At 55.3% G+C, this 192764-nt stretch carries 150 protein-coding genes, 2 tRNA genes, 15 pseudogenes and 1 riboswitch (1 of these 168 only partly in view); of the genes and pseudogenes, 86 read left to right on the top strand and 81 right to left on the bottom strand.

Features of this window, described 5'->3' with window-relative positions; all coding sequences use genetic code 11:
- Positions 1-51: 51 nt before the first annotated feature.
- Positions 52-549, bottom strand: a complete 498-nt coding sequence (locus VI25_RS11820; RefSeq protein WP_055562521.1) for a LytR/AlgR family response regulator transcription factor — start codon at positions 547-549, stop codon at positions 52-54.
- A gap of 84 nt (positions 550-633) precedes the next feature.
- Positions 634-1770, bottom strand: coding sequence for a sensor histidine kinase (locus tag VI25_RS11815; protein ID WP_052695419.1), 1137 nt, complete (start codon positions 1768-1770; stop codon positions 634-636).
- Positions 1771-2159: 389 nt separating this feature from the next.
- Between VI25_RS11815 and VI25_RS11810 the strand changes: the two genes are divergently transcribed.
- A complete protein-coding gene (locus VI25_RS11810; RefSeq protein WP_045689675.1) occupies positions 2160-4649 on the top strand; it encodes a TonB-dependent receptor domain-containing protein in 2490 nt (829 codons plus the stop codon).
- A 63-nt stretch (positions 4650-4712) separates the two neighbouring features.
- On the opposite strand, the gene VI25_RS11805 is transcribed toward VI25_RS11810, so the two are convergent.
- From VI25_RS11805 to VI25_RS11755, 11 genes and pseudogenes are all read right to left on the bottom strand, one after another.
- Entirely contained in the window at positions 4713-5465 is a 753-nt protein-coding gene (locus VI25_RS11805; protein WP_055562522.1) for a shikimate dehydrogenase family protein, read from the bottom strand.
- A gap of 111 nt (positions 5466-5576) precedes the next feature.
- Complete coding sequence (locus VI25_RS11800) at positions 5577-6224, bottom strand: DedA family protein (RefSeq protein WP_045689676.1); 648 nt, start codon at positions 6222-6224, stop codon at positions 5577-5579.
- Positions 6225-6277: 53 nt separating this feature from the next.
- Complete coding sequence (locus VI25_RS11795) at positions 6278-6973, bottom strand: spermidine synthase (protein ID WP_045689677.1); 696 nt, start codon at positions 6971-6973, stop codon at positions 6278-6280.
- Positions 6974-7024: 51 nt separating this feature from the next.
- Entirely contained in the window at positions 7025-7936 is a 912-nt protein-coding gene (locus VI25_RS11790) for a TraB/GumN family protein (RefSeq protein ID WP_045689678.1), read from the bottom strand.
- Positions 7937-8093: 157 nt separating this feature from the next.
- Entirely contained in the window at positions 8094-9434 is a 1341-nt protein-coding gene (locus VI25_RS11785) for a PQQ-dependent sugar dehydrogenase (protein WP_045689679.1), read from the bottom strand.
- A 196-nt stretch (positions 9435-9630) separates the two neighbouring features.
- A pseudogene (locus VI25_RS11780) lies at positions 9631-10460 on the bottom strand (phosphosulfolactate synthase).
- 222 nt (positions 10461-10682) lie between these two features.
- On the bottom strand, positions 10683-12080 hold the full coding sequence (locus tag VI25_RS11775; protein ID WP_045689681.1) for a tetratricopeptide repeat protein: 1398 nt from the start codon (positions 12078-12080) through the stop codon (positions 10683-10685).
- 213 nt (positions 12081-12293) lie between these two features.
- A complete protein-coding gene (locus tag VI25_RS11770) occupies positions 12294-13304 on the bottom strand; it encodes an NAD-dependent epimerase/dehydratase family protein (RefSeq protein WP_045689682.1) in 1011 nt (336 codons plus the stop codon).
- Between the two features lie 83 nt (positions 13305-13387).
- On the bottom strand, positions 13388-14152 hold the full coding sequence (locus tag VI25_RS11765; RefSeq protein WP_045689683.1) for a tyrosine-protein phosphatase: 765 nt from the start codon (positions 14150-14152) through the stop codon (positions 13388-13390).
- A gap of 21 nt (positions 14153-14173) precedes the next feature.
- Entirely contained in the window at positions 14174-16624 is a 2451-nt protein-coding gene (locus tag VI25_RS11760; protein WP_052695420.1) for a GumC family protein, read from the bottom strand.
- Positions 16625-16668: 44 nt separating this feature from the next.
- A complete protein-coding gene (locus tag VI25_RS11755; protein ID WP_045689684.1) occupies positions 16669-17610 on the bottom strand; it encodes a polysaccharide biosynthesis/export family protein in 942 nt (313 codons plus the stop codon).
- A 244-nt stretch (positions 17611-17854) separates the two neighbouring features.
- Here VI25_RS11755 and VI25_RS11750 point away from each other — a divergent pair, with 244 nt between their 5' ends.
- The 4 genes from VI25_RS11750 to hpf all read left to right on the top strand — a co-directional run bounded on the left by VI25_RS11750 (position 17855) and on the right by hpf (position 20725).
- Positions 17855-18994 carry an acyl-CoA dehydrogenase family protein gene (locus VI25_RS11750; protein WP_045689685.1) on the top strand — a complete coding sequence of 380 codons (1140 nt, stop codon included), beginning with the start codon at positions 17855-17857 and terminating at the stop codon, positions 18992-18994.
- Between the two features lie 166 nt (positions 18995-19160).
- Positions 19161-19355 carry a 30S ribosomal protein S21 gene (gene rpsU / locus VI25_RS11745; protein ID WP_045689686.1) on the top strand — a complete coding sequence of 65 codons (195 nt, stop codon included), beginning with the start codon at positions 19161-19163 and terminating at the stop codon, positions 19353-19355.
- Positions 19356-19507: 152 nt separating this feature from the next.
- Positions 19508-20395 (top strand): tyrosine-type recombinase/integrase, encoded by an 888-nt coding sequence (locus VI25_RS11740; RefSeq protein ID WP_055562519.1) that lies wholly within the window; start codon positions 19508-19510, stop codon positions 20393-20395.
- A gap of 30 nt (positions 20396-20425) precedes the next feature.
- On the top strand, positions 20426-20725 hold the full coding sequence (gene hpf / locus VI25_RS11735; RefSeq protein WP_045689688.1) for a ribosome hibernation-promoting factor, HPF/YfiA family: 300 nt from the start codon (positions 20426-20428) through the stop codon (positions 20723-20725).
- A gap of 105 nt (positions 20726-20830) precedes the next feature.
- Here hpf and metK read toward each other — a convergent pair whose 3' ends face one another.
- The 5 genes from metK to VI25_RS11710 all read right to left on the bottom strand — a co-directional run bounded on the left by metK (position 20831) and on the right by VI25_RS11710 (position 27422).
- Positions 20831-22093, bottom strand: a complete 1263-nt coding sequence (gene metK, locus VI25_RS11730) for a methionine adenosyltransferase (protein WP_045689689.1) — start codon at positions 22091-22093, stop codon at positions 20831-20833.
- Between the two features lie 191 nt (positions 22094-22284).
- Positions 22285-23544 carry a hypothetical protein gene (locus VI25_RS11725; protein WP_152981589.1) on the bottom strand — a complete coding sequence of 420 codons (1260 nt, stop codon included), beginning with the start codon at positions 23542-23544 and terminating at the stop codon, positions 22285-22287.
- A gap of 3 nt (positions 23545-23547) precedes the next feature.
- Positions 23548-26001, bottom strand: coding sequence for a S9 family peptidase (locus tag VI25_RS11720; RefSeq protein ID WP_045689691.1), 2454 nt, complete (start codon positions 25999-26001; stop codon positions 23548-23550).
- 220 nt (positions 26002-26221) lie between these two features.
- On the bottom strand, positions 26222-26869 hold the full coding sequence (locus tag VI25_RS11715) for a hypothetical protein (protein ID WP_045689692.1): 648 nt from the start codon (positions 26867-26869) through the stop codon (positions 26222-26224).
- A gap of 118 nt (positions 26870-26987) precedes the next feature.
- Positions 26988-27422: a GNAT family N-acetyltransferase gene (locus VI25_RS11710; RefSeq protein ID WP_045689693.1), complete on the bottom strand. Its 435-nt coding sequence runs from the start codon at positions 27420-27422 to the stop codon at positions 26988-26990.
- 119 nt (positions 27423-27541) lie between these two features.
- On the opposite strand from VI25_RS11710, the gene VI25_RS27765 reads away from it, so the two are divergent.
- From VI25_RS27765 to VI25_RS28490, 3 genes are read left to right on the top strand one after another with little or no spacing between them, the layout of a single operon-like run.
- Positions 27542-28201, top strand: coding sequence for a PQQ-dependent sugar dehydrogenase (locus tag VI25_RS27765; protein WP_052695421.1), 660 nt, complete (start codon positions 27542-27544; stop codon positions 28199-28201).
- A complete protein-coding gene (locus VI25_RS27760) occupies positions 28201-28809 on the top strand; it encodes a PQQ-dependent sugar dehydrogenase (RefSeq protein ID WP_052695422.1) in 609 nt (202 codons plus the stop codon). Before VI25_RS27765 ends, VI25_RS27760 begins: the two co-directional genes overlap by 1 nt.
- Positions 28722-28952: a T9SS type A sorting domain-containing protein gene (locus VI25_RS28490; RefSeq protein WP_072144805.1), complete on the top strand. Its 231-nt coding sequence runs from the start codon at positions 28722-28724 to the stop codon at positions 28950-28952. The genes VI25_RS27760 and VI25_RS28490 overlap by 88 nt, the downstream gene beginning before the upstream one ends.
- An 85-nt stretch (positions 28953-29037) precedes the next feature.
- Here VI25_RS28490 and VI25_RS11695 read toward each other — a convergent pair.
- A pseudogene (locus VI25_RS11695) lies at positions 29038-30046 on the bottom strand (cation diffusion facilitator family transporter).
- A 164-nt stretch (positions 30047-30210) separates the two neighbouring features.
- Here VI25_RS11695 and VI25_RS11690 point away from each other — a divergent pair.
- The 4 genes and pseudogenes from VI25_RS11690 to VI25_RS11680 all read left to right on the top strand — a co-directional run bounded on the left by VI25_RS11690 (position 30211) and on the right by VI25_RS11680 (position 35126).
- Positions 30211-31586, top strand: a pseudogene (locus VI25_RS11690) (Nramp family divalent metal transporter).
- 166 nt (positions 31587-31752) lie between these two features.
- On the top strand, positions 31753-33060 hold the full coding sequence (locus VI25_RS26830; RefSeq protein ID WP_236705021.1) for a TonB-dependent receptor plug domain-containing protein: 1308 nt from the start codon (positions 31753-31755) through the stop codon (positions 33058-33060).
- Positions 33061-33065: 5 nt separating this feature from the next.
- Complete coding sequence (locus VI25_RS26825; RefSeq protein WP_236705020.1) at positions 33066-34199, top strand: TonB-dependent receptor; 1134 nt, start codon at positions 33066-33068, stop codon at positions 34197-34199.
- A gap of 66 nt (positions 34200-34265) precedes the next feature.
- The gene (locus VI25_RS11680) at positions 34266-35126 is read left to right on the top strand and encodes a transporter (RefSeq protein ID WP_045689735.1); all 861 of its coding nucleotides are present in this window, start codon (positions 34266-34268) and stop codon (positions 35124-35126) included.
- A gap of 90 nt (positions 35127-35216) precedes the next feature.
- On the opposite strand, the gene VI25_RS11675 is transcribed toward VI25_RS11680, so the two are convergent.
- From VI25_RS11675 to VI25_RS11665, 3 genes are all read right to left on the bottom strand, one after another.
- Positions 35217-35591, bottom strand: a complete 375-nt coding sequence (locus tag VI25_RS11675; protein ID WP_045689736.1) for a hypothetical protein — start codon at positions 35589-35591, stop codon at positions 35217-35219.
- Between the two features lie 150 nt (positions 35592-35741).
- Positions 35742-36143: a hypothetical protein gene (locus tag VI25_RS11670; protein ID WP_045689737.1), complete on the bottom strand. Its 402-nt coding sequence runs from the start codon at positions 36141-36143 to the stop codon at positions 35742-35744.
- A 389-nt stretch (positions 36144-36532) separates the two neighbouring features.
- On the bottom strand, positions 36533-39142 hold the full coding sequence (locus VI25_RS11665) for a lamin tail domain-containing protein (protein WP_055562517.1): 2610 nt from the start codon (positions 39140-39142) through the stop codon (positions 36533-36535).
- A gap of 127 nt (positions 39143-39269) precedes the next feature.
- On the opposite strand from VI25_RS11665, the pseudogene VI25_RS11660 reads away from it, so the two are divergent.
- Together VI25_RS11660 and VI25_RS11655 are read left to right on the top strand one after the other, a co-directional pair.
- Positions 39270-40266, top strand: a pseudogene (locus VI25_RS11660) (aspartate-semialdehyde dehydrogenase).
- 151 nt (positions 40267-40417) lie between these two features.
- A complete protein-coding gene (locus VI25_RS11655; protein WP_152981587.1) occupies positions 40418-40765 on the top strand; it encodes a hypothetical protein in 348 nt (115 codons plus the stop codon).
- 225 nt (positions 40766-40990) lie between these two features.
- Here the strand turns inward: VI25_RS11655 and VI25_RS11650 are convergent, their stop codons facing one another.
- The 4 genes and pseudogenes from VI25_RS11650 to dxs form a co-directional block, all read right to left on the bottom strand.
- Positions 40991-41749: an alpha/beta fold hydrolase gene (locus VI25_RS11650; protein ID WP_045689738.1), complete on the bottom strand. Its 759-nt coding sequence runs from the start codon at positions 41747-41749 to the stop codon at positions 40991-40993.
- A gap of 87 nt (positions 41750-41836) precedes the next feature.
- A complete protein-coding gene (locus tag VI25_RS11645) occupies positions 41837-42604 on the bottom strand; it encodes an alpha/beta fold hydrolase (protein ID WP_055562516.1) in 768 nt (255 codons plus the stop codon).
- Positions 42605-42786: 182 nt separating this feature from the next.
- Positions 42787-43332, bottom strand: coding sequence for a YceI family protein (locus tag VI25_RS11640; protein ID WP_045689739.1), 546 nt, complete (start codon positions 43330-43332; stop codon positions 42787-42789).
- Between the two features lie 287 nt (positions 43333-43619).
- Positions 43620-45562: pseudogene (gene dxs / locus VI25_RS11635) on the bottom strand (1-deoxy-D-xylulose-5-phosphate synthase).
- 404 nt (positions 45563-45966) lie between these two features.
- Between dxs and VI25_RS26820 the strand changes: the two are divergent.
- The gene (locus VI25_RS26820; RefSeq protein WP_236705019.1) at positions 45967-46419 is read left to right on the top strand and encodes a lysylphosphatidylglycerol synthase domain-containing protein; all 453 of its coding nucleotides are present in this window, start codon (positions 45967-45969) and stop codon (positions 46417-46419) included.
- Positions 46359-47051, top strand: a complete 693-nt coding sequence (locus VI25_RS26815) for a lysylphosphatidylglycerol synthase domain-containing protein (RefSeq protein WP_236705018.1) — start codon at positions 46359-46361, stop codon at positions 47049-47051. The genes VI25_RS26820 and VI25_RS26815 overlap by 61 nt, the downstream gene beginning before the upstream one ends.
- Positions 47052-47136: 85 nt before the next feature.
- On the opposite strand, the gene VI25_RS11625 is transcribed toward VI25_RS26815, so the two are convergent.
- From VI25_RS11625 to VI25_RS11600, 6 genes are all read right to left on the bottom strand, one after another.
- Positions 47137-48111 carry a hypothetical protein gene (locus tag VI25_RS11625; protein WP_082455510.1) on the bottom strand — a complete coding sequence of 325 codons (975 nt, stop codon included), beginning with the start codon at positions 48109-48111 and terminating at the stop codon, positions 47137-47139.
- Positions 48075-48347, bottom strand: coding sequence for a carboxypeptidase-like regulatory domain-containing protein (locus tag VI25_RS28890; RefSeq protein ID WP_072144804.1), 273 nt, complete (start codon positions 48345-48347; stop codon positions 48075-48077). Before VI25_RS28890 ends, VI25_RS11625 begins: the two co-directional genes overlap by 37 nt.
- A complete protein-coding gene (locus VI25_RS11615; protein ID WP_055562513.1) occupies positions 48308-49699 on the bottom strand; it encodes an erythromycin esterase family protein in 1392 nt (463 codons plus the stop codon). Before VI25_RS11615 ends, VI25_RS28890 begins: the two co-directional genes overlap by 40 nt.
- Before the next feature lie 58 nt (positions 49700-49757).
- Positions 49758-52208, bottom strand: coding sequence for a T9SS type A sorting domain-containing protein (locus VI25_RS11610; protein WP_052695434.1), 2451 nt, complete (start codon positions 52206-52208; stop codon positions 49758-49760).
- A 50-nt stretch (positions 52209-52258) separates the two neighbouring features.
- Complete coding sequence (locus VI25_RS11605; RefSeq protein WP_045689742.1) at positions 52259-52636, bottom strand: hypothetical protein; 378 nt, start codon at positions 52634-52636, stop codon at positions 52259-52261.
- 247 nt (positions 52637-52883) lie between these two features.
- Positions 52884-53300, bottom strand: a complete 417-nt coding sequence (locus VI25_RS11600) for a lipocalin family protein (RefSeq protein ID WP_045689743.1) — start codon at positions 53298-53300, stop codon at positions 52884-52886.
- A gap of 214 nt (positions 53301-53514) precedes the next feature.
- Here VI25_RS11600 and VI25_RS23375 point away from each other — a divergent pair, with 214 nt between their 5' ends.
- From VI25_RS23375 to VI25_RS11580, 4 genes and pseudogenes are all read left to right on the top strand, one after another.
- Positions 53515-53823, top strand: coding sequence for a LysM peptidoglycan-binding domain-containing protein (locus tag VI25_RS23375; RefSeq protein WP_045689744.1), 309 nt, complete (start codon positions 53515-53517; stop codon positions 53821-53823).
- 348 nt (positions 53824-54171) lie between these two features.
- Positions 54172-54285: riboswitch (SAM riboswitch) on the top strand.
- A 379-nt stretch (positions 54286-54664) separates the two neighbouring features.
- Positions 54665-56049 (top strand): annotated as a pseudogene (locus tag VI25_RS11590) (O-acetylhomoserine aminocarboxypropyltransferase/cysteine synthase family protein).
- Between the two features lie 204 nt (positions 56050-56253).
- Complete coding sequence (metX, locus tag VI25_RS11585; protein ID WP_045689745.1) at positions 56254-57291, top strand: homoserine O-acetyltransferase MetX; 1038 nt, start codon at positions 56254-56256, stop codon at positions 57289-57291.
- The gene (locus tag VI25_RS11580) at positions 57269-58567 is read left to right on the top strand and encodes a homoserine dehydrogenase (protein WP_052695435.1); all 1299 of its coding nucleotides are present in this window, start codon (positions 57269-57271) and stop codon (positions 58565-58567) included. Before metX ends, VI25_RS11580 begins: the two co-directional genes overlap by 23 nt.
- Positions 58568-58659: 92 nt before the next feature.
- Here VI25_RS11580 and VI25_RS11575 read toward each other — a convergent pair whose 3' ends face one another.
- Together VI25_RS11575 and VI25_RS11570 are read right to left on the bottom strand one after the other, a co-directional pair.
- Positions 58660-59892 (bottom strand): alpha/beta hydrolase, encoded by a 1233-nt coding sequence (locus VI25_RS11575; protein ID WP_052695436.1) that lies wholly within the window; start codon positions 59890-59892, stop codon positions 58660-58662.
- 201 nt (positions 59893-60093) lie between these two features.
- Positions 60094-61332 (bottom strand): alpha/beta hydrolase, encoded by a 1239-nt coding sequence (locus VI25_RS11570; protein WP_045689746.1) that lies wholly within the window; start codon positions 61330-61332, stop codon positions 60094-60096.
- Positions 61333-61578: 246 nt separating this feature from the next.
- Between VI25_RS11570 and VI25_RS26810 the strand changes: the two are divergent.
- The 3 genes and pseudogenes from VI25_RS26810 to VI25_RS11560 form a co-directional block, all read left to right on the top strand.
- A pseudogene (locus VI25_RS26810) lies at positions 61579-61794 on the top strand (LD-carboxypeptidase); the annotation flags it as partial.
- 27 nt (positions 61795-61821) lie between these two features.
- On the top strand, positions 61822-62370 hold the full coding sequence (locus VI25_RS26805) for an LD-carboxypeptidase (protein WP_236705017.1): 549 nt from the start codon (positions 61822-61824) through the stop codon (positions 62368-62370).
- 23 nt (positions 62371-62393) lie between these two features.
- The gene (locus VI25_RS11560; RefSeq protein ID WP_201783286.1) at positions 62394-63002 is read left to right on the top strand and encodes a GNAT family N-acetyltransferase; all 609 of its coding nucleotides are present in this window, start codon (positions 62394-62396) and stop codon (positions 63000-63002) included.
- Here VI25_RS11560 and VI25_RS11555 read toward each other — a convergent pair.
- From VI25_RS11555 to VI25_RS11540, 4 genes are all read right to left on the bottom strand, one after another.
- Positions 62983-64014 carry a M28 family peptidase gene (locus VI25_RS11555; protein ID WP_045689747.1) on the bottom strand — a complete coding sequence of 344 codons (1032 nt, stop codon included), beginning with the start codon at positions 64012-64014 and terminating at the stop codon, positions 62983-62985. The two genes, VI25_RS11560 and VI25_RS11555, sit on opposite strands and share 20 nt — an antisense overlap.
- A gap of 131 nt (positions 64015-64145) precedes the next feature.
- Positions 64146-65651, bottom strand: coding sequence for a cysteine--tRNA ligase (cysS, locus tag VI25_RS11550; RefSeq protein ID WP_045689748.1), 1506 nt, complete (start codon positions 65649-65651; stop codon positions 64146-64148).
- A 261-nt stretch (positions 65652-65912) separates the two neighbouring features.
- Positions 65913-66566 (bottom strand): endonuclease/exonuclease/phosphatase family protein, encoded by a 654-nt coding sequence (locus tag VI25_RS11545; protein ID WP_052695437.1) that lies wholly within the window; start codon positions 66564-66566, stop codon positions 65913-65915.
- Positions 66530-67033, bottom strand: a complete 504-nt coding sequence (locus VI25_RS11540; RefSeq protein WP_045689749.1) for a hypothetical protein — start codon at positions 67031-67033, stop codon at positions 66530-66532. The genes VI25_RS11545 and VI25_RS11540 overlap by 37 nt, the downstream gene beginning before the upstream one ends.
- Before the next feature lie 127 nt (positions 67034-67160).
- Between VI25_RS11540 and VI25_RS11535 the strand changes: the two genes are divergently transcribed.
- From VI25_RS11535 to VI25_RS24695, 5 genes and pseudogenes are all read left to right on the top strand, one after another.
- On the top strand, positions 67161-70697 hold the full coding sequence (locus tag VI25_RS11535; protein WP_161806929.1) for a gliding motility-associated C-terminal domain-containing protein: 3537 nt from the start codon (positions 67161-67163) through the stop codon (positions 70695-70697).
- 319 nt (positions 70698-71016) lie between these two features.
- Entirely contained in the window at positions 71017-71490 is a 474-nt protein-coding gene (gene rimP, locus VI25_RS11530; RefSeq protein ID WP_173664790.1) for a ribosome maturation factor RimP, read from the top strand.
- An 81-nt stretch (positions 71491-71571) separates the two neighbouring features.
- A pseudogene (gene nusA / locus VI25_RS11525) lies at positions 71572-72860 on the top strand (transcription termination factor NusA).
- A 122-nt stretch (positions 72861-72982) separates the two neighbouring features.
- Complete coding sequence (infB, locus tag VI25_RS11520) at positions 72983-76213, top strand: translation initiation factor IF-2 (protein ID WP_045687145.1); 3231 nt, start codon at positions 72983-72985, stop codon at positions 76211-76213.
- Between the two features lie 200 nt (positions 76214-76413).
- Positions 76414-77130 (top strand): hypothetical protein, encoded by a 717-nt coding sequence (locus tag VI25_RS24695; RefSeq protein ID WP_045687146.1) that lies wholly within the window; start codon positions 76414-76416, stop codon positions 77128-77130.
- Positions 77131-77280: 150 nt separating this feature from the next.
- Here the strand turns inward: VI25_RS24695 and VI25_RS11510 are convergent, their stop codons facing one another.
- From VI25_RS11510 to mscL, 3 genes are all read right to left on the bottom strand, one after another.
- A complete protein-coding gene (locus tag VI25_RS11510; protein WP_055562509.1) occupies positions 77281-77736 on the bottom strand; it encodes a hypothetical protein in 456 nt (151 codons plus the stop codon).
- Between the two features lie 107 nt (positions 77737-77843).
- A complete protein-coding gene (locus tag VI25_RS11505) occupies positions 77844-78740 on the bottom strand; it encodes a DUF3078 domain-containing protein (RefSeq protein WP_045687149.1) in 897 nt (298 codons plus the stop codon).
- Positions 78741-78933: 193 nt separating this feature from the next.
- A complete protein-coding gene (mscL, locus tag VI25_RS11500) occupies positions 78934-79419 on the bottom strand; it encodes a large conductance mechanosensitive channel protein MscL (protein ID WP_316934316.1) in 486 nt (161 codons plus the stop codon).
- Between the two features lie 200 nt (positions 79420-79619).
- Between mscL and VI25_RS11495 the strand changes: the two genes are divergently transcribed.
- The 7 genes from VI25_RS11495 (at position 79620) to VI25_RS11465 (ending at position 88093) form a co-directional block, all read left to right on the top strand.
- Entirely contained in the window at positions 79620-80408 is a 789-nt protein-coding gene (locus tag VI25_RS11495; protein ID WP_055562508.1) for an enoyl-CoA hydratase/isomerase family protein, read from the top strand.
- Positions 80409-80544: 136 nt separating this feature from the next.
- Positions 80545-82044, top strand: a complete 1500-nt coding sequence (locus VI25_RS11490) for a lipopolysaccharide biosynthesis protein (protein ID WP_055562507.1) — start codon at positions 80545-80547, stop codon at positions 82042-82044.
- A gap of 404 nt (positions 82045-82448) precedes the next feature.
- The gene (gene dut / locus VI25_RS11485) at positions 82449-82883 is read left to right on the top strand and encodes a dUTP diphosphatase (RefSeq protein ID WP_045689026.1); all 435 of its coding nucleotides are present in this window, start codon (positions 82449-82451) and stop codon (positions 82881-82883) included.
- A 140-nt stretch (positions 82884-83023) separates the two neighbouring features.
- Positions 83024-84034 (top strand): sugar phosphate nucleotidyltransferase, encoded by a 1011-nt coding sequence (locus tag VI25_RS11480; RefSeq protein WP_045689027.1) that lies wholly within the window; start codon positions 83024-83026, stop codon positions 84032-84034.
- Positions 84035-84146: 112 nt separating this feature from the next.
- Positions 84147-85964 carry a tetratricopeptide repeat protein gene (locus VI25_RS11475; RefSeq protein ID WP_082455504.1) on the top strand — a complete coding sequence of 606 codons (1818 nt, stop codon included), beginning with the start codon at positions 84147-84149 and terminating at the stop codon, positions 85962-85964.
- Positions 85957-86721 carry a DUF4292 domain-containing protein gene (locus VI25_RS11470; protein ID WP_082455503.1) on the top strand — a complete coding sequence of 255 codons (765 nt, stop codon included), beginning with the start codon at positions 85957-85959 and terminating at the stop codon, positions 86719-86721. The genes VI25_RS11475 and VI25_RS11470 overlap by 8 nt, the downstream gene beginning before the upstream one ends.
- Positions 86705-88093 carry a murein hydrolase activator EnvC family protein gene (locus tag VI25_RS11465; RefSeq protein WP_072144803.1) on the top strand — a complete coding sequence of 463 codons (1389 nt, stop codon included), beginning with the start codon at positions 86705-86707 and terminating at the stop codon, positions 88091-88093. The genes VI25_RS11470 and VI25_RS11465 overlap by 17 nt, the downstream gene beginning before the upstream one ends.
- A gap of 268 nt (positions 88094-88361) precedes the next feature.
- On the opposite strand, the gene VI25_RS11455 is transcribed toward VI25_RS11465, so the two are convergent.
- Entirely contained in the window at positions 88362-89327 is a 966-nt protein-coding gene (locus tag VI25_RS11455; protein ID WP_052695295.1) for a GAF domain-containing DNA-binding protein, read from the bottom strand.
- Positions 89328-89655: 328 nt separating this feature from the next.
- On the opposite strand from VI25_RS11455, the gene VI25_RS11450 reads away from it, so the two are divergent.
- The 11 genes and pseudogenes from VI25_RS11450 to VI25_RS11395 all read left to right on the top strand — a co-directional run bounded on the left by VI25_RS11450 (position 89656) and on the right by VI25_RS11395 (position 107538).
- Positions 89656-89862, top strand: a complete 207-nt coding sequence (locus VI25_RS11450; RefSeq protein WP_410503432.1) for a twin-arginine translocase TatA/TatE family subunit — start codon at positions 89656-89658, stop codon at positions 89860-89862.
- Between the two features lie 12 nt (positions 89863-89874).
- Positions 89875-90264 carry a twin-arginine translocase TatA/TatE family subunit gene (locus tag VI25_RS28485; protein ID WP_082455514.1) on the top strand — a complete coding sequence of 130 codons (390 nt, stop codon included), beginning with the start codon at positions 89875-89877 and terminating at the stop codon, positions 90262-90264.
- 14 nt (positions 90265-90278) lie between these two features.
- Positions 90279-91717: pseudogene (gatA, locus tag VI25_RS11440) on the top strand (Asp-tRNA(Asn)/Glu-tRNA(Gln) amidotransferase subunit GatA).
- A gap of 238 nt (positions 91718-91955) precedes the next feature.
- Positions 91956-93392, top strand: coding sequence for a lytic transglycosylase domain-containing protein (locus VI25_RS11435; protein WP_055562506.1), 1437 nt, complete (start codon positions 91956-91958; stop codon positions 93390-93392).
- Between the two features lie 128 nt (positions 93393-93520).
- Complete coding sequence (locus tag VI25_RS11430) at positions 93521-93958, top strand: LysM peptidoglycan-binding domain-containing protein (RefSeq protein WP_055562505.1); 438 nt, start codon at positions 93521-93523, stop codon at positions 93956-93958.
- 236 nt (positions 93959-94194) lie between these two features.
- Entirely contained in the window at positions 94195-96438 is a 2244-nt protein-coding gene (locus tag VI25_RS11425; protein WP_152981585.1) for an NADP-dependent malic enzyme, read from the top strand.
- Between the two features lie 617 nt (positions 96439-97055).
- Positions 97056-97660, top strand: a pseudogene (gene ruvA, locus VI25_RS11420) (Holliday junction branch migration protein RuvA).
- A gap of 232 nt (positions 97661-97892) precedes the next feature.
- Positions 97893-105214 (top strand): annotated as a pseudogene (sprA, locus tag VI25_RS11410) (cell surface protein SprA).
- A 209-nt stretch (positions 105215-105423) separates the two neighbouring features.
- Positions 105424-105804 (top strand): glycine cleavage system protein GcvH, encoded by a 381-nt coding sequence (gene gcvH, locus VI25_RS11405; protein ID WP_045689032.1) that lies wholly within the window; start codon positions 105424-105426, stop codon positions 105802-105804.
- A gap of 11 nt (positions 105805-105815) precedes the next feature.
- Positions 105816-106220: a VanZ family protein gene (locus tag VI25_RS11400; protein WP_052695299.1), complete on the top strand. Its 405-nt coding sequence runs from the start codon at positions 105816-105818 to the stop codon at positions 106218-106220.
- A 16-nt stretch (positions 106221-106236) separates the two neighbouring features.
- Positions 106237-107538, top strand: coding sequence for a M28 family metallopeptidase (locus VI25_RS11395; RefSeq protein WP_052695300.1), 1302 nt, complete (start codon positions 106237-106239; stop codon positions 107536-107538).
- A 140-nt stretch (positions 107539-107678) separates the two neighbouring features.
- Here VI25_RS11395 and VI25_RS11390 read toward each other — a convergent pair whose 3' ends face one another.
- Together VI25_RS11390 and VI25_RS11385 are read right to left on the bottom strand one after the other, a co-directional pair.
- Positions 107679-108224, bottom strand: coding sequence for a hypothetical protein (locus VI25_RS11390; protein ID WP_045687066.1), 546 nt, complete (start codon positions 108222-108224; stop codon positions 107679-107681).
- Between the two features lie 331 nt (positions 108225-108555).
- Positions 108556-109449 (bottom strand): YicC/YloC family endoribonuclease, encoded by an 894-nt coding sequence (locus VI25_RS11385; RefSeq protein ID WP_045687065.1) that lies wholly within the window; start codon positions 109447-109449, stop codon positions 108556-108558.
- Positions 109450-109595: 146 nt separating this feature from the next.
- On the opposite strand from VI25_RS11385, the gene VI25_RS27745 reads away from it, so the two are divergent.
- From VI25_RS27745 to VI25_RS11365, 5 genes are all read left to right on the top strand, one after another.
- Positions 109596-109724: a hypothetical protein gene (locus VI25_RS27745; RefSeq protein WP_262489944.1), complete on the top strand. Its 129-nt coding sequence runs from the start codon at positions 109596-109598 to the stop codon at positions 109722-109724.
- Positions 109724-112420 (top strand): TonB-dependent receptor domain-containing protein, encoded by a 2697-nt coding sequence (locus VI25_RS11380; protein ID WP_161806928.1) that lies wholly within the window; start codon positions 109724-109726, stop codon positions 112418-112420. Before VI25_RS27745 ends, VI25_RS11380 begins: the two co-directional genes overlap by 1 nt.
- 116 nt (positions 112421-112536) lie before the next feature.
- Positions 112537-114186: a T9SS type A sorting domain-containing protein gene (locus VI25_RS11375; protein ID WP_045687063.1), complete on the top strand. Its 1650-nt coding sequence runs from the start codon at positions 112537-112539 to the stop codon at positions 114184-114186.
- Positions 114187-114301: 115 nt separating this feature from the next.
- Positions 114302-115513, top strand: a complete 1212-nt coding sequence (locus VI25_RS11370; protein ID WP_045687062.1) for a glycosyltransferase — start codon at positions 114302-114304, stop codon at positions 115511-115513.
- A 21-nt stretch (positions 115514-115534) separates the two neighbouring features.
- Entirely contained in the window at positions 115535-116803 is a 1269-nt protein-coding gene (locus tag VI25_RS11365; protein ID WP_045687061.1) for a lipopolysaccharide biosynthesis protein, read from the top strand.
- 8 nt (positions 116804-116811) lie between these two features.
- Here the strand turns inward: VI25_RS11365 and VI25_RS11360 are convergent, their stop codons facing one another.
- From VI25_RS11360 to mutS, 5 genes are all read right to left on the bottom strand, one after another.
- Positions 116812-117624: a class I SAM-dependent methyltransferase gene (locus VI25_RS11360; protein ID WP_161806927.1), complete on the bottom strand. Its 813-nt coding sequence runs from the start codon at positions 117622-117624 to the stop codon at positions 116812-116814.
- A gap of 91 nt (positions 117625-117715) precedes the next feature.
- Entirely contained in the window at positions 117716-118705 is a 990-nt protein-coding gene (locus VI25_RS11355; protein WP_045687073.1) for an AAA family ATPase, read from the bottom strand.
- A gap of 185 nt (positions 118706-118890) precedes the next feature.
- A tRNA-Leu gene (locus tag VI25_RS11350) sits at positions 118891-118973 on the bottom strand.
- A 240-nt stretch (positions 118974-119213) separates the two neighbouring features.
- A tRNA-Gly gene (locus tag VI25_RS11345) sits at positions 119214-119289 on the bottom strand.
- A 271-nt stretch (positions 119290-119560) separates the two neighbouring features.
- Positions 119561-122248, bottom strand: coding sequence for a DNA mismatch repair protein MutS (gene mutS / locus VI25_RS11340; RefSeq protein WP_045687072.1), 2688 nt, complete (start codon positions 122246-122248; stop codon positions 119561-119563).
- Positions 122249-122507: 259 nt separating this feature from the next.
- On the opposite strand from mutS, the gene VI25_RS11335 reads away from it, so the two are divergent.
- The 6 genes from VI25_RS11335 to VI25_RS11315 all read left to right on the top strand — a co-directional run bounded on the left by VI25_RS11335 (position 122508) and on the right by VI25_RS11315 (position 127207).
- Positions 122508-123053 carry an RNA methyltransferase gene (locus VI25_RS11335; protein ID WP_045687060.1) on the top strand — a complete coding sequence of 182 codons (546 nt, stop codon included), beginning with the start codon at positions 122508-122510 and terminating at the stop codon, positions 123051-123053.
- Positions 123054-123182: 129 nt separating this feature from the next.
- A complete protein-coding gene (locus VI25_RS27740) occupies positions 123183-124193 on the top strand; it encodes a M36 family metallopeptidase (RefSeq protein WP_052694910.1) in 1011 nt (336 codons plus the stop codon).
- A complete protein-coding gene (locus tag VI25_RS28885; RefSeq protein ID WP_152981591.1) occupies positions 124160-124294 on the top strand; it encodes a M36 family metallopeptidase in 135 nt (44 codons plus the stop codon). The genes VI25_RS27740 and VI25_RS28885 overlap by 34 nt, the downstream gene beginning before the upstream one ends.
- Positions 124291-125865: a M36 family metallopeptidase gene (locus VI25_RS27735; RefSeq protein WP_052694909.1), complete on the top strand. Its 1575-nt coding sequence runs from the start codon at positions 124291-124293 to the stop codon at positions 125863-125865. Before VI25_RS28885 ends, VI25_RS27735 begins: the two co-directional genes overlap by 4 nt.
- A 137-nt stretch (positions 125866-126002) precedes the next feature.
- Positions 126003-126434 carry a hypothetical protein gene (locus VI25_RS11320; RefSeq protein WP_045687059.1) on the top strand — a complete coding sequence of 144 codons (432 nt, stop codon included), beginning with the start codon at positions 126003-126005 and terminating at the stop codon, positions 126432-126434.
- A complete protein-coding gene (locus tag VI25_RS11315; RefSeq protein WP_052694908.1) occupies positions 126431-127207 on the top strand; it encodes a J domain-containing protein in 777 nt (258 codons plus the stop codon). The genes VI25_RS11320 and VI25_RS11315 overlap by 4 nt, the downstream gene beginning before the upstream one ends.
- 83 nt (positions 127208-127290) lie before the next feature.
- Here the strand turns inward: VI25_RS11315 and VI25_RS11310 are convergent, their stop codons facing one another.
- A complete protein-coding gene (locus VI25_RS11310; RefSeq protein ID WP_045687058.1) occupies positions 127291-128061 on the bottom strand; it encodes a TerC family protein in 771 nt (256 codons plus the stop codon).
- 113 nt (positions 128062-128174) lie between these two features.
- Positions 128175-128672: a YajQ family cyclic di-GMP-binding protein gene (locus tag VI25_RS11305; RefSeq protein WP_045687057.1), complete on the bottom strand. Its 498-nt coding sequence runs from the start codon at positions 128670-128672 to the stop codon at positions 128175-128177.
- Between the two features lie 173 nt (positions 128673-128845).
- On the opposite strand from VI25_RS11305, the gene VI25_RS11300 reads away from it, so the two are divergent.
- On the top strand, positions 128846-129286 hold the full coding sequence (locus tag VI25_RS11300; RefSeq protein ID WP_045687056.1) for a GNAT family N-acetyltransferase: 441 nt from the start codon (positions 128846-128848) through the stop codon (positions 129284-129286).
- A 30-nt stretch (positions 129287-129316) separates the two neighbouring features.
- On the opposite strand, the gene VI25_RS11295 is transcribed toward VI25_RS11300, so the two are convergent.
- Entirely contained in the window at positions 129317-129625 is a 309-nt protein-coding gene (locus VI25_RS11295; RefSeq protein ID WP_045687055.1) for a DUF962 domain-containing protein, read from the bottom strand.
- 74 nt (positions 129626-129699) lie between these two features.
- On the opposite strand from VI25_RS11295, the gene VI25_RS11290 reads away from it, so the two are divergent.
- Positions 129700-130173 carry a PaaI family thioesterase gene (locus VI25_RS11290; RefSeq protein WP_045687054.1) on the top strand — a complete coding sequence of 158 codons (474 nt, stop codon included), beginning with the start codon at positions 129700-129702 and terminating at the stop codon, positions 130171-130173.
- 91 nt (positions 130174-130264) lie between these two features.
- Here the strand turns inward: VI25_RS11290 and VI25_RS11285 are convergent, their stop codons facing one another.
- Both VI25_RS11285 and VI25_RS11280 read right to left on the bottom strand, forming a co-directional pair.
- Entirely contained in the window at positions 130265-131260 is a 996-nt protein-coding gene (locus VI25_RS11285) for an NYN domain-containing protein (protein ID WP_045687053.1), read from the bottom strand.
- A gap of 650 nt (positions 131261-131910) precedes the next feature.
- Complete coding sequence (locus VI25_RS11280; protein ID WP_161806926.1) at positions 131911-132651, bottom strand: metal-dependent hydrolase; 741 nt, start codon at positions 132649-132651, stop codon at positions 131911-131913.
- 742 nt (positions 132652-133393) lie between these two features.
- Here VI25_RS11280 and VI25_RS11275 point away from each other — a divergent pair.
- Both VI25_RS11275 and VI25_RS11270 read left to right on the top strand, forming a co-directional pair.
- Entirely contained in the window at positions 133394-135139 is a 1746-nt protein-coding gene (locus VI25_RS11275; protein ID WP_055562503.1) for a right-handed parallel beta-helix repeat-containing protein, read from the top strand.
- Positions 135130-135684: a T9SS type A sorting domain-containing protein gene (locus VI25_RS11270; RefSeq protein WP_052694907.1), complete on the top strand. Its 555-nt coding sequence runs from the start codon at positions 135130-135132 to the stop codon at positions 135682-135684. Before VI25_RS11275 ends, VI25_RS11270 begins: the two co-directional genes overlap by 10 nt.
- Positions 135685-135778: 94 nt before the next feature.
- Here VI25_RS11270 and VI25_RS11265 read toward each other — a convergent pair whose 3' ends face one another.
- Complete coding sequence (locus VI25_RS11265; protein WP_045687050.1) at positions 135779-135991, bottom strand: hypothetical protein; 213 nt, start codon at positions 135989-135991, stop codon at positions 135779-135781.
- A gap of 373 nt (positions 135992-136364) precedes the next feature.
- Here VI25_RS11265 and mfd point away from each other — a divergent pair.
- Positions 136365-139898, top strand: a pseudogene (mfd, locus tag VI25_RS11260) (transcription-repair coupling factor).
- 34 nt (positions 139899-139932) lie between these two features.
- Here mfd and VI25_RS11255 read toward each other — a convergent pair.
- Together VI25_RS11255 and VI25_RS25150 are read right to left on the bottom strand one after the other, a co-directional pair.
- The gene (locus tag VI25_RS11255) at positions 139933-142641 is read right to left on the bottom strand and encodes an NB-ARC domain-containing protein (protein ID WP_045687049.1); all 2709 of its coding nucleotides are present in this window, start codon (positions 142639-142641) and stop codon (positions 139933-139935) included.
- Positions 142642-142908: 267 nt separating this feature from the next.
- On the bottom strand, positions 142909-143058 hold the full coding sequence (locus VI25_RS25150; protein WP_161806925.1) for a GNAT family N-acetyltransferase: 150 nt from the start codon (positions 143056-143058) through the stop codon (positions 142909-142911).
- A 479-nt stretch (positions 143059-143537) separates the two neighbouring features.
- Between VI25_RS25150 and VI25_RS11250 the strand changes: the two genes are divergently transcribed.
- Entirely contained in the window at positions 143538-143906 is a 369-nt protein-coding gene (locus VI25_RS11250; RefSeq protein WP_045687048.1) for a hypothetical protein, read from the top strand.
- 7 nt (positions 143907-143913) lie between these two features.
- Here VI25_RS11250 and VI25_RS11245 read toward each other — a convergent pair whose 3' ends face one another.
- Both VI25_RS11245 and VI25_RS11240 read right to left on the bottom strand, forming a co-directional pair.
- Positions 143914-144162: a hypothetical protein gene (locus VI25_RS11245; RefSeq protein ID WP_045687047.1), complete on the bottom strand. Its 249-nt coding sequence runs from the start codon at positions 144160-144162 to the stop codon at positions 143914-143916.
- A gap of 145 nt (positions 144163-144307) precedes the next feature.
- Positions 144308-144817 (bottom strand): GNAT family N-acetyltransferase, encoded by a 510-nt coding sequence (locus VI25_RS11240; protein WP_045687046.1) that lies wholly within the window; start codon positions 144815-144817, stop codon positions 144308-144310.
- A gap of 191 nt (positions 144818-145008) precedes the next feature.
- Here VI25_RS11240 and VI25_RS11235 point away from each other — a divergent pair, with 191 nt between their 5' ends.
- Positions 145009-146553, top strand: coding sequence for a DUF4394 domain-containing protein (locus tag VI25_RS11235; protein WP_052694906.1), 1545 nt, complete (start codon positions 145009-145011; stop codon positions 146551-146553).
- Between the two features lie 199 nt (positions 146554-146752).
- Here VI25_RS11235 and VI25_RS11230 read toward each other — a convergent pair whose 3' ends face one another.
- Together VI25_RS11230 and VI25_RS11225 are read right to left on the bottom strand one after the other, a co-directional pair.
- Positions 146753-147121 (bottom strand): META domain-containing protein, encoded by a 369-nt coding sequence (locus tag VI25_RS11230; RefSeq protein WP_161806924.1) that lies wholly within the window; start codon positions 147119-147121, stop codon positions 146753-146755.
- A 377-nt stretch (positions 147122-147498) separates the two neighbouring features.
- Positions 147499-147915 carry a hypothetical protein gene (locus VI25_RS11225; RefSeq protein ID WP_161806923.1) on the bottom strand — a complete coding sequence of 139 codons (417 nt, stop codon included), beginning with the start codon at positions 147913-147915 and terminating at the stop codon, positions 147499-147501.
- Between the two features lie 443 nt (positions 147916-148358).
- On the opposite strand from VI25_RS11225, the gene VI25_RS11220 reads away from it, so the two are divergent.
- A complete protein-coding gene (locus tag VI25_RS11220) occupies positions 148359-149420 on the top strand; it encodes a serine hydrolase domain-containing protein (RefSeq protein ID WP_045687043.1) in 1062 nt (353 codons plus the stop codon).
- Positions 149421-149609: 189 nt separating this feature from the next.
- On the opposite strand, the pseudogene VI25_RS11215 reads toward VI25_RS11220, so the two are convergent.
- Positions 149610-151012 (bottom strand): annotated as a pseudogene (locus VI25_RS11215) (S8 family peptidase).
- A 323-nt stretch (positions 151013-151335) separates the two neighbouring features.
- Between VI25_RS11215 and VI25_RS11210 the strand changes: the two are divergent.
- Positions 151336-151764 (top strand): hypothetical protein, encoded by a 429-nt coding sequence (locus VI25_RS11210; RefSeq protein WP_045687042.1) that lies wholly within the window; start codon positions 151336-151338, stop codon positions 151762-151764.
- Between the two features lie 223 nt (positions 151765-151987).
- Here the strand turns inward: VI25_RS11210 and VI25_RS11205 are convergent, their stop codons facing one another.
- The 4 genes from VI25_RS11205 to VI25_RS11190 all read right to left on the bottom strand — a co-directional run bounded on the left by VI25_RS11205 (position 151988) and on the right by VI25_RS11190 (position 155934).
- A complete protein-coding gene (locus tag VI25_RS11205) occupies positions 151988-152365 on the bottom strand; it encodes a hypothetical protein (protein WP_045687041.1) in 378 nt (125 codons plus the stop codon).
- A gap of 43 nt (positions 152366-152408) precedes the next feature.
- Positions 152409-153539 (bottom strand): SDR family NAD(P)-dependent oxidoreductase, encoded by a 1131-nt coding sequence (locus tag VI25_RS11200; protein WP_082455499.1) that lies wholly within the window; start codon positions 153537-153539, stop codon positions 152409-152411.
- Between the two features lie 325 nt (positions 153540-153864).
- Positions 153865-154755, bottom strand: coding sequence for an energy transducer TonB (locus tag VI25_RS11195; protein WP_052694904.1), 891 nt, complete (start codon positions 154753-154755; stop codon positions 153865-153867).
- A 195-nt stretch (positions 154756-154950) separates the two neighbouring features.
- Positions 154951-155934: an ABC transporter ATP-binding protein gene (locus tag VI25_RS11190; protein WP_045687040.1), complete on the bottom strand. Its 984-nt coding sequence runs from the start codon at positions 155932-155934 to the stop codon at positions 154951-154953.
- A gap of 281 nt (positions 155935-156215) precedes the next feature.
- Between VI25_RS11190 and VI25_RS11185 the strand changes: the two genes are divergently transcribed.
- From VI25_RS11185 to VI25_RS11175, 3 genes are all read left to right on the top strand, one after another.
- Positions 156216-157238, top strand: a complete 1023-nt coding sequence (locus VI25_RS11185) for a N(4)-(beta-N-acetylglucosaminyl)-L-asparaginase (protein ID WP_045687039.1) — start codon at positions 156216-156218, stop codon at positions 157236-157238.
- A complete protein-coding gene (locus VI25_RS11180; protein ID WP_052694903.1) occupies positions 157235-157954 on the top strand; it encodes a copper homeostasis protein CutC in 720 nt (239 codons plus the stop codon). The genes VI25_RS11185 and VI25_RS11180 overlap by 4 nt, the downstream gene beginning before the upstream one ends.
- Before the next feature lie 157 nt (positions 157955-158111).
- Positions 158112-158426 carry a hypothetical protein gene (locus tag VI25_RS11175; protein ID WP_045687037.1) on the top strand — a complete coding sequence of 105 codons (315 nt, stop codon included), beginning with the start codon at positions 158112-158114 and terminating at the stop codon, positions 158424-158426.
- Between the two features lie 113 nt (positions 158427-158539).
- Here the strand turns inward: VI25_RS11175 and VI25_RS11170 are convergent, their stop codons facing one another.
- The 5 genes from VI25_RS11170 to VI25_RS11150 all read right to left on the bottom strand — a co-directional run bounded on the left by VI25_RS11170 (position 158540) and on the right by VI25_RS11150 (position 162514).
- Entirely contained in the window at positions 158540-159004 is a 465-nt protein-coding gene (locus VI25_RS11170; protein WP_152981580.1) for a hypothetical protein, read from the bottom strand.
- Positions 159005-159162: 158 nt separating this feature from the next.
- The gene (locus tag VI25_RS11165) at positions 159163-159768 is read right to left on the bottom strand and encodes a DUF4136 domain-containing protein (protein WP_045687035.1); all 606 of its coding nucleotides are present in this window, start codon (positions 159766-159768) and stop codon (positions 159163-159165) included.
- Between the two features lie 252 nt (positions 159769-160020).
- Positions 160021-161697, bottom strand: coding sequence for a TonB-dependent receptor (locus VI25_RS11160; protein WP_055562501.1), 1677 nt, complete (start codon positions 161695-161697; stop codon positions 160021-160023).
- A 47-nt stretch (positions 161698-161744) separates the two neighbouring features.
- Entirely contained in the window at positions 161745-162059 is a 315-nt protein-coding gene (locus tag VI25_RS11155) for a hypothetical protein (RefSeq protein ID WP_152981579.1), read from the bottom strand.
- Entirely contained in the window at positions 162005-162514 is a 510-nt protein-coding gene (locus tag VI25_RS11150; RefSeq protein ID WP_161806922.1) for an MG2 domain-containing protein, read from the bottom strand. The genes VI25_RS11155 and VI25_RS11150 overlap by 55 nt, the downstream gene beginning before the upstream one ends.
- Positions 162515-162821: 307 nt before the next feature.
- Here VI25_RS11150 and VI25_RS11145 point away from each other — a divergent pair.
- Positions 162822-163816 (top strand): annotated as a pseudogene (locus tag VI25_RS11145) (aldo/keto reductase).
- A 142-nt stretch (positions 163817-163958) separates the two neighbouring features.
- Positions 163959-164390, top strand: a complete 432-nt coding sequence (locus VI25_RS11140; protein ID WP_082455496.1) for an META domain-containing protein — start codon at positions 163959-163961, stop codon at positions 164388-164390.
- Positions 164391-164471: 81 nt separating this feature from the next.
- Here VI25_RS11140 and VI25_RS11135 read toward each other — a convergent pair whose 3' ends face one another.
- Positions 164472-165170 carry a DsbA family oxidoreductase gene (locus VI25_RS11135; RefSeq protein WP_045689990.1) on the bottom strand — a complete coding sequence of 233 codons (699 nt, stop codon included), beginning with the start codon at positions 165168-165170 and terminating at the stop codon, positions 164472-164474.
- 410 nt (positions 165171-165580) lie between these two features.
- Between VI25_RS11135 and VI25_RS11130 the strand changes: the two genes are divergently transcribed.
- Together VI25_RS11130 and VI25_RS11125 are read left to right on the top strand one after the other, a co-directional pair.
- A complete protein-coding gene (locus tag VI25_RS11130) occupies positions 165581-165760 on the top strand; it encodes a hypothetical protein (protein ID WP_045689989.1) in 180 nt (59 codons plus the stop codon).
- 14 nt (positions 165761-165774) lie between these two features.
- Entirely contained in the window at positions 165775-166263 is a 489-nt protein-coding gene (locus VI25_RS11125) for a YdeI/OmpD-associated family protein (RefSeq protein ID WP_045689988.1), read from the top strand.
- 4 nt (positions 166264-166267) lie between these two features.
- Here the strand turns inward: VI25_RS11125 and VI25_RS11120 are convergent, their stop codons facing one another.
- The 3 genes from VI25_RS11120 to VI25_RS11110 all read right to left on the bottom strand — a co-directional run bounded on the left by VI25_RS11120 (position 166268) and on the right by VI25_RS11110 (position 169442).
- The gene (locus VI25_RS11120) at positions 166268-166522 is read right to left on the bottom strand and encodes a DUF2141 domain-containing protein (RefSeq protein WP_052695484.1); all 255 of its coding nucleotides are present in this window, start codon (positions 166520-166522) and stop codon (positions 166268-166270) included.
- Positions 166513-166728 carry a hypothetical protein gene (locus VI25_RS11115; RefSeq protein WP_045689987.1) on the bottom strand — a complete coding sequence of 72 codons (216 nt, stop codon included), beginning with the start codon at positions 166726-166728 and terminating at the stop codon, positions 166513-166515. The genes VI25_RS11120 and VI25_RS11115 overlap by 10 nt, the downstream gene beginning before the upstream one ends.
- Before the next feature lie 179 nt (positions 166729-166907).
- A complete protein-coding gene (locus VI25_RS11110) occupies positions 166908-169442 on the bottom strand; it encodes a TonB-dependent receptor plug domain-containing protein (protein ID WP_045689986.1) in 2535 nt (844 codons plus the stop codon).
- A gap of 184 nt (positions 169443-169626) precedes the next feature.
- Between VI25_RS11110 and VI25_RS11105 the strand changes: the two genes are divergently transcribed.
- Positions 169627-170058: an META domain-containing protein gene (locus tag VI25_RS11105; protein WP_045689985.1), complete on the top strand. Its 432-nt coding sequence runs from the start codon at positions 169627-169629 to the stop codon at positions 170056-170058.
- 91 nt (positions 170059-170149) lie between these two features.
- On the opposite strand, the gene VI25_RS26785 is transcribed toward VI25_RS11105, so the two are convergent.
- Positions 170150-171529 carry a hypothetical protein gene (locus tag VI25_RS26785; protein WP_236705016.1) on the bottom strand — a complete coding sequence of 460 codons (1380 nt, stop codon included), beginning with the start codon at positions 171527-171529 and terminating at the stop codon, positions 170150-170152.
- On the bottom strand, positions 171451-173055 hold the full coding sequence (locus VI25_RS26780) for a hypothetical protein (protein ID WP_236705015.1): 1605 nt from the start codon (positions 173053-173055) through the stop codon (positions 171451-171453). Before VI25_RS26780 ends, VI25_RS26785 begins: the two co-directional genes overlap by 79 nt.
- A gap of 194 nt (positions 173056-173249) precedes the next feature.
- Here VI25_RS26780 and msrA point away from each other — a divergent pair, with 194 nt between their 5' ends.
- From msrA to VI25_RS11075, 5 genes and pseudogenes are all read left to right on the top strand, one after another.
- The gene (gene msrA, locus VI25_RS11095) at positions 173250-173918 is read left to right on the top strand and encodes a peptide-methionine (S)-S-oxide reductase MsrA (RefSeq protein ID WP_045689984.1); all 669 of its coding nucleotides are present in this window, start codon (positions 173250-173252) and stop codon (positions 173916-173918) included.
- Positions 173919-174173: 255 nt separating this feature from the next.
- Positions 174174-175331, top strand: a pseudogene (locus VI25_RS11090) (PAS domain-containing protein); the annotation flags it as partial.
- Positions 175332-175552: 221 nt separating this feature from the next.
- Positions 175553-177361: a PAS domain-containing protein gene (locus VI25_RS26775; RefSeq protein ID WP_072144800.1), complete on the top strand. Its 1809-nt coding sequence runs from the start codon at positions 175553-175555 to the stop codon at positions 177359-177361.
- 27 nt (positions 177362-177388) lie between these two features.
- Positions 177389-178555: a methionine aminotransferase gene (locus tag VI25_RS11080; protein ID WP_045689981.1), complete on the top strand. Its 1167-nt coding sequence runs from the start codon at positions 177389-177391 to the stop codon at positions 178553-178555.
- A 214-nt stretch (positions 178556-178769) separates the two neighbouring features.
- A complete protein-coding gene (locus tag VI25_RS11075) occupies positions 178770-179567 on the top strand; it encodes an amidohydrolase (protein WP_045689980.1) in 798 nt (265 codons plus the stop codon).
- Between the two features lie 95 nt (positions 179568-179662).
- On the opposite strand, the gene VI25_RS11070 is transcribed toward VI25_RS11075, so the two are convergent.
- The gene (locus VI25_RS11070) at positions 179663-181945 is read right to left on the bottom strand and encodes an FG-GAP-like repeat-containing protein (RefSeq protein WP_045689979.1); all 2283 of its coding nucleotides are present in this window, start codon (positions 181943-181945) and stop codon (positions 179663-179665) included.
- A gap of 58 nt (positions 181946-182003) precedes the next feature.
- On the opposite strand from VI25_RS11070, the gene VI25_RS11065 reads away from it, so the two are divergent.
- Both VI25_RS11065 and VI25_RS28475 read left to right on the top strand, forming a co-directional pair.
- A complete protein-coding gene (locus tag VI25_RS11065) occupies positions 182004-182945 on the top strand; it encodes a UDP-N-acetylmuramoyl-tripeptide--D-alanyl-D-alanine ligase (protein ID WP_316934312.1) in 942 nt (313 codons plus the stop codon).
- Positions 182921-183301, top strand: coding sequence for a glutamate ligase domain-containing protein (locus VI25_RS28475; RefSeq protein ID WP_316934311.1), 381 nt, complete (start codon positions 182921-182923; stop codon positions 183299-183301). Before VI25_RS11065 ends, VI25_RS28475 begins: the two co-directional genes overlap by 25 nt.
- Positions 183302-183430: 129 nt before the next feature.
- Here VI25_RS28475 and rfbC read toward each other — a convergent pair whose 3' ends face one another.
- Positions 183431-183973, bottom strand: a complete 543-nt coding sequence (rfbC, locus tag VI25_RS11060; RefSeq protein WP_045689978.1) for a dTDP-4-dehydrorhamnose 3,5-epimerase — start codon at positions 183971-183973, stop codon at positions 183431-183433.
- Positions 183974-184014: 41 nt separating this feature from the next.
- Positions 184015-185154 (bottom strand): glycosyltransferase family 4 protein, encoded by a 1140-nt coding sequence (locus VI25_RS11055; RefSeq protein WP_045689977.1) that lies wholly within the window; start codon positions 185152-185154, stop codon positions 184015-184017.
- A gap of 144 nt (positions 185155-185298) precedes the next feature.
- On the opposite strand from VI25_RS11055, the gene VI25_RS24045 reads away from it, so the two are divergent.
- From VI25_RS24045 to ppk1, 5 genes are all read left to right on the top strand, one after another.
- A complete protein-coding gene (locus VI25_RS24045) occupies positions 185299-186096 on the top strand; it encodes a c-type cytochrome (protein WP_052695483.1) in 798 nt (265 codons plus the stop codon).
- 71 nt (positions 186097-186167) lie between these two features.
- Entirely contained in the window at positions 186168-187517 is a 1350-nt protein-coding gene (hflX, locus tag VI25_RS11045) for a GTPase HflX (protein WP_082455494.1), read from the top strand.
- Between the two features lie 280 nt (positions 187518-187797).
- The gene (locus VI25_RS11040; RefSeq protein ID WP_072144799.1) at positions 187798-189087 is read left to right on the top strand and encodes a M43 family zinc metalloprotease; all 1290 of its coding nucleotides are present in this window, start codon (positions 187798-187800) and stop codon (positions 189085-189087) included.
- Positions 189088-189789: 702 nt separating this feature from the next.
- Positions 189790-190284: a SixA phosphatase family protein gene (locus VI25_RS11035; protein ID WP_045689976.1), complete on the top strand. Its 495-nt coding sequence runs from the start codon at positions 189790-189792 to the stop codon at positions 190282-190284.
- 72 nt (positions 190285-190356) lie between these two features.
- Entirely contained in the window at positions 190357-192447 is a 2091-nt protein-coding gene (gene ppk1, locus VI25_RS11030; protein ID WP_045689975.1) for a polyphosphate kinase 1, read from the top strand.
- Positions 192448-192531: 84 nt separating this feature from the next.
- Here the strand turns inward: ppk1 and VI25_RS11025 are convergent, their stop codons facing one another.
- A protein-coding gene (locus VI25_RS11025) for a DUF6268 family outer membrane beta-barrel protein (RefSeq protein WP_045690154.1) crosses the window boundary here: on the bottom strand, positions 192532-192764 show its final stretch. Its footprint extends 898 nt past the window's final position; only the last 233 of its 1131 coding nucleotides appear in the window; the start codon falls outside the window, past its right edge — the gene reads right to left on this strand; its stop codon occupies positions 192532-192534.

Genomic DNA, 192764 nt, shown 5'->3' with positions numbered 1-192764 from the left:
CTGTGTACAGCATCAAGTATTCCTTTTGGCCTTCTACGTAGTAAATATCGGCTACCAGTACCCGGCGCAGGCGGTTGTCGTGGCGCACAAAAAGGGCTTCCTCTCCCACTGCCCCACCCATTTCGGGGGCCTCGGGGGTAGCGGGCGTGCCGCCGGCGTCGGCTGGCTCAGGGCGGCCCGGGCCCGGTGGGCTGCCTGCACAAACCGCTCGAAAGAGATAGGCTTGAGCAGGTAGTCTAAGGCGGGCAGCTCGTAGCTCTGCACGGCGTAGTTGGCGTGGGCCGTGGTGAAGATAATACGCGGCCCCGGCTGGGGTAGCAGCTGCGCCAGCTGTAGTCCCGTCAGGCGGGGCATCTGAATATCCAGAAAAACGACATCTACGGGTGTGTCCTGTAGAAAAGCTACCGCAGCCAGTGCATCATGAAACTGACCTTTGAGCTCTAAAAACGGAACCTGCGCGCAATATTCCGCCAGCACATGAAGGGCCAGGTGTTCGTCATCGACGATAACGCAACTCAACGGACGGCGAACAGAGGACGTGGGCTCCATCGGAGGAAAAAGGAGTAAGAGAAACGAAACTAGAATTACGTAAAAATAATCTTCCAGCGCCCCTACGCGGGTTATACCAATAAGCTACCGGAGGCTTTCGGCTGTACGCCGCCTGCTCTCCTGCCGGGCCAAATGCAGGGTCATGCGAACGGAATACTCCTCGGCGTTGGCTACCACTACTAAGTCGTGTTGGCGGGGGTAGAGCAGCGCCAAACGCCGCCGCAGGTTGGCTAGGCCTACGCCGCCTGGCGCCTCGGGCGTAGCGTGGGGAGACTGCCGGTTGCGGACGGAGAAGTGCAGCTGGCTATCCTCGGTGAGGTGCAGGGTCAGCCGAACTACGTGGGGGCGGGCCGTTAAGTCGCCGTGCTTGAAAGCGTTTTCTACCAGCGGCAGCAAGAGCATGGGCGGCAACTGGTAGGCGTACTCGGCACCGGGCGGCAGCAGAATAGAGAACTGAATAGCCTCATCGGCTTCGTCTGGCGGCAGGCGTAAGTGTTGCAGGGTAAGAAAGCTCTGCAAGTGACTGATTTCGCGCGCCAGGGGCACGGTATCGTCGGCGCTGTCGTAGAGCTGGTAACGCATCAACTCCGACAGGCGCAGCACTGCTTCCGGGGCCTGAGGCGAACAGTTGAGCGTGAGCGAATAGATATTGTTGAGCGTGTTGAATAGAAAATGCGGGTGCAGTTGGGTTTTCAACAACGCCAGCTCGGTACGCAAATGCTGCTTTTCCAGCTCGCGCCGGTCTTCCCGCTCGCGCAGGTAGTCGCCCGCTAGGCGCAGGAAAAAGCTTAGCAACACAATCTGCCCGCCCAGCAGCAAGTAGTAGGCTTGCAGCACCTGCACGTAGTAGGCCAGCGTTTGGGGCACTCCCTGAATCTTCACTTCCTCCAGGGCATAGCTCAGGCCAATGCGTAAGGCCGCGAAGGCGGCCAGCCCCAGGCCAAGCACCAGAAAATACGCTGGCAAACGCGTGCGTACAAACAAGCGCGGCATCACCAGCCAGTTCAGGTAAAACAGCCCCGAGTCGAGCACGTCGGTCAGGAAAGCATTCAGCCAGAAGTTGTCTTCCAGCATGGGTAGGAAAGGCCCCACCCGCAGTAGGCGCAGCTGAATATCGAAGTACAGCAGCAACCCCAGCCACACCAAATGTGGCCACGGCAGGCGCTTCAGGAGGGCGGGCCAAGCAAAGGGGCGGCGGGCAGCAGAAGAGGAGAGCGACATACAAGAACGGCTGCCACCACGGGCCACCAACGGGCGAAAATAGCTAATTGGCTCGCTCCCGCTGCCCAGTAATCAACCAGTAGCTACTCGTGCATCAATCAAAGCCCGGCTGGTTTCTATGAATGCCTAAGCAGAACCTACTAGCGGCCTGTAACTGCCTGTTACCAGCTTGCTGTGCTAGTGAAATGCCGGCGCAATGCAGCTGTAGCCGTGCTGGTTGAGACGAGGCGGTAATTGGTAGCACCAGAAAATAGCGTTTGTTGAATTATAGCATTGGGCTGATGAAATACCCGATACGTTTGCAGCGTTGTGCCACCAATTACCGCCGATTGGGCTCTTACCCGTGGCTACTACTATCCTTCCTACAGTCTATCCTTTCCCACCCGTATATGAAGCAAGCTTTTACGCTAGCACTATTGGCCCTGCTGGCCGCGCCAGCGGCCTGGGCCCAAACCACTACTGCTCCTGCTACCACCGCCAGCCCTAAAGGCACGGGCCGCCTTACGGGCCGCGTGGTAGATGCCACCACTAAAAAACCCGTTGAATATGCCACTGTGGCGCTACTGCCAGCCACCGGCACTACGCCCCTTACTGGAACGGCATGCGACGCCGATGGCCGGTTCGAGCTTAAGGATTTGCCAGCCGGTTCCTACCGGTTGCAGCTCAGCTTTGTGGGGTACACTACCCGCTTTGAGCCCGTCACCGTTACTAGCAGTGCTACCGAGGTGGGGGCTCTTACCCTTGCTAGTGCCGCCCAAAATCTGGCTGGCGTGACAGTAACTGGTGAGCGGCCCGTGGTGGAAACCAAGCCCGACCGCCTGGTGTATAACGCCGACCAAGACGCGAGCAACACCGGCGGCACCGCGGCCGACATTCTGCGCAAAACACCCCTGGTCAACTTAGATGGTGAAGGCAACGTGCAGCTGCGCGGCACCAGCAACGTACGCATCCTCATCAACAACAAGCCCTCGGCTCTCCTATCTGGCAACCTTGCCGAAGCACTCAAGCAAATTCCAGCCGACCAGATTAAGGCGATTGAAGTAGTTACGGCCCCTTCGGCCAAGTACGATGGCGAAGGCTCCGGCGGGGTCATCAATATTGTGCTGAAGAAGAACAGCTTGCAGGGCATGAACGGGAGCGTAGGAGCCAGCGGCGGCAACCGCAACCAGGGGCTGAATGGGAGCCTAAACGCTAAGCGGGGCGTAGTAGGCGTGAACACAAAGCTCAGCGGATTCCGCAACCGCTACCCCTTTCGCAGCAGTACCACCCGAACCAGCTTTTTGCCCAACGGCGCAGTTGGCCAGCTCAATGAGCGCACTACCTCCCGCAACCAAGGCCAGGGTGGCTACGGACAAGTAGAGCTGACCTATGACCCTTCCCCGCTACATAGCTTCACTATCAGCGGCAACGGCAACCTGTACAACAACCGCACCCCACAGGAGCTATTCAACCAATATCAGGGCGAGCCCAAGCTTGACACCCTGTACTCGCGCGATATCAACCGGCAGGACCAAAGCCGGAATTTTGATTTGAACGCGGGGTATACCCGCACCTTTGGCGAGAAGCAGCCCCGCCGCGAGTGGAGCGTACTGGCCCAGCATACCAGCAACCGTAGCCGCGAGCAGTACCGCCTCGACCAGTTCCCGACTAGCGAGCTACGCGGCCCCATTGAATATCAGGAGGCTAGCCGCAACCTGGCCCGCAACCTCGAAACCACCTTCCAAACCGATTACACTCAGCCTTTCGGGGAGAAGAATACGCTGGAAGTTGGAGCCAAGCACATTCGTCGGCAAGTGAGTAGCGACTATACCCTGGACACGCTGCTAACCAGTGAGCAGACGGGGTTTGTGCGCAGTCCCCTCCGCTCCAACCGCTTCGACTACCACCAAAACGTGCTGGCGGCTTATGGCACCTATAATTTTTCCCTCGGTAAGAAGTACGCCTTTAGCTTGGGTACCCGCCTGGAGCGCACAGACATTCAGGGCGAGTTTCAAAACGAAGCTGGCCGCTTTTCCAACGACTACTTGAATGTACTGCCCAACCTCAGCGCCACCCGCACGCTCAAGAAAGATGGCCAAACGCTACGGCTCAGCTATTCCCGCCGCATTCAGCGCCCCCAAATTTACTTCTTGAACCCCTACGTAAACCAGGTAACCCCTAACTCGGTGAGCTTTGGAAACCCCAAGCTGCGCCCCGAGATGGCCCAACTGGCGGAACTGACGTACGGCACCTTCGCGGAAAAAACATCCTTCAACGCTTCTGCTTTTGTGCGGCGCACGGGCAATTCTATTGAACGATTCAGCGACTATAACGAGAAGCTAGCTCGCAACGAAACTACCTACGGCAACCTGTCTACTACCACCATTTACGGAGTAAACCTGTACGGCTCCTGGAAGCCACTTAAGGATTGGGACTTGAGCAGCAACCTCAGCGGCGACTATACCAACCTGCGTAGCGCCCTGCTGAACCGCCCCAACCGCCGCGCCAGCATATACATGAACATCAATTCCTCGCTCAAGCTGGGTAAGGCTTACACCTTACAAGGCTACGGCGGTTTCTGGACGGGCGGCGTGGAACTGCAAACCCGCTACTCGGGTGGCCTGTACTACGGCCTGAGCGTGAAGAAGCTGTTGCTTGCGGAGAAGGCCGACATTATCTTGGGTGCAAACAACTTCTTGGCCCCCGGCCGCGAGTTCCGCAGCACCACTACTACCCCCGATTTCATCAACCAAGGCATTTTCTACTCCTACCAGCGCTCCTTTCGCCTTTCCTTCAATTACCGCTTCGGCAAGCTAGAGGGTGGACAGCGTCAACGCCGCACTATCCGCAACGACGACTCCAAAGGTGGCGGCAGCGGCCAGCAAGGCGGCGGGCAGTAGCTTAACAGCCCATAGACTACCGCCAGAAGCCCAACACTGGCGCACTCTGCTTCTACTTGTGCTTTACTGGTCTAGGGGCTCTTCATTCCAGATCTGCCAGGCAGCTTCCGCTTGGAGGCATAGCATCTCAAATCCGTTTTTGGTTTGGGCCCCAACAGCTTGGCCGCGCTGCATAAACTCGGTTTCGCGGGGGTTGTAGATCAGGTCGTAGAGGTAGTGACTGGCCGTGAGGGAGCCGTAGGGAATAGCGGGGCACTCCTGCACATTGGGGTGAGTGCCTAGCGGAGTAGTATTGATGATGAGCAAGTGCTCTTGCACAAGGCGGGGCGTTAGCTCCTCGTAGGTAAGGCCACTACCCAGCGGGTTGCGCGACACTACCCAGTAGCCAATACCTAAGTCGCGCAGGGCTACTTCCACGGCTTTGGAAGCCCCGCCGCTACCTAGCACCAGCGCCCGGCCATCGAAACCAGCGGGCACAAACGTCTGCAAGGAATCCCGGAAGCCAATCATATCGGTGTTATGCCCAATCAGGCGGCCATCCGAGGCAAATTGAATGACGTTGACGGCGCCCACCCGCGCGGCCGAGGGCGCTACTTCGTCCAAGAAAGGCCACACCTGCTCTTTGTACGGGATAGTGACGTTGAGGCCGCACAACTCAGGATGTTGCTGGAGTAGTGCAGGCAGATCTTGAACGGCAGCTAGCTCGAACAACTCATACTGGTGATCAGACAGCCCCAGGTTGTGAAACTTCTGGGAGAAATAGGTCTGAGAGAAAGAGTGACTCAGAGTGCGTCCGATAAGGCCAAATTCACGCATAGCAACGGGCATTTTTGGTCTACTATAATGCAACGAAAAAACCGCCCCGACCACAAGATCGGCCGGGACGGTTTAGGTAGTACTGCTGTACGCCACGTACGGTTGCCACGGCTACGCTACCGGAGCACGACGAGATTTCAAGAACTCAAATACGGCTGGCAGCACAGATACCACAATGATGCCTATCGTGAACAGTCCAAAGTTATGCTGAATCCAGGGTATGCTTCCCAGGAAGTAGCCCGCACCAGTAAGCAGAATTACCCATAGTACAGCCCCTACCAGATTGTACGACAGAAACTTCGTGTAGCTCATGGTGCCTACCCCGGCCACAAAGGGGGCAAACGTGCGAATAATGGGAATAAAGCGGGCTATGATAATTGTTTTAGCGCCATGTTTCTGGTAGAAGGCCTGCGTTTTTTCGAGGTGCTCACGCTTTAGAAATCGTGAGTTTTCGCGAAACACCCGTGGCCCCAGATAGTCGCCAATGTGGTAATTGAGCGTGTCGCCGAGCACAGCGGCCAAGATCAGCAGCCCAATCATAGCCCATATATTGAGCGGAGAGCCAGGCAATGCGGCCAAGGTACCGGCGGCAAACAGCAGCGAGTCGCCGGGCAGGAAGGGTAGCACTACCACCCCAGTTTCCACGAAGATGATTAGGAACAGGATGGCATAGGTCCAGACTCCGTAATCCTGAACTAACTCGGTCAGGTGCTTATCCAGGTGCAGAACGAAGTCCAGCAGGTGCTTTATGATTTCCATAAGGAGTAGAGGTTGAGCCTGCAAAGAAAGCACTTGCCCAGCAAAACCCTACCTCAGCCACGGAATGTGGCTCCTTCATTTCCTGTAGCCTTATGCAGCACCAGCAACCGGTTGTATTGTTCTACTTCCACTTCCTTTACCGCAAAGCCCACTGTGGGTAGGTACGCCGCCACATCCTGGCCAGCTACTACCAAGGAATCTTTGGTGAGGGTATTGAATAGTACGTACCCACCCGGCTGCAAAAGGCGCCATATGTGCTGCCAAAAGGCCGGTGCCTGCAAGCCCGCGGGCAAGTCCAGATCAATGAACAGGTCGATTATGACCAGCCGAAATTCGGCTGTCGGCGCAGTTGGAACCCATGCAAACGCATCGGCACACACAATATCCAGTCCGGCCCCGGCCCGAATACCAAACTCCGCGTCGGCAACTTGAATTAGCACTGGGTCGAGTTCTACCGCCGTAATGGGGCCCGTAGCTTGGTGCTCTCGGCGCAGGGTTTCTACCACCGAGCCCCCACCCAACCCCAAAACCAGAATGGGGCCCGGGGCCGCGGGCTCGGTGAATAGCAGGCCGTAGCGCAGCACCCGCTGCAAAGACCCGTAGGAGTAGTTGGCGTGGGCTGTATCCAGCACCTTGCGCCCCTCGTGCAATACTACCTCTACCACCCCACTGTGCACAGACTGCACACGGCGCTTGATGGGCAACAAGTAGCTAGCCACGTGGCGGAGAGCAGTCAGCAGCTTATTCATGGGGTGCGAAGGTAGTGCTGGCAGCGTAGTAGCACGGGATATGCTGACCGACTAGCGCAACGGCCGCACTTGGTAGCCTTCTTGGCGCAGAAGAGCCAACACGCCTTTGGGCCCGCCAAGATGAGCCGCTCCCACCGCAAAGAATGTGGGTTGGGTAGCAGCCATCTTCGTGATGGAGCCAATCCAGCTTTGGTTGCGGGAGTTTACGAGTACGTCTTCGTATTCCTGAAAGCCAAACAGGCTCTTGGTGGTCATGTTGCGCAGCTCTTCTACGTTTTGTGCTTTGTAGAGCGTCACCATTTGCTGCACTTCCTGGCGGGCTTCCGCTTCTTTGTTTACCATGTCAACTAGCATTTGGCCCTGGGCTTTGTAGGGAATCTTCTCGAAGAAGCCCATCTGCTGTTGCACGGTTTCCAGCCCCAGCACTTCTTTTTTCTGCTCCTGAGCCATTTGCACAAACGTAGCCTCGTAGCTGGCGGGCGCGCAGCCTAGCAAGGCAGGGTAGAGCATGGAGCTCAGAATAAACGGCTTGAGCGTGCCTACCCGGTCGATGGGTACGCCGGCCTTACTTTGCAGATACTTGCCCACGCTGGTATAGTCAGTGGGTGAAAGGAGCTGCTGCAAGTTCTGGCCGCCATTCATCATCATGCTTGCTTGCATTTCCTGCATCATAGTGGGGCTATCCATGTCCAGCTCCAAGACTACTTGCTTGGCTTTACCAAAGGACTGCTTCACTGGCTCAGTCACCACCAGATCGGTTGGGCAAATCAGGTGAACCGTGCCATATACGTAAGAAGGGGCCGCTAGTCCCTTGCCCGTTATTTCCCACAGGAGTGCATTAGTAGCAGCCGGGCTAGCGGCTGTAGCTGCCTTGGCTGGCTTGACAGCAGCTTTCTGGGCTTGGGTAGCAAGCGAGGTGAGGAGTAGCGTGGCGGCCAGGGCCGTGTTTCGGAGGAAGCTCATCAGGCAAAAAGGGATGGAGGTACAAGGATAACACATAGGTCGTCGGCCCACCCAATTCATTACAGCTTGCCGCAGCTTTATTTCTCCTAAACATAAAACCGCCTGCCCTCCTGGGTGAGAGGATAGCAGGCGGTTTTTGAAATTATAAGGGTGTAGGCTAGCTGCTAGCTACCACACGCCATACCTTGCCAGCGGCATCGTCGGCCACTAACAGGGAGCCATCGGGCATTTCGGTGATGCCTACCGGACGACCGTATACCTGTTTTTTGCCTTCATCGGCCACGAAGCCCGTTACGAAGTCTTCCATAGGCCCGGCTGGTTTGCCGTTCTGGAAGGGTACAAATACCACTTTGTAGCCCGTGAACGACGAGCGGTTCCAGGAGCCGTGCTGCCCAATAAAAGCGCCACCGCGGTATTTGGTAGGGAAAGCCAGCCCATCGTAAATAGCTAGCCCCAATGATGCAGTGTGCGGCCCAAGAGGAACTTCGGGCACTACTGATTTTTTCACGAGGTCCGGACGCTCACCCTTACGCCGGGGATCTTCGTGCTGACCGAAATAGGAATAGGGCCAGCCGTAGAAAGCGCCTTCCTGCACGCTAGTGAGGTAGTCGGGCACTAAGTCATCACCCAGCTCGTCGCGCTCATTCACGGCCGTCCAGAGTTTGCCCGTGCTAGGAGCCCAGTCCATGCCCACGGGGTTGCGCAAGCCCGCCGCGTATATCTTCTCACCCGAGCCATCAGGGTTGATTTCGAGAATATTGGCCCGGCGCTTCTCGTTTTCTATGCCGTGCTCCGCCACGTTGGAGCCCGAGCCTACCGACACGTATATTTTCTTTCCATCGGGCCCAGCCAGTAAGTTGCGCGTCCAGTGGTTGTTGTAGCCACCCGCCGGCAAGTCCAGGATTTTTTCGCCCTTCGCCGTGATTCTGGTTTGGCCGCTTTGGTAGGGGTAGCGCCATACACCATCGGTATTGCCGACGTAGAAGTAGTTGCCCAGCACCAGCATACCGAGGGGCTGATTGAGGTTGCTCAGGAAAGTTTCCCGCACATCGGGCTTGCCGTCCTTGTTGGTATCGCGCAGCAGCGTAATACGGTTGGCACTCGTTGGGCGCAACGATTTGGAAGGGTCCAGCTTCAGGGCCGCGGCTATTTTCTTCTTAGGATTCGTCGGTACAGTATTAGCCTCGGCTATCAGCACGTCGCCGGAGGGCGTTACGTAGGCCCAACGCGGACTCTCAAAGTCGCCCGCATACTCACTGATGGAGAAGCCAGCCGGTACGACGGGGGTTTTGCCAGTAGGCCAGCCTATCACTTCGCTCCGCTTCGTCACCGATTCGGAAGCATACGGCTCGGGTAATTTCACTGCGGTGGTGGCCGTAGCTACCGTATCGGCGGGGGTAGTAGCGGCGGCTTCCGCTTTTTCTTCTTTGGAAGGACCACCACAGGCGGCTAGCAAGCCTAGCCCCAGCAGTGGCAGGTGAAAAAATGATTTTCTCATTATAATGCAGTGAGTTAGAAGCAGGAATACTGGGCAGCACTAGCTATACAACGGGTGCTGCCCGCCTTACTCCTACTTCATCTACTCAACTTTGTTACGCTCAACCGTATTACGCTTGCCAAGGCTGGTAGGTAACGCACAACGCCCGGTGCCATCAGGGTGACACCGGGCGTTGTACTAAGCAGAGACTCCAATACTAGCCGCGGGGCATGGAGGTGCCAGGCTTGCCCGTGGGCTTCTCGGGGCGGAAAGCTTCATCTACATTGTCCATGTCAATGAAGTGAGTGAAGGTGTCGCCACGCAAGCCCAACCGAATGGTTTCGAGGCTTACAATCTCATTCGGGGCAATGTTGCCCAAGTTTACGTTGGCACCGAGCAACTTGATAAACCATACCTGCTGGGCTTTCTGAGGTGCTTCCCACAGAATTTTCTCGAAGGGAATTTGGGTTAGAATCTCTTCTACCAGGCCCGAGCGCACCTCGCCGGTGCTGCGGAACAAGCCCACGTTGCCGGCTTCACGGGCCTCACCAATTACTTTGATAGCACCGGCTTCTAGTTCGGTGCGCATCTGCGAAATCCACTTGTAGGGAGGAATAATTTTTTCGGCGTCCTTGGAGCTACTTCGCTCAGCACCTTCACTTCCTTAGCCAGTTCCCGAATGTATTCTAGCTTCCGGTCGTGATTCAAGTCAATAGAGCCATCCGATACTTCGGCGTATTCCATGCCAAACTCGGAAAGCAGGCGGCGGTAGTCATCAAACTGGTTGCGGATGATAAAGGCCTCAAACAACGTTCCGCCGAAGTACACCGGAATGCCTGCTTCCTTATAAGCGGCCAGCTTACGCTTCAGGTTGGGGGTTACGTATGAGGTAGCCCAGCCCAGCTTCACGATGTCGGTGTACTCCGCCCCAACCTCAAGGAAGTCTTCCACTTCACGTACGCTGAGGCCTTTGTCCATTACCATGGTGTAGCCTTGCTCGCGAGGTTTGGAGGTGCGGTCGGGGAGTTGATTGAGATTGTAATTCATTCTTGGTGGTCTTAGGGTTCTTTTCGGAAAGTGGTGGACTAGAAGATGCGGCAACCTGAACCAAAGGGGTGCGCCCGGCGCCGCGCCCAAAAGTACGCCCGAATTCTATAACAGCTTGAAATGCGACCGGGGCCCGGGAGCGGCAGCGCACTAAGTAGCTCTATTTGACGGTATAGAACTCCTCTTTGGCGTTACCCTCCCGAGCCCCGGAACTTTCACTAGTTACTTCCGATACTGGTCAATCAGGCGGGCCAGCGCCCGTTGCGACTCCAGCTCGGGGAAGTATTCAAACAACAGCCGGTGCTTATCAAAGTCTAGCGTTAAAGCACCTTCCAGCGTTTCGTAGGCCTCACGGTAGCGGCCGGCTGCCAGCAGGTAGGCGCACAGGCGGTAATGCAATTCGGCCTCCATGGGCTGAATTTCTACGGCATTACGCATCAAATCAATGGCCCCGTCGAAGTTGCCTTGCTCATAGAGAATAATACTCCAGTTAAGCCACGCATCTTTGTTGTCAGGGGCTACTTCAGTTGCCTTCTCGTAACACTCGATAGACGATACCACGTTGCCAATTTGGTATTCGGCAGCGGCCAGGGCCAACCAGTATTCAATGCTTTCGTCGTAGAGGCTCACGGCCTTCCGAAAGAAATGAATGGCCTCGAAGTAGCGTTCCTGCACGTTCATCACGATGCCAATGCCAAACCACGCCTCATCCAGGGTAGGGTCTAGGTCGATGGAGCGCTGGTAGAAGCGGCGGGCATTGTCCCACTCGGCTAGCTTTTCGTAACACTCGCCAATGTTGCACAAGGCTTCGGCAGTAGGCTCACCCTCTGGGTAACTCAGCTCAAACTCACTAATCGCACGACGATACTGCTCTAAGCTAACGTAGGTACTCGCCAAGAAGCCATGAGCTTCGTAGAACTTAGCATCAATGAGAATAGCGTAGTCGAAGGCACTAATAGCATCGTCGAACTTGCCAGCCCGCAGGTACGCCTGTCCTAAGTTGTACCAAGCTACTGCAGAGTAAGGGTCGTCATCAGTGAAGCGGCGGAAGAAATCAAGGTTGTTTTCCAGCCGTTCGCTTACCTCCAGACAGTACAACAACTCCTGCACTGCCACGTCATTGTCGGGGTTGAGGCGCAGGCTTTGCTTGTAGTACTTAGCGGCACTCTTAAACTTCTGCCAGCTCTGGTACGCCAGGCCTAAGTTGAAGAAGATGTCGTCGCGGTCCTGTGCACGCTCGGCTGCTTGATGAAAAAAAGCCACAGCTTCAGCAAAATCGCCGCGCTGGGTAGCAATAATGCCCCGCGTTACCGCTACGTCTGGATTATCTGGGTCGAGCTGCGCCACATCCTCAATCTGCTGAGCAGCCGCCACGTATTCGCCCTTCATTGCCAATACTTGCGACCGATCAATGAGCAGCTCCGTGCTGAATGGATATTGGGCAATAGCCGCCTCACAAGCCTGTAAGGCCTTTTCGTACTGGGTGTTCGTAGTATAATGGTCGATGATGTTTTCAAAATCGGCCAAATCAAAAAACACGGGTTCATTTTGGGCTACCATCCGCTCAAAGCGGCGCACAGTATCCAGTACTTCCTCCCGGTCTTCAAAATTTTCGTTCATTCTCATGCTGCTACAATCAGCCAAAAGCCGCCAACATGGCAGCTTTCCGGGGTGGATCAAAGCTAAATTCTAGCGAATTCGCCTCTATCCTGAATATACAACAACCGCACCGCAGACCCACAGGTTCAGGCGCGCGTAGCGTAGATTTAAAACTTCGTAATTCTTGTATCGAAGGTACGCTGCTAGTGCTTTCCTCCGCGTCGATAACGTTTTTTACCGAGTTGCTGGGCTAGCAGCTGCGAGCATAACGAGCTCATCACAGCACCACCGAATCGTTTCAGATAAAGGCCGGAACTCCATGTGCAAGGTCTGCCGCACTTTATCGGCCTTGTATTCGGTAGGCTGGCGCCCAGCGCGGGCGGTATCCTTGGTGATGAGCGGCCGTGCGCCCGTTAGCAGGGACCGGACATGCTCGAGGCGCCAGATAGATTCGGCCAGCCAGTTAGGCACTTCCGTTGTGGGAGGCCGCTTACCGAAGCACGTTGCTGCTTCGGCAAAGAACTGGTGTAGCGGAAGACTACCAGCACTCAGTACATACCGCTCACCGCTTATTTCGGTGTCCAAGGTCAGCTGACGCAGGGCATGTACTACATCGCGCACGTCCACTAAGTTGATGCGACCGGGAGTGTAAAAGCGGTGCTGATTGTAAGCATACCGAAAGAGCCGGGTGCTGCTCCGGTCCCAATCTGCCGGCCCGAGTATCACTGATGGGTTTACTATTACAGCTCTAAGGCCTTCCGACACCCCTCGCCATACTTCCAGTTCACCTAGGTACTTCGACGTTGCGTACGCATTGTGCGCCGCGCCCAAATCCCACTTTGCAGTTTCGTCGATTACTAGTGGCGCTTGTTCCTCTTCAGTGTCGGCCTTTCGGCTGTCCAGCGCTGCTACCGAAGAAACGTAGCCCAATCGTATTCCAGGCCGTTCCAGGCAAGCATCTACGATGTTGGCGGTACCCTCTACGTTCGTTTGCTGCAGCGCTTCCTCATCCTGCGGTGCGTACGATACTAACCCCGCACAATGAAACACGTGGGTTACGCCTTCTAGCGCTGCTCGTAAGCCAATGGCATCTCGCACATCACCTTCTATCCACTCTACCTGGTCGGCTCCGGACACGGCCGGCACTTGCTCTCGATATAGCGCGCGGACGGGTAATCCACGAGCCACTAGGTCAGCAATAAGAAAGCTCCCCACCAACCCGCTTCCACCGGTCACAAAAATCATGGTATTGGGGGTTAGAGCGTAGAAGGTTGGTAGCGACACGCGCTTATTGAAGCACGCGCCTAATTCAATCTATACTGTGTTATCTACAAGGTAGCGTTGAGCAAAGGCAACGCCAATAACTTCTGTAAATAAGCACTAGTCAGCACTTTTGTTTGAATGGAGTCGGTGTGCTTGATATGGTGAGCATCCGTGCCTACTAGGTCTACTAAGCCAGCGTCAATCAGCTTTTCGGCCACCTTCTTTGCTCCGCTTGAGTAGTAGCCAGTTAGGGAGTTTAAGTTTAGTTGCAGAAGGATACCATCCTGACGAATCTTCTCCAAATCCGCAAACCGGCCGTACAGATAAGTATAGCGCTCAGGGTGGGCTAGTACGGGCCGATAGCCGGCCGCCTGCAGATTAAACATCGTTTCCGCGAAGTTCAGCGGCTCATTGATGTAGGAGGTTTCTACCAGGATGTAGCGCTGCGCTCCTCCAAACGTGAGTAGAGGATCCTGCCGCTCCAAACGTTGACTAAACCACTCATCTAAGTAATACTCAGCGGCACATTCGAGGGCCACTTCGGTTACACCAGCTTGTATTGCGGCGCTCCGTAAGCTTTCCAGGGCACCCCAGATTCCTTCCGGGGTATTGCGGTAGAAGTCGCCCATTACGTGTGGGGTCATTATTAGCTTCCGATACCCCAATTTCTGCAAGGCCCGCAGTAGCTCTACCGATTGTTCAACTGTCTCAGCTCCATCATCCAGCCCGGGCAGCACATGGGAGTGCATATCAGTACCCAGTGCTTCCAAGGTGGCCGTTGGCGCAGCATCGTTACCTGACCCGAATAATTTCTGGAAGAAAGAAGCCATGGGTAAGAATAGCGTACTGCGCTAAGAAAAGCGTTTCCGCAGCTTATTCAACACTCCTCTTGCTGGCTTTGTCTCTTCATAATAGCCTTGTCCGTAGCCATAGCCGTAGCCATAGCCGTAGCCGTAGCCATACGCACCACCAGCCTTCGCGTCGTTGAGAATGGTGGTTAGCTTAGTAAAGCCGTTCGAGCGAACTAACTTACTTATGTTCTTAAGGAAAGACTTCTTCGAGTAATTAGCTCGTACAATGTAGATAGGCACGTCTGCCTTCCGCATGATGAGAATACCATCCGTCACGAGTCCTACGGGTGGTGTGTCTATCATCACTACATCATAGGTCTGAAAAAGAGACGCCAGCATCTCATCGAAACGGGGGCTTAGAATGAGTTCTGACGGATTAGGCGGGGTAGGGCCAGCAGAAATAAAATCCAGCAGTGGAATAGCGGTATGCTGAATGCATTCTTGCCAAGTGTGCCGCTCAATTAGAATAGTACTAACGCCTTTTACGTTCTCAGCTCCGAATGCCAAGTTTACTTTGGGCTTGCGCATGTCTAGGTCCAGAATTACCACCTTCTGATCGGAAGCAGCAATAATCCCGGCCAAGTTCACGGTTACGAACGTCTTGCCTTCCCCACTGATAGTAGAGGTAACAGAAATTAGACGCTTCTTCTTTGAAGAGGCTATGAACTCCAAGTTGGTTCGAATAGAACGGATGGCTTCTGATATAGCTGCTTTGGGGTTACGGTCCACTACCAGCTTCGAGACTGCCATCTTCTCCTTATCATACGTCGGGATTACGCCCAGCACCGGCACCGATGTATTCCGCTCTAGTTCACCAACATTCGTTACGGTGTTGTGTAGTAAGTAACGGACAGCAATTAGACCAATCCCTAGTACTAAGCCAGCTGCTAAGCCAATGGCATACACCATAAGTCGAACTGGTGAGATAGGTGCGCTGGGCAACGTAGCGGGCGATAATACTTGAAAATCGGCCGTAATGCCGGCCCGCGCTATGTTGTACTCCAGGGTCTTGTCCATCATCAGCAAGCTGTATTTCTCGTACAACTCACGAGGACGCTTAAGCCGCTCAATCTGAGTCTTAAGCTCAGGTAGCTCCTGCAAGCGGCCTTGTAGAGCACCTTGCTTGGCATCCATTTCAGCCAACTGACGCTGTAGTAGCTGTTGATTCTGAACCAGCAGCTGACGAATGCTACGCTTCGTAAAAGCTATCTGGTCTTGAATGACTTGGATAGCTGTAGTAGTAGGTTTATAGCCTACTGAGGCTCGATTTAAATCGAGCTGTAATCCATAGAGCTCTCCAATTCGTTCTGTTAACTCAGGAGCTTTTATCTCTGCTAGGGCAGGGATACTTTGTTCAGCAGATACATCTTCCCGTGCTACGAATTGATTACTCTCAATCTGATTACTTAGGTTACGCAGCAAATTAATTTGCTCCTGTAGTTCCTGCCGCTCTTCCTGCTGAGTAGTTATTGCTGATGTTACAGTACCCAACTCTGACTCCGCATCGAAGAGATTATTACGCTTCATGAAGTCCTGCAATTGCTCTTCCGCTTGGCGCAATAGTCTTCTATTTTCCTCAGACTGCTCAGCCAAGTAGCGCAGGGTTTTGGCAGATTGCTCCTGCTTGCGCTGAATTTTCTCTACTAAATAGGCCGTATCTACCTTATTAACAATATCATGCGCCTTAAGAGGATTATAATCAGTAAATCCAATGCTGATTGTATTTGCATCAGGATTTACAACCTGCACTTGCAGATTCTGACTTAAGTAGCCATTGATTGTACCCTCGTCATGAATAATAAAGAATAAGTTACGCTCTAGGTCGCTAAGCTGGTAAAAAGCAGTACGGTATAAGCGCAAACGAAATCCAGTGGTTTCAACTGGAGCGTCGAAACCGGTTTCCTTAACCACTTCTTGACCGCCCTCCAAGTAAGTTAGCTGTACCCGGTTTGGGCTCAGAAACTTCAAATTGAAACGAGTATTAAATAGACTACCGTTTTTACTCTCGTATTCTACTTTAAAAGGGGAGGTCTTGTACAGCTCTGTCTCAAGTACAGTACCCTCCGCATAATAGGCAACTTCCAATTCTAGCGAATCGCGGAGACGGCGATAAATCAGGTCAGAGTTAATCAGTTCCATCTCCCCCGACAGTTGAGTGACAGTCTGCTTCTGCTCAACCATTTTACCTAGCCCTTCTAGCCCCAATACACCTGCTTCCGTTTTCTCGTCTATTTTGAGAACGGAAGAGGATTGATAAACTGGACGAGTATAGCGCAGAAATAACCAAGAGGTCAGTAGACCAAGCATTACCAGTAAAAGCACCCAAGGCAAGCTTTTACGGGCAACCATGATGAGGGTGGTTAGGTCCAATCCTCCACCATCATCTTCATCTGCTTCTCCGCCAGCATTGCGGACCAGATCTTCTAATTCAACTTCTTCGTTTACAGCCATGTAGGCAGGTGCTCAGGAGGAGTAAAAAGTATACAGATCTGCTATTAGTTGCCTATAACAGCATTCCGTACCAGCAAGAAAGTAGTGATGATGCCCGCTATGCTACCTACTATACCAAAATAAGGCTGGATATCAGTTAGGGTTTCGTACACAGGCCGACGAATGGGCTCGACGTAAATAATATCATTAGGCTCAACTTGCAAACTAGCGCGCCGCATTCCTTCGATAGTGGTCAAGTTGATTATTTGTACTTGCGGATTTTTTAAATTCCCCCTGATAAGGCGGATATTATCAGCCCTACCAGCCTGTGCCCCTCCCGCATTGCCACCTGTACCCACGTAACCGCCGGTAATGCCTCCTGCTTGCGCTAGCACCTCCAACAAATTCATATTGTCATTGTACATATAGATGACCTGGCCTGATCCACCAGCTACTGCCCCCAATACCACAATGCGATTGTTGTTGACCCTTGTTACGACGAATACGTCTTTATAATACTCACTGTATCGTTGAGCCAAGATGCTATCAGCCTGAAGTAAAGTGTAACCAGCCAGCTTAACCGGAGCTATCATGGGCAATGTGATAATACCATCATGCTGCACCAAAAATTCATTCAGGCCATATCCCTGCTGCTGTTGCTGCTGTTGCTGCCCACGGCCCGAGGTATTACGCTGAACAGTTTGCCTGTTACCTCCCTGACCGCCAGGAGTACCAAACATCAACTCTCCATTAGGGTCTAAAATCCGCTCCCCTTTATTGGTATTCACTCGCACTTCCAAGTAGTCGTTCGGCTGGATTATGTAGTTCCGTTCTGCACGATTTACCACATCTCGCAAACGAGCCGTATCAAGAGCACCAGCACCGTCTGTTCGTAGCAAAACGTTTTGCTGACGTAAGCGCGAAGTAGTACAAGAGAAGGTAAGCAGCAGAAACGGCGCACATAGCAGCCAAAGACGGAAAATGCGGCAGATAGGGGGAATTTGCATGCAGACCAGGATGACCAGGTATGTGAGGTAGAAAACTATAAACGCTCGTTTTTGCGAGGCAGTATTTTTTCTAAAAAACCCTCAAAGTAACCGAATTAGCGCGCCCTTTCAAAATCCGAGCCAAGCACCACCGAATGATGCACTCGCTTCTCCTCACTTGAAATCGTACTTTCGTGGACCCAAAACCAGCCCCCACTGGTTTTTCTCATACTCCGTTCTCACCCTCATCTATCCCCACCCACTTATGGAACTGGTAACCACTGAAAACCAGACAATGATTGCCCAGATGGTGCGCGACTTTGCCGCGCAACATATTAAACCCCACATGCGCCAGTGGGATGAAACGCAGGAGTTCCCCATAGACGTTTTTCACAAGCTTGGTGAACTAGGCTTAATGGGTGTGCTTGTGCCAGAAGAATTCGGCGGGGCCGGCTTTGGTTACGTGGAATACGTAACTGCCATTGCAGAATTGTCCAAAATTGACGGCAGCATTGGCCTGAGTATGGCCGCCCATAATTCCTTGTGCACGGGCCACATTCTACAGCACGCTTCCCAGGAGCAAAAACGCAAGTACCTACCAAAACTAGCCTCGGGTGAATGGATCGGTGCCTGGGGCCTGACAGAGCCAAATACAGGATCTGATGCAGGCAATATGCGCACGGTGGCCGTGGAAGATGGTGACTTTTATGTCATCAACGGAGCCAAGAATTTCATCACTCACGGTAAGAGCGGCAACGTAGCAGTAGTTATTGCCCGCACTGGTGAAGTAGGTGACTCCCATGGTATGACTGCTTTCATTGTGGAGCGAGGTACTCCTGGTTTTGAAGGCGGCAGAAAGGAAGACAAGCTAGGCATGCGGGCTTCGGAAACAACTGAAATGATTTTCACTGATTGCCGCGTGCCAAAAGAAAATGTGATTGGCAAGGTGGGTGACGGCTTCGTACAGTCTCTTAAGGTGCTTGACGGCGGCCGTATCAGCATTGCTGCGCTTAGCTTGGGTATTGCACAGGGAGCGTATGAGGCGGCGTTACAGTATTCTAAAGAGCGCCACCAGTTCAATCAGCCAATCAGCAACTTTCAGGGTATTGGCTTTAAGCTAGCTGATATGGCTACGGAAATTGAAGCCGCTTCTCTGCTCACTTACCGCGCAGCCGATATGAAAGACCGGGGACTGAACGTCAATCGCGAGTCGGCAATGGCGAAGTTGTATGCTTCTGAGGTGTCGGTGCGAGTGGCAAACGAGGGGGTGCAAATTTTCGGCGGCTACGGGTATACCAAAGACTACCCCGCTGAAAAGTATTACCGCGACGCCAAGCTTTGCACTATTGGCGAAGGCACTTCTGAGATTCAGAAGCTCGTTATTGCTCGTACGTTACTTAAATAGGCGTTTCGGAAAAGCAGAGTAGGTGGCTGCGCTGTGTAAGGACAGAGGTATATGGCAGACCCCAAATGATTGAATCCTAGTTAATCTACAAATCATTTGCATCTGCCACTCATACTTTATTATCTTTGCGGCCCCTCCAACCCGGGATTTCAACCTCACTGAAGATATGATCATCGTACAAATCAAAGAAAACGAGTCGGTTGACCGTGCGCTGAAGCGCTTTAAGAAGAAATTCGAGCGCACGGGCGTTCTGAAAGAACTGCGTCGTCGTACGTTCTTCCAGAAGCCTTCCATCACCAACCGCAAGCAAAAGCAGAAGGCTATCTACAAGCTGGCTACCTACGGTACCGACGCTAACTAGTAGACCTACTCGTTTTAACAGGTTTGAAAAAGCCGGCTATCCTGCCCTAGTGGCATGGTAGCCGGCTTTTTCACGTCCGTACTTTGCATTTTTTTCTTGCGTTGAATTATCTACATTGGTTGTCCGGTCTTGCCTTGACAGGGCCTTAGCCTATGGAATTATTTTTTGACTACCTGCGGTTTGAACGGCGCTTTAGCCCGCACACAGTGCTTTCTTACCAAACAGATTTGCGGCAGTTCTCGGACTACCTCTTAAGCACGTATGAGCTAGCAGACCCAAGCCAGGCTGATCATACTCTGATCCGCTCTTGGGTGGTAACACTCATGCAACAGCAGATGGATCCGCGTACGGTTAACCGGAAGATTGCGTGCTTGCGCTCTTACTACAAGTTTTTGCTGCGCACAGGTGCCGTTCAGAAAAACCCCATGCTGCGCATCACTTCGCCGAAAGTAGCCAAGAAGCTACCTGACTTCGTGCCGGAGGATTCTTTGAACGGCCTACTTAATTCATTTGCCTTTGAGGACACGCTGGGCGGAGTACGCGACCAGTTAGTTTTGGAGCTTCTTTATGGCACGGGTATTCGCCTTTCGGAACTCATTGGTATCCGCCATGATGATGTGAGCATACCAGGCCGAACCGTACGTGTGACGGGCAAGGGAAACAAGCAACGCATCGTGCCTCTGAACCCTACTCTTGCAATAGTGATAGAACGCTATATAGAGCGAAAGCAACGGGAATTTGCGTCAGGCAGCAACGCGCACCCAGCCCTCCTCGTTACGGATAAGGGAGAGCCGCTCTATGAAAAGTTCGTATACCGCACTGTAAAGCACTATTTAAGTCAGATTACAACTGCATCCGGCCAGCAGCACCCTCACGTGCTGCGCCATTCTTTTGCCACGCACTTGCTGGGCAAAGGTGCTGACTTAAACGCTATTAAAGAGCTGCTGGGCCATGCTAACCTAGCAGCTACGCAGGTGTACACGCACTTGAGTATTGACAAGCTGAAATCCGTATTTGAAAAGGCCCACCCAAAGGCCTGATTTTTCGTTTTACCCTTAACCCCACATCCGATGAAAGTACAGATGCAATCGGTGCACTTCGACGCCGACCAAAAACTGCTCGACTTCATCCAGAAGCGTCTCGACAAACTCGAAACCTTCTATGACCGTGTAACTGAAGGAGAAGTAATTCTGCGCCTGAACAATAAGGACGGAATCGCAAACAAAACTGTAGAAATCAAACTCTTCGTACCAGGTAGCACTCTGTTTTCGCAGGAAGATGCGGGTACGTTTGAAGCTGCTACCGACGCTGCAACGGATAACCTGAAGCGTCAGATTACTAAATACAAGGAAAAGCTAGTAAGCCACTGAGCCCGAGCATAGGCTAGTAACCTCCGATAGATAATTAGAAAAGCCCCGCCTGATAAGACAGACGGGGCTTTTCTAATTATCTATCGGAGAATTTGCACTCGGGTATTATAACCCAAATTCTGCCTTAATGGCGTCTACGTAGTCGAGCTTTTCCCAGGTGAAGGTCTCGACAGTCTTAGTGCTACCATCTGCCTGCACTACTTCTTTGGTACCGGGCTGGCGGCCCATGTGGCCGTACGCTGCGGACTCAGCGAAAATGGGGTTTTGCAGCCCCAACCGCTGCACGATAGCATACGGACGTAGATCGAACAGTTTCTGTACTTTCTGGGCTACTTCACCATCTGTGAGCTGGTGGCCGAAAGCGCCATTTGCCTTGGTAGTACCGTAGGTGGTTACAAATATTCCTACGGGCTCGGCTACACCAATGGCATAGGCTACTTGTACAAGAGCCTGATCGGCTACACCAGCAGCTACTAGGTTCTTGGCAATATGACGGGCGGCATAGGCTGCCGAACGGTCTACTTTGGAAGAGTCCTTACCGGAGAAAGCGCCGCCACCATGCGCTCCTTTGCCGCCGTAGGTATCCACAATGATTTTACGGCCAGTGAGCCCGGAGTCACCATGCGGACCACCAATGACAAATTTGCCCGTGGGGTTGATGTGGTACTTAATCTCGTCGGTGAAAAGCGCCTGCACGTCTTCGCTCAACTGCGCTTTTACGCGCGGCACCAAGATGTTCTTGATGTCCTGCTCAATCTGCTTCAGCATTACTTGCTCTTCGGCAGCAAACTCATCATGCTGGGTGCTCACTACAATTGTTTCGATGGCAACGGGCGTGTTATCATCATTGTAGCGAATGGTTACTTGGCTTTTCGCATCAGGACGCAGGTAGGTCATTTCCTGACCGGCTTTGCGAATGGCCGACAGTTCGCGCAGCAACCGGTGCGACAAGTCGAGAGCCAAAGGCATATAGTTCTCGGTTTCGCGGGTAGCGTAGCCGAACATCATACCTTGGTCGCCGGCACCTTGCTCCTCCGGCTTAGCTCGCTCTACCCCTTGATTGATATCTGCCGACTGCTCATGCAAGCGGTTCATCACCTCGCAGGTGTCTGCGTTGAAGAGATACTCTGGCTTGTTATAGCCAATGCGACGAATCACCTCCCGGATGATGGGCTCAGCCTCAACATGGGCCGATGACTTGATTTCGCCAGCAACCAAGGCGAAGTCTGTGGTAACCAGAGTCTCGCAGGCCACTTTGGCAGTTGGGTCCTGACGCAGGTATTCGTCGAGGATGGCGTCAGAAATCTGGTCGGCTACTTTATCAGGGTGGCCTTCCGAAACGGATTCGGAGGTGAACAGGTACGGCATCAGCTTGTAAAGGTATAAGTACGCGAGGGGCCGGCAGCCCCTGCCCTGCTAGGGCTATGCTGCCAGGCAAGGGCTGCAAAGCTACGAGTTTTATAAATGGATGAATTACTGCAGTTCCAAACAGTCTAAAAACCCTGGTTCAACTAGGTTCTCCGTTAGCTTCCGCACAGCGTGTAGGTAGGTTGCCTAGTTCAGGAAAACGGGCCGTAGGAACATACCTGCCAAATATGCCAACCTAAGGCGCCCGCAACCGCCAGCCACCGTACCCTCGGATAGGCAGGAAGCCGGTAGAGAGCCGCCGCTACAAAACAAAGCAGCAGGGGCACTAGCGTAAAGGTGAGCCGCTCCCGATAATAGCCGAGCACGGCAAAAAAAGCTACAAACCCCACCAACAGAGCCAGGATGGTAGGCAATGGCTCGTTGCGCAACTCTCCTCGGCGCGCTAGCTGCCAAGCTAGTACCAGCGCAACTCCCACAAATAGGCCAATGGCCGGCCACGTGCTCACGAAGTGCTCAAGGCGTGTTCCTACCTCGCACCAGAAGGCCCACCACGGTAGCCGAGCGGCTTCTAGCAGCCAAACTAGTTGGTTGTAAGCTTCGGCCTCGTGATTGTAGTAGCGGACACCCCGCAACCCCAGAATAGCAATCCAGAGTCCAGTAGGTAAGGCAAAAAGTAACGTGAGCCCTACTGTAAAGAATGCTTTCCTATAAAGCGGCTGCTTTTTGCCTTGCTGCCAAGCCAGATATAGCAAGCAAGGCAGCACCAGCACAAAGCTACCGTACACCAGGGCTAGCCCGCCCCCAAGCAGGGCGAAGCAGCAAAGCTGGAGCCATGTAGTACGGCCCCGCAAAGCCAACAGGATGTACAAACAAAGTAGTGGCACTAAAAACGTGAACATCTGCTGGTGCACCGTCCAGAAGAAGGCCTTGGTAACTTGGTTGGACGCCAGAAACACCAATAATGCACCAAGCACTAACTGGCTGCCCTGCCCCTGCGTCAGACGCCGATAGAGGTTACTGAACAAGAGCATACTAGCTAGTAGCACCACGTAGTTCAGCAGTACATACCCAATGTAGAAACCTAGCAATGGTTGATACTTAGCCGGTAAGTGGGCTACTGTTTGCGGAGGTAGTAGCCCACTGGCCGTGAGACCCTGAACTAGCCAAGTGCAAGGGTAGCCCACAGCAGTACCCAGCAGGATAAACAACGGGCGCGACTGCCGAACTTCTCTGGGCTCTAGCAAGTGAATAGGCTGCCGGGCATCCTCCATGTACACAAAACCGTCGCAGTTGGCCGTGAAGCCGGCAAAGGAGGAAAGGTGCAGATAAGTCCCGCAGTACTCAGTCTCGGTTTGCGGAGACGGTGAGAATAGAAAGGAAGTTGTAGCTAGCAGAATGAGCAGCGTACAGCCTACGGCCTGCCGCAGCACCCTCCGAAGTGGCATTGTCATGATCTACTGCCCACCTGCACTTGTTGGCGTTGTAGTCTGGGGGTTTAGGTTGGTTTCGAATAGCTTGAGAATGCGCTTGTATTCGTCCGTCCAAGAAGAGGGCTCCTCGAAGCCATGGTTTTCCACGGGATATACGGCTAACTCCCAGTTTTCCTTTTTCAACTCAATAAGACGTTGCGAAAGGCGCACGATGTCTTGGAAGTGCACATTGGTATCGACCATGCCGTGGCACATGAGCAGGTGGCCTTTTAAACCATTGGCGTAGTAGATGGGCGACGAACGGGCGTAAGCTATGCTGTCGTTGTAGGGTTCGTTGAGAATATTGTCGGTATAGCCGTGGTTGTAGTGCGCCCAGTCCGTGACAGAGCGCAGGGCGGCACCGGCCTTGAATACATCTGGCTGCGTGAACATGGCCATCAGCGTGATGAAGCCCCCGTAGCTACCGCCGTAAATACCGATGCGCTGGGGGCTGACACCGTATTTATCCGTCAATAGCTTGGCTCCATCAACTTGGTCGGTGAGGTCTTTGCCCCCCATGTAGCGGTAGATGCCCGTGCGCACGTCGCGGCCGTAGCCTGCCGAGCCACGGTAGTCAATATCGAGCACGGTATAGCCTTTGTCTACCAGTAGATTGTGGAACATGTACTCGCGGAAATAAGAGCTCCACCACTTGTGCGCATTCTGGAGGTAGCCCGCACCGTGCACAAACACAACAGCCGGACCTTGCGCCTGCGGAGTAGCCGGGCGGTATAGGCGCGCGTACACATCCGCACCGTCGCGGGCCTTAATAGTAATGACCTCCGGGGCACGCCACGCGTAGCTTTCAAACTCAGGGGTAGTGCTGTGCGTCAGGCGACGCATTTTGGCGCCGGGCTTGTTATCCATCACGTACAGTTCCCAGGGCGTGTTAGACGTGCTATAGCGTACGGCCAGCGTTTTCTCGTCGGGCGAGAGGGTCACTTCACTGGCACCGGGCAGGGTTGTAATCTGCGTCATGGTGCCGCCGGCTACTGGCATCCGGTAGAAGTGCTGCTCACCGGGGTGCGTTTTATTGGCCGTGAGGTACCACGTCTTTTTGTCTCGGCTGAGCTGCACCTTCTGCACCTCATACTTGCCGCTGGTCAGGGCCTTCTTTTGGTTGTTGACTACGTCCACCGTGTACAAGTGAGAGTAGCCCGTTTCTTCGCTCTGAAACCAGATCCGGCGGTTATCGGGCAGCCAGCCTACGCTGCCTTCATCGTAGCCAATACCAGGGCCGTTAATCCAGGCATCGTCGTGCTGGCGGTCGAGGAGGGTTATTTTTTGGGTAGCGGGGTCTAAGCCCACAATCCACCGGTCCTTGTTATCTGCGGAGCGAATGACGAGGAAAGCCCGTTGACCATCTTCCGACCAGAATGGCCCAAAGGGCACCACGCGCCGTAGCTCACTAGCCGGCTTTTCCTTTTTGGCGGCAGTAGCAGCTTTTGCAGAATCGGCCGGGGCGGGGGCCTTGGCTTTTAGCTGGTACTCCTTGCGGTAAGCGGGTTGTTCGTCCAAGCCTTTCAGCTCCCGGTAGCCTAGCACAAAAGTGGTGTCGCGCCCAATGTCGTAGAGACCTAGCTGGTAAGCTGTTTGGGCGGCGCCTACCTTGGTGCGCGTGCTGATGTCTTCGGTGAAGCCCGAGGCCGTAACGAAGTTGGGCACTAAGGCTACTTTCTCGGCGGTGGGCTCTTGCACTAGGGTGTACGTCACGTAGCGCCCATCAGGCGCTAGGCGCAGGTTGCGCACGGTTTGCTGGCCCAACCAAATGGCTTTGGGCCGCAAACGAGCCAGGGCTTTTTGCTGGCGCTGCCGGGCCTTGGCATCTTGGTCTTTCAGCTTAATGATGTCAAACAAAGCCAGCTGCTGGGCCCGCAGAAACTTATCTGCTTTGTCGGCAGCGGCATCGGCCGGCTTGTAGCCCTTCCGAAAATCCGTGCGTTGTACTGTCTCACCAGTAGTTGGGTTCCAGGTGAACAGGTTGCCCCCACGCGAGTAGCTAATGAGCTGATCCTGCAATACGAAAAGGGGCTCTGCCTCCCGCTCGGCCGTATTGGTCACGCGCCGGACGCGTTGGGTCTTCAGGTCGAGCACGTAAATGTCACCGTCCTTTTCGTACACCTTCCGCGTGTAGCGCTGGTCGTACTCGCCAGTGGCAGCGGGTAGCTCACGCTGGTCGCGCCCGCTCACCTTCCGGGCAGTACCACCGCCGGGGCTGAGGCTGTAGAGAGAATCCCGCCGGGCTTTCTCGGGGTTCCAACTGAAGTAAATACGCTTTCCATCTTCGCCCCAATAGATGTTGGACGGAGACGTGCCCAGCCACTGCGCCGGGTCGCGCATGATTTTATCGACGGTAAGCGGGGCCAACTGTTGGGCCTGGGCTACTTCACTCAGCAGCACTGAACCAGCGGCCAGCAGCAAGAGAACAGGTTTCTGCATAGAAGCACGAATAGTGGTATGAGCCGCAACTTACGCCACAGCAACCAATGGACAGTGCCCTAACTACTGCGTTGCACAGCGGGCACCTGGCGTATGCAAGATGCAGGCAATGCTACCTCTCTACGGAGTACGCCTGCGCTGCCCTTCTTCTTAGTTAGCCAATGCCTCTACCCCTGCCTTTCAGGCCTAACCAGTTGACGAAGTATTGGCAAGCTACCCTTTATAGCCCTCCTTTTTCCCAGGCCAGTAGCTCCGCTTGGAGGTTGCGGCGGGCTTGGGTGTCAAGCTTATCATGAAAGATGGGAGTATGATATAAAGTAGCAGCGGCCAGCAGCTTCTCCAGCACCTTGCGGCGGCCGCGACGGTACATGAAATCGGGCACAAGGCGGTATTCCTGGCGCACTTGGCGGGCATATTGCCAGTAGTCGGCCTCCGGAGCGCCTAAAATTTGCAGATCGGCATCTAAGAAGAACAGCAAATCTGAGTCGGTAGCGGGCTGGGGCTGGGTGTGGTCTTTGGTGCGCTCAATAAAGAAGGCCACGCGCTGGCGCCGCTCCTCCGAAAGCGTGGTGTGAGCCAAGAACTCTAACGCCCACGCCGCGCTGCGGGCTTCGTTGTCATCGCGCAGAGTACTGTACACGGCATCATGAAACCAAATGGCCAAGCGCACGACCTCTGCGTCCTTCAGCAGGGCCTTATGCCGGTCGGCGCTGTCTAGCAGGGCGCGCACGTGCTTTAGGGAATGATAGTGCCGGTCGGAGCCATCGTAGGCGGCCGCTAGCTGTTGGTAGGTGGTAGTGCGCCGGGTATCGTCGGGTAGTAAGGAAGTAGTGAGGCGGTGCCAGCGGGTAACCAACGTGGTATTCATACAAACAACGAGACTAGCGAATAAGGAAGCCGCTTGGCATCTAGGTATAGGCTACAAAAGTAAGGTTACCCACTCCTATTTGGTTCTTATCCCGAGCGAACTACCTTCATAAAGAGTCCTAATTCTTAGTAGGAACACCGTAAGGGTTAGCCCGCCTAACCTCTAGGTAGCGCTCTGGAGTAGCCAAGTCCTGAAACCCGAACTGCCGGTACAAGCTGTGAGCGTCTAACGTGGCTAGCAAATGACGACGCAATCCTTGCAGCTCAGGGTGGCCCCACACAGCGCCCATCAACTGCTTACTCAGGCCTTGGCCTTGAAATTCGGGTAGTACAAATACGTCGCACAGCCAGGCAAACGTAGCCCGGTCCGTAACAACGCGGGCAAAGGCAGCCTGGCGCCCGTCGGCGGTATACGCACCGAAATTGAGGGAATTGGCAATAGCCCGTTCTACGGTGGCGAGGGGAATGTTCTGAGCCCAGTACGAATCGTAGGAGAGGTAGCGGTGAATAGTAGCTACATCCAGGCGGGCTGGGTCGGTACTGATGGTAAACATGACAGAAAGCAAAGGGTCGACAACCCAAGCAAGATACGGCTACTTCCTACATGCGCCGCTCATCCGTACGCCCGAATAATTCGTTTACCTTTTGTCTTTTATCTCAACCTCTTATCCGTATGAAACACCTGTTTACAGCAGTACTGGGGGCCATCTTACTGACAGGCCCTTGGGCAGCCTCTGCGCAAACGCTGCCAGTGCTGGGTACTTTTGCAGCCGGCTCTACCACCGTTACGGTTTCAGCCCTGACAACTAACCTGCAAGTGCCTTGGGAGCTTGTATGGGGCCCCGACAACTTTATTTGGATGACGGAGCGGGGAGGCCGCATTAGCCGCGTCAACCCCACAACGGGCGCCGTTACGCCCCTTACTACGCTGGCAGATGTGGTGACTAGCTCCGAAGGGGGCTTGCTTGGCATGGCTTTGCACCCCGACTTTACTACCTCGCCCTACGTGTATGTGGTGTACAATTACAACGATAATGGCTATAAAGAAAAGCTTGTGCGCCTCACATACGCCAATGGCACGCTCAGCCAACCGCTTGTGCTGCTGGGCAATATTCCCGCAACCAGCACGCATAGCGGATCTCGCCTACTCATTCTCCCCGACCGCACCCTGCTCATGACCACGGGCGATGCCCAACAGCAGCCGGAAGCGCAAAACCGCGCTTCGCTCAACGGAAAGATTTTGCGTCTGAACCTGGATGGCACCATTCCGGCCGACAACCCCGTGGCCGGTAGCCCAGTGTATACGCTGGGGCACCGCAACCCGCAAGGCTAGTGCGCAGCCCCAGTGGCCGCCTGTACAGCTCGGAACACGGCCCTAACAACGACGACGAGCTGAACCTGATTGAAGCCAACCGCAACTACGGCTGGCCTACGGTAGAAGGCCTCTGCAACCTGTCGGCGGAGCAAGCGTTTTGCAGCGCCAACAACGTGCGCGAGCCCCTAGCTGTTTGGACGCCCACCTTGGGTGTATCCGGCCTGGCCTACTATACTTCATCAGCTATTCCTGCCTGGCAGGGTAGTCTGCTGATGCTTTCCCTTAAGGCTTCCCGGCTAACGCAACTCACGCTCACTGCCGCCGGGGATGCCGTTGCGGGCCCCGAGCAAACCTTCCTTACCACCTTTGGACGACTACGGGCCATCTGCGTCTCGCCGCAGGGGCGCGTGTACGTGGGCACCAGCAACCAAGATGGCCGCGCTACCCCTGGCCCTACCGACGACCGAATTCTAGTGCTGGAAAACTTGGCCTTTGTACCTACTACAACGGTAGCGCAAAAAACTATGCCGTTGCGCCTGTGGCCCAATCCAGCTCAGCACAGCGTAACGCTCCAACTACCCAAGCACTCAGCAGAGTTGCCACGGCCGAACTCCGCGATGCGCTAGGCCGGTTAGTGTACACCACCCAGATGGCAATAGGTACTACCACCACTACCCTACCCCTCACCAACCTGCCAGCCGGCATCTACTCCACCCAAGTAGCCACCACCGACGGCCATTTTGTGCAGCGCGTAGTAGTAGAACACTAATACCTACCGGCAACGCGAGTTCACATAGAAAAGGGCCGCTCCATTGGGGCGGCCCTTTTCTATGTGAACCCGCTCGCATTGGCTGCTAGCTGCTACCTACCTCCTCACTCACTAAGAGGTGACGCTCGTTCTTGACGGTGTTAGCCAGCGTCCAGGGGATTTCCTGGGCGAAGGGATGCTGCCGGACCGGGCACTCGGGCATGTGGCAGTGCGAGCACGCGGCATAGGTACAGGGGTCGGCGTGCACAAACATTTCTACCTCTACTACTTCAAAATGCTCCCGCACAAACTCCTCAATGCGATGCACCTGGTTGTGGGTTTCTTCTAGGGTGAAGTAGTAGGGCATGGTCACGTGGCAATCCACGTGCAAATCGGCACCGTAGCGCAGCACCCGCAGGTTGTGCACGTCAATCCACGCGGGCTGCCGGTGCGCTTGCAGCTCACCAATGACCTGCTGCACCGTCGATACGTCCGACTCATCCATCAGGCCCGACACGGAGCGGCGAAGCATGCGGTACCCATTCACCACAATAAATACCCCCAGAAACAATGCAGCCCCGGCGTCATACACGGGGTTATTGGTAAACACTACCAGTAGCAGCGCCAGACACGAAACTAAGGTACTAACCGAGTCTAGATAGAGATGCTGCCCGTCGCCCACCAGTGCTACTGAGTTGTGCCGGCGACCAGCCCGCACCAGCACAAAGCCTACCACCAAGTTGACTACGGCCGTAAAGGCAAGTAAGCCCATACCCCAGTCGGGGCGCTCTACCGTGTGCGGGTGCATGAGGCAGTAACTGCCGAACGGAAAATAAATACCCCGGCCGACAAAATTAAAGCGCCTTCGAAGCCAATAGACAGATACTCAATCTTGCCGTGGCCGTATGGATGATTTTCGTCCTTGGGAAGCTAGCCAGGTAAATGCTGTAGAGGGCGAACCCGCTGGTCACAACGTTAATAATGGACTCTAGAGCATCCGTAAGCACGGCTTGGGAGCGTGTAAGCAGGTAGGCGTAAAACTTAATGCCAACCAGTATCACGCTAACCACTAGGGAAAGCAGGCCGTAGCGAGTTTTGAGGGGAGGTGAAAACATAGGGCCTAAACCGTGATGCGGGGGGCAAAATTCCAGTAAAAAACTGGCTTTCAACTATGGGGCCGAAACCTTTTACAACAAACACAGTAGTTAAACTGCGTTAAAAATAAATTTAGACTAGCCTAAAATCTGCGTACCTTGTGCATACTACTCCTACTGAATCAATGCCTTCTGCTCTGAAATCACCTCCTTCTACTCCCGTATCGGAGGCCAACGCGCCTCCTGCGGGCTGGCGTCGTGCTCGTACGGCGCCTTCGTTACAAGAAGTATTTGCATCCGTACGCGTGCCAGCACAGTCGGCTTCCTTTTGGCGCAAGCTGATGGCCTTCTGGGGCCCAGGGCTGATGGTGGCCGTGGGCTACATGGACCCTGGCAACTGGGCCACAGACCTTGAAGGCGGCTCGCGCTTTGGATATACGCTACTTTCTGTCATTCTGATTTCCAACTTGTTCGCCATGCTACTCCAGCACCTGGCAGCCAAGCTGGGCATCGTGACGGGGCGCGACCTAGCCCAAGCCTGCCGCGACCATTACTCCAAGCCCGTTGGACGGGTGCTGTGGTTGCTGTGCGAGGTAGCCATTGCAGCCTGCGACCTAGCTGAAGTCATCGGTTCAGCCATTGCCCTAAATCTACTGTTTGGGCTACCGCTTACCTGGGGCGTAACCCTTACTATCCTAGATGTACTGGTGGTACTGTTATTCCAAAGCAAGGGCTTCCGGGTGCTGGAAAGTATTGTGGCGGGCCTTATTGTGGTCATCTTCGGGTGCTTTCTATACGAAATCATCGTGTCGAAGCCCGACTGGTTTGGTATTCTAGGTGGGCTAGTACCGCAGCCTGAAATCGTTACCACGCCCCGCATGCTGTACATTGCCATTGGCATTTTGGGAGCCACGGTAATGCCGCACAACCTGTACCTGCACTCCAGCATTGTGCAAACGCGCGCCATCGAGCAGACTGAGTCGGGTAAGCGTATGGCTATCAAGTTTGCTACCATCGACAGCACGGTAGCGCTGTTTCTGGCCTTCTTTGTGAATGCGGCTATTCTGGTAACATCAGCGGCGGCGTTTCACCAGAACGGGCACCACGACATAGCCGACATCAGCGACGCGCATAAGCTGTTGGCTCCCGTGCTGGGCGCCGGAGCTGCTTCTGCCGTGTTTGCCATTGCCCTGCTGGCTTCCGGTCAGAACTCTACCCTCACGGGCACTCTTGCCGGCCAGATTGTAATGGAAGGCTTCTTAGATCTTCACCTCAAGCCCTGCTACGCCGACTCATTACCCGGGGTATTGCCGTAGTTCCAGCCTTTATAGTGGCGCTGAAATACGGAGAGCAGGGCACGGGCGAGTTGCTAGTGCTCAGCCAAGTAATCCTGTCTTTGCAGCTTAGCTTTGCCGTGGTGCCTTTGGTAGTATTCACTGGTAGTAAGGCAAAAATGGGAGTGTTCGTGAACAAGCCATGGCTGCAAGCGGCGGCCTGGGTAGTGTCCGGCATCATCATCGTGCTGAACCTGTATCTGCTGTACCAAACGTTTTTTGGCTAAGTAAAAAGCGCCGTACCCAGCTGGGCGGCGCTTTTTTTTGGCTATGCTTTTAGATGAGGCTAAATATTTTTTTACCCTCGTTTAAATCCTCTCTGCTTCTGTTCTCCGTCTTCCACCCCCAATCCAATTATCTATGAGGCTCACGTACTGTATTGCGGTGATATGTATGCTGGTTCTGAGAAGTCTAGTTGCCTCGGCACAAGTAGCGGCAACGGGTAGTATTCGGGGGCAAGTGCTGGCCGATGGCAAGCCGTTAGAGTTAGCGACGGTGGCTCTACCGGGCACCGCCCTCGGAACGGCCACGACGGCACAAGGCTATTTCGAGTTGCGGGAAGTGCCCGCCGGTACACACGAGCTAGTGTTTTCCAGCATGGGGTACCAAGCTCAGCGGCAACGCGTGGCCGTACGAGCCGGGCAGGCCACGGAAATCAACGCCCGCCTAGCGGCTACCCCTGCCGCTCTGAGCGAAGTAGTGGTTACGGGCGTGTCGCGGGCGACAGAAATCCGGCGCAGCCCCGTGCCCATTGCCGTCCTCACGCGCCGCGAAGTGAACCTCAACAGCACTGGCAACGTGATTGACGCGGCGGTGAAAGGTGTACCGGGCCTTAGTGCCGTTACCACGGGCCCCAATATTTCCAAGCCTTTCATTCGGGGGCTGGGCTACAACCGCGTACTTACTCTCTACAACGGCCTGCGCCAAGAAGGGCAGCAGTGGGGCGATGAGCACGGCATTGAAATCGACCAATACGACATCGACCGGATTGAGGTGGTGAAGGGACCGGCCAGCCTGATGTACGGTTCTGATGCGGTGGCGGGAGTTATAAACATGTTGCCGCGCCTGTCCTCGGAGGCCGACGGCCACGTGCACGGCGATGCGCTGATGGAGTATCAAACCAATAACCACTTACTAGGCACCTCCGTGGGCCTGCGCTATGCGCACAATGGCTGGCAGTACGGGGCCCGCGGCTCCTACCGCTTGGCGCAAGCCTACCGCAATGCCTTGGAAGGCCGGGTGTACGGCACCGCCTTCCGGGAACTACATGCCACGGCCACAATTGGGGTAGAAAAGCGGTGGGGGTCTACCCAGCTTACTGCCACCCTCTACGACAACATCCAGGAAATACCCGACGGCAGCCGCGACTCCTTAAGCCGGCGCTTTACCCGGCAGGTAGCCGAAGGCGACCAGGATGACCTAAAGAACCGGCCGCTGGTTTCGGCCCCCGACTTGGCTACGTACCGCATCAATCCGTTGCATCAGCACATCCAACACTACCGCCTCCTAAGCCGCACGCGCTGGCACTTAGGGACCGGGGAGTTGCACACGCTGCTTGGCATTCAGCACAATCTACGCCGGGAGTACAACCACCCGCTGGCACCGCAGCAAGCAGGCCTGGCAGTAGCCCTGAACACCTATACCTACGACGTGCGCTACGCCGCGCCCACGTGGCTGGGCCTGGAAACTACCGTGGCTTGAATGGAATGTATCAAACCAATACAAACCGCGACGCCACCGATTTCCCTATCCCCAACTACTCCTTGTTTGACGTGGGTGGTTATGTGTTCCTGAAAAAGACGTTTGGCAAGTTGGACCTCTCGGGAGGAGTGCGGTACGACACCCGGGTGCTACGCTGGCCCGATTTCTACGTGCGCCTCGACTCCACCACGGGCTGGGCCCAACAGGTGGCGACTAGCACAGGAGCTGCCCCGCAGTTCGCCGCCTTCCGCACCACGTACCGCGGCATCTCCGCCAGCGTGGGCGCTACCTACAACCTTTCTGAGCGTCTGCTGCTGCGCGCCAACGTAGCCCGCGGCTACCGGGCCCCCAACATCACGGAAGTGGGCTCCAATGGCCTGGACCCCGGCGCCCACATTGTGTACCTCGGCAACCGCACGTTTGGGCCTGAGTTCGGCTTGCAGGAAGACCTAGGCCTTAGCGCTTACCTTCCCGATGCGGAAGTAAGCGTCAGTGGTTTCCTCAACAACATCGACAATTACATCTACCAAGCCCGCCTCACCGGGCCCGACGGGCAGCCCGTGGTAGTGGTGCCCGGCAATGCTACCTACCAATACCAGCAGGGGCGCGCCCAGCTCTACGGGGCCGAAGTCACCGTAAATCTGCACCCGCGCGCTTGGCCCGCGTTGGCGTTCAACAATAGCTTGGCCTACGTAACGGGGGTAAATAAGGAAGCAGCCCTGCTGGAAGCAAACGGCGCAGCCGCCAAGTACTTGCCTCTGATTCCGCCCTTACATACCCGCTCCGAAGTGCGCCTGACCAGCCAACGCAGGTGGCGCCGCTTCACCCAGCCTTATGTGCGGGCCGTGCTCGACTATCATGCTCCGCAAAACCGGTTTTACGCCGTAGATAATACCGAAACTCGCACCGCAGGATACGCGTTGCTGGGCTTAGGTACGGGGGTAGGACTAGTGAAAGGCCCCAGCCAGCGCGAGTGGCTACAACTTTTTTTGCACCTCGATAACGCCTTCAACACCACCTACCAATCTCACCTTAACCGACTGAAATACTTTGAGTACTACGCCAGCTCTCCTACTGGGCGGCGAGGCATTTACAACCAAGGGCGCAACTTCAACGCAAAAATCAACCTACTGTTCTAGGCCGGCTTACGCGCGTTTCCGTAGGGGGCGAAATACGCTCTTTTACTCTCCTTTTCCCCTCATGCTATGCTCCCTTCTTACGCACGTTTGCTATTGCTGTGCTTGCTGCTGCCATTGCAGCTAGCGGCCCAAGATGCCCCCAAGCCTAGTCCCTACGACTCGGCCCACTTTGACTTGTTTCATCCAGTACCGCGCAACCGGCTCCGCCCACTCCGCCCCGACCGCCCCGGCGTAACGGAAAGCCCGTTTACAGTAGATGCGGGCCACTTTCAGATGGAATCGGATGCCCTGCGCCTTATTAATAGCCGCGAAGAAGGTACCCACAATCGAGAGTGGAAAGCTGCCTACACTACCTTCAAGCTGGGTTTGACGCGCCGCACCGATTTACAGCTGGAAGTACCCCTATACAAAGTAACCAAGGAACGCCAAGCGGGCGAGACCGACTGGCAGCGTAGCCGGGGTTTCGGGGACGTGAATGTGCGGTTGAAGCACAACTTCCTCGGCGACGACCAAGATGGCCCGATTGCTATGGCCGTAGTAGCTTACACGCGCTTGCCCACGGGCGGCAAAGCCGGCAGCGGGGCCGTGGAAGGCGGCCTGATTGTGCCCGTGAATTTGGAACTGCCCCACAAGTGGAACCTAGATTTGCAGGTAGAATCGGATATGAACTACGACCGAGAGCAGGGCAAGCACTACCTGCAAGTGATGCCTTCCATTGCCATCGACCACGAGTTTACCGATGTATTCAGCTTCCTAGTAGAAGGCGTAACGCGCTGGGATGCCGAGCATACGGGTTGGCGCTCCTCCATCAACGTGGCTCCCATCTTCACCGTCACGGAGAACCTGCAGTTTGACTTTGGTACCCACCTAGCTCTCAGCAAGGAAATGGACCAGGAATTCTTCATTGGTTTTTCCTTCCGCCGGTAAGGCTCAGACCACATACCGCCAGAAACCGCACGGCCCGCTGTTCCAGAGTGAACAGCGGGCCGTGCGCGTAAGGTAGCTACTGCCGTCAGCTTAGCCTTCGTCGGTCATAAGGCTGCGCGACTGTTTTTTCCAGTCGGTGATAAACCAAGTGACTACCGAAACCAGCCCGAGCACCCAGAACAAGTTTCGCTCGGAGCTGGCAGCCGGAAACCGAAACAGCAGGGGCGCGGCCAATAGGGCAATACCAGTAAGCAAGTCGAGCCAGCCGTGCACGGGAAACGGAATCACCCGGAACAAGCCTAGCTTAAAATCGGTAAGCAGGGTAATGACCAAATAGCCGCCGGCCAATACGTAGCAGGCTACATCTATAGCAGGCTGCAAATCGAACATGATAGGCGCCATTGCCAAGATGGTAATAAACAGAACATCAACAACGCCATGTGCGGCGGGGGAAAGGAATTTCATAGCTAGACAGTGTTAAGGTGGATATCCTTTGATACGGCTCAGCCGCAGCAAGGATACTGTCGACCTTCTCGTAATCAGCAACTTCCACCTCATAAAAAACGCCTGGCAGCACGAAGCTACCAAGCGTTTCGTTGGCCTATCTGCCAGCACTTAGTGCTGGTGGTTTGGCATCATTGAGTTGCGAGGGTTGGTGTGGGTATGCGTATCAGCTCGCCAGTCGGTCAGCAGCCACGAACCCAGAAACAGCATACCCATTCCCATGAAGAAGTTACGTGCTTCGTGGTTGTCATCGTGGAAGCCGAACAAGAACGGCACTGCCAGCAGGGCTAAGCCGCTCACAAGCTCAAGGCCACCGTGCATGGGGAAGGGAATCATGCGGAAGATACCAAGAGGAAAATCCGTCATCAGGGTGATAAGCAGGTAGCCGGCAGCCAGCACGTAGCAGGCCGTAGCGTACGGACCATCAAAGTTGAACAGCGTAGGAGCTAAGGCAAACAAGGCAATGGTGCCATAGTCGAGCATGCCGTGCACGCGGGGTGATATTACTTTCATGGGTAAAAGACATTATGTGGAGAATGATGCCTTTTCTTACGCGCATGCATGACAAAGGATATTGCTGAGTTTCAATTTTTTACTCAGTTAATTATTTATAGTTGAGCTGTTTACCTCAGCAGTATCTATCTTTTAACCTACTTTTAGAAGTAGCATACCTGTAGCTAACAAGGCTGTATTGCCGGCGCGAATTACCTACGCCACATGGCAGCACAGGCACCTACTCAGGTAGCGTAAATGCCCCTCCGTGCTGTAAGCTGGCGCCAGCAGTGGGCACTTTTGGCACTTGGACCCTCTCAGCACCATACTACTACGTGGTCGGCAGCAGCATGGTCAACACTTCACTAGCTACTGCCGGGCCGCAGCCTTGCGAAAGGCGCACTGCTTCGCTAGAATCTGGTGCCGACTACCACGGTTTTGCGGTATTCGCGTTTCTCTCCGCTGCTGGCTCGAAACAACTCCACGAGTAGTATGTAGTAGCCAATAGCTGCTTTTTGGCCCTGATCGGTAAGGCCATTCCACTGCCAGAAGCCCGTGGTAGGAAGGGTTTCGTTGCGCACCAGACGACGCGTAAGGCGTCCTTGGGCGTCATAAATTGTAACGGAGCCCGCGTAACCGGGCTGATCGAGGGTGTACGTAAGGGTAGTGAAGTCCTGTTGGCCGTCGTCATCGGGCGTGAAAAGCTCCGGCTCAACTACCAGCGTGCCAGCACCCGTGGGGTCGTTTTGCTGCTGAGAATTGGGCCGGCCAGGCGTGGCATACCCCACGCTGCCGGCCGCCGAGTGGAAGTTCGCAGCCACGCTAGCACCCGCGGCACGAATCCGCTCCAACGATACACCATTCACGTCGTCTAGCAGCGTCAAGTGTTGGGAGGTATTGTAGGCGTAGCGGTCTAGCACCATGCCCTGGGCATCCTGCACTACCACAGCACCGGCATCATCCGGGAAAGTAGGTAGGGCTGGCAGAGTAAGGAGGGCATCTGGGTTGGTACTAGTAGGGTATTGACTTTGCACTACATCGGGGCGGGTAGTGAGCACCACTAACTGCCCCGGTCCTAGCATCACTGCGCTGGCGCTGATGGGCTCAGTGTCCAGGGTCTTATCGGGCTTTTCATTGCCCAGTTCCCAGCCATGCAGGTCCACGTACTTGGTGGAGCGATTCAGCAGCTCCACGAAATCTACGCCACCCGTGCGGGGGTTGAACAGGATTTCGTTGATGACTACGTCGCCCGCGACGGCCGGTACGGGCACCGCAAAGGTAGCCGAGGTAGCAGGGCCGGCAGCATTTCCCACGCAATCGGTAATGCGTTGCACCGTCACCGTCAGCGGCTGGTTTGGGGTAAGTGGCGCACCTAGTGTGAGGTCCACGGCGCGAAAGTCGGGTGACACGGGCGCCGCGCGGGTGACGGCTATGGTGGGCGTAATAGCGTACAGAGTAGTTGTAGCAGCGGTGGCGCTATCTAGCTTTTCGGCAAAGAATAAGCGGACAGTAGTTGTGGAAACAGCTAGGGCACGGAGCAACGTGGGGGCCGTGCGGTCGGGGTTGGTAGCGCGTACAGAGTTGGCACGGCCGGGTGTACCCCCACTAGCATCTGTACTAGCTCGCCAGTTGGAGCCGGCAGCGCAAGGAGTGGCCGTATCTATCATTTCCAAAGTCCAGCCGCCGTCTTTTTTGCGCGCATCTTGGTACCACGCGTCAGCATAGCTTACCTCGAACAAGGTGCGACCATCTTTGGCGCGAAGCATTAACCGGTCGCCGGCATTACTGAGACTAGGAAAGTTACTTAGCCCGAACACTTTACCGTAGTTAGCAAACTGCGCACCGCGGGTACTTGCGCATACCACGGCATACTCACCGGGTAGCAGTACGGCGCCAGCTGGAAATACCGCAGCCGTGCTGCTACCCGGCTTCAGCAGCCGCACGCCCGCCAGGTCTAGCACGGCAGTAGCGGAGGGATTATGCACTTCCACAAACTCCGAAGCAGGCAGGCCCACTACCGGGCTTTCATCGGCTAGTAGCTCCGTAATGAGTAGTTGATTAATCCCAGGCGCCACAGGAAACCCATTGTTCTGGAAGCTTACCGATAGGGAGCCAGCCGCCGTGTTGCCAAATACGTCGGTTGCGTTGCGCGCTTCCACCGTATTGGCCCCCAATGGCAAGTCAGCGGCTAAGGTTAGGTGCACTACTGATGCGTCGGCCGCATCACGCGTGGCGGCCGTTATACGGGGTGCTCCCGCTCCGGCCAGCTGGTAGTTGGTGGCAGCTTGGGTAGCTGTTACTGGTTCGTTGAACGCCACATCAAGCTGCCGGGCAGCCGTAGCAACAGCCCGCGTGAGCACGGGAGCAGTAGCATCTGTTACGCGAAAGTCATCGAAGTAAAACGCCCGACTATTGGCCGATGAGTACGTAGCATAGACGCCGACATAGGCGCTCCGCTGGTGGGTAGCGTCGGTGGTAGTGCCCTCGCTCACGTAGGTAGTGCCACCCGCTAAGTCGCGCTCCAGCGCCCACTGGTTTTGCACGTTGCGCCGCACCCGCACGCGTACCAAGTTGTTGGTGGTTGAGCTAAGTGTGGCATCCTGCCCGTTGATGACGTATATGGGGCTACCTGAGGCATCTTTCCGGAACAGGGCTACTTCATCGGTGGTGCCACCTAAGCGCACAAAGTAGCCTTTAGTGCCCGTAGCTTTCAAGTCGGCTTGGTCGGCCATAAGCCACACGTCGGCGTAGTTGCCGCCGCTAGTCGCCAGCTTGAGGTTAACCCAAAACTCCCACGTTGTGCCGGTGCTTGCTGTGCAGGGAGTGAGAAGTTGCAACTCGGTGCCGGTAGTGGCTGGGCCACTGGTTTGGAGCTGCTGAGCCGCGTTTACTTGAAAGGATGAGGCGTCGCCCGTCCAGGTTGGGTTCTGGGTGAAGTTGCCGTCCGTAAAGGACTCCACAAGCTGCGCAGTAGCCGGACTAGCACCGGCGCATAATAGTAGCAGTAGTAATAGTTTCACGCGAAATAAAGCCTGATGAATTGCCGAAGTGCAGCTCCTATTTTACCCAAGGAACAGTTCGGAGCTACAGGGTGAAATATACCACAATTCATGATGTACCTTTACCTCCGACAAACACCTAAACCTCATGAAAGTAGCCGTAGTAGGCGCCACCGGCTTGGTCGGGGGCGAAATGCTGAAAGTACTGGCCGAGCGCAACTTCCCGGTCACTGAACTCCTGCCCGTGGCCTCCGAGAAATCGGTAGGTCAGGAAATTGAATTTCAGGGCAAAAAATATAAGGTAGTGAGCATGGACGACGCCATTGCGGCTCGTCCCGCCGTAGCTATTTTCTCGCTGGCGGCTCTATCTCCAAGGAGCAAGCTCCGCGCTTCGCCGAAGTAGGTACCGTCGTTATCGACAACTCCTCCGCGTGGCGCATGGACCCCACCAAGAAGCTGGTGGTACCCGAAATCAACGCCAAAGAGCTAACGGCCGACGATAAAATCATTGCCAACCCCAACTGCTCCACCATTCAGATGGTGGTAGCCCTCAACAAGCTGCACGAAACCTACAAGGCCCAGCGCATTGTGGTGAGCACCTACCAGAGCGTAACGGGCACGGGCAAGAAAGCCGTAGATCAGCTTATGCAGGAGCGCTCCGGCGCCGAGGTAACATCCCAGGCTTACCCTCATCGCATCGACTTGAACGTGTTGCCTCACATCGACGTGTTCGAGGACAATGGCTACACCAAGGAGGAAATGAAGATGGTGAAGGAGACCAAGAAAATATTTGGCGATGACAACATCCGCGTAACGGCTACTACCGTGCGCATTCCCGTAATGGGTGGTCACTCGGAAGCCGTGAACGTGGAGTTTGCCGAAGAGTTTGATCTGGAACAAGTTCGCGAACTGCTTCGCCAGACCGAAGGCGTAGAGTTGGTAGACGACGTGAAAAACAACGTGTACCCGATGCCCAAAGACGCCCACGGCAAAGATGCCGTGTTGGTAGGCCGCCTACGCCGCGACGAAACCCAGCCCCGCACCCTAAATATGTGGGTAGTGCCGACAACCTGCGCAAGGGTGCAGCCACCAATGCCGTGCAGATTGCGGAGAAAATGCTGGAAATGGGTTTGCTACAAGAATAAGTCTGATTGTTCTACTGCAGCCTACCTACAGGGGCCGGAGACTACTATCTTCGGCCCCTGTATTTTGCTATAGCACTTATACATAGCTAGGTACCCTCTTCTTTTTCTACTATAATAAGAGTAATTGTATACCTGGCCTTCGCGGCCACGCTTGCCCTCGGCAGTTGCGCTTCTATTCGTTAGCAAAAGCCGTTACCCCATTGCCATTGGCAGCGCACCGGTTGGTGCCAACATCACTATCACCGGCGGCCACAGCAAAGAGGTGTTTAGTAGTGTAGCCCTAGTGTCCGTTACGCTAAAATCGGGCGCTGGCTACTTTGCCAAAGCCAGCTACCAGATCAAACTCTCGAAGCCTGGCTTAGATGACAAAACGATGAAGCTGGAGGCCGATCTTAGCGGCTGGTACTTTGGCAACCTCCTGTTCGGAAGCTTGATTGGTTTGCTGATCGTAGACCCCACTACCGGAGCCATGCATCGGATTTCCGACGAAGAAATGTAGAGCGTACTAGTACCTAGCGCCCAGAGCTTCAACCCCGTTGATAAAACTAATCTGCGCGCTATGTCCCTAGATGAAGTTCCGACTAGCCTGCGCTACAAAATGGTTCTGGTGTAGCAGTAACTACTACTTAGGCTTCATAAAAAGCCCTCTTGGCTCTGCCAAGAGGGCTTTTTATTTTCTTCTCATAGATCCAACGGCTGTTGCTGCTATTGGCACAGCAAATCCTTACTTCCCAAATACCAGCTCTGCAAAGCCCTCAATGGCTTTGCGCGTGTCGGTGGGGCGCTCCAGAAACCCGACGTGCCCCACGTTGGCTAGCCAGAGTACGGTACAGTGGTCGGGGAGCAGGCTTTCCTCGTGCGTCTTTTCCAAGGGCACCGCCTTGTCGTCTTTGCCAGCAATAAACAGGACTGGGTAGGTAGCCTTTTCCAACACCAAGCGCCGGTCGGGGCGGCGAGCTATGGCGTCTATTCCTCCTAACGCCGTTTCCAAGGGTACAGCGGCCCCAATGCGTTGCAACATTTCCAGATGGTTAGTCATCGACTCGCGGTGGGCGGCTGCAAACTGCGGCTTCAGAAACTCCTGCGTGAAAGCCGCTACCCCGTGCTGCTGCAAAAACTCTCGGTTACGCTGGCGCCGTTCTGCATCCTCCTCCGCATCGGGTAGAGAAGAGGAATGAAACAAACAGAGTCCTGCTACCTGAGCCGGAAACTTCTCGGCAAAGGCCAGGGCCACGTAGCCCCCCATGCTATGGCCCACTAGCAGCACCTCATGTGCGCCCTCCTTCTTAAGTGTTGCTTGCAGGTAATCGGCGGCGGCTTCCAGGGAGTAGTCGGCGGCCGGTTGGGGGTCGGGGCCGTAGCCGGGCAGGTTAGGACGCAGTACGCGGTAGTGCGAGGGGAAATCTGCTAGAAACTCGTCCCAAATTTCGTTGCTTTCTAGAAAGCCGTGCAGGAAAACGATGGTGGCCGGGGCTTTGCTCATGGTAGTGCTTAAAAAGAAGGGCCACCCAGCATCCTAGGTGGCCTCTGCTCCCTGTACGAGCAAGCAATGGCAGTCGTTAAGGCCGAGCTACCGACCTGTCATTCCGTATATCGCCTCAGCAAAAGCCAGCAGGGCGTGGCGCGTGCGCTCAGGCTCTTCGAAATACCCTAAGTGACCCACATTGCTTAGTAGCAACGCATAGCTCTCAGCAGGTAAAGCAAGCTGAGGCAGCAAGCTTTCTACGGCCACGGCCACGTCATCTTTGCCACCGATAAAAAGCACCGGAAAACGAGCCTCGCGTAGCACATGCGTGCGGTCGGGCCGGTTTTTCATGGCTTCCAGCCCGCCCAACACGGTAGTTTCTGGTGTGTCCCGGCCAATAGCCTCTAAGAACGCCTGCTGCGCTGCCAGCCGCTCCCGGTTGGCAGGCGCAAACAGGGGCCGGATAAAGGAGTCCATAAACTTCCCTACCCCATGACGGAGCACAAAGTCCTTGTTCTTGTCCCGGTTAGCCTTTTTCTCGTCGGTATCGGGTAAGGCAGTGGAGTGAAACAGCACCAAGCCGGCCACTGTATCGGGAATTTGCTCGGCTACCGCCAAAGCCACGTAGCCGCCCATGCTGTGGCCCACTAGTAACGCCTGCTCCACGTTTTGCTGGCGCAGCTGCTCCGCCACGTAGCGGGCCTGCGCTTCCATAGAGTAGTCGGAACCGTCAGAAATGTTGTCGCCGTGACCCAAAAGGTCGAGCGTAAAAAGTTGGTAGCCGGCCGGAAACGCACGGATAAACTCCGTCCAGATGGCGCGCGATTCGGCGAAGCCGTGCAGGAAAACGATGGTAGGCTGGTGAGATGACATACTAGGCGTATACGTTGTTGATGATCAGAGCAACAAAAAAACGTCGTGCCGGACTTATCGGGGCATCTTCACGACCGACGTTGCTGTAGTGCGTTACTATAACAACGAGGCGTAAAGATGCTGCGGTAAGCCCAGCACGACGTTCTTGCGTGGCCGTTTGATCAACGACTCAGCTTAGCAGCTTAGGCAGCTACTTCTTCTTTCTGCTTGATCAGCTGCACGCTGGCCGACAGCTTCACGTCGTCGCCGAGCACGATAGAGCCAGCTTCGGTTACGGCATGAAAGGTCAGGCCAAACTCTTTGCGGTTGATTTTGCCGCTGATTTCAAAGCCGGCCTTTTCGTTGCCGTAAAAATCGTTGGCTACGCCGCCGAATTCTACATCCAGCGTTACGGGCTTGGTTACGTCCTTCACGGTCAGGTTGCCCGTCAGCTTGTAGTCGCCGCCCTTTTGGGTTAGCGAAGTCGAAGTGAAAGTAATCTGAGGGTAGGTAGCAGCGTCGAAGAAGTCGTTGTTGCGCAGGTGCTCGTCGCGCTGCTCCTGGTTGGTATCGATGCTGTTCACGTCCAGAGCAAAGCTCACTTGGGCGTTTTCGAAGCTGTCATTCTCCGTTACAGCTTGGCCTTCAAACTTCTTGAACGAGCCCGTAACGGTAGAAATAACGAGGTGCTTGATTTTGAACTGTACTTCGGAGTGGGTGGGGTCAATTACCCAAGTGGTAGTAGCCATAGTAGTAGGCGTTGCTGTTGATGACACTGGAAGACTCTGGAGCATCTGCGCCACTGAATCTGGGACAAATGTAGAGACATTTATTTGATTGATGTACCTACATGAATAAATATTTTTTTGTTCCCTTACTTCAGTAAGAACCCCCTAGTGCCGGAGGGGAAGCGTAGCCATTCACCTCATTTTCAGCGCAACGCAGGCTCCTTTCTATAGTCTGTGTTGCCCGACTGGATATAAGCAAAAAGCCCCACCAGACGAATCTGGCGGGGCTTTTTGCACAGGCAATTAGCTTACAGCAACACAGTTTCTACCGGGGCCTGAGCAACTACTTTACCGGCCAACTCACGCAGGGCACTGGCAATACCAGCGGCATCAAAACCACACTCTTTATAGAGCTCATCCTGAGTGCCGTGCTCCACAATGCGGTCGGGGATGCCGAGGCGCTTCACGGGTAGGCTGTAGCATGATCGGCCAAGAACTCCAACACGGCGGCACCAAAACCACCGGGCAGGCATCCATCTTCTACCGTCACAATACCTTTATACTGACGAGCAATGTTGTGCAGCATTTCCTCATCCAGCGGCTTACAGAAACGCATATCGTAATGACCTGGGTTGAGGCCTTCGGCGGCGAGCTGTTGAGTAGCTTTCACGGCGTAGTTGCCGATGTGACCGATGCTAAGTACTGCTACTCCTTCGCCCTCGCGCACCACACGGCCCGTGCCAATGGTAAGCTTTTTCAGCGGCTTGCGCCACTCCGGCATGACGCCTTCGCCGCGGGGGTAACGGATGCTGAACGGGCCGGCGTTTTCGGGCAGGGTGGCCGTGTACATCAGGTTGCGCAGCTCTTCCTCATTCATGGGGGCCGATACCACCATGTTGGGGATGCAGCGCATATAGGCTAGGTCGTAGCAGCCGTGGTGGGTAGGACCATCGGCACCGGCAAAACCAGCGCGGTCGAGGCAGAAAACGACGTGCAAGTTCTGCAAAGCCACATCGTGCAGCACCTGGTCGTAGGCACGCTGCATAAACGAGGAGTAAATGTTGCAGAATGGCACCAAACCCTGCGTGGCAAGGCCAGCGGAGAACGTAACGGCGTGCTGCTCGGCAATGCCCACATCGAAGGCCCGGTCGGGCATGGCCTTCATCATGATGTTCAACGATGAACCCGACGGCATAGCCGGCGTCACACCCATGATCTTATCATTCTGCTCGGCCAGCTCTACCATTGTCTCACCAAATACATCTTGGTACTTGGGTGCTTGGGGGGTAGAGAAGGTCTTTTTGTGAATTTCACCGGTTACCTTATCGAAAAGGCCGGGCGCGTGCCATAAGGTTTGGTCTTTTTCGGCCAGCGCGTAGCCCTTTCCTTTCACCGTTACGCAGTGCAGGATTTTGGGCCCCGGAATGCTCTTGAGGTCGTTGAGGATGGTAGCGAGGTGCTGCACATCGTGGCCATCCACGGGGCCGAAATAGCGGAAGTTCAGCGCCTCAAACAGGTTGCTCTGCTTAAGCAGGGTAGCCTTCATGGCCGACTCCACCTTGCGGGCAATCTGCTGGGGATTGGGGCCGAACTTTGAGAGCTTGCCGAGTACATTCCACAGCTCATCACGCACCTTATTATACGTGCGGGACGTTGTGATATCGGTGAGATATTCTTTGAGCGCGCCCACATTGGGGTCAATGCTCATGCAGTTATCGTTGAGGATAACCAGTAGGTTGGATTTCTCTACGCCCGCGTGGTTGAGCGCCTCAAACGCCATACCGGCCGTCATGGCACCGTCGCCAATTACGGCAATATGCTGACGGTCAAATTCTTTCTTGTAGTCGGAGGCTACGGCCATGCCTAGTGCGGCACCAATGCTGGTGGAGCTGTGGCCCACGCCGAAAGCATCGTACTCACTTTCGCTGCGCTTCGGAAAACCCGACATACCGTGGTAACGGCGGTTGGTAGGAAACCGGTCGCGGCGGCCAGTGAGAATTTTATGACCGTAGGCCTGGTGTCCTACGTCCCACACTAACTGGTCGTAGGGCGTGTTGAAAACGTAATGCAGAGCTACCGTTAGCTCCACTACTCCTAGCGAGGCCCCAAAGTGTCCGCCGTAAATCGACACGGAATCAATGATGAACTGCCGCAGCTCCTGGCTTACCTGAACCAACTGGTCTGGACTGAGCTTCTTGAGGTCGTCGGGCGAATTAATCTCCGCCAGCAGGGCACCAGGTTCGACAATCATGTGCAAGGAGTAGAAAAGAGAGATAAGTAGCGAAGCAACAACAAAATAAGCCAGAAGGTTAAGCTGCTTCTAGTTATCTGGTGTCGTCAACAGGCAAAGGTACGGGTTTTCCGGTCCGACGGATGAACCGTTGAGTTACGAAATTCCGCCTACGTGACTACTAGGTAAAGGCAAGTTAAGCTACGTACCGGCTGCTGGCGGGAAAGTAGTGCTCTTTTGCTCAGCGAGTAACACCCGCGCGGCAGAACTAGTAAGGACAAATACGGGGTGGTCCTGTTGGACCAATATGCCTGCTGTTTTCGGCGCGGTGCGAGGAAGCAGGCCCACTTGTAGCAGCAATTAACGGCGGTTTAACATCCTCCCCTGCCTAATCCGTACCTTTACCACGCACCCATTTCGCCCCCATGCCCCAACTCACGGAAACCCAAGCCGAAGATCAGCAACTGCTCGATAAACTGCGCCCCTCGCGGATTATTCTGCCGGTGCTGATGGGATTGGGTGTAGTAGGGTTCATGTTCTGGCGTAGCTACAAGCCCGGCGACCTGGCTCCCCTAGCCAACGCTAAGCCAGTTTGGCTATTGCTTATGCTGGCCGTCCTCGTGGCCCGCGACGCGGGATATGTGTACCGAATTCGCTACCTCACCCAAAAGGTTTTGAGTTGGCGAGCCGCCCTAGATGTTATCATGCTCTGGGAATTTTCGTCGTGCGTGCTGCCCTCGGCCGTGGGGGGTACGGCCGTGGCGCCGGTGTTGCTTCACAAGGAAGGCATTCCGCTCGGCAAGTCGGTAGCTATATCATGGCCACGGCCATGCTCGACAACCTGTATTACGTGCTGGCGGTGCCACTGGTGGTGCTGATTGGGGGCGACGCCCTGTACCCGCACGAGGCCTTACAGGGCGGCTTGGTTGCTACGTTGCGGATAGCATTTATTGCGAGCTACGTCTTTGTATCGGCCTACGCTTTTCTGATGGTGTACGCTATCTTCGTGAATCCCAGATCAGTACGCCGCCTATTTATCCGGTTGTTTTCTATTGCCGGCCTACGTCGCTGGCGTAATAAAGCTTATCAACACGGCAACGAGTTGGTACTAGCCTCAGCGCAACTGCGCGGCAATGGGCTGGCTTACTGGCTGCGCGCTTCCCTCAGCACGGCTTTCGTCTGGACGGCGCGGTATCTGGTTATTGGCTGTCTGATTTCGGCATTTATTGACGTAACCTGGGCGGAGTTCTGGCTGATTTTTGGCCGCAACCTCACCTATAAGGTTATCCTGCTCATTGCCATTACCCCCGGCGGCGCGGGCATTGCGGAGGGCGCCTTCCCCACCTTCTTCGGAAAGTTTATTGGCACGCCTACCATGACCAACTTCATGGTGCTGCTTTACCGCATTGTTACCTACTACCTCTACCTGGTGCTGGGCGCCATTTTCCTACCTCGCTGGATTACGCGCATCTTCGGAAAGCGTGACGCTGAGAAGGTGCTGCACTCCTAATTTCAGGTTATCACCTCTAACCAAAAGTGCCAGCCCAACTACTTGGGCTGGCACTTTTGGTTACGCAGCTAGGAAGCTGCGGCCCTTAGTTTGGAGGTGTCTGAGCGGGTATGAGTCGCTGATAGGTTTGCCAGAACTCCGGACGATAGGCTACTTTGGACAGCTGCCACAGAGGGCCACCCTGTACCTCTACGTTCGTTTTAGGGTCTGGCATGCGAGCCGCAGCAATGGTAATGGGCGGGGCGTAGTAGATGTCGTACGTTTTCTGGTTGTGAAAAGGCGCTCCACCTAGCACCCGACCCACGCTACTAGCCTGGGCCACGCTGGTAGCCGCGTAGTACCGACCCGTGGGAGCCCTTTGGTACGTTACGACATGGGCAGTCCGGTGGTCAGTGTACACTTGTCTGTACAGACGGGAAATATTATTGCCGCAGCCATAATACTTGTGAGCTATGGCATTGTGTTCTGTCGTGTCGTTTTGCCACAGGGCTTCGTAGCGCACCACGGCGTAGTCCTGTTGCCGAACATACAACCGCCCTGAGTAACCACTGGTCTGGTACATGCCCGTTGCCCGGTGGCTGGCGCGCTTCACGGCAAAGCGAATCACGTAGTAGGTCTCGCCACCATGCTGCTCTAGGGTATCCAGCCACAGTTGGTATTTCCCCAATGTGCCGGCTTTGAACAGCGGGGAGATGCGTACTGGGTCGAAGCCCCCCGAAAACCCGTGCCCTCCCTCTAAATACATGCCGAAGCTGGCGGGCTCAGTAGCGGGTGCTAGCACGTGCTTGTGCTCTACTTTCGTTACAGGCCTGGGCTCCAGGCTAAGAAAGCCGCCCGCCCAGTTATGATAACCAGCCGGCACAAACTCCTGGCTCACATACTCAACCTCGTGCCGTAACGTATCGAAGCTCATGATTCGCCGGTGGCTGTAGGCCTCCTGTTGGTAGTCTTGCCGTTCGTAGTTCGTTGCTATAGCCTGGATTACCTTCTTCATTATCCGTTTAGGGTCCTGAGACTGGGCACTCACGCGCACGGCAGCAAGGGCAAAGGCAGCAGGCACCAAGCGTACCGTTTGAGTACCGTAGCCTCGGCAAACATGGTAGCTGCTTCGTACCCAATGCTACTAATCTGTATCACCTCGCCCCGACCAACGTTCAACTGGAAACGGCCCTGGGCATCTGCTATAGTACCCGCACTTCGCGCCGGTACAGCTACCGTAGCAAACGGCACTGGTTGGTTGGTTTTGCGGTCGAGAACTATCCCACTGAGCGCAACCTGACTTCCTGACCTGACCATGGGGCGCGCCGCCGGGTTTGGGCGCCTGGATGCGTAGCCTCCAAGATAGGGGCAGCCACCGGAGCAATTTCTTGTGCCGTTGCCCCCGTTTCCGGCACCACGGCGTGAGGCGGATTTACCGTTTTCAGGAACAAGAACCCGTCCACTACCTCGCTCCATGGACCAGTGATAGGCGCGTACTCAAAAGCATACGTAGTGAGCTGCCTACCCGGTGCGGCCCGCTTCAGGCTGACAAAGCTGTAGTCGTGTCCTTGGGCTAGTAGCTCGGCTTCTAGTGTACCAGCCGCCGGAGTAGGCACTTGTTTGTGTTTACCCCAGTACCCAAAACCATACGTTCCGCCACCGGCCAGCGTGCCTAGCACATACACCGCATCGGGGCCCAGCGCAGCCTTCACGGCGCGGCCCATCGGTTTATACTTGCGCAGTTCAGCGTCTTGTAGTAGCTCGGTGCGGGCGGCAAGATGCGGCAAGGCACCCCAGCAAATCACCTTCTCCCGGGGGTGTTTGCGTAGATACCAGAGAAGGTTATCAGCCATCTGGGCGTCGCGCGGGTTGCTATCAGCGGCCTTGAAGCTCGCCGAATCTTTATCGGCGGGGTCGTTGGTGGCGTAGTCGTGGGCTAAGGCCTGAATGCTACGCAGATTCTGAAGCCAGAATTCGGCCCGTTCGCGGCGCTTTGCATCTGAGCCGGCTGCTACCTTTTCGAGCAGCTTACGCGCTTTTCCTACTTGCCTATCAAACAAAAGAATCTGGTGAGACGGCGGAAAAATGAAGACTTCCCCCATGATAGCCAAGCACTCATCTACATAGTCATAGGCAATATCTCCACTACCTTTTTCAGGCTTCAGGAAAGCTTCAAGCTCTTCTAGCAGCTCATCCTGATGGCCGCCCAACTGGGAATCGAAGCCAGCTACCCGGAGGCCACCCTTTCCCAGAAGTGGCAGAATAGCCTGAAACTCCTGGGTCTCACTCCATACAGGATACACGCTGCTATGCACTACTTCACGCACGGGTTTGCCGGCCTCCAGTGCTTGCTGCGCTTTGTCTAGCTCGTAGAAGCTACTCTCGAATGCCACGGTAGTAAAGCCCATACGCTGCTGCAAGAACTTTATCAGCCGGATTTTAGCCTCCGTCACATTCCCCTCCCCGTGCGTAGGCTCGCCAAGCATTACCACGCGGGCATTTCCTATTTCTGCGCGTAGAAATGCGAGGTCCTCGAAGCTGGAATCAGTAGGTGCGCCGCTGCGAATAATGTGAATGGGTAACGGGGCGTTGCTTGGTTGGGCCCACAGCCGGCTGGTGATGAGCAGGAACAGGAAGGCACTACTTAGTGCGCGGTATACACTAGCCATAGAAAGTAGCTGCTTTATAGAGTAATGAAGCGTAAGCTACGGATTCTGTGCTGGTGTCTTACTGCTTGTGAAAAGTAACGCCGCGTGTCTTTGCTTCGCCTTCAAACTGTAAGTAGTAGGTCCCGGGTAGTAGGTGTTCTACCCTTAGATAAGTCGTACCGGGCTGGGTCTTTCCAGTCAGTACTACTTGTCCCAAGAGGTTCAGCACCTGGTAGCGCAGTGCCGCAGGGACCTGAATGGTCAGTTGGTCTTGCACCGGATTGGGGTACACAATGGCCAGGTCAGTAGCCCCACTTACTACCGCCACGGCAGAGAAAGTAGCAGTGCCCGTTACATCTACTTGGCGAAGGCGGTAGTACAGGGTACCGCCTTCGCGCGTTTCATCCATCCACGTGTAGTTGTGCGCAACAGCGCTATTTCCTTGCCCGGCCAGGGTAGCTACCGTGGTAAACTGCCCGTTTGCCGTGCGCCGCTGCACTTCAAATTGGGCGTTGGCTTGCTCCGTAGCGGTAGTCCAGTGCACCTGCACACCAGATGCTAGGCGTTGAGCGTCAAATTTGGTGAGGCTAACTGGCAATGGATTTTGACTGATAGACGCATCGGTGCTAGCCAGCGCAAACCGGCCTAGCCCCGTCATTGGCCCCGACGTCAACGAACCCGAAACGTAGGAGCCTGCAGTAGCGGTGCCAGTGCTACCTCCACGCCCCACGCTGCTCCAGCCGCTACCGTTGTTGCGGGCTACTACCAGCGCGGAAGCTTCCGGATTGTTGACTTGGTCATCGGGTCCGAATACCAGCGCAACTGTTCCAGCAAAGGCTCCTGGTGCTAAGCTTGGCTCCGCACTGATGGCAAAATGGCGTACCCGATTCACGCGCCGCAAGTCGCCGGTAAGCAAACCTGGCTCAAAGCTGCCTTCCGTTTGCACTGCCGTAAATGCGGTGGCTTGCGTTAGGGCAGTGATAGTAAGCACTAAGGGCCGGTAGGCCGTACCTTGGCTGGTAGGGCGTCCTAACGGAAACGCCAGCGTGGCGGGGCCAGTAGCCACACGCGCCACAGGACCATTAACGAAGCTGTTATCGGAGCCGCCGGTAGCATCGTTGAGCAGGGTGAGCATGTTGGTGGCATCGGTGGTGAGACGCCCAGCCGTGAGCTGTAGCACATTATTTACCTGCACGGAAGTAGCCAGCGTTACGCCGGCAGCGCTAGTGTTAGTAATCTGCAACGGCACATCGGCACCCAGATAGCTGCCACTAGACGCTGGCCCTCCCCAAGCAGCACCACTAATACGCTGGGCCGTGCTGCCATTTAGCACTAGCCGGGCGGTGGTAGTACCACTAGTTTGCGGCTGAAACCGGAACGCACCTTGCACCACAATGTCGCCCGCCACCCGAATCTCACTATTTGTGGAAGCCGTGAACGTAGCTCCTGGCCCAACCACCAACTTACCCCGCACAACTAGAGGACTGGAACCACTACCCGTATAGTTGATAGCGTTTTGCCCCAGCCGACTGCGGAATAGTAGATTAGGATAGGTGCGGCCATTAATGGACACGGTAGCGCTCGACTGACTCTTGGCCCGAAACTCCCAAATACCGGCCTCGGTGCCCACCACTGCCGCCAGGTTTTCGACTAATGCTGCGTGTGGTCGGTCGGTATAATGCCGGTACGTGCCCCCATTATAGAGGTAGAAAGTTGGGTTGGCACCTACCACGTCAATGACGCCTACGTCGCTAGCATTTGTCACAACGGCCTTGCTGTGGACGGCTAATGCTATTTCCGTAACGCTACTGCGGGTAAGACTCAGGGGCGCCGAGTTTGTATTGAGCGTTGGTATCTCAAAGAGAATCGAGTCGCCCGCGCCGGGGTTGAGCGTCAAGGACCGGACTCCTACCGCGGGGCTGCTAGTGGTGCTCGTAGCACCCCTCGGAACTAACAGCACCGTATAGCGTCCGGCAACTACGGCGTGGTCGAGGAGCACATCATCATTTTCAGTCGGCACGGCATCTCCTACCCAGTTCTGAGCATCAAACCAGCTACTGCTACCTGCACCGCCGTCCCAGCGCACCACGGGCGATATTACAAAGCTGCTGCTACCCGACGTGCCACCACCAGGCCCAGGGTTGACTACCGTAATGGTGGCAGTGCCCGCCTTCGAGACAGAGCTAGCCGGTACGCTAGCCGTTAGCTGCGTTGCACTCACAACTGTGGTGGCTAGGCTAACTCCGTCCAGCTGCACTGTGCTACCACCAAAAAATCCGCTTCCGGTTACTGTGAGAGCAAAGCCATTGCTGCCCTCCACTATACTGGTTGGGTTAATGCTTGTCAGTACCGGCACGGGATTCAGGGACGAAACGGCCTGTATCTGCACGTTGTCGATGCGTAGCGTGCTGGTACCAGATGCCCCGCTAGCCAGCAAACGCAGAATAATATTCGACTTATTATTGAGAGCAGAATACCCTGATAAGTCCACGACGTGCTCAGTAAAGCTGCTTACTACAGTACTCGTCACGGCGGGCAGGTCAGTAAACGAACTGCCGCCGTTGGTACTGAAAGATACCGTTAAGGTAGGCGCCCCACTGGCAGGATGTTGCTGCTGGTAGTAGAGTTTATAGGAAGAATAAGTGGGTAGCTAGTGCCTCCAAGGGTAAACTCAAAGTACCGGCTGTTATTCCCGCTGGAGTTATTCATGCCTAATGCCTGCCCCGCAATACTGGTTGCAGTGAATGCGGCAGCCCCCGTACCGGTGCCATTAAACGTCGTGAAGGGTTCAGTAGAAGAAGCCGTAGCCGTCACGTTGGGAGCCAGCACGGGCGTAAGCTCTGCATAACTAGCGCCCGAGTTGAAGGTGTAATTGACGATTGTGGTTTGAGCGAAACTATCTACTGATTGAATAAAGAAGGTGGTGAAAAGGCTTGCTAGCAGCAGCACTTGTTTCATGAGTAACAGGCAATAATGTAGATGAATAGCAATAAGTCGGTTCAGCAATATAACAACCTGATAGCTACTTCCCTTATACCTCTCCCAATAAGCCTTGCTAACACGCGCTTCTACTAGTTGAATAGAATGCTTTCGTTGCTAAAGCAGAATTTTACGGGTGTACTACAAGCAAAACAAAAGGCCTTCTGCTGGTAGCAGAAGGCCTTCTCATTACAAGGGCCGCTATGGCACCAAAATAGTACTCTAATTACTCTTTCTCGAGCCGTAGTTCAGCACCGGTAGGAGCTTTGAGCGTCAGCTTATCATCCGTCAGAGTTACGACATCAAAGGTGTTGCTTTCAGCGGCACCGTCGGGGGTCATAGTGATTTTCTTACCTGCTTGGTCGAACGTGTATTTGCCGTTTACCGCACCTGCAACCGAGGTCATATTATACTGGCCATTGGCAAAGAACTGAATACGGTCGTCTTCCTGCGCATCAGTTTGCTTTACCTTATCACCGGTGGAGCTGAGCTCTTTATCGGTTTTCCAGGTTTTGCTTTCGGTGCCATACAGCATGTTTACGCCTTCTACTTTACCTTCTTTGCTACCGCAAGAAGCCATGAACAATGCCATGAGGACGAGCAGGCTAGCAAGGTAGCGGAGGGGAGTGAATTGGGTTTTCATGGGAGTAGGGAGTTGGTTGGAGAATACAGATGTAACCGCTGGGCTAGGGCCCAACTTGCGCTTCTTACGGCGGGTTGTTGCAAGATGTTCTGGTATGTACTGTTGAGTTTATACTACGTACAACCTAATTGCAAGCCCGGCGTAAGAAGCCTACAGCGCCAATCATCCACCTGATACTCGGTGCTTTCCCCCTCACTTTTAATTACCTACTACTATGGGACTGTTTGATTTTCTTTCCAACGACGGCGATAAAAAACCTGTTCAACCTGCTGCAAAACCCGCCGCTGGTGGGGCCACCGATTTCTTCGGCAACGCTGGTAACGCGGCCAAGCCTGCTGCCCCCACCGCAGCCGCTGGCGATACGTATACCGTAGTAAGTGGCGACTCGCTTTCTAAGATTGCCAAAAATCACTACGGCGACGCCGCCAAATGGCACCAGATTTATGATGCCAACAAAGCAACTATCGGTTCTAATCCTGACCGCATTGAGGTGGGCCAAGTACTTACGCTGCCGAAGCTGTAAGCAAGCCTTTCTCTTAGTAATGTCCTAAAAAGCCATCCTGTGCAGGATGGCTTTTTTTGTACTCTGGCGCCTATCTGGGTGGTAGAAAAATCGTTGTCCGTGCTATAATCTGCTGGCCAAGTCAACGACTATTTTCTTTATCAACTAGTGGAGCACTGTTCCACAGCCGCCCAAACAGGCACGTAACACGCTGGCACAAGCACATATATAGCCTAATCGTGGTATAGTGAGGCAGCCACGAGTAGAAAATATTTTTTTCACCTAAGTGTTGCATATGTCAAAACCACTGCCATACATTTGCAATACCAACACGGTACTCCTCTGCTAGCGGCAGAGAAGTTTTCATAGGATTTATACAGAAGTGGCGAGAGAACAGGCTCCGTGACCCACTGGCAACCATCGACCGCGCGAAAGGTGCCAATTCCTGCCCGACCCGGCTTCCGCCGAAGGGGCATATAACTCAGAGTACCATGGAAAATCTATTCGCTTTCGCCCTTATTCACCCATCTGCCCCGGCCGCCACGCTGCGCTCCGGCTTGCTGATGGGTTCTTGCGTTGCTTTCACCGCCACTGCGGCCTCAGCTACTGCCCGAATGCGAATGCGCTGCTGTTGCAGCGCCTGCTACTAGTCGCCTAGTCTTCGCGACCTAGCTCCTCCTCTTTCCCTGGCTTTGCTGGTGGTGCCCTTATGCGGCACGCCACAGCCTTTGCGCAAGCCAACCAGCTAGCTTCCACTTAGTTCTGCTGGCTCTACTGCGCCCTGCTGCTCTTCTACGCGGCTCCCTTCCCCCTACAAATTTGAATCTCCTTCTTCCCGCTACTCTCTAAACTCAGCATTGCCATGTCGACCCAAAACTTCCACTTCGAGACGCTCCAACTCCACGCCGGCCAGCAGCCTGATCCCGTAACTGGCTCCCGGGCGGTACCCATTCACCAGACTACTAGCTACGTGTTCAAAAATGCGGAGCACGGAGCTAATCTGTTTGCGCTGAAGGAATTTGGCAACATCTATACTCGCTTGATGAACCCCACCACCGATGTGTTCGAGCAGCGCATTGCCGCGCTGGAAGGTGGAGTTGCAGCACTAGCAGTATCCTCGGGGCAGGCAGCTCAGTTCATCGCACTGAACAACATCCTACAGGCGGGCGACAACTTTGTGAGCACTACTCACTTATATGGCGGCACTTACAACCAGTTCAAGGTAGCTTTTAAACGCTTGGGTATTGAGGTACGCTTCGCCGACGGCGACCAGCCCGAGAAGTTCGAAGCCCTGATTGATGACAAAACCAAGGCTATCTACCTCGAAACCATTGGCAACCCTAGCTTCAGCGTGCCCGACTTCGAGCGCATTGCGGCCATTGCCAATAAATATGACCTGCCCTTGGTGGTAGACAATACTTTTGGGGCGGGCGGCTACCTGTTCCGCCCACTGGAGCACGGCGCGCACATTGTAGTAGAATCGGCTACTAAGTGGATTGGCGGCCATGGTACTAGCGTAGGTGGGGTAATCGTAGACGGTGGCAAGTATGACTTTGGCAACGGCAAGTTCCCACAGTTTACGGAGCCTTCTGAAGGATACCACGGTTTGGTGTTCAATGATGTATTCGGTAAGAATGGCCCCTTCGGCAACATTGCCTTCATCATTCGGGCCCGGGTAGAAGGGCTGCGTGACTTTGGTCCTTCGCAGAGCCCATTTAATGCCTTCTTGTTGCTGCAAGGCCTGGAGACGCTAAGCCTACGGGTGGAGCGCACCGTAGAAAATACCTTGCGCGTAGCTACCTGGCTCGAGCAGCACCCCCAGGTGGAAGCCGTAAACTACCCCGGCCTGCAAAGCAGCGCTACTACCCACTAGCCCAGAAGTACCTAACCCGGGGTGCGGGCGGCGTGCTCACCTTCGCCATCAAAGGCAATAAGGAAACGGCTACCCAATTCATCGACAACCTGAAGCTGGTAAGCCACTTAGCTAACGTAGGCGACTCCAAGACGCTGATCATTCAGCCCTCGGCTACTACCCACCAGCAGCTCTCCGAAGAGGAACAGCGCGCTGCCGGGGTAACACCTACTCTACTACGCCTATCGGTTGGCATTGAGCACTTCGAGGATATCCGTGCCGATCTGGCCCAGGCATTTGAAGCGGTGCGCAACGCTACTCCGGCCCAAACGGAAACAACAGGTACTCTGCTGCCCGAGCCAGAACTCGAACACGCCGCCACGCTGGAGGTCTGAGACCAAGAGAGGGGTTGAGAGGCCGGTCGTTCAGGAGAGCGGCCGCGCATCAGACTCCAGCTAGCGGTTTGCGGGCAGTCCAGCAGCTTTTTTGTGAGAGAGGGAGCCGCTGACGATACTGCCCGCACCCAGCCGGGGCTGAGCTGGTATAGAACTAGCTCAGCCCGCGGACTGGGATTCTACCCGACTATTGCACTGCTTACCATGGCTGATTCCGAACAACAGGTATTCCGACTACCCCGGCCGCTCCGGCTGGAAAGTGGCGCCGTTCTGTCGCACGTGGAAGTGGCCTACCATACATTTGGCCGCCTCAATGCTAGCCGCGACAATGTAGTTTGGGTGTGCCACGCCCTAACCGCCAACGCGGAAGTAGAAAGCTGGTGGCCCGGCCTATTTGGTGCTGGCACCCACTTCGACCCCGCTGATTGGTTTGTGGTGTGCGCCAACGTACTAGGCTCCTGCTACGGCAGCACTGGCCCGCTCACTTCAAATCCCGAAACGGGCACTGCCGCCTACCACGAGTTTCCGTTGCTTACCATCCGGGACTTAGTAACGGCACACGAAGCACTGCGGGAGCACTTGGCATTACCCCGTGTTCATACGCTTATTGGCGGCTCTTTGGGAGGCCAGCAGGCAGTGGAATGGGCCATTCAGCGGCCTTCTCTCTTTGAGAACCTGGTACTACTAGCCACCAACGCCCGGCATTCGGCCTGGGGCATTGCGTTCAACGAAGCACAGCGCCTCGCCATCTTCGCCGACCCAACGTACGAGCAAGCCACTCCTGACGGTGGCGCTGCCGGTTTGCGCGCTGCCCGGGCCATGGCCTTGCTCAGCTACCGCAGCTACAATGCGTACGGACGCACGCAAACCGAGCCCAACGACGAAGTACTGCAGGATTTTCTGGCTAGCTCCTACCAGCGCTACCAGGGCGACAAGCTTGTAGCGCGCTTCAATGCCTACAGCTACGTGTCCTTGTCTCGCAGTATGGACTCGCACCACGTCGGCCGTGGCCGCGGTGGGTTGGCAACTGCCTTAGGTCGCATTCAGGCACGCACATTAGTTATTGGTATTTCATCGGATGTGCTGTTTCCGCCCGCAGAGCAGCAGGTACTAGCTCGCCACATTCGGGGAGCCACGTACGCCGAAATGGATTCAGCCTACGGCCACGACGGTTTCTTGATTGAAACCGCCCAAATCACGCATTTTCTCGAACGGTTTTATGTCCAAACCTACGTTCACTAAGTCTGCGCTGCCTCAAGCGGCTGCTTCGGTATCTTCTACTCCCGCCGCGCAAGTGTGGCAAGTAGGACTGATCGGCTTCGGCTGCGTAGGCCAGGGCCTCTACGATATCCTGCAGCAGCAACCCAACGCCAGCTTTGCCATTAGCCGCATCGTGGTAAAGAACCATACCAAGGAGCGCATTCTGCCAGCCGAGCGGTTTGAGTTCGACGTTGATGCTCTGCTAGCCGACGACTCGCTGGACGTATTGGTGGAGGTAATTGACGATGCGGAGGAAGCGTTCCGAGTTGTGGCCGAAGCCTTGCGCCGGGGCCGCCGGGTAGTTACTGCTAACAAGGCCATGCTGTCGCGCCACTTGCCGAAGCTCGTGCAGCTACAGCGCGAAGGTCAAGGCACTTTATTATACGAAGCGGCCGTGTGTGGCAGCATCCCCGTGATTCGTACCCTGGATGCCTACTTTGGGGCTGAGCCCCTGCGCCGCCTCACGGGCATCCTCAATGGCTCTTCTAACTACGTGCTGACGCGCATGGGCGAGCAAGACTCCGAGTATGCCCCCGCCTTAGCTGAAGCGCAGACCAAAGGCTTTGCTGAAACCGACCCCAGCCTCGACATGGGTGCTTTTGACCCCCGCTCGAAGGCAGTGCTATTAGCGGCTCACGCCTACGGTACTTTCCTACAGCCTGAGCAAGTACTCAACTTGGGTATTGAAGGCATCAGCGCCGTTGATATTGCCTTTGCCACCAGTCAGGGCCAAAAAATTAAGGTGGTAGCAGGCTTGCAGCGCCTACCTGATGGTCGGATAACGGTGCTCGTGACGCCCCAGTTCGTGGGGCCCGAGTCGCCTCTTTACACTGTAGACCACGAGTTTAACGGGGTTGTTATTGAAGCCGATTTTGCCGGCGAACAGTTTTTGCGCGGCCGCGGTGCTGGCGGGCACCCTACCGGCTCGGCCGTACTAGCTGATTTGGCGGCGCTGCGTCAGGGCTACGCCTATCACTACCCCAAAGCCACCGCCACCGCCCCCGAGTACGCCTCCGACCTAGAAGTTGAAATTTACCTACGCACCGACGAGGACCGTCTCGTTGATGTACTAGATTTCAGTGAGATTTCGGAAGAAGCCGACGAAGACGAATACGTGGTTGGTTACGTTGCCCTCGAAAACCTAGTGCGCCACCGAGACCTCCTGCGCAAGTACGGCGCGTTTGTGGTTCGCACGGGCCGCCTCCGGCCCATCAGCACCGCTGTAGCAGCGACATTGATAGAAGAAGAGTCTTTGTAAGCACTAGTCCGTGCCAATGACTTAGGTATCCCCTCCCACTGCATCAGCGGCGGGAGGGGTTTTGGTTTGCTAGCTAATTGATTTCGCTGCCCTTACTTCTTAGGCGGAGCGGTAGCTGGTGATGGCGGAGTTGGGCTAGCTGGGGCAGTAGGCTGGGGCGGAGTTGTCTCGGAAGTTTCCTGTCCTACTGGTATAGTTGGAGCAGGCAGGAGCGTGTCCTTCGGGGCAACCGTAGCTTGAAGGATAGTAACTGGCTTCACTACCAGCGTATCGGGCTTTGGCGCTGGCTGCGGGAGAACGGGCACTGCCCGCGCCCGCAATAGGGCCACTGGACGGGGCTGGGGCTTGAGTGCCGCGGCCAGCAACGGCCCCGGCAGCCCCACCCCGAGCAGGGGACGTAGGAAGTCGCGGGCAGCCACAAAAGCAGTATCGAGGTAGGCTGGCTCTACGGAGTAGGGTACGTGCCCAGCCCCACGCAGGCGCCGAAGCACATTGGGAACTCCCACAGCAGTAGCCCGCTGACTAACCGCCCCGCCCCCGTACACCCGCTGAGCAGGGAGCGGACTGCCTACAAAACCCCGGCCATAGGGAACCAGCCCGTCGCGGGTGCCGTGCACGTTGCATACGGGTACATCGCCAGGCTGTAGCCAGCGCAAGTTGGCTAGGGCGCCACACAGGTTGATCACGCCCCGCGGGCGGCTGCTGTAGCCAGCATTACCCCCGTTGCCTTCTAAGCCTCCGAAGTCAGCTATGTGCAAATAAGCTGGTACTTCCGCTGGTTTATCGAGGTAGGCGGTAAGCAAAGACATAAACCCGCCCGCCGAGGAGCCACCCACGAAGATGTACTGCGGATGTACCCGAAACCGGCGCGTTGTAGCGGCATCGTGGCGGAAGAACCGGATAGCGGCGCGCATATCCTGAGTTCCGCGGATGGCCGCCCGCCCAATGCCGACGGTATCGAAGGGAAAGAAGTACAGGCGATAGTCGATGCTGGCTGTCACGTAGCCCAGGCGCGCCAACCGGGTACAGAGCGTAGTCATCACGGCATCGTCGCGGGTACCGGTTAGGAAGCCTCCTTCATGGGCAAATACGATGAGGGGGCGCCGCCGCACAGTATCGCCCAGCGGCTGGTACACATCCATGTAGAGCGGCTGCGAGCGGCCAATAAGGTCGGAGGCATGGGCAAATTCTACGTTGCGCAAAATTTGCACTTGCCGGAACCGGGGCCGGTGGTAGCGCCCTCCAGTTGTATCAATCTGGGCGTGGCCCGGTGTGGTATCTAGCAGCAACCCAACCAGCAAGGCTAGGAGCAATACGTACTTCATGCGAGTATAAGAAAGCCGAGACAACAGGCTCGGATAGTAGTCTTCCGGTAAAGATACCGGAGGGCCACCGGCTATACTCCGGCTCAGCTGCATATTCTACTAGATAGGCTACATATTGATACTACCCCACCAACGCACAATAGTACGCTAGTGGGGTAGCATCGAAACTCGTAGCGGTGGAGTAGCCCAATGCGGCCAGACCTATTCAAATATGATTCGTTGCGCAGCCAAGCCCTCAGGCCGTACTAGGTAGGTGCCTGCCCGTAGCGTCTCGCGCGGAATCAACAGTTCAGGCTGCTCCCAGCGGAAGCGCCGCACTACCCGGCCCATAGCATCAAGCAGTTCTACTGGGCGGGCGCGAAAGGCCGTGTTGCTCGACCAAGTAAGGCGCACAACTGTGGCCGCTGGCACCGGGTACGCTTGCAGCACAGCTTGGGTATTGGCGCGCTGGGCAGCCGTTACGGTGCCAGTCTGGCGCAGCAGTGGGCGTAGAAAGTCGCGCACGAAGCGGAAGGTAGTATCCATGTAGGCCACCGCCGTAGCAGAAGTGCCCGAGAAGGGCACGTGGCCTGCTCTTTTAAAGGTATAGAAGGGATTTTGCACCCCTACGGCAATAGCACGGGTGTTTAGCACTGCGCTGCCGTATATTCTTTGGGGCGGCAGCCCGCCTCCTACCCTACCAGCGCCATAGGGCACTATTGGGTCATTGGTGCCGTGCATACTCACAAAAGGCACATCGCCCGCCTCTATCCAAGTAGGACGGCCCAGAGCGCCAGACAAATTTATTACGCCCCGCACCGCACTGGAATACGTGGGATTGCCTCCCGTTCCTTCCAAGCCGCCCAAGTTTGCCAGATTAATCGTGCTCGGCACTTCCGAGGCCTTGTTGAGGTAGGCTGTTTGCAGAGCCATGAAGGCGCCAGCAGAAGAGCCGCCCACGTAAATATAGTCTGGATGGATGCGGTAGTTATCGGCGGCGGTGGCGACCGTGGTGGCAGCTTTCATCCGAAAAAACCGGATGGCAGCGCGCATGTCTTGTACGCCCCGGAAAGACGCAATACTAATGTTTGTCGTGTCAAAAGGCAGAAATAGTAGGCGGTAGTCGATGCTGGCCGTAACGTAGCCCAGGCGAGCGAAGCGCGTGCACAACTCCGTCACATCTTGGTCCGTCTTGTTGCCGCTGATAAACCCGCCTCCGTGCGCAAAAATCAACAGCGGCCGGCGGCGCACTGTGTCGCCGGTGGGCTGGTACACATCTAGGCGTAGCGCCTGCTGTCCACCCAGATAATCAATGCTGGAGCCATACGTAATGTCCTGAGTACGCGTAACGTTGGCGAAGATTGGTTTGTAGTAGCGGCCACCGGTTGTGTCGATGCGCGTTTGAGCAGAGGCAGCCGCTGCAAACCACAGCAGACCTAGCAGTGCGAAGAGGTGTTTCATATGGTGGGGTTTTAGCTTTTGTAAAGATGATATATAAATGTTTTTGTTTCAGCTATATTTTACCCTAACTATGCTTCAAGTATCGCGGAATGGTTATGTAGGTTTATAGTCTGCTGCTCTTCTACTTTACTCTATGCCAACTATTGCTCCGCCTCCATTGCAACCCGGCGACACCGTCGCCATCGTCTGTCCGGCTCGAAAGGCCTCTCACCAAGAACTTACTGCGGCCGTAACTACCCTTCGTAGCTGGGGGTTAGAAGTAGTTTTGGGTGCCAGTACCAACGTAGAGCACCACCAGTTTGGCGGCGCGACGAGGTTCGGGCCCAGGACTTCCAACAGCAACTTGATAACCCCGCGGTACGCGCTATTCTGTGTGCTCGTGGTGGGTACGGCACCACCCGCATCATCGACCAGCTCGATTTTTCCGGCCTGGCGCAGCATCCTAAGTGGATAGCCGGATTTTCTGACATCACAACTCTCAACAGTCACTTGCTGGCCCTGGGGTACCAGAGTGTTCATGGGGTGATGCCGCTATTGTTTCATCAGGAAAGCGGAGAGGAATCCTTGGAGAGTTTGCGGCGAGCTTTGTTTGGGGAGTCGGTAGGCTACTCAATACCTGCGCACCCACTAAACTGCCTGGGTACTGCTACCGGGGAGCTAGTCGGTGGCAACTTAAGCATCCTCCAGACGCTTACCGGCACTCGCTCCGACTGCTCTACGGCCGGGCGCATCTTGTTTCTGGAAGATATTGATGAATACCTCTATGCCATTGACCGCATGCTCGTGCACTTAGATCGTACGGGGAAGCTGGCGTCCTTGGCGGGGCTCTTGGTGGGCCACTTCACCAATCCCCAAGACAATACCACTCCCTACGGACAAACGCCCAACGAAATTATTGCTTACTACGCCGGTAAGTATGGCTTTCCCGTGGCACACGGCTTTCCGGTAGGGCACGAGCCTCAGAATATGGCTTTGATCTGCGGCCGCATGGCTCAGCTCCGCGTAGATAACACTGGAGCGCGGCTTGCCTACCTCTAGCAGTTTTTGTAGCGGCTATGTTTATGACTATTCGTGCCTTGCAGCCGCATGAGGTGTTGCAACACATGACCTCGCTTGCCGGCCTGCTTCAGGACTCCGTTGCCAATGGATCATCCGTAGGCTTTCTGCCGCCGGTAGTGCCGGCGGTGGCGTATGCTTTCTGGCAAGATGTAGCGGCGGCTATGCAAAATGGGCACCGTGTATTGCTAGTGGCCGAAACCGACGGCATTGTACTAGGTACTGTGCAGCTAGATTTGGTGATGAAGCCCAACGCCCCGCACCGGGCCGAGGTTATGAAGCTCTTGGTACATTCGCAGGCTAGGCGGCGCGGTATTGGCCGGCGGCTGATGTACGTTATTGAAGAGCAGGCCCGCCAGCACCAGCGCACTACCCTCGTACTGGATACGCGCAAGGGCGACCCCTCTGAACGGCTGTACCAGAGCTTAGGCTACACCGTGCTGGTATTATCCCGGCGTACGTGTACAGCGCCAATGGCTCCTTGGATGCTACCGTTATCTACTACAAACTATTACAGTAGTAGCCTCGATACCAAACAAAAAGCCCGGGGTACGACCAGTACCCCGGGCTTTTTGTTTGGTATGCGCTGTGACGTTACTCGTTATACAGGGTAGTAAGCACGGTTTGGCCCACGGCTTTTAGTGTACGCTTGTCAATAACACTCATGTTATCTTGAGTGGTATGGTGGTAGGCGGGGAAGTAGTCGTCGCCCACTGGGAGGTGGTCAATGATGTCGATAGTGCGCACCCCGGCTTGATTCGTAAATACGTGGTCGTCAGTGATTCCGCCGCTGTCGTTGAACAGGAAGTAATCAGAGAAGCCCAGTTGGGCGGCCGTGTTCCACACCTTGTCTACTACATCGCGCGCCTGCTGCCGCGACAGTTCCTCCCGGCTGAAACGGGCATTTTTGGCCCCTACCATGTCAAGCAGGATGCCGTAGCTAGGCTTGTAGTTGGCCGGCAGCAAGTGCTTGGCCCAGTACTGAGAGCCTAAGCACCAGCTCGACTCGCCGCGGTTTTCCTGCTCAGCCAACAAGTTCTTCTTCTCTCCTTGGGTAGCGCTGTCGTAGCCATAGTCCTCAGAGTCGAACAGAATAAAGTCTACTCCTACGCCGGGGGCCAAGCTATCGGGCTGAGCCGCTAGCACGCGGGCCATTTCTAGGGCAATGCCTACCCCACTAGCACCATCCGAAGCACCATCTAAGGGGGCATTTTTATTCTGCTCGTCCTTATCAGCGAAGGGACGCGTATCCCAGTGCGTGAAGACGGCAATGCGGCGGGTTGCCTGGGGCTGATATTGAGCCACAATATTGCGAGAGCGAAGCATTTTGCCATCGAACGCCATGGCTTCGAAGGGTTGCTCCTTCACGGTGAGGCCGGCCTCTTTGAACTTGCGGATAATCCAGTCACCGGTTGTTACGTGAGCGGGCGTATTGGGCACGCGAGGCCCAAAAGCTACCTGGCGGGCCGTATAGGCGTATGCCGAGTCGGCATTAAAGGCGGGTGCCTTCGGCAAGGCGGCCTCCGCTGGCGTAGTATCCGTCTCAACGGTGCTTTTCTTCTCGGGGCAGCCTGTCAGCAGCAGTAAAGCAACAAAGGCGGCGGGGGCAAGGCGGGAAAGGTTCATGTGGCGTAAGCTACAGCTTGCGCCGCCGGGTGCGCAACTGGCCCGACGGAAAATGGAGAAATAGATACAACACGCGGGCCATTGTGTGGGGCCGGCAACCAAGGCGCAAGCTCACTGCTCGCGCCTTGGCTTTACTCTTCGCTATAGGCCCAATCGACGCCGGCTTTGGTGTCCTTTACCACAATACCTTGCGCCTTAAGCGCCGCCCGAATCTGATCTACTTTGTCGTAAGCTTTGGTGGCCTTGGCTTCTTGGTAGAACTCTAGGGTAAGGCGCAGCAAGTCCTCCGTATTGGCGCGGGGCTCATCTACTAGGCCCAGCACGTCAACAACCAGCGTGTGGTAGGCCGTAGTAGCTTCTTCCACGGCCACGGCGCTTACTGTAGCCAAGGTAGCCAGGTTGGCCGCAAACCCGTTGAGCTTGCGCAAGAGGTTGAAGAGGCTGGCAATGGCGCGGGCCGTGTTCAGGTCATCGTTGAGGCCCGTATAGCAATCGGCTACTAGCTTGCGCAGTTCAGCATCGCCCTTTTCCGTATCGGGAGCGCGCTCTACGTCCGCAGGCAGCACCAGTTTCTCCAGGAGGCGCAGGCCGTTCATTAGCTTGCGGTACCCCTTGCGGGCAGCTTGCAAGCCTTCATCCGTAATATCCACGGTGCTGCGGTAGTGCGCTTGCAGTAGGAAGAAGCGCGCCGTCATAGGGGAGTAGGGCTGGGCCAACGTGGTATTGGAGCCCTCAAATAGCTGACTGATGGTGATGAAGTTGCCGAGCGACTTGCTCATCTTCTGCCCATTCACCGTAATCATGTTGTTGTGCATCCATACCTGCGCCTCGTTGGTAGGATGGTTGCAGGCTTGGCTCTGGGCAATTTCGCACTCGTGGTGCGGGAACATAAGGTCGAGCCCGCCGCCGTGAATATCGAACTCAGTGCCGAGGTACTTGCGGCTCATAGCGGAGCACTCCAGGTGCCAGCCAGGAAACCCATCACTCCAAGGTGAAGGCCAGCGCATGAGGTGGCGCTCATCGGCCTTTTTCCACAGGGCAAAATCCAGGGGGCTGCGCTTCTCTTCTTGCCCGGCCAGGTTGTCGCGGGAGCCAGCCAGTAGCTCTTCCACCACGCGGTTGGAGAGTTTGCCGTAGTGGCGGCCGGCGGCATTGTAAGCAGGCACATCAAAATATACCGACCCATTCGACTCGTAGCCGAACCCGTTGTCGATGATTTGCTGAATCATCTCTACCTGCTCGGTAATGTGGCCGCTCGCGCGGGGCTCAATATCGGGCGGCAAGCAACCCAGCACCTCCATGTGGCGGTGGTAGAGATTGGCATATCCTTCGGCTACCTGCATGGGCTCTACCTGCCGAGCCCGGGCAATTTTACCAATCTTGTCGTCGCCTTCGTCGGTGTCGCCTTCCAAGTGCCCTACGTCGGTGATGTTGCGCACATAGCGCACAGTGTAGCCCAAATGGCGCAAGTAACGCGTCAGCACATCAAATACCACCGGCCCGCGGGCATTGCCAATGTGGGCCTCATTGTAAACCGTGGGACCGCACAAGTAGACCCCTACGAAGGGAGCATGGAGGGGTTGGAACGGAGCTTTGCTACGGGTAAGGGTATTGTAAAGCGAGAGGGGGTGCTGCATAGGAAACAAAAGTATGACGGATTACGGCGTCTTGCAGGCAGTACACAGATTTTATAACCCAGTTGCTCCGCGAATGATCCGAGCCTCATCAACAAGAAAATCTGCGTTTCGGCTACGACTTGGCCCGAATTTTACGCAACGAAGTACAAAAGCCCAGTTAATCGGCACAAAAGCACTGGAGAGTAGTCTATAAAGTTCACTTACCAGTACATCATGCGCAGCTGCTAGTAATAAATCAACCGGTTGGTACTTATGATTTCCTTACTCGCGCTGCGGTTTCAGGCGGTAGGTGGCCAAGGTGGGGAAGTGGTCTGAATACGGAATCTCATGGTGGATCTGAAAGTCCTCGATGGTGAAGCGCGGCCCGGCAAACTGGTTATCAATGCGCACAAAGGGGAGGCGGCCGTTGTAGGTAGCACCCACGCCCGTACCCACGGTAGCCCAAGCATTCTGGAAGTGGTCGGCCAACTGATCGTAGCTGTAGCTATAGGGCACATCATTGAGGTCGGCACAGAGCAGAATGGGGTAGCGGCACCGCTCGAAGCGCTGGGTGAGAGTATCAACCTGCGCGTTGCGAGCTACCAAGCCCCGCTTGAACCGACGGAGTAAGCCGAGGCCCTTTTTCTTCAGGCCAGCCTTACTAGAGTAGCTGTCTACAATATCCTGCTCCTCCATACTCATGCTTTGGAGGTGGAAGTTGTAGATGCGAATGGTATCCTTGGAGGGAAGGCGCAGATCGGCCCACATGGCGTGGTTTTGCGTGAGCTTGCCGAACTGGATGGTGCCCCGCCCAACAATGGGAAAACGAGAGAAAATAGCCATGCCAAACTCGGCCCCGGCGCTATTGGTCAGTGTTTTGGAAATGAACGCCTGCCGTCCTACCTGACGCCCGAGCTTGTCTTCGGTGCGAAACACGTTTCCGTCGCGGCTGCGGGTGCCGCGGGCTCGTTATAAAATTCCTGCAAGCAAAGAATGTCGGCGGGGTTTTCGGCCAGGAAGCGTACCATCTCACGGGAGGAATTTAGCTCCGCATCGCGCAACTGGGGGTACACATTGAAGATGCGCACATTGGAGGACAGTACTCGCACTAGCTGCCCCGGGTGCTCTGCGGCACTACCACCCCCGAATGGATGAATGGCTAGCCCACGCTGGAAATGGGGCCACGTTAGCACGGCTACGGCTAGCGGCAGCAAAGCCACCCGCCTATTTCGCAGTAGCCAGTACAGTAGTAGCAACAGGTTGAGGGCTAGTGCGAGGGGTAGCGTGAGCGCCCCAAACGCAGCCGGCCAAAACGTGTAGCCGGGCACTTGAGCGCAGCCAATGGCTAGCAATACCCACCCAATCACCAGTAAAGTGCACTTGAAGGCAAACGAACGACGCACAGGCAACTATTTTCCGGGAGACAGGATCAATAGACAAAGGTATGCGTTCCGTGGAAGCGAGCTGGCTCGCTACGTATGTAGCCTTATTTTCGTTGTATATTTCAGAGCTTTTATCCAACCGTCCGCTATGTATCTTTCTACCCTTCGGTCTTATATCCTACCCGCGCTTCTGGCTACTGTGATAGTGCCGATGGGGGTGCTAGCAAAACCGCACGCAGCCGTAGCGCCAACACCTACTACTAGTCTCGAATTTGTAGAGAACAAAGGCCAGTGGGACGCCTCCACTCGCTTTGCAGCCAGCCTACCGGCCGGCCGTTTGTTTCTGGCTAGCACCGGCTTTACTTATACCTTCGCCGACCCGCAAGCCCTACGTGCCTACCACGACCATGAGCACGGCAAGGCTACTGCCGCCAAAGGACCCATAGACGGCAGCCTGCGCATGCACGCTTACCGGGTTACGTTTGAGGGAGGCAACGCCAAAGCCCACGTGCGGGGGGAAGAAGCAACCGCCGAAGTACGCAACTACTTCCAGGGCAATGACCCGACGCACTGGGCTAGTCAGGTGCGCGGCTTTCGGGGCGCACGGTATCAGGAAGTGTACCCCGGCGTAGATGTGCACCTCTACGAGAATGCCACTCATCAGCTAGAATACGACTTTGCTGTGCGCGCCGGTGCCCGCCCGGAGGCTATTCGACTTCGCTACTCGGGCGCCGAAAACGTACGCCTCACGCCAGAAGGTAGCCTATTGATTCATACCAGCGTGGGCGACGTTACCGAGCAAGCCCCGCGCGCCTGGCAAATTCGCCCCAATGGGGAGCGGGTATCCGTGCCGTGCAGCTTTGAGTTGTCGGGTACAGTTCTGAGTTTCCGCCTGGGGCGCTACGACCGTAAGCTGCCCCTGCTCATTGACCCCACCGTCATTTTCTCCTCGTTTACGGGTGCCACCGGCGACAACTGGGGCTTCACGGCTACGTATGACGCGGCAGGCAATATGTACTCGGCGGGCGTGGCATTTGCGCCCGGCTTTCCAACTTCTACCGGAGCCATTCGCACTACCTTCGCCGGCGTTGGCGACATGGCCATCATCAAGTACCGCACCTCTGTTTCGGGTAGCGCCTCCCGTATGTATGCCACTTACGTCGGCGGCAACTCGGTTGATGTGCCGCAGAGCATGGTGGTCAACAGCCGCGACGAGCTGGTCATTCTAGGAACTACGGGTTCTACAAACTACCCCGTAACTAGTGCGGCCTTTTCGCGCACATTCAACGGCGGCTCTTTCTCAGATCCGCTCCAGGAAAACGACTCGCGCTACATTCAGTACCCACTTGGGTCCGATTTGGTAGTAACTACCCTAAACGCCAATGGAAGCGCACTAATAGCTTCTACTTACTTAGGGGGGTCTGGCAACGATGGCCTGAACCTGAATCTGAACGCCAATCTGACGTCCCCCTTAGTTAACAATTACGGCGACCAGTTTCGGGGTGACATCATCACTGACTCCGACAATAATGTGTATCTGGCCTCCACTACCATGAGCAACAACTTCCCGGTTCGGAATGGCTTCGACTCTAGTTTTAATGGTATTGCTGATGGTGTGGTGTGTAAGCTTTCCGCTAACCTGAGCACACTCATCTGGAGTAACTTTTTAGGAGGCAGCAGCTACGATGCCGTGTACTCCATTCAGCTGGGTGCGGGCCGGTCGGTGGTGGTAGCTGGCGGTACGAACAGCACGAATTTCCCCGTCACGGCCGGTGCATTGCTGACCACGGCTCCCGCGGGTGTCAACGGCTTTGTAGCCCGCATTGCGCCGGCTGGCACTAGTATTCAGCAGGCTACCTATGTGGGCACTACCGGCAACGACCAAGCCTATTTTGTGCAGCTAGACGCCTCCGATAATGCCTACTTGTTTGGGCAGAGTTCCGGCAACTACCCTGTGACTAGTGGGCGCTACCAGAATGCCGGTAGCCACCAGTTTATTCATAAGCTCAATGCTACCCTAAATCAAACCGTGTACTCAACGGTGGTAGGTACGGGGCGCCTTTCCTATGATATTACCCCCACAGCCTTTCTGGTAGACGACTGTGAGCGAATTTACATTTGCGGCTGGGGTGGTTCCATCAACGATGGGTACGGTATCGGCACCCTTGGCAGTTCTACTGCTGGCCTACCCGTTACGTCCGATGCGGTTCAGTCCCGCACCGACGGGTCCGACTTCTATCTAGCTGAGTTTACGCCCGGCATGGGCAGCTTGGAATACGGTACGTTCTACGGGCAAAGCGGTGGCCGCTCGGGAGAGCACGTGGACGGGGGTACCTCCCGTTTCGACAAGCGCGGCATGGTGTACCAAGCCGTATGCGGCGGTTGTGGCGGCGACCAAGGGTTCCCCATCCCACCCGGCGCCAACTACTACACTACCCGTAATGGAAGCACCAACTGCAACAACGCCGCTTTCAAGATTGATTTTGGGGTAGTTATTGCTGACCCCGGACCTTCACGCTACGTGTGCTCCAGCGACGGACCTATTACCCTAGGTGGTAGCCCCGCGGGCGGCACTTGGGCGGGCCCCGGGGTAACGGCCATTGCGGGTGGCGGCTACTGCTTCACCCCCTCCGAATCCCTCATTGGCCGAAACACCCTCACATACTCAGTGGCAGCTACGGGCATTTGCGTGAGCACCAAACCGCTGCGCATCACGGTTATGGCTACCCAGCCCGTTACTATCACGCCTGTTCCGGTACTATGCCGCAATGGCAATACCGTAACGATGCAGGCAACGCCAGCCGGGGGCACCTGGAGCGGGCCGGGCATGTCGGGCACTACGTTCAATCCCGCGCAGGCTGGGCTGGGTACCCACACCCTCACCTACTCCCTGGCTGATACGCTGGGATGCGCTACCGGAACCTACCAAGTAACCGTCCGGGAACTCCCACGGGTAGAGGCGGGCCCCGACCTTGTGCTCTGTGCTTATGAAACGCAAGCCGTACAATTACAGGGAATGGAGCCCGCTGGTGGCACCTGGAGCGGCACCGGGGTAACTCCAACGGGCCTGTATACCCCACCCAACACCGACCTGAAGGGCGGCATCTATACGCTTACCTACTCTTATAATATAGGTGGCTGCGTAAACTCTGATACAAGGCGAGTAGTACTAGCCCCTTCTCCTACTGTTAATTTTCCTCTGAACGTACCCGAGTGTACAGCGGCGCCACAATACACAGGCTTAGCCCCGTTCACGTGCTCCTTTCAGCCTGTGCTGGCGGGTGGCACCTACACTTGGGACTTTGGCGACGGTAGCCCCCTTTCCACGGAAGCATCCCCAACGCACCAGTACGTCAGCGCCGGCACATATAATGTAAAGCTGACGGCTCGCTATGCCAACTGTAGTGTGGAAACCGGCTTCGCCCCGGTAATAGTAGGCGACGTGTTCGTTCCCAACATCATCACGCCTGGCGACGATGATATCAAAAATGACACTTTTATCCCGCGCTTCAGCTGTCAGCCTGCCACTCTACGAGTCTTTACTCGGTGGGGCAATAAGGTGTACGAAACCGCTAATTATCGCAACGACTGGCGCGGCAACAATCTAGCTGACGGCCTCTATTACTACCACCTGCGCGACGCGGAAGGCCGCGAAGTGAAAGGCTGGGTTCAGGTAAAGCGGTAAGGCGCCACCCTCTGCTCTAGCGTCATCTTACATGAGTAGATAGAGAACGGAACTCCCGCGCAGAGTATTTCTGTTGGAAGATATAGTATAGTAGTACCCTATAGGTAGGGAGCCGCTACTATACTACCTGCCTTGTGAACTGGACTTCCAGCGGTGATGCTACTGCCTTTTCGGGTATAAGGCAGCCTCGCTAGGCCCCAAGCCATAGCCCCTTTGGATTCGCCGGGTATTTGTGCTATCTTTGCACTAGCAAACGAAAGACACGAACAGAGGGGACGGATAGTCCCCTCTTTCTTTTGCCACCCCGCCCATCGCTTGTATGAAACTCGACCGCGCCCATCTCGCTGAACTGCTGCAAGAAAGTCTGCCTACTGACGGCAGCTTGTTTGTAGTAGACCTAACCGTATCTGACGCCATTCGGCCCAAAGTAACTGTTACTCTCGACAGTGAGCAGGCGCTGGGCATTGACGAGTGCGCTCAAGTTAGCCGCCGTCTGGCCCGCCGGGTCGACGAAGTGTATGGTGAAGACGCCAGCTACACGCTGGAGGTAACTTCCCCCGGTGCTCACCAGCCCTTGCGCGACCCGCGGCAGTACACCCGTCACGTTGGTCGGTCCTTGGCGCTTAAGCTACAGGACGGCACTGAGAAAACTGGCGCTCTGGAAGCCACCGAAGCAGAAGGCATTCAGCTAGCAGAAGTGGTGAAGGAAAAGAACAAGAAAAAGACGCTACCCGCCGCCTTTATTCCCTACTCGGAAATTCAGGAAGCGCGCGTAGTCATCTCCTTTAAATAACATAACCCGCTGCGGACCCGCAGCCCCATCCGCTACCGGGCCCGCAACGCTATTAGAGTAACTAGCAAAACCAATGATTCCATGAACAGCAACGTGCTTATTGAATCGTTTGCCGAATTCGCCCGGTCCAAGAACATTGACCGCCCCACGATGATGAGCATCTTGGAGGAAGTGTTCCGCACCATGATCCGCAAGAGATACACCGATGACGCCAACTTCGACGTCATTATCAACGTGGATAAGGGCGACTTGGAAATCTACCGCAACCGCGAAATTGTAGACGATAACTCGGAGGATATTTGGGACCACGACAAAATTCCGCTGGCCGAAGCCCAAAAAATTGAGCCCGACTACGAAGTAGGCGAGCAGGTGGCTGAGGAAGTAAAGCTGGAAGATTTCGGCCGCCGTGCCGTGCTCATGGCCCGTCAGACGCTGATTCAGCGCGTGAAGGACCTGGAGCGCGACAACCTCTACCAACCTACAAAGACCAGGTAGGTGAAGTAGTAGTAGGCGAAGTTTACCAGGTATGGAGCCGTGAAGCCCTTATTCTTGATAAGGACGAAAACGAGTTGGTACTGCCCAAAGGCGAGCAAATCCCGAAGGACCGCTACCGCAAAGGCGACACCGTGCGTGCGGTAGTGCACCGTGTAGAAGTTATCAATGGTACACCCAAGATCATCATCTCGCGCGCTGCTCCGGCCTTCTTGGAGCGCCTGATGGAGCAGGAAGTGCCAGAAATCTATGATGGTCTCATCACGATTAAAAACATCGTGCGGGAGCCTGGTGAGCGGGCCAAGGTAGCTGTAGAAAGCTACGACGACCGTATTGACCCAGTAGGTGCTTGTGTAGGCATGAAAGGCTCACGTATTCACGCGGTGGTGCGGGAGCTGGAAAACGAGAATATCGACATCATCAACTACACCAATAACCTGGAGCTTTACATCGCTCGGGCGTTGTCGCCGGCTAAAATCGGCTCGATGAAGATAAACGAACAAACTGGCCGGGTTTCAGTGTTTCTGAAGCCAGACCAAGTGTCATTGGCCATTGGCCGGGGTGGTGCCAACATCAAGTTGGCTTCTCGCTTGGTAGGAATGGAAATTGACGTATTCCGCGAAGCAGAAGACTTTGAGGAAGATATTGCCCTCGACGAGTTCACCGATGAAATTGAAGGTTGGGTAATTGAAGAATTAAAGAAAATTGGCCTTGACACTGGCCGCGCCGTACTGGCGGTGAACAAGGAAGACCTTGTTCGTCGCACCGAACTAGAGGAGGAAACCGTGGAAGAATTGTTCCGCGTAATCCGTAACGAGTTCGAAGAGCATGACGAAGAGGGTCAGGTAGAAGAACAAAATTCCGGCGCCGCGCAATGAGTGCGCGGCGGCCGGTACGGCAAGGGCGTTAAATCAAGCCGGGTGGCGTGATTTAACCCCGCCCGGCAAGATTTAATGTAGTACCTTTGCAACTAGATAAGAGTATCGTTCGCGAGCATAGAATGGCGGAAGCAGCAACCAAACGGCTACAACAGGCGGCCAAAGACCTGAACGTTGGGCTTTCCACGATTGTGGATTTTCTGGCGGGTAAAGGGCATATCATCGAAAATAAACCCACGACGAAGCTAACGGGGGAGCAAGTCTCCTTGCTCAACAAGGCTTTCGAATCGTCGGCAAATGATAAAATCGAAGCTACCAAGCTCAGTCAGGCCAAACGCCAGAACGAGCAGGAAGTAGTTCCGCCCCGCCCCGCAGAGCCAGCAGCGCCCAAAGCAGCTGCTAGCCCCGCCACGCCCGTTTCGGCCCCAAAACCTGTTGAAACCCCACAGGCTGTAACTCCCCAGCCCACCCCGGCGGCGGCAGCTCCAGCAGCTCCGGCTGAAGACACTAACCGTGTTCCTGGCTTGAAAGTACTGGGCAAAATTGAGTTGGATGCGAAAGGACGTCCAGTGCCGCCGCGTCCGGCAGCACCTACACCTGCCCCCGCAGCACCTGCGCCCCCAGCGCCGGCTCCCGTAGCTGAAGCACCTAAGCCAGCGGCTCCGGCGCCAGTTCCGCAGCCGGTGGCTAAGCCAGCGGCTCCGGCGCCAACCCCGCCACCGGCACCAGTTCAGCAAGCACCTAAGCCTGCTGCACCTGCTCCCAGCCCAGTGGTTCAACCTGTAGCCAAGCCGGCTCCTGCTCCGCAACCCACGCCAGCTGCCCCACAACAGGCAGCTGCACCCGCGCCTAGCACGGCACCAGTTGCGGCAGCGCCAACTACCCCAACTCTTCCAGCAGCCCCCAAACAGGCTGCGCCAGCGCCTAGCGCTCCGGCTGCACCCGCAGTACCGGCTACTTCGGCGCCAGCTACCCCAGCCGCCGAGACACCGGCCCCTGCTGCCACCGAAGAGGCTAAAACCATTGTAGCAAAAGCCGACCAGCTAAAAGGTCTTACCGTACTCGGTAAGATTGAACTTCCCCTCGATTCTTCGCGGCGCGGTGGTGGACGCGGTGCGCGCCCAGTTGCTTCCTCTGATGTTCGGAAGAGTGGCCTCGGCCCCGATTCTAAGAAGAAGCGCCAGCGCATTCCAATGAATGGTCCCGCTACTCCTGGTCAGCAGGGTGGTGGTCAGGGCCAACCAGGTACCGGTCAGGGCAATCAAGGTGGCCAGGGTGGCAACCGTCCCGGCGGACCCGGTCAGCAGGATCGTCGTCCTGGCGGTCAAGGCGGCCAAGGTGGCAACCGTCCCGGTGGACCCGGTCAGCAGGATCGTCGTCCTGGCGGTCAAGGCGGCCAAGGTGGCGGCAACCGTCCGGCTCCTACCCCAGCTACGCCTGAGCAGAACGAAAAGCAGATTCAAGAGCAGATCAAGGCAACACTTGCTAAGCTCAGCGGTGGCCGTGGTGGTCAGCAAGCTAACCGTGCTAAATACCGCCGCGATAAGCGCGCCAACATTGCTGAAGCTGCTGACTTGCAGCGCCAGCAAAACGAGCTAGCCTCGAAGACGCTGAAAGTAACCGAGTTTATTTCGGCAAACGACCTAGCTTCATTCATGGACGTGTCGGTAAACGAGGTTATTAAGGTGTGCTTGAACATGGGCATGTTCGTGTCCATCAACCAGCGCCTTGATGCTGAGGCTATTACGGTAATTGCCGATGAATTTGGCTACGACGTAGAATTCCTAAGTGCAGAGGAAGAGGATACGGTTATTGAAATTGAGGATAACGAAGAAGACCTTCAGCCACGGGCTCCCATCGTGACCATCATGGGTCACGTCGACCATGGTAAAACCTCGCTACTTGACTACATCCGTAATGCCAGCGTAGCCAAAGGTGAAGCTGGTGGTATCACTCAGCACATCGGCGCCTACGATGTAATGACTAAGTCAGGCAAGCGGGTAACGTTCCTTGACACTCCTGGTCACGAAGCGTTTACCGCTATGCGTGCCCGTGGTGCGAAGATTACTGACATTGCCATTATCGTGGTAGCTGCTGATGACTCGGTGATGCCACAAACTAAGGAAGCTATCAATCACGCTCAAGCGGCCGGCGTTCCTATCGTAATTGCTCTCAACAAAATTGACAAGCCTGGTGCTAACCCCGACAAAGTGCGGGAAGAACTTTCGGCTATCAATGTGTTGGTAGAGGAATGGGGTGGTAAATACCAAAGCCAAGAGGTATCCGCCAAGACCGGTCTCGGTATTGAGGACCTTCTCGAAAAGGTGTTGCTGGAAGCCGAATTGCTCGACCTCAAGGCGAACCCAGACCGTAGCGCAGTAGGAGCAGTTATTGAAGCCTCGCTTGACAAAGGCCGTGGCTACGTAACTACCATCTTGGTACAAACGGGTACCATGCAGGTTGGTGATATTGTTCTGGCAGGACCACACTTCGGTCGTGTGAAAGCCATGACGGACCACCGCGGCAAGAAGATGAAGAAAGCTGGCCCGGCTACTCCGGTACAGGTTTTAGGATTGACTGGTGCACCACAGGCTGGTGACAAAATTCAGGTGATGGAAACGGAGCGTGAAGCCCGTGAACTAGCCACCCAGCGTCAGCAGCTAGCTCGCGAGCAAAGCCTGCGGACCAAGAAGCACATTACCCTCGACGAGATTGGTCGCCGCTTGGCTATCGGTTCGTTCAAGGAGCTTAACGTGATTGTGAAAGGTGACGTGGACGGCTCGGTAGAAGCACTGGCCGACTCCTTATTGAAGCTGAGCACGCCAGAAGTGGCCGTAAACATCCTCAACAAAGGCGTGGGTGCCATTTCTGAATCCGACGTACTCTTGGCCTCGGCCTCTGATGCTATCATCATCGGCTTCCAGGTTCGTCCCTCACAGAGCGCCCGCAAATTGGCCGAGCAAGAGCAGATTGATATCCGTCTCTACTCTATCATTTACAACGCCATCAATGAGGTGAAGGATGCTATGGAAGGCATGCTTGCTCCAACGGTGAAAGAAGTGGTAGTGGCCAACGCCGAGATTCGTCAGGTGTTCAACATCACCAAGGTAGGCACCATTGCCGGCTGTATGGTGACGGACGGTACCTTCACTCGCAAAACCAAGGTACGCCTTGTGCGCGATGGTATCGTGGTACACTCAGGCGAGATTCAGGACCTCAAGCGCTACAAAGACGATGTGTCGGAAGTACGCCAAGGGTACGAATGCGGTATCTCAATTAAGGGCTTCAATGACCTGCGCGAAGGCGATAACATTGAAGGCTTTGAAGAGCAAGAAGTAAAGCGGACGCTCTAAGCGCTGCTCAACAACGATAGGAAAAGCCTCAGTCTACTTCAGTAGGCTGGGGCTTTGTCGTTTTGTAGTGCTACTAGGGAAAAAGGTTACTGCCTCCTCTGATGCCGCAGATTCTTCTATCTTCGCACACTTTCTACACTAATCCTGCAAATATTTGGACTAAACTGCTACTACTCCATTGTACCTGCAACACCCTCCGCATGAAGATTCTTGCCCTTACCTGCCTGCTGCCTTTCGTTACCTTATTTCATAGTTCTGCTCAGGGGCAGGTTCCTGTGTTACGATCCGGTGGGCAAAACATATTGGCGAAGCCTAGTAATGCCTCTACGCGTAGCAGCACGAGCAAACATTCGGGAAGTTCCACTACCTATGCTACCCCTCCCTTCGGATCTAGCCAAACGAGCACTGATGGACTGTTTCGCGAGGGTACTACTGTAGTAAACCTGGGCCTTGGCTTAGGGATGGGGTACGGTTCCCATTTTCGCAGTGTGGATGCTACACCAGCAATGAGTATTTCGGCCGAACGCGGAGTACTGGAAGGAATAGGCCCCGGCGTGATTGGTCTTGGTGGTTTGATTGGGTATAAGGGATACCGCTACGACTATCCGGGGTCCGAATACAATGCTTCCTGGCGGAACATTGTTGTGCTTATACGAGGCACCTATCATTACGACCTACTCCAGGTTCCTAACCTAGATACCTACGTAGGCGCTAGCATAGGAGCCCGGTTCGAACACTACAAAGATACGTACCTGGAAACTGTGCCTGCTTCTGAATATGATCCAGGACTCGGTACCAAATTTGAAACTGGTGTTTTTCTAGGTGGGCGCTATTATCTAACCAACCGAATTGGAGCTTTTGCAGAACTTGGCTATGATATGAGCTATTTCAAGCTAGGCCTTACAGGTAGGTTTTAGGCAACATAGGTAACCAGCCAATCCGCTACGTGCACAACATGAAGTGAGCCAACCGGCTTCCGCATGTACCGTCCTACTTACCCAGCAATGAAAAAGCCCCAACGCGGTACGTTGGGGCTTTTCCTATTCGTAGCATGTATGAGTTCTGACTTACTTGAAGAACAAGAACCCATGCTTTTTCTTCTTGTGCTTTAGCGGTTTACCCTTAGGATCTACAAAGCCAGCGGCACGGGTCTGACCACGTTTTTGCCGGGCTGTACCAATGCGGTTGTCCTTAAACTTCTTTACCGTGAAACCACCGGCGCCCTTCTCGTACTGCCGCGCAGGACCGGAAGAGCGGCCGAAGCTCGTGTTGCCAGTACCTCCACCCGCACGGGCTTCCAGAATCTCCATCTGCTGGTCGCGCTTCGCTTCATCGGGATTCATGCTCATGCGTTGCTGCATCCGGGCAATGTCACCCGAGGAAGCCTTCCGCTTTTTGCGCAGCCCAGCCTCATCCGCTTTACGAGCCTGCTCAGAGCGCTCGGGGCTAGTAGATTGGGCATGAGCGGGGGCGGCCAACAGACCAGCAGCAGCAAACACTGCAACAACGAGCAGCTTCATCATGAGGAAAGAAGGTAGAAAAATCCGGTGGCCAGGAGGCCGGTGGCAACAACCTGGCCAGGAAGTTATTGCCCAGCAACGGGCAGGTGGGTAAGTTAGTTCAAATTTTCCTAGAACTTGTATGTCAGGCCAATACCTAGCGTTTCTTTGAATTGAATTCGGCGCCCCCGGTCGTCGGGAGTACCATCTTCGTTTCGGTCTAGGGGTACCAGTACGTCATCATCATACACCAGGTTAGTAGAGATACTGGCACTGATCAGCTTGTTGACCTTGAAGTTGATGAGGTTTTCCCAGTTGACGTCCACGTTCTGAGGATTATGAAAGTAGTTACTGAACAACTCTAGCCGTGTTTGGTACACGATGTTTTGCCCCAAGCTGCGGCGGTAGCGGGCATTCAGGTACGCGCCCAGCTCTTCGCGCAGCCGCTCCCCAGTTCCTCGAATAGGCGCATCCGTTGTATCACGGCGGGCAGCTTTTACTCCAAATGCTCCCGCGTCGGCTAGCGTGCGGTCAGCTACGATGGTGAACTTCCCGGTAATGGGAGATGCAAACACAGAGAAGTCGTCGTTGGGTTTGTATTCAACCCCCAGGGAAGTCAGAATATAAGCCGGTGCAAAAAAGCGCGACAATAGGGAGTCTGGCTTGTTAAGCGCCTTAGTGGGCGTGATCTGCGTTTTGAGGTTCATCTGCGCCGTGTACGAAAGCTTATTAGCGAACTGACGACCATAGCGGGCATTTAGCTCCAATCGGTCATCGTTTTTGCGCATGCGCGCCTTACCTGGCTTGAGCAGCCCATATACCATATCTGCTGCTAGGTCGAAAGTATGGTCGGCGCCACGGAAGTGCGCGTATACGTTGCCCAGAGCAAGCAACGATAAGGAACTTTGCCCACCAGCAGCCCAATTGCTTAGACTAACTTGACTGAAGTTGAGCGTGCCTACGCCCCCACGATGCCAGCCCCGGGCCGTGTCGACCTCAGTAGCCACTTTGTATGTGTAGACGGGCACCGGGCCCCGATTTGGAGCGGGCACTTGTGCTAGGAGGCACGGCGTGGACAATACTAGTATCAGGGTAATCGGCCACCTACTCCTTCCCACTACGTTCTTCATTTTCAACAGAACTACATTTTTGCGCAAAGAAAAGCCGGTCCTTGCTCCTTCCAGAGCAAAGGCCGGCTTTTCTTTGCCAGTATTACGGCTGCTACACCCGGGTACGAAGCGCGTCGCGAATTTCCATCAGCAGGGCCTGATCTTTCGTAGGGAGCGGATCGGCCACGGCTATTACCTCCTGCGGACGCTTGAAGCGGTTAGCTAGTTTCACTACCCAAAAAATCACGAAGGCAATGATGAGGAAGTAAATGACGGCGTTCAGAAAGTTGCCGTAGCTAACGATGGCGGCTTTCGCATCTTGGGCTGCCTTGAGGTCCTTATACTGCTGACCGTTAAGGGCAAAAAACTTCTCTTTGAAGTCAATTCCTTGGGTGAATACACTCAGAATGGGCATGATGATGTCATCCGTAAGCGAGGTTACGATCTTTCCGAACGCACTGCCAATGATAACGCCAATGGCCAGATCCAGCACGTTTCCTTTTGAAATAAACTCTTTAAACTCTGACACAAATCCCATAGTAGTGAGAAGGTTAACGGTGGAAACCAACAGCAATACGGGCAAATATATAGTTTTCATCAGCTAGTCCTACCGTTGTGCTTCTGCCAACAGCAAGCAAGTCCTGATGCGGTATACATAAGAAGGCGCTACCGTCACTTTCGCGGTGCACTCTTACATAAGGTCGCCTACCATACGGCCAGATAAGGCAGCAGCCACCGCAGGGCTTTTACAGTATCTTTACCCGCGTTCTAACTGCCCCATCCCTATCTACTTTTCGCATGGCCTCTTTCGAAAACCTGCTTTACGAACTAAATGCTGCTACTGGCATCCTTACGATTACCATCAACCGTCCTTCCAAGCTCAATGCGCTCAATGGCGCTACCATCGAAGAAATTCGGGGTGCCATGCAGCAAGCCTTGGACGACTCGGCAGTGCACGGAATCATTCTTACTGGTAGCGGCGAGAAAGCCTTTGTAGCTGGTGCCGACATTTCTGAGCTAGCAGCCCTAGACGAAATTGCGTCGCGCCGGGCGGCTGAGCGCGGGCAGGAGGCATTTTGCATGATTGAGGAAAGCTCCAAGCCCGTTATTGCGGCGGTAAATGGCTTCGCCCTCGGGGGGGGCTGCGAGTTGGCCATGGCTTGCCATCTGCGCGTAGCCTCCGATAACGCCCGCTTCGGGCAACCAGAAGTAAACTTGGGGCTGATTCCAGGCTACGGGGGCACCCAACGCCTCGTGCAGCTCATTGGCAAAAGCAAGGCCTTGGAGTTACTCCTCACCGCCGACCAGGTAAAAGCAGAGGAGGCACTGCGCCTGGGCCTAGTCAACCAGGTAGTTTCTCAGGCCGAGTTGCTGCCCTTCTGCGAGCAGTTGCTAACACGCATCCTCACGAAAGCGCCCCTTGCCCTGGGCATGGTAATCGACTGCGTAAATGCTTACTTCGACAAGGACCGGCATGGTTACCAGACGGAGGCCAATGCCTTTGCCCGCTGCTTCGCGTCGGAAGACTTCCGGGAAGGCACTTCCGCTTTCTTAGAGAAGCGCCCCGCTGCATTTACTGGCAAGTAAAAACACTCGTACGCGGCAGCCAGCATTACCTTCTAGGGATTCAGTGGGCAGGCTTGCATTGGTAGCGCACCTTTCTGAGCCGAGTATGTGCTTGGCCGAGTTTTCATCTTACAGTTTCAGTTTTTCATCGTATTGAATGAGTATTGCCAAGCGGCTGGCTTCCCAGACGGCCATTTATGGTGTCAGCAGTATTGTGGGCCGGGTACTCAATACCCTGTTGGTTCCGCTCTACACAAGCAGGTTTGTAGCCGCTGAGTATGGTATTGTAACAGGGCTATTCGCCTACGTGTCGTTTCTGAACGTGCTGTTCACCTACGGCATGGAAACTACCTACTTCCGCTTTGCTAACCGCCCCGGCACCGACCGACCAGAGTTGTACAACCGGGTAATGACCCTGCTGCTGCTGACCAGTGCGCTATTCACGGCTGGTTTGGCATTGCTGGCTAGGCCACTCATGAGCTTGCTGGCCCTGCCGCCGGGCCATGAGCGGTACGCCGTCTGGATTGCTTTCATCCTGGGTTTAGATGCCGTAGCAGCTATTCCCTTTGCCCGGTTGCGTCTGGAGAATAAGGCCCGTCGATTCGCGGTTATTCGCTTCGCCAATATTCTGATGAATGTGGGCCTGAATCTGTTCTTCATTGTATTTTGCCCGGATATTTTGGCGGGTAAGTACTTGGCTGGCCTACGGCCTCTAGTAGAACAGTTATACGATCCTAGCATTGGGGTAGGCTACGTGTTCCTCTCGAACCTAGCGGCCAGTGCCTTCACGCTCGTTCTACTGGCGCCCGAGTTGCTAGCGGTGCGGTTCCGCCTGAATTTGGAACCGCTCCGGCCGCTGTTGCGGTATGCCTACCCTATTATGCTGATGGGGCTGGCCGGCATGGTCAATGAAACGCTAGACCGGATTTTGCTGCCGCGGTGGCTACCAGAAGGCTTTTACCCGGGACGTAGCAACCTAGCAGCCGTTGGTATTTATGGGGCGTGCTATAAGATTAGCATCCTGATGAACCTCGTGATTCAAGCTTTCAGGTACGCGGCCGAGCCGTTCTTTTTTGCTCAAAGTAACGAGAAAAACTCCCCACACACGTTTGCGCTGGTGCTCAAATGGTTCACGTTGTGCTGCGCCATGCTGTTCGTTGGTGTAAGCATTAATGTGGAGCTAGTGGCCCGGGTATTTCTGCAAAGGCCCGAGTACTTAGAAGGCTTGAGTGTAGTTCCGGTTCTGCTGCTAGCCCAACTGTTTCTGGGAGTGTACTGGAATCTTTCGGTGTGGTTCAAGCTCACCGACAAAGCCTACTATGGTGCCTACATAGGTTTTGCGGGGGCTGTACTCACCATCGTTCTAAACTTCCTGCTCATTCCCATAATCGGCTATATGGGGTCTGCTTTAGCCACCTTGGCCTGCTATTTTATGATGGCGGCTATCTGCTGGTGGCTAGGAGATCGGCACTTCCCGGTGCCTTACCCCGTAGCGCGCTTGCTCATATGGCTGCTTGTTGCAGTAGGCGTAGTAGCAGTTAGCTGGTGGGCGCCCATTAGTGAGGGTTGGGGACGCTACGGGTTCCATGCCCTCCTCACCCTAGGATTTGTGGGGCTAGTAGCCGCCGTGGAAGGCCGGCGGTTGAAAGCTCTCTAACTACTAATCTTTTCCAGTTCCTCGTTTGAAGATAGGGCCTTACTAACATGCTAGTAAGGCCCTATCTTCTTTCTGCTGAGAACTGGTACCGACAAAAGCCAGCTGAGGCGCTGCGAAACACTCTTAATTCCTGATGATTTTTCCATTGTCGCGCCCAACTGTTGCCTGATTAAACACAACTGTACGCCCCCTAGCTAGCGCATATAGCTGCACAGCAGATTACAATACTAGCCTTGAATTATACCTGAGAATAACTTGCTTTGTGCGCTGGTAGCCTTTCAAGGCACCCTTGCTTGCCGCTTTCAAGTTACAAGCTTCTATATTTTCTGGGAGCAACCGCCGCCGGGCCTACGGTCTGGGCTGCTCACTTTTGTTTTGGGTACTTCCCTGCTGTTCTTTCGCTTATGCTCCTTCCCGTCATCAACCAGTCGCGCCATGCGCTGCCCGAGTACCAAACTGCCCACGCGGCTGGTCTGGACGTACGGGCCAACCTCACCGAGCCGGTTACGTTGAAGCCCCTGCAACGTGCTTTGGTACCTACTGGTTTGTTTGTAGAAATTCCGGTGGGTTACGAAATGCAAGTACGCCCCCGCAGCGGCCTAGCATATAAGCACGGAATAGGTATTGTAAACAGCCCAGGCACTATCGATGCCGACTACCGTGGAGAAATCAAAGTCCTCCTCGTTAACCTTTCCGACCAGGATTTCGTGGTGCAGGATGGGGAACGAATTGCTCAGCTGGTAGTTGCGCGACACGAAACGGTGCAATGGCAACCCGTGTCAACCCTCAGTGAAACTTCACGGGGAGCGAGCGGCTATGGTAGTACAGGCCAGCAGTAGTCAAACTGGTTCTTTTTTTCTTAATATTCGGTGGCCAAAATCTAGTTATCATTGCTAATTAGTTGGCCTTCGCCTCCCACAGACGAGACATTCTTTCCTGCGTACAAGTAATTTCTTAACTCCCGAATACCCTCACCTCTATGAAAATCATCGTTCCGATGGCCGGCATGGGCAAGCGCATGCGCCCGCATACCCTCACTGTTCCCAAGCCTCTTATTCCTATTGCTGGTAAGCCCATCGTACAGCGCCTCGTAGAGGACATTGCCAAAGTCTGCGGCGAACAAGTAGACGAAGTAGCTTTCATCATTGGCCGCTTTGGGGCGGAAGTAGAGAAGAGCCTAGTAAAGATTGCTGAATCAGTGGGTGCCAAGGGCACTATTCACTACCAAGACGAGCCCCTAGGTACGGCCCACGCCATCCTGTGCGCTCAGTCGGCCCTGAGTGGCCCGGTAGTAGTAGCTTTTGCCGACACCCTTTTCAAAGCCGATTTCATCCTGGATTCTTCGGCCGAGGGCACCATCTGGGTGCAGCGCGTAGATGATCCTAAGCCGTTCGGGGTAGTAAAGCTCAACGAGGAAGGCCAAATCACGGACTTCGTGGAAAAGCCCGAGACGTTTGTGTCGGATCTGGCCATTATCGGCATCTACTACTTTAAGAATGGCGACTACCTGAAGAACGAGCTGCAATATCTGCTCGACAATGACATCAAGGACAAAGGCGAGTTCCAGCTCACCAACGCCCTTGAGAACATGAAGAACAAGGGCACTACCTTCGTACCTGGCCGTGTAACGGAGTGGCTCGACTGCGGCAATAAGGATGCTACCGTGTACACCAACCAGCGCTACCTGGAGTACCTGCAGGAGCGGGGCGAAAACTTAGTAGCCGAATCCGCCAAGGTGACTAATTCCGTATTGATTCCGCCAGTATACATCGGTGAGGGCGCCATCATTACTGATTCTGTGGTAGGACCACACGTATCGTTGGGTAGCCAAAGCAACGTGCGCGGTTCGGTGCTGTCTAATAGCATTGTACAACAATCGGCCTCCGTGTTTCATGCCAACGTTACAAACTCCATGATTGGCAACCACGCCACCGTGGCAGGTACTCCCGACGACTTGAGCCTAGGCGATTATAACACACTCCGCGTGTGATATTTTTGCCTCTCCTGACGTTGCAGTAGCGCGGCCCTTGTGGCCCTGATGTTGTGTTAGGCTGTATCTTGCTTTCTACCAACCGCGGCTACTGGGCCGCGCTGCTGCGTTCATGAGTCAAAAAAGTGCTTTTATTCTGCTCTTGCTCGGCCTACTAGTGGCCAGTCCGGGGCACGCCCAGCGGCAGCCCTCGGCACCTGCCATCAGCAAGCCGAGCCCAGCCAAGCCAAAAAAGCTTAGTCGGAAAGAGCGCAAAGAGCTAGCTCGCCGGGCCGAGATTGAAGTTGTTCAATCACAAGGCCGTCAACTATCGGAAAAGGACCGCGAAATCAGCGAGTCCTTTTTCGTAGATGGCATTCGGTATCTGCTGCTGGAGGATTACAACAAGGCATTGGAGCGGCTGCTGAAGGCGTATGCCTTAAACCCAGCTAACGCGGCCATCAATTACAAGATTGCCGAAACCAACATGCTGAGCGGCAACTTGCAGGATGCAACTAACTTTGCGCAAGCAGCTGTAAAGCTCGACTCAAAGAATGCCTATTACCATTTGCTGCTAGCCCAGATTTACGGTAGCCAGAAGCAGTACGACCAAGCGGCCCAGGTATACACAACCCTGATTCGCGACGTGCCTGACTCGGGCTACTACCTCTTCAACTTAGCCGATTTGTACATCACGCAGGGCAAGCTGAATGAAGCGCTAAGCACCTTTAATCAGGCCGAAAAACAGTTTGGGCCGCTGGATGAGATATCCTTCAAGCGGCAGCAGATTTACCTCAAGCAAAACAACCTTGACAAGGCGCTGCAGGAAGGCGAGAAGCTAGTGCAGGCCAACCCCGATGAGGTGCGCTACGTGCTGGCACAAGCACAAATGTATGCGGCTAACAACCGTTTTCCAGACGCCATTCGGGTAGCGGAGCAGGCGCTGAAAGCAGAGCCAGAAAATCCGCAGGCCCGTATGATTCTGGCCGATATTTACCGCCAGCAGAATAACCCTACGGAGTCGCAGAAGCAAATCAAGCTCGCGTTTGAGAGCCCCGCACTCGACGTTGACAACAAGGTGCGGATTCTGGTAGATTACATCAAGCAGCTTCCCAATCCTGCCCTTACCCAGCCCGCCCTAGAGCTGGCCGCTATAACCACCCGGGTACACCCTAAAGAAGCCAAAGCGTTTGCCATTGCAGGCGACATCCAGACGGTAACCGACCACAAGGCGGAAGCCCGCTCCAACTATATGAAAGCTATTCGGCTGGACAACTCCCGCTTCCAAATTTGGCAGCAGGTAGTCCTGATTGATGCCGAACTGAACCAGACGGACTCCTTACTGCGCCACACCGACCAAGCGCTTGAGCTTTTTCCTAATCAAGCGCCCCTGTGGTTTTACAACGGCGTGGCGCACATTCTGCGCAAGGACGCGAAAAAGGGAGTTAAGTCGTTGGAGTATGGTCGTAAGCTAGCCACCGACAATCCGGAACTACAAGCGCAGTTCGATACCCAGCTAGGCGATGCCTATCATGAGTTGAAAGACTACGCTAAGTCGGACGCCGCGTATGATGCGGCATTGGTGTTCGACGCCAACAATGCCCAAGCCCTAAACAACTATAGCTACTACCTCTCTCTGCGAGGAGAAAAGCTTGAAAAAGCCAAAGAGATGTCGGGTAAGCTGGTGAAGCAGAATCCCGACAATGATACCTACCTCGACACGTACGGCTGGGTATTATACAAGATGAAGGACTACGCAGGTGCCCGCCAGCAACTCGAAAAAGCCCTAAAAACCTCCCGCGACGCCACCGTAGTAGAGCACTATGGCGACGTTCTGTACCAACTAGGCGAAAAGGAGAAGGCCCAGGCCGAATGGGAGCGCGCCCAGAAGCTGGGTGGTGCTTCCCCCTTAATCGACCGTAAGATTAAAGACAAGAAACTGTATGAGTAAGCGTTTTCCGTTGGCCGTGTTTTGCGCCGTTGCGTTGCTGAGTGGCTGCCAGCGTAAGCTAGCCCCCACGGCCGCGCCCCCCGTGTCAACGAAGGCCCCGGAAACGGTGAAAGCCACCAACGTGGAGTTTCGCTACCTTAAGGCCAAGGGGAAAGTTAATATTGATGTTCCTGGCCTACAGCAAGCAGCTAACCTGAACGTACGCATTCGTAAAGACAGCGTAATTTGGCTGTCGGCCTCGCTTGGCATTGAAGGCTTCCGCGCTTACATCACTCGCGACTCGGTGAAAGTATTGTTTCCCTTGCAGCGGCAGTACTACGTTGGAGATTATGCTTACCTCAGCCAACTGCTGAATGTGCCCGTGACATTTGAGCGAGTACAGGCCCTGTTGCTAGGCGACTACCTTCCGGCTAGTCCGCCCAATGTGCAGCCCACTGTGAGCACAGAAGGCGACCAGCAACGCGTGCAGTACGAGCAGCAGGGCATTCTGGTGCAGCAGCTTATTGACCTACCAAAAAAGCGCGTGCAGCAATTAAACGTGCAGGAACAGGCCACGCAGAATACATTGAACATTGAGTACACTGATTTCCAGCCGTTGGAGCCTCGCAACCAATTGTTCGGTCATACTACTACTCTCAAAACCACCCAAAAAGGTGCCCCCGCAACTGTGGTTGTAACCTACCGGAACGTAGACTTAGATAAAGAGCGCCTGTCGTTCCCCTTCTCGGTACCGAAAGGCTATGCGCGCAAGAAGTAAGTATTGGCTGGCGTGGCTGGTGGTACTAGCAGTAGGGCATTTGAGTACGCCTAGTGTGGCGCAGCAGCGTACTACTCGGAGTAAAACCAGCACTGGCACGCGCAAAACCAAAGCGCAGTTGGAGCGTGAGCGGCGCGCCACGGTACGCCGTATTCAGGAAGCTAGCCGCATTCTGGAGCAAACGCAAAAACAGAAAGAAGCCTCCGTAGGTCAGCTCAATGCCCTCAAGGAAAAGCTCACGGTACAGCAGGGCGTTATCAAGAATATCAGCAATGAGCTGCGCTACATTGAAACCGATGTGGTACAGACCGAAGGCCAGGTGCAGCAAACACGCCAAAACCTGGAGCAACTAAAAGCTGAGTATGCCCGCCTGATTTACATCGGCTCCAAGACGGCCAATAGCTACAATCGGGTGATGTTTCTGTTCGCCTCAGAATCATTCAACCAGTTTATGCTGCGGTTGCGTTACATCCAGCAGTACGCGGAAGTGCGTAAAGCCCAGGCTGCCCAGATCAGTAGCACGCAGCAGCGTCTCAGCCAGCAGCTCGCGGGATTACAGGAAAAGAAACAGGAAAAAGGCAGCCTTCTTAACAACCAGCTGTCAGAAAAGCGCAACCTTATCACGCTTAAAACGCAGCAGGATCAGGTTGTTACCAAACTCAGCCAGCAGGAAGAAAGTCTACGGCAAGAGTTAGCCGCTAAACAGCAGGCCGTTTCCCGGCTCGATAATTTGATTGCCCAGCGAGTACGCGAAGAAATTGCGCGTGCGGCCCGCTTAGCGGCCCGTCGGGCGGCGGCCGCAAAAGCGGCGGTTAGCCGTACTGCTACGGCCACAGCTCCTACGCGCAGCCCTGGCGCTACTAGCCGTACGAGTCCTACGGCGGCCGCCGAGGCCGAGGCCGAAGCTGCGGCAGAACGAGTAAACCGGGTTACCCTGACGCCGGAAACGGCAGAACTAGCCTCCTCCTTCACCGACAACCGGGGCCAGCTACCGTGGCCCGTTAGCAAAGGCTTTATTTCTCAGCGCTTTGGCCGCCACAATCACCCGGTGCTGCACAATGTAGTAGTAGAAAACCGAGGCGTCGATATTCAAACGAGTGCTGGCGAACCAGTACGGGCCGTGTTTGACGGTAAAGTACTGACGGTGGCTAGTGTTCCTGGCATGAACACCATTGTAATGGTGCAGCACGGTGACTATTTTACGGTGTACGCCAAGCTGCGCAGCGTGAGCGTAGCCGAAGGCCAAGTGATTAAGGCCCGCCAACCAATTGGCACTGTATACACGGACGCCGAAGGAACTTCGGAGGTACAGTTTCAGGTCTGGCACAACAGCTCAAACTTGAACCCGGAGAACTGGCTGGGTCATAAGTAAGGCTGCTCACGTATTCTGGTAGATCAAAAAAAAACACCGTACAGCATACGGTGTCTTTCTGAGCTATGAAAACAAACTTAGCTACCAGTACTTCCGTCCCAGAGCATCCAAGAAAAAGCTTGTCAGCTGGGGGTGAAACTCCCGATAACATGACGAAAGATAGCAGTGGCCTGGGGCTGATGCTACTGCAATTCGCCGAATTAACTGATTCCCTCGGTGAACACTATATTTTCTATCCGACACATGAGGCAATCTATTTCAAGGTTCATTAAATCAGGTTCAAGCGACTCAGCAGGGTAGCTTTGTAGGAGCTACCAATGGGCACTGGAATTACGCTAGTTGCTTGGTCGGAACTATGGCCCATTTCTACCACTACCGCGTCTGACTCAATGGCGATAATACGGTCGAGGCGCACGATGTATTTGCGGTGTACCCGCGCAAAGTTGCGTACGGGCAGCTTGGATTCCAGCTCTTTCATGGTGCTGTACACCGTGTACCGCTCCCGTCCAGTATAAATATTCACGTAGTCGCCGAGGGCCTCCACGTACCGAATATCAGCCGTAATTACACGCAGCAGTTTGTGGTCCTGCTTGATAAAAATCTCCGTTTGCCCCCCACTGGAGTAAATAGATTCTGCGGCGTCGTTAGCCATTTGCAGCAGGCCTTCCAGCTTACGCTGCTCTTGCTCCAGTTGAATTCGTGCCCGGCGTAGTTCCAAGTGCGCTACTACTTCGCGTGCTAGCACCTGCAACGCATCGCGTTGGGCGTCGTTGAGGCGGCGTGGCACCGAATCAATGGCGCAGATAGTACCCAGCGGCTGCCCTTCGGGTGATAGCAAGGGCGCACCCGCGTAGAAGCGGATATTGGGGTCGCCGGTAACTAATGGGTTAGCTTGAAATAAAGGATCGAGCTGAGCATCCTCTACTTCGTACACGTTCTCGGCCAGCATGGCATGCTGGCAGAAAGCGTGCTCACGGGCCGTGCTTTGTAAAGAGTCTAAGCCAATTCTAGCTTTAAACCACTGGCGCTCCTCATCAATGAGCGTTACGGCTGATGTAGGAGTATTGCAGATGTACGCCGCCAGCCGCACTAGGTCATCAAAAGCTTTTTCAGGCGGGGTATCGAGAATTTGATAGGCACGCAACGCTTCCAAGCGGCTATCCTCATCCTCCGGGTGCAAAACGGACGGGGTGGGAGCCTTGGGAGCAGTAGAGGGGCGCAATTTAGCAGGCATTAACGCGGGAAAGTTCAGGTTAGAAACTGTAGGTCGAAACGTAGCGCATTCAATAGTATAGCCGCTACCCTCAGCAAATTAGGCAAGCATTGGCAGTTGTTACCCGTAGGAAACGCTGAACGCAAAAGTTTGCCCGCCGAAGGCAAGGGATTTCTAGATTGTATCCAAGCTCGCACTTAGGGGTAACGTAAAGTATCTAGCCGCAGGGAACTGATTTTAAAATTATGAGGTACCTTTACCAATCCTGAACCGTACAAAGCTGCGTACACTTAGCTTTGACACCCAAACTGGCCTTTTGGCTCCCCACTCTATGAACTTTGCCACCCTCTTGCTTGGAATCGGCGGTCTTGGCGGCACCGAACTTCTTCTCATTGGTCTCGCCATTATCCTGTTGTTTGGGGCCAAGCGCATCCCGGAGCTATTCCGCGGTATGGGTCAGGGAATTCGTGAATTTAAGGACGCTTCGAAAGAAGAGAAACCTGAGTTTCGTGACCGGCCCATCAACCCTAATGATCCTACCCAGCCACGCCTCTAATTGATGTTAACCATGCAAACGCCCCTTTTCCTTTTCTTAGGCGACTTAGGTGGTGGTGAGATTATGCTCATCATGGTCGTGATTTTGATTTTCTTTGGCGCCAACAAAATTCCTGAGCTGGCCCGTGGCCTTGGCAAGGGCATTCGTGAGTTCAAAGATGCTTCTCGTGAAATTCGTAGTGAGATAGAAAACGCTGGTCAACCTCAGCAACCCTATCAGCAGCAACAGCCCTACCAGCAGCAGTTCAACCAACAGCCCGCGTACGAGGCGCCCATTCAGCCGGCACACCCCGTAACGGATGCCCCTGCGGCTGCTCCTTTGGCACCGCCCATGGATGGTGGTATTACTACGCCTCCGCCCGCACGCACGGAAGAACGCCCTCGCCTTGACCAAGTGAACTAATATCTTTCTTTGATTTGAGACGCTTTACCTCTCTCACGGAAGTTCGTAACGAGCTGACGGCAGGCACTTTGTCCTGTCGCCAGCTCGTGGAGTATTATCTGGATAACATCCAGCGCAAAAGCCATCTGAATGCTTTCTTGGAAGTGTGGCCGGAGGAGGCCCTTGCCCAAGCCGAAGCCGTGGATGCCAAACTAGCGGCCGGAACGGCGGGCAAGTTGGCAGGCATGGTAGTAGGGCTGAAGGATGTGCTGGCCTACAAAGACCACGCCCTGCAAAGCAGCAGCCACATTCTAGATGGTTTCAAGTCTTTGTTCACGGGTACGGCTGTGCAGCGCCTGCTTGATGAAGATGCCATTTTCATTGGCCGCCAGAATTGCGACGAGTTCGCAATGGGGGCGTCTAACGAAACATCCTACTTTGGGCCGGCCCGTAACGAAATCGACCCCGACCGCGTGCCGGGAGGGTCTTCTGGGGGCTCGGCCGTAGCGGTACAAGCCGACTTATGTCTAGCGTCTATCGGCTCCGATACGGGGGGGTCAGTACGGCAGCCTGCCGCTTTCTGTGGTATTGTTGGTTTCAAGCCTACCTATTCGCGCATTTCGCGCTACGGCCTGATTGCGTACGCATCTTCCTTTGACCAGATTGGTACCCTGACTCGCTCAGTGGAAGATGCAGCCCTGCTGCTTGAAGTGATGGCTGGGGCCGACAACTTCGACAGCACAGCTAGCCAGCGCGAGGTACCTGCTTACAGTGAACTGATGACGCCGGCGCCTCATTACCGCATCGGCTACATACGCGACTGCCTGGAACGCCCGGGCCTTAACCCCGAGATTAAAGCCGCTACGGAGCAAGCCTTGGATGTGCTGCGCGGGCAAGGCCATGTGGTTGAAGCAGTAGATTTCCCCTATCTAGACTTCATCGTACCAACGTACTACATCCTCACCACAGCCGAGGCCAGCTCTAACCTGAGCCGCTATGATGGGGTGAAGTTTGGCTACCGTGCTTCGGATGCCACCGACCTGGAGTCATTGTACAAGAAAACCCGCTCCCAGGCTTTGGCCCCGAGGTACAACGGCGCATCTTGCTGGGCACTTTCGTACTCAGCGCCGACTACTATGACGCCTACTATACCAAGGCCCAGCAAGTACGGCGGCTAATCAAAGAGAAAACCGATGAGTTGTTGCGTGAGTACGACTTCTTAGTTCTACCTACTACTCCTACCACCGCCTTCCGCATTGGCGACGTGAACAAGGATACTCTTGCCATGTACTTGGCTGATATTTTTACGGTACAGGCATCATTGGCAGGTGTGCCAGCTATTTCGGTGCCAGCAGGACAAGACTCGCAAGGGCTACCGATTGGCTTGCAGATTTTGAGTGGAGCGTTTCGCGAAGAGCATCTGCTTGCCTTTGCTGGCTCCGTTACGGAATCATTGGCTCCGGCGCTAGCCTAGTTTACAGCGCGTATAGATACCCCGGAGGTAGATGCTCTGGCTTGGTAGAATCACGATATCTAAGGGTTCGGTTCTAGCAAGTCGTAGCGTACCTCCGGGGTATTTACGCTAGGTCCTTACTCGGCTTGTACCTGAGCAGGTAAGTTTTTCACTGCCCGTTGTTACATTTGAAGATGCGCTGGTCTGATGGTCAGCGTTTTGCACCTACTGGATCATCTACCCCAGTTTAGTATGTAAGATGAAGAAGTCGTTGCTGCGCGCTGCCGCCCCTGTTTTGTTGGCTTTCTCTTTGGCTCGTCCGGGGGCGGCTCAGGTACGTCCATCCTTGCCGCTTCCTCCCAATGCGGGTACAGTGCCCGCCGCGGAGGACTCTATGCAGGTACAGTTGGAGCTACTCCCCGACTCATTGGTGGTAGCACCCGTTGATTCCAGCAAACTGCTCTGGATGCGCACTCCACCCGAGTTGCGCGACTTGGTAGGAGACCGAATCATGTGCTTTGAGACAGATGTACCACATGCTTTCAACCCGTCGGTCTTAGCGTTTGTACGCCTCTTTACGGAACGACAGCGCGGGTATACCCAACGCGTCTTGGAACGCGAAAACCTGTACTTTCCGCTCTTTGAGAAATACTTAACGAAGTACAACCTACCCACCGACCTGAAATACTTGGCCGTGGTGGAGTCGGCGCTGATTCCTACGGCTAAGTCGCGGGTGGGTGCAACGGGGCTCTGGCAGTTTATGGGTCCTACGGCTAACGACTTGCGCCTCCGCCGCGACGACTGGGTGGACGAGCGTATGAATCCGGAGAAGGCGACGGAAGCCGCGTGCAAGCACCTGCGTTACCTCTACGGTGTATTTCACGATTGGGAGTTAGTACTAGCTGCTTACAATTGGGGAGCAGGCAATATGCAGCGCGTATTACGCCGCACTGGCAAAAAGACGTACTGGGACGTACACGCAAACTTGCCCGCTGAGACCCGCAACTATGTTCCCACCTTCACGGCCATCATGTATGCCATGAAGTATGCCAAGGAGCACCAGCTGCACTCCCCTACTCTGCGCTACCAGTACGCCGAGACTATGGACACCCTCCAATTAGGTGGCCATGCCTTCGACTTGACCCGGTTGGCCCGCGCCTGTGGCTACCCCGATTCTATGACGCTGATGCGCCAGAATCCAGAATTACGCAAGCCGTGGCTTCCAGAAGGCTACCGACCTTATACGGTGCAGCTACCTGCGGCCGTCCGGCCAGCCTTGGCTTTGGTAGATCGAGCTACGCTATTCGATTATTGTCGCCCGCCAGCGGAGTTGCCCACGCTTCTGGCCCCACGACCGGTTCGCATCAGTGGCGTAGAGCCCTTCCCTACTCGTACGTTACTAGCGAATGGCGCACCCCGAGAAGCTACCCCCGATGAGCAACCCCGCTACCGTCGGCTCCGCCACACGGTTCGTCGGGGCGAAACAATTGCTTCCGTTGCGGCTCGGTACGAAGTAAGCCAAGCGCAAGTGCGTCGCTGGAACGAGTTGCGCAAAGGGCAGCCGTTAACGCCCCGCCGTCAACTAGTGCTTTTCGTTCCCCTGCCGCCAACTGCTCCTACTGAAACTAGCGCAGTGGCATCTGCAGCACGCCGACCGGCAACGATGGAAAGCCGGGCACCCCAAGTTGGAAGGTAGGCGTCCTTCGCACTACTCCGCTTATTGCAACGAGTACAGCCGAAGACACTACCGCTCCCGAGCCTACTAAGCCAGAGCGCGGGTCTCGCTCAGGAGCCAAGGCTACTCGGAGCGAAAACACCGAGGTAGTGCGTGCTACCGCTCCTGACACCGCCGAACCTGCTGCCGAGGAATATGTAGTACGGCGGGGTGACTTCCTGGAGAAGATAGGCCGCGAAAGGGGAATTACCGTAGCGCAACTGATGGCTTGGAACAACCTTAGTTCTGTGGCCGTGATGCCCGGACAAAAGATTCTTCTGCACGCCCCAGCACAAACGGACGATGCGCCGCCAACTGCTGCCCTTGCCACTGCTCAGCCTACGCGCACGGCTTCTTCAGCGTCTGCCTCTCGGACCGAGCCCACCGGCAAGGTCTTGCCCCCGAAAGTATACTTGGTACAACCCGGCGATACGCTTTATAATATCTCACGTCGCTACCAAGGTGTCACCGTCGAAAAACTACGCCGGCTCAACAATCTGAAATCCGACGATGTGAAGCCAGGTCAGAAACTACTGGTAGCTAGCTGAGAAAGTAGAGGAACAAATAAGTACGAGAACGAACGCTAAGGCAGAGGCTTCTTCCAATTAGCAACTCGCCAGCAGCTTTACACGGCCTCATCCTGAGCTATTTACAAGCCCCATACTTCTCCGGTACGGGGCTTTGCTTTTCAGTAGCTGGTCTGTTAAAACTTTGATTCCGGACGATTTCGCCCCAACTTGCCCTATTATACTCCACCCGAGTATTCACCCGTTGCCACCCGAGTATGCTTAAAATCAATAAACAGGACGCCCTGAACTACCACTCGCAGGAGCCCGCCGGCAAGATTGAAGTAGTGCCCACCAAGCCCGTCAGCACCCAGCTCGATCTGGCCCTGGCCTACTCGCCCGGCGTGGCCGAACCCTGCAAAGCCATTGCGGCCAACCCCGACGACGTGTATAAGTACACGGCCAAGGGCAACCTGGTGGGCGTCATCAGCAATGGCACGGCGGTGCTGGGCCTGGGCAACATCGGCCCCGACGCGTCCAAGCCCGTGATGGAAGGCAAAGGCGTGCTGTTCAAGAAGTTTGCCGGCATCGACTGCTTCGACATTGAGATTGACGCCACCGACCCCGACGAGTTTATCCGCATCGTCAAGTCGTTGGAGCCCACGTTCGGGGGCATCAACTTGGAGGACATCAAGGCCCCCGAGTGCTTCCGCATTGAGACGGCCCTGCGCGAGCAGATGAACATTCCCCTCATGCACGATGACCAGCACGGCACGGCTATCATTTCGTCGGCGGCTCTGCTCAATGGTCTTGAGCTAGTAGGTAAGCGCATCGAGGACATTCGGCTGGTCGTCAGTGGGGCAGGCGCTGCGGCTGTCAGCTGCCTCCGCTTGTACCTGGCACTGGGCTTAAAGCGGGAAAACGTGGTAGTGTTCGACAAGGACGGCATCATCACACCCGAGCGCACGGACCTGGCCGACATGCAGCTGTTCTTTGCCACCCAGCGCCCCATTCGCACGCTGGCCCAGGCCATGGAAGGCGCGGACGTGTTCTTGGGCTTGTCGGCGGCCAATGTGCTGCCAGCCGAGCTGCTGCTGAAGATGGCCGACAACCCCATTGTGTTTGCCCTGGCTAACCCCGACCCCGAAATCGGCTACGAGGTGGCCATGGCCACCCGCCCCGACATCATCATGGCCACCGGCCGCTCCGACCATCCCAACCAGGTCAACAACGTGCTGGGCTTTCCCTACATCTTCCGTGGGGCCCTGGACGTGCGCGCCACCGAAATCAACGAGGCCATGAAGCTGGCCGCCGTGAAGGCACTTTCGGATCTGGCGAAGGAGCCAGTGCCGGATATGGTAAACAAGGCTTACGGTGACAACACGCTCACCTTTGGTCGCACCTACCTCATTCCCAAACCCCTGGACCCGCGCCTAATTACGGCGGTAAGCCCGGCGGTAGCCAAAGCCGCCATGGAAAGCGGCGTGGCCCGCGTGCAGATTCCCGACTGGTTTGCGTATGAAGATGAGTTGCGTGCTCGTCTGGGCGTCAATCAGAAGCTGATGAACCGCATTACGCAGGCCGCCCGCAACAACCCCAAGCGCGTCGTATTCGCCGAAGGCGACACCTATAAGATTCTCAAGGCGGCGCAAATCCTGCATGATGAAGGCATTGCCTTGCCCATTCTGTTAGGAAACCGCCAGAAGATTGAGCGCTTGGCCCTTGAAAATAACCTCGACCTAGAAGGCTGTCAGATTATTGATATTCTACAGGAAGAAGCTAAGCGGGAGGAGTACGCTGAGTTGCTGTACCAGAAGCGCCAACGCCGCGGTATTACGCTCTACGAAGGCCGCCGCCTACTACGGGAGCGGAACTACTACGGCTCAATGATGCTAGAAACCGGCGAAGCTGATGCTTTCATCACGGGTTTGAGTAAGGACTACGGCAAGAGCATTGTGCCGGCACTGCAAGTGATTGGTGTGGCCGATGACGTGAAGCGGGTAGCTTCCATGTACATTATCCAGCACAAGAAGGGCCCATACTTCTTCGCCGATACCACCGTGAACATTGACCCTTCGGCCGAAGAAATGGTGGGCATCATTGGTCTTACGGCGGGTGCCGTGCGGTTCTTCGATGTGGAGCCCCGCGTGGCGGTCATCAGCTACTCCAACTTTGGCTCAAACCCCGGCGACCTGCCTGATAAAGCTCGGCGGGCAACTGAGCTAGCCAAGCAACGCTACCCCGAGCTGATTCTGGATGGCGAGATGCAGGCCAACACCGCTCTTAACTCAGAGCTGCTACGGGAACAGTACCCCTTCTCGCCTTTGGCTGAAACAGGTGGCGCCAACACGCTCATTTTTCCGAACGTGATTAGCGGTAACATTGCCTACAAGGTAATCCAAGAGATTGGCGGCGCCGAAGTAATCGGGCCGATCTTGATGGGCATGCGCAAACCAGTGCACATTCTGCAGCTCGGCGCCTCTGTACGCGAAATCGTGAACATGGCTTCCATTGCGTGGTAGATGCCCAGCAGCCCGGCGGCAAAGGGTTGTAGGCAGTAGTAGACCTGCACAGCGCGAGGAATCTGAGTTGGCCTTCTCTCAAGAAAGGCCGTTCAGGTTCCTCGCGTTTCTGTTTGCGGCGCGGTGGCTGGCTTCCCTCAACTTACAGAGCAGCACGTAATCGTTGTATTAAGTTTCTCTCTACTCTTATCTGAGCAGTACCTACCCTACTTCGACTACCAGATGTGAGGACAGGGAATAAGAACCCCAAAGCGCACCTGCTAGCCGCAACGCACCTGCTGTTCTTCTCCGAGGCCGTGCTAAAAGGCGTTGCTATCCTTTGTATTCTATTAGCGCAAGTAGAAGACAGCCATATAGCTACTATACAGTCTGTTACATCTAGCATAAGCACCTCCCTATTAGCCTCTTATTACGCAAGAATATTCAGGTTGGCGAAGGCGACGATTCTTTGGTAAAACCAATTTCTTTGAGCAAAAAGCCAGTAGATTTGGGAAAGAATCCGGGGTACGCGGTGTTGCTTATACAGACCAGTACGAGGCTCTTGCCTGTACTCCAGGTACTATTGTTGTGCGGCTCCGGACCTTTGGAGCAGTGCCTGCCCTTTACACATATCTTGCATGATTGCCTACATCGACGGTACGCTCGCCTATAAGGACCACGCCCAAGCCATTCTTGACGTCAGCGGAATTGGCTACGAAGTAAAGATTTCTCTCGCCACCTACTCTAAGTTACCCGCCGAGGGTGAGAAGGCGAAGCTGTACACGTATCAGCACATCAAAGAGGATGGCCAAACCCTGTATGGCTTCCTTGATCCTAACGAGAAGGCTCTGTTTTTACAGCTAATTTCGGTGTCTGGCATTGGCCTGGTACGGGCATTGTGATGGTAAGCAGCATGAGCGTAGGTGAGATTCGCCAGGCCATTGTGCAGGAGGATGTGCGCGCCATTCAAAGCATTAAAGGGGTAGGCCCCAAGACGGCGCAACGCGTAGTGCTGGAGCTGAAAGACAAGCTCCGCAAAGACGAACTATTGGCAAAAGCCGGCATCGATACGGTGCCGCTGGCGAAGGCACACAATACCAACCGCTCGGAAGCGTTAGCCGCATTGGTAACACTAGGCTTTGCGCGAGCAGCGGCCGAGAAAACCCTCGACCAAATTCAGCATAAGCACGGTAACGACCTGAGCGTAGAGGAATTGATTAAATTTGCTCTTAAGTCTCACTAGAAAAGTAGCGGCCGTAGCAGGTTGTTGTTGGCTTTGCACAGGGGTGCCTTGGTGCCCTTGCGCAGAACCGGACTGCCCGCTGCAAACCGAACTTCCCTCCCCTTTCCCGACGGTTTATTGACTCTTGAATACAGGTAAGAAGTCCCTAGCTACCTCTATAGTGGCGGTTGTGTCGTTGGTGGCCTGGTGGTCGCAGGCAAAGCCGCTCGACTCGGGAGCCCAGCCGTTTGCCATGCGCCAGCTTTGGGCATGGTTGCCTGGTTCGCAGCGCAGTACCCGGTTCTGGCCCATCATGCCCGATACCCCGCGCACCGATACCACTCGCTACCAGCCTAGTTCGCGGCCACGCGTGGGCCCTCAGGACCGCATTGGCACGCCGTTTTCGCCGCAACGGCGCCGTTCTCCGCTGGTGTTGCCCTTGCCGAACAACGTACAGCTAGATGTGCGCCCCGATGACAGCCTCAAGAACTTCGACGTACAAGAGCGGGTAGGGCAAGAAGTAGACTTCCGGGACCCCAGCCGCATGACGTTCGAGGAGTACTCGCGCTGGCAGCAACAACAGGCAGTACGTAATTACTTCCGACAACGTTCGGCCGGCGGAGTAGCCGGTGATGCAAATACGCCGCAAAGCCGCCGCTTGATTCCCAAAATCTACCTTGGCCCCATGGCCGACCGCATTTTTGGGGGGAGCTACGTAGACATCCGGCCCCAGGGCTCGGTGACGTTGCGCATGGGCGCGCGCTTCAACCGCAATGAAAACCCAACCCTCACCCTTCGCCAACAGCGCATAGGTGACTTCCAGTACGACCAGAACCTTAACCTCAACCTGACGGGGCAGATTGGGGAGAAACTGAAGATTACCTTTAACTACGACACCCGCGCGGCCTTCGATTTCGAGAACAACATGAAGCTCGACTATACGGGCTACGAAACCGATATCATCCGTAAGGTGGAGCTTGGTAATGTATCGTTGCCGCTCAACAACTCGCTGATTACGGGTGGCCAGAACCTATTTGGCATCAAGACCCAACTGCAATTTGGTCGTTTGGGAGTGACGGCGGTAGCTAGTACCCTGCGCGGGCAAGCCGATGAAGTGCGCATTCAGAATGGGGGACAAAGCCGGCAGTTTGAAATCAAGGCCAGCCAGTACGAGCGAGACCGGCACTACTTCCTGTCGCAGTATTTCCGCGACCGGTACGATGCGGCCTTGCGCAGCCTGCCTACGGTGCAAAGTGGCGTGGAGATTACGCGCTTGGATGTATACGTAACCAACGACAACCGCCAAAGCGACAACCTACGCAACGTAGTGCCGCTTATGGACTTGGCCGAGCCCTCGCGTACTTACCGCGGCACCTACCTGCAAACGCCAGTTCCTGGCCCGAATGCGCCCGCTCAGAACTCGGCTAACAACCTGTTTAGCACGATTCTGGCAAATCCGCTGCAAGCTCGCGGTGACCTGACGGTAGATAGCTACCTGAATACGCTGGGCCTGCAGAAAAACGTAGATTTTGAGCACGTGCGGGCCCGCAAGCTTGATGCGCGCGAGTACACCTACAACGCGCAGCTGGGCTACATATCCTTGAACACCCAACTGTTGCCTGAGCAGGTATTGGGCGTTGCGTACCAGTACATCTACAACGGTAAAACCTATCGGGTAGGTGAACTGCTAGATGACAACAGCGGCGTAGCCAGGACCAGGTAATTTTCCTGAAGCTGCTGAAAGCTACTAACCCTGCTGTAGGACTGGTTTCTACCTCCGACCCCAGCGTAAACCAGAATAACGCCAACCTGCAGACGCGCAACCTGCCGACCTGGGATTTGATGATGAAAAACATCTATCCCCTGAACGCTAGTCAGCTCAACCGCGACAACTTCCAGCTGCAGATAGTTTATAAGGACGACGTAACCGGCGTAGACCAAATTTCCTTGAAGGAAGGGGCGCGCCTCCAAAACCGGCCACTGATCGAAGTCTTCAACCTCGATAATGTAAACCCGAACAACGACCGGAACCCAGACGGTAACTTTGACTTCTTTCCGGGTATTACCATTGATACTGAGCTAGGCAAGATCATCTTCCCTGAGGTGCAGCCTTTTGGCAATTACCTGGCGTCGCAGTTTGCGGATACGGTTTCCAACTCCGCCGAACGCGACCTAGCCCGCAAGTATGTGTACCGGGAGTTGTACACGCAAGTGCAGAGCGACGCCCAGCAACGCCAGGAGAAAGACAAGTTTTTCCTGCGGGGCCGCTTTCAGGCTACTGCTACCAACGAAATTAACCTGCCGGGCATTGGCATTGCCCAAGGCTCAGTTCGGGTGTACGCCGGTAGCACCTTGCTTACGGAAGGCGCCGACTACCAAGTATTCTACGACCAAGCCATTGTCAAAATTCTCAACCCCAGCTACCTGAACTCAGCCAATGAGCTCCGGGTGCAGTTTGAGAAAACAGCCCTGGTGCAAGTGCAACCCCGCAAGCTGCTGGGAGCCCGCTTTGATTACCGCCTAAATTCCGACGTCAACTTTGGCGCTACGGTATTGCACCTGACGGAGAACCAAGCCCCTGGCATCAACCGGGTAAACATCGGCGACGAACCCGGCAACAATACCATCTATGGTTTCGACGTGAATGCCCGCCGCGAGTCACGAGCCATCACGAAGTACCTGGATATGTTGCCCCTGATTTCCACCAAGGAGCCATCGTCGGTGGCGTTCAGCGGGGAGTTTGCCCAGTTACTTCCCGGTCAGTCGAAGCTTGGGCGCGGCGAAAATGGGGTTTCTTACCTTGATGACTTTGAAAATTCCCGCACTCCCTACGTTCTGGGTGGGCAGAACGCCGCTACCGTGTGGCGTCTTGCCTCTACCCCCCCGGCGTTGGGCGGCACCCTACCCGACCGCGCCTCGGCCTACAGCCGCGCTAAACTGGCTTGGTACACCATTGACCAGACATATTACACCGGTGGCCAGAGCCGCCCGCAAAACATTGGCACTGGTGATTTGCGGAACCACTTCATCCGGGGGGTGCAGCGCACGGAAGTGTTCCCTAACCGCGACGTAGGTACCACCGGCAACGCCTACGAGTACACCCTAGACCTGGCATATTTCCCCGATGAGCGCGGGCAGTACAACTACACGCCTGACGTGGACCCGGCTACTAACGGGCGACGCTTCAGCAACGTTAGTCCATCGGCCAATGCCAGACGCTACGGGGGCATCTCCCGCGAAATCACTTTCGACACGGACTTCGACAATGCCAACGTAGAATACCTGGAGTTCTGGCTCATGGACCCCTTCATTGACAGCCCGGACGGATTGGCCAATATCACGGACTCCGATGGCCATGATGCCCCTAATACCACCGGTGGCGACCTGTTCATCAACCTGGGTTCGGTATCGGAAGATGTGCTGAAGGACGGCAACCAACACGAGTTTGAGAACGGCCTACCCGTAACCGATACTCCTAACCCCGACGACACGAACCCGACGCCGTGGGGACTAGCTACGCGCCAGCAATTCCTGACGGATGCCTTTAATGCGGCATCGGGTGCCCGCGCCCGCCAAGACGTTGGCCTGGATGGTATCAACAGTGCCCAAGAAAAAGCCCTGACGGGAGTTGCTCCTACCTACGCGGGGTTCGATGACCCAGCCGCCGACAACTTCTTACACCACTTGGCGGAGGCCTATGACCAAGCCAACGCTAAAATTCTGGCCCGCTACAAGAACTTCAACGGGTTAGAAAACAACTCGCCCGAGGGCAGCCAGCTTAGCTCTACTGCTTACCCCGACAAAGAAGACCTGAACCGCGACAACGTGATTTCTGACACGGAGCGGTACTACGAGTACAAACTCTCAGTGCGCAAGCAGGACCTCACGGTGGGGCAAAACTTCATTGTGGATAAGATTACCCGGGAGGTAAACGGTGACCAGGTAAGCTGGTATCAGTTCCGGGTGCCAATTCGCCAGCCGGACGCCGTTGTGGGCAACAACAACCAAAACTTTGGCTACAAGTCCATCCGCTTCCTGCGCATGTACCTCACCCAATGGCAGCAGCCCGTGGTACTGCGCATGGTGCAGCCTCAGTTTGTGGCTAACCAGTGGCGCCGCTACCTCAACAAGATTACTGATCCTTCTCAGCCTATCATCAGCCCCGACACGGATGCTGATGCCTTCGATATTTCGACGGTAAGCCTTGAAGAGAACGGTAGCACGGATGGTAATACCACCGATGCTATTCCCTACGTACTGCCGCCAAACATTCAGCGCGACCGGGAGTATGGCTCGGGTACTGTGAACCGCGAACAAAACGAGCAAAGCCTACGCTTAACAGTAGATGGTCTCCGGGATGGCTTTGCCAAAGCGGCCTACAAAAACGTAAGCCTGAACCTGCTCCGCTACCAAAAGCTGCGCATGTTTATGCACGCGGAAAGCAATGACCGTAGCGTACGGAGTGGACAGGTCCGGGGCTTTGTGCGCATTGGCACCGACTACACCCAGAACTACTACGAGTACTCGGTGCCCTTGGAAATCACCCCTCCCAACGCCACCGCAACAGAGGTGGACAGAATTTGGCCGGTAGCGAACCGCATCGACCTCACGCTGCAAGACCTCATCGATACAAAAGCCGCACGCTCTGAAGGGGCGGCAAGCTCGGCGGCGTATGCCGTGCCGTTCGTTCGGACGCTGCCCAACGGGGCTACCATTACGGTGGTGGGTAACCCTGATCTTTCGGCAGTGCAGGGGGTAATGATTGGCATGCTGAACCCGCGCGACGACAATGCTCCCAAGTCGTTGACGTTGTGGGCCGACGAACTGCGCGTGTTTGGCTTTGAAAATGAAAAAGGCTGGGCGGCCACGGCCCGCTTCAATGCCAAGCTGGCCGATCTTGCCAACGTAACGGCCAGCGGCAGCTACATCACTACCGGCTTTGGTGGGCTCCAAGACAAAGCACAGCAACGCTCCATCGATAACATTGCCCGTGGAGATGTGAATGCCACAATTGCGGCCGACAAGTTCTTCCCTGAGAAGCTTGGCTTGCGCGTGCCAGTGCTCGTGCAGGCGGGGGTAGAAAGCCGTGCGCCGAAGTACGACCCCTTGAATCCTGATACCAGACTCGACCAGTCGTTGCAGAAGTTTGAGACGCAGAGTGAGAAAGCTGCGTACCGCAAAGAAGTCATCGACCAAACCAGCCAGCGCAGCATCAGCCTGCTGAACGTACGTAAGGAACGCACGAACCCCGATAAAAAAGTACGCCCCTACGACGTTGAAAACCTGGCGCTCAGCTACTCCTACACCGAGCGCCTGCACTCCGACATTAATACGGACCGCGACTACACGCGTACCTATACGGGGGCGTTGGCCTATGTGTACCAAACAACGCCTAAGAACTACACGCCGCTGGCGAAGGTAAAGGCCTTCGACTCGCCCTACCTGAAGATGTTGCAGGAAGTGAACTTCACACCCTTGCCTTCCCGCTTCTCCTTCCGGGCCGACTTGGACCGCCGCTATAACGAACGGTTCTTGCAACGGGCACTAGAGCCGGGCCAGGTACCTACTACTGATGGTATTGCTCCCATCTTCCAGAAGTCGTTCTTCCTAAACCGGGTGTATGATATGCGCTGGGACCTAACCCAGGCCCTGGCCTTGGACTACACAGCCACGAACCGCTCGGTGATTGACGAAGGACTGGGCCGCTCTATTGGCGACGATGCTATTTCGCGGCAGAACCGAGACATCATCCGCGACAACCTGCTAAAGGGTGGGCGTACGACTAATTTCTTCCAGACCGTAGCGGCTACCTACCGGTTACCACTGGAAAAATTCCCCCTCACCGATTGGCTTTCGTCCGATATTCGATACCAGGCCAACTACACGTGGCAGGCGGCATCTACCGCTCTCATCAACCCCATTGACAGCACCAACCTACGGCTGGGTAATACCATCCAAAACAACGGGGAGCTAACGGCCAATGGCAAGATTGATTTGGTGAAGCTCTACAACAAGGTGCGCTTCCTCAACATCATCAACAACGCGCCGGCCCCGGCGCCACGGGGTCAGGAGGCAGGCGTAGCCAAGCAGCCGGGGCGTGCTCCTGGTCAAGCACCAGGCACAGCCGCGCAGGACTCGACCAAGGGCCCGGAGCTACGCGTGCTGAAAGCTATTCTTCGCTCCCTAATGACAGCTCGCTCGCTCAACTTCACATATGCGCGCAGCAATGGCACCTTGCTCCCGGGCTACCTACCGGGCACTAGCTTCTTTGGGATGAACCGTGATTTCAACGCGCCTGGCGTACCCTTCCTATTAGGCAGGCAGTACGATCTTGACGCGCTGTATAACCGCGCCAGCGACAACGGGTGGTACACGCGCGAGAGCCAGTACCTGAACACGCCGCTTAGCTCCCTACTTACCGAAAACCTCACGCTACGCACTACCCTAGAGCCCATTCGCGACTTCAACATTCAGCTGGATGCTCGCCGTAACTTGGTGCGCAACCGGGAAGTTTTCTACCGGCGAGTGGTAGATGAAAACACGCTGCTGCCCATTAGCGACGAGGCCACGCCAAGCAGCCCACTAGGGTCAGGCACGTTCAGCACTTCGTTCATTTCCATCCAAACGCTGTTTGGCGACTTGAGCGCGAATGGGGAAACGTCTAAAGCCTTCCAACGCTTCGTTAATAACCGGGGCACCATACAGCAACGGCTAGAGAGTGAGAATACCAATCCTGGTTCCTACAGCTTCAATTCCCAGGACGTACTTATCCCAGCTTTTATAGATGCCTACCGGGGTAAGTCGTCGGATGGGTATAAGGCGAAGGGCTTCGACCCGTTCTCGTTGCTACCCATCCCCAACTGGAATATTCAGTACAACGGACTAGCCAATCTGCCCTTCATGCAGCGCTACTTCCGCTCTATTGCTATTAAACATGCTTACACCTCCAACTATAACATCAATGGCTATAACACAGCCGCTGACTATACAAACGAGCTGGATGGAGACGACTTCCCTTACTTAACGAATAATAGCGGGCAGTTTATCCCGTACTACGTAGTAGGCCAGGTAACCATTGCGGAGCGTCTTGCCCCTCTCATTGGTTTAAACTTCCAGACCAACGGCAAAACCACGGGCAACCTGGAATACCGCGTTGACCGGACAATTGGCTTGAGCACGACCAATGCGCAGGTAACCGAGCTCCACTCTTCTGAAATTATTGTAGGCTTTGGATATGCCACCAACCGCCTCAAACTGCCCTTCCGCATTGGGGGCGAGCAGCGGGTACTTCGCAATGAAATCAATGCTCGTCTGGACCTCAGCATCCGGGACACCTACACCGTGCAGCGTACCATTCTCGATGTGACGACTACCAGCGTTGGCCGGGCCTCTAGCCAAACCACCAACGGCACCCGTCAGCTACAGCTACGTCCCACTATCGATTATATCTTGAATCAGCGCCTGAACCTGCAGTTTTACTTCACCCAGAACATCACTACGCCGCGGGTGGCTAATGCCTTCCGCAATACGGCTACGGAGGGCGGCGTGCAGTTGCGCTACAGCCTTTCGCAATAAGGCTTTTAGAGTAGCGACAACCAAACAGGCTTCCGGGAAACCAGAAGCCTGTTTGCTGTATAGTCGGGTTAGTAGTTTACTCCCGCACACTTGGTTCAGGACTACTAATAATTCCGGGCTCAACTATTTCGGCGGTCAGGTATTTAAGTTTTACTTTTGACCCACGCGCCAGAGCGCAACTCACCCCAACTTCTCCAAACTCGCACCCCATGAACTTGCCCGCTGACCTGAAATACACGAAAGAACACGAATGGATTCGTGTAGAAGGTGACGTTGCCTACGTTGGCATCACTGACCACGCTCAGAGAGAGCTCGGTGACATTGTGTACGTAGACATCGACACGCTTGATAAGGAAGTAGCTGAGAATGAAGTATTCGGAACAGTAGAGGCCGTAAAAACGGTATCCGACTTGTTCAGCCCCATCAGCGGCACAGTTCTGGAAATCAACGACAAGCTGGATGGTAGCCCTGAGCTAGTGAACTCTGATCCTTACGGTGATGGCTGGATGATCAAGATTTCGATAGCCAACCCAGCAGAAGTAGAAACGCTGCTTACCGCCGAAGCGTACGGCGAACTAGTAGGCGCCTAAGCTTTCCGGCTATGTTCATTACCGCGCCGCCTACCTCCCGCCGACCTTTCATGGTTCTACCGCTGGGGTGGGCGGCGCTGGTATTAGTGCTAACCCTCACTCCGTCGGATGAAATGCCAGAAACGCCTCACTGGGAGCTGCTGGCATTTGATACTGCTGCTCACGCGGCCGTCTTTGTTGTATTGGCCGCGCTGAGCGTCTTCTCGCTACGGCGCCAGCTTCAGTGGCCAGCATTACGCCGTTGGGCCTATAGCTTCGTGCTGCTCACCAACATAGCCTTCGGCGCTCTGATTGAGTTTTTACAGATGACAATGGACCTAGGCCGTCATGGTGAGTGGTCTGATCTTCTTAGCGATTCACTAGGAGTAGTAGCTGGCCTAGCTGGTATGTGGCTGCTGCGTCGGTGGTGGCAGTAGTAACATTCTTTTCCCAATGGCTCTTCTATCCTGCGGCCGCCGCTACCAACGAGTTGTAACGAGCGTTGGTACCGCGGGAGCAGTGCTGGCACTTGCTACTGCAGCAGCGGCGCAGGATATGGTTCGCGTCCGCCAGACTATACAGAGACTAAGTTCGCCGGCCTTTCATGGGCGCGGCTACGTACACCAAGGCGACCATATTGCCGCTGATTACCTGCGGGCTCAGTTTTCAGCTTCCGGTCTTCAGCCACTATCTACTAATTATACCCAAGCCTTTCCGCTTCCTATTAATACCTTCCCCGGCCGTGCCAGTTTACAGGTCGGTAGCCAACGGCTTACGCCAGGTATCGATTTTATTGCGGATCCAAGTTCGGGTACGGGTCATGTCAAGGGCAACATTCTCGCCTTTGATACCCTCTTGTTTTCTCACCCCGAGCGCCACTCCGCTTTCTTAGCAACGGATTTATGCCGCTGGGTACTAGTACTACAGCAGCACGACGCAGCGCGACTGAACCAACTACCAGTGGCCCTGCAGGCACATGTTCTGACGGCAGCTGCCCGGGTTACCTTACTGCCGAGTAAGCTCACAGCTTCCTTAGCCAGCCAACAAGACCCTCAACCCCATTTACAGGTACTGGCTAGCAAGTGGCCCGCGAAGGCTCGAACTGTCATAGTCCATCTAGATGCTGTATTTCAACCAGCCTACCCAACGCAAAACGTCATTGGGTACCTACCTGGTCGCACCCAACCCGATTCGTTTCTGGTAGTCACAGCCCATTACGACCACTTAGGTAGGCTCGGCCGCAGCACTTATTTTCCGGGAGCAAATGATAATGCCAGCGGGGTAGCTATGTTGCTGGAGCTAGCTAGACACTTCTCCCAACCTCAAAACCGGCCGGATTACTCTTTGGTGTTTATTGGTTTCGGAGCCGAAGAAGCTGGGCTGGTTGGGTCACGCTACTTTGTAGAGCACCCATTGTTCCCCTTGGAGCGCATTCACTTTCTGGTGAATCTGGATTTGGTAGGTACGGGTAGCCAGGGAGCAACGGTAGTCAACGGCAAGATATTCGAGCCTCAGTTTCAGTTGCTCACTCAGTTGAACTCAGCCGGACATTACCTGCCTAGTTTGGTAGCTCGCGGCCGCGCAGCCAACTCTGACCACTACTTCTTTTCAGAACATGGAGTCCCCTCCTTCTTTCTATATACGAAGGGAGGACCTACCGCCTACCACGATGTGCAAGACCAAGCTGACGCGTTGCCGCTCACAGCCTTCCAACAGGTGTTTGCCTTACTAAGCGAGTTCCTTTTGCACCTCTGATATGTTTTAGTGTATTAGTAGCTACTCACTGCACTAATGCTAAGCAGACTTTTCAACTAGCTAAAACACAACAAACCCAGAATAATACGAACCTACTCGTATTATTCTGGGTTTGTTGTGTTTTAGCTAGCGAAGCAGCCCTAACCGTTTGTCTTGAACGAGCTCATGATTTGCTTTGCTACGTTCTCCCATTCAGGCTTCTGACGGTCAGCGCAAGTGAAGTTGCACATGAGCAATTTACCTTCTACATCCGTGAAAAACACAAGGTTATATACTTCATGGCCGAGCTCAGGCTTCATGAGTTCTAGATAACCAATTTTACGGCCGTTCACTTCTTTTACACCGTGGTTGAACCACTTCGCCTCTTTGAACTGCTTGGTGTAGGTCTTGTAGAAATTATCGGCATACATGTCGATCATGTCCTGATCGGCCGTGTTATCGGTGTATGAAAAAGCAATACTAGCTTCTTTGCTGTTGGTATAAATAACGCTAGGACGGCTTTGTGCTTTGGCGTAATTGAAGTCCATCTGCTGCTCGCTCATCACCTCAAACCCCTTAGGGATAAGGATTTCTACACGCTCGCTAAGAACGCGCTTCTTGATCAGCTCTACTTCCGCGAAGGGACGAGCAGCCATCAGCAAAAGCATCAGGCAGAAAACGGGGGCAACGAGTAGTACTTTTTTCATAGTCGTAGCTGAAAAAAGAGTGAAAATCAGAAGGAGTCAGTAACTAAGCAACCGAGAGGTGTGCTGTTTGGATAACACAATTTACGCACAAATACCGAAGACGCAAGTTGTTTACCCAAAAATAACACCTAACTCAAAATGAGAAAGCGCCAATAAGCTACTAAATCATACGTAGCAATGCATATAAGCGGTTTCACTACGACAAAATTAAAATGACATTTTCAGTGCAATTTCTAAAATTCTCAATATGGGATTAAAAATACCCTATCCAAGATGTTATTCGTAAAGTTCAATTTACAGCGCTTTTGGCTCTACTACCTATCTACTGGACTTAAAGAATATTGTTGATTTGTTCCTTGATTTTCTCAAGCTCTTCTTTCATCCCTACCACTAAGTGTTGAATGGTTGAATCGTTAGCTTTTGAGCCAATCGTATTTATTTCCCGGCCTATTTCCTGCGAAATAAAGGCAAGTTTCTTGCCGGTGGGTTCGGGTAGGTATACCGTTTCGGTGAAGTAGTGCAAGTGGTTGACCAACCGCACTTTTTCCTCGGCGATGTCAAGCTTCTCAATGTAGTACAGCACTTCCTGTTCGAACCGAGTAGGGTTAAAGTGCTCATTACTGGTTAAGTCAGCCAGATGTCCTTGCAGGCGCTGTCTTACTTGCTCAATACGTGTAGGGTCGTGCCGCTCAACATCCGCAAGAAAAATCCGGATACGGTCGATGTAACCGACTATCTCGTTGGTTAACGCTTGTCCTTCGTCGCGTCGAAACTGATTAACCCCTTGCAATGCCTCCTGTAATAAAGGAGCCAACTCTTCCCAAGGAATATTCTCTTCTTCGGTAGCCGCCGTGGCATCGGCCGGAATGCGGAGAGAACCGGGTAGGGCATGTGCAATGGCAGCTAGCTGCTCTAAAGTGGCACCAGTGGTATGCGTAAGTTCCTGTAGCTCACGGAAGGCCAGCGCTACCGCATCTTTGTTCACTATAGAACCCTGCGCGCCCGTCGCGCGCGGGCGCGCGAAGTCAAAGTTCAGATTGACTTTACCGCGAACCAGGCTCTTAGTAACCAAGTTGCGGATTTCTAGCTCTCGATCCTGCAGGAAGCGAGGCAAGCGCAGGCTCAAATCCAGCGTCTTGGAATTGAGCGACTTTATTTCAACGGTGGCGGTGTAGCGGTCGGTATCGCGGTGAGCAATTCCGTAGCCGGTCATGGACTGAAGCATAGCAGATTTTGGGAAAGTGGGCGCAAAAGTAGTGGTTTCTAGCAGACGGTGAGTTGGTTAGCTAGGCCGTAACATAAGCATAATGATGGGGCAATATTAGCATAATAGGCTCGGTCTAGCTTTGCGAAACCATAAACCAACCCGGTATGCGGCGTTCATTTTTACTGTTGTTTTTCCTGACGCTGAGTCACTTACTCTTCGCCCAGCAAGGTACGCTGACTGGCAAAGTCACGGAGAAGAAATCTGGCGAGGGAGCATCGGAGCCACTGTGCTAGTGACGGGTACCACGCAAGCAGCGCCAGTGAATATTGATGGCACTTACCTGCTGCAACTTACTCCTGGTACCTACGGCATCACCATCCAATCTATCGGGCTGAAGCCACTCACCTTCACCGGCATCGTTATTAAAGCCGACGAGAAGACGGTACTCAACGGAGTATTAGAAGAAAGCGCCCAAGCACTGAAAGAAGTAGTCGTAACCGGCCAGAAGCAAACTGGGACGGAGGTAGCTATGATTCAGGACTTGAAGAAGTCTGAAGTGGTAGTAAGTGGCATGAGCAACGACCAGATAGTGAAGACCCTGGACCGCGATGCTGCCGAAGTAGTAAAGCGCATTCCGGGGGTAACGGTGCAGAGCAATAACTTCATTGTTATTCGGGGGCTAGCCGAACGGTACAACACAGTGATGCTGAACGATGCCTTGACGCCTTCGGCCGAAGTAGATACTCGTTCCTTTTCGTTTGACATATTACCCAGCTCGGTAATTGACCGCATTCTGATCTTCAAGTCTGGCTCGCCAGAACTGCCCGGCGAAATGGGTGGTGGAGTCGTGAAAGTATACACCAGAAACTCAGTGCTTGAAAATGCGACGAGCATTAGCGTGTCGGGGTGGGCGCGGAGCAACACTACTTTTCAGAACAACTACCAAGTAAGTCCTGGCCGTAGCTCCGACTGGCTAGGCTTCGACAATGGCAACCGCCAGTTGCCGTCTAATCTGACGGAGCAAATGACTGCGACGGACCAGCCAGCTTTCCGTAATGCGTGGCTTCCCTTGCGTATCAATGCACGCCCTGACTTGCGTTTGTCCTTCGGCCTAAGCCGCAAGTTTGATGTAGGCAAGGCGGCGGTCAGCAACGTCACCTCTGTTTCCTACTCCAATACGCACGAGCAGAACAATATCACCCGCAGCCGCTACCTCATTGAGGAAGATCCTTCTACGGGCTTGCCACGCCAGCAGTACCTATATAATGATGAGCGTGCTATCACGGGTACTCGCTTGGGCATTGTTCACAACTGGCAGGTGCGTCTCAACGACCGTAACCGCATTGAGCTGCGCAACTTCCTGAACCAGTTTGGCACTGACGAAGTAACGCACCGCACCGGCCAGACCTTAGACCAGGGCTTTGACCGCGACGACTACGCCCTGCACTACCAGAGCCGCACCATCTACTCGGGCCAGTTACAAGGCTCTCACGAGGTAGGAGCAGACCTACGCACGAACATCACTTGGGCCGCTGGTTACAACTATGTATTCCGCGACGAGCCAGACTATAGCCGCTACCGTAGCCAACGCATTACGCCTCAGCCCGGCGAAACGCCCCGCCCCTTCCTGGTAGTAGTTCCTCCAGATGGCAACCCCTACGACGCTAGCCGCTTCTTTTCTGATCTGAAAGAAAACACTTATATGGCTAGCGGCCAGTGGGAACGTCGGTTTGCCGGCCGCGACACAACTAAGGCAAACGAGTTTAAGCTGCGGGCCGGTTTTTACACGGAACAAAAGGAACGTAACTTCCAGAACCGCTACTTCTCTTACGTAATCGGCAACGGCAGCTCGTTCTACCAAGACCCTGAGCGTGCAAACCGCCTGCTCACCTTGCCCATCGACCAAATCTTTGCTCCCGAAAACCTAGACCCTAAAACAGGCTTCGTACTGGACGAAGGCACCTCTCCGAAAGACCGTTACTCGGCTGAAAACACTCTGGTAGCTGGTTATGTAGGTGGTGTAGCCCCTATCTCGGATCGGTTCAGCCTATCGGGTGGTGTTCGGGTGGAGTACAACCGGAAGTACCTGAAAAATGGCGACCCACAGGATACTGCCTACTTGGAGCGTCGGGTTATCCCAATGCCTTCTTTGAATGCTACTTTCAACTTCAACCAGCGCTCCTTACTGCGCTTTGGTAGTAGCGTAACCGTGAACCGCCCCGAGTTTCGCGAGATTGCCAACTATCCGTACTTCGATTATACCATCAACGCAATTATCACCGGTAACCAAAACCTGAAGACGGCTACCATCTACAACGCCGACCTGCGCTACGAGTTCTACCCCACGCGCTCAGAAATGCTGTCGGTAGGCGTGTTCTACAAGTACTTCCGCGACGCCATTGAGCAAACTACCCAGTCAGTTTCAACGGAGCAGATGTACTTAACCTATCAGAATGCCGATAACGCGTACGATGTAGGCATAGAGGTGGAAGCTCGCAAGTCGTTGATGGAGCTAACGGACAACCCAGTGTTGCAGCGCTTCTCGCTGGTTCTGAATGCTTCACTCATCAAGAGCCGCGTAACCCTAGCTGACAATGCAGTTAACAACAACTTCGCTCTCTCCGACCGTGCGCTGCAAGGCCAGTCGCCGTACGTTGTGAACACGGGGTTATTCTATCAGGACGACGAAGCGCACTGGCAGGTATCGGCCCAATACAACGTAGTAGGCCAGCGCATCCAGTTTGTGGGCGACCGTCAGTTCAACTACTCGGTAATCGAAATGCCCCGCCATGTAGTTGACCTGGCCGTAACCAAGGGCATTGGCCAGCACCTGCAAATTAAGGCGGGTATTCAGGACATCCTGAACCAGAAAGTACGTCAATACTACGATTTTAACCGAAACGGTAAAATCGGCAGCAACGAGCGGGGCGCCTTTGGAGAGTACCGCCGCGGTACTTACTCTACGCTTGGCCTGACCTACAATTTCTAAACAATACGGTAACACTAGCACAACGAAAGCATAACGCCCATCCTTACGGATGGGCGTTATGCTTTTGGACCTTTGCCTCGTTCAACCTGCCTTCCTCACAAACACCCTATAGACGCATGAAAAAGATTCTACTCCCTGCTTTACTGGCTTGTGCTGTAGCCGCAGTGGCGCCTACCTCTCAGGTGGTAGCGCAAACGGTCTGCCCTGCTGCCCCGACAGCTACAACAGTATCAACTGACATTACGCAGAACACGACTTGGACTAGCAACAACGTCTATCTGTTATCGCGCTTTATCTATGTGCGGGCAGGAGCTACGCTTACGATTCAGCCCGGCACTATTATTAAAGGAGATAAAACTGGTAAAGGCACGCTGATTGTGGAGCAAGGGGCTCGCCTCATTGCTGAAGGCACTGCCAGCCAGCCCATTGTATTTACGTCTAACGAACCAGCTGGCTCACGGGCACGCGGCGACTGGGGTGGAGTTATTATCTGCGGCCGGGCACCCGTAAACCTCACGGGTACCCCCAAGGTGGAAGGTGGTGTGGACTCTCCGTACGGCGGCACCGATCCAAATGACAATTCGGGCATCCTAAAGTATGTGCGCATTGAATTCCCTGGTATTGCATTTCAGCCTAACTCCGAAATCAACGGACTGACGCTGGCCGGTGTAGGTGCGGGCACGCAGATTGATTATGTGCAGGTATACGGCTCCGGCGATGATTCCTTCGAGTGGTTTGGTGGTACTGTGAATGCCAAGCACTTGGTGGCTGTGGCTGCTACGGATGATGACTTTGACACCGATAACGGCTACCAAGGCAAGGTGCAGTACGGCCTCATTGTACGTGAGCCAAACACCGGCGACGTATCAGGCTCCACTGCTTTCGAGTCGGACAACGATGCGGGTGGTTCTTCCAACTTACCCCAGACGGCTCCTGTTTTCTCGAACGTGACGGCTTTGCTGCGCACGCCCATTGGGGCAGCGGCCAATTTCACCCGGGCCATGCACCTGCGTCGTAACACGGCCATTTCTATCTTCAACTCAGTACTAACAGGCTGGCCTACGGGCTTGACTCTGGACGGTGCCCCTACTCAAGCTAACGCCACTAGTGGTAGCCTTGTGTTGAAAAACAACGTGATGGCTAACATGACGACCCGCAATTTTGAAGCGGCTGGGGTAACCACCTTCGACGTAGCTGGTATTTGGAATAATGCGGCCAATGCCAATACCTTGTTCCCAACGGCTGGCGAGCTTGGCCTGAACGCTGGTAACTACAGCCCTGCCTCCGATATCGTGTCGGACTTCACCCTGCCCACTGCTTCTCCCTTGAACACGGGCGCAGGTTTCTCAGATGCGAAGTTGGCGGATGCTTTCTTTGAAAAGACCGGCACCTTCCGTGGTGCTTTTGGCACCAATAACTGGGTGGCTGGCTGGACCAACTTCAATCCTCAGATCACGTGCTACAACCGCCCTGGTCAGACCCTAGCGGCCAAGAGCTCTTCCGATCAGTTACAGCAACTGGCAGTGTTCCCGAACCCCACGGCTGGCTCCGCTTCGATATCGTTTGAGTTGAAGCGCGGAGGTCAGGCTTCGGTACGCATACTGGACGTAACGGGTCGTCAGGTAGCCACGGTCTTGGCAAACGGCAAGCTCTCGGCTGGTCAGCAGCAGATTGCGTTGCCTGCCAACCTCAAGGCCGGGGTATATGTAGCCACCGTAACGACGAACGAAACAACCCAGTCGGTTCGCTTTGTCGTAGCCAAGTAATTACCGCTGCATCGTATTTGCTTGCTTAAGGGAAAGCCTGTTCCGGGAAGCCGGGGCAGGCTTTTCTACTTCAACCTTACTAGGACACCCGCCTAAAACGTCTAGCTTGCAGTTAATGAAGCTCCGCGTCCTGCATTTGCCCAAGTGGTACCCCAACCGCTACGATAATCAGGATGGTGACTTTGTGGCCCGCCACGTGGCCGCTATTGCACCGCACACTACGGCTGCTGTGCTCTTTGCCACCGTAGCCCGCGGCCCGCTTCCGTCGCTTATTGACTGCGAAGCTGCTCTCACGGGTTCTACTCCTACTCTGCGCTACTACTATCGGGCCCGCATTACGGGCCTTGCTCCGCTAGACAAACTGCTAAAGCTAGGGCTGTACTTCTGGTGCCTGGGGCGGGGCTACCGGCAGTTGGTTCGTTATTGGGGCGGGCACCCCCAACTCGTGCATGTGCACGTATTGTTGCGCACGGGGCTGTTTGCGTGGTGGCTGCGGCTTATCCGAGGCCTACCTTACCTCATCACAGAACACTGGACGCTTTACCTACCCGAGCGGGCCAGTAACATTGGACGAATACGCCGCCTGCTTACGGGTAGGGTGGTGCGCCATGCAGTGGGCCTGCACACCGTATCAGCTAGCCTACGCGATGCCATGGCCCGCCTTGGCTTCGTGCATCCGCACACAGCCGTCATTGCCAACGTAGTAGACACCGATGTATTTCGTCCCGCGGAATGGCCACGCACAGCAGGGCAGCTCTTGGTGGTGGCTGCATTTCACGATGCAGTAAAAAATATCTCTGGGGTCCTACGCGTGGTAGCGCAGCTGCACTCCTGCTACCCTCATATGCGCCTACGAATTGCGGGCTACGGTCCTGATGAAGCAGTCTTACAACAGTTGGCCGCACAGTTGGGCTTGCTGGAGAATGGCATCGTCACATTCCTAGGGAAGCTTGCTCACGACGAAGTAGCCCGCGAAATGCAGCAGGCCGCCGCCCTGGTCAGCTTCAGCCGGGCCGAAACGTTCGGATGCGTGTTCTTGGAAGCCCGTGCTACCGGATGTGTGGTGATAGGGCCGGCCACTGGTGGAGTACCCGAGTTGTTTCAGCCGCCCAACACTTTCGGGTTGCTGGTCCGGCCAGATGATGAAGTAGCCTTCGGCGCGGCGCTGATGGCTGTTCTTGATGGCTCATGTACTTACGACCCCGCCGTGCTACGCGCTGATGCTGAGGCGCGCTGCTCCTACCCCAATGTCAGTGCACAATTTGCGGCCCTTTATGCAGCGGTACTACCTGGTGTACCAAGCCGTACTGGTCCAACTGCATTCTAACGGCCTACTCTGCGCCAATTCATGATCCGCCGAATCCTTCACAACGTTGCAACCCGCCTGGCTACAGCCCTGCTAAGCTTTGTAGTGGTATGGCTTACGGCGCGCTATTTGGGAGCTGCTGGCCGCGGAGCCGTAAGTCTGTTCGTGACCGACTGCGCGGTCTTGCTGCTTTTCATTGGGCTGGTTGGGGGCTCTTCCCTGATTTACTTGGTGCCCCGCCGTAATGTTTGGCATTTGCTACTACCCGCCTACGGATGGGCCACGCTGGTGTGCCTGATAGGTACGGGGGCAGTAGCGCTACTACGTAATGCACCAGTTGCTTACCTGGGACACCTGTTGACCTTGTCTTTACTACAGGCTTTTTTCTCTATCAATTCCTCCTTGCTCCTAGGTCGCCGTCGCGAGGGCATTTACAACATGCTTGCCGCTGCGCAGGTCGCTTTGCTAGCGGTGGGTTTATGGGGTTGCTTCGGCGGTCTGGGCTGGCGCGAAATACCGGTGTACTACTACGCTGCCTACGTTGCGTACGGCTTGCCCCTACTGCTGAGCATCCGGGCGCTGCTGCATCTTCCCGACCGGCGCCTACGCCACGGCCGCCGCCTACGAGCGACTACCCGTGAACTAGTACGCCACAGCCGCGGGGCTCACCTTTCCAATATTCTGGCCTTTGCCAACTACCGCATGGGCTACTACTTCGTAGCGCATTATGCTGATGCTCGCTCTGTGGGCATTCTGTCGGTGGGAGTAGCCTTGACGGAAGCTATCTGGCTGATTCCACGCAGTACTGCTCTGGTACAGTACGTTGATCTGGTGCATGCGCCAGACCCGGCTGCACTAGCGGGTGAGGGGCTGCGCGTTGCCCGACTTACGCTACTAGCCACCACGGCCGCTATAGCCGTACTAGCCTTGCTGCCAGTCGGCGTGCTTACGGCCATCTTCGGGCCGGAGTTTGGCCCCGCACGGCCCGTTATCGGGCTACTAGCTCCGGGCGTCGTATGCATAGCAATCCAAATTCTTTGCAGTAGCTACTTCGCCGGGCTGGCCCGCTACCGAATCAACAATGCGGCTTCTATAGTGGGAATGGGAGTGACCATCATGGCCTGCTGGCTCTTGGTTCCGCAGCTAGGTATCCGGGGGGCAGCTTTGGCCAGCACCGCCTCCTACGCCACTTCCACAGTCTTTTTACTTTATCATTTCTGGCGCGCTACGGGCGCTACGCCCTGGGCTTTCCTACCCACCCCTGCTGATGTATCCTACGGTTTGAGCCTGCTTCGGCGGCAGAAGTCATAGCCTCCGCACTATACCGCTTGTACCGTTACAGCAAAATGCGGGGTTGGGTCCGCGAGTGGCATAGGCTGTTTCGTTTGCAGGAGCTTGGGCGAGTAAAGAGCACACAGTGTATTTTCAACCTGTACCAACTGGCCGCGTGCCGTTGCGGGCAGCCCGTCTACAATGCCGGCTAAGACTTCCCAACGGGGCTGGCCAGGCTGCCGATTAGCGTCGTGCCATACCACTACCGTATCCGGGCCCACCAAGTGCTCAAAAACGCGGCGCGTATCCGTACGCACGGCGTCGTACGCATGGTCGCCATCGATAAAAATTAGGTTGAAGTGCCCCAACGTAGCAAAGTCGAACGTAGCGGAGTTCCCGTGCAAGTGCGTTACGTTGGATAAGGGCTTGGAGAAGAATCCATGCAGTTCCACGTATCGGTCGGGTAGGCCCAGTGCCCGTATTTCGGCTGCCGATAGATTTAGGGTGTGCACGGAAGCTGCCACGGCAGCTACGTTAGCTGCACTTTCGCCGCGCCACGTTCCAATCTCGAAATAACGGCACTGGGGAATTTGGCGCGCCAGGCCTCGCAACAATGCAAGGTCCGTTGGCAGTGAGCCGCCGTCCCGAAACGCGAAAGGGTGTACCGTTTCTCCATGAGCTGGTAGCAACGGAGCCAAAGCCACTACCGGCAATCCATCGGGGGTCACTCCTCGTTGGGAAGCATGCCGCAACGCCCGACGCTGCCACGCAGCTGTGTCTGCCGCCAACACATGGTTTAATAGCCAGGGGTTGCGCACTAGGCTTCCTAAGCCGCGAAGGGTTTTGGTAAGTCGAGACAAGCAGAGAAGACGAATCGTGAGAATGGAAATGTGCCACTTTGCCCCTGGCCCCTTATGGCCTAACCGAGCTGCTTGGTAGGAACTACCTAGCTTAGCTAATCGGCACTTTGCGCAAAATAGCTTCAATCAGGTCCTGGGTGCGAATACCGTCGGCTTCGGCTTCGTACGTGAGCAGAATGCGGTGGTTGAGCACGTCGCCCGCTACATCTTTGATATCCTCGGGCAACACGTAGTCGCGCTCATCCAAGTAGGCTACGGCTTTGGCGGCGCGGTGCAGCGCAATGCTAGCGCGGGGGCTCACTCCAAACTGCACGTACTGCTGAAACTCCGGCAAGTCGTAGTCGGCGGGGCGGCGGGTGGCAAATACCAGCTCAATTATGTACTTCTCTAGGGTCTCCGAAATCTGCACTTGATTGATCTCCTGGCGGATACCAAACACGTCTTCCTTCGTCAAAATCGGGCTTACCTCTCCCACGTAGCTCATGTTGGCCATGCGGCGCATCACTTCCAGCTCGTCGGTTTTCTTGAGGTAGTCCACAAAAACCTTCATCATAAAGCGGTCTACCTGGGCCTCTGGAAGGGGGTAGGTTCCCTCCTGCTCCACGGGGTTTTGGGTGGCCAACACCAGAAAGGGCAGATCGAGCGGGTACGTGGTTTCCCCAATGGTCACCTGCTTTTCCTGCATGGCTTCCAGCAGAGCGCTTTGCACCTTAGCCGGGGAGCGGTTCACTTCATCGGCCAGCACTAGGTTGGCGAATATCGGCCCCTTCTTTACCTCGAATTCCGACTGGTTCTGGTTGTACACCATAGTGCCTACTAGGTCGGAAGGCAGTAGGTCCGGCGTGAACTGCACCCGTTGGAAGTGCAAGTGCAATACCTTAGACAAGGTACTGATAGTTAGTGTCTTGGCTAGGCCTGGCACACCTTCTAGCAGGATATGCCCACCGGTAAACAGCCCAATGAGGAGCCGCCCTACCATGTACTGCTGGCCCACGACAACCTTGCCTACTTCGGCAAAAACCTGCTTAATCTTCTGCTGGTAGTTGGGAGGGGTGGTTGGGGTAGAGGAAGAAAGCGGCATCATACGCGCAGAATCAAGGAAGAAGGCTAAAGGTAGCCAAACGATGGATTTTGTGCCGACAGTACACGGTTTCTATTTCGCGAGGCAAAAGCGCGTGGTTCTAGTACGAACGTCAGGCGCAAACTACTGGGCCTCTCATCTCCAACCCAACAAAAAGGGCTTCTACAACCTGTAGAAGCCCCTAGTACCAGAGACGGGACTCGAACCCGTACGTCCGTGAAGACAAGGGATTTTAAGTCCCTCGTGGCTACCATTACACCACTCTGGCAGCATATCTGTCTACTTCCTGCGGTAGCTAGTCTACCGCGCCCAACAGGTGGGCAAAGTAACTGTAAATTCTCCAAACGGCACATCCTAAGACCAGCATTTATCTTAGAAGCACCTCCGTTTGGTGCCAAATAGCTTAATGGCTACAAGAACTCAGTGCCTAGCTGTGGCAACTGATTCACCTGCGACCAATGAGCCAGCTATATAAACCAAAAGACCCTACCATGTGGCAGGGTCTTTATGGAGCGGGAGACGAGGTTCGAACTCGCGACCTCGACCTTGGCAAGGTCGCGCTCTACCAACTGAGCTACTCTCGCTTTCGATCTTGGCGCCGTAGTGGCGTTTTGATGTGACAAAGGTACTACAAGAATCCTCAGTGTCAAGAGCTGCCCCTAAAAAAAACTGCTTTTACTTTCCTACCATGCCCTTTTTGACTGATTTTCAGGGAGAAAAATTTTCATCAAAAAAGGAGCTTGGTACAGTCTCCTACTAGTTGCAAGCTCTTCTGCGCTCATAACAGCCCCGCCTTTTGGTAGCTAGGACTGGTAAAAATCACTCCGTAGCTGCTGAAAGGCGGGGCATACGATGCTACTTGCTACTGGCCGCTAGCTTTAGCTCGTTCAGCTTTAGCAACGCCTCGATTGGGGTGAGCGTGTTTACATCTAGCTTGTCGAGTAGTTCGCGGAGCCGTTCCAGAGCGGGGTCGGCAGGCTCGAACATGCTTAGCTGCAGGCTAGGGCGCGGGGCCGAGTGCATGGCAGCCGCAGGCTGGGCCTTAGGTCCGCGCGCAAAGTGGTCTGTGGCAACTCCCGGCCCGCTCGGCTTTACGTCGAGGCCAGCCAGCACTTCGTCGAACTCGGTGGGAGCTTCCGTATCGAGGCTAGCGCTGGTGCGCTCCTGCTCCAAGTGGTGCATGATTTCATTGGCCCGCAATACTACCGAGGTAGGCATACCAGCCATGCGGGCAACGTGAATGCCAAAGGAGTGCTCGGAGCCACCCTCTTGCAGCTTACGCAGAAATAGAATGCGGCCATCGGCTTCCTTTACGGCCACGTTGTAGTTGCGTACGCGGTGGCAGTCTTCCGCTAGCTGGTTCAGCTCGTGATAATGGGTAGCAAACAGCGTTTTGGCGCGGGCCTTGGGCGAGTTGTGCAGGTGCTCCACAATGGCCCAGGCAATACTAATACCATCGTAAGTGCTGGTGCCGCGCCCAATTTCATCCATCAGTACCAGGCTCCGGTCGGAGAGGTTGTTGAGGATGCTGGCCGTCTCGGTCATCTCCACCATAAAGGTGCTTTCGCCCTTACTTAGGTTATCAGAAGCCCCTACGCGGGTGAATATCTTGTCGATAACACCAATGGTAGCCGCGTCGGCTGGTACAAAGGACCCTATTTGGGCTAATAGTACAATCAGGGCTGTTTGGCGCAGCAAGGCAGATTTGCCGGCCATGTTAGGTCCCGTAATAACTACTATCTGCTGATCTTCCTGATCGAGGCGGATGTCGTTGGGGATGTAGGCTTCACCGGGCGGTAGCTGACGCTCAATAACTGGATGGCGCCCGGCCGTGATGTCAAGCAAGGTGCCATCATTCACGATGGGCTTCACATAGCGGTGCTGGCGGGCCGTGGCAGCAAAAGAAGCCAGGCAGTCTGTTACGCCAATGGCACGGGCATTCTGCTGAATCTGGGCAACGTACTCAGCGGCAAACAGCACCAAGTCGTTGTAAATATTCTGCTCAATGACAAACAGGCGCTCCTCTGCGTGCAGAATCTTCTCCTCGTAGGTTTTCAGCTCCTCCGTAATGTAGCGCTCGGCATTCACCAAGGTTTGCTTCCGAATCCAGGTAGTAGGCACCTTGTCCTTATGGGCATTGGTCACCTCAAGATAGTAGCCGAACACCTTATTGTAGGCCACCTTCAGGGAGCTGATACCCGTTTCCTGAATGGCCCGCTGCTGCATCTGAAACAGGTAGTCTTTGCCCGAGAAGGCCATACTACGTAGCTCGTCCAGCTCTTTATCCACGCCATCATTCAGCACCCCGCCCTGGTTTGTAAGCAACGGCGCATCGGTCTTGATTTTAGCCACAATCTCGTCTCGGAGCGCGGCGCAGGGGTTGAGCTGGTCGGCTAGCTTTTGCAGGGCCCGCACACCAGAACTGGCCAGTTGCTCGCGCATGGGGGCAATAGCTTCTAAAGCCCGCGCCAGCTGAAGCAGCTCGCGGGGGTTGATGCGGCGCACCGCTACCTTGGAAATCAAGCGCTCCAAGTCATTGATCTGACGCAGATTCTGAAGCAGATTACCCAGTAGCTCTGTATCGTGGAGCAGGGCCTCCACGGTATCTAGGCGGCGCTGAATTTGAGCGGGCTCCTTCAGTGGTAGTACTACCCACTTACGCAGCAGGCGGGCGCCCATGGGCGTCACGGTTTGGTCGAGGATGTCGATAAGGGGCACGCCGCCGGGGTGCTGAGGATGCACCAGCTCCAAGTTGCGCACCGTGAACCGGTCGAGCCACACGTACTTATCTTCCTCAAGCCGCCCGATGCTGCCAATGTGGCCCACATCAGTATGCTTGGTTTCGGCGAGGTAGTGCAGAATGCAGCCAGCCGCCGTGATACCCTCCCGGAGGCCATCAATGCCATAGCCTTTGAGAGAAGTAGTATTGAAGTGGCGCGTCAGCGTATCGTGGCAGTAGTCGAACCCGAACACCCATTCATCTAGGGCGAAGTGGCAGTAGTCGGGCCCGAATTGCTCCTCAAACTCCCGGCGGCTTTTCTTGCAGAACAGCACTTCGGCCGGCTGAAAATTTTGGAGCAGCTTGCCGAGGTACTCCAGGGTACCCTGAGCCACCAAAAACTCGCCCGTGCTGATATCAAGGAAGCTAATGCCCGCGTCCTGCTTGCCAAAATGCACGGCGCAGAGGTAGTTGTTGCTCTTGCGCTCCAGCACGTTGTCGTGCAGGCTCACGCCGGGCGTGACCAGCTCCGTAATACCGCGCTTTACTAGCCCCTTGGCTTGCTTGGGGTCTTCCAGCTGGTCGCAGATGGCCACGCGCTGCCCTGCTCGCACCAGCTTGGGCAGGTAGGTATCGAGGGCGTGATGCGGAAAGCCCGCTAGCGGCGTTTCGGCGGCAGTGCCGGCCCCGCGTTTGGTGAGCGTAATATCGAGAATGCGGGAAGCCGTGACGGCATCCTCGCCAAAGGTTTCGTAGAAGTCGCCCACCCGAAACAGGAGCACGGCACCAGGGTGGGCCTGCTTGAGTTGGTAGTACTGCTTCATCAGCGGCGTATCAATCACGGGGGCGGGACCGAGAGAGCCGTGCGTGCGGATGGGCTTTTTCGTAGGATCAGCGACTTTCGTTTTCACTAGCAAGAAAAGTAGCGCGTCGCTCCAGCGGCGCGTAACGTGGAATGCGGGGTGCAGGCGCAGCAGCACTACTGGCTGCCGGGCCCGAAGCTGGAGCTTCGCGCGGCGTTTCCTCCCATTCAGTATTGAGCCCAACAGCCGCAGCATGCAGACGCGTTCCTACCTTTGCAGGATGCGCAAACTCTCTATGGAAGAGCTGAACCGGCTGACGGTGGCAGACTTCAAAAATACGCAAAAATTCCCCCTCTGCCTGGTGCTCGACAATGTGCGGAGCCTGCACAACGTGGGGGCCGCTTTTCGCACCGCCGATGCGTTTGCCCTCGAAAAAATCTGGCTCTGCGGCATCACCGGCCGTCCTCCCCAACGCGAAATCACCAAGACTGCCCTGGGCAGTACCGAGTCGGTAACCTGGGAGTACGTGCCTACTACGGTAGAGGCCATTCACCAGCTCAAGGCGGCGGGGTACGTGGTCATTGCCGTGGAGCAAACGACTAGCAGCCTCGCCCTACCGGGCTTTCAGCCCGACCCGCAGCGGCGGTATGCCCTCGTCATGGGCAATGAGGTGTTTGGCGTAGAGGATGAGGTGCTGGCGCTGTGTGATGCTGCCGTGGAGATTCCACAATTTGGAACCAAGCACTCCCTGAATGTAAGTGTAGCAGCCGGGGTAGTGCTCTGGGATTTCATCAGTAAAACGGGCTGGGCTACATCTCAACAATAAATCTGCCTTGCTATTGAAAATCAGGCAAGAAAATCGCCAACTCCTCAGTAAATTTGGAACAGGCCGCTCTGCTGGAGCGGCTTTTGTTTTGCTGATCTGCTTACTCACTACTTCTACCGCGCCTCTTTGATGCACCTAGTCGCTTCTAAGCCCGCCGCCCGGGCCTTACTTTTCGCTGCTAGCCTGGTCATCCCAGCCATAGCAACTGCCCAACAAGCACCCTTCAATCGGGCCATCCAAGTATTGCAAGCCCGTCGGACGGCGTATGGGCTGGGAGAGCAAGATGTGGCCAATCCGGTGGTTACCAGCCAGCATACTGATGCGCACAATGGCGTTACGCACCTGTACTTGCGCCAGCGCCACGCCGGCATAGAGGTATCGGGTGCCGTAGCCGACGTGCATTTGACAGCGGCGGGCAAGGTAGTGAGTATGTCTAGCAACTTTGTGCCAGCGGTGGCTACTGCTGCGCGCACGACGGCGCCAGCACTTTCAGCCGAGCAGGCAGTAGCTGCCGCTGCCCGCGCCTTGGGCATGCCGGCTCCGCGCAGCCTACGAGTGGTGCAGGCTGGTACTGCTGCCACGGGTATTGTGTTCAACGAGGCAGGCATTTCCCTCGACAATATTCTGGTGAAGCTTATGTACCAGCCCCTGGCCAACGGCTCCATGCCCCTGGCTTGGGACGTTACGCTGGCTCCGCTGGACGGTGAGCATTACTGGAACGTGCGAGTAGACGCAGCCACTGGCACCCTGCTCGACAAAACGGACTACACCGTTTCGGAAAGCCTGCGCTTTGTGCCCCTACACCAGTCGGCACAGATTGCTGCGGCCAGCGCCCCCACTCCGGCCACTACGGCCAATAAAGTAAACGCGCCCAACAGCTACAACGTGTGGGCCGTGCCGGCAGAAAGCCCTGATCATGGCACCCGCCAAGTGGTTGTAAACCCTGCCGACCCACTGGTATCGCCCTACGGCTGGCACGATACGGATGGAGTAACGGGGGCAGAGTTCACCCGCACCAGCGGCAACAATGTGAATGCCTACGACGACCGCCCAAACCGCAACGCGTACACCACCGGCACCAGCATTAGCCCGATGGGGGGGCCAACCTGGAATTTGATTTCGCCTTTACGAATGGGCTGACGACTGCTCCCACAAGTAACCTGAATTTGGCCGTAGTCAACTTGTTCTACTGGAACAATATGATTCACGACGTGATGGCTACAAGGGCTTCGATGAAGTGAGCGGCAACTTCCAGGTGAAGAACTATACTAACCGCGGTGCCGGCGCCGATGCCGTGCAGGCTGAAGCGCAGGACGGCGCTTCGGCTTCACCTGTTCGCCTCAACAATGCAAACTTCTCTACTCCGGTAGAAGGCAGCCGCCCGCGCATGCAAATGTTTCTGTGGACGGCGGAGAGCAAGAGCATTCAAATTACGGCCCCTGCTTCCTTAGCCGGGCCACTCACTGCATTAGAAGGCTCTTTGGGCCGCCGGATATCAGCAGTAGGCCCCATCACGGGCAATCTGGTGGCGGTAGATGATGGCTCGGCCAAGCCTATTCGGGGCTGCAATGCGCCCCTGGTAAACGCGGCGGCCATCAGTGGTAAGATTGCCCTCATTCAGCGGGGCAAGTGCAACTTCGCCGTGAAGATCAGAAACGCCCAGAATGCCGGGGCCAAAATGGTAGTCATGATGGACAGCATACCCAATACAACCACGCTCGTGAACATGGGCTCTACTGTAGCGGCCGATACGGTAGGGCTCCGCATTCCATCCATTTTCATCACGAAAGCGGATGGCGACCGGCTGAAGGCGGCCCTTGACGCTGGCCAAACCGTGTCCTTATCAGCTTCTAGTACAGTCTACTACCGTGACGGCGACTTCGATAACGGCATTATTACCCACGAATATGGTCACGGTATTTCTACCCGCCTCACGGGGGGAGCGGCCAACTCAGGCTGCCTGCCCAACACTACCGGCTATGAGACCATGGGAGAAGGTTGGAGCGACTTCTTTGGCCTGTGGATGACTACCAAGCCCGGCGACGTGGGTACTACGCCCCGCGGCATCGGCACATACGTAGCCTTCCAAACACCCACCGGCACCGGCATCCGCCGCAAGCTCTACACAACCAACTTTGCCGTTAACAACCATACGTATGCTTTCCTTGGTACGGGCGAGGGGCAATACGCTGAAACCCACGACGTGGGAGAAGTGTGGGCGGCTACGCTTTGGGACTTGAACTGGGCCTTAATTGGCCGGTACGGGTACAATGCAGATATGAAAGCCTCGACCGGAGGTAATAACATCTGCCTGCAGTTGGTGCTGGATGGCTTGAAGCTGCAGAAGTGCACACCTGGCTTCATCGACGGCCGCAATGCTATTCTGAAAGCTGATACCCTCAATAATCAGGGGGCCAACTCCGCGTTGATCTGGAGCGTATTCGCCCGCCGCGGTATGGGAGTCAGTGCCACTCAAGGCCTGAGTACCAGTGTGTCTGATCAGGTAGTAGCCTACGATATGCCAGCGGTTTTGAGCACGCAAAAGCAACTCAGCGGGGAACTGCTGGAGGTGTACCCTAACCCAGCCAACAACCAAGTAGTGGTGCGGACGCAGATCAGCAGTTCGGCGCCGGTGCAGATTAGCGTCGTAACGTTGCTGGGCCAAACTGTGCACACCGAACAGGTAGCAGCCGCTCGCCTACAACAAGAGGGCGTAACGCTGAACACCGCCAACCTAGCAGCCGGTGTGTACATTGTGCGCCTAACTACCTCACAAGGAAACATTACGAAGAAAGTAGCGGTACAACACTAAGCAGCCCTCGGCGCCCTAGCTGTTGGTGCTAGAGTGCCTACTGGGCCGTACCAAGCCCACTAGGTCTTGATCTAGTGGGCTTCTTCTTGTGTTGTGTTTGCTGGTCCGTCTCACTGGGCCTTTCCTACCTGCTCCGTATGCCATCTGCTACCCCCATCGACGATCCTCATGCCACTGCCCGCCTAGCCTTACGCCCTACCGTGGAGGCTACCTTATCGGCAGAGCCCACCGCTGCAAACTTTCTGCACCGCACCCTGCGCCCGGTGCTTAAGCTCCAGCATGAGCACGTGCTAGCTACCGTAGCTGACTTTCTAAGCGACCATCACGTGCCATTTCTGCTTGCACACCGCACTGAGCAGCAACGCCTGATTGGGGAGCTACTTGGCCGCAATACTAAGCTGCGCTACACTATAGTAGGCCTGATAACCGGGCAGTTCACGCGGGAGGAGTATACCTTCTACCGCGCCCACCGCTCCGAGCTTAACCGTCGAATTTTAGAGCTGGCCGTGCAGCGCGCCCACGACAGTACAGAGGCCATTGCTCACTATACTACTCCCGCCGGACCATGAGCACGTACTACCAACTGCTTGAGGTGCCGGAGCAAGCCACATCGGTTGAGTTGCGCCAAGCTTACCGCCGCCTGGTATTTCTCACCCACCCCGACCGCACCTCTGATCCGGAGGCCCACCAGCGTTACCTGCTAATAAACGCCGCCTATGAAGTACTAGGACAGCCCACGAAACGTGCCACCTACGATGCCCAGCTGCGGGCACAGCGCCAGCACCCCCAAGCGGCTACCACGCCCGCACAGCGCGACCCCGCTATTCGCCGCCGATATACGGCTGCCGTTCAGCGTTCTAGCGGCCTGCTTCGCATTCGTCCTATGGACCTGGAAGTATATAATGCCCCTGCCCGCCGCTGGTGCCAAGTACTGCTGGGGCTGGTGCTCGTGGTGATGGTTGATTACTTTCTGCTGGTGCGCTCGGCCACGGGTACGTTTACCAGTATTCACTCTAGCCGTGCCACTAATGGGCGCTTGTTAAACTACGTGGATACCGACCGCGGCTCCTTTATCACGAACCAGCACTTCCCCATTACTACGGAGTATTTTCAGTTGAAAACCTCCCTGCTGTTCCGGTTTGTGCGAGAAGCCCGGTTGCCCAATGGCACTCCCCTATCGGTAGAATTTGGGTACGAAAGCTTGTTTGGCTTCCTGTTCGTACTACTCCTCCTCACCTTGCCCGCCCAGCTTCGCAACCTGACAGCGGCCATGCGGATCAACTTAGCCATTATAGCCTCGGTAGTAGGTGTTATTGTGCTGCTAATGGCCCTCACCGCGTAGCCAGCTCCCTTGCTTTACAAGCACAAAGGCCCGTAGCTCTGGAGCTACGGGCCTTTGTGCTTGTAAGACGGATAGGATTGAGGTTAGTCGTACTGTGATTCGCGCAACTGCACAGGAGGCGTCTTTTTGCGCAGGCGCATGTTCAGCGTTTCCACAATGAGGGAGAAGAACATGGCAAAGTAGATGTAGCCTTTCTCAATTTCCTTGTGGAAGGCTTCCATCACCAGCATCACCCCAATCATAATCAGGAAGGACAGCGCAAGCATCTTGATGGTAGGGTTGCGGTTCACAAAGTCGGCCACTACCCCAGAGAAAGCCAGCATTACGCCCATTGACAGGATAACGGCCAGAATCATAATCAGCACGTTATCCACCAGGCCCACGGCCGTTAAAATGGAGTCGAAGCTGAACACAATATCAATGATGATAATCTGCAAGATGATGCTCTGCATGGTAGCGCCGCCTTTGCTGGCGTGCTCTTCCTCCTCGCCACCTTGTAGCTTGGTGTGAATTTCCGTGGTGCTTTTCCCGATTAGGAACAATCCGCCCGCCAGCAAGATCAAGTCGCGACCCGATACGCCGAAAGGTTCGTCCAGCCAAGGCAGGTTGAGCGTAAATAAGGCGGCTTTCAGCCCCACAATCCAGGAAATGCTCAGCAGCAAACCAATGCGGCACAATAAAGCCAGCAACAAGCCAATGCTACGTCCACGCGCCTGCTGCTCCTGCGGCAGCCGGTTGACCACAATGGAAATGAAGATAATGTTGTCGATACCCAACACAATTTCCATGAAGGTCAGCGTGAGCAGGCTCACCCAGGTTTGGGGACTGGAGAAAACGGAGAAGTCGAAATTCATTAGGCGAGATGGTGACGAGGAGGAAAGTAGCGGGACCCGTAGGCAAGCGCACGTACAAATGAAAAGTAGCTACTAGCTGCTTCACTCGTACGCGTATCTGTGCTGCTGAACAGCTAGGACTTCATGTTCACGAACTGCAAGGGCTGACCGATGTCGGCGGAGCGCTGGCGCAGCAATGCAATAACGGCTTGCAGGTCGTCAATCTTCTTGGCCGATACGCGTACTTGGTCGTCTTGCATCTGCGCTTCTACTTTCAGTTTGGCGTCTTTGATAGCCTTAATGATTTTACGGCCCGCTTCCTTATCGACCCCGGCCCGCACCTTGATGGTTTTCTTTACCAGAGCGCCGTTGGCTTGTTCTTCGGCGGTAAAGTCGAGGGCTGTGCCATCGATACCTTGCTTTACTACCCGGCCCAGCAGAATATCTTCCAGCGCCTTCACGCGCATAGAATTCTCGGAGCTGAGCTGAATGGTGTTAGCTTTTTTATCGAGTTCAATACCGCCTTTGGTATCGCGTAAGTCATAGCGCGTCTGCAGTTCTTTCTTGGCGGTGTTTACTGCGTTTTCGAGGGTTTGCGGGTCTACTTTGCTGACAATATCGAAGGAGGCCATAATGCAGGAATGAGTTGGGTTGGGCTTCCTGTACGCCAAACCATGCGTGCGGTTTGGGCCAGGAAGCCAAAGGTAGGAACTTGGCACTGATTGGATAAAACCAGCCGTATACTCCCGTAGATTAGCTTGTACTTTTACCTCGACTTCGTTCTACGCGTTTCACTGCTGCGCCTATGCCCGTCATTGCCCCTCATACGCCCGATGAATGGGCCGCCTATTACCGCCTGCGCTACGAGGTACTACGCCAGCCTTGGGGCCAGCCGGCGGGGTCAGAGCACGCCGACGATGACGCCGCCCCAACTACTACTCATGCCCTACTGCTGTCTCCCGAGGGGCACGCCATGGCAGTGGGCCGCCTGCATCCGGCCAGCCCTACGCAAGGGCAAGTACGCTTTATGGCCGTTGCTCCCCACCAGCAAGGCCAAGGCCTGGGGCGGCAGGTGCTAACGTACCTCGAAGCAGCCGCTCGTACACAGGGCTTAGAGGAAGTAGTGCTGCATTCTCGTCAGAATGCCGTGCCCTTCTACCAGCGGCTGGGCTATGCGGTAGTAGCCCCCTCACACATACTGTTCGGTACCATCCCGCATTTTCTAATGCGCAAGTCCTTAGCCTAGTATCGCGTCATAACAGGGTGCTGGTTGAGGCTAGAACTTCTCTCGGCCCCGTAGCAATTCCCAGTACAGACGAAAGTCGCCGAGCAAGGACCACCAGGGATGTTGAAAAGTAGCTGGTCGATTACGCTCCACGAAAAAGTGACCTACCCAGGCGCAGCCATAGGCCGCAACCACGCCACCCAGTATTAGCCACGGCCGCTGCCATGCCACGGCTAGCCCCGTAGCCGCCAGAAATAGGCTAGTGCCCACGAAATGAAAAATACGAGTACCGCGCTGACTATGCTCGCGCAGGTAGCGGTGATAAAACTCAGCAAACGTATTGGTGCTGGGAGCACTCATGGCGGCGCAGTTTAAAGGTTTTACCTAAAGTAACTACCTTTTCCTACTTGCCTTCCCTTTAGTCATCTTCTGCCATGGACCACTTTCCTGATGTAGCTACGCTGGTGGCTATCTATAATCAAATCAACACTTACGGCCGCACCAACGGGATGGAACTACTACTCCAGCAGCCCGGCGAGGTGCAGTATCGTATGACGGTGAAAGAGGAGCACCTGTCCTCCCCGGGCACGTGCCACGGTGGGGTGCTGGCTGGCTTACTAGACTCGGCACTGGGAGCGGCGGCTTTGTCGTTGGCTTTCACGGCGGGGGAGCTGGTTTCTACCGTAGAGTTTAAGATCAACTACCTATACCCGGTGCACCTGCACGACCACCTGATAGCCCACGGCACCGTGGAGCACAGCGGCAAAACGCTAATAGTAAGCAGCGCTGTTATCCGCTGCCCCACCCACGATAACCGAGTAGTAGCACGAGGCTTGGGGACCTTCAACCGCTACCCAGCCACCAAGCGAGACTTCCACGATTTGCTTTTCCCAGCCTCGCCAGAATAGAGTTACGGCTAGGCCAGGACATGAAAAAGCCGGGTATCGTGCGGATACCCGGCTTTTTACAGAACTGCCGAACCAAGGCAAAAAGAGCAGGTTACAGACGTTCGGGTGAGCTAGCAGACTCGTGTTCGGCTTCGCCGTACTCGTCGCCATCCATTTCAGGTGGCGCAACTTTGCGGACCTGACGGGCGCAGTCTTCATCGCGGTGGTTGCGGCCTACGGTAAACTCAACCCAGTCACCTTCGTGCAGGTCGTTGAAGTCACCTTCTGCCATGTCCGCGTAGCTGAAAAACAGGTTGTTCGGGGGCATTACCACGAAGCCGAATCCGTTTTTCAGATTCTTGATGGTGCTGATACCTACCGTACCAACGGGACCAGCAGCCGTAGGACCGGTGGGGCGCACTGGCTTGGCGCTAGGGAATGCGGCTGGCTCGGGCGTGTTCACAAACATGCCTTCGATTACTTCATCGCCGGAGCTCAGGCCCTGGTCAATGATATCGTGCATCTGCGTGGGGTAGGTTACTTGCTCCAGCAGTTGCTGCGAAGCGCGAGTTACGCGGTTTTCGCCTTTGAAGTCAACGTACTTGAAGTCCCAGTTCAGCAGCATCACGCGGGTGCCGATGGTGTTGAGCTTCTTGATCAGAGGTACGTAGTCGGAATCACCAGCAATTAGAACGACTACGTCGAAGCTCTTGTGCAGCGAAAGCTCCAGCGCCTCCAAGGACAGCCATACGTCAATACCCTTCTCCTGCAAACGACCGTCGCGGGTTTTCAGGGGCATGTAGTGGGTAGTGATACCCAGGTTCATCAAAATATCGTCGAGCAGCCGGTCGTGAAACAGGCGGTCTTTGTCACGGGCTTCAGTTGCAGAAAGACGGCCGCGGAAAAAGTGAGAGTCAATAATTTGCGATAACCGCACGTCAACGTCTTCTTCTTCAGCTACTTGGTGCCGAATAAACTCATGCAGGCCTTCCAAGCTAATACGGGCCTTACGATCGTGCTGGAAGTAGTAGTAATCACTGATTTTCAGGAAATAATTGCCGTCATAAAAGACGCCTATCCTAATCAGAGGGCTATTCATCTGATTCATACAAAAACGGTTTGAGCGCAAAAAGGTGTGTTAATAAGAGCGGGGAGCGGTTCGGCAGGACCTGTGCCAGGCATAATCCTGGTCAAAGATACTACGGGAGGTAGTTATTGTATTCCAATAAGTCATGGTTTTAGTTTGTTTATCACGTGGTTAGGTTGTGGAACGTGGAGCAGAGGCGGGTCTGATGGCAGGAAGAGCGAGGAAATATAGCGTACCCTCCAATGAATAAGAGGTGAAGCGGAGGGACATTTAACGTAATTATTCATCATAGTGTAGTAGCTATCCTATAAATATGTATACCTAAATCGAACAACCAAGATACAATATTAAATAACATATATTCCCTTACCTATTAGACTAATACAAACTGCATAAATTTTATCCTACGCTAAACTAGGTAAATCAACAAATAATAGCCATAGTGCACCACACCAGCCTTCTTTAAGTACAATTAAAGAAAGTGCAGCCGTGGTGCAGCATTGAGGCTACTAAACCACTGAACGAAGGTAAAAGTAGCAGTAACTATGTTGCTGCATGTTCGCCCAAGCTATGTGTTTTGTAGATGAACCAAGACAATTAACAGACCAATTTCGCGTAGTAAACACCAACTTAGGCGTGCAAGTTACATGCGGCCCCAAATTGGGAGCCTGCTAGAACTGAAAGTGTCCAACTACTAAACCCAATACAAGCAGAGCGTAGCCGATACAAATGGCCACTTCCAGAGCATTACCACTAGCTGATCCTGTGCGGATAAGTGGCAGCTTGAAGGACGTATCTAGAAGAGGCATCAACCACTTTACACCCGCCTTGGTGAGCGTGTCGGCTAGCAAGTGGGACACGTAGCCGCCCCCCGCAAACAAGGCCACTCCGTGCCAGCCCAAGCTTTGATTAGCCAAATGGCCGATGTAGGTCCATAAGCCGGCGGCCCAGAGCGTATGCGTCCAGGAGCGGTGGGAAGTGAAGGGCGCTACCGACACAAACAGCCCCAGCATGCTCAGCCACACGTAGCTAGTATACAGGCCAGCTACCACAGTGCACAGGCCGGTGAACAGCAGGGCCAGCTTGCGGGTGGAGTCGCCTTGGAGAGCAGCCCCAATTAGTCCAAAGGCCAGCGCCGCCGTGAAGCCCATGCGCCGGTCGGGGCCGGGTGCCACGAGGAAGTGAGTGTAGAGGGCCAAGCCAGCCGCTACTCCTACAAAAGCCCACCGCACATACCGCTGGGCAAAGCCTAGGCGCTTGCTCAGCCGGGACCCAGGATGGTCAAGATCGGGGGCGAGGGAAGAAAAGCCAGCCAAGGCAATACCGGCCAGCGAAAAGGGAATACCCGGGACTAGGCCCGCTACGGCTACGCCGGTAATGAGGCCAATGGCCAAGTGAGAAGAACCGCGCACTAGTTGAATCCAGACTAAGAAATAAAGGTGGCGAAGATACCAGCCGCAGCCGCAATCTACCTATACCAGAAACGTGGACTTATGCCTCTCTCAGTATTACTTTATTGCTAATTATCTCAATCAAATTGTATTATAGCAATATAAATCTACCTTGCGCTTTGAAAACCTTGTGGGAAGGTTTTCTCATGTTCAACTTTTTCTCTTTGACATGCGACAAGGTGTACGGTTACTGACGATGGGAGTCAGTGCGTTTCTACTTCTGGGCAGTTCTCTAACGGTAGAGGCTGGAACTATATCGGGGCGAGTATTTGAGGATGTGAATTACGGAGGCGGCCAAGGCGCAGCCTATGTTAATAATGGAGCATTCTCTCTGCGGTCAGGAGTACGGGTTGAGATTTACAATAACCTCAACAGCCCCGCAACATTTGTTACTGCTGTAACCACAGATGCTAATGGTGCATATTCGTATAACTATGGTAATAACAATGGTAGAAGCTTCATTGTAAGAGTCGTTAGCAATACGGTTACATCGAGTAGAGGAGGTAACGGTTTGGTTCCTGTAGTCACGTATAGAAGCACCATTGCCGAGACTACTGACATTCGGAGTGATGATCTTGCCTACGTTGGAGGCCAGAACCCATCACAAACCGATGCTGGGTCAAATACATCTAATGCTAATTTAGTTGCCGCTGGCGCTCTTGTGTATACGACTGTACCAAGTGCTGATAGAAATGACGCCTTCGTGAATGTCGATTTCGGCTTCAGCTTCGATGTAGTAACGAATACGAACGATTCCGGGCAGGGCTCTTTGCGGCAGTTCGTCATTAATAGCAATGCGCTATCCAACACCAGCCTAGACCAGCGTCCGTTCAATAACAATGGCACCGCTACTGGCACCGACTTTCCGGCCGGGCAAGAAACCTCCATTTTTATGATTTCGGATGGTACCGCTCGACCGGGGTTGCGGGCGGGGCTACCCAATCAGCTAACTAACGCTAGCAACGCTGCCGCCACTTCTGGCAACCGCCGGGCGTTGATTACGCTCACAGCCAGCCTTGATGCCATTACGGACGCAGGTACTGCCCTTGATGGCACTACCCAAACCACGCTCCTAGACTCCAACACCGGCTCCCTTGGCAGTAGCGGTACTGTTGGCACTACCAACATCACTTTCAGAACGTTTTCCGCCCCTGAAGTAGAAGTTTCGGTGCCCAACACGAATGGGGCATCAGGCATTACAAGTTCAGCTAACAACATCATTCTGCGAGGCATAGCCGTGCACGGGGGTGGGGCTAACTTTGGCGATGCAACAATAGAAGCCACGGCGGGTACCAGCCTGCTGATAGAAGGCTGTGGCATTGGCATCAGTGCCTTCTCGCTTGCGGCTCCGGCTAACCCCACGGCCGGAGTAGGCGTGTACTTGCAGAACCCTTCGGGCACTGTTCGTAACAGCATTGTGGCCGAGTGCGGCCGTTCGTGCATCAACTACTCCGCTGGGTTTAACGTGACGGGTAGTGGCTACACAATTACGCAAAATGAGCTACTACAAGGTGGCCGGGTTACGGCGGGCGGCGACAATATTACGGTAGGGCGAGCCGACGGTGCGCCGGGAGCCGCTGGCCCAGTGACAATTACTGAGAACCTGATACGGGATGCTAATAGCAGCGGCATTCAGCTGGAGATTGGGTCTATCAGCAACAACACCATCAGCAACAACACCATTACTGGCAACGGCAAAGGTGGGGCACCTACTCGCTTGGAAGGTTCGGGCATTCACTACTTGCTCCGTAGAGACCCAACCAACAACCCCATTCTCAGCACCAACTCTGACCGGATTACCCTTAATGTCATTTCCAACAACCAGTCGTCGGCAGTAGTAATCAATTATGGGCAGCGCAACGTGCGCGTCACGCGGAATTCCATTTACGGTAATGGTGACGGTACTACCGGCGGCGAAGGCCTCATTGCCGTTGACTATACCCCTGCCACGTACTATGCGGGCGGAAACCCTGCATACGGCCAGGGCGACGGGGTAACTCCTAACGACGGTACTACCAGCAGTGAGAAGCCCAACTTTGGGATGAATTACCCCATCATCACGAAGAAGAATGTAACCATCAACGGGGCTACTACTACGCTGCACGTGGAGGGCTTTGTAGGACGCACCGCCGGGCAAACAGCTTTTGCCAATACCGAAATTGAGTTTTACCGCGGCGACAACTCTACGGATACCAACCAGAACGGTGAGATTTTCGCGGGCGACGGACAGAACTTCCCGCACGGGGAGCCCCGCACTTACTTGGGCAACACCCTCACTGGCTCAACGGGCTCTTTCTCAGCAGACATTGTTATTCCCTCTAACTCTATTTCGCCGGCGCTGCTAACCACCGACCCCATCAATGCCCTTGCTTATAAGGCAGACATGGGCACCTCGGAAGCCGGTATCAACCTGATTCCGAATACGATTCCGGCGGGAGCTTGCCAGTAGAGCTAGTACATTTTGATGCCCGGGCGGCGGGCAGCAACGCCCTAGTGACGTGGGCCACGGCCATGGAGAAGAATAACGACCACTTTGAGGTGCAGCGCAGCCGCGACGGCCGCGAGTTTGTAACGGCTGGTACGGTGAAAGGCCGTGGCACCACGCAGGTAGGCTACGCCTATAGCTTCACGGATGCCCTTGCCGATGCGACGGGCCTGTACTACTACCGCCTGCGGCAGGTAGACACCGATGGCACTGATTCTTACACGGCCGTGCAAACGGTAAGCTTTATTGGTAGCACATCGGAGGCAAGCCAGGCACTACGGTTCTACCCAAACCCGACTACGAACACAATCACCCTCGACCAGAACGCGCTGGCCGCTGGTACCTATCAGCTCACCGTGACCAACTTGCTGGGAAGCGTAGTAGCAACCCAAACAATTACGGGTGGCCGACGCAACACCGTTGATCTGCAGCGCCTACCTGCGGGTAGCTACTTAGTGCATGTGCGCAACAACGCTGTGCAGCTAACGCAAAAGGTAGTGAAGAACTAACCCTACGTAGTCATAGGGCTGCCACTGCCCGACTACCCGTTACTTTCTGATCAGGAAGTAGCGGGTAGCCGGGCAGTGGCGCGTTTAGCGCCAGCTACCACTGGCCGGAGCTGCCTTTTATTTCGCCTTCAATATCGCGCACCTGGTTTTCCAGCAGGGCCAGGCCGCGGCGAAATGCATCGGCTACTTCTTCTTTTTCGTGGTCGGGCAAGGGGCCCTGCTCGCGCACTTGCTCGCGAATTTGTCGCAGGTGGTGTAGGAGGTTGTCCCACTCCTCCGCACCGTTCTGCTGTTGGTTGTCCGTCATAGCCTTATACCCACCGGGGCTACTTGTACTGCGTGAATTAGGAAGATACGGGAGTGTTACCGAAAAGTGTCGGAAACTTTCGCGCGCCAGCAGCGGTATTGACTAGCGCGTATTCCTCTCGAAGAACGCCAGCTGGCTTCTCTCCTGCGTGGAGGTGAAACCAAGGTGGTTCAAACGGCCAGAACAGCGGTAGTACCTCCCCCGCGAGCAGGTACGTCCCCTCTGTTATCTGCTTTCCCACGGGGCAGTGGCCGCTATTGTACCTTTGAGAACTACGCTTGTGCGCCGGTGGCGTACGTTGCTTACTGCGTGCCCGACCGGAGTTGCCTTCGGCCGGGCTTCTACCTTTGCCTCCCCCTAGCCGATACTTGTTTTGAAGGTTTCCGATTTTCTCAAGCTCTACTCCCTGGACCCTACCGCCCTGGCTGTGGGCGCCCGCCTGAATCCGGCCACGGCAAACACCCTGCGCGGCGCGGCCGACAAGGCCGATGCCAGCGCCGTACGCCTGCATCTGCGCGGGTTAGTAGGTAGCCAGGATGCGGTGCTGGCCGCGGCCCTGCACCAGGAGTTCCCGGATCAGCATCACTTGTTTATTTTGCACGACCGGGATGAGGCAGCCTACTTCCTGGCCGACCTGCAGCACTTGGTGCCCGAGGAAGAGCCGCTGCTGTTTCCTACCTCCTACAAGCGGCCCTACAGCTTCGATGAGACGGAAAATGCCAATGTGCTCATGCGGGCCGAGGTGCTGAACAAGCTCAACTCCCACCGCGGCCCCAAGACTACTGCCGAGCAGGCGGCCGACGATGCCGAAGAAGTAACGGCGCCGGAAAACCAGCCCAAGGGCAAGAAGCGTGTGAAAGCCACGGCCAAGGAAACCGCCGGGGCCCTCATCGTAACCTACCCCGAGGCCCTGTTCGAGAAGGTAATCAACAAGAAAAGCCTGGTAGCCAACACCTTCCTGGTGAAGGTAGGCGATAAGCTGGATGTGAACTTCGTGAGTGATATGCTGGCGGAGTACGACTTCGAGCGGAGCGATTTTGTGTATGAGGCGGGCCAATTTGCGGTGCGCGGGGGCATTGTAGACATTTTCAGCTACGCCAACGAGCTGCCCTACCGCATTGAATTGTTCGGGGACGAGGTAGAGACGATTCGCACATTTGACCCCGAAAGTCAACTGTCGGTGGAGAAGCGCCAGCAGGTAAGCATCATCCGAACGTGCAAACCAAGCTGCTCCAGGAAACACGGGAAGCCTTCCTGGACTTCATCCCGAAGAATACCGTGCTCTGGGCCAAGGACGTACGCCAGACCTTGGACGTGGTAGACGAGTACTTCGATAAGGCCGAGCACGGTTTTAAGGAGTTACTGGCCGCTTCAGGTGGCACGCAGGTAGTAAGCAAGCCCGACGATTTGTTTGAGTCCGGGAAGTCGTTGAAGAAGCTGCTGGATGGGTTTGCGGTGGTGGAATTCGGCAAGCGGTTTCACTTCAAAGCCGGGTCCGAGGAGTTCCAGTTCAGCAGTAAGCCCCAGCCCAGCTTTGGCAAGGACTTCAACCGCATTGTAAAGAACCTGCACGATAACCAGAAGAAGGGCTACACCAACATCATTGCGGCCGAGCAGGTACGCCAGGCCGACCGCCTGCGCACCATCTTCGACGAGCTGGACAACAACGTGCAATTTCAGCACTTGCTGCTGGGCTTGCGCGAGGGCTTCATTGATGAAACCCTCAAGCTCATCGTTTACACCGACCACCAGCTTTTTGAGCGGTATTACCGGGCTCAGGAAACCCGCAAGTTTAGCAAGAAGAAGGCGCTGACTTTGAAAGAGCTGCGTACCCTGGTACCCGGCGACTACGTGGTGCACCAGGACTACGGTATTGCGCGCTTTGCGGGCCTCACGCAGGTAGAAATCAACGACCGGGTGCAGGAAGCCATCCGGCTGGTGTACCGCGACGACGATGTGCTGACCGTGAGCATTCACGCCCTGCACAAGATTGCCAAGTACAGCGGGGCCGAGGGCACGCCGCCCACCATGAGCAAGCTGGGCTCGCCGGAGTGGGAAAACAAGAAGAAGTCCGTCAAGAAGAAGGTGAAGGACATTGCGGCCGAGCTGATTCGGCTGTACGCCAAGCGCAAAACCGCGCCCGGCCACGCCTTCGCCCACGATTCCTTTATGCAGGCCGAGCTGGAATCAAGCTTCATCTATGAGGATACCCCCGACCAGGCCAAAGCCACCGAGGACGTGAAGCGCGACATGGAGGTACCCCACCCCATGGACCGCCTGGTGTGCGGCGACGTGGGTTTCGGCAAGACGGAAGTAGCCATTCGGGCGGCGTTCAAGGCCGTGGCCGACGGGAAGCAGGTAGCCATTCTGGTCCCAACCACCATTCTGGCTATGCAGCACTACAAAACTTTCCGGGAGCGGCTCGCCGACCTGCCCGTGACGGTGGAGTACGTCAACCGCTTCAAGACGACCAAGCAGATCAAGGACACACTGGGCCGGGTGGCAGAGGGCAAAACCGACATTCTCATTGGTACCCACCGCCTCACCAACAAGGACGTGCAGTTCAAAGACCTGGGCTTGCTGGTGATTGACGAAGAGCAGAAGTTCGGGGTGAAAACCAAGGACAAGCTAAAGGAGCTGAAGGTGAACGTGGACACGCTCACGCTCTCGGCCACGCCCATTCCGCGCACCCTGCACTTTTCCCTTATGCGCCCGCGACCTGAGCGTGATTGCCACGCCCCCACCCAACCGCCAGCCGGTGCAAACTGAGTTGCACGTGTTCGATGAGCTCTTGATTCGGGATGCTATTTCGCGGGAGCTGAAGCGGGGCGGGCAGGTGTTTTTCGTGCACAACCGCATTAAGGACATTGAGGAGCAGGCCAGCATGATTCTGCGCCTCGTGCCCGACGCCCGCGTAACCTACGTGCACGGGCAGATGGACGGCGACCTGCTGGAAAAGCGCATGATGAAGTTCGTGGATGGCGACTTCGATGTACTGGTGAGTACTACCCTCATCGAGTCGGGTTTGGACATTGCCAACGCCAACACCATCATCATCAACCGCGCCCACATGCACGGCCTCTCCGACCTGCACCAGATGCGCGGGCGGGTAGGCCGCTCCAACAAGAAGGCCTACTGCTATCTGCTCACGCCTCCGGTAGCCGGCCTACCTTCCGATGCCCGCAAGCGCCTGAGCACCCTGGAGGAATTCTCGGACCTGGGCGCGGGCTTCAACGTAGCCATGCGCGACCTCGACATTCGGGGGGCGGGCAACCTGCTGGGCGGCGAGCAGTCGGGCTTTATCAACGACCTGGGCTTCGAGACCTACCACCAGATTCTGGACGAGGCCGTGCAGGAACTGAAGGAAACCGAGTTCCGCGACCTGTTCCTCGGCGACCCGACCCAGCGCCTGCAAGAAGCCGCCGGCACCGGCCGCCCCAAGGAGTGCAACATCGAAACCGACCTGCAAATCCTCATCCCTGATGCCTACGTGAGCAGCGTGTCGGAACGCTTACAGCTCTACAGCAAGCTAGACCGCGCCAAAGGCCCCGAGGAGCTGCGCAAGGTGCTCAACGGCATGGTGGACCGCTTCGGGCCGCTGCCCGCCGAGGTGGAGCAGCTAGCCGACATTGTGCGCCTGCGCTGGCAGGCCTGCCAGGCCGGCTTCGAGAAGCTGACGCTGAAGAAGAACCTGCTGAAAGGCTTCATTCCGGCCACCAACAACGAGCCCTACTTCCAGGGCCCCACCTTCGGCAATATCCTCAGCTACGTGCAAACCCACCCCCGTTCGGCCTCCATGAAGGAGCGCAAGGAGCAGCTCATCATCAGCATCGAGGACGTGAAAAACGTGCAAGCCGCCCAACGGATTTTGAGTGAGTTGGGAAGTGAGGAAAAGGTTGAGGTCTAAAAAAAAGGGCTGCTATTGATATAGCAGCCCTTTTTTATTTTTTCTTGTTAATTGCATCGCGCATTTTTAATGCAAGATCACTTTCCTTAGTAGGATTATCAGCCAATTTATCTTGTTTATAATCAGATTTTCTACCTCTCGATTTCGACAAATACATATCCATTTTCTTTAGTTTAACTGTAAATGGAGGATGAAAATTGTAAGGAAGTTTATCAACAACATCTTGACATATCTTTTTAGCCTGTCCATATCTATTAAGCCTTATAAACACCTCTGTAATCTGTACTAGAGCAGCCAAAACTTCAGCTCTAGTACCAGCTTGCAGATCAATTATTTCTCCAGAAGCCAAAAGTTCTATGAGAACATTCCCTGGATACCTAGTTATTGCAACAAACATATTTGCTTGATCACTAAACTGCTTTTTGTAGTCATCTGGTTCTATTATGCCCACCCGCCTTTCTTCTAAAATTCTTTCACGACCATCTATTGATAGTTTAGATTGATATATAGCAAGAAGACTTTTAAGTTGAATAGACTGCTCTTTTGTAACATCATTTCTATGTCTTAAATACGTGTTAATAACAGAAATAGCCTCCTCTCTGGAATTATCTAAATCGGCAGCCCATAGATATTGAGCATAGTTTTTTATAAAAACAAAACTTTTATCAAATGAATGTTTATAATCTGCAAATAGTTTTAAAGTAGCCTGCGCATTGCTCCGAGATGAAAAAAGATATGCTCCGAGATTTAGAATAGCTTGAATCTTTACAAGCGGGCTTGTTTGAGGTCTATTAATAATCATTCTATACTTTGTAATCACTTCCCCTTCTGGAGCAGTAACACGTGTAGAATCAGCATCAAACAACAAAGCATTATCATTATCCAATTTTTTATCTTTACCAATAATAGAAAGCTTCGTTGTTAATCTAGCTTGATACGAAGGCTCCTGCTTTTGATAGTATTCGTTCATTATTTTTAATATCTCTCTTGAATACACTCTAAAGAATTTTTGGTCTACAATTTCAATTATCTTTAGCTTAGCCAATTCATTTATTGCTACTTCAAATTCATCTTGATTATCTTCCATATTTAGAAGAAATTTTAATTTAGCAATTACATTTGATAGGTCACTTTGATCAACCAAAAGGCTTATAGCTGTAAAAACGGACTGAGCAATAGGAGATAAATAATCATATATTCTATCGTAAAGAAACCTCACAGCTGAAGCCGAAGACTTTATGTCTATACCTATTACCTCATTAAGATCTCCTTTTTGAGCAAGAAGTACTGCAAATTGAAATATAAACAACGGGCGCCCTTCTGTAATCTCATGCACCTTTGAAGAATTGCCATTTTGATTAAGAACTTTAATTAAAGCTTCAGGTCTTATAGTGGGAGCTTCCACGGCTACCACTTCAAGCAAAAACTCTATCATCTCTTTTTCATCAAGCTCATTCGTCTTAATCTCTTCACCCATAATTAATGTAGCCGCACGAGTAGTAATTATAACTTTATGAAAATTAATATTTAATTTTTTAATAAAATCAAGCACCTTACTTTGCTCAATAAGGGAAAATGTTTCAAAATCATCAATAATCAACAGCAGCTTCCCTTCAAATTTAATTATATCATCTATTTCAGAAGAAGGAGCACCAAACATTATATCATTAACATATTGAGCTATAGATTCCATAGAATCAACTTTTTCATTATCAACTTCGTTAATATTACCTTTAAAATAGTTATAATAACGGTCCTTAGCCGAGAGAAAAATAATATAATCAAATTTTTTTCTCTCTGCGTTAGCTAAATCTTCGCAAAGACTTTGGATAGAAGCTGTCTTACCAACACCTCCATGCCCCCATACTGTTGCAAATACAGAAGACTTACTTTCAAGTAAAAATTTCTCTATCTTTCCTTTAACTCCAGTTTCAATATATTTTTTATAATTTTTATTAAACACATTTAAAACAGTCCCATTACCACTCCTATATTTCTTTGAATCAATCTCAACCACAATATTCGAAAAATCACTAATCTCGAATAACTCATCGCCGGTCTTAATCAATTTATTATACCTAGACAATCCCGACAACTTTTCCTGTATTGAAGAAAATATATAATACTCCCCTTCATCTTTAATAACAACAAAGGGAGACAGCCTAAAATAACCTATTGATTCATTATAACCATATAAGCCTGTCTTAGCAAATTCATAAACTTCAAGCGAGCAATTCCAAGGAAAATAATCACTCCCATTAGACTTGTATATAATTCCCACTGCCATTCCATTAGAAATTTCGTCCACAGTAATCAAGTCAATGTTCCCTGACAGGAAAGGAACACCAGAATCTAATAGTCCATCTTGCAATTCATTAAGCAACTTTATCAACTCCTCAATTCCATCTTCAAATGTATATCCATGTCCTAACTTTTCATTTCTAAATGAAGGATAATTTTCGAGAGATTTTCTCATCTTTTTATTTCCGAAAAACTCTTTATCCACATCCATCCTTCTAATCAAACTAATAATAGTACCTACAGAAGGCTTTATAATATTTGAAGAAATATATTCTTTACTCTCCGTTGTGAGATTGTTATAATTTCTATTCCACAGATAACCCAACATTAGCATTAGCATATATTCGTACCTTGCCTGACAATGTACGCTCAGAGCTGCCTGGTTCCCCTGTGCTGCCACGACTTGAATCTTACGCGACAAACTTTTAAGAATAAAATCCATTTTATATTTCAATGTTGAACTTATTGTTTTGCAATATAACACGTTTATTATTAATCAATCATACCTCAAATGAATTCTACTTTAAATATTTGCCTGGTGGTTCGCATAATATTTAATGACCTAATAAATTCTCTTCCTCACCCCACATCTTTCTTCTTCGTATTACTATTAGTTCTGTCTGCCTTGGAAAGCCGTTACATTGCGGCTCTTAAATTGCAAGTTATTGGTTACCTCACCTGGCCGCGGAAGTGGCCCAGTAGCGGGCGGCTACCACTCGGCTTTCAGCACCGACATGATGAGTTTATCATGGAACTGGCCGTTGCGTAGGCACGCTTCGCGCAGGCGGCCTTCCAGCTTGAAACCGGCTTCGGCGCAGGCTTTTACCCCGCCTATGTTTGGCTCCGAGACGGTGAGCATAATGCAGTGCAGGAAGTGGGGAGCTGCAACAGCGCGACGATGCTTGGCTGATGGCCGTAGATGCACAGTGATTCTGGGCGTTGCGTATCTCCTGCCGGGTTTTGGCTTTGCCGTAAATCGAGAGGTACTTATCGGACGATGTTGAAGGCTACACGGCCTTCTCGGCCATGTCCAGGGCGGAACCGGTAGAGCGTGTTTGGGAAATGCAGAGGGCACAAAAGAAGCGAGTCAGTGAGTTGCGGCGGGAGTTCCTAGGCTTCCGCTCGCATGATAGTTGACGGCTATCAACCCCTTCCTGACGCGCAGTGGCAAGTTATGGCGATAGAAGAATACACCTGACCACGTTCAACTGGGTCGCCTTGCTTCCATAGCCGCCGGCGGCAGTTGTGCTGAACGCCAAGCGCAACCATATCCTTTGACTGACGGCTGCCGTTACTCCTGCACCCATCTTCCTCTTTATCTACTCGTTAATCGTCCTTATGAGCAAGCCCATTTCCCGCCGTATGCACGGCGCCCTCGACTATTCCGCCGCCCCCCTCGTCGTCGCCGCCCCGGCGCTCATCGGCTTTAGCGAAGACAAAACCCCCGCTACCCTGGGCTACGTGCTGGGCAGCGGCATCTTGGCCCTTACCGCCTTCACGCGCGCCGAGTGGGGCCTGGTAAAATCGGTTCCCTACAAAACCCACCTGGCCATCGATGTGGTGACGGCCCTCACCAGTTTAGGTGCGCCGTGGCTCCTAGGTTTTTCCAACAACAAAAAAGCACGCAACACCTTCTTGGCCATCGGCGCCACGCTGCTGACCACCGGCTTGCTCTCCGAGCGAGAGGAGATGCCGAAATACCGCTAATCGTCGGTTACTTGTTTTGGAAAAAGCCTTTCTGCGCAAACAGAAAGGCTTTTTTACGTGAAGAGGCGGTTTGGCTTTGGGTAAAGCCCCCTGGCACGCTATGCTTCGATACGTTCAGCATAACCAATTTTACTAGCCCAAACACGCTCTTATTGGTGCGGAATACCCATTTCAGGCCGTTGGCCTTGGCGGGCACTGCATAGAAGATGGGACCGGGGCCGGATTTGCCGGCGGCGCGGCTACGGTCCAGCTGCATGGTGCCTTCAGAGCTAGCAGCAGGTTTCGCTGGAGGGTTTGCGGTAGCCAGGTTCCTAGGGTACCGAGATAATGAATAGTTGACCTGCTCCAGCATTCGACTACGGGCGAGGCAATCTGATCAGCGAAACGCAAGCTACTGGCGGCTACCACTCGGCTTTCAGCACCGACATGATGAGCTTATCATGGAACCGGCCGTTGCGTAGGCACGTTTCGCGCAGGCGGCCTTCGAGCACAAAACCTGCCTTGGCGTAGGCTTTTACCCCGCCTACGTTGGGCTCCGAGACGGTGAGCATGATACGGTTGAGGTGAAGCTCGGTGAAGCCCAGGGCCAGCACTTGCTTCGTGACCTCGGTGCCCACGCCCCGGCCCCAGTGGGCTTTCTCCCCGATGAAGATGAAGTACTCGCCCGATTGGTTGAGCCGGGAAATGCCGGAGATGCCCGCGTAGCCGAGTAGCTCCTGGGTATCGGTGGTGAAGATGCCCCGGTTGAGGCTGCTGTCGTCGCGGAGGGTGCGGGCAAACCAAGCGTCTATCTGGGCCTCCGTGGTCATGGTCTGGAACGCCGACAGGGAATACTCGATGACTTCCGGGTCTTTGATCCACTTATAGAAGTGGCCTACGTGTTGGGGTTGCAGGGGAGCTAGCGTAATCATGGGGCCGTTTTGGGCGAAGGTAAGGTGATGCGCCTCTCCGCTAGTGGTCTTGGAACCTACGAGTAGTCTCGGAACCCCTTCCTCAGGATTCAACTACCTAAATTTCAGCTTTTTCTTCTACCCGCAATCCGCTCCTATATCCACTGCGTAGCTTTTTTCATCACGGATTTATCTCACCTAAACTCCTACAAATGAAAACCAAGTTCTACTTCGGCCAGCTATTGGCTACTGCTGGGCTTTTCTGCGCGTTGGTTGGTTGCGAAAAGGCCACGGATGATGCGGTGGCCCCGGCGGGCAGCACGGGCATCAGCGACGTAAAACGGGCAGATCTGCCTTTTCGCTTCTACGCTCTGGCGGGTGGCCTACAGCTGGATGCATTTGAAGGCTCAAACCCTGACCGGGTAGTTAACTCAGTTTCTATTACGGGTTTGCAGAGTGGTGAGAGAGTTCTGGCTATTGATTTCCGGCCGGCCACGGGGCAGCTCTACGGGCTGGGCAGCAGCAGCCGGCTCTACGTAATTAACCCACAAACTGGTGCCGCCCGCGCCATCGGCACCCAGGCCTTCACCCCGGCGCTTACCGGCTCAATAGCGGGCTTCGACTTCAACCCCACCGTAGACCGTATTCGGGTAGTGACGGACGCCGGGCAGAACCTACGCCTGAACCCCGAAACCGGTACGGTAGCTGCCGTAGATGGCACTATTAACGGGGTGAGTGGAGCTATGCTGGCCGGAGCCGCGTATACCAACAACGTAGCCGGGGCCGCCTCCACTACCCTATATGATATTGATATAGCCACCCAGAAGCTCTACAAACAAACGCCCCCCAACGATGGTACGCTGGTGGAAGTAGGCGACCTGAAGATTAAGGTTACTGGCAATGGCGGCTTCGACATAGTACCCGGCACCGATCTGGCTCTGGGCCTGTTTGAGGTCAACAAGAAACCTACGCTCTTCCAGGTAGACCTGACCACGGGGGCGGCGCGCATTCTGGCCAAGTACGACAAGGACGAGCAGTATACCGGCCTTGCCATTCCAACCCAGCCCGTGGCCTACGCCGTGAGTGCCAGTAGCCAGCTTCTTATCTTCAACCCCACCGCTCCTGGCACATCCGTTGCCAAGCCCATCACTGGCCTAAGCAGCGGGGAGACGATAGTTGGGCTTGATTTCCGACCCGTGAATGGGCAGCTCTATGCCGTGAGCAGTGCCAGCCGTTTGTTTACGCTGAATGCTTCTTCGGGCGCGGCCACGCTGGTAGCTACGCTCAGCGTGCCCCTTCAGGGTACTTCTTTCGGGGTTGACTTTAACCCCGTGGTAGACCGCATTCGGGTGGTGAGCAACACGGGCCAGAATCTACGCATTAACCCCGCCGATGGGGCGACTATTAAGGATGGCAACCTGAATCCCGGTACGCCCGCCGTTACGGGTGCCGCCTATGCCAACAACGTAGCAGGTACCACTACTACTACCCTCTTCGATGTAGATGTAGCCAGCGACAAGGTGTTCCGGCAGATGCCGCCCAACGATGGTACGCTGGTAGAAGTAGGCGCACTCGGCGTGAATGCCGAAGCCTCTACTGGCTTTGACATTGGGGGCACCAGCAACGTGGCGTATGCTCTGCTGGAAGTATCGGGCCGCACGGGTCTCTACCGCCTCAATACCACTACGGGTAGCGCCCGACGCCTCGGCGACTTCTCTGACCGCGTTTCCGGGTTCACTATTGGCCTGGGCTTTTAGCGGTTAGCTTACCACATTTTCAACCGCTCCTGGTGCAGTCCGTGCGCCAGGAGCGGTTCTGTTTTAGTAGCAACGATAAGCGAAGCAACATACCGGATTCCGCAGCAGGGTACGAGCACGGCCTAGGGGTTAGGCAATGAGCACGCCGTAGGCTGCCTGTACCCAGAAAAACGTCATTCCGCGCGTAAGAGTGATTGAGTTACTGCGCGGCGCGCGTGAGTACGGCTACCGGCGTAGCACCAGAAAGCAGGGTCAACTGGTTATCGGCGCTGATTTGATAGGTAAGGCTTGGGGTGTTGAGCACGGCTAGCAGTTGCTGCTCCACGTTCGGGCCCAGGCAAGCCATGCGGGTAGAACCTACTTGCCCAAAGCTGAGCGTATTGCCGGTGGCAGTGTAGCTTCCCATGAGGCGGTTGCAGCTAGTGAAGCCCGAGAGGTGGCCCGTGGCCGAATCGAAAATCAGGTGGGCCGCCCGCGTAGAGTCGGTGGCGGGCACGGGGGTACCGTTGAGGGTGCTTACCTGCCAGCGGCCGTTGAGGAGAGCGGGATTGGGGGCTACGGCAGACATAGCAACGCTGGAGGGAATGGTGCCAGTAGCTTCGGTGGCTTTCTGGCTACAGCTACTCAGGGCCAGGCCAAGGAAGAGCAGGCAAGATGGTAGACTAGGCAAATGGTTCATAGGACTGGCGGCGGACAGAGCGTGGTGGAGTGTACGGCCCTCACAAGGAGACGCAAGCGTAAGAAGTCAAGTTTCGGGCCATTGTAGCAGCCAGGATATTCCTCAACCCACCTTCAACGGCTGCTAGCTCGACGCTACGCCTAGTATACTCGTTCATGGTCTGCGGGTTCCGGGGCCGTCCCTTGGCTCTACTACCCAGCCTCTTGATGAAACAACAACGGGTCAGGATTTCAGGGAGTAACTGAGGAACTCAGCGGCTACTCAGCTCAGTACTTAGAAAAGGTGATGAGGGCGGCCAACCCCAGGCCGAAAAGAATAACTCCGCCAATGATGGCTCCTACCCCCACGCTACTAGCCGTGGCTCCGGCCACGAGCAAGCCCAGACCCAGCAACAGCACCACCACCGACAGAAAACAAACTATTGCCGCAAATGCCTTGGCACCTCCTTCCCTGGGTGCGCGGTGCTGCTGGGCTACGTGCTGCGTCGTATGTGGGCGGGGCACTAGCTGCCGAGCGGCCACCACAGGCATCTTGCTTAGCTGAACGGGTAGAGCGTGCCTGGCAAATACAGCCGCTTTGTGCTCCCGCGGGCCAGCAGTATGGTCGGCTGCTGGCGTATCCCTACTGGGTAGCGCTGCCCCTACCTGCCCCGCCGCCGGGGAGCCGGGTGCAGTTGGGGCCACAGCCACCAGCGGCCGGGAAGAGAAGGAAAACACCGCCTTTTCACTTTGGCAACTCCCGAGCAATACCGCACTTGTCAACCACCAGCACGCACGAGCATACTTCATTAGAAATTTATAGGAATAAGGAAAAGATGAAAGCAGCAAAGATAAAGGAAGGTGTAGCGGGCTGGTACTACCCGTGCGGGGCGCTTTATGTACCAGTAATTGCCGACCTAGCAACCGGCCGTAGGTAGGGTTATAAAGTCCGCTTATCTTGGGCGTCTGCCTTGCCGCATCCTTGAGGAAGTAGGCAGAAGAAATGCACGTTCTGCGAGCTGCCACCCACACCTATTCTCTTTCGGCCAGCCCTCTGGGGCGTATAAGCTCCGCACAGCGCAGGTTACGTGAGTTGATACAAGCCGATTTTATCTACTGTTCCTACCTCTTACTTAGTACTATATTCCATGAGCCGATTACTGCTGATTTTCTTACTGTGCGCGTTGGCTGGCGGGGCATTTGCCCAAAGTACGGTTGAGGGGGTGCTGGAGGCTGCCTACCAAGCAGGACACTTCAACGGGTCGGCGTTGGTAGTGCAGGAGGGCAAGGTAGTAGGCCGCGTCAGCAAGGGCTATGCAAATCTGCAGTTCGCGGTGCCCATTACGGCCAGCACGCGCTTCCCTATTGCCTCCATGACCAAAACCTTCACAACCATTCTGGTTTTACAGCTCATGGAGAAGTCCTTGCTCCAACTCGATGACAAAGCCGCGCAGTACGTCCCCGACCTGCCGGCCAGTTGCCAGAACATTACCCTTCGGGAGCTGCTGACCCACCACTCCGGCCTACAAAACGAGCCTCTGCTGGCGTACAAGGCCCGCTACTCCACTGCGGAGTACGTCAAGAAGTTTGTGAACAGGCCCGAGCAGACGAAGGAGCCGGGCTTCAATTACAATAATGTAGACTACGTGCTGCTTACCCGCGTTCTGGAGGTAGTCACGCACAAGTCGTACGCCGCGCTGCTGCAGGAGCGCATTTTCACACCCCTCGAGTTGCACGATTCGGGCGTTGTTCGGGAGGCTACCATCACGCCTAACTTGGCTTATGGCTACCACAACTATACGTTTGGGGCGGGCCACAAGACCGACACGCTTTTCAACGATTCGCCCGTCTACCTCTCCAATTACGCGGGGGCCGGCGCCATGTACTCTACCCCAGAGGATGTGTACAAGCTGGTGCAGGGGCTGAAATCACATCGACTGCTCTCCCGCAAAACTACCGCAGCCTACCTGATCAAGCCGCAGGATCCTACTTACATAGACGGCATCCGGGGCTACCCTACCCTGGGGTTTTACTTCAACGACCGGACCTTTCCCAACACGCCCCTCTTGGAGCGCCGAGGTAGCATTAACGGGTTCAACTCCGCCCTGCTGATGGACTCCAGCTTCCGCAAAGTCGTGATCCTACTGACCAACACCGACACGGGCGACATGGAAGTGCTCGGCGACCAGCTCTACCGGCAGCTACAATAAACAGGCCGCCTCGCTGAATCAAGGAGAGTTCTCCTCTCTGGATTGGAGTAAGCTAGCCAGATGGCTGGGCAAGTCCGCCAGCTAGCGCTGCACGTGCCCCAATGTGGGGCTTCCTAGCGACCAACAAAAAGCCCTGCCACGCTGGCAGGGCTTTTATGTTGGTAGCAGGGCCTGGGCCGCTAGCGCTAGTTAGAAGGTGCTCACGTTCAGGCGGCCACCCGTTACGCACTTGCCCGACAACGAGGCGGTAGGCGTGGCGCTGCTCAGGATGGCTTGCTTGATGGCAGCAGCCGTGGAGCCGGGGTGCAAAGAAGCGTACAGAGCCACCGCGCCCGTTACGTGTGGCGTAGCCATGGATGTACCGTTGTACGACTCGTAGATGTTGTAGGCTGTGCTCGACCAGATGCCCGAGCCTGGGGCGCCAATGTCAACGGTGGTAGCGCCGTAGTTAGAGAAGCTAGACTTGGCCCCGGCCGAGGTAATGGCAGCTACGGCAATTACGTTGGGCAAGTCCATGTTGGAAGGGTAGCTGGCTACGGCATCGTTGTTGTCGCCTACGCCGTCGCTGCCGCCGTTGCCGGCTGCGGCCACAAACAGAATGTTTTGGGTGTTGGCCCGGTTTACGGCATCGTAGAGCGCCTGCGAGAAGCCCCCACCTCCCCAGGAGTTGTTGCTAGCCACGATGTTCATGCCGTGTCGGGTTTTCAGGTCGTTGAGGTAGTCTACGGCTTTCACGGCGTTGGCCGTGGTGCCGCCCCGGCGCCCCAGAAACTTCGTGGAGATGATGGTAATATTCCAGTTCATGCCGGCCACGCCCTGGCCGTTGTTGGCCTTAGCCCAATGGTGCCCGCTACGTGAGTGCCGTGGTCGTCGGAGCTGCCGCGGGTAGTACCGTCGTATACGCTGTTGTTGTTGCCGTCGAAGTCCCAACCGTGAATGTCATCAATGTAGCCGTTACCGTCATTGTCCACGCCATCGGCGGGGTCGTAGGGGTTCGTCCAGATCTGGCCGGCCAAGTCGGGGTGGTCAAATTGTAATCCTTCATCGATAATGCCTACTACTACGCTGGAAGAACCGGTTTTGCCCGCCGCCCAAGCTGTGGAAGCCTGGCTGCCGTACTGGTTGGCGGCGTCCATGCCCCAGAGTGAGCCATTGGCCACGTACGTATCGTTGGTGGCGGCGCTGTGGGTATAGATGTAGTTGGGCTCGGCAAATTCTACCTCTAGGCCACCCTTCATCTTTGTAATGGCCTCAATGGCTGCTAGCGGCGTGTGCACTACTAGCAGGCCCTCCTTGTCGCCTTTGCGCTCCATGGCTTTGGTGAGAATTTTCTCCGACACCTTGCCGCCGATGCGGGCCAGCGCCGTAGTCTTGGCCGTTTCCGACAAGCCAGCCTTGAACTTGACCAGCAGTTCGTTGGCAACGTAGTCTTTCCCCGATTCGCCATAGGCGTTGGCCGTCTGGCTTTGCGATAAGCTACCGGCTGTATCAGGGGCGTCGAAGTTCTTTTCGCAGCTACCGAGACCTAGGGCCGATACTAGGCCAACGGCCAACCAGGACTTACGCGAAAAGGAGGAGGGATTGGACTTCATGAGCGTGTGTAGAATGTGGTTGTGGGGAAAGGAGGCGTATTGCAGCAAGACCCGAGTAGCGTGCTTTTGTGACGTTTATACCAAGCACAGCAGCCCGTTTCTATACTAGCAGGAAGTGTAAGTTTAGCGGGTTATCGGCGGGAAGTACAGGAAACAATCTTACTATTTGTGACATATACCTTTGCTTATAATTGCACGGCTCCCGGCCGCTATATTACCTCGGCACCATCCTTACTACCAGGCCTCTAGTAAGCCCCTCGCGCCAATTGTAGGGGTAGCAGATTCCTCAAAAAGCCTATCTTACCCCCACAACGCGTGCTGCTATGAACTTCCTGACGGTAAAAGCGCTAATTGCCTTTGCGGGTGTTGCCCTCACCCTGGGCGGCTGGTATTTCGATGCCATTAAAAAGCCCTATACCCACCTGTTCAGCCCCGATTGGCTGCCTCACGCCCGCTACCACAGCGCCCTCTGGCTATTTGCCATCACCGTTGCCTGCCTAGGCTCGTTGGACTTATTGTGGGGCCACTACCCGGGGCAAGACAGCCAACTGGCAATTTGGGTTGCAGCTTTCCTGCCTGGCTTGTTCTACCTGTCCTTTTTCCCGTCCCTGCTGTTCCGCCACGCCTCCTCCTGGGACGACGGAGAAGCTCCTTTTATGCCCATAGCCCCTCAGGTGCTGGTAGCTACCGTGATGCTGCTGGTGCTAGTAGGCGCCCTCTGGCTCGATACCCAACTGCGTCTGCCGGCCTAGAGCACGCACATGCCCTGCCCACCACCTCGGTTGCAGGGCATTTTAGAGGTTACATTGTGACTTTTACACCAGGTGAACGTGGCAACCGAGGAAAAGTAAAACACCTGCCAGCAACGGTAGAAGCAAGCTGCCCGGTGCCGAAGCGTATCCATACGCTTCGGCACCGGGCAGTCACTATATATACTACGAGTAGGAAAACAGGCCGGGACAGTTGTGCTGCTTGCTACTTTTTCTGGCCGTTTGGTCTTTCGTTGGCCTTGTAGTCGGTGAGCAGGTAGTTGGCCAGCGCTACAACAAAGAAGGACACAAAGTAGCGGCGGGCCTTGCGCTGGCGCAGAGCGCCCGTAGCCCAGGGCAGCAGCAGCAGGCTAGGCACAAAGGGCGTTTCTAGCTGTCCGTGCACTCGAAACGACACCAAACGTTTCAGGGCGAAAGGCTGGTCGGTGAAGGCGTTGAGAAGACCTTGCGCGCCAGCGAAGGCATAGCATAGGGTTTTGGCGCTGCCTTTCAGGCCAAACAAGTGCGGCGCTAGCGCCTGCAGCGTTACAAAGCCGTAGTCGATGGCACCGTGGGCTTTTGGCCCGATGGGTTGCGTGTTCATAGTAGGTAGCTAGTACTATTGAATAGGATGACAAGCCGGGGCGCTACTGAGCCAACCCAGTGGTAGCAGCTTTCTTTTGCTTGCGCTGCCGCTTTTCCTCTTTCATGCGTTGGCGCACGCCATCGTCCACGCCGCGGCCGGTGGGCATAGCTTGGTGCACGGAGCCCGGAGTAGCCGGGGCCGGCGGGGCCGTCTTGATTTGGTACCGGTGAGCAATATTGGCCGACACCCGCTCGGTGAAGTGGGGCATGAGGCCATGTGAGAAGAAGGCGCCGCGGGCTTTCCAACCTACGGGCAGCTCTTGCCGAGGCCGCACCGAAGAGCGCACCATGGCATTTACTACTTTGGAAGGGGGGTCCATGGCGGCCATGCGCGGCGTGCCCCCGCTGTAGTTGGCGGCGTGTCCCCAGAAGGGGGTATCCACGGCCCAGGGCTCAATGGTCACCACTTTGATAGCAGAGTAGCCGTTTAGGCGAAGCTCGTTGTTGAGGGCTTGATCGAGGTTGCGGATAGCGCCCTTCGTGGAGGCGTACACGGCATGGTAGGCCAAGGGCACCTCGCTTTCTACCGAGCCCAGGTTCATGAGCACACCCTTGCCTTGTTTCTGAAATAGCTTAATGGCCACCTGGCTCCCGTAGACGATTCCTTTCAGGTTTACATCTATCAGGCGGGAGTAGTCAGTGAGCGGAATTTCCCAAAACCGGCCAATGCCGCCCACTCCCACGTCATTTACCCACACGTCTACCCGGCCGTATTGCTGCACGGCGGCATCGGCCAGACGCTGCACTTGGTCGGGTTGGCTGATGTCGGTAGGTACTACCAAGGCCGTACCGCCCGCCGCCCTGATTTTGGTAGCTACTTCTTCCAGCAACTCAGTACGGCGGGCTGCTAGCACCACGTTGGCCTTAAACGAGCCCAGCTGTTCGGCCATGCCCCGCCCAAAGCCGCTAGAGGCCCCAATGATGACGTACGTTTTGCCTTGTACTTTCTGCTGACCACTAGCGCCCAGCTTGGTAGTGGTGCAGCTGCTAGTCCCCAGCAGTAGTACACCGAGTAGGAGCAAAAGCCAGGTAGCGCCGGCTCTTCTTTTGTGGCTACTAGTTGGTGCCGGCGGGTGGCTCAGGCCGGCTTTAAATAAGGATTGAAGGAACGATTGAGGTAGCGCAGGTTTCATAGACTGAAAGCAGGTTAGAAGCAGATTACTTCTTGACCTACGGCAAGCCCCGCAGCCTGGATATAGCCCAGCTTACTCAAAAACAAGCTTTTAGCCACCGCCTATACCCTCTTCCCTTGCTCTTGCTACCTGGCTTATCATCTGGTCAACAAGTTAGTGCTGCCGATGAATTCAACTTAGCAGACTAGTGTTCCTATGCCCCCACAACGCAAATCCGCGTCAGGAAAGGTGGCCGGCGGCTCCTGCTTTCCTGGCGCGGATAAGGCTTGCTAGCTGCCTGGGCCACCGGCACCAGGCCGGTGGCCGGTGGGCAAACCGCCCTTCTCTACCGTTTGCGAGTGCTACTCCCGTACTTCCGGCGAGTAGCCTTTTGGGGGGCCTTCTTAGGTGCAGCTGGCGCGGGAGGCAGGGTAAACGTGATGGGGATTTCGCACACCACTGCCACGGGAAGGCCATCTAAGCGGCCGGGTGTCCAGGTAGCAGGAATCAGCTTTACGGCTCGTAGTGCTTCGGCATCGAGGCCGCCGCCCAACTTGCGCAAGATCTTGTAATCCGCCGTCTTACCTTCTGGGTCGATGGTAAACCCTACCCAGGTAGTGCCGCTAATACGGCTTTTCAGGGCCTGCGGCGGGAAGCGCAGGTTTTGTTGTAAGCTTCTGTTCATGGCCTCTGCTCCCCCAATGTAGGCGGGCTTTTTTTCCAGTTGCAGCGTGTCGCGGCAGCTCTCCGGGTCATCGTTCCAGAGCTTGAATATGCGCTTATCGTTGGGCGCGGGCTTGCTGAACAGCACTTGCTGGTACGTGTGGTCGTAGTTTTGCTCTAGGGTGCCTTGGGCAGTGTAGTACTCCCACATTCCCACCTTTTGGCCCTGGTAGTAAGTACCTCGCTCCCGCATGGTTTCGCCGTCGTCGTAGTACTCAATCCAAGTGCTATCCTTCTGGCCGCGTGTGTAGTAGCCCGTAGTTTGCAGCAGGTTGTTTTTACCCACGTACTTCTGGTAGGCACCCTGCTTCATTTGCCTGTCGGCGGCCAGAGCAAAATACTCTTCCTTATACCACGGGTTCTGGTGCGTTATCACCACTTTCTTCACTTCCTGCCCCAGCCCATCGAAGGACGAGACGAGTAGTAGAAAACCTAGAAATCCTCGAAAAGTACTCCAAAACATATCCCGCATACCAAATTGCGCCAACTGCTTTTCATAACTCATAATCAACATGTCGGCAGTGTCAGAAACACGTAGTGAGCGTATGAACAAATTTTTATAAATATAAAATATCAAAGGCATTCTCTCCAAGCAACCAAGCATTTTACCTGCTTTTTTGGAACGCAGAGAGCCTAACCAAGCCGTCAGCTGCTCAGTGGGTACTCGGCAACCGGTCGCCGCCTTACGACCCGTCAGCCGATAAGCGGCTTACATAAACCAAGCGCCTCCGGGGCCGAGCGTAACGGCTACTTGCGTGCCCGGCAGATAGTCAGGAGTGCTGGTTTTGGCTTTGATGCTGGCGCCGGCTACCTCCACTGTAACCTCATAGTAGCTCCCGAAAAATTGGGTTGCGCGCACTGTGCCAGGCAAGCCGCTACCGGCGAGTGGGGCTAAGCGCACTTGCTCCGGCCGAACCAGCAGGGGCTGGTTTTTCTTGCGGAGCCCGGCCAGCTTAGCTACGGCGGTGGCCGCAGTACCCGTCAGCAGATTGTAGTCGCCGAAAAGGCCGGCCGTGTACTCGTCTGCGGGCTGGGCGTACACTTGCTGGGGCGGCCCCTGCTGAATAAGCTGCCCAGCTTTCAGTACGAGCAGCTCATCGGCCCAGGAAAGCGTGTCGGTAGGGTCGTGAGATATCAGGATGCAGGTGATACCGAGGCGGCTACCAATATCCTCAATCACACTTTTAAGAATCTGCTTGTGGCCGCGGTCGAGATTGGAGAAAGGCTCATCGAGTAGCAGCAGGCGCGGCGACGACAACAGCAGGCGAGCCAGCGCAATACGCTGCCGCTCTCCCCCAGAAAGCTGGTCGGTGCGCCGTTCTAACAAGTGACTGATGCGGCATACCTCGTAGAGGGTAGTGGCCTCGGCAGCCGACCGCTTATTGGCATAGCGCAGGGCCTGTTCTACCCGCAGGAACCGGGGCAAATCGGAGTGCTGGGAGAGGTAGGCCACACCAGGGTGGCCGGGCACTAGCACTTCCTGGGGGCCGTACACCCGGCGGTCAGCGAACCGCACGGTACCAGCCGTAGGCTGCACTAAGCCCGCAATAACTTGCAGAAGCGTGCTTTTTCCGGCCCCCGTTTCGCCAGCAATAGCCAGCTTTTGCTGTTCCTGCTGAGTGAAACTCACATCTCGTAGCGCGTAGCTATCCTTTTCCTGCAGGGTAATTCCGGAAACTTCTAATAAACTCATGCGATGGGGCAAACGCGAAAGAAAGTGCAGCAGGCCGCTACTCAGCCCCGATACCTTCGGGGTGGCTTGGTGCAGTAAAGCTAACGGCCCGGGAGTAATGGGCCTGTATGGTCGTGTACGCAGTCTACCGCACTCGCGCTGTTTACCCTGCCAGCTGGCTCGTGCCGACCTTAAACTGGGTATGCATCTGGTGGCTAATGTCTCACCGAGCAAGCCAAATGCTTGTATCCCCCAGAACTTCGGCTTTCTTTGGACTTCCACGCTTTAGCCCATGTGCTCTTATGCCTACTCGTCGGAAGTTTATTACCTCATCGGCCGCCGGTTTGGCGGTACTAGCAGCTGGCCGGGCCGCGGCCATTGCGCCCCTACCCGCCGCTGCTCCTGCCGGTAAAGCGCTGGTTATTTCTACCTGGGATGCGGGCCTGGCGGCCAACTTAGGCGCATGGAAAGTGCTGAGTAAAGGCGGCCGGGCTCTGGATGCCGTTGAAGCGGGCGTGATGGTTACTGAATCTTCGCAGAACTGCTGCGTGGGGCTGGGCGGCAACCCTGACCGCGACGGTATTGTGACCCTCGACGCCTGCATCATGGATGACAAGTTTAATTGTGGCAGCGTGGCGGCCCTGGAACGCATCAAGCACCCTATTAGTGTGGCTCGCCGCGTGATGGAGCGCACGCCCCACGTTATGCTGGTAGGCGAAGGAGCGCAGCAATTTGCCGTAGCCCAGGGCTTTCCCTTGGAGCCCCAGAAGCTCAGTCCTGATGCCGAAAAGGCCTACCGTGAGTGGCTGAAAACCAGCCAGTACAAGCCCGTTGTCAACATTGAGAATACTGGCAACAAGAAAGTAGGCCCTGTAGGCGGCGCCAACAATCACGATACCATTGCCATGCTGGCCCAAGACGCACAGGGCAACCTCAGCGGCAGTTGCACCACCAGCGGCATGGGCTTCAAAATGCGCGGCCGCCTCGGCGACTCGCCCCTCATTGGCTCGGGCCTATTTGTAGACAATGCCGTAGGCGCAGCGGCAGCAACCGGTCAGGGGGAAGATGTCATTCGCATTGCCGGGGCGCACACGGTGGTAGAGCTCATGCGCCAAGGGCTTTCGCCTACGGCAGCTTGCAAAGCCGCCGTAGAGCGCGTGGCTAAAATCAAAGGCGACAAGGCCCGCGAGATACAGGTGTGCTTTATTGCGGTGAACAACCAAGGCCAGCACGGCGCCTTCGCTCTGCAAAAAGGCTTCAGCTACGCCGTATGCGATGCTAGCAACCAGCAGCAGCTCATCAACAGCGGATACCTGCTGGCGTGAATCGGGTACTAGAGATTTGCGCCAATTCTGTGCAGTCGGCCGTGGCGGCTCAAGCTGGCGGGGCGCACCGCATTGAGTTGTGCCAGAATTTAGAGCAGGGAGGCATTACACCTTCTTACGGCCTTATCCGGCAAGTGCGGGCGCTACTCACCATTCCAGTTTTCGTACTGATTCGGCCTCGCCCCGGCAACTTTGTGTACGACGCGGCCGAGCTAGCCATCATGCAGGCCGACATTCAGCTTTGCCAGGAGTTGGGCTGCACGGGCGTTGTGTTGGGCGTGTTAGATGCCGAAGACTACGTAGATGTGGCTTGCTGCCGCGAGTTGGTAGCGCTGGCTCACCCCCTACAGGTTACTTTCCACCGTGCCTTTGATAGCTGTGCCAATCAACAGCAAGCACTGGAAGCCATCATCGGAATGGGCTGCCAGCGCCTGCTGACTTCGGGCGGGCAACCCAGCGCTACGGCGGGCATGACCCAACTGGCCGCGCTAGTAGAGCAGGCAGCGGGGCGCATCAGCATCATGCCGGGGGCAGGTATCACGCCTGAAACACTCCCAGCCCTGGTACGAGGTACCGGCGCATTGGAGTTCCATAGCAGTGCGAAGCGGCTACTCCCGACCGTACCAGGAGCTTTACCAGAATTGAACACGCCTCTGTTGGAAACCGACGGCGCGGTGGTAGCACGCATGGTAAAGGTGCTAGAAGAAAGCAATTAAATGGGTGTTGGCGCCAAGTCTCAAGTACCAAGGTTGGGCAGATGCATGTCAGAATCTTATAGCCTATCACCAGCCGGAAATCGAACAACCGACCAGCCGATGCCGTATGCTACCCCAGATCAGTCAGCTGATCGTTCACTTACTAAGACCTGACGTTATGAAAATCGTATTTGCCTTTGTCGCTGCTCTTGCTCTCGGAGTTTCAGCCGCCTCTGCCCAGACTACTCCTACTCAAAGCACACCTACGGTCAACGGCTCCATGAGTCCGCAGTCGTCTCCACCGGCGCAACCTGCCAACTCTGTAGGCACACTACCTGCTAGCAATACTCAGCCTGCCAGTGACATGCGCTCTGCACAAGGTGTAGAAGCTGCCCAGCGCCGTGCCGACCGCAAGATGAAGAAGGACATGGAAAAGCCCCGCACCAAAAAGTCGAAGATGAAGTCTTCAACTACGACCACCAGCCCTCAGTAGACGGTTAGGTCACTCTTTCCACCTAGAAAACGCTGCTTCCACCCGGGCAGCGTTTTTTTGTTGCCGGCTGGCGCCGGAAGCCGCCTATTGCCATAACTAATAAGTAGCCTCGGCTACTCTCGCATCCTATGCCAGAACCTTCTCTTGGCTAGCTGTTGCGTATCGGCAGTGAGAACCAGCGGGCAATGTTGCTGCTGTTGCAACCACTCTACGGCTTGGGCTACGTCATCGAAAGCGGCAGCAATGGGACGGCACACATCGGGCTGCGACCGATCAAACAACAGACGACTGATGAGATGGGTAGAGTATACCCACGCAATATGACGCAACCCAGCCTGCACCATGACGGGTAGCCACACGCGGGCACCCCATACAATTCCCTCGGGCCAGGGCTGCTCAATGTGGCTGTTGTCGTTGAGTAGTTTTGTAGTGGTGCCGACCTGTTGATACGCCAAGAGTAAGTCGCACCCCTGACGAACAGCAGTTTGGGTAAGGTCTCCATGCCACTGTGCGTAGAGCCACTGTTGTTGCTCGTCATAATATACCCGCAAAACCGGGGTTTCATCTAGAAGCTGCATACCCCAATACCTACCCATTTGTAATACGCCGTGCGTAGTTATTACCGGCTTGTAAATAGGAAGATACAAATAAGTACTGTTCAGCTTCTACATTCGGGTCGTTTTCTCACAAAAAAGCCCCGCTTGCACTGCAAGCGGGGCTTTGTAACATGGCAGCGTTACTTCTTCTCTTCTACCGGAAACTTGTCCAGAATTTCTTTAGCAGCCTTGGAAAACTCATCCCCAATTCGAGCGGGGTTGTTTACGGCGTCAGCTACCGAACCCCGCCATACCAAGTTATTACTACGGGCATCTACGAAGTCCAGAATCATAGTGCCTTCCTGGTAGGTTTCGGTACGGTAGCCCGTGTTGTAGTACGGTGAAGTGTACCAGTACCCGTAGTTGATGGGCAGGAAACGGCCCCGGTACGACATAGCATAGGGGAATGCATAGCCCGTGGCGGGCGGGTTAGCTACCGTACGCTCGGCCTCCTCAATGTAGAGGTGGTAGGTCAGGTAGAAGTCGGGCTTGGCACTGCCTTGGATGGGCCGAATGCCACGCTTAGCCAATTCGCTGCTAATGGCTTGCTGAATTTCCTGGTCGTTGAGGGAGCTTTTGTAGATGGGATTCTGCGAGTCAGCGGATTTCACATCCGTCTTGGCCCAATCGTAGGTACGATATTTCGAGAAATCGACCCCCGGTTTTTGCTGCACAGCTACCGGCGACGAGCAACTAGCTACAAGCGCGATAAGCAAAACAAGTATGGAATTAATGGTAATCTTCATGATGGAGAAGGTAAAGCCTGGTGTGAGATACACTGTCTATACTAGGCTGCTACAGCGTAAGTTGCACCTGCTGGGACTATATAGTCCTACTAAATTGTGTAATACTACCAGCCACGAGCTTCACTAATCACCTAGAGCGGCATAGCAAAACAAGCGCCTCGCTACTGCACAGAGGCCTTCTCACGCTTATGTATAACAATAACTGCTGAGCTTCAGAACGCGCTGAATTCTTCGGTACGCCTCTACTTTTTATTATTTAGCCGCCGTTACTTGTAGGGTAGCAGTGCCCCTCCCAGGGCTACCTGTCCGCGAAAGTCCTTCCAGCACCAGCAAGAAGGTACCGGGGGTATCTCCACAGTAGAACGAAACTGTTGCCTGTCCATTGGCATCGGTGCGCACGTTAGGGCTCCAGTAGAGGGTTGCACCCCGTTGGTCAGTAGCTGGAGTAGGAGTACTACTGCTATAAGCCGGCTGGTAAAAAGTACGCGCCTGGTAGTAGCGTGGAGGGACGTACATAGGTGGTACCACACTGGCCTCGGAGGCGGGGTCATAGTTGGGGTTAGCGTGTTTCGTGAAGAACGCAATAGCTCCTGCCGCCGCTCTTTCCCCATAGATAGCCGCCGAGTTCGTACGCAAGACCTCTATCGTTTCCAAGTCGGCAAGCGGTACTGAGTTAATCATAGTGATGTCAGTAGCCACCCCGTCTAGCAGCAAAAGCGGCGCGTTGGTATTAGGCGACGGACTAGATTCAATAGTTGGGCTGCGCATACGAGAAGTAGGCGTAGTAGAAGGGGCCGAGCTTAGGCGCATTTGCTGTATCGAGGTAGTACCCCGCATGGTTATCTGCACAAACCCTTGGTTGGCCACTACACTTACCCCAGCTACTCGCCCCTGCAGCACCTCTATTACGTTTCGATAGGTTGTGATGCCTGCAATATCCTTTGTTTGAATGACTGCATCAGCACGACTATAGATGCGGCGGTTGTCAGGCTTAACAGCCTTGGTGCCATGCACCGTTACGTTTCCGAGCACAACTCCTTGGCCTCCAGCTACAGCCATACTACCAGCCGACATGGACTTGACACTGGCTAGCCGCGCCGCACGTCCAGCTTCGTTGGGCTGTAATGGGAGCGGAATGGGTGGGACACCAGTTACGAGAGCGGGCTGGTCAGTATCAAATAGCAACTGTGGGTGACGCACCTTCCGCATAGGCAAAGCCTCAATCTTTACTGGGGTAGAATCCCGGCTTGTGAAATCGGCAAATACAAAGTGCCCTTCGGCATCGGAAGTAACCTGCTGCTGCCCAGTTGGATGGAAGCGTGTAAGTACTACGGGCACACCAGGTACTCGCAACTTACGGCTATCTACTACGCTGCCCCGCATGCTCAGCCCCTGCTCGTGCAGATATGGAAAGCTCCCTAGTTGACCGGCTAGTACGGGTTGCCACACGAAACGCCGCCAGCCTTGAGTAAGCAGCAAATCGTCGAGGGCGCGGGCCGTAGCAGCACTAGGAGTCTGAAAGTAATACCCCGGTTGCTCTACCTGCCCCCGGAGATCCGACGTCAGCAAAAGGCTAGTTCGGATGTTGGGTGCCTCAGTGAGTAAAGGAGCAAGAGCAGCATTCGTCACGGCCAGAGAGAAGCTGCTAGCGGCTGGCCGGCCCTGCGCATCCCGGGCACGCACTCGCAAGGTTACTTGCTCACGCGGAGCATAGCTCTTTTTGCTTGGCTCTAATACCAAGTGTAAGCCAGGAGCAGTATCTGCAAAGGTGAGCCGTTCACATCGAGCTGCTCGTTGGCTATCGAATACGGTGAAATGGACAATGCCCGCTGCACACTTGCTTTTTGAAATACGAATGGCAAGGGGAATATCATCACGCACTTCGCCTTGCTGTAGGTACGCTATCTGTCCGCGCACGTGGGCCACCATGGTTATGGTTTCGGGAGGTGTAGCTGCCGTGCTACGTCGCTGCACCTTTAGCCCATAAGCGTCGCCAAGGTCCTGTACCTGTAAAGCAAGTCCAGTAGCTGCACCGCCGGCAAAGCATAGCTTAGCTCGGGGCCTCCGGTAGTAGGCCGCACCCGGGCCGTATAGCGGTGGCCAGCCACGGGTTGTATCTCAAACCGGCCCATACCTAAGTGGTAGCTATTGAACTGAGCTACCACGACACCTTGCTCATCTACCACCTGCCCTTGCACATCCAGCCCGCGACCATTCGTGCCCAGGGCCTTAATGCCTACCACGCTGCGCACCCCGGCCACCAGTTGGCCACCCTCGGGGAAAAACTGCACATCGGCTGATCAGTTGCAGGTACTGGCATGGTACTCCCGGACTCCGCTTGCTTCTCCGACCACACCGTGAAAGCCCGAGTAAACATAAACTCTGGTGTATTGCGTTGCCAGTTGGTATACGCGCGCACCGAGTAAGTGCCCTGCGCTAGCGCAAGTGGTAACGCAAAATCGCCAGGCGCGCCACCCTCTTTCAATGCCAACGTCTGGTGACCTAGTATGCGCTGGTTGGCATCTAGCAAATCCACGTATACTACTTGGCTCAGGCTATCCGGCCGATGCCGAGCAGCATCTACCACGTACGCCTTAAACCACATGGTTTCTCCAGCCGCGTACGTATCCTTATCAAAGTGGAGATAAACTTTTTCGGGTGCGGTAACCTGGTAAAACCGCGTGAGCTGCTGCTGCACTTGGCTTACGAATGCATCTGGGGAAGATTGGGATGATAGCAGCAGCATACCTGCGGGCACTGCAAGAAGCCAAGCGTATTTCATTGTATACCGCATGAAGCATAGGATAAACTGAAAGTAAGTATAGCGCTATTTCACGCAGGCCTATACTACCTGTATGCTGGACTGCACTGCCCGCCGCTAATACCAGATCGACTATTACCGCTGTCAGTAGCGGCCAGCAAACCTGCCACAGCTACGGAGGAAAACATACTCCACTATAACCTTTGCTCGCAGAACTAGGTTCTACCTCAACGACCCAGAGCACATAGCGTATGCTTGGGCTGAAGCATATCTGACACTTTCTTTCTTTTCCATGGAATATATAGAATTAGGTAATTCGGGGGTGCGCGTGTCGCGCATTACGTTTGGCAGCTGGGCTGCGGGCGGCTGGATGTGGGGTGGCACGGAGCAAAACGATGCTGTCGGGGCCATCCGTGCTTCTTTCGACCTGGGTGTTACTAGCATCGACACAGCTCCAATTTATGGGCAAGGACTGAGCGAGGAAATTGTAGGCGAAGCATCAAAACTCTACCCCGCGACCAAGTGCAAATCCTAACCAAATTTGGTATGCGGTGGGACGAAGTTAAGGGCGACTTCGCCATGAAAACCAAGAACAATGAGGGCCAGGACATCGACGTATATAAGTACGCCGCCCCGGCCAGCATTATCAAAGAGTGCGAAGACAGCCTGCGCCGCCTGGGCACCGACTACATTGACCTCTACCAGATTCACTGGCCCGATAAAACCACGCCCATCCCCGAAACGATGGAGGCCGTGCAACGCCTGATTGAGCAGGGCAAAGTGCGCGCCGCTGGCGTGAGCAACTACTCGGTAGACCAAATGCAGGAAGCCGAAACGGTGCTGAACCTGGCTTCTAATCAGGTACCCTACAGCATGGTGCGCCGCGATATTGAGAAGGACGTGGTACCCTACTGCCTGGAGAATAACAAGGCCATTTTGGCTTACAGCCCCATGCAGCTAGGCCTACTGACTGGTAAGATTAAGCCCGGCCAGCACTTCGAGGAGAGCGACCTACGGGCTACTCACCCGCTGTTTAAGCCAGAGTTTGTGACGCGCGTCAACGCTTTCTTGGATAAGATTCGTCCGATGGCAGAAATCAAAAATGCTACCCTTGGCCAGCTTGTACTGCGCTGGACGTTAGCACAGCCTGGCATTTCGGTAGCCTTGGTAGGCGCCCGCAACGCCGAGCAGGCCGTGCAAAACGCCCACGCCATTGACGTACAGCTCTCGCCCCAGGAAGTGGACTTCATCACCAACGAGCTTAACCAATTACAACCGGCCAAGTAGCCCATGTTTAGTAAAAACAAAAAGCACTGCCGGATAAGGCAGTGCTTTTTGTTTTTACTAAACATGGGCTTGCAACCTTTGGGTGAGGTAGCGTGCTCCTACCAGCATAGTAGTAACCACCCGTTATGCTCTCACCTGTACTATGCGACTACCTGTGCTATTGTGGTGTGTTTTGGGATTCGCGGCGCTATCGGGCTGCCAAGACGACAATGATTCTACGCCTGCGTTGCGAAATACAAAGTGGATGCTGGTGCAAGTAGAAAGCACCCCCATTGCTGTTTCCAGCTACTCCGAGTCATTTCGCTCCTATGTGCAGTTTTCTGAAAACGACGTTATTACCGGTTTAGGCCCTTGCAATAGCTTCGAAGGCAAGTTTTCTACGGGCCGCAGCAACCAGTTATTTATCAGTAAGCTCGCTACTACAAAGGTCAACTGCGCAGCTTTGTCCTTAGAAACGCTCTTTCTGGAAGCCTTACCCCGTACTGCTGGCTATGAGCTTAGCGGTCAAGAGCTTCGGCTATATGATGCTAGCAACGTATTGCGCCCCCTAGTTATACTGCGGGCCCAGCAGTAGCCTGCCCCAATAGCAGATAAACGAAACGGGCAGCCCCAATGGTAGGGCCGCCCGTTTAGTTTATCTGCTGTCAGTAGTTGGCTAACAATTGCCATCTATGTCGCAAGAAGCACCCGCGCCGCCTGCAAGCTGTACTGGTTGCGGGCGCGATTCTTCCCACACTTTTTCCAGCACTTCCTGGAATAGTTCGGCCGGCTGCGCACCCGACACGGCGTATTTATCATCGAACACGAAGTAGGGCACGCCGCGCACCCCAATTTGCCGGGCCTCATACTCGTCGTAGCGCACTTGCTGCGTAAAGTCATCGGAAGCAAACAAATGCTCAACTTGGGTAGCGGGCAACCCTAGCTCATCGGCCAAACGGCTGAGCGTGGCTTCGTCGTTGATGTCTTGGCCCTCTTCCAAATATGCTTTGAACAGACGCTCTTTTGCTGCGTCCTGGCGGCCGTGCTGGTCGGCAAGGTGTACCAGCCGGTGAGCCCGGAACGTGTTGGCTAGCACCAACCGGTCGAAGTCGAATGCCAACCCTTCCTGGGCTGCCATCTGCTTCATGTTGGCATTCATCTCGCGGGCCCAGGTTTCGGTTTTGCCGTATTTGGAAGCCAAAAGCTGGTAATGGTTGGTACCAGGCTGCGGATTGGCTTCAGGATCAAGCTCAAAGCTACGCCAGTGAATCTTTACATCGCTGCGATGGGGAAACTGCGCCAGTGCTGCTTCCAGGCGGCGCTTACCGATGTAGCAGAAGGGGCACGCGATGTCGGACCAGATTTCTATTTTCATGGGATGTTGCGTTTCAAGTGTAGGCGACTAAAAGCTGGTGGCTAGGCAAAAGGTTTGCGGAGTTTTGCCTAGCTATACACCTGTCTCGTTTTCGAAGGTAGTACAACGCAACTTCTACCCAGAAAGTGCTACTTCTCGGCTGATGAGAGGAATATGAGTAGAGCAAGACGCCCCGGTGCCCATCACCCAAAAAGCAGTATTACCTACTCCCCAAGGCGGATAACGCAGCGCCCATAGGCTTCTACCAATAAAATAGTGGACGATTGTATAGCAATACCATGAACAATTCGACTTAACTTAGACAATATTGCACCTTACTTAGCCCACGGCTGCTCATGTCAACTCTCCTGCCTAGCTCACCTCATAACGACCTGCTTCACGTGATTTCACGCCTAAAATCTTTGTGGTATATGGACTCACACTTAGAGTACATTGCCGAAGTAGAAGCACTGTTTGGGCAACTAGAGCGAGTACCAGCCGCTATTCAGCGCCGCCTCGATGACCAGGAAGCGCTTATCAGTCAGCTAGAAAAGACCCTACTGGGCACGCTTCTACAGGGTCCAGCCCCTACCGACGCACCAGCCGATTAACCCGTATCCGGCGTATGCCCGATTCGCTTGTTTTCTTTGAGGCAGTGTTAGAGCCGGGCGGGCCCAGCTTTATGCCTATGCCCATAGCAATAGTACCTCGTTCCGTAGTGGAAGCACTTGGCGGACCGGCCATACGGCGAGTAGTAGGCCAACTGAATGGCCATCCCATCCGCCTAGGCCTGCAACCCATCCGAACGGGTGAGCGTTATCTCATGCTTAATAAGGAACTGTGCAAAACCGCCGGAGTACAGCTAGGCCAGTGCGTGCATTTTCATCTCGCTCCCGATCCTACTCCTGAGTATATAGAGCTACCTGCAGAATTAGAGGAAGGATTGGCAGCGTGGCCCGAAGCGCAAGAAAGCTTCGAGAAGCTAACGGGTAGTATGAAACGAGCCGTTGCAAACCACATAACAGAAGCAAAACGCACAGAAACACGCACCGCCCGCATTATGCAACTTTTAGAACGATTGGTGCGGGGCGGTCATCCGTTTCGCAAGCTATAAGGCCTTACCGGGTGAGGCTAATGGTTACTACTTTGCCGGGGCCGCTCACCACAAACTTACAGTCCTCAAAATCGGGCGGAGAAAGGCGGGGGCGCACGTTGTTGGAGAAGGCAAATGGCTCGGTGGGAATACCCACCATATTTTTGTCGAGCTTATCGTTGTTGTTCGTGTCCTGGGTAATAGCCACGGCCCATTCCCCATTGGGCAGATCTACGGGCAAGCTAATTTGCGACTGCCCGGCGGGCTTTACTACCCGCATGAAGCATAGCCACCGTGGGTAAGAAACTTCTCGCGCACGTTGTAGAAGTAAAGCTTGACGGCAGAGCTGGTAGATGCCAAGGCCGACACCACTACCGTAACCGAAGTACCTCCGCTAGGCTGCTCACCGGCAGCCCACGCGGGCGTCGAAAAAAGAGTACTTGCGGCACATGCGGCGGTTAGGAAGGAAGTCTTTACTACTTGCATGGCAGAAGGTAAGCAATTCAACGATGTCTGCCCAACACCGCTTCTGAAAAAAAGATTGCCTCGTGAGCTGTCTTTCCTTCTCCCTATAGGAGAAAGGGTATACCAATAGCTGCCATCTGCTACGTAAGAAGGCCTTTCCCTCCTATAGGCACCTAGACAGCATACCCTGGCCCACCTAGCTACTGTTGCATCGACACCAGTAACTGCGTCTCTCCCATAGCAGGTTTCCCACCGGCAGACACGCCTTCCACACTAGCCCGGAAAGCTCCCCCCTGGTCAGCCGTATAGAAGCGAACGGTAGTGCGGCCTGATGCAGGAACCGAAACCTTTGGCTGCCAGTAAAGTGTGGTAGCGCGTGGGTCGGGTTTGCTGCTGGCAGCGGTGGCGTAGCGGGGAGCGTAGAACTCGCGAGTCCGGTAGAAAGCAGGCAACCGCCGCACAACCACTCCTGATATAGCTTGATTATTAGAATCGCTGCCACGCTTGGTGTATACCGCTAATACGCCATTGCTTCCGCGCACACCGTAAATAGCGGCATCGGATCCTTTGAGTACCTCCACTCGCTCTACCGTCGCGGGCGGAATGCTAAGTAGAGCTTCATTACTCGAAACAGGCATACCATCTATCAGGTACAGAGGATCAGTAGAGTTCATCAAGCTGCCAATACCGCGAACAAGCATCCGGTAGCCGCCCCCAGAATTGAAAACCTGCACGCCGGGTACCCGACCCTGAATTAACTCGAAAATATTATTGTACGAGGCAGCATTGGGTATATCCTGAAACCGTAACACATTACTAGCATTACTATGAATAGAACGAGGATCTTGGATGGGAGCGCGCTGACCGCTGATCGTTACATTACTCAGCACCATGCCACTCGTTGTATCAGGACGGTACTGGCGTTCTAGTACCTGCTGCTGGCGGCTTCGCTGACCGTAAGCGGCCACCTCAGGAGCCGGATTGGTAGCAGGAGGCAGAAACGGCACGGGCCAAGCCGGCTGAGGAGCCGGCCACAACTCATTCAGCCGAATCAACACGTTGCTGCCACCTTTTTCAGTGCGTGCCTGTACTAGTACCTGCGCGGTATCGCGCCCAGTAAAACCAGTGAACAGAAAATATCCAGCCGCATTGGCATTGCTTTCAGTTACGCTACGCCCTTTTTTTTCAAGCACCGTAAGCGGCCCATTGGGAACAGGCTTGCCATTGGGGCGTACTAATTGGCCGCTTATGGTAAGGGCTTGCTCTTGTGGAAAGTCGTAGGTAGCAATGGGGGAGGTGTCAGTAAATAAGGTGCTCCAGACAAAATGGCTCCACCCCTGGGTAAGCAACAGGTCGTCGAGGGCACGACGAGTAGCAGCTGTGTTGTTTCGGAAATAGTAATCAGGATTTTCCACGTAGCCGCGCAAATCGGAAGTCAGCAGCAAGTGAGACTGAATGGTACTAGTGCTACTACCGAGTTCCGGCAGCCCAGCCACATTAGCTACTGCTAATGACAGCTCCGCAGGGACTGGTTCGCCAGTGGCCGTGCGCACCTCCACGGCAAGCTTTACTTCTTGGCGAGGTCCATAGGCTGTTTTGTCTGGCTGGAGCGTAACACGCAGGCCCTGAATTTCTGGCGCGAAGGCTAACCGCTGGGCTTGGGCTGTTCCTTGTGCGTCAAATAAAGTAACGTGCACGATACCTGCTGGCAGCTTCGCCTTCGGAATGGAGGCTGTAAACGTTTCGCCCGAATTGATATGTCCCTCTCCGATGTATACGGGAACCCCTCGTACGTGAGCCAGCACACGTAGGGCTTCACCGCCCGCCGTTGTTCCAGTTGCCGGGCCTTTATGACGCACATACACTTGGTAGTTAGCCCCTATTTCGCGCACATTTAGTACCCAGCCAGTAGATTGCACCTCGGGAAGCGGGTAGTCGGCCGACGAGCCGTCGGGCAGCACCACGTGAGCCCGGTACCGCCGGCCCGGCTCAGGCGTGAGAGTAAAGGAACTCATGCCCAATGTGGGGGTAGTAAACGTAGTTACTTCCTTATCCCGATCATTTAATACTACGCCTCGCAACGCGAGGCAATGCCCTGTGGCGTCCACAATTTTGACGCCTACCATAGTTTGGAGACCTGCTACATAGTCGCCTCCCTCAGGAAAAAACTGCACGTCGGGTTGAGCACTGGCTTGTAGGGCCTTGGCTATTTTGCGCGCTTGAGCGGCGGTACGCGAGGCATTCGTTTCGCCCGCCGCTGGGGGTACAGCTTGCCATACGGGTATGCGGCGCGAGAAGAACAGCTCTTGCCCAGCGTTGCGCATCCAGCTAGTATAGGCCCGCAGGGTGTACACCCCTTGGGTGAGCGTATCTGGCAGCACAATATCACCTTCGCTCAGCCCTCCGCGTAGCGCGAGGGTACGGCGGAAAACAATCTTCTGCTCAGGCGACATCATATCCACGTACAGCACTTTGCTTAGCGAATCAGGCCGGTGGGCTTGGGCATCTACTACGTAAGCCTTGAACCAGAGTGTTTCGCCAGCGGCATAGGCAGGTTGGTCGAGGTGGAGGTAGCTGACTTCTGGCCGAGCCTGGACGTAAAACCTCTGCATGAGCGCCACCAGCCGCGTAACGGGTTCCGTGTCGGCCACGCGAAAGGCCGAGCTGGTGAGAGCTAGTAGGCCGGTTATAGCTAGAAGGCCTATTGGCCGCACACGCAGGCTATAATATTTCATCCGTAATAAAGCTATGTGACACTATATAGAGGAGGTAAAATAGAGGAGGTAAAATCGTAAACTTTACCTTACGAAGCTAATATTACAATACCCTTACAAAGTATTGATAGACCTGTGCAACTATCTATAGCTTCTTGCTCTCTACTAAGTATCTTATTCGCCGCCGCCCTACTTCTTCCCTGCTATGCTTCGCCCTACCCTTTCCTGTTTCCTGCTTGTATCCACATTGCTGCTAGGCAGCTGCACGAAAGATGACTCGCCGGTGCCAGCACCGTTGTACTTGCTTGATCAGCGCTGGATACTGACGGACGTGAATGGGCAGGCCACTTCCACTGCTTCCGAAACCGACTTGCTGCTACCTTCTTCCACGGCTAGAAATTCGGGTAGGGCTGCTTGCAACCAGTATGGAGGAGCCTACGAGCTAACAGCTGGCTCCCCGCAGCTACGCTTTTCTAACCAGGCATCCACGAAAGCTACGTGCCCGGAGTTGGCGCAAGAAACCACCTACTTGGCGCTGCTACCCCAAGTAGCGCGCTACACCATCTCGGGGCGTACCCTGCAGCTCTATGATGCCACGCACGGCCAACCTGTGCTGACGTTCCGGGCCGCCGAGTAGCCTCGCATCACACCATAACCCAGCCCGCGCCCGCTCATTGGTATAATACCAACTGGGCGGGCGCGGTTCTTTCGGGGTTGACGGAGCCCTGTTAGAACCCGACGTTGAGCACCAATCCCTGCACATCCAAAGCCTGGCGCTGCGAATTGTAGAAGGTGCGTACGCCTAATTCTAAGGGCGTGCGCAAGCGCAAGGGATTGAACACGAAGGAGAGGTCGAGGCCGGTGGAGTAGTAGCTGGGGCGGATGGTTTCTAAGGGGCTGGTGGGCGTACGCCGGATCTGGCTGCTCCCCCACACATGGTCGTAGAAAGCGGCACCTTTTACGCGTTGGATGTACAGCCAGCGGCCCAGTTCCCAGTGCACATCGGCCAGGGGCAGGCGGTATTCGACGCTAGCACTGGTGAGCTGGTCGAGGCTAAGGTAGCTCAGCCCTCGGGGGTAAAAGATGGCAGCCCCAAACTGATACTGGTCTTGATCCTGCTGCTGATAGCCCCCACGCAGCCGGATGCTGTGGTGGCGCCCCACACCCGGCAGGTATACACTCCCTTGGGCGGCCCATTGCTCGGCTTTAAGCCCACTACCGAAAGGCGTTCCGCGCCACACCAAGCTCACGGTTTGGCCCCAGCGCGGCCCTACGTCCCGGCGGCTCTGCTGTAGGGTACGGGAATACGCCACGCTGCCCGTGAGCACGTGCAGGCTATTGAGCCCCACCTCTGACAAATAGCGCACCGGTAGATCGTAGCCGTGGGCTTGCTCCAACTGGTAATAACCCGCTACCGTTAGGGCCTGCTGCATGCGAGACTGCGTGAACACCAACGGCAGACGGGCGCCCGCCGTGAGGCGAGTGTATTGCCATGTATCTTGCTGGTATCCCACGTTGCTCACGGGTATACTTGTACGGCGCTGCCCATACGCTACGCCTACATCCAGCACCGGCCACAAGCCTTGGTAGCTTGCATCGGCAAAAACGCGGCCTGTTCTTTCGGTGGCATCAAACTCAGCCCCGGCCAGTACTTGCGTGGTGCTGAGCACATCCTGGGCCCGCACGCCTAAGGCCAAGCTATTGCCGCTAGGGCTTTGTACTAACCCCCAACTATAGGCATTGAGAGCATGGGGCAAGCGTCGGTAGCGGGTAGCAGGAAAGGCGGGACTGGCCGTAGAATCAGGGGCAGCTGGCAATACGGGCCCTACGGTAGCCGCTCCAGGCTCTTGCCGGGCCAGCGCAGCGGCATACCGATCGGGGGTGCCCGCCGTAGCGGGAACGGGGCGCCACTGGGCAGGTTGTAGGGGTGTTTCTACTACCCGACTACCCTGGGCCCGGAACTCATGGAAGGCAAGGCGTTGCCCATCGGGCGATATGGCCGCGTGGTAGGCACCCACCGGCCGCGACGTCACTTGGCGCACTTCCCCGGTTGTAATATGCACGCCATATACATTGTCGATGCCGGAGCGCGGGGAATTGAACAGCACGTATGAGCCCAGGGCTGGGGGTGCGAGAGGTTGTCGTTGGCGGCGGGCAACAGGGTCCGTGCCGTACCCGTTTCCGCATCAAGCAGCACCAAGGATTTACCGGCTGGCTCTAGGCGCACGGCTACAAGGCTACGGCCATCGGCGCTCCAACGGGGATGGAGGTAGTGGTAATTATCAGGATTGGCGAACGTGCGCACAACGGCCCCGGTTGTAGCATCCAGCACTTCTAGGCGGTGGTGGTAGCGCGTATCGGTGGTGGCCGCAAGCAGGTGCCTACCATCTGGCGACAACACGACCGCGGCGTAGCGGGTGCGGCGGCCGGGCCGCGTAAGCCGCCCCGTACGCAGGTCTAGCACTCGTACTTCGGAGTACACGCGCTGCCGCCACCTTGGGTCGTAGCGAAACTCAACCCATGCGGCTTTGCCCCCACCCACCGACAGCATTTCGGGATTGTTCCAGAGACCAAACTGATGCACGCGGCGCTCGGCTCCCCGGCGGCTCAGCGTTACTAGTTGCGGGATGTGGCCAAAGCCACTTTTTACGGCTAGCACCGTGCTATCCGAAAGGTACTGGGGGTACTGGTACTCAGTAAATACCCGCTGGCTGGCCTGCACGGCAAAATCGGTAGCAGGCGTTAGCTCCAGGCGGCTCTGTTCGGCCCGCCACGTGCTGTCCAGTTCCTGCATGGTTTGGCGGTAGAGGTCGTCTACCCGAAGGCTAGTGATTCGGCGCAGTTTATCAGAAAACGAGAAGGGATAAGCCGGGAAACCATAGTAGCGCCGCAGCACTTCGCTCCAAACGGTGGGGCCAGCCGTGCGCTTCAGGCGGGTAGTTAAAAAATACCCTAGCACATAGTGGTTGGGTACGTTGTCGCGAAAGGAGCCGGCTACTGCCTTACTGTAGGAGAAGTAGCGCCCGGCCAGCAGGTTGGCGCGCAGCCCACTATCGAAGTTGGGAATGCGCCCCCGGCCGCTGCGGGTTAGCGCCGTTTCGGTACCTACGGCATCGCCCTCCGCAAACCAGTCGGGCACGCCCAACGACAGCAACCCCACGCCTCCGTACCCACCCAGGGCGTACGCCAGCCGCCCACTACCCTGCCGGGCCTTCTCGTACTGCACCACGTGGCGGTACTCGTGCACACTCAGCTGGTCCAGCCAATCAATAGTACCGGTGAGGTAGGGGTCTTGGGGGAAGGATGTGTAAAATTCGGAGTGACGCGGCAGTAGCGTTACAAACCCATTGCCGATGGTATTCTGGCTTTGCAGCACCACCGAAACAGGCCGGGGCGGCAGCTCTAGGGAGGCACTGGCCGGACCGTATACTTGCTCTAGTCGCTGCGCCGTGCGTTGGGCAGTGGGCCCAAACCCCGCCGGATACAGCACCCGAAAATGCGGGGTCTTCACCTCATACCAAGGCAGGGAGGCAGGCGTCTGGCTGAGCGTGGGCAGAATGGTTTGGGCCTGCGCTACCCAAGTAGGCAAACAGGCGAGGGTGGGCAGCAACCAGCGGCGAAGAGTAGAGGACACGGCAGAAGGCAATAGCACGAGGAATCTGAACGAATAAACTGCCCAGCGGGCCCGAAAGCAAGAACTAAACCGTCCGGCCCGATGCAACGCTACGGCGTCGGCAAGTGTTGTGGTTCTAGCTGACTTACCGGCTGATACCCTACGTCCGTACCGGTCGGGTTGTCGTATATCTCGCACACGCTTTTACACGCATCATGCAACAACTAAAATTTTACTTGGTGGGCTTCTTGTTCACCCTCGTGGCTTGCACCCAAGAACGCCCCGCCGACGCCCAATCAATGAGCCGCTCGACGGCGGGCAAGGCTCCTACTAGTCTCAACGGATTGGCCGTAGCCACTTTTGCCGGGGGGTGCTTCTGGTGCACAGAAGAAATTTTTGAAGAAGTGAAAGGGGTGAAGGAAGTGGTATCGGGCTACAGCGGCGGCAAGGAAGCCAACCCAACCTACGAGCAGGTGGGTAGCGGCCAAACTGGCCACGCCGAATCTATTGAGATTTACTACGACCCCAAGCAAATCAGCTTTGCTACGCTGGTTGACGTGTTCTTGCGCGCCGGCCACGACCCCACAACCCTCAACCGCCAGGGACCCGATGCGGGCACCCAGTACCGCTCCGTAGCATTTTACCGCACCCCTCAGGAAAAGCAGGAGATTGAGGCCGCCATCAAGCGCGTCAATGCTTCCAAGCAGTACGCCAACCCTATCGTAACGCAGGTGGTGGCTTTCACCAGGTTTTGGCCCGCCGAGGGCTACCACCAGGGCTACTACCGCCTGCACCCCTCTGAGCCCTACGTCAGCAGCGTATCGACCCCCAAGGTGGAGAAGTTTCGCCACAAGTTTCCGCAGTTACTCAAGAACCCGCTATAGCCTAGCGCACCCAACAGAGCGGCAAGAAAAAGCCCGGACAATGCATGTTGTCCGGGCTTTTTCTTGCCGCTTCGCTCGTACTGTCTTGTACAGTATGGATTGGACTTATGTGGCCCTCAAACAGACATGGCATTGTGCCAAAGCCACAAGTATCGTTTGAAATCTGTATTTTTTGGGACGTCGTTTTTACGCGCATCGTACTCCTGCCCATAGGCAACCTATATTGCTGCTCCCCGCTCTTTTTCCTATCCCATCATGTCTGCTGAGCAAGTCGATTTTCAGCTGCTGTTTGATTCGCTGCCATCTCCCCACCTTGTGCTTCAGCCGGAGGGACTCACCCTGGTAGCTTACAACGACAGCATGCGCGTACTGCTGGGTGGCGTGGGCCCTGAAGTGCTGGGCCAACCTATAACTCAAGTGCTGGACGCTGGCCCCGCCGCCTTCTTACACCATCCGGAGTGGGAGCAAGCCGTGCAGGAGGTAGTAGAACAACGCAAGGTGCGGGTGCTGGAAACTCAGCCGGCTTTACCCGGCACCGACAATGGACTTGCCGGCCGCTTCTGGCAACTGACGCTGCGCCCCGTAGCAGCGCCCGACGGCAGCTTGCGCTACGTGCTGTGCCGCTGCCTCGACGTTACGGAGCAGCGCCGGGCCGAACAGCAGGAGCGCATTAGCCACGAGGGGTTTACACTGCTGGCCCGCGCCACCCACGATGCCATTTGGGACTACGACATGCGCACGGGCCGCATTTGGCGTAATGAGCTGTTCACTACTCTCTTCGGCTACCCCGTCACCCCCGAAAACAGTACCATTGACTTCTGGCGCTCCTGCCTACATCCTGACGACCAACCCGCTCTGGAGAACTACCTCCAGATTTTGCTGACGGGCACCGACACCGCGGCCACTGGGGAATACCGCATGCGCCGGGCCGATGGCTCCTGGGCCGAAGTAGTTGACCGGTTTTATATCATGCGGGACGCCCAGGGCCAGCCCTACCGGATGCTGGGGGCTATGCAAGATGTTACGCAAACCCACCGCACCAAGCGCGACCTGCGCCAGAGCTTAGCCCGCTTTCAGGTACTGGCTAACTTCATTCCGCAGTTGGTGTGGGCTGTTAATCAAACGGGACAGGCTACCTACTTCAACCAGCGGTGGCAGGAATACACGGGCATTGACTTTACCACGCCCCCGCCCAACTTCACCTGGACTCACCTGCTACACCCCGACGACCAGGTGGGCGCTACCCAAGGATGGCAGCAGGCCCTGGCCACCGGCAATGACTATGAGGCTGAGTTTCGCATTCGGGACCAGCACGGCCAATACCGCTGGTTTTTGGCCCAAGCCTGCCCCGTGCGTGGCACCGATGGGCACATTGAACAATGGTTTTGTACCTGCACCAACATTGATGACCAGAAGCGTACCCAGTTGGTGCTCGAAGAGAAGGACCGGCAGTTGCAGTATATCATGGGCGAAGTACCCGCCTACATTGCAACCCTGCTCGGGCCCGAGCACGTGATTGGGTTTGCGAACAGCAACTTTCGCAAGCTGCTCGGCAAACAGTTTCAGCTGGGTCAGTCTGCGCGCACGGCTTACTCGGCCTTGGCGCGCCAAGGCTACTTGAGCTGCTCGACCAAGTGTATGCTACCGGCCAGCGGGTGGCGGGCCATGAGCGCCCAGTGCAGGTACTTACCCCTATCAACGGCAAGCAACGCACTTACTACTTCGACTTTGTATGCCAGCCCCTGTTCAACGAAGCGGGCACCGTCCATGGTATTCTCGTCTTTGCCGTTGACATCACCGACCGGGCCTTGGCAAACCGCCGGGCCGAGGCGATGGATGTTAAGATGCGCCTGATGACGGATTCCTTGCCTCAGATTACGGTAGTGACGGCCCCTAACGGTAGCGTAGAATATCTCAGCCGCCAGTGGTTTGACTATACGGGCCAAACGCTTGCCGACCGTAACCGGTGCTGGCAGCTTGCGCTAACTGCCGAAGACCAGCGGGCCCTCCGTGCCCTGCTTGCCCACGCCGCTACCACCGGCCAAGTGCACACCCAAGAGCTCCGCCTCCGCCGCCATGATGGCGAATACCGCTGGCATCTGGGGCGCTTGGTACCCGCCCTCGACGAGACGGGTAGCGTGCAGCGGTGGTACGGCTCCATCACCGACATACACGAGCAGCGCCTTCTCAGCGACGAGTTGCGACGTAGCGAAGAGCAGTTCCGCTTCTTGGCCGAGTCGGTACCGGCCATTGTGTGGACGGCCCGCCCCGATGGCCAGCTCGACTACCTTAACTCCCGATGGTCGTTGGCTACTGGCGTGCCCGTAGAAGATACACTCCGTGAAGGCTGGCTTCACTTGCTGCGCCCCGAGCAGGTGGCCTACACCCAGCAGCTATTTGAGCAGAGCATGAGCACCGGCCAAGTGCTGGATATGGAAAACAGCTTGCGCCACGTACCCACGGGCCTCTACCGCTGGTACTTGCACCGGGCCCAACCCCTACGCGATGCCTCGGGAGCCATTGTGCGCTGGTTTGGCACGACTACCGATATCGACGACTATAAGCGGATACAGCAGCACTTGGAAGAGAAGAACGCCGAGCTGATACGCACGAACCAGGACCTAGACAGCTTTGTGTACACGGCCTCCCACGACCTCAAACAGCCCATCAATAACATGGCGGGCATTTTTGAGGAGCTCACGCGTACAGCCTATTTCCGCGACCCCGACGCGGTGAAGCTGGTAGCCATGTTCGACAAGTGCCTGCACCAGATTTACGCTACTATTCACGATCTGTCTGAGCTGGTGCAGGTGCAGAAGATGCGGCGGGGTCTCACGGCCGAGCTTGTCAACCTCGCCCAGCTTACCCAAGAAGTACTCTTGAGCATTGAGGAACCCCTGAACTCGGCCCGCGCCATCGTCACCACCGACTTTGCTGCCGTACCCGTGGTAGAATTTGTGCGGCCCAACCTGCAAAGCGTCCTGTACAACCTCATCAGCAACGCCCTAAAATATGCTGCGCCCAAGCGGCGGCCCCGCATCCACTTGAGCACACGCCTGGAGGAGGGCCACCCCGTGCTGCTGGTTCAGGACAATGGCTTGGGCATTGATTTAGAACGTTTCGGCAGCCAAATGTTCCAGCTATTTCGGCGTTTCCACAGCCACGTAGAGGGCTCGGGGCTGGGGCTCTACCTCGTCAATCGGATTGTGGAAAGCCATGGTGGGCACATAGTGGTGGAAAGCAAGGTGAATGAGGCACTACATTCCAAGTGCATCTGCTCCCTCTGGGTGCTCATGGCTAGCCGGGCTGATGCAGAGGCGGTGGTGAGTGAATGCGCTCCGCAGTTGGCAACTTGGTTCTTACCTCGGCAGAGACGCAGGCAAGGCTCCATGGGCAGTCTGGCCCAAACGGGTCACCGATTTAGCGGCTGGTGCGTATTTTGAGTCGCGCCTTTTACCTTGGTTCATACAATGCCTCCCCTGACTCTCCGCTCCAAGCTGCCCGATGTAGGCACTAGTATTTTCTCTGTAATGACCCAACTGGCCCAGGAAAGCGGGGCCATCAACCTGGCCCAGGGGTTTCCTGACTACGACCCACCGCAGGTGTTGCTGGATGCTCTGGCCTGCCACGTTAGTACCTCCGGTCAGCAGCAATATGCGCCCATGCCGGGCTTGCTGCGCCTGCGCGAGGCCATCAGCGCAAAAACGGCCCACCTCTACCACGTACCCGCTCCGGATGCTGCCACCGAAATTACGGTTACAAGTGGTGCTACGGAGGCATTGTATGCCGTGCTGGCGGCAGTAGTACACCCCGGCGACGAGGTATTGGTGCTAGAGCCAGCCTACGACCTTTACGGCCCGGCCATCCGGCTGCAAGGCGGTGTACCCGTGTATGTACCCCTCCGCCTACCCGATTTTCACCCCGATTGGGACCAAGTGGCGGCAGCCATTACGCCTCGCACCCGCCTCATTCTGCTCAATACTCCCAACAACCCCACCGGCGCCGTGCTCACCAGCACCGACTTTGATGCGCTGGCCGAGTTGCTACGTAATACAGACGTTCTGGTACTCAGCGACGAAGTGTATGAGCACATGGTATTTGATGGGGAGCCTCACCGCAGTACCCTGCAACACCCCGAGCTACGGGAGCGCGCCTTCGTACTGTCGTCGTTCGGTAAGACGTACCATGCCACTGGCTGGAAGGTGGGCTACTGTATTGCCCCGCCAGCACTTACAACCGAGCTGCGCCGCGTGCACCAGTTCGTGACGTTCAGCGTAAGCACACCCACCCAGCACGCGCTAGCCGACGTAGTGCCCACTACCGCCCTGTACGACTCGCTTCCTGCTTTTTACCAGCAAAAGCGCGACCTGTTTCGGGAGTTGCTCACGGGTACGGGGTTCGAGTTATTGCCCGTGCCGGGTGGCTACTTCCAACTGGCCAACTTCCGGGCTCTGGCGCAAGCCAACGAGTCGGACGTTGCTTTTGCCCGGCGTCTTACCCAGCAGGCGGGGGTAGCGGTAGTTCCCGTATCGGCCTTCTACCACAATGGGCACGATGATGGCCTTGTACGGTTCTGCTTTGCCAAGCGCGAAGCTACTTTACACGCCGCCGCCGAGCGGCTTCGTACCCTAACCTAAACAGAGCAGACTACCAACTAACGCCAAGTCAGGAGAAGTAAATTGCACTTCTCTACGCAATAAATTCGCTGATTTACGTTAGTACACAGGGAAGCAGTATAAAGCTGTCGGCCTACCGTACGGTAGCTTTGTAGGAGTGGTCCTGCATTGTCAATGCATTTTTTGCTATACTTCATCCAGCAACCTATTCCGCAAGCGAAACCTTACTACGGCCTTGTCTGATCTCACCATTTCCTTTGTGCAGGCATCCCTGCAATGGCACTCTCCCGCTGCAAACCACCAGGAATTAGGGCGATACATTGATGAAATTTCCATCCGTACCGACCTAATTGTGCTGCCGGAAATGTTCACTACTGGCTTCAGCATGGAAGCGGCGGCGCTGGCTGAGCCTATGGAAGGCCCTACCTTGCAGTGGATGCGCGGAGTAGCAGCCCAACGTGACGCCGTAGTGACGGGAAGCTTTATTGTGGAAGAAGATGGCCTCTATTACAACCGCCTGCTGTGGGTGCGCCCCGATGGCTCTTTGAGCTATTACAACAAGCGCCACCTGTTTACCATGGCAGGTGAGCATAACGTGTACGCCGCGGGCACCGAGCGCCTCATTGAAGAATGGCGGGGATGGCGCATTTGCCCGCTCGTGTGCTACGACCTACGCTTTCCGGTTTGGAGCCGTAACCCTATTGACCAGCCCTACGACCTACTGCTGTACGTAGCCAACTGGCCTGCCATTCGCCGCACCGCCTGGATTACGCTGCTACGGGCTCGCGCCATTGAAAACTTGGCGTACACCTTGGGCGTGAATTGCGTGGGCATTGATGGCAATAACCATTCTTACGCCGGCGACTCGGCCTTGCTGGACATGCGCGGCGAGTACTTGGTGGAAGTAGGCAATCAGGAAACCAGCATTACGCGCGCCCTACGCCGCTCTGAGTTGGAAGCCTTCCGGGAGCGTTTTCCCGCCTTGCAGGATGGCGACCCATTTGAGCTGGGCGCGGCAACAGTACGGCAATAACCAAGAATAGAAACAAGCAGCCGGGGCGGTAGTCACTACAATTGCGACTACCGCCCCGGCTGCTTGGTTATAGGCATCAGATTATCACTAATGCCCTATTGCACTTCCAAGCGTTGCATTGCCTGCTCGCCAGTGGCGGTTTGGCAGCGTACCAGGTAGATGCCAGGCGCCAAGCCAGTTAAAGACAGAGTGTGTGTTCGGTTTAATGCATCGTCTTGGCGCACTGTACGTCCCGTTATATCGAGTATGGTAACTCGCACGGGGCGCGGGGCTTCTACCGTAGCCCTGCCCGTGGTAGGGTTAGGGTAAACTTGCAGCGGAAGGATGGTAGCCGCTGAGTTGGTGCTGAGCACTTGGCGGCGGGTAGCCAGCGCTACAATGCCCCCACCCTCTAACCCTAGAAACAGCTCTGGAACTCCATCACCATCCACGTCGGCAGTGGCGGGGGCGTACCGGAACACGGCGGCCGTACCCAAGCGGTTTTCCTGATACTGACCGAGTAGGGCGTTGTAAAACAGGTCGGTGCGGGCTAGAAAGGAGCTGGGCTGCGACCGGAAGTTGGAGTACATCCGAATTTCGCCCAGGGCATCAGCTGTCAGCAGATCGGGCTGGCCGTCGCCATCAAAATCGGCTACAGTGGGGTGCAGGGCAACCGGCCGCCGGTTGGCATTATTGCGCAGCTGGCCGTAGTCGTTATTTATCAGTACAAATGCTTGGCTGATGTTGTTTGCCCCCGTATTGCGGTAGTAGCGCAAAGACTGGCCCGGCGTATCCACCGAATTGGTACCCAGCAGCAAGTCTACTAGCCCATCCGCATCCACATCGGCGAAACACGGAGCATCGAAGGCGCGGCCCGGCATTCCGGCAAGGGTACCGGCGCTGACTAGGTTAAATGCTGCTGGCTGGCGAGCAGTGGCCGTGTTCAGCACGTAGGTGATGGGGTTGGCAGTGGCACCTTGCTGGTAGCCGGAGTACACCAAGTCCAGGACGCCGTCGCGGTTTAGGTCTACCAGAACAGGTTTTAGCGAAACTAGACGCCGGCTGGTAAAACCTAAGTAATCGTTCGTCACCAACGAAAAGATGGGTTTGCGGGCGGTGCCTACGTTGCGGTAGTAGCTCAGCGCAGCCCGGTAGTGCTGCTTGGGGTTGTTGCGGCTCACAGACCCCACTAGCATGTCTACCAACCCGTCGCCGTCTAGGTCGCCAAACGTAGGAGCGGCGCCCTCGCTCAGATCAATCATGCCTGCCTGCAAAAAATTGTTCTGCTGATACGCCAGCACGGGGGCTCCAGTGGCGCTGGTGTTGCGGTATACTACCACCGACTGCCGCGTCTCAACGGTATCTACGTTGTCGTAGAGGTTCGGGCTGACTACTATGTCTGGGCGGCCGTCAAACGTGACGTCCACGGAGTAGGCGGCGGGGAAGTTGGGTACTCGGGCAGCAGTAGTGCCCGTAGGAAAGCTCTGGTTGAGGCCGGCGCTGGTCATGCGTGCCTCCTGGGCGGTACCATCGTTGCGCAGGCTTACCAGTTCAGGGCAGTTGTCGCGCCCACTCAGCAAATCTTGGTCACCGTCCCCATCCAAGTCGAGCGCCGTGAGGTTGTACCCCCCCGTGTGGTTTGGACGCAGGACCGGGCGGCACTGGTCGGGGGCGAAGGTGAAGCTGGTGCAGCCACTTAAGCAGGCCGTAATACCACCCCAAAATTTGCTACCCTCCCTGAACTGCAAGCCCCCGCAGGCTCCCGTGGAGGTGTTGCGGTAGTAGTAGATGCTCGGTGCCGTAGAGGCGAAGTCAAATGTCAAAATGTCGAGACGACCGTCGCCGTCGATATCCTGAATGGCGGGTATGTTGTAGCCGCCCGTTATGATGTTGATGTCGCCACCAGTAGTAGGCGACGGATCGAAATAGGTAAGCTGATTGGTGACGAGTTGAAAGGATGGTAAGCCATTGGCCCCGGCCACATTGTGGTAAATGCGGATGTCGCCGCCGGAAGCGTAGGTAAACAAGTCGGGGCGGTTGTCGCAGTCGTAGTCACGCAGCAGCACCCACCCTTGCAGGCCCGTCGGAAACAGGCCTTCGTAAATGGGCTCGTGCTGCCAAACGCGGCCATTGTCGGTAGCCACGCTCAAAAAGGTAAACGAGCGGTTCTGGGCCCGGTCGAACACGTAGAGGTCGGGCTGCTGGTCGCCGTTGAGGTCAATGGTAGAAAATTGTGGAGAGTTGAGCCCCCCGGCCCAGGCATTGTGCAACGTGTCGGTGCCTTGCACTACTTTTGCGACGGCCCGAAATTCAAACCCAAAGGCCGATTGCGCCTGCGCGGCGGTAGTGGCGCTGCCTACCAGCACAGCCGTTACTAAAAACAGGAGACGTTGACGCATCAGCAACGGGGAAGAGAATGGTTCAGGTACGCAGCTTCTAAGATACGAACGAATCAGCATGATAGACATTGCGGCGCTCTACGCCCAGTTTCGGTCCGCCACCGCCGTTAGCACCGACTCCCGGCAGCCGCAGGACGGCACCTTATTCTTTGCCCTAAACGGCCCTAGCTTCCGCGGGCGCGACTTTGCTCCTCAGGCCTTGGCCGCCGGCGCCCGCCACGCCGTGGTTGATGACAACGCCCTGGCAACGCAAGACCCGGAGCGCTACACCTACGCCCCCGACCCCTTACTGGCTTTGCAGGAGCTGGCCCAGTATCACCGTCGCCAGCTGCGCATTCCAGTACTGGCCATTACGGGCTCCAACGGCAAAACCACTACCAAAGAGCTGGTATATACCGTGCTATGCCGCCGCTACCGCGTGCAATACACCCGTGGCAATCTTAACAACCACATTGGGGTGCCTCTCACGCTGCTTAGCATCAAGCCCGCAGAGCATGAGCTAGCCATTGTGGAGATGGGGGCCAACCACCAAGGCGAAATAGAGCTGCTTTGCCAATTAGCGGAACCTACCCACGGCCTTATCACCAACATTGGCAAGGCTCACTTGGAAGGCTTTGGGGGGGAGGAAGGAATTGCGCGAGGCAAGAGCGAGCTGTTCCGCTTCTTGGCACAAACGAACGGTACCGCTTTCGTCAATACCCTTGACGCCCGCCTGCCGGAGCTGGCCACCGTTGTCGCGGAGCGTATCACGTACCCAGGCCCCACTGATACCTACCCGGCCGAGCTGCTTAGTGCGGCTCCGCACGTAGTACTGCGCTTGTTTACGGGCGCCCCTGTGGAAGCGCAAATTACGGGCGGCTACAACTTTCCTAACCTGGCTGCCGCGGCCGCGTGGGGGCTCATTTTGGGGTTCCCAACGACAGCATTGGCGAGGCGTTGGCTTCTTATGCGCCTACCAACAACCGCTCCCAGCTGGTGCGCACCACCCACAACGAGGTAGTGCTGGATGCCTACAATGCCAACCCAAGCAGCATGAGCGCCGCACTACACAGCTTTGCTACCCGCCCCGGTGCTTCTGCCGCCAAGGTGGTCATCTTGGGTGATATGTTTGAACTAGGAGCCGAGAGTGAGTCTGAGCACCGCGCTCTGGGGCAACTCCTGCAAACGCTACCATTGGGCACCGTGGTTCTCATTGGTAGCCACATGCAACACGCCGCTGTGGCGCCCGGCTTCCACTACTTCCCTACCAAAGCAGAAGCCGCCACCTGGCTACGCGAGCAGCACCTGCAAGGCCAGCTAATCCTGATTAAAGGCTCGCGTGGCATGGGCTTGGAAACGCTGCTTGAGCATTTCTAATGCTGGAAGGCGGGGCACAGGCTGCGCACCCATTTTTTCCTAAACAGACAGCGCCCCTACCCTCTACTAGAAGGCAAGGGCGCTGTCTGTTTAGGAGTAGCACTCCCCTAGGAAGCCAGTGCAGTGTTCTTAGAAGGGGCTTTCAAGCTGAGCCAGGGTTGGCAGCACCTGGTCTTTGGCCGATACCGTGGCATTTTCCACCCCCCATTTGATTCCCAAAGCGGGGTCGTTCCAAAGCAGGCCACCCTCCGACTGCGGCGCGTAATAGTTGGTGCATTTATAGAGGAAGAGCGTGTTGTCTTCCAAAGCAGTGAAGCCGTGCGCAAAGCCTACGGGCACATACAGCATGTTGTAGCGCTGGGCGTCTAGCTCTACCATCACGTGCTGCCCGTACGTGGGGGAGTCCTTGCGAATATCCACGATGACATCCAGGGCCCGGCCCTGAGCAACGCGCACCAGCTTTGCCTGGGCAAACGGAGGCTTTTGGAAGTGCAGGCCGCGTACTACTCCCCGGTCGGAGCGCGACTGGTTATCCTGCACCCAATCTCCCACGATGCCGGCTTCGGTCATCTTCTGGGCGCTGAATGATTCAAAGAAGGCTCCCCGGGCATCACCGAATACGCGTGGCAGAACTTCCACCACTCCTTGAATATCAAAGTACTTGAACTCCATGTAGCAACAATTAATGGTATGAGTGGCTAGCGAGCCGCAAATTAGGCAGTTTTGGCTATGCTGGCACGCTTGGGCTGCACTTCCGCTACTACCTGCAGATATTTATTGAGTACAATTTGCTCGTCGAACTTCTGTTCGGCCAGTTGGCGGCCGGCCCGCCCCATCTGGGCCAAGGCCGGTGCCGGCAGGCGCAGCACTTGCAACATTTTCGCGGCCAAATCGGTGGCGCTACGCACCTCGCAAAGCAGACCGTTCTGACCATCGACCACGGTTTCGCGGCAGCCGGGCACGTCAGTCGTTACAATGGGCTTGCCCATGGCGGCGGCTTCTAGCAGCGTCTTGGGCGTGCCTTCGCGGTAGGAAGGCAGCACCACGCAGTCGGCCTTATGAATGTGCTCAGCTACATTGTCGGAAGTGCCCAAGTACTCTACATTGCCCGCCCGCAGCCACTCCTCAAACACGGCCCTCTTCACGCCTACCCCGCCCGATTCGTCAATACCGCCTAGCAGTTGCACGCGGGTACCGGGCGCGGCTTCCCGCACCAGACGAGCCGCCTCAAAGTATTCTTCCACGCCCTTTTCATAAAGCACGCGCGCAATCATGAGGAAGGTAAACGGCTCATGCCGAGTGAACTCAATGGCAGGCCGAAACTTCGTGGTGTCGATGCCGGAACCAGGCAGCAAGTCTGTGATGCGGGCGTCTACCAGGCCATTTTGCAGGAACAGCTGCCGGTCGTCGTCGTTTTGAAAGAACACCCGCTTGGGAAAGCGAAAAGCAAAGCGGTAGAGTCCCAGAGCTACCCGGCTCACCAGGTTTTTCACAATAAACACCGTGCCCAGGCCCGACACGTTATTGACGCTAGGAATACCAGCCAGCCGAGCCGCTATGGTACCATAAATGTTGGGCTTGATGGTGTACTGCAAAACGACGTCGGGCCGCTCGCGCCGGTAAATGTCGTAGAAGCGGCGCGTAAGCAGGGCATCCTTTACAGGATTGGTGCCCTTGTTTTCCATTAAGATGGGCACGTAGCGGCAGCCCAGCTCGGTTTCCAGGCGCTGGGAGTAGGCATCGGGGGGAGCAATGGCGAGTACCTCGTGCCCAGCAGCTTGCAGGGCCAATACCAGGCTACGTCGGAAGTTCCAGATATTCCAACTCGTATTAATGACAATAGCGACGCGCATTCTGGGGTGATGAGGTAAGCAACGGAGTAATGAAGTGCACAAAGGTAGCGTTCCTACGTGGGGTGATGGGAGGAGTTTATACCGTTCTAGGTTTTTACGTACCAGCACTTCACTACCAATCTGCCTGGGCTACCTTTGTACCCTATGTTTGCTTCCACCACGCTACTGCGCCTGCACTTGGTTGTTGTGCTGGCTTTCCTACTTTTCTATGCACTCAAGGCTGGCCTACTCCTGCTAGGCCGCAACGAACAATTACGGGCCTTACGGGCCCGCACCCGCATTGTCGATTCGGTGCTGGGCCTACTGATTTTGCTCTCGGGTGGTGTGCTATTGGGGTCTTACCCCAGCACCATACCGGGCTGGCTCTGGCTGAAGCTGGGTCTCGTACTGGTGCTGCTGCCCACCGCCATTGCCGCCATGCGCCGTCAGTTTAAACCAGGAGTAGTGATTACCCTACTCGGGTTTGTGTATGTGTATGGCTTAGCTGAAACGGGTAGCCCCGCGCTACAGTCGCCGACGGCCGCGGCCCGCGTCGCTTACTCCGGTGGCTTGGCCGAAGCCACCGCAACCCCCGAGGCAGCCCCTCCCGTTGACACCACCGCCCAAAGTACAGCCACGCTTTCTGCCGCCGATCAGGCTACCTTAGCGGGTGCCACCGAGCCAATTCGTACGGAAGCGGCGGCCATGGCTACCCCGCCGGCCGAACCTGAAATAGACCTAGTAGCGGGCAAAACCTTATTTGCTCAAAACTGTGCTGTATGCCACGGTCTCGACGGCAAACTGGGTTTAAACGGTGCTCACGACCTCACCCGTAGTAACCTCAATGCCACTGGTCGCGTGTACATGGTGAACAACGGGATGGGCAAGATGCCCAGCTTCCAGAAAAAGCTCACTGAACAGCAGATTCAGGAAGTAGTGGCCTACTCGCTCACCTTAAAATAATTGTCTGGATTTGCGCAGCCGCCCACCTGCTACCTGCCCATTCCAGCTCTCCTGACCTTAAGCTCCCCATTATGGCAAACAAACCCACTTCCAAAGGCCGTAAGCCGGGCAACAGCACCCGCCACCCCGGCGCCACCGACGGCGTGAAAGGCCGTGCCGGCCGCATCTTAGCCAAAGCCAACAATAACGGCACCTACGATACCGCGCCCGAGGTAGAAACTGCCGTACTGGTAGCAGTACCCGACAAACGCCAGCCCGACGCTCGCACCCAAGAATACCTTGATGAACTGGCCTTCCTGGCCGAAACGGCCGGCGTAACGGTTACCAAGCGCTTTGTGCAGCGCCTGGAAAAGCCCGATATCCGCACGTTTGTGGGTGAGGGCAAGCTAGCCGAAATCAGTGCCTACGTGCAGCATACTGATGCCAGCATGGTTATCTTCGATGATGACCTCTCGCCTTCGCAGTTGCGCAACCTAGAGGCAGAGCTGAAGGTTAAGATCGTAGACCGCTCCCTGCTCATTATTGACATCTTCGCCAGCCGCGCCAAGTCGGCCACGGCCCGCACGCAGGTAGAGCTTGCGCAGTACCAGTACTTGCTGCCTCGCCTCACAGGCCTCTGGACTCACTTGGACAAACAGCGGGGGGGAGGTGTAGCCCAGCGCGGACCGGGCGAAACGGAAATAGAAACGGACCGCCGCGTAGTGCGCGAGCGGATTGACCTGCTCAAGGAAAAACTCAAGGATTTCGACAAGCAAAGCCACACCCAGCGCAAGTCGCGGGGCGGCGTGGTGCGCGTGGCGCTGGTGGGCTACACCAACGTAGGCAAAAGCACCATTATGAATCTGCTGAGCCGCTCCGACGTGTTTGCCGAGAACAAACTCTTTGCTACCGTCGATTCTACGGTGCGCAAAGTGGTGCTCGACCACGTGCCATTCTTGCTTTCCGACACGGTTGGGTTTATCCGTAAGCTCCCCACTCGCCTCATTGAGAGCTTTAAGAGCACCCTTGATGAGATACGGGAGGCCGACCTGCTAGTGCATGTGGTAGATATCTCCCACCCCTCATTTGAGGAGCACATTGCCGTGGTAAACGACACGCTGAAGGATATTGAAGCGGCCGATAAGCCCATGCTACTAGTTTTCAATAAGATTGACCAGTACAACCCCGATGCCGAAATTGAGCACCACGGTGGCTTCGAGGGCATGAACCCCGAAGAAGATGAGGAGGCCCCAGCCTCCCGCCCTACCCTGGAGCAGTTTAAGGCAACGTACATGGCACGCATGCACGACCCAGTTATTTTCATTTCGGCCACTCAGCGCGAAAACATTGAGGAACTGCGCGAGCTGCTGGCACGCCACGTGGCATCTATTCATCAGCAGCGCTACCCCAACACCTTGCCTCAAGTAGATTACGAACAATAAGGTAGTCCGGTAAGGCTGTTGCTTACGCGCCTGGTTTGCTGTAGCAAGCCAGGCGTTTTTGCTTTCTCTCCAGGCCAATCCCGCTACTGCAATAGTCAACGCTCAGGGTTACGCCCTTGTCTGGTGTAATAGTCAGCTTGCTAATCCTACCATTTATCAGGTTTTTATTTGAATTATTTATAATAAATAGTAGATTAACACCTCATATTTTCAAAACAACTCGCATTGCTCTGCAATAGGCTTGTTCTGTGTTTCTCACCCTCCACAACCACTTTTTTTGATGAAGAAAACTTTTACTTCTCTCGCATTATTGGCTATCAGCGGCATGGCTGCCACCGTGCAAGCGCAGGATGCGCAACGCGCCAAGGTGAGCAATATCGCCTTCACGCTAGACCAGCAGGTTCGGCGCCGCTGTTCTACCATGGACGTCCTCACCGAGCAGCTGGCCAGCAACCCGGGCATGGCGCGGCGTATGGCTGCCATTGAGGAGCACACCCGCCAGTTTGAAGCCAACCCTACTGCCCGCCGCACTACCGCCGCCCTCACTATTCCGGTAGTGGTGCACGTGCTCTACAACACCACAGCACAGAACGTGTCGGATGCGCAGGTGCAGGCCCAAATTGATGTTTTAAACCAAGACTTCGCCAAAACTAACGCCGACGCCAGCCTGATTCCGGCGGCCTTTGCTGCTAGTGCAGCCAGCGCCAATATTCAGTTTACTTTAGCGAAGCGCACGCCCACTGGCACCGCTACCACGGGCATCATTCACAAGCAAACCAAGGTAAGCTCCTGGAGCTCCAACGACGCAGTCAAGAACTCCAAGCGCGGGGGCGACGACGCCTGGGACGCCAGCAAGTACCTCAACCTTTGGGTGTGCAACCTAGGCCAAGGCCTACTGGGCTACGCACAGTTTCCCGGCGGCTCACCCGCTACCGATGGTGTAGTAGTACTCTACTCCTCACTGCCAGGTGGCACCGCCAAGCCCTACGATAAAGGCCGAACGGCAACTCACGAAGTAGGCCACTGGCTGAATCTGCGCCACATTTGGGGCGACGCCAGCTGCGGCAATGACTACGTTTCGGATACGCCCACGCAGCAGACCAGCAACTACGGCTGCCCGTCCTTCCCGCACGTAACCTGCTCTAATGGCACCAGCGGCGACATGTTCATGAACTACATGGACTACACGGATGATGCGTGCATGTACATGTTCTCCAATGGCCAGGCTTCGCGCATGAACGCTTTGTTTGCTACCGGCGGAGCGCGGGCCTCTTTGGTGACTAGCACGGGCGGCACCGCACCGCGCATGATTGCCTCCACGAGCAGCACTGACCTGGATGTGCAACTCTATCCCAACCCCACCAGCGGCAAGCTGATTCTGCAATCTAGCTTGGAGGAAGCAGCCGGAAAATGGTCGGTGAAGGTATATGACCTGCAAGGGTTTGAGATGAAACAGCTGCGGACCGACGACCCTGCTACGCTTGACGTAGGTCGCCTCCCCAACGGCCTCTACCACGCAGTGCTGACCAACGGCACTACCACCGTTCACCGTCGCTTTCAGAAGGAGTAGCCGCATGCTTCAATAGAAAACTTCAAAGCCGGCCTGCTGCAACAGGCCGGCTTTTGTATGCTCAGTGGGCTGTAACCACTGCGGTGGGGCATTATAGTGCTAACAGTACTACCTAACTCCAGCAGCAAAAGTGAAGATGTACAAGCTACTCCCGCTGCTGATAAATAGGCCAAGTACATAGACACATGCGCCTAATATCATTCGGTTATATAAATATCTACAATTAAACAGGCTATATATTGATATAATTTCAATAAATTGTCGGCCTTGCTCCCTTTACCACAACCTACACACCCTTTCATCTGCTTCACACAAAATCGCCACCCTACTAAGTTCTGCCAGGAAAACTTACTTACCTCTGATAAGCACTGGCTCCCTGTCTTGTTGCAAGTGCTTCTTTTCAACGTAGACTGCGGCACCACTGGCGCAATTCGTGGGCACTACTATTCTGGTAAACCTACCGCAGTGCGTTGCGCTGAGCAGAACCCAAGTCGTAGGCAGTTCATCAAAGATTCGCAACCCTGAGCGGTGGCCATACCCCTAGATATGGTTCTGCTTAGTACCTTTGATTATGAAAAGACCCGCTGAAACCAGCGGGTCTTTTTTCTTGCTACTGCCGCTTTCTAGTCAGGGCCTCGCCTGAGCATAACTATTTGGAGGGCGCAACAGTAAAGAGGCCTGCACCCCTTTTTCTTGCTGCCGATGAAAACGCTATATCTGATGCGCCACGCCAAGTCGAGCTGGGATTTCGACGACCTAGACGACCACCAACGGCCCCTCAACGACCGAGGCCGCGACGATGCCCCCCGCATGGGCCAGGCGCTGGCGAAGCGTGATATTCAGCTGAATCTGCTCCTGACGTCTCCCGCCGTGCGGGCCCTGAGCACCGCCGCCTTGGTAGCAAAGGAAATAGACTACCCCCACGAGAAGATTCAGGTGGTAGAAAGCATTTACGAAGCTACCGTGCTGGACTTGTTGCAAGTGGTGCGGCAGTGCCCCGACGAGGCCGATTCGGTACTGCTGGTGGGCCACAATAATACCCTGACTGACTTCGCCAACTTGCTTTCCCCAAGTTCTATTCCAGACATGCCTACGGCATCTATTGTGTGCATTAAGTTCTCGTGCGCACACTGGGCGGAGGTAGATCAGGCCAACGCTGAGTTTTATTTCTTCGACAAACCCAAAAACAACGACTAGAGCCCTGCTCCAGCCGTGGCAAGTTGGTTTTTGCATACCCAGCGGCTGGCGTAGCTAGTGTATCTCACCCAAATGGAAGACATTAAACCGGCCACCCCCCAACTACTCAACCGCGAACTAAGCTGGCTTGCCTTCAACCGCCGTGTGCTGCAGGAGGCCCAAACTCCAGCCGTACCGCTCTTGGAGCGGCTGAAGTTTCTGGCCATTTTTTCGAGCAACCTCGACGAGTATTTTAAGGTGCGCGTGGCTACGCTGCGGCGCCTGGTAAAGCTCAAGAAGAAAACCCTGGCTAAGCTAGGAGAAGACCCTGCCGAGCAGCTTAGCGCCTTGCTAGCGGAGGTAGGCCGCCAGCAGCAGGAATTTGGCGACACATTTCGGAACCAGATTCTGCCGGAGCTGCGCGAACAGCACATCCACCTGATATCTGAGCACGACCTGAACGAGGAACAGCGAGCGTGGGTGCAGCAGTACTTCCGCGACAACGTGCAAGACTTGCTTTCGCCCGTGATTTTGGACGACAACTTGCACCACTTGTTCCTGCGCGACCAAAGCGTGTACCTCACCGTCTACCTCACCCACCCCGTAGACAAGAAAAAGCACGACGAAGAGCGCGTACTAGCTATTGAGCTCCCCACCAAACGCCACGGTGGTCGTTTTGTGCAACTTCCCGCTCAAGGCGAGGACCGCTACGTGATGTTCCTGGACGACGTGATTCGGTGCTGCGCCCATGAGCTATTCCCGAAGTATAAGAAGGTGCAGGTGCACGCTATTAAGCTCTCGCGCGACGCTGAACTAGACATTCAGGAGGAGGTATCGGGCAATATGCTCGCCAAGATTAAGAGCAGCTTGCAGAAGCGCGAAACCGGCTACCCTGCCCGCCTGCTCTACGACCCCGCCATGCCCAAGGAGGTACTACGGGCCGTGATGCAGAAAACGGGCATTGGCAAAGATGAGCTAGTAGAGGGAAGCCGGTACCACAATTTCCGTGACTTCTTTGGCTTCCCTGATCTGGGCCTTCCGCATCTGAAGTATGAGCCCCAGCCTGAGCTGCCCCACCCTACCCTGCCACGCAGCGGCAAGATGCTACCAGCCATTGCCGAGCGCGACCACCTGCTTCACCTCCCTTACCAGAGCTTCGACTACGTAACGCGCCTGATTACGGAAGCGGCGCAGGACCCTCAGGTTAGCAGCGTCAGCATTACCCTGTACCGCGTAGCGGGCAAGAGCGAGGTAGCCAAAGCCCTGCTGAAAGCAGCCAAAAACGGCAAGCAAGTGACGGTGGTAGTGGAGCTGAAAGCCCGCTTTGATGAAGAGAGCAATATGTTCTGGGCGGAGAAGCTTCAGAAGGCGGGTGCCAACGTCATCTTCGGTATTCCGGATTTGAAAGTGCACAGCAAGCTGCTCCTCATCACGCGCGCCGAGGAAGGCCAAAATAAGCTCTACGCCTATCTCAGCACCGGTAACTTCAATGAGGTAACCAGCGGCATCTACGCCGACCACGGCGTCTTTACGGCCCGCCCGGAACTCACGCGTGAGGTAGCAGAAGTATTTCGCTACTTCCAAGACCGCCAAGACAAAACTGGGCAGTTTGAGCACCTACTGGTAGCTCCTTTCGAGCTTCGCGAGAAGCTCAACGCTCTCATCGACCACGAAATCAAGCTGGTGCAGAAAGGCAAGGACGCGTACATCATTCTCAAGCTAAATGCCCTGCAAGATGAGCGCATGATCTTGAAACTCTACGAGGCTAGCCAAGCCGGGGTGCGCGTGGAGCTACTCATCCGGGGCATTTCTTGCCTGGTGCCAGACCTACCCGGCCAAAGCGAGAACATCAGCCAGCGTGGCATGGTGGACCGTTACCTGGAGCACGCACGTGTATACGTGTTCGGCAATGGGGGCGAGGAAAAAGTGTACGTAGCATCGTCCGACTGGATGGCTCGCAACTTGGACCGCCGCGTGGAGGTAGCCTTCCCCATTTTGCAGGATGACTTACGCGCCGAGGTTCGCTACTTGCTAGATCTGCAACGCAAAGACAATGTCAAGTCGCGCGATTTCCACAACCGCTTTATTGGTCAAGAAGACGTGGAGGCCGGTAGGGTTCAGGCCCAGTTGGAAACGTACCAATACCTCAAGAAGATAGCAACTGCCAAGAAGCGCAAGAAGTAAGCGCCAACAACAAAGAAGAAGGCCGCAACTAGGTAGTTGCGGCCTTCTTCTTTGTTGTTGGATCACGAAGCCACAGGCTGCCGCCTACTTGTTCACTGTTTTCTTCAAGAACTTACGCGGCGGCACTATAAATACCTCTAGCGAAGCGTAGGGGGCACCCGCCATCTTGCTGTCGATGATTTTCACCCGGTTATCATTGGTGCGGTCAAAGGCGTCGAAGGCGTAGTTGTAGCGGTAGCCGCCCTCCACCCCAAACCATAGGAAGTCGTAGATCTCTCGCTCCCAACGGCCGCGGAACTTCACTTCCGTTTCGCGCA

The sequence above is a fragment of the Hymenobacter sp. AT01-02 genome (assembly GCF_000961955.2).
In the GTDB taxonomy this organism is placed as follows: domain Bacteria; phylum Bacteroidota; class Bacteroidia; order Cytophagales; family Hymenobacteraceae; genus Hymenobacter; species Hymenobacter mucosus.
This window is presented reverse-complemented; position numbering and strand designations above follow the sequence as displayed.

Coding starts and splice junctions, on each gene's coding strand:
- VI25_RS11820 (WP_055562521.1), bottom strand. CDS start 549: ATGGAGCCCACGTCCTCTGTTCGCCGTCCGTTGAGTTGCGTTATCGTC.
- VI25_RS11815 (WP_052695419.1), bottom strand. CDS start 1,770: ATGTCGCTCTCCTCTTCTGCTGCCCGCCGCCCCTTTGCTTGGCCCGCC.
- VI25_RS11810 (WP_045689675.1), top strand. CDS start 2,160: ATGAAGCAAGCTTTTACGCTAGCACTATTGGCCCTGCTGGCCGCGCCA.
- VI25_RS11805 (WP_055562522.1), bottom strand. CDS start 5,465: ATGCGTGAATTTGGCCTTATCGGACGCACTCTGAGTCACTCTTTCTCT.
- VI25_RS11800 (WP_045689676.1), bottom strand. CDS start 6,224: ATGGAAATCATAAAGCACCTGCTGGACTTCGTTCTGCACCTGGATAAG.
- VI25_RS11795 (WP_045689677.1), bottom strand. CDS start 6,973: ATGAATAAGCTGCTGACTGCTCTCCGCCACGTGGCTAGCTACTTGTTG.
- VI25_RS11790 (WP_045689678.1), bottom strand. CDS start 7,936: ATGAGCTTCCTCCGAAACACGGCCCTGGCCGCCACGCTACTCCTCACC.
- VI25_RS11785 (WP_045689679.1), bottom strand. CDS start 9,434: ATGAGAAAATCATTTTTTCACCTGCCACTGCTGGGGCTAGGCTTGCTA.
- VI25_RS11775 (WP_045689681.1), bottom strand. CDS start 12,080: ATGAACGAAAATTTTGAAGACCGGGAGGAAGTACTGGATACTGTGCGC.
- VI25_RS11770 (WP_045689682.1), bottom strand. CDS start 13,304: ATGATTTTTGTGACCGGTGGAAGCGGGTTGGTGGGGAGCTTTCTTATT.
- VI25_RS11765 (WP_045689683.1), bottom strand. CDS start 14,152: ATGGCTTCTTTCTTCCAGAAATTATTCGGGTCAGGTAACGATGCTGCG.
- VI25_RS11760 (WP_052695420.1), bottom strand. CDS start 16,624: ATGGCTGTAAACGAAGAAGTTGAATTAGAAGATCTGGTCCGCAATGCT.
- VI25_RS11755 (WP_045689684.1), bottom strand. CDS start 17,610: ATGCAAATTCCCCCTATCTGCCGCATTTTCCGTCTTTGGCTGCTATGT.
- VI25_RS11750 (WP_045689685.1), top strand. CDS start 17,855: ATGGAACTGGTAACCACTGAAAACCAGACAATGATTGCCCAGATGGTG.
- rpsU (WP_045689686.1), top strand. CDS start 19,161: ATGATCATCGTACAAATCAAAGAAAACGAGTCGGTTGACCGTGCGCTG.
- VI25_RS11740 (WP_055562519.1), top strand. CDS start 19,508: ATGGAATTATTTTTTGACTACCTGCGGTTTGAACGGCGCTTTAGCCCG.
- hpf (WP_045689688.1), top strand. CDS start 20,426: ATGAAAGTACAGATGCAATCGGTGCACTTCGACGCCGACCAAAAACTG.
- metK (WP_045689689.1), bottom strand. CDS start 22,093: ATGCCGTACCTGTTCACCTCCGAATCCGTTTCGGAAGGCCACCCTGAT.
- VI25_RS11725 (WP_152981589.1), bottom strand. CDS start 23,544: ATGACAATGCCACTTCGGAGGGTGCTGCGGCAGGCCGTAGGCTGTACG.
- VI25_RS11720 (WP_045689691.1), bottom strand. CDS start 26,001: ATGCAGAAACCTGTTCTCTTGCTGCTGGCCGCTGGTTCAGTGCTGCTG.
- VI25_RS11715 (WP_045689692.1), bottom strand. CDS start 26,869: ATGAATACCACGTTGGTTACCCGCTGGCACCGCCTCACTACTTCCTTA.
- VI25_RS11710 (WP_045689693.1), bottom strand. CDS start 27,422: ATGTTTACCATCAGTACCGACCCAGCCCGCCTGGATGTAGCTACTATT.
- VI25_RS27765 (WP_052695421.1), top strand. CDS start 27,542: ATGAAACACCTGTTTACAGCAGTACTGGGGGCCATCTTACTGACAGGC.
- VI25_RS26830 (WP_236705021.1), top strand. CDS start 31,753: ATGCTGGTTCTGAGAAGTCTAGTTGCCTCGGCACAAGTAGCGGCAACG.
- VI25_RS26825 (WP_236705020.1), top strand. CDS start 33,066: ATGTATCAAACCAATACAAACCGCGACGCCACCGATTTCCCTATCCCC.
- VI25_RS11680 (WP_045689735.1), top strand. CDS start 34,266: ATGCTCCCTTCTTACGCACGTTTGCTATTGCTGTGCTTGCTGCTGCCA.
- VI25_RS11675 (WP_045689736.1), bottom strand. CDS start 35,591: ATGAAATTCCTTTCCCCCGCCGCACATGGCGTTGTTGATGTTCTGTTT.
- VI25_RS11670 (WP_045689737.1), bottom strand. CDS start 36,143: ATGAAAGTAATATCACCCCGCGTGCACGGCATGCTCGACTATGGCACC.
- VI25_RS11650 (WP_045689738.1), bottom strand. CDS start 41,749: ATGAGCAAAGCCCCGGCCACCATCGTTTTCCTGCACGGCTTTCTAGAA.
- VI25_RS11645 (WP_055562516.1), bottom strand. CDS start 42,604: ATGTCATCTCACCAGCCTACCATCGTTTTCCTGCACGGCTTCGCCGAA.
- VI25_RS11640 (WP_045689739.1), bottom strand. CDS start 43,332: ATGGCTACTACCACTTGGGTAATTGACCCCACCCACTCCGAAGTACAG.
- VI25_RS26820 (WP_236705019.1), top strand. CDS start 45,967: ATGCCCCAACTCACGGAAACCCAAGCCGAAGATCAGCAACTGCTCGAT.
- VI25_RS26815 (WP_236705018.1), top strand. CDS start 46,359: ATGGCCACGGCCATGCTCGACAACCTGTATTACGTGCTGGCGGTGCCA.
- VI25_RS28890 (WP_072144804.1), bottom strand. CDS start 48,347: ATGGTCAGGTCAGGAAGTCAGGTTGCGCTCAGTGGGATAGTTCTCGAC.
- VI25_RS11615 (WP_055562513.1), bottom strand. CDS start 49,699: ATGGCTAGTGTATACCGCGCACTAAGTAGTGCCTTCCTGTTCCTGCTC.
- VI25_RS11605 (WP_045689742.1), bottom strand. CDS start 52,636: ATGAAACAAGTGCTGCTGCTAGCAAGCCTTTTCACCACCTTCTTTATT.
- VI25_RS11600 (WP_045689743.1), bottom strand. CDS start 53,300: ATGAAAACCCAATTCACTCCCCTCCGCTACCTTGCTAGCCTGCTCGTC.
- VI25_RS23375 (WP_045689744.1), top strand. CDS start 53,515: ATGGGACTGTTTGATTTTCTTTCCAACGACGGCGATAAAAAACCTGTT.
- metX (WP_045689745.1), top strand. CDS start 56,254: ATGGCTGATTCCGAACAACAGGTATTCCGACTACCCCGGCCGCTCCGG.
- VI25_RS11580 (WP_052695435.1), top strand. CDS start 57,269: ATGTCCAAACCTACGTTCACTAAGTCTGCGCTGCCTCAAGCGGCTGCT.
- VI25_RS11575 (WP_052695436.1), bottom strand. CDS start 59,892: ATGAAGTACGTATTGCTCCTAGCCTTGCTGGTTGGGTTGCTGCTAGAT.
- VI25_RS11570 (WP_045689746.1), bottom strand. CDS start 61,332: ATGAAACACCTCTTCGCACTGCTAGGTCTGCTGTGGTTTGCAGCGGCT.
- VI25_RS11560 (WP_201783286.1), top strand. CDS start 62,394: ATGACTATTCGTGCCTTGCAGCCGCATGAGGTGTTGCAACACATGACC.
- VI25_RS11555 (WP_045689747.1), bottom strand. CDS start 64,014: ATGAACCTTTCCCGCCTTGCCCCCGCCGCCTTTGTTGCTTTACTGCTG.
- cysS (WP_045689748.1), bottom strand. CDS start 65,651: ATGCAGCACCCCCTCTCGCTTTACAATACCCTTACCCGTAGCAAAGCT.
- VI25_RS11535 (WP_161806929.1), top strand. CDS start 67,161: ATGTATCTTTCTACCCTTCGGTCTTATATCCTACCCGCGCTTCTGGCT.
- rimP (WP_173664790.1), top strand. CDS start 71,017: ATGAAACTCGACCGCGCCCATCTCGCTGAACTGCTGCAAGAAAGTCTG.
- infB (WP_045687145.1), top strand. CDS start 72,983: ATGGCGGAAGCAGCAACCAAACGGCTACAACAGGCGGCCAAAGACCTG.
- VI25_RS24695 (WP_045687146.1), top strand. CDS start 76,414: ATGAAGATTCTTGCCCTTACCTGCCTGCTGCCTTTCGTTACCTTATTT.
- VI25_RS11510 (WP_055562509.1), bottom strand. CDS start 77,736: ATGATGAAGCTGCTCGTTGTTGCAGTGTTTGCTGCTGCTGGTCTGTTG.
- mscL (WP_316934316.1), bottom strand. CDS start 79,419: ATGAAAACTATATATTTGCCCGTATTGCTGTTGGTTTCCACCGTTAAC.
- VI25_RS11495 (WP_055562508.1), top strand. CDS start 79,620: ATGGCCTCTTTCGAAAACCTGCTTTACGAACTAAATGCTGCTACTGGC.
- VI25_RS11490 (WP_055562507.1), top strand. CDS start 80,545: ATGAGTATTGCCAAGCGGCTGGCTTCCCAGACGGCCATTTATGGTGTC.
- dut (WP_045689026.1), top strand. CDS start 82,449: ATGCTCCTTCCCGTCATCAACCAGTCGCGCCATGCGCTGCCCGAGTAC.
- VI25_RS11480 (WP_045689027.1), top strand. CDS start 83,024: ATGAAAATCATCGTTCCGATGGCCGGCATGGGCAAGCGCATGCGCCCG.
- VI25_RS11475 (WP_082455504.1), top strand. CDS start 84,147: ATGAGTCAAAAAAGTGCTTTTATTCTGCTCTTGCTCGGCCTACTAGTG.
- VI25_RS11470 (WP_082455503.1), top strand. CDS start 85,957: ATGAGTAAGCGTTTTCCGTTGGCCGTGTTTTGCGCCGTTGCGTTGCTG.
- VI25_RS11465 (WP_072144803.1), top strand. CDS start 86,705: ATGCGCGCAAGAAGTAAGTATTGGCTGGCGTGGCTGGTGGTACTAGCA.
- VI25_RS11455 (WP_052695295.1), bottom strand. CDS start 89,327: ATGCCTGCTAAATTGCGCCCCTCTACTGCTCCCAAGGCTCCCACCCCG.
- VI25_RS28485 (WP_082455514.1), top strand. CDS start 89,875: ATGCAAACGCCCCTTTTCCTTTTCTTAGGCGACTTAGGTGGTGGTGAG.
- VI25_RS11435 (WP_055562506.1), top strand. CDS start 91,956: ATGAAGAAGTCGTTGCTGCGCGCTGCCGCCCCTGTTTTGTTGGCTTTC.
- VI25_RS11425 (WP_152981585.1), top strand. CDS start 94,195: ATGCTTAAAATCAATAAACAGGACGCCCTGAACTACCACTCGCAGGAG.
- gcvH (WP_045689032.1), top strand. CDS start 105,424: ATGAACTTGCCCGCTGACCTGAAATACACGAAAGAACACGAATGGATT.
- VI25_RS11400 (WP_052695299.1), top strand. CDS start 105,816: ATGTTCATTACCGCGCCGCCTACCTCCCGCCGACCTTTCATGGTTCTA.
- VI25_RS11395 (WP_052695300.1), top strand. CDS start 106,237: ATGGCTCTTCTATCCTGCGGCCGCCGCTACCAACGAGTTGTAACGAGC.
- VI25_RS11390 (WP_045687066.1), bottom strand. CDS start 108,224: ATGAAAAAAGTACTACTCGTTGCCCCCGTTTTCTGCCTGATGCTTTTG.
- VI25_RS11385 (WP_045687065.1), bottom strand. CDS start 109,449: ATGCTTCAGTCCATGACCGGCTACGGAATTGCTCACCGCGATACCGAC.
- VI25_RS27745 (WP_262489944.1), top strand. CDS start 109,596: ATGCGGCGTTCATTTTTACTGTTGTTTTTCCTGACGCTGAGTCACTTA.
- VI25_RS11375 (WP_045687063.1), top strand. CDS start 112,537: ATGAAAAAGATTCTACTCCCTGCTTTACTGGCTTGTGCTGTAGCCGCA.
- VI25_RS11370 (WP_045687062.1), top strand. CDS start 114,302: ATGAAGCTCCGCGTCCTGCATTTGCCCAAGTGGTACCCCAACCGCTAC.
- VI25_RS11365 (WP_045687061.1), top strand. CDS start 115,535: ATGATCCGCCGAATCCTTCACAACGTTGCAACCCGCCTGGCTACAGCC.
- VI25_RS11355 (WP_045687073.1), bottom strand. CDS start 118,705: ATGCCGCTTTCTTCCTCTACCCCAACCACCCCTCCCAACTACCAGCAG.
- mutS (WP_045687072.1), bottom strand. CDS start 122,248: ATGAAGCAGTACTACCAACTCAAGCAGGCCCACCCTGGTGCCGTGCTC.
- VI25_RS11335 (WP_045687060.1), top strand. CDS start 122,508: ATGCGCAAACTCTCTATGGAAGAGCTGAACCGGCTGACGGTGGCAGAC.
- VI25_RS27740 (WP_052694910.1), top strand. CDS start 123,183: ATGCACCTAGTCGCTTCTAAGCCCGCCGCCCGGGCCTTACTTTTCGCT.
- VI25_RS11320 (WP_045687059.1), top strand. CDS start 126,003: ATGCCATCTGCTACCCCCATCGACGATCCTCATGCCACTGCCCGCCTA.
- VI25_RS11315 (WP_052694908.1), top strand. CDS start 126,431: ATGAGCACGTACTACCAACTGCTTGAGGTGCCGGAGCAAGCCACATCG.
- VI25_RS11310 (WP_045687058.1), bottom strand. CDS start 128,061: ATGAATTTCGACTTCTCCGTTTTCTCCAGTCCCCAAACCTGGGTGAGC.
- VI25_RS11305 (WP_045687057.1), bottom strand. CDS start 128,672: ATGGCCTCCTTCGATATTGTCAGCAAAGTAGACCCGCAAACCCTCGAA.
- VI25_RS11300 (WP_045687056.1), top strand. CDS start 128,846: ATGCCCGTCATTGCCCCTCATACGCCCGATGAATGGGCCGCCTATTAC.
- VI25_RS11295 (WP_045687055.1), bottom strand. CDS start 129,625: ATGAGTGCTCCCAGCACCAATACGTTTGCTGAGTTTTATCACCGCTAC.
- VI25_RS11290 (WP_045687054.1), top strand. CDS start 129,700: ATGGACCACTTTCCTGATGTAGCTACGCTGGTGGCTATCTATAATCAA.
- VI25_RS11285 (WP_045687053.1), bottom strand. CDS start 131,260: ATGAATCAGATGAATAGCCCTCTGATTAGGATAGGCGTCTTTTATGAC.
- VI25_RS11265 (WP_045687050.1), bottom strand. CDS start 135,991: ATGACGGACAACCAACAGCAGAACGGTGCGGAGGAGTGGGACAACCTC.
- VI25_RS11255 (WP_045687049.1), bottom strand. CDS start 142,641: ATGGATTTTATTCTTAAAAGTTTGTCGCGTAAGATTCAAGTCGTGGCA.
- VI25_RS25150 (WP_161806925.1), bottom strand. CDS start 143,058: ATGCTCACCGTCTCGGAGCCAAACATAGGCGGGGTAAAAGCCTGCGCC.
- VI25_RS11250 (WP_045687048.1), top strand. CDS start 143,538: ATGAGCAAGCCCATTTCCCGCCGTATGCACGGCGCCCTCGACTATTCC.
- VI25_RS11245 (WP_045687047.1), bottom strand. CDS start 144,162: ATGCAGCTGGACCGTAGCCGCGCCGCCGGCAAATCCGGCCCCGGTCCC.
- VI25_RS11240 (WP_045687046.1), bottom strand. CDS start 144,817: ATGATTACGCTAGCTCCCCTGCAACCCCAACACGTAGGCCACTTCTAT.
- VI25_RS11235 (WP_052694906.1), top strand. CDS start 145,009: ATGAAAACCAAGTTCTACTTCGGCCAGCTATTGGCTACTGCTGGGCTT.
- VI25_RS11230 (WP_161806924.1), bottom strand. CDS start 147,121: ATGTCTGCCGTAGCCCCCAATCCCGCTCTCCTCAACGGCCGCTGGCAG.
- VI25_RS11220 (WP_045687043.1), top strand. CDS start 148,359: ATGAGCCGATTACTGCTGATTTTCTTACTGTGCGCGTTGGCTGGCGGG.
- VI25_RS11210 (WP_045687042.1), top strand. CDS start 151,336: ATGAACTTCCTGACGGTAAAAGCGCTAATTGCCTTTGCGGGTGTTGCC.
- VI25_RS11205 (WP_045687041.1), bottom strand. CDS start 152,365: ATGAACACGCAACCCATCGGGCCAAAAGCCCACGGTGCCATCGACTAC.
- VI25_RS11200 (WP_082455499.1), bottom strand. CDS start 153,539: ATGAAACCTGCGCTACCTCAATCGTTCCTTCAATCCTTATTTAAAGCC.
- VI25_RS11195 (WP_052694904.1), bottom strand. CDS start 154,755: ATGTTGATTATGAGTTATGAAAAGCAGTTGGCGCAATTTGGTATGCGG.
- VI25_RS11190 (WP_045687040.1), bottom strand. CDS start 155,934: ATGAGTTTATTAGAAGTTTCCGGAATTACCCTGCAGGAAAAGGATAGC.
- VI25_RS11185 (WP_045687039.1), top strand. CDS start 156,216: ATGCCTACTCGTCGGAAGTTTATTACCTCATCGGCCGCCGGTTTGGCG.
- VI25_RS11175 (WP_045687037.1), top strand. CDS start 158,112: ATGAAAATCGTATTTGCCTTTGTCGCTGCTCTTGCTCTCGGAGTTTCA.
- VI25_RS11170 (WP_152981580.1), bottom strand. CDS start 159,004: ATGCAGCTTCTAGATGAAACCCCGGTTTTGCGGGTATATTATGACGAG.
- VI25_RS11165 (WP_045687035.1), bottom strand. CDS start 159,768: ATGAAGATTACCATTAATTCCATACTTGTTTTGCTTATCGCGCTTGTA.
- VI25_RS11160 (WP_055562501.1), bottom strand. CDS start 161,697: ATGGTGGCCCACGTGCGCGGACAGATAGCGTACCTACAGCAAGGCGAA.
- VI25_RS11150 (WP_161806922.1), bottom strand. CDS start 162,514: ATGCTGCTGCTATCATCCCAATCTTCCCCAGATGCATTCGTAAGCCAA.
- VI25_RS11140 (WP_082455496.1), top strand. CDS start 163,959: ATGCGACTACCTGTGCTATTGTGGTGTGTTTTGGGATTCGCGGCGCTA.
- VI25_RS11135 (WP_045689990.1), bottom strand. CDS start 165,170: ATGAAAATAGAAATCTGGTCCGACATCGCGTGCCCCTTCTGCTACATC.
- VI25_RS11130 (WP_045689989.1), top strand. CDS start 165,581: ATGGACTCACACTTAGAGTACATTGCCGAAGTAGAAGCACTGTTTGGG.
- VI25_RS11125 (WP_045689988.1), top strand. CDS start 165,775: ATGCCCGATTCGCTTGTTTTCTTTGAGGCAGTGTTAGAGCCGGGCGGG.
- VI25_RS11120 (WP_052695484.1), bottom strand. CDS start 166,522: ATGCGGGTAGTAAAGCCCGCCGGGCAGTCGCAAATTAGCTTGCCCGTA.
- VI25_RS11115 (WP_045689987.1), bottom strand. CDS start 166,728: ATGCAAGTAGTAAAGACTTCCTTCCTAACCGCCGCATGTGCCGCAAGT.
- VI25_RS11110 (WP_045689986.1), bottom strand. CDS start 169,442: ATGAAATATTATAGCCTGCGTGTGCGGCCAATAGGCCTTCTAGCTATA.
- VI25_RS11105 (WP_045689985.1), top strand. CDS start 169,627: ATGCTTCGCCCTACCCTTTCCTGTTTCCTGCTTGTATCCACATTGCTG.
- msrA (WP_045689984.1), top strand. CDS start 173,250: ATGCAACAACTAAAATTTTACTTGGTGGGCTTCTTGTTCACCCTCGTG.
- VI25_RS11080 (WP_045689981.1), top strand. CDS start 177,389: ATGCCTCCCCTGACTCTCCGCTCCAAGCTGCCCGATGTAGGCACTAGT.
- VI25_RS11070 (WP_045689979.1), bottom strand. CDS start 181,945: ATGCGTCAACGTCTCCTGTTTTTAGTAACGGCTGTGCTGGTAGGCAGC.
- VI25_RS11065 (WP_316934312.1), top strand. CDS start 182,004: ATGATAGACATTGCGGCGCTCTACGCCCAGTTTCGGTCCGCCACCGCC.
- rfbC (WP_045689978.1), bottom strand. CDS start 183,973: ATGGAGTTCAAGTACTTTGATATTCAAGGAGTGGTGGAAGTTCTGCCA.
- VI25_RS11055 (WP_045689977.1), bottom strand. CDS start 185,154: ATGCGCGTCGCTATTGTCATTAATACGAGTTGGAATATCTGGAACTTC.
- VI25_RS24045 (WP_052695483.1), top strand. CDS start 185,299: ATGTTTGCTTCCACCACGCTACTGCGCCTGCACTTGGTTGTTGTGCTG.
- hflX (WP_082455494.1), top strand. CDS start 186,168: ATGGCAAACAAACCCACTTCCAAAGGCCGTAAGCCGGGCAACAGCACC.
- VI25_RS11040 (WP_072144799.1), top strand. CDS start 187,798: ATGAAGAAAACTTTTACTTCTCTCGCATTATTGGCTATCAGCGGCATG.
- VI25_RS11035 (WP_045689976.1), top strand. CDS start 189,790: ATGAAAACGCTATATCTGATGCGCCACGCCAAGTCGAGCTGGGATTTC.
- ppk1 (WP_045689975.1), top strand. CDS start 190,357: ATGGAAGACATTAAACCGGCCACCCCCCAACTACTCAACCGCGAACTA.